At 68.0% G+C, this 230,686-nt stretch carries 199 protein-coding genes, 1 tRNA gene, 11 pseudogenes and 2 riboswitches (2 of these 213 running past the window's edge); of the genes and pseudogenes, 146 read left to right on the forward strand and 65 right to left on the reverse strand.

Annotation, left to right across the window (positions count from 1 at the left end):
* From F1D05_RS35225 to F1D05_RS35265, 8 genes are all read right to left on the reverse strand, one after another.
* Nucleotides 1–939, reverse strand: the 5' portion of a protein-coding gene (locus tag F1D05_RS35225) for an MFS transporter (protein WP_185444590.1). The gene continues 357 nt to the left of window position 1, outside the view; only the first 939 of its 1,296 coding nucleotides appear in the window; the start codon lies at nt 937–939; its stop codon lies off the left edge, out of view.
* A complete protein-coding gene (locus tag F1D05_RS35230) occupies nt 936–2,195 on the reverse strand; it encodes an ATP-grasp domain-containing protein (protein ID WP_185444591.1) in 1,260 nt (419 codons plus the stop codon). Before F1D05_RS35230 ends, F1D05_RS35225 begins: the two co-directional genes overlap by 4 nt.
* 143 nt (nt 2,196–2,338) lie before the next feature.
* Entirely contained in the window at nt 2,339–2,572 is a 234-nt protein-coding gene (locus tag F1D05_RS35235) for a hypothetical protein (RefSeq protein ID WP_185444592.1), read from the reverse strand.
* On the reverse strand, nt 2,569–4,950 hold the full coding sequence (locus tag F1D05_RS39290; protein WP_206685967.1) for an FAD-dependent oxidoreductase: 2,382 nt from the start codon (nt 4,948–4,950) through the stop codon (nt 2,569–2,571). Before F1D05_RS39290 ends, F1D05_RS35235 begins: the two co-directional genes overlap by 4 nt.
* A gap of 4 nt (nt 4,951–4,954) precedes the next feature.
* Complete coding sequence (locus F1D05_RS35250) at nt 4,955–6,349, reverse strand: class I tRNA ligase family protein (protein WP_185444593.1); 1,395 nt, start codon at nt 6,347–6,349, stop codon at nt 4,955–4,957.
* The gene (locus tag F1D05_RS35255; protein ID WP_185444594.1) at nt 6,342–6,716 is read right to left on the reverse strand and encodes a cupin domain-containing protein; all 375 of its coding nucleotides are present in this window, start codon (nt 6,714–6,716) and stop codon (nt 6,342–6,344) included. Before F1D05_RS35255 ends, F1D05_RS35250 begins: the two co-directional genes overlap by 8 nt.
* 348 nt (nt 6,717–7,064) lie before the next feature.
* Nucleotides 7,065–7,475: a ferritin-like domain-containing protein gene (locus tag F1D05_RS35260; RefSeq protein WP_185444595.1), complete on the reverse strand. Its 411-nt coding sequence runs from the start codon at nt 7,473–7,475 to the stop codon at nt 7,065–7,067.
* A complete protein-coding gene (locus F1D05_RS35265; RefSeq protein ID WP_246486227.1) occupies nt 7,472–7,972 on the reverse strand; it encodes a cell division protein FtsK in 501 nt (166 codons plus the stop codon). The genes F1D05_RS35260 and F1D05_RS35265 overlap by 4 nt, the downstream gene beginning before the upstream one ends.
* 202 nt (nt 7,973–8,174) lie before the next feature.
* On the opposite strand from F1D05_RS35265, the gene rimP reads away from it, so the two are divergent.
* The 8 genes from rimP (at nt 8,175) to F1D05_RS35305 (ending at nt 21,407) form a co-directional block, all read left to right on the forward strand.
* Nucleotides 8,175–8,690 carry a ribosome maturation factor RimP gene (gene rimP, locus F1D05_RS35270; RefSeq protein ID WP_185444597.1) on the forward strand — a complete coding sequence of 172 codons (516 nt, stop codon included), beginning with the start codon at nt 8,175–8,177 and terminating at the stop codon, nt 8,688–8,690.
* Complete coding sequence (gene nusA, locus F1D05_RS35275) at nt 8,690–9,682, forward strand: transcription termination factor NusA (protein ID WP_185444598.1); 993 nt, start codon at nt 8,690–8,692, stop codon at nt 9,680–9,682. The genes rimP and nusA overlap by 1 nt, the downstream gene beginning before the upstream one ends.
* Before the next feature lie 44 nt (nt 9,683–9,726).
* Entirely contained in the window at nt 9,727–10,020 is a 294-nt protein-coding gene (locus F1D05_RS35280; protein ID WP_185444599.1) for a YlxR family protein, read from the forward strand.
* Nucleotides 10,021–10,230: 210 nt separating this feature from the next.
* On the forward strand, nt 10,231–13,410 hold the full coding sequence (infB, locus tag F1D05_RS35285; RefSeq protein ID WP_185444600.1) for a translation initiation factor IF-2: 3,180 nt from the start codon (nt 10,231–10,233) through the stop codon (nt 13,408–13,410).
* 81 nt (nt 13,411–13,491) lie between these two features.
* Nucleotides 13,492–13,929: a 30S ribosome-binding factor RbfA gene (gene rbfA / locus F1D05_RS35290; RefSeq protein ID WP_206685968.1), complete on the forward strand. Its 438-nt coding sequence runs from the start codon at nt 13,492–13,494 to the stop codon at nt 13,927–13,929.
* On the forward strand, nt 13,910–14,833 hold the full coding sequence (gene truB, locus F1D05_RS35295) for a tRNA pseudouridine(55) synthase TruB (RefSeq protein ID WP_185444601.1): 924 nt from the start codon (nt 13,910–13,912) through the stop codon (nt 14,831–14,833). Before rbfA ends, truB begins: the two co-directional genes overlap by 20 nt.
* Before the next feature lie 81 nt (nt 14,834–14,914).
* Nucleotides 14,915–20,440 carry a carboxyl transferase domain-containing protein gene (locus tag F1D05_RS35300; RefSeq protein WP_185444602.1) on the forward strand — a complete coding sequence of 1,842 codons (5,526 nt, stop codon included), beginning with the start codon at nt 14,915–14,917 and terminating at the stop codon, nt 20,438–20,440.
* An 85-nt stretch (nt 20,441–20,525) separates the two neighbouring features.
* Nucleotides 20,526–21,407 carry an NAD-dependent protein deacetylase gene (locus F1D05_RS35305; protein WP_185444603.1) on the forward strand — a complete coding sequence of 294 codons (882 nt, stop codon included), beginning with the start codon at nt 20,526–20,528 and terminating at the stop codon, nt 21,405–21,407.
* A 94-nt stretch (nt 21,408–21,501) separates the two neighbouring features.
* Here the strand turns inward: F1D05_RS35305 and F1D05_RS35310 are convergent, their stop codons facing one another.
* Nucleotides 21,502–22,536, reverse strand: a complete 1,035-nt coding sequence (locus F1D05_RS35310) for an SGNH/GDSL hydrolase family protein (RefSeq protein ID WP_185444604.1) — start codon at nt 22,534–22,536, stop codon at nt 21,502–21,504.
* A 124-nt stretch (nt 22,537–22,660) separates the two neighbouring features.
* Here F1D05_RS35310 and F1D05_RS35315 point away from each other — a divergent pair.
* The 9 genes and pseudogenes from F1D05_RS35315 to F1D05_RS35355 all read left to right on the forward strand — a co-directional run bounded on the left by F1D05_RS35315 (nt 22,661) and on the right by F1D05_RS35355 (nt 33,547).
* Nucleotides 22,661–23,624 (forward strand): annotated as a pseudogene (locus F1D05_RS35315) (bifunctional riboflavin kinase/FAD synthetase).
* 118 nt (nt 23,625–23,742) lie between these two features.
* Nucleotides 23,743–24,015 carry a 30S ribosomal protein S15 gene (rpsO, locus tag F1D05_RS35320; RefSeq protein WP_164604166.1) on the forward strand — a complete coding sequence of 91 codons (273 nt, stop codon included), beginning with the start codon at nt 23,743–23,745 and terminating at the stop codon, nt 24,013–24,015.
* Nucleotides 24,016–24,302: 287 nt separating this feature from the next.
* Nucleotides 24,303–26,537, forward strand: coding sequence for a polyribonucleotide nucleotidyltransferase (locus tag F1D05_RS35325; protein ID WP_185444605.1), 2,235 nt, complete (start codon nt 24,303–24,305; stop codon nt 26,535–26,537).
* Nucleotides 26,534–27,847: a M16 family metallopeptidase gene (locus F1D05_RS35330; protein ID WP_185444606.1), complete on the forward strand. Its 1,314-nt coding sequence runs from the start codon at nt 26,534–26,536 to the stop codon at nt 27,845–27,847. Before F1D05_RS35325 ends, F1D05_RS35330 begins: the two co-directional genes overlap by 4 nt.
* A gap of 278 nt (nt 27,848–28,125) precedes the next feature.
* A complete protein-coding gene (locus F1D05_RS35335; protein ID WP_246486228.1) occupies nt 28,126–29,736 on the forward strand; it encodes a peptide ABC transporter substrate-binding protein in 1,611 nt (536 codons plus the stop codon).
* Nucleotides 29,733–30,659, forward strand: a complete 927-nt coding sequence (locus F1D05_RS35340) for an ABC transporter permease (RefSeq protein ID WP_185444607.1) — start codon at nt 29,733–29,735, stop codon at nt 30,657–30,659. Before F1D05_RS35335 ends, F1D05_RS35340 begins: the two co-directional genes overlap by 4 nt.
* Complete coding sequence (locus F1D05_RS35345) at nt 30,652–31,545, forward strand: ABC transporter permease (protein ID WP_185444608.1); 894 nt, start codon at nt 30,652–30,654, stop codon at nt 31,543–31,545. Before F1D05_RS35340 ends, F1D05_RS35345 begins: the two co-directional genes overlap by 8 nt.
* The gene (locus tag F1D05_RS35350) at nt 31,542–32,543 is read left to right on the forward strand and encodes an ABC transporter ATP-binding protein (RefSeq protein ID WP_185444609.1); all 1,002 of its coding nucleotides are present in this window, start codon (nt 31,542–31,544) and stop codon (nt 32,541–32,543) included. Before F1D05_RS35345 ends, F1D05_RS35350 begins: the two co-directional genes overlap by 4 nt.
* Entirely contained in the window at nt 32,543–33,547 is a 1,005-nt protein-coding gene (locus F1D05_RS35355; protein WP_185444610.1) for an ABC transporter ATP-binding protein, read from the forward strand. Before F1D05_RS35350 ends, F1D05_RS35355 begins: the two co-directional genes overlap by 1 nt.
* Before the next feature lie 703 nt (nt 33,548–34,250).
* Here the strand turns inward: F1D05_RS35355 and F1D05_RS35360 are convergent.
* Nucleotides 34,251–34,988, reverse strand: coding sequence for a VOC family protein (locus tag F1D05_RS35360; RefSeq protein ID WP_185444611.1), 738 nt, complete (start codon nt 34,986–34,988; stop codon nt 34,251–34,253).
* A gap of 129 nt (nt 34,989–35,117) precedes the next feature.
* Here F1D05_RS35360 and F1D05_RS35365 point away from each other — a divergent pair, with 129 nt between their 5' ends.
* From F1D05_RS35365 to F1D05_RS35380, 4 genes are all read left to right on the forward strand, one after another.
* The gene (locus tag F1D05_RS35365; protein ID WP_185444612.1) at nt 35,118–35,573 is read left to right on the forward strand and encodes an NUDIX domain-containing protein; all 456 of its coding nucleotides are present in this window, start codon (nt 35,118–35,120) and stop codon (nt 35,571–35,573) included.
* A gap of 543 nt (nt 35,574–36,116) precedes the next feature.
* Nucleotides 36,117–36,863: a 4-hydroxy-tetrahydrodipicolinate reductase gene (gene dapB, locus F1D05_RS35370; protein WP_185444613.1), complete on the forward strand. Its 747-nt coding sequence runs from the start codon at nt 36,117–36,119 to the stop codon at nt 36,861–36,863.
* 34 nt (nt 36,864–36,897) lie between these two features.
* Nucleotides 36,898–37,374: a hypothetical protein gene (locus F1D05_RS35375; protein ID WP_246486229.1), complete on the forward strand. Its 477-nt coding sequence runs from the start codon at nt 36,898–36,900 to the stop codon at nt 37,372–37,374.
* Between the two features lie 142 nt (nt 37,375–37,516).
* Nucleotides 37,517–40,012, forward strand: coding sequence for an ATP-binding protein (locus tag F1D05_RS35380; RefSeq protein ID WP_185444614.1), 2,496 nt, complete (start codon nt 37,517–37,519; stop codon nt 40,010–40,012).
* A 444-nt stretch (nt 40,013–40,456) separates the two neighbouring features.
* Here F1D05_RS35380 and F1D05_RS35385 read toward each other — a convergent pair whose 3' ends face one another.
* Together F1D05_RS35385 and F1D05_RS35390 are read right to left on the reverse strand one after the other, a co-directional pair.
* Nucleotides 40,457–41,893, reverse strand: coding sequence for an alpha/beta hydrolase (locus F1D05_RS35385; protein ID WP_246486230.1), 1,437 nt, complete (start codon nt 41,891–41,893; stop codon nt 40,457–40,459).
* A 448-nt stretch (nt 41,894–42,341) separates the two neighbouring features.
* The gene (locus F1D05_RS35390) at nt 42,342–42,734 is read right to left on the reverse strand and encodes a cupin domain-containing protein (protein ID WP_185444615.1); all 393 of its coding nucleotides are present in this window, start codon (nt 42,732–42,734) and stop codon (nt 42,342–42,344) included.
* A gap of 52 nt (nt 42,735–42,786) precedes the next feature.
* Between F1D05_RS35390 and F1D05_RS35395 the strand changes: the two genes are divergently transcribed.
* Complete coding sequence (locus F1D05_RS35395; RefSeq protein ID WP_185444616.1) at nt 42,787–43,779, forward strand: helix-turn-helix domain-containing protein; 993 nt, start codon at nt 42,787–42,789, stop codon at nt 43,777–43,779.
* Between the two features lie 92 nt (nt 43,780–43,871).
* On the opposite strand, the gene F1D05_RS35400 is transcribed toward F1D05_RS35395, so the two are convergent.
* The 3 genes from F1D05_RS35400 to F1D05_RS35410 form a co-directional block, all read right to left on the reverse strand.
* Nucleotides 43,872–44,402 (reverse strand): NADPH-dependent FMN reductase, encoded by a 531-nt coding sequence (locus F1D05_RS35400; RefSeq protein ID WP_185444617.1) that lies wholly within the window; start codon nt 44,400–44,402, stop codon nt 43,872–43,874.
* A 21-nt stretch (nt 44,403–44,423) separates the two neighbouring features.
* Nucleotides 44,424–45,053 carry a GNAT family N-acetyltransferase gene (locus F1D05_RS35405; RefSeq protein WP_185444618.1) on the reverse strand — a complete coding sequence of 210 codons (630 nt, stop codon included), beginning with the start codon at nt 45,051–45,053 and terminating at the stop codon, nt 44,424–44,426.
* 75 nt (nt 45,054–45,128) lie between these two features.
* The gene (locus F1D05_RS35410; RefSeq protein WP_246486231.1) at nt 45,129–46,343 is read right to left on the reverse strand and encodes a DUF418 domain-containing protein; all 1,215 of its coding nucleotides are present in this window, start codon (nt 46,341–46,343) and stop codon (nt 45,129–45,131) included.
* 187 nt (nt 46,344–46,530) lie between these two features.
* Here F1D05_RS35410 and paaA point away from each other — a divergent pair, with 187 nt between their 5' ends.
* The 6 genes from paaA to F1D05_RS35440 all read left to right on the forward strand — a co-directional run bounded on the left by paaA (nt 46,531) and on the right by F1D05_RS35440 (nt 51,077).
* Nucleotides 46,531–47,457 (forward strand): 1,2-phenylacetyl-CoA epoxidase subunit PaaA, encoded by a 927-nt coding sequence (paaA, locus tag F1D05_RS35415; RefSeq protein WP_246486232.1) that lies wholly within the window; start codon nt 46,531–46,533, stop codon nt 47,455–47,457.
* Complete coding sequence (paaB, locus tag F1D05_RS35420) at nt 47,454–47,732, forward strand: 1,2-phenylacetyl-CoA epoxidase subunit PaaB (protein ID WP_132285599.1); 279 nt, start codon at nt 47,454–47,456, stop codon at nt 47,730–47,732. Before paaA ends, paaB begins: the two co-directional genes overlap by 4 nt.
* Before the next feature lie 20 nt (nt 47,733–47,752).
* Nucleotides 47,753–48,493 (forward strand): 1,2-phenylacetyl-CoA epoxidase subunit PaaC, encoded by a 741-nt coding sequence (paaC, locus tag F1D05_RS35425; protein ID WP_185444621.1) that lies wholly within the window; start codon nt 47,753–47,755, stop codon nt 48,491–48,493.
* Nucleotides 48,494–48,519: 26 nt separating this feature from the next.
* On the forward strand, nt 48,520–49,017 hold the full coding sequence (gene paaD / locus F1D05_RS35430) for a 1,2-phenylacetyl-CoA epoxidase subunit PaaD (protein ID WP_246486233.1): 498 nt from the start codon (nt 48,520–48,522) through the stop codon (nt 49,015–49,017).
* A 26-nt stretch (nt 49,018–49,043) separates the two neighbouring features.
* On the forward strand, nt 49,044–50,132 hold the full coding sequence (gene paaE, locus F1D05_RS35435; protein ID WP_185444623.1) for a 1,2-phenylacetyl-CoA epoxidase subunit PaaE: 1,089 nt from the start codon (nt 49,044–49,046) through the stop codon (nt 50,130–50,132).
* A 111-nt stretch (nt 50,133–50,243) separates the two neighbouring features.
* On the forward strand, nt 50,244–51,077 hold the full coding sequence (locus tag F1D05_RS35440) for a metal-dependent hydrolase (RefSeq protein WP_185444624.1): 834 nt from the start codon (nt 50,244–50,246) through the stop codon (nt 51,075–51,077).
* Nucleotides 51,078–51,083: 6 nt separating this feature from the next.
* Here the strand turns inward: F1D05_RS35440 and F1D05_RS35445 are convergent, their stop codons facing one another.
* The gene (locus tag F1D05_RS35445) at nt 51,084–51,368 is read right to left on the reverse strand and encodes a hypothetical protein (RefSeq protein WP_185444625.1); all 285 of its coding nucleotides are present in this window, start codon (nt 51,366–51,368) and stop codon (nt 51,084–51,086) included.
* Nucleotides 51,369–51,613: 245 nt separating this feature from the next.
* Here F1D05_RS35445 and dapA point away from each other — a divergent pair, with 245 nt between their 5' ends.
* From dapA to F1D05_RS35460, 3 genes are read left to right on the forward strand one after another with little or no spacing between them, the layout of a single operon-like run.
* Nucleotides 51,614–52,528 carry a 4-hydroxy-tetrahydrodipicolinate synthase gene (dapA, locus tag F1D05_RS35450; protein WP_185444626.1) on the forward strand — a complete coding sequence of 305 codons (915 nt, stop codon included), beginning with the start codon at nt 51,614–51,616 and terminating at the stop codon, nt 52,526–52,528.
* Nucleotides 52,525–54,219: a ribonuclease J gene (locus F1D05_RS35455; protein ID WP_185444627.1), complete on the forward strand. Its 1,695-nt coding sequence runs from the start codon at nt 52,525–52,527 to the stop codon at nt 54,217–54,219. Before dapA ends, F1D05_RS35455 begins: the two co-directional genes overlap by 4 nt.
* Nucleotides 54,220–54,233: 14 nt before the next feature.
* Nucleotides 54,234–55,265: a LacI family DNA-binding transcriptional regulator gene (locus F1D05_RS35460; protein WP_246486234.1), complete on the forward strand. Its 1,032-nt coding sequence runs from the start codon at nt 54,234–54,236 to the stop codon at nt 55,263–55,265.
* Here the strand turns inward: F1D05_RS35460 and F1D05_RS35465 are convergent, their stop codons facing one another.
* Both F1D05_RS35465 and F1D05_RS35470 read right to left on the reverse strand, forming a co-directional pair.
* Nucleotides 55,266–56,270, reverse strand: a complete 1,005-nt coding sequence (locus F1D05_RS35465; RefSeq protein WP_246486235.1) for a fatty acid desaturase family protein — start codon at nt 56,268–56,270, stop codon at nt 55,266–55,268.
* 200 nt (nt 56,271–56,470) lie between these two features.
* Nucleotides 56,471–57,181: a GAF and ANTAR domain-containing protein gene (locus F1D05_RS35470; RefSeq protein ID WP_185444629.1), complete on the reverse strand. Its 711-nt coding sequence runs from the start codon at nt 57,179–57,181 to the stop codon at nt 56,471–56,473.
* Nucleotides 57,182–57,318: 137 nt separating this feature from the next.
* On the opposite strand from F1D05_RS35470, the gene F1D05_RS35475 reads away from it, so the two are divergent.
* Genes F1D05_RS35475 through F1D05_RS41540 form a run of 3 tightly spaced genes read left to right on the forward strand, consistent with a single transcriptional unit; the run spans nt 57,319 to nt 60,973 of the window.
* Nucleotides 57,319–58,851: an alkaline phosphatase D family protein gene (locus F1D05_RS35475; protein WP_185444630.1), complete on the forward strand. Its 1,533-nt coding sequence runs from the start codon at nt 57,319–57,321 to the stop codon at nt 58,849–58,851.
* Between the two features lie 54 nt (nt 58,852–58,905).
* Entirely contained in the window at nt 58,906–60,210 is a 1,305-nt protein-coding gene (locus F1D05_RS41535; RefSeq protein ID WP_185444631.1) for a hypothetical protein, read from the forward strand.
* A complete protein-coding gene (locus tag F1D05_RS41540) occupies nt 60,164–60,973 on the forward strand; it encodes a prolyl oligopeptidase family serine peptidase (RefSeq protein ID WP_246486236.1) in 810 nt (269 codons plus the stop codon). The genes F1D05_RS41535 and F1D05_RS41540 overlap by 47 nt, the downstream gene beginning before the upstream one ends.
* Before the next feature lie 13 nt (nt 60,974–60,986).
* Here the strand turns inward: F1D05_RS41540 and F1D05_RS35490 are convergent, their stop codons facing one another.
* Nucleotides 60,987–62,351 (reverse strand): aminotransferase class V-fold PLP-dependent enzyme, encoded by a 1,365-nt coding sequence (locus F1D05_RS35490; protein ID WP_185444632.1) that lies wholly within the window; start codon nt 62,349–62,351, stop codon nt 60,987–60,989.
* A 16-nt stretch (nt 62,352–62,367) separates the two neighbouring features.
* Nucleotides 62,368–62,481, reverse strand: a riboswitch (SAM riboswitch).
* A 163-nt stretch (nt 62,482–62,644) separates the two neighbouring features.
* Here F1D05_RS35490 and F1D05_RS35495 point away from each other — a divergent pair.
* Both F1D05_RS35495 and F1D05_RS35500 read left to right on the forward strand, forming a co-directional pair.
* Nucleotides 62,645–63,163: a DinB family protein gene (locus tag F1D05_RS35495; RefSeq protein WP_185444633.1), complete on the forward strand. Its 519-nt coding sequence runs from the start codon at nt 62,645–62,647 to the stop codon at nt 63,161–63,163.
* Between the two features lie 311 nt (nt 63,164–63,474).
* Nucleotides 63,475–65,901 (forward strand): FtsK/SpoIIIE family DNA translocase, encoded by a 2,427-nt coding sequence (locus tag F1D05_RS35500; RefSeq protein ID WP_185449768.1) that lies wholly within the window; start codon nt 63,475–63,477, stop codon nt 65,899–65,901.
* A gap of 59 nt (nt 65,902–65,960) precedes the next feature.
* Here the strand turns inward: F1D05_RS35500 and F1D05_RS41545 are convergent, their stop codons facing one another.
* Nucleotides 65,961–66,107 carry a hypothetical protein gene (locus F1D05_RS41545; protein ID WP_246486237.1) on the reverse strand — a complete coding sequence of 49 codons (147 nt, stop codon included), beginning with the start codon at nt 66,105–66,107 and terminating at the stop codon, nt 65,961–65,963.
* 5 nt (nt 66,108–66,112) lie between these two features.
* On the opposite strand from F1D05_RS41545, the gene F1D05_RS41550 reads away from it, so the two are divergent.
* The 6 genes from F1D05_RS41550 (at nt 66,113) to F1D05_RS35530 (ending at nt 70,614) form a co-directional block, all read left to right on the forward strand.
* Nucleotides 66,113–66,472: a hypothetical protein gene (locus tag F1D05_RS41550; protein ID WP_246486238.1), complete on the forward strand. Its 360-nt coding sequence runs from the start codon at nt 66,113–66,115 to the stop codon at nt 66,470–66,472.
* A gap of 105 nt (nt 66,473–66,577) precedes the next feature.
* Entirely contained in the window at nt 66,578–67,330 is a 753-nt protein-coding gene (locus tag F1D05_RS35510; protein ID WP_246486239.1) for a helix-turn-helix domain-containing protein, read from the forward strand.
* 60 nt (nt 67,331–67,390) lie between these two features.
* On the forward strand, nt 67,391–69,049 hold the full coding sequence (rimO, locus tag F1D05_RS35515) for a 30S ribosomal protein S12 methylthiotransferase RimO (RefSeq protein ID WP_185444634.1): 1,659 nt from the start codon (nt 67,391–67,393) through the stop codon (nt 69,047–69,049).
* Nucleotides 69,046–69,669, forward strand: a complete 624-nt coding sequence (gene pgsA, locus F1D05_RS35520) for a CDP-diacylglycerol--glycerol-3-phosphate 3-phosphatidyltransferase (RefSeq protein WP_185444635.1) — start codon at nt 69,046–69,048, stop codon at nt 69,667–69,669. The genes rimO and pgsA overlap by 4 nt, the downstream gene beginning before the upstream one ends.
* Complete coding sequence (locus tag F1D05_RS35525) at nt 69,666–70,160, forward strand: CinA family protein (protein WP_185444636.1); 495 nt, start codon at nt 69,666–69,668, stop codon at nt 70,158–70,160. Before pgsA ends, F1D05_RS35525 begins: the two co-directional genes overlap by 4 nt.
* 163 nt (nt 70,161–70,323) lie before the next feature.
* Nucleotides 70,324–70,614: a helix-turn-helix domain-containing protein gene (locus tag F1D05_RS35530; protein WP_185444637.1), complete on the forward strand. Its 291-nt coding sequence runs from the start codon at nt 70,324–70,326 to the stop codon at nt 70,612–70,614.
* Between the two features lie 86 nt (nt 70,615–70,700).
* Here F1D05_RS35530 and F1D05_RS35535 read toward each other — a convergent pair whose 3' ends face one another.
* Entirely contained in the window at nt 70,701–71,135 is a 435-nt protein-coding gene (locus F1D05_RS35535; protein WP_185444638.1) for a DUF4262 domain-containing protein, read from the reverse strand.
* A gap of 123 nt (nt 71,136–71,258) precedes the next feature.
* Here F1D05_RS35535 and F1D05_RS35540 point away from each other — a divergent pair, with 123 nt between their 5' ends.
* The gene (locus F1D05_RS35540) at nt 71,259–71,822 is read left to right on the forward strand and encodes a GNAT family N-acetyltransferase (RefSeq protein WP_185444639.1); all 564 of its coding nucleotides are present in this window, start codon (nt 71,259–71,261) and stop codon (nt 71,820–71,822) included.
* On the opposite strand, the gene F1D05_RS35545 is transcribed toward F1D05_RS35540, so the two are convergent.
* Both F1D05_RS35545 and F1D05_RS35550 read right to left on the reverse strand, forming a co-directional pair.
* A complete protein-coding gene (locus F1D05_RS35545) occupies nt 71,785–72,570 on the reverse strand; it encodes an Fpg/Nei family DNA glycosylase (protein WP_185444640.1) in 786 nt (261 codons plus the stop codon). The genes F1D05_RS35540 and F1D05_RS35545 overlap by 38 nt on opposite strands.
* Nucleotides 72,571–72,573: 3 nt before the next feature.
* Nucleotides 72,574–77,200: pseudogene (locus F1D05_RS35550) on the reverse strand (ATP-dependent helicase).
* 93 nt (nt 77,201–77,293) lie between these two features.
* On the opposite strand from F1D05_RS35550, the gene F1D05_RS35555 reads away from it, so the two are divergent.
* Nucleotides 77,294–78,442, forward strand: a complete 1,149-nt coding sequence (locus F1D05_RS35555; RefSeq protein WP_185444641.1) for an LppM family (lipo)protein — start codon at nt 77,294–77,296, stop codon at nt 78,440–78,442.
* Nucleotides 78,439–78,633 (forward strand): DUF3046 domain-containing protein, encoded by a 195-nt coding sequence (locus F1D05_RS35560; protein WP_185444642.1) that lies wholly within the window; start codon nt 78,439–78,441, stop codon nt 78,631–78,633. The genes F1D05_RS35555 and F1D05_RS35560 overlap by 4 nt, the downstream gene beginning before the upstream one ends.
* Before the next feature lie 40 nt (nt 78,634–78,673).
* On the opposite strand, the gene F1D05_RS35565 is transcribed toward F1D05_RS35560, so the two are convergent.
* The 3 genes from F1D05_RS35565 to F1D05_RS35575 form a co-directional block, all read right to left on the reverse strand.
* Nucleotides 78,674–80,797, reverse strand: coding sequence for an MMPL family transporter (locus F1D05_RS35565; protein ID WP_185444643.1), 2,124 nt, complete (start codon nt 80,795–80,797; stop codon nt 78,674–78,676).
* Nucleotides 80,798–80,940: 143 nt separating this feature from the next.
* Nucleotides 80,941–81,504 (reverse strand): GrpB family protein, encoded by a 564-nt coding sequence (locus F1D05_RS35570; protein ID WP_185444644.1) that lies wholly within the window; start codon nt 81,502–81,504, stop codon nt 80,941–80,943.
* 51 nt (nt 81,505–81,555) lie between these two features.
* Nucleotides 81,556–82,347: a hypothetical protein gene (locus F1D05_RS35575; protein WP_185444645.1), complete on the reverse strand. Its 792-nt coding sequence runs from the start codon at nt 82,345–82,347 to the stop codon at nt 81,556–81,558.
* Between the two features lie 249 nt (nt 82,348–82,596).
* Here F1D05_RS35575 and recA point away from each other — a divergent pair, with 249 nt between their 5' ends.
* From recA to rny, 5 genes are all read left to right on the forward strand, one after another.
* Nucleotides 82,597–83,682, forward strand: coding sequence for a recombinase RecA (recA, locus tag F1D05_RS35580; protein WP_185444646.1), 1,086 nt, complete (start codon nt 82,597–82,599; stop codon nt 83,680–83,682).
* Nucleotides 83,683–85,409: 1,727 nt separating this feature from the next.
* Nucleotides 85,410–85,931 (forward strand): regulatory protein RecX, encoded by a 522-nt coding sequence (locus tag F1D05_RS35585; protein WP_246486240.1) that lies wholly within the window; start codon nt 85,410–85,412, stop codon nt 85,929–85,931.
* A gap of 245 nt (nt 85,932–86,176) precedes the next feature.
* A complete protein-coding gene (locus F1D05_RS35590) occupies nt 86,177–86,425 on the forward strand; it encodes a hypothetical protein (RefSeq protein ID WP_185444647.1) in 249 nt (82 codons plus the stop codon).
* Between the two features lie 213 nt (nt 86,426–86,638).
* Nucleotides 86,639–87,253, forward strand: a complete 615-nt coding sequence (locus F1D05_RS35595) for an antitoxin (protein WP_185444648.1) — start codon at nt 86,639–86,641, stop codon at nt 87,251–87,253.
* A 489-nt stretch (nt 87,254–87,742) separates the two neighbouring features.
* Entirely contained in the window at nt 87,743–89,446 is a 1,704-nt protein-coding gene (rny, locus tag F1D05_RS35600) for a ribonuclease Y (RefSeq protein ID WP_185444649.1), read from the forward strand.
* 58 nt (nt 89,447–89,504) lie between these two features.
* Here the strand turns inward: rny and F1D05_RS35605 are convergent, their stop codons facing one another.
* The 3 genes from F1D05_RS35605 to F1D05_RS35615 all read right to left on the reverse strand — a co-directional run bounded on the left by F1D05_RS35605 (nt 89,505) and on the right by F1D05_RS35615 (nt 91,044).
* On the reverse strand, nt 89,505–89,885 hold the full coding sequence (locus F1D05_RS35605; protein WP_185444650.1) for a nuclear transport factor 2 family protein: 381 nt from the start codon (nt 89,883–89,885) through the stop codon (nt 89,505–89,507).
* 93 nt (nt 89,886–89,978) lie between these two features.
* A complete protein-coding gene (locus F1D05_RS35610; RefSeq protein ID WP_185444651.1) occupies nt 89,979–90,278 on the reverse strand; it encodes a hypothetical protein in 300 nt (99 codons plus the stop codon).
* Between the two features lie 106 nt (nt 90,279–90,384).
* Nucleotides 90,385–91,044, reverse strand: a complete 660-nt coding sequence (locus tag F1D05_RS35615) for a neutral zinc metallopeptidase (RefSeq protein ID WP_185444652.1) — start codon at nt 91,042–91,044, stop codon at nt 90,385–90,387.
* On the opposite strand from F1D05_RS35615, the gene F1D05_RS35620 reads away from it, so the two are divergent.
* Nucleotides 91,043–91,246, forward strand: a complete 204-nt coding sequence (locus F1D05_RS35620; RefSeq protein ID WP_185444653.1) for a hypothetical protein — start codon at nt 91,043–91,045, stop codon at nt 91,244–91,246. The two genes, F1D05_RS35615 and F1D05_RS35620, sit on opposite strands and share 2 nt — an antisense overlap.
* A 59-nt stretch (nt 91,247–91,305) precedes the next feature.
* Here the strand turns inward: F1D05_RS35620 and F1D05_RS35625 are convergent, their stop codons facing one another.
* Nucleotides 91,306–92,469 carry an acyl-CoA dehydrogenase family protein gene (locus F1D05_RS35625; RefSeq protein WP_185444654.1) on the reverse strand — a complete coding sequence of 388 codons (1,164 nt, stop codon included), beginning with the start codon at nt 92,467–92,469 and terminating at the stop codon, nt 91,306–91,308.
* A 55-nt stretch (nt 92,470–92,524) separates the two neighbouring features.
* Nucleotides 92,525–93,103 (reverse strand): DUF1707 SHOCT-like domain-containing protein, encoded by a 579-nt coding sequence (locus F1D05_RS35630; RefSeq protein ID WP_185444655.1) that lies wholly within the window; start codon nt 93,101–93,103, stop codon nt 92,525–92,527.
* Nucleotides 93,104–93,175: 72 nt separating this feature from the next.
* On the opposite strand from F1D05_RS35630, the gene dxr reads away from it, so the two are divergent.
* The 4 genes from dxr to F1D05_RS35650 all read left to right on the forward strand — a co-directional run bounded on the left by dxr (nt 93,176) and on the right by F1D05_RS35650 (nt 97,914).
* Nucleotides 93,176–94,408: a 1-deoxy-D-xylulose-5-phosphate reductoisomerase gene (gene dxr, locus F1D05_RS35635; RefSeq protein WP_185444656.1), complete on the forward strand. Its 1,233-nt coding sequence runs from the start codon at nt 93,176–93,178 to the stop codon at nt 94,406–94,408.
* Nucleotides 94,405–95,712 carry a M50 family metallopeptidase gene (locus F1D05_RS35640; RefSeq protein ID WP_185444657.1) on the forward strand — a complete coding sequence of 436 codons (1,308 nt, stop codon included), beginning with the start codon at nt 94,405–94,407 and terminating at the stop codon, nt 95,710–95,712. The genes dxr and F1D05_RS35640 overlap by 4 nt, the downstream gene beginning before the upstream one ends.
* A 22-nt stretch (nt 95,713–95,734) precedes the next feature.
* Nucleotides 95,735–96,886 (forward strand): flavodoxin-dependent (E)-4-hydroxy-3-methylbut-2-enyl-diphosphate synthase, encoded by a 1,152-nt coding sequence (ispG, locus tag F1D05_RS35645; protein ID WP_185444658.1) that lies wholly within the window; start codon nt 95,735–95,737, stop codon nt 96,884–96,886.
* Nucleotides 96,887–97,365: 479 nt separating this feature from the next.
* Nucleotides 97,366–97,914 carry a nucleosidase gene (locus F1D05_RS35650; RefSeq protein ID WP_185444659.1) on the forward strand — a complete coding sequence of 183 codons (549 nt, stop codon included), beginning with the start codon at nt 97,366–97,368 and terminating at the stop codon, nt 97,912–97,914.
* Here F1D05_RS35650 and F1D05_RS35655 read toward each other — a convergent pair.
* A complete protein-coding gene (locus tag F1D05_RS35655) occupies nt 97,907–98,407 on the reverse strand; it encodes an NUDIX domain-containing protein (RefSeq protein WP_185444660.1) in 501 nt (166 codons plus the stop codon). The two genes, F1D05_RS35650 and F1D05_RS35655, sit on opposite strands and share 8 nt — an antisense overlap.
* 98 nt (nt 98,408–98,505) lie before the next feature.
* Between F1D05_RS35655 and F1D05_RS35660 the strand changes: the two genes are divergently transcribed.
* From F1D05_RS35660 to F1D05_RS35695, 8 genes and pseudogenes are all read left to right on the forward strand, one after another.
* Nucleotides 98,506–98,841, forward strand: coding sequence for a MerR family transcriptional regulator (locus F1D05_RS35660; protein ID WP_246486241.1), 336 nt, complete (start codon nt 98,506–98,508; stop codon nt 98,839–98,841).
* Nucleotides 98,838–99,173 (forward strand): thioredoxin, encoded by a 336-nt coding sequence (gene trxA, locus F1D05_RS35665; protein ID WP_185444661.1) that lies wholly within the window; start codon nt 98,838–98,840, stop codon nt 99,171–99,173. The genes F1D05_RS35660 and trxA overlap by 4 nt, the downstream gene beginning before the upstream one ends.
* Nucleotides 99,174–99,249: 76 nt before the next feature.
* On the forward strand, nt 99,250–99,414 hold the full coding sequence (locus F1D05_RS35670; RefSeq protein WP_185444662.1) for a CopG family transcriptional regulator: 165 nt from the start codon (nt 99,250–99,252) through the stop codon (nt 99,412–99,414).
* A 205-nt stretch (nt 99,415–99,619) separates the two neighbouring features.
* On the forward strand, nt 99,620–100,867 hold the full coding sequence (locus F1D05_RS35675; RefSeq protein ID WP_185444663.1) for an MFS transporter: 1,248 nt from the start codon (nt 99,620–99,622) through the stop codon (nt 100,865–100,867).
* 28 nt (nt 100,868–100,895) lie between these two features.
* A complete protein-coding gene (locus F1D05_RS35680; RefSeq protein WP_185444664.1) occupies nt 100,896–101,720 on the forward strand; it encodes a GNAT family N-acetyltransferase in 825 nt (274 codons plus the stop codon).
* 84 nt (nt 101,721–101,804) lie between these two features.
* On the forward strand, nt 101,805–102,875 hold the full coding sequence (locus tag F1D05_RS35685; RefSeq protein WP_185444665.1) for a M14 family zinc carboxypeptidase: 1,071 nt from the start codon (nt 101,805–101,807) through the stop codon (nt 102,873–102,875).
* Nucleotides 102,876–102,917: 42 nt separating this feature from the next.
* Nucleotides 102,918–103,289 carry a DoxX family protein gene (locus F1D05_RS35690; RefSeq protein WP_185444666.1) on the forward strand — a complete coding sequence of 124 codons (372 nt, stop codon included), beginning with the start codon at nt 102,918–102,920 and terminating at the stop codon, nt 103,287–103,289.
* Between the two features lie 114 nt (nt 103,290–103,403).
* A pseudogene (locus F1D05_RS35695) lies at nt 103,404–105,168 on the forward strand (proline--tRNA ligase).
* A 98-nt stretch (nt 105,169–105,266) separates the two neighbouring features.
* On the opposite strand, the gene F1D05_RS35700 reads toward F1D05_RS35695, so the two are convergent.
* Complete coding sequence (locus F1D05_RS35700) at nt 105,267–106,070, reverse strand: N-acetyltransferase (protein WP_185444667.1); 804 nt, start codon at nt 106,068–106,070, stop codon at nt 105,267–105,269.
* Between the two features lie 135 nt (nt 106,071–106,205).
* Between F1D05_RS35700 and F1D05_RS35705 the strand changes: the two genes are divergently transcribed.
* The 12 genes and pseudogenes from F1D05_RS35705 to F1D05_RS35740 all read left to right on the forward strand — a co-directional run bounded on the left by F1D05_RS35705 (nt 106,206) and on the right by F1D05_RS35740 (nt 117,607).
* Nucleotides 106,206–106,547 (forward strand): TSUP family transporter, encoded by a 342-nt coding sequence (locus tag F1D05_RS35705; protein WP_246486242.1) that lies wholly within the window; start codon nt 106,206–106,208, stop codon nt 106,545–106,547.
* Nucleotides 106,514–106,684 carry a hypothetical protein gene (locus F1D05_RS41555; protein WP_246486243.1) on the forward strand — a complete coding sequence of 57 codons (171 nt, stop codon included), beginning with the start codon at nt 106,514–106,516 and terminating at the stop codon, nt 106,682–106,684. The genes F1D05_RS35705 and F1D05_RS41555 overlap by 34 nt, the downstream gene beginning before the upstream one ends.
* 123 nt (nt 106,685–106,807) lie before the next feature.
* A complete protein-coding gene (locus F1D05_RS41560) occupies nt 106,808–107,155 on the forward strand; it encodes an AfsR/SARP family transcriptional regulator (protein ID WP_246486244.1) in 348 nt (115 codons plus the stop codon).
* Nucleotides 107,156–107,192: 37 nt separating this feature from the next.
* A pseudogene (locus tag F1D05_RS41565) lies at nt 107,193–108,176 on the forward strand (BTAD domain-containing putative transcriptional regulator); the annotation flags it as partial.
* A 1,188-nt stretch (nt 108,177–109,364) separates the two neighbouring features.
* A complete protein-coding gene (locus F1D05_RS41570) occupies nt 109,365–109,880 on the forward strand; it encodes a tetratricopeptide repeat protein (RefSeq protein WP_246486946.1) in 516 nt (171 codons plus the stop codon).
* A 17-nt stretch (nt 109,881–109,897) separates the two neighbouring features.
* A complete protein-coding gene (locus F1D05_RS35715; protein ID WP_185444668.1) occupies nt 109,898–110,665 on the forward strand; it encodes a class I SAM-dependent methyltransferase in 768 nt (255 codons plus the stop codon).
* 128 nt (nt 110,666–110,793) lie between these two features.
* Nucleotides 110,794–111,531, forward strand: coding sequence for a bifunctional 1-(5-phosphoribosyl)-5-((5-phosphoribosylamino)methylideneamino)imidazole-4-carboxamide isomerase/phosphoribosylanthranilate isomerase PriA (gene priA / locus F1D05_RS35720; RefSeq protein WP_185444669.1), 738 nt, complete (start codon nt 110,794–110,796; stop codon nt 111,529–111,531).
* The gene (locus tag F1D05_RS41575; RefSeq protein WP_246486245.1) at nt 111,528–112,112 is read left to right on the forward strand and encodes an SDR family oxidoreductase; all 585 of its coding nucleotides are present in this window, start codon (nt 111,528–111,530) and stop codon (nt 112,110–112,112) included. The genes priA and F1D05_RS41575 overlap by 4 nt, the downstream gene beginning before the upstream one ends.
* Entirely contained in the window at nt 112,075–113,850 is a 1,776-nt protein-coding gene (locus F1D05_RS35725) for an HAD-IB family hydrolase (protein WP_246486246.1), read from the forward strand. The genes F1D05_RS41575 and F1D05_RS35725 overlap by 38 nt, the downstream gene beginning before the upstream one ends.
* The gene (locus tag F1D05_RS35730) at nt 113,847–115,046 is read left to right on the forward strand and encodes a zinc-dependent alcohol dehydrogenase (protein ID WP_185444670.1); all 1,200 of its coding nucleotides are present in this window, start codon (nt 113,847–113,849) and stop codon (nt 115,044–115,046) included. Before F1D05_RS35725 ends, F1D05_RS35730 begins: the two co-directional genes overlap by 4 nt.
* Nucleotides 115,047–115,094: 48 nt before the next feature.
* Nucleotides 115,095–116,675 (forward strand): lactate racemase domain-containing protein, encoded by a 1,581-nt coding sequence (locus tag F1D05_RS35735; RefSeq protein WP_185444671.1) that lies wholly within the window; start codon nt 115,095–115,097, stop codon nt 116,673–116,675.
* Nucleotides 116,675–117,607 (forward strand): lysophospholipid acyltransferase family protein, encoded by a 933-nt coding sequence (locus tag F1D05_RS35740; protein ID WP_185444672.1) that lies wholly within the window; start codon nt 116,675–116,677, stop codon nt 117,605–117,607. Before F1D05_RS35735 ends, F1D05_RS35740 begins: the two co-directional genes overlap by 1 nt.
* A 58-nt stretch (nt 117,608–117,665) precedes the next feature.
* Here F1D05_RS35740 and F1D05_RS35745 read toward each other — a convergent pair whose 3' ends face one another.
* Nucleotides 117,666–118,820: an IS30 family transposase gene (locus F1D05_RS35745; protein WP_185449627.1), complete on the reverse strand. Its 1,155-nt coding sequence runs from the start codon at nt 118,818–118,820 to the stop codon at nt 117,666–117,668.
* A 454-nt stretch (nt 118,821–119,274) separates the two neighbouring features.
* Between F1D05_RS35745 and F1D05_RS35750 the strand changes: the two genes are divergently transcribed.
* The 6 genes from F1D05_RS35750 (at nt 119,275) to F1D05_RS35775 (ending at nt 126,659) form a co-directional block, all read left to right on the forward strand.
* On the forward strand, nt 119,275–119,637 hold the full coding sequence (locus F1D05_RS35750) for a hypothetical protein (protein ID WP_185444673.1): 363 nt from the start codon (nt 119,275–119,277) through the stop codon (nt 119,635–119,637).
* A gap of 58 nt (nt 119,638–119,695) precedes the next feature.
* A complete protein-coding gene (gene hisF / locus F1D05_RS35755) occupies nt 119,696–120,457 on the forward strand; it encodes an imidazole glycerol phosphate synthase subunit HisF (protein ID WP_185444674.1) in 762 nt (253 codons plus the stop codon).
* A gap of 282 nt (nt 120,458–120,739) precedes the next feature.
* Nucleotides 120,740–120,934 (forward strand): hypothetical protein, encoded by a 195-nt coding sequence (locus F1D05_RS41580; protein ID WP_246486247.1) that lies wholly within the window; start codon nt 120,740–120,742, stop codon nt 120,932–120,934.
* 1,019 nt (nt 120,935–121,953) lie between these two features.
* The gene (locus F1D05_RS35765) at nt 121,954–124,404 is read left to right on the forward strand and encodes an HNH endonuclease signature motif containing protein (RefSeq protein WP_185444675.1); all 2,451 of its coding nucleotides are present in this window, start codon (nt 121,954–121,956) and stop codon (nt 124,402–124,404) included.
* A 153-nt stretch (nt 124,405–124,557) separates the two neighbouring features.
* Nucleotides 124,558–125,067, forward strand: a complete 510-nt coding sequence (locus tag F1D05_RS35770) for a MarR family winged helix-turn-helix transcriptional regulator (RefSeq protein ID WP_185444676.1) — start codon at nt 124,558–124,560, stop codon at nt 125,065–125,067.
* Entirely contained in the window at nt 125,067–126,659 is a 1,593-nt protein-coding gene (locus tag F1D05_RS35775) for an MFS transporter (RefSeq protein WP_185444677.1), read from the forward strand. The genes F1D05_RS35770 and F1D05_RS35775 overlap by 1 nt, the downstream gene beginning before the upstream one ends.
* 52 nt (nt 126,660–126,711) lie before the next feature.
* Here F1D05_RS35775 and F1D05_RS35780 read toward each other — a convergent pair whose 3' ends face one another.
* Both F1D05_RS35780 and F1D05_RS35785 read right to left on the reverse strand, forming a co-directional pair.
* Nucleotides 126,712–127,965: an MFS transporter gene (locus tag F1D05_RS35780; protein ID WP_185444678.1), complete on the reverse strand. Its 1,254-nt coding sequence runs from the start codon at nt 127,963–127,965 to the stop codon at nt 126,712–126,714.
* 60 nt (nt 127,966–128,025) lie between these two features.
* Nucleotides 128,026–128,613 (reverse strand): ArsR family transcriptional regulator, encoded by a 588-nt coding sequence (locus F1D05_RS35785; RefSeq protein WP_185444679.1) that lies wholly within the window; start codon nt 128,611–128,613, stop codon nt 128,026–128,028.
* 101 nt (nt 128,614–128,714) lie between these two features.
* Here F1D05_RS35785 and F1D05_RS35790 point away from each other — a divergent pair, with 101 nt between their 5' ends.
* The 3 genes from F1D05_RS35790 to F1D05_RS35800 all read left to right on the forward strand — a co-directional run bounded on the left by F1D05_RS35790 (nt 128,715) and on the right by F1D05_RS35800 (nt 130,398).
* Entirely contained in the window at nt 128,715–129,143 is a 429-nt protein-coding gene (locus F1D05_RS35790) for a MarR family transcriptional regulator (RefSeq protein ID WP_185444680.1), read from the forward strand.
* A gap of 144 nt (nt 129,144–129,287) precedes the next feature.
* Nucleotides 129,288–129,803, forward strand: coding sequence for an RNA polymerase sigma factor (locus F1D05_RS35795; protein WP_185444681.1), 516 nt, complete (start codon nt 129,288–129,290; stop codon nt 129,801–129,803).
* Nucleotides 129,796–130,398, forward strand: a complete 603-nt coding sequence (locus F1D05_RS35800) for a hypothetical protein (protein ID WP_185444682.1) — start codon at nt 129,796–129,798, stop codon at nt 130,396–130,398. Before F1D05_RS35795 ends, F1D05_RS35800 begins: the two co-directional genes overlap by 8 nt.
* A 49-nt stretch (nt 130,399–130,447) precedes the next feature.
* Here the strand turns inward: F1D05_RS35800 and F1D05_RS35805 are convergent, their stop codons facing one another.
* From F1D05_RS35805 to dacB, 3 genes are all read right to left on the reverse strand, one after another.
* Nucleotides 130,448–130,666 carry a hypothetical protein gene (locus F1D05_RS35805; RefSeq protein ID WP_185444683.1) on the reverse strand — a complete coding sequence of 73 codons (219 nt, stop codon included), beginning with the start codon at nt 130,664–130,666 and terminating at the stop codon, nt 130,448–130,450.
* A complete protein-coding gene (locus tag F1D05_RS35810; protein WP_185444684.1) occupies nt 130,666–131,520 on the reverse strand; it encodes a GNAT family N-acetyltransferase in 855 nt (284 codons plus the stop codon). Before F1D05_RS35810 ends, F1D05_RS35805 begins: the two co-directional genes overlap by 1 nt.
* A 66-nt stretch (nt 131,521–131,586) precedes the next feature.
* The gene (dacB, locus tag F1D05_RS35815) at nt 131,587–133,158 is read right to left on the reverse strand and encodes a D-alanyl-D-alanine carboxypeptidase/D-alanyl-D-alanine endopeptidase (protein WP_185444685.1); all 1,572 of its coding nucleotides are present in this window, start codon (nt 133,156–133,158) and stop codon (nt 131,587–131,589) included.
* 171 nt (nt 133,159–133,329) lie between these two features.
* Here dacB and F1D05_RS35820 point away from each other — a divergent pair, with 171 nt between their 5' ends.
* From F1D05_RS35820 to F1D05_RS35835, 4 genes are all read left to right on the forward strand, one after another.
* Nucleotides 133,330–134,649, forward strand: coding sequence for a family 43 glycosylhydrolase (locus F1D05_RS35820; RefSeq protein ID WP_185444686.1), 1,320 nt, complete (start codon nt 133,330–133,332; stop codon nt 134,647–134,649).
* Between the two features lie 61 nt (nt 134,650–134,710).
* Entirely contained in the window at nt 134,711–136,846 is a 2,136-nt protein-coding gene (locus F1D05_RS35825; RefSeq protein ID WP_185444687.1) for an alkaline phosphatase family protein, read from the forward strand.
* A 2-nt stretch (nt 136,847–136,848) separates the two neighbouring features.
* Entirely contained in the window at nt 136,849–137,616 is a 768-nt protein-coding gene (locus tag F1D05_RS35830) for an MBL fold metallo-hydrolase (RefSeq protein WP_206685971.1), read from the forward strand.
* Nucleotides 137,613–138,206, forward strand: a complete 594-nt coding sequence (locus tag F1D05_RS35835; RefSeq protein WP_185444688.1) for a DedA family protein — start codon at nt 137,613–137,615, stop codon at nt 138,204–138,206. Before F1D05_RS35830 ends, F1D05_RS35835 begins: the two co-directional genes overlap by 4 nt.
* A 6-nt stretch (nt 138,207–138,212) precedes the next feature.
* On the opposite strand, the gene F1D05_RS35840 is transcribed toward F1D05_RS35835, so the two are convergent.
* Complete coding sequence (locus F1D05_RS35840; protein WP_185444689.1) at nt 138,213–138,854, reverse strand: TIGR03085 family metal-binding protein; 642 nt, start codon at nt 138,852–138,854, stop codon at nt 138,213–138,215.
* A gap of 125 nt (nt 138,855–138,979) precedes the next feature.
* Between F1D05_RS35840 and F1D05_RS35845 the strand changes: the two genes are divergently transcribed.
* Together F1D05_RS35845 and F1D05_RS35850 are read left to right on the forward strand one after the other, a co-directional pair.
* Nucleotides 138,980–140,833 (forward strand): ABC transporter ATP-binding protein, encoded by a 1,854-nt coding sequence (locus tag F1D05_RS35845; RefSeq protein ID WP_206685972.1) that lies wholly within the window; start codon nt 138,980–138,982, stop codon nt 140,831–140,833.
* Nucleotides 140,830–142,626 carry an ABC transporter ATP-binding protein gene (locus tag F1D05_RS35850; protein ID WP_185444691.1) on the forward strand — a complete coding sequence of 599 codons (1,797 nt, stop codon included), beginning with the start codon at nt 140,830–140,832 and terminating at the stop codon, nt 142,624–142,626. Before F1D05_RS35845 ends, F1D05_RS35850 begins: the two co-directional genes overlap by 4 nt.
* A gap of 131 nt (nt 142,627–142,757) precedes the next feature.
* Here F1D05_RS35850 and F1D05_RS35855 read toward each other — a convergent pair whose 3' ends face one another.
* Together F1D05_RS35855 and F1D05_RS35860 are read right to left on the reverse strand one after the other, a co-directional pair.
* Complete coding sequence (locus F1D05_RS35855) at nt 142,758–143,078, reverse strand: Fe-S cluster assembly protein HesB (RefSeq protein WP_185444692.1); 321 nt, start codon at nt 143,076–143,078, stop codon at nt 142,758–142,760.
* 511 nt (nt 143,079–143,589) lie between these two features.
* Nucleotides 143,590–144,621: a hypothetical protein gene (locus F1D05_RS35860; protein WP_206685973.1), complete on the reverse strand. Its 1,032-nt coding sequence runs from the start codon at nt 144,619–144,621 to the stop codon at nt 143,590–143,592.
* Between the two features lie 246 nt (nt 144,622–144,867).
* On the opposite strand from F1D05_RS35860, the gene F1D05_RS35865 reads away from it, so the two are divergent.
* A complete protein-coding gene (locus tag F1D05_RS35865) occupies nt 144,868–145,734 on the forward strand; it encodes a GNAT family N-acetyltransferase (protein WP_185444694.1) in 867 nt (288 codons plus the stop codon).
* Here F1D05_RS35865 and F1D05_RS35870 read toward each other — a convergent pair.
* A complete protein-coding gene (locus tag F1D05_RS35870; protein WP_185444695.1) occupies nt 145,731–146,843 on the reverse strand; it encodes a dipeptidase in 1,113 nt (370 codons plus the stop codon). The two genes, F1D05_RS35865 and F1D05_RS35870, sit on opposite strands and share 4 nt — an antisense overlap.
* 80 nt (nt 146,844–146,923) lie before the next feature.
* Here F1D05_RS35870 and hisI point away from each other — a divergent pair, with 80 nt between their 5' ends.
* From hisI to F1D05_RS35935, 13 genes and pseudogenes are all read left to right on the forward strand, one after another.
* On the forward strand, nt 146,924–147,253 hold the full coding sequence (gene hisI / locus F1D05_RS35875) for a phosphoribosyl-AMP cyclohydrolase (protein ID WP_185444696.1): 330 nt from the start codon (nt 146,924–146,926) through the stop codon (nt 147,251–147,253).
* On the forward strand, nt 147,250–148,743 hold the full coding sequence (locus F1D05_RS35880; protein ID WP_185444697.1) for an anthranilate synthase component I: 1,494 nt from the start codon (nt 147,250–147,252) through the stop codon (nt 148,741–148,743). The genes hisI and F1D05_RS35880 overlap by 4 nt, the downstream gene beginning before the upstream one ends.
* Entirely contained in the window at nt 148,743–149,273 is a 531-nt protein-coding gene (locus tag F1D05_RS35885) for a Trp biosynthesis-associated membrane protein (protein WP_185444698.1), read from the forward strand. The genes F1D05_RS35880 and F1D05_RS35885 overlap by 1 nt, the downstream gene beginning before the upstream one ends.
* Nucleotides 149,274–149,326: 53 nt before the next feature.
* Nucleotides 149,327–149,590 carry an HGxxPAAW family protein gene (locus F1D05_RS35890; protein ID WP_246486248.1) on the forward strand — a complete coding sequence of 88 codons (264 nt, stop codon included), beginning with the start codon at nt 149,327–149,329 and terminating at the stop codon, nt 149,588–149,590.
* A gap of 16 nt (nt 149,591–149,606) precedes the next feature.
* Nucleotides 149,607–150,414: pseudogene (gene trpC / locus F1D05_RS35895) on the forward strand (indole-3-glycerol phosphate synthase TrpC).
* Nucleotides 150,415–150,466: 52 nt separating this feature from the next.
* Nucleotides 150,467–151,676, forward strand: a pseudogene (gene trpB / locus F1D05_RS35900) (tryptophan synthase subunit beta).
* The gene (gene trpA, locus F1D05_RS35905) at nt 151,673–152,497 is read left to right on the forward strand and encodes a tryptophan synthase subunit alpha (RefSeq protein ID WP_185444699.1); all 825 of its coding nucleotides are present in this window, start codon (nt 151,673–151,675) and stop codon (nt 152,495–152,497) included. Before trpB ends, trpA begins: the two are co-directional and overlap by 4 nt.
* A gap of 7 nt (nt 152,498–152,504) precedes the next feature.
* Entirely contained in the window at nt 152,505–153,167 is a 663-nt protein-coding gene (locus F1D05_RS35910; RefSeq protein ID WP_246486249.1) for an SCO family protein, read from the forward strand.
* A 17-nt stretch (nt 153,168–153,184) separates the two neighbouring features.
* Nucleotides 153,185–153,643 (forward strand): MauE/DoxX family redox-associated membrane protein, encoded by a 459-nt coding sequence (locus F1D05_RS35915; protein ID WP_185444700.1) that lies wholly within the window; start codon nt 153,185–153,187, stop codon nt 153,641–153,643.
* Nucleotides 153,640–154,335, forward strand: a complete 696-nt coding sequence (locus F1D05_RS35920; RefSeq protein ID WP_185444701.1) for a DsbA family protein — start codon at nt 153,640–153,642, stop codon at nt 154,333–154,335. The genes F1D05_RS35915 and F1D05_RS35920 overlap by 4 nt, the downstream gene beginning before the upstream one ends.
* Nucleotides 154,336–154,392: 57 nt before the next feature.
* Nucleotides 154,393–155,538, forward strand: a complete 1,146-nt coding sequence (gene lgt / locus F1D05_RS35925) for a prolipoprotein diacylglyceryl transferase (protein WP_185444702.1) — start codon at nt 154,393–154,395, stop codon at nt 155,536–155,538.
* The gene (locus F1D05_RS35930; RefSeq protein ID WP_246486250.1) at nt 155,531–156,253 is read left to right on the forward strand and encodes a VIT1/CCC1 transporter family protein; all 723 of its coding nucleotides are present in this window, start codon (nt 155,531–155,533) and stop codon (nt 156,251–156,253) included. Before lgt ends, F1D05_RS35930 begins: the two co-directional genes overlap by 8 nt.
* A gap of 240 nt (nt 156,254–156,493) precedes the next feature.
* Nucleotides 156,494–157,036, forward strand: a complete 543-nt coding sequence (locus tag F1D05_RS35935; RefSeq protein ID WP_185444703.1) for a hypothetical protein — start codon at nt 156,494–156,496, stop codon at nt 157,034–157,036.
* Here F1D05_RS35935 and F1D05_RS35940 read toward each other — a convergent pair.
* Entirely contained in the window at nt 157,009–157,932 is a 924-nt protein-coding gene (locus F1D05_RS35940; RefSeq protein ID WP_185444704.1) for an alpha/beta hydrolase, read from the reverse strand. The genes F1D05_RS35935 and F1D05_RS35940 overlap by 28 nt on opposite strands.
* Before the next feature lie 100 nt (nt 157,933–158,032).
* Here F1D05_RS35940 and F1D05_RS35945 point away from each other — a divergent pair, with 100 nt between their 5' ends.
* The 12 genes and pseudogenes from F1D05_RS35945 (at nt 158,033) to F1D05_RS35995 (ending at nt 171,807) form a co-directional block, all read left to right on the forward strand.
* Nucleotides 158,033–158,503: a MarR family winged helix-turn-helix transcriptional regulator gene (locus F1D05_RS35945; RefSeq protein WP_185444705.1), complete on the forward strand. Its 471-nt coding sequence runs from the start codon at nt 158,033–158,035 to the stop codon at nt 158,501–158,503.
* Nucleotides 158,504–158,718: 215 nt separating this feature from the next.
* Nucleotides 158,719–163,252: pseudogene (gene gltB, locus F1D05_RS35950) on the forward strand (glutamate synthase large subunit).
* Nucleotides 163,252–164,718, forward strand: coding sequence for a glutamate synthase subunit beta (locus F1D05_RS35955; protein WP_185444706.1), 1,467 nt, complete (start codon nt 163,252–163,254; stop codon nt 164,716–164,718). The pseudogene gltB and the gene F1D05_RS35955 overlap by 1 nt, the downstream one beginning before the upstream one ends.
* Before the next feature lie 133 nt (nt 164,719–164,851).
* Entirely contained in the window at nt 164,852–166,414 is a 1,563-nt protein-coding gene (locus F1D05_RS35960) for a metallophosphoesterase family protein (protein ID WP_185444707.1), read from the forward strand.
* 81 nt (nt 166,415–166,495) lie between these two features.
* Nucleotides 166,496–167,938, forward strand: a complete 1,443-nt coding sequence (pyk, locus tag F1D05_RS35965) for a pyruvate kinase (RefSeq protein ID WP_185444708.1) — start codon at nt 166,496–166,498, stop codon at nt 167,936–167,938.
* A 348-nt stretch (nt 167,939–168,286) separates the two neighbouring features.
* On the forward strand, nt 168,287–169,291 hold the full coding sequence (locus F1D05_RS35970) for a hypothetical protein (protein WP_206685975.1): 1,005 nt from the start codon (nt 168,287–168,289) through the stop codon (nt 169,289–169,291).
* A complete protein-coding gene (locus tag F1D05_RS35975; protein WP_185444710.1) occupies nt 169,248–169,784 on the forward strand; it encodes a hypothetical protein in 537 nt (178 codons plus the stop codon). Before F1D05_RS35970 ends, F1D05_RS35975 begins: the two co-directional genes overlap by 44 nt.
* Before the next feature lie 11 nt (nt 169,785–169,795).
* Complete coding sequence (locus F1D05_RS35980) at nt 169,796–170,359, forward strand: NUDIX domain-containing protein (RefSeq protein WP_185444711.1); 564 nt, start codon at nt 169,796–169,798, stop codon at nt 170,357–170,359.
* A gap of 89 nt (nt 170,360–170,448) precedes the next feature.
* Nucleotides 170,449–170,531, forward strand: a tRNA-Leu gene (locus F1D05_RS35985).
* A gap of 32 nt (nt 170,532–170,563) precedes the next feature.
* The gene (locus F1D05_RS35990) at nt 170,564–171,031 is read left to right on the forward strand and encodes a helix-turn-helix domain-containing protein (protein ID WP_246486251.1); all 468 of its coding nucleotides are present in this window, start codon (nt 170,564–170,566) and stop codon (nt 171,029–171,031) included.
* Nucleotides 171,021–171,203 carry a hypothetical protein gene (locus F1D05_RS41585; protein WP_246486252.1) on the forward strand — a complete coding sequence of 61 codons (183 nt, stop codon included), beginning with the start codon at nt 171,021–171,023 and terminating at the stop codon, nt 171,201–171,203. Before F1D05_RS35990 ends, F1D05_RS41585 begins: the two co-directional genes overlap by 11 nt.
* Nucleotides 171,204–171,275: 72 nt before the next feature.
* A pseudogene (locus tag F1D05_RS35995) lies at nt 171,276–171,807 on the forward strand (ANTAR domain-containing response regulator).
* Nucleotides 171,808–172,136: 329 nt separating this feature from the next.
* Here the strand turns inward: F1D05_RS35995 and F1D05_RS41590 are convergent.
* Both F1D05_RS41590 and F1D05_RS41595 read right to left on the reverse strand, forming a co-directional pair.
* Nucleotides 172,137–174,161: a tetratricopeptide repeat protein gene (locus F1D05_RS41590; RefSeq protein ID WP_343066550.1), complete on the reverse strand. Its 2,025-nt coding sequence runs from the start codon at nt 174,159–174,161 to the stop codon at nt 172,137–172,139.
* A gap of 175 nt (nt 174,162–174,336) precedes the next feature.
* Nucleotides 174,337–175,053, reverse strand: a pseudogene (locus F1D05_RS41595) (AfsR/SARP family transcriptional regulator); the annotation flags it as partial.
* Between the two features lie 317 nt (nt 175,054–175,370).
* Between F1D05_RS41595 and F1D05_RS36010 the strand changes: the two are divergent.
* The 5 genes from F1D05_RS36010 (at nt 175,371) to F1D05_RS36030 (ending at nt 181,289) form a co-directional block, all read left to right on the forward strand.
* Entirely contained in the window at nt 175,371–176,612 is a 1,242-nt protein-coding gene (locus F1D05_RS36010) for a branched-chain amino acid ABC transporter substrate-binding protein (protein ID WP_246486254.1), read from the forward strand.
* Between the two features lie 78 nt (nt 176,613–176,690).
* Nucleotides 176,691–178,007: a branched-chain amino acid ABC transporter permease gene (locus F1D05_RS36015; protein ID WP_185444713.1), complete on the forward strand. Its 1,317-nt coding sequence runs from the start codon at nt 176,691–176,693 to the stop codon at nt 178,005–178,007.
* Complete coding sequence (locus F1D05_RS36020) at nt 178,004–179,698, forward strand: branched-chain amino acid ABC transporter permease (protein WP_185444714.1); 1,695 nt, start codon at nt 178,004–178,006, stop codon at nt 179,696–179,698. The genes F1D05_RS36015 and F1D05_RS36020 overlap by 4 nt, the downstream gene beginning before the upstream one ends.
* On the forward strand, nt 179,695–180,576 hold the full coding sequence (locus tag F1D05_RS36025) for an ABC transporter ATP-binding protein (RefSeq protein ID WP_185444715.1): 882 nt from the start codon (nt 179,695–179,697) through the stop codon (nt 180,574–180,576). The genes F1D05_RS36020 and F1D05_RS36025 overlap by 4 nt, the downstream gene beginning before the upstream one ends.
* A complete protein-coding gene (locus F1D05_RS36030) occupies nt 180,573–181,289 on the forward strand; it encodes an ABC transporter ATP-binding protein (RefSeq protein WP_185444716.1) in 717 nt (238 codons plus the stop codon). The genes F1D05_RS36025 and F1D05_RS36030 overlap by 4 nt, the downstream gene beginning before the upstream one ends.
* Before the next feature lie 296 nt (nt 181,290–181,585).
* On the opposite strand, the gene F1D05_RS36035 is transcribed toward F1D05_RS36030, so the two are convergent.
* Nucleotides 181,586–182,386: a DUF554 domain-containing protein gene (locus tag F1D05_RS36035; RefSeq protein WP_246486255.1), complete on the reverse strand. Its 801-nt coding sequence runs from the start codon at nt 182,384–182,386 to the stop codon at nt 181,586–181,588.
* A gap of 97 nt (nt 182,387–182,483) precedes the next feature.
* Between F1D05_RS36035 and F1D05_RS36040 the strand changes: the two genes are divergently transcribed.
* Complete coding sequence (locus F1D05_RS36040) at nt 182,484–183,128, forward strand: GNAT family N-acetyltransferase (RefSeq protein WP_185444717.1); 645 nt, start codon at nt 182,484–182,486, stop codon at nt 183,126–183,128.
* On the opposite strand, the gene F1D05_RS36045 is transcribed toward F1D05_RS36040, so the two are convergent.
* A complete protein-coding gene (locus F1D05_RS36045) occupies nt 183,091–183,480 on the reverse strand; it encodes a hotdog fold thioesterase (protein WP_185449795.1) in 390 nt (129 codons plus the stop codon). The two genes, F1D05_RS36040 and F1D05_RS36045, sit on opposite strands and share 38 nt — an antisense overlap.
* Before the next feature lie 165 nt (nt 183,481–183,645).
* On the opposite strand from F1D05_RS36045, the pseudogene polA reads away from it, so the two are divergent.
* Nucleotides 183,646–186,358, forward strand: a pseudogene (polA, locus tag F1D05_RS36050) (DNA polymerase I).
* Here the strand turns inward: polA and F1D05_RS36055 are convergent.
* Both F1D05_RS36055 and F1D05_RS36060 read right to left on the reverse strand, forming a co-directional pair.
* Nucleotides 186,355–186,843: an NUDIX hydrolase gene (locus F1D05_RS36055; protein WP_185444718.1), complete on the reverse strand. Its 489-nt coding sequence runs from the start codon at nt 186,841–186,843 to the stop codon at nt 186,355–186,357. The pseudogene polA and the gene F1D05_RS36055 overlap by 4 nt on opposite strands.
* Before the next feature lie 30 nt (nt 186,844–186,873).
* Nucleotides 186,874–188,145 carry a polysaccharide biosynthesis protein gene (locus tag F1D05_RS36060; protein ID WP_185444719.1) on the reverse strand — a complete coding sequence of 424 codons (1,272 nt, stop codon included), beginning with the start codon at nt 188,143–188,145 and terminating at the stop codon, nt 186,874–186,876.
* A 48-nt stretch (nt 188,146–188,193) separates the two neighbouring features.
* On the opposite strand from F1D05_RS36060, the gene F1D05_RS36065 reads away from it, so the two are divergent.
* Both F1D05_RS36065 and F1D05_RS36070 read left to right on the forward strand, forming a co-directional pair.
* The gene (locus F1D05_RS36065) at nt 188,194–189,909 is read left to right on the forward strand and encodes a hypothetical protein (protein ID WP_185444720.1); all 1,716 of its coding nucleotides are present in this window, start codon (nt 188,194–188,196) and stop codon (nt 189,907–189,909) included.
* 58 nt (nt 189,910–189,967) lie between these two features.
* Nucleotides 189,968–190,132 (forward strand): DUF2613 family protein, encoded by a 165-nt coding sequence (locus F1D05_RS36070; protein ID WP_185444721.1) that lies wholly within the window; start codon nt 189,968–189,970, stop codon nt 190,130–190,132.
* A 27-nt stretch (nt 190,133–190,159) separates the two neighbouring features.
* On the opposite strand, the gene F1D05_RS36075 is transcribed toward F1D05_RS36070, so the two are convergent.
* Nucleotides 190,160–191,266, reverse strand: a complete 1,107-nt coding sequence (locus tag F1D05_RS36075; RefSeq protein ID WP_246486256.1) for a glycosyltransferase family 4 protein — start codon at nt 191,264–191,266, stop codon at nt 190,160–190,162.
* Nucleotides 191,267–191,398: 132 nt separating this feature from the next.
* On the opposite strand from F1D05_RS36075, the gene F1D05_RS36080 reads away from it, so the two are divergent.
* Nucleotides 191,399–192,157 carry a class I SAM-dependent methyltransferase gene (locus tag F1D05_RS36080; RefSeq protein ID WP_246486257.1) on the forward strand — a complete coding sequence of 253 codons (759 nt, stop codon included), beginning with the start codon at nt 191,399–191,401 and terminating at the stop codon, nt 192,155–192,157.
* Entirely contained in the window at nt 192,154–196,236 is a 4,083-nt protein-coding gene (locus tag F1D05_RS36085) for an alpha-(1->3)-arabinofuranosyltransferase (protein ID WP_185444722.1), read from the forward strand. The genes F1D05_RS36080 and F1D05_RS36085 overlap by 4 nt, the downstream gene beginning before the upstream one ends.
* Here F1D05_RS36085 and F1D05_RS36090 read toward each other — a convergent pair.
* Together F1D05_RS36090 and F1D05_RS36095 are read right to left on the reverse strand one after the other, a co-directional pair.
* Entirely contained in the window at nt 196,125–197,348 is a 1,224-nt protein-coding gene (locus F1D05_RS36090) for an acyltransferase family protein (protein ID WP_185444723.1), read from the reverse strand. The genes F1D05_RS36085 and F1D05_RS36090 overlap by 112 nt on opposite strands.
* Entirely contained in the window at nt 197,345–199,168 is a 1,824-nt protein-coding gene (locus tag F1D05_RS36095; protein WP_185444724.1) for a hypothetical protein, read from the reverse strand. The genes F1D05_RS36090 and F1D05_RS36095 overlap by 4 nt, the downstream gene beginning before the upstream one ends.
* A gap of 111 nt (nt 199,169–199,279) precedes the next feature.
* Between F1D05_RS36095 and F1D05_RS36100 the strand changes: the two genes are divergently transcribed.
* On the forward strand, nt 199,280–200,374 hold the full coding sequence (locus F1D05_RS36100; protein WP_185444725.1) for a DUF3068 domain-containing protein: 1,095 nt from the start codon (nt 199,280–199,282) through the stop codon (nt 200,372–200,374).
* Here F1D05_RS36100 and F1D05_RS36105 read toward each other — a convergent pair.
* The 3 genes from F1D05_RS36105 to F1D05_RS36115 are packed head-to-tail and all read right to left on the reverse strand — an operon-like array spanning nt 200,371 to nt 202,332.
* Nucleotides 200,371–201,177 carry a class I SAM-dependent methyltransferase gene (locus F1D05_RS36105; RefSeq protein WP_246486258.1) on the reverse strand — a complete coding sequence of 269 codons (807 nt, stop codon included), beginning with the start codon at nt 201,175–201,177 and terminating at the stop codon, nt 200,371–200,373. The two genes, F1D05_RS36100 and F1D05_RS36105, sit on opposite strands and share 4 nt — an antisense overlap.
* 10 nt (nt 201,178–201,187) lie before the next feature.
* Complete coding sequence (locus F1D05_RS36110; RefSeq protein ID WP_185444726.1) at nt 201,188–201,769, reverse strand: SRPBCC domain-containing protein; 582 nt, start codon at nt 201,767–201,769, stop codon at nt 201,188–201,190.
* Nucleotides 201,766–202,332: a TetR/AcrR family transcriptional regulator gene (locus F1D05_RS36115; protein WP_185444727.1), complete on the reverse strand. Its 567-nt coding sequence runs from the start codon at nt 202,330–202,332 to the stop codon at nt 201,766–201,768. The genes F1D05_RS36110 and F1D05_RS36115 overlap by 4 nt, the downstream gene beginning before the upstream one ends.
* 113 nt (nt 202,333–202,445) lie before the next feature.
* Here F1D05_RS36115 and F1D05_RS36120 point away from each other — a divergent pair, with 113 nt between their 5' ends.
* The 3 genes from F1D05_RS36120 to F1D05_RS36130 all read left to right on the forward strand — a co-directional run bounded on the left by F1D05_RS36120 (nt 202,446) and on the right by F1D05_RS36130 (nt 205,794).
* Nucleotides 202,446–203,351 carry a phosphotransferase family protein gene (locus F1D05_RS36120; protein WP_185444728.1) on the forward strand — a complete coding sequence of 302 codons (906 nt, stop codon included), beginning with the start codon at nt 202,446–202,448 and terminating at the stop codon, nt 203,349–203,351.
* Nucleotides 203,352–203,602: 251 nt separating this feature from the next.
* The gene (gene rpsA, locus F1D05_RS36125; protein ID WP_185444729.1) at nt 203,603–205,081 is read left to right on the forward strand and encodes a 30S ribosomal protein S1; all 1,479 of its coding nucleotides are present in this window, start codon (nt 203,603–203,605) and stop codon (nt 205,079–205,081) included.
* A gap of 146 nt (nt 205,082–205,227) precedes the next feature.
* Nucleotides 205,228–205,794, forward strand: a complete 567-nt coding sequence (locus tag F1D05_RS36130) for an isochorismatase family protein (RefSeq protein ID WP_185444730.1) — start codon at nt 205,228–205,230, stop codon at nt 205,792–205,794.
* Between the two features lie 61 nt (nt 205,795–205,855).
* On the opposite strand, the gene F1D05_RS36135 is transcribed toward F1D05_RS36130, so the two are convergent.
* The 5 genes from F1D05_RS36135 to F1D05_RS36155 form a co-directional block, all read right to left on the reverse strand.
* Nucleotides 205,856–206,440, reverse strand: coding sequence for a DUF664 domain-containing protein (locus tag F1D05_RS36135; RefSeq protein WP_185444731.1), 585 nt, complete (start codon nt 206,438–206,440; stop codon nt 205,856–205,858).
* Nucleotides 206,441–206,508: 68 nt separating this feature from the next.
* Nucleotides 206,509–206,952, reverse strand: a complete 444-nt coding sequence (locus F1D05_RS36140; protein WP_185444732.1) for an SRPBCC family protein — start codon at nt 206,950–206,952, stop codon at nt 206,509–206,511.
* Nucleotides 206,953–206,984: 32 nt separating this feature from the next.
* The gene (locus F1D05_RS36145; RefSeq protein WP_185444733.1) at nt 206,985–207,323 is read right to left on the reverse strand and encodes an ArsR/SmtB family transcription factor; all 339 of its coding nucleotides are present in this window, start codon (nt 207,321–207,323) and stop codon (nt 206,985–206,987) included.
* The gene (locus F1D05_RS36150) at nt 207,320–207,781 is read right to left on the reverse strand and encodes an SRPBCC family protein (protein ID WP_185444734.1); all 462 of its coding nucleotides are present in this window, start codon (nt 207,779–207,781) and stop codon (nt 207,320–207,322) included. The genes F1D05_RS36145 and F1D05_RS36150 overlap by 4 nt, the downstream gene beginning before the upstream one ends.
* Before the next feature lie 78 nt (nt 207,782–207,859).
* Nucleotides 207,860–208,957 (reverse strand): winged helix-turn-helix domain-containing protein, encoded by a 1,098-nt coding sequence (locus F1D05_RS36155; protein ID WP_185444735.1) that lies wholly within the window; start codon nt 208,955–208,957, stop codon nt 207,860–207,862.
* Between the two features lie 102 nt (nt 208,958–209,059).
* On the opposite strand from F1D05_RS36155, the gene F1D05_RS36160 reads away from it, so the two are divergent.
* The 9 genes and pseudogenes from F1D05_RS36160 to uvrB all read left to right on the forward strand — a co-directional run bounded on the left by F1D05_RS36160 (nt 209,060) and on the right by uvrB (nt 218,039).
* Nucleotides 209,060–210,406, forward strand: a complete 1,347-nt coding sequence (locus F1D05_RS36160; protein ID WP_185444736.1) for a dihydrolipoyl dehydrogenase family protein — start codon at nt 209,060–209,062, stop codon at nt 210,404–210,406.
* Between the two features lie 2 nt (nt 210,407–210,408).
* A complete protein-coding gene (locus F1D05_RS36165; protein WP_185444737.1) occupies nt 210,409–210,846 on the forward strand; it encodes a DUF4440 domain-containing protein in 438 nt (145 codons plus the stop codon).
* Between the two features lie 44 nt (nt 210,847–210,890).
* A complete protein-coding gene (coaE, locus tag F1D05_RS36170) occupies nt 210,891–211,487 on the forward strand; it encodes a dephospho-CoA kinase (protein WP_185444738.1) in 597 nt (198 codons plus the stop codon).
* A gap of 190 nt (nt 211,488–211,677) precedes the next feature.
* Complete coding sequence (locus tag F1D05_RS36175; protein WP_185444739.1) at nt 211,678–212,889, forward strand: PrsW family glutamic-type intramembrane protease; 1,212 nt, start codon at nt 211,678–211,680, stop codon at nt 212,887–212,889.
* Complete coding sequence (locus tag F1D05_RS36180; protein ID WP_185444740.1) at nt 212,886–213,917, forward strand: hypothetical protein; 1,032 nt, start codon at nt 212,886–212,888, stop codon at nt 213,915–213,917. The genes F1D05_RS36175 and F1D05_RS36180 overlap by 4 nt, the downstream gene beginning before the upstream one ends.
* On the forward strand, nt 213,914–214,954 hold the full coding sequence (locus tag F1D05_RS36185; RefSeq protein ID WP_185444741.1) for a hypothetical protein: 1,041 nt from the start codon (nt 213,914–213,916) through the stop codon (nt 214,952–214,954). Before F1D05_RS36180 ends, F1D05_RS36185 begins: the two co-directional genes overlap by 4 nt.
* A 43-nt stretch (nt 214,955–214,997) precedes the next feature.
* Entirely contained in the window at nt 214,998–215,861 is an 864-nt protein-coding gene (locus tag F1D05_RS36190) for a hypothetical protein (RefSeq protein ID WP_185444742.1), read from the forward strand.
* A gap of 98 nt (nt 215,862–215,959) precedes the next feature.
* Nucleotides 215,960–216,160, forward strand: a pseudogene (locus F1D05_RS43330) (DEAD/DEAH box helicase family protein); the annotation flags it as partial.
* A 334-nt stretch (nt 216,161–216,494) separates the two neighbouring features.
* Entirely contained in the window at nt 216,495–218,039 is a 1,545-nt protein-coding gene (uvrB, locus tag F1D05_RS36195; RefSeq protein WP_428994983.1) for an excinuclease ABC subunit UvrB, read from the forward strand.
* A 77-nt stretch (nt 218,040–218,116) separates the two neighbouring features.
* Here uvrB and F1D05_RS36200 read toward each other — a convergent pair whose 3' ends face one another.
* Nucleotides 218,117–219,889 (reverse strand): galactose oxidase early set domain-containing protein, encoded by a 1,773-nt coding sequence (locus F1D05_RS36200; protein WP_185444743.1) that lies wholly within the window; start codon nt 219,887–219,889, stop codon nt 218,117–218,119.
* A 186-nt stretch (nt 219,890–220,075) separates the two neighbouring features.
* On the opposite strand from F1D05_RS36200, the gene F1D05_RS36205 reads away from it, so the two are divergent.
* On the forward strand, nt 220,076–220,420 hold the full coding sequence (locus F1D05_RS36205; protein ID WP_206685976.1) for an MmcQ/YjbR family DNA-binding protein: 345 nt from the start codon (nt 220,076–220,078) through the stop codon (nt 220,418–220,420).
* 252 nt (nt 220,421–220,672) lie between these two features.
* The gene (locus F1D05_RS36210; protein WP_185444744.1) at nt 220,673–221,683 is read left to right on the forward strand and encodes a TerC family protein; all 1,011 of its coding nucleotides are present in this window, start codon (nt 220,673–220,675) and stop codon (nt 221,681–221,683) included.
* A gap of 185 nt (nt 221,684–221,868) precedes the next feature.
* On the opposite strand, the gene F1D05_RS36215 is transcribed toward F1D05_RS36210, so the two are convergent.
* The 3 genes from F1D05_RS36215 to F1D05_RS36225 are packed head-to-tail and all read right to left on the reverse strand — an operon-like array spanning nt 221,869 to nt 224,602.
* Complete coding sequence (locus F1D05_RS36215; RefSeq protein ID WP_185444745.1) at nt 221,869–222,735, reverse strand: C40 family peptidase; 867 nt, start codon at nt 222,733–222,735, stop codon at nt 221,869–221,871.
* A complete protein-coding gene (locus F1D05_RS36220; RefSeq protein WP_185444746.1) occupies nt 222,732–223,799 on the reverse strand; it encodes a mandelate racemase/muconate lactonizing enzyme family protein in 1,068 nt (355 codons plus the stop codon). The genes F1D05_RS36215 and F1D05_RS36220 overlap by 4 nt, the downstream gene beginning before the upstream one ends.
* Nucleotides 223,796–224,602 carry a serine hydrolase gene (locus F1D05_RS36225; RefSeq protein ID WP_185444747.1) on the reverse strand — a complete coding sequence of 269 codons (807 nt, stop codon included), beginning with the start codon at nt 224,600–224,602 and terminating at the stop codon, nt 223,796–223,798. Before F1D05_RS36225 ends, F1D05_RS36220 begins: the two co-directional genes overlap by 4 nt.
* A gap of 153 nt (nt 224,603–224,755) precedes the next feature.
* Here F1D05_RS36225 and F1D05_RS41600 point away from each other — a divergent pair, with 153 nt between their 5' ends.
* The 4 genes from F1D05_RS41600 to cobN all read left to right on the forward strand — a co-directional run.
* Nucleotides 224,756–226,366: a cobalamin biosynthesis protein gene (locus tag F1D05_RS41600; protein ID WP_246486259.1), complete on the forward strand. Its 1,611-nt coding sequence runs from the start codon at nt 224,756–224,758 to the stop codon at nt 226,364–226,366.
* Complete coding sequence (locus tag F1D05_RS36240) at nt 226,357–227,316, forward strand: DUF3500 domain-containing protein (protein ID WP_185444749.1); 960 nt, start codon at nt 226,357–226,359, stop codon at nt 227,314–227,316. Before F1D05_RS41600 ends, F1D05_RS36240 begins: the two co-directional genes overlap by 10 nt.
* A 114-nt stretch (nt 227,317–227,430) precedes the next feature.
* A complete protein-coding gene (locus tag F1D05_RS36245) occupies nt 227,431–227,700 on the forward strand; it encodes a hypothetical protein (RefSeq protein ID WP_185444750.1) in 270 nt (89 codons plus the stop codon).
* A 336-nt stretch (nt 227,701–228,036) separates the two neighbouring features.
* A riboswitch (cobalamin riboswitch) is annotated at nt 228,037–228,151 on the forward strand.
* A 4-nt stretch (nt 228,152–228,155) separates the two neighbouring features.
* Nucleotides 228,156–230,686, forward strand: the 5' portion of a protein-coding gene (cobN, locus tag F1D05_RS36250) for a cobaltochelatase subunit CobN (RefSeq protein WP_206685977.1). 1,225 nt of this gene lie beyond the right edge of the window; the window shows 2,531 of its 3,756 coding nt (coding positions 1–2,531); its start codon is at nt 228,156–228,158; its stop codon lies off the right edge, out of view.

The following is a 230,686-nucleotide window of genomic DNA, read 5'->3' on the forward strand; positions in this document are numbered from 1 at the left end:
CGGCAGGGCGTAGAACGCGAGTCCGCCACCGAGCAGGACGAAACCGATGATCGCGACGATCCGGGCCGGCCAGTGCTGGACCACCTTGGTGACCAGCAACTCGCAGGTGATCACGATGAAGCCGTTCAACGCGACGACCGCACTGAACCACCAGGTGGAAAAGCCTTCCGACTTCATGTGCAGCGGAAGGACCGCCAGGTACTGCATGTAGATCGCCGCGTTGATGAACATGCACGCCAGGAACAGCACGTACTTGTAGTCGCGCAGTACTGCGAGGTACCCGCCCTTCGGCTCGGCCGCGACCGAGTCGTCGACCGTGTCCGCGACCTCCGCCGTCTTGCGTCCAGGCAGCGCGATGATCGCCACTGCCGCGTACGCCAGCGCCGCAAGGGCTTCACCGATGAACAGCAGGTTCCACGAGATCGCGACCAGGGCCGCACCGATCAGCGGAGCTGCCGTCGTACCGAGGTTCATCGCCAGCCGGTAGACCGCGAAGATCATCACCTGACGATTCTTCGGTGTCAGCTCGGTCAGCAGGGCAGCCGAAGCCGGCCGGTAGAACTGCCCGACCGCGCCGGCCAGCGCGACCACCACAAGCACGGTCGCGTAGTTGGGCACGTAGGCGATCGCGAGGACGAAGCCCGCCATGCCGAACATGCTGATCATCACCGCGGCTCGCGGCCCGACCTTGTCCGACAGTGAGCCGCCGATGATCAGGCCGATCACCGAGCCGCCGCCGTAGATGCCCAGCGCCGTACCGGCCTGGACCTCGCTGAATCCCTTCGAGGTGGTCAGGAACAGCACCAGGAAGACCTGCAGGAACCAGCCGAGCTTGTTCACGAAGACGCCGACGAGCAGCGCCTTCACCGGCAGTGGCGCTTCCCGGATCGTCGACCAGATGCCCGTGCTCTCAGCCGAAGGGGCAGAGGCTGCGGTCATGACGACGACTCCTTCTGATGCCCTGACCAGCTCAGTGCCTTCTCGGCGGCGTCCAGTCCGGCCCGGCAGTCGTCCAGCGAGGTCGCCACCGCGGTCACATAAGCGATCCGTCCCCAGAGCGTGCCTTCCGGCGGGGGACTGGTGGTCGTCCCCGGCTCCATCAGTACGACGAGTTGGTCGATGGTCGCGGGCAGACCGGCCTCGTCGAACGCGACCGAGTCCAGCACGGTGTCGTTCTCGTCCACGTAGAAGAAGCGGACGCCACCGACCATCGCGCGATCCGGCACCAGCTCCGGGGTCCGGCCGCACGCCACCGCCGCGGCCGCGAGCCCCGGGTCGGCCCCGGTCGCCTGCAGACCGAGGTACGGGATCATGTCGCCGCCGATCCGGGCGTTGATCTCGATCACCTTCGGCCCGTCGGCCGTGATCATGATCTCTGTGTGCGTGACGCCGTCGCTGAACCCGATCGCGGCATGCGCGTCGACCAGCACCTTCATCAGCTCGTGGTCGGCGAGCAAGGGATCGGCCGCGTCGACGAAGTGCCCGACCTCCTCCGCGTACGGCGGGTAGCCGAGCTCCTTGCGGGCCAGGCAGAACGGCGTCACCTGGCCGTGGAAGATCGCCGAGTCGATGCTGATCTCGTACCCGTCGGCGAACTCCTCGACCAGCACCTTGACGTCGTAGTGCGGCGCCTCGGGCACGGTCGTGTCGTGCGCGAACTCCCAGTTGTCCTTCAGCTCCTCGGCCGAGTTCACCTTGACCACACCGAGGCTGGCGGCCAGCGCGCGCGGCTTCAGGATCACCGGGTAGCCGAGCTTGTCGGCCGTGACGAGCGCCTCGTCCACGGTGTCGACCAGGATCGACTGCGGCTGTGGGACGCCTCGCTCGGCGAGCGCAGTACGGGTGAGGTGTTTGTCCCGGCAGCGGTTGACCATGTCAACGTCGCCGCCCGGGAGGCCGAGCGTTTCGGCCACGTGGGCGGTCTGCAGGATGCGGGCCTCGTCCCAGCAGAGCACACCGTCGATCGGCTGGTCCGCGTGAAGCTTCTTCGCCGCGACGACCAGCGCCTCGGCGTCGAGCGTGCTCTCCAGCACGGTCCAGCCGTCGATGTACTCCTTCTCCCACGACGGTTCCGAGTGCAGGAACATGTGGATCCGGTACTGCGGGGCGATGGATCGCAGGATGTACTCGCGGAACAGGCGCATCCCGGTCGCCACCACCAGCAGGTGCGGTCGGTCGATCGGTTCGTCAGTCATCTCAGACCTCCCGGATTGGTGCCGGGATCTGCTCGATGTACGAGACCCCCGTGCTGCCGTCGTTGCGGCGGAAATGGTCGGCGATCCGGATGTTGCCGCGGATGTCGTACGCCGGGATGCTGTGGCACTCGCCGCTGACCAGGTCACCGGGCCGCCGTCAGCAGGCAGTAGGCGGCCTCGATCGAGCCGTCGGACTGCAGGTGGCCGACCAGCCGCCCGCTGCGCAACGATCCACCGGCGTAGAACTCGGCCCAGATCAGGTCGCCGTCGCGGTGATACTGCCCGTACGGCGTATTCGCGCCGGCTTCGTCGGGGACCAGCTGGAACCAGACCCCGTCGACATCCGGCGGGTTCGCCTCCGGAACGGCGGCACTCACCACTTCACCGCGCAGAGCTCGTCGGAGATCGGGTAGATCTCCCGGTCGAACATGGAGTTGAGCACGATCGCGGCCCGGACCGGTAGTTGCGTCAGGCCCGCATTCGTCAGGCCGTGGCTGTACCGGCTCGCGTTGAACGAGAAGATCCGGTGCCCGTTCATGCCCTTCCAGCGGATCGAGTAGTCCGGCTCGACCAGCATCTCGCCGTCGTCGTCGTAGTCGATCCGCTCCCGCAGGTCGTCGTCGAACGGCGCCTGGACGTGCTCGCGGCCGGCGGCGACCACCAGGTGCCGTACCTCGTGCTCCTCGGGCATCTCCGGAGTCGTGCACCGCAGCCGGATGTTGCCGTCGGCAAGTTGTTCCGCCGAGGTGACGTCGCGGCCGGGCAGCAGCGTGACCGGGAACCGGCCGAGCGTCAGCAGGCCGTCGTAGTTGCCCTGGTAGAGCGCTCGCAGACCGCCCGGGGTGATCGCGTCGCCGGAGTAGCGGGAGTCCACGATCATCTCGCGGCGCTTGCCGCGGTTCAGACCCTGCAGGAACTGGATGTGCGACGGCCGGTACAGCTCGTTCGCCATCGGGGAGTCGTCGATACTGCGGAACCACTGGTTCCGGCCGAGCCAGCGGATGTCGGTGAAGCCCGAGCCGAGCAGCCGCAGTACACACTCCAGACCGGTCTGGCCGCCGCCGACCACCGCGATCGGCTCGGCCTTGGACGCTTCGAGGCCGGGCAGCCGGACACCGAGCTCGTCGGCGATGAAGGCCTGCTCGCGATCCAGGCCGCGGACGTACTCCGGCCAGACCGGCCGGGTGCCGAGACCGAGTACGAGGTGCTCCGACTGCGCTACCGGAGTGCCGTCGACGCAGACCTCGAAGCCGTCGTCGGTGATCGAGATCGAGTCCACCCGGCAGTCGAAGTTGACCACGCCGAGCCGCTCGGTGGCCCAGGCCAGGTAGCGCTCGTACTCGATCCGGGGCAGGGCGTCGAACTGGGAGTTGATCAGCGCGTAGAGCCGCCCGGAGGTGACCAGGTAGTTCAGGAACGTCAGTTCGTGCCGTGGATCGACCAGCGAGACCAGGTCCTTCATCCAGCCGGTCTGCATCCGGACCCCGGGGTAGAGCAGTGGCGTGTGCCAGCCGGCTACCGGGCGGGAATCGAACAGGGCGAGCTTCTCGGTGGTGACGCCCTTGTACAGGGCCGCCAGCGACAGGTTGGACGGACCGGCTCCGATACCGATCGTGTGGTACCTGGGCGGGTGGCCGTTGCCTCGTTCCGTGATGGTCATGCGCTTGTTCTCCGTCCGCGAAGTGGTGGTGCGCGTGTTTTCTCCGGTGACGAGCGGCCCGAGCAGGTCGCTCGCTGCCGTCCGGCTTGCGGCCAGCGCGGTTTTCACGCTGCCGCCGGACCCACCGGTGAAAGTGAAGAGCCGATGTGTGCTGCCGAGTACCGACCAGAGCGTCAGTACGGGCGGATCGGCATAACAGTCGGCGTTGGAGGCCGAGTTCCTGGTCTCCAGCAGCCGTAGGTGCGGCAGTCGTTCACCCGCGATCCGGACGGCCTCTGCGGCCAGGTCCGGAAGCGGATCAGTACTGCCGGGTGGTACCGACCAGCGGTGGGTGTCGATGCCGAGGAGGAGCCCTCCGTCGGCGGTCGGACGCCCGTACAGATCGCTGGTCTCGTCGATGAACATGGTCGGCAGGGCGCCGTCCACGTCGTACACGGCGACCTGGATCGCCTTGGTCCGGTACGGCTCGGCCGGCAACGCGTTGCCCGCGAGCAGTCCCGGCGTCCACGGTCCCGCGGCCACCACGACCAGGTCGTACCGGTTGCTGTCGCCAGGGGTGCGGCAGCTGACCGAGCCGTCGGGGTGGGGGACCAGACCGAGCACAGGGCCCGGTACGACGTGGCTGTGCGCGCCGCGAGCGAGCTGCTCGATAACCAGCGAGCGCAACTGGTCAGGCCGAATGAAACCGGCCCGCTTCTCCAGTACGCCGACCGTGCCCTCCGGCAGGCCCTGCCAGCCACGGCTCCGCAGTGCGGCCCCGTCGATGATCTCGGTGGAGCCCGGGTGCAGGTGTTCCACGTCGTTGACTGCCTGCTCCAGCCCGGCGTACGGCTTGAGTAGATAGGTGCAGCCCGTCTCGACGTACCCGACCTGCTCCAGCAGGTCAGGGGTCTCGAACAGCTCGGCCAGACTCTCGACAGCCAGTCGCCGCTGCTCCGGGTGAGTCTCGAAGCCCCGGACGCCGCCACCGGACGCCGCCGTGGCGTCCGTTCCCGGTACGCCGGTGACGAGGTCGACCTCGACGTCCGGATACTCGGTCAGCCGCCGGGCGAGCAGGGCGCCCGCGATACCGGCCCCGATCACGCAGATCCGCATCGCCCTACTCGCCTGTCCCGGTCAGGACCGCGCGCAACGAGCCGGTGTCCCGGACGCCGCCGGCGAGCAGGTCGATCATGATCCGGACCGCCAGCGCCGGGTCGAAACCGGACAGCCGGAGCGCGTCCTCGGCCCTGGCCAGCTCTATCTCTGCCAGTGCCGGATGGAATGCCTCCGAACAGACCCGGGTCCCGTCCAGCAATGGGCCCACCCGCTCCGCGAATGCGCGGAACGCTTTCCAGCTGAAGTCGGTCTGATATCGGTCCGGACGGTCCCACGCCAGGTAAAGCCGGACCATTGCCGGGTCTTCGGTGCGGAGCATTTCATTCGCCGGCACCAGGTGATTCCGGCTGGTCGAGAACTTGCTTCCGTCGAGCAGGTAGAACTCGTTCACGACCAGGCCGGAAAGGGGTAATGGATTCACCCCGGCGGCCGCCCAGATCGCCTGCCAGTACACGGCGTACCAGTACGCGTTGTCGAGGCCGAGGAAGTGCCAGAGGCTTTCCACCCGGCCGAGTGCGACCAGGTATCCGGGCAGATCGGCGGCGGCCGGGTCGACCGCTTTGGCGACGTTGTAGAGATCGGTCAGGGCGACCTCGGTGTACGGGCCGATCCGCAAGCCGGTCAGGGCGGAGTCGCCCTCGATGCCCCAGTTCGTCGGGTAGGCCAGCGCGATCTCGGGCAGTTGGCCGGCTAGTTGCCGGCCGATCAGGGCACGGACCTTGGGCGGGAGTTCGGCCCGCAGCCACATCTCCGTCATCGCCTCGCGGTGGTCCTCCATCCGGAGTACCGGGACTGTCGCCTGGAAGGGCCGTGGCTCGCCGCCGCACCGGCCGCAGACCGGATCGATCATGCTGTCGACGTAGGTGAAGGCCCCGCACTGCTCGCAGGCCCCACCCGCGCCAGGTGCTTTGCAGCTACGGCAGAGGCCGACCAGATACGACTCGTGCAGGGTCCGCGCGCAGTCCCGGCAGGCGTGCAGCGTGACCTCGCGCATCGGCGTTGCCCCGCTGGCGACCAGGTGATTCATCAGTTGCCGGATGATCGGCGCGTGCTCGTCGGTGAGCGGATCGCTGAACCGGTCGTAGCCGATCCGGCCCAGCTCGTAGGTCTCCTTGATGTCCGCGCGGAAATCCGCCGTCATCACGCCGACGTCTACGCCCTCGCGTTCGGCCCGGGTCAGCACGTAGTTCTGGTGGACGTCCAGGCCGGTCGTGACCGCCACCTGTTCGCCACGCGCCCTGGCCGCGCGGGCTGCGATGTCGGCGGCGAGGTAGGGACCGGCGAGGTGCCCGACATGCAGCGGACCGTTGACGGTCGGCTGCGGGTAGGTGATCACCGTGATCGGCTCGAGGCCTGGCTCAGGTGCGTCTTGGTCGGGCCCGGCCGGCTCAGGCATGGTCGGCCGTCACTGCTTCGATCGGTCTTTCTTCGGCGACCGGCATCCAGTACGCGCTGAAGACCGTCAGCAGTTCGTCGTCCGACCGGTTCTGTACGACGTGCGCCTCGGTGCTGCTGAGCAGGAACGCGTCACCGTGCTTGATCTCGTGCACGGCATCGCCCACCAGGACGTGCGCCGTACCCGCCACAACGATCGACAGCTCGAGCTCCGGGTGCTGGTCGATCGGGCTCTCCGAACCGGGCGGAACGCTGTACCACATTGCCTGGAACGGCATTTGCCCGCCGAGTTCGTATTGCTCCCAGCGAACTACCCGGAGATCTTTCACAAACAGGCTTTCGCCGGTGATCAGGTCGAATGTACGCATGCTTCGCTACCCTCCGTAGCCGATCCGCGACGCGGCTCAAGAAGTTGTTTGAAAATGCAATGAAGGCACGGTCAGACGCTTTGATTCAGCCATGGATCAGCACCGCACGCCGCTATGGCTCCGACCACCATCGGGACCAGAAGTTCTTGCAGCGTTGGTGATTACCCGGCGACCCCCCAGTCTCCGTGGCCGAAAATATAGGGAAGGTAGCGCTCCGAGTAAAGGGGAGTACGCAACGAATTCCAGATCACCCGTAACCGGACCGGAAATCCTTCGTTATGACACGTTTTTGTGCGCGTTGAGTATCCGATCAGTTGCGGAACGCAACTGGTCTGGCCCGGATCAGGGTCAGCTCTGACCTGGGAAGGCCTGCGGAGTGCCGCCCCAGGTGAGCTGGGCACGGGAAGTGGCGATCAGGGCCTGGACCGCGACTGTCCGGATCGGCTCCTTCTCGGCGGCCTCGACCAGATCGGCGTAGACCACCGACAGCCTGCGCTCGATCAGCAGCACCAGCGCCGTGGCAGTCGCCGCGTTGGTGACAGGCTGGGGAAGGTCGTACGCCGGTTCGGCCGCCGCCGGGGTCTCGCCGGCCTGGACCAGCAGGTCCGACAGTTGGTCCCGGCGTCTGCGGTGCTCCTCGAAGGAAGCCGTGGCCTGGGCGAACCGCGACCCGGAGAGCTTGCCGCCGGCCACGCCCACGCCGTACAGGGCGGCGTGCTCGCCGGCGATCGCAGCCTGCAGCGCCTCGATCTCGGTCAACTCGACGCCACCTTTTTCTTGCCCATGACCGTCAGCGTGGCGGCGAGCTGGCTCTCGGCGGCCGCCAGCATCGCGAGCAGCCGGGCAGCTTCGCCGGACACCTTCGCAGCCGCGGTGGCATGGCTGACCGACAACTTCTGCTCGCGACCGGCCAGGTCTGCCAGTGCGGTGGTGGCGTCCTTCGGCAACGCGGGCAGTTTGCCGGGCTGGGGTGGCTCGAAGCCCCCGACCTTCTTGAGCTCGGCCGACTGGGCAGCGTGGATCTTCACGCCGATCTCCAGTTGGGTGCGCAGCTTCGGAAAAGCCTGGCTGACCGCGCTGTAGCGAAGCGACAACTGCTCGACCTGCGTGGCCGCCGCTGTCAGCGCCGCAACGATGACCGGGTCCGTGCTGGGGGCTGGTGGGGTGCTGCCGCCCGGTCCCTCGGTGACGCCCGGCGTACCGCTTTTGTCTTTCGCGTCCTCGCAGCCGGTGAGCAGGGTCGCGGAAGCGGCCACGACGGCAGCACTCCTGAGAACGGCACGGCGCGACGGTCGAGAGGGCTCGGTCTGCACCGCCGAACGATATCCCGGATGGAGGCGCATGGCTGATCCACTCGGCGGGCCGGATAAGGTGGGCTACTGCCCTCGGCGCGATCGCCGGGGGCGCAACGGGTGACACAGCTATGGGTGACACAACTGGAGAGAGGCAGGTCTACCTGTGAGCCGAAAGACTGACCACACGGACCCTACGAGCCTCGAGAACTTCCTGCGGCCGATCGTCGAGCAGTTCGGTTGCGACCTGGAGGAAGCCGACGTTTCGCCGTTCGGGAAACGACGGCAGCTGCGGGTCCTGGTGGACCGCGACGGTGGCATCAACCTGGACGACGTCGCCGAGGTGACCCGGGCGATCTCCAAGGCCCTGGACGCCGACGAGGTGATGGGCAACGGCGCCTACACGCTGGAGGTTTCCAGCCCGGGCGTGGACCGGCCACTCACATTGGCCCGGCACTGGCGCCGCAACGTCACCCGGATGGTCGCCGTCACGCTGGTCGGCGGTCACAAGGTGACCGGGCGGATCACCTCCGTCACCGACGACACCGCCGAGCTCGACGTCCGGGGACAGACCCGGACGATCGCGTTCGCGGACGTGGAGAAGGCCAAGGTCCAGATCGAGTTCAACCGGCCAGCCGGCAACGACGAACCTGCCGCTGACGGCACGGTGGAGGAGAACTGATGGATATCGACATGGCCGTCCTGCGGTCGCTCGAACGCGAAAAGGACATCGCGTTCGAGATCGTCGTGGAGGCGATCGAGCAGGCGCTGCTGGTCGCCTACCACCGGACCGAGGGCGCGCAGCACCAGGCCCGGGTCGAGCTGGACCGCAAGAGCGGGCACGTCACGGTGTACGCCAAGGAGCTCGCCGAGGACGGCACGGTGGCGCGCGAGTTCGAGGACACGCCCGCCGACTTCGGCCGGATCGCGGCGACCACCGCCAAGCAGGTCATCCTGCAGCGGCTGCGCGACGCCGAGGACGACGTCCGGTACGGCGAGTTCGCCGGCAAGGAGGGCGACATCCTGTCCGGGATCGTCCAGCAGGGCCGCGACCCGCGCTCGGTGATGGTCGACCTCGGCAAGATCGAGGCCGTACTGCCGGCACCGGAGCAGGTGCCGGGGGAGAAGTACGAGCACGGTTCCCGGCTGCGCGTCTACGTGGTCGGGGTCCGGAAGGGCTTCAAGGGCCCCCAGATCACCGTCTCCCGGACGCACCCGAACCTGGTCAAGAAGCTGTTCGCGCTCGAAGTACCGGAGATCGCCGACGGCACCGTCGAGATCACCGCGATCGCGCGCGAGGCGGGGCACCGGACCAAGATCGCGGTCCGGACGCTGAACCCGTCGGTGAACGGCAAGGGCGCCTGCATCGGCCCGATGGGCCAGCGGGTCCGCAACATCATGCACGAGCTGCATGGCGAGAAGATCGACATCATCGACCACAGCGACGACCCGGCGACCTTCGTCGGGAACGCGCTGTCGCCCGCGCAGGTCACCTCTGTCGAGGTCGTGGACGCCGCGGCGCGCGCCGCGCGGGTGGTGGTGCCCGACTACCAGCTCTCGCTGGCGATCGGCAAGGAAGGGCAGAATGCCCGCCTCGCGGCCCGGCTGACGGGCTGGCGGATCGACATCCGGCCGGATACGGATGTGACTCGTGAGGACGAGAAGGTAGACTGATCTCTCGGTCGGTCGACTGAGTCGTCACCACACCCTGAGGAACAGTGATCCAAACCGCGGACGCGCGCCCTGAGAAGGTTCGGGAGCGCACCTGCATCGGGTGCCGGAAACGAGCCAGTCCGACCGATTTGCTGCGGCTGACGGAGTCCGGAGGACATGTCCTCCCGGATCCCGGTCGGCGGGCACCCGGCCGTGGGGCGCACCTGCACCCGGCGACCGGATGTCTCGACCTCGCGGAGCGGCGAAAAGCGTTCCCGCGGGCCTTCAAGGTCCCGGGCCCGCTGGACACCTCACTCGTGCGGGAGCACGTCGAGCGGCAGGACAGCGTCACCAGTTAGAAAGCTGTACCGGTTACAAGAAGTGCGGCCACCAGGGCCGCCCGCGGTGGTCCCACAGGGACCGTCGCGACGACATGAAGGCGGGTCATCGACTCATGACTACTCGATGAGTGTCCAAAAGTGATGGATACACAGCGATGAGTGCAATGCGATGAGCATGTACGTCAACTAACGGTCCGCGGCCCCCAGGCTCGGACCAGAGGGAGAGTAGTGGCAAAGGTCCGGGTCTACGAGCTCGCGAAAGAGCTCGGAGTTACCAGCAAGGTCGTTCTGACCAGGCTGAACGACATGGGAGAGTTCGTCCGATCGGCGTCCTCGACGATCGAGGCACCCGTCGTACGACGGTTGGCGGAGGAGTTCGAGAAGAACCCGCCGAAGAAGCGCGCGGCCAAGAATGCCGCCGCCAGTACATCAGCGGCGCCGCAGGCGACCGCTCCGGTCACCACGGCGGACAAGGCTTCCGAGCCTGCTCCGGCGACGCCGGCCCCGGCAGTGGAGACCGAGCGCACCGCGCCGGCCGCCCAGGCCGTGCCGGCTCCGGTCACGACCGAGCCGACGATCACCGAGAAGGCCGCCCCGGCCCCGACGGCCCCGGCCGCGGGATCGTCCGCGCCGTCGCCGGCCCGTCCGGGTCCGCGTCCTGGCCCGAAGCCGGGTCCGCGCGTCGAGGCCACTCCGGCCCCGGCCGCGGAGGTTCCGGTGGTAGAGGCTCCGGCCAAGGTCGCGCAGCCTGCTTTCGAGGCGCCCGCGGCCAAGGTCGCCGAGACTCCGGTAGTGGAGACCCCAGCGGCTCCGGCAGCTTCGGCAGCCGAGACCGAGGCGGCCCCGCGTCCGGCGGCGGACTCCGCGCCGGCTCGCCCGGCACCGCGTCCGGGTACCCCGGGCAACGCTCCGCGGCCGGGTGGCAACGCGCCCCGTCCGGGTGCGCCTCGTCCCGGTGGATCGCCCCGTCCGGGTGCTCCGGGTGGGCGCGACGGCGGCCAGGGTGGCCGTCCGGGCGCTCCGCGTCCGGGCAACAACCCCTTCAGTTCGACCCAGGGCATGCAGCGCGGTGGCGCGCGTCCGGGTCCGGGTGGCGCTCCGGCGGCCCCGGCTCCGGCTGGTAACAGCCCGGCCGGAATGCCGCCGCGGCCGCCACAGGCCCGTACCGGTGGTACCGACCGGCCGCGTCCGTCCGGCGGCGTGCCGGGCGCACCGCGTCCGAACCCGGCGATGATGCCGAAGTCTTCAGCCGGCACCTTCACCGGCCGTCCGTCCGGTCCGGGCGGCGGCGGTGGTGGCGCGGGTGCCGGTGGTGGCGGCCGTGGCCGTCCCGGCGGCGGTTCCGGTGGACCTGGCGCGGGTGCGCGTCCAGGCGGCGGTGGCGGTGGCGGCGGCGGCTTCCGTCCGGGTGGTGGCCCCAGCGGTCCCCCCGGTGGTGGCGGTGGCGGTCGTCCAGGCCCGGGCAACCGGGGCCGGGGCGGAACACAGGGTGCCTTCGGGCGTCCGGGTGGTCCGGCCCGTCGTGGTCGCAAGTCCAAGCGCGCCAAGCGCCAGGAATTCGACAACATGCAGGCTCCGGCCGTCGGCGGCGTGCGGGTCAAGCACGGTAACGGCGAGGTCGTGAAGCTGGCTCGTGGCGCTTCGCTGACGGACTTCGGCGAGAAGGTCGGTATCGATCCGGCCTCGCTGGTCCAGGTCCTGTTCCACCTCGGTGAGATGGTGACCGCGACCGAGTCCGTGAACGAGGAGACGCTGCAGGTGCTCGGCACCGAGCTGGAGTACGACGTCCAGCTGGTCTCGCCCGAGGACGAGGACCGCGAGCTGCTCGAGTCGTTCGACATCGACTTCGGTACCAACGACGGCGGCGACGCCGACCTGGCGGCCCGTCCGCCGGTCGTGACCGTGATGGGTCACGTCGACCACGGTAAGACGAAGCTGCTGGACGCGATCCGGCACGCGAACGTCGTGGCCAAGGAAGCCGGTGGCATCACCCAGCACATCGGTGCCTACCAGGTCACCACCGAGGTCGACGGCACCGAGCGCGCCATCACCTTCGTCGACACCCCGGGTCACGAGGCGTTCACCGCCATGCGTGCTCGTGGTGCGCAGGCCACCGACATCGTCATCCTGGTGGTCGCGGCCGACGACGGCGTGATGCCGCAGACGATCGAGGCACTCAACCACGCCCGGGCGGCGAACGTCCCGATCGTGGTCGCGGTGAACAAGATCGACGTGCCGAACGCGGACCCGGTCAAGGTGCGCGGTCAGCTGACCGAGTACGGCCTGGTGCCCGAGGAGTACGGCGGCGACACCATGTTCATCGATGTCTCCGCGAAGGCGCGGATCAACATCGACGGACTGCTCGAGGGCGTCATCCTGACGGCCGACGCGTCGCTGGATCTGCGGGCCAACCCGGATCAGCCGGCGCAGGGTCTGTCGATCGAGGCGCACCTGGACAAGGGCCGTGGCCCCGTCGCGACCGTGCTGGTCCAGCGCGGCACGCTGCGGGTCGGCGACTCGATGGTCGCGGGTCCGGCGTACGGCCGGGTCCGGGCGATGCTCGACGAGCACGGCAACAACGTGAAGGAAGCACTGCCGTCGCGGCCGGTCCTGGTTCAGGGCCTGTCCGGCGTACCGGGCGCCGGCGACAACTTCCTCGTTGTCGACGACGACCGGATGGCCCGCCAGATCGCCGAGAAGCGTGAAGCGCGAGCCCGTGCCGCCTCGAACGCCAAGCGCCGCGCGCGCCGTACGCTCGAGGACTTCATGGCCTCCATGGAGAAGGGCGAGAGCCAGGAGCTCCTGCTCATCCTCAAGGGTGACGTGTCCGGTTCGGTGGAAGCACTCGAGGACGCCCTGGTGCGGATCGAGGTCGGCGACGAGGTCAACCTCCGCGTCATCGACCGCGGTGTCGGTGCGATCAACGAGAACGACGTCAACCTGGCCATCGCGTCGAACGCCGTCATCATCGGCTTCAACGTCCGGCCGGCCGGCAAGGCCGGCGACCTCGCCGACCGCGAGGGCGTGGATGTCCGGTACTACTCGGTCATCTACTCGGCGATCGACGACATCGAGGCTGCTCTCAAGGGCATGCTCAAGCCGATCTACGAGGAGTTCAAGCTCGGAACGGCTGAGATCCGCGAGGTCTTCCGCTCGTCCAAGGTCGGCAACATCGCCGGTTGCTGGGTCACCAGCGGAGTCATCAAGCGGAACGCCAAGGTGCGGGTCATCCGCGACGGAACAGTCGTGGTCGAGAACGGCGACCTGTCGTCACTCAAGCGGTTCAAGGACGACGCGTCCGAGGTCCGCGAGGGCTTCGAGTGTGGTCTGACCGTGGCCAACTTCAACGACATCAAGCTCGGCGATGTCGTCGAGGCGTTCGAACTGCGCGAGAAGCCGCGTAGCTAACAGCGTCTAGTAACGTCCGGAGCGGCGGTCTCGACCGCCGCTCCGGACGTTGTTCATGTCTGAATGAAGGAGTGAGCCCTGATGGGTGAAGCAAGGGCTAAGCAGTTGGCCGACCGGATCCAGGTCCTGGTCGCGGAGTTACTGGAGCGCCGGGTGAAGGATCCGCGGCTCGGTTTCGTCACCGTGACGGATGCCAAGCTGACCGGTGACCTCAGCGAGGCGAGTGTCTTCTACACGGTGTACGGCGGTGAGCAGGATCGCGTCTCGACGGCCGCGGCACTGGAGTCGGCCCGCGGCATGATCCGCAGCGAGGTCGGCAAGGCTCTCGGCCTGCGCCGGGCTCCGACGCTGGCCTTCTACCTCGACGCCATCCCGGAGACGGCCGGCCAGATCGAGGAACTGCTGGCCAAGGCACGGTCGGCCGACGCCGAGGTGGCCAAGGCCGCCGCGGGCGCCAAGCCGGCCGGCGACGCCGACCCGTACAAGCACCGCGAGGACGATGACTCCGACGACGAGTAGCGACCCGGTCGCCACTGGCGCGGTTGTTGCCGACGGCATCGTTGTCGTCGACAAGCCGGCCGGGCTGACCTCGCACACGGTGGTGGCCAGGATCCGCAGGCTGGCCGGCACCCGCAAGGTCGGCCATGCCGGCACTCTCGACCCGATGGCCACCGGTGTCCTGGTGGTGGGGCTCAACCGCGCCACCAGGCTACTCGGCCATCTCCAGCTGGCCGACAAGTCGTACGACGCGACGATCCTGCTCGGCGCCTCCACCAGCACCGACGACGCCGAGGGTGAGACCGTCACGACGGCTTCGACGGAGGCGCTCGCCGGGGTGACCGCCGACGGGATCGAGGCTGCCGTCGCCGGGTTCCGCGGCGAGATCTCGCAGATCCCGTCCAAGGTCTCCGCGATCAAGGTCGACGGCAAACGCGCGTACGAGCGGGTCCGGGCCGGCGAAGAGGTCGAGCTCAAGGCCCGCTCGGTCACGATCAGCCGGTACGACGTACTCGACGTACGACCTGGTCCGGAGGGGATCTCGGTCGACATCTCGGTCGACTGCTCCAGTGGCACTTACATCCGTGCGCTGGCCCGCGACCTGGGCGTGCGGCTCGGCGTCGGCGGTCACCTCACCATGCTCCGGCGGACCAGGGTGGGCAGCTTCGGCATCTCCACCGCCCACACGCTGGAGGAGCTGGCCGAGTCGTTCAGCTTCCTGCCGATCGCGGACGTCGCGGCCGACACTTTCCCGCGGTTCGACGCGGACGCCGAGCAGGCTGCCGCCATCCGCACCGGCCGACCGCTTGCGGGCCTGAAGCTCGCACCGGGCCAGACCGCAATGTTCGACCCGACGGGCACGTTCCTGGCCCTCTACGAGCCGCACGGCCCGCTCGCCAAACCAACCGCAGTCTTCGTCAGCTGACCAACCCGACTCGACGGTAGCCCCGGCTGCCTGGGAATGTGTGCGGTGACAGCTTTCGCCGAACGACAGGAGTGCCGCCCGGTGTTCAACCGCATCGCCATCGTCAACCGGGGAGAAGCCGCGATGCGGCTGATCAACGCCGTCCGTGAGCTCAACGCCGAGACGGGGAGCCAGGTCGAGACGGTGGCGTTGTACACCGATGCCGAACGCACCGCCACGTTCGTGCGCGAGGCCGACCTGACCTACCCGCTCGGTCCGGCCTCCGAACGCCCGTACCTCGACCACGCGAAGCTCGAGCAGGCGCTGACCGAGACCGGGGCGGACGCTGCCTGGGTCGGGTGGGGATTCGTCGCCGAGGACCCGGCGTTCGCCGACCTGTGCGAGCGGATCGGCGTCACCTTCATCGGGCCGAGCGCGGAGGCGATGCGCAAGCTCGGCGACAAGATCGGCTCGAAGCTGATCGCCGAGGAAGTCGGCGTACCGGTGGCGCCGTGGAGCCGGGGCGCGGTCGATTCACTCGACGCGGCGATCGCGTCGGCCCGCGAGATCGGCTACCCGGTGATGCTGAAGGCGACCGCCGGTGGTGGTGGCCGTGGCATCCGGGTGATCCATGACGACGACGACCTGCGCGACGCGTACCAGCGGACCAGCGACGAGGCCGCCCGCGCGTTCGGTAGCGGCGTGCTCTTCCTGGAGCGGCTCGTCACCGGGGCCCGGCATGTCGAGGTGCAGGTCATCGCGGACGGTCAGGGCACGGCGTGGGCGCTGGGCGTGCGGGACTGCTCGGTGCAGCGGCGCAACCAGAAGGTGATCGAGGAGTCGGCCTCGCCGGTACTCTCGCCGGACCAGGTCGCCGAGTTGAAGACGTCCGCCGAGCGGCTGGCCGTGGCCGTCGGCTACAGCGGTGCCGGCACTGTCGAGTTCCTGTACCACCCGGGCGACAAGCTGTTCGCCTTCCTCGAGGTCAACACCAGGCTGCAGGTCGAGCACCCGATCACCGAGGTGACCACCGAGTTCGACCTGGTCAAGGCGCAACTGCACGTGGCCGGCGGCGGCCAGTTGGAAGGCCCACAGCCGGTCGAGCAGGGCCACGCCATCGAGGCACGGATCAACGCGGAGGACCCGGACCGCGACTTCGCGCCCTCACCCGGCCGGATCGCGCGGCTCCGGCTGCCGACCGGCCCCGGCGTACGGGTGGACACCGGTGTCAGTGAGGGCGACTCGATCCCCGCCGACTTCGACTCGATGATCGCCAAGGTGATCGCGTACGGCCGGACCCGCGACGAGGCGCTCGGCCGGCTCCGCCGCGCGGTCGCCGACACGATCGTCGTGCTGGAAGGCGGCGCGACCAACAAGAGCTTCGTGCTCGACCTGCTGGACCAGCCCGAGGTGATCGACGGCAGCGCCGACACCGGCTGGATCGACCGGGTCCGCGGCGAAGGGCGGCTCGTCTCGAGCCGGCACTCCGGCATCGCGCTGATCGCGGCCGCGATCGAGGCGTACCAGGAGGCCGAGCGGGTCGAGCGGCAGCGACTGCTGGAGACGGCCCGTGGCGGCCGTCCCCAGGTGCAGCACGAAGTCGGGCGGGCCATCGCGCTGAAGCTGCGCGGGGCGTCGTACAAGGTGACCGTCGCGAGGATCGGCGCCAGCAGGTACCGCGTGGGCGTCGGCAACGGCGACGGTCTGCAGTTCCTGGACGTCGAGCACGAGCGGCTGGACGCGTACGACGCTCGCCTGGTCGTCGCCGGTCACCGGTTCCGGCTCGTCACCGCGACCCACGGCCCGGTTCACCTGGTCGAGGTCGACGGTGTCACCCACCGGGTCAGCCGTGACGAAGGCGGCTTCCTGCGCGCGCCCTCTCCGGCGCTCGTCGTCGCGACCCCGGTCGCGGCCGGCGCCGAGGTGGAGGCCGGCGCGCCGGTCCTGGTGCTGGAGAGCATGAAGATGGAGACGGTGCTGCACGCGCCGTTCAAGGCGATCGTGCGCGAGCTGCCGGTGTCGGCCGGCAGCCAGGTCGAGACCGGCGCCCCGCTGGTGCTGCTCGAGCCGATCGGTGATGCCGACGCCGTGGTCGAGTCCACTGAGAGCGTCGATCTGGAGCTGCCCGAGCCGGCGGCCCAGGCGACCGCGGCCGAGCGTGCGGCTCGTGGGCTGGACGACCTGGGCAGCATGCTGCTCGGATTCGACATCGACCCGCGCGACGAGGGCCGGACCCTGACGAAGTACCTGGCCGCCCGTGCCGAGCTGGCCGAGCCGCCAGTGGTCGAGGAGATCGCCGTACTGCGATTGTTCGCCGACCTGGCCGAGTTGAGCCGCAACCGGCCGGCCGGTGAGGACCTGCGCACCGAGCTGCGGGTGCACAGCCCTAAGGAGCACTTCCACACCTACCTGCAGACGCTGGACACCGAGCGTGCCGGGCTGCCGGCGGAGTTCACCGACCGGCTGGCTCGAGTGCTCGGCCACTACGGCGTCACCGACCTGGACCGCAGCGACATGCTGACCGACGCGGTGTTCCGGATCTTCCTGGCCCAGCAGCGCACGACTCCCGACGAACTGCTGGTGACGTCGTTGCTGGAGCAGTGGCTGGTCGAGGCCAAGCCCGAGGCGCCGCTCGACGTGGAGGCGTACGCAGTACTCGAGCACTTGGTGCTTGCCACCCAGCTTCGCTTCCCTGTGATCGGCGACCTGGCCCGTAGCGTTCGGTTCCGCTGGTTCGACCAGCCGCAGGTGGACCAGGCCCGCGCCGAGGTGCTGGCAGGGGTCAGCGACGAGCTGGCCGCGCTGTCGCTGGACCCGGAGGCGCCGGGCCACTCCGAGCGCGTCGAGGCGCTGGCGACCATCCCTGAGCAGATCGTTCGGTTCCTGGCCGAGCGGTTGGAGCGCGGGATCAACGGCACGGAGCCGATGCTCGAAGTGCTGGTACGTCGCCACTACCTCGAGTACGAGCTGCACAACCTGCGCAACGCCACCGTGAACGGCCGTGCCTTCACTACTGCGGACTACACGGTCGACGCGCGCCCGACGCACCTGGTCACGACGATCGGCACCGTCGACGAGCTGGCCGATCCCGGCAGTTCGCTGGTTCGCGACCTGTCCGCCGAGCTCACCGCTCGGCCGGCCGGCCACGAAACGGTCGCCGACCTGTACTTGTCCTGGCCGCAGACTCCGGAGTCGCCTCAGGAGGCCTCCGACCGGTTGTGCGAGCTTGTCGCCCCGCTGCTGTTCGAGCAGCAGGTGCGCCGGGTCGCGATCGCCGTAGTACCGGGCGGTGGCCGTGAGGTCTGGTACTTCACGTATCGCCTCGGGACCCAGGGGGCCGTCGAGGACGACAACGTCCGAGGCGTCCACCCGATGGTCGGCCGCCGACTCAACCTGTGGCGGCTGCGCGACTTCCGGATCACCCGGCTGGACGCACCCCAGGACGTCCTGCTGTACCACTGCGTCGCCCGCGACAACGAGGCCGACGAGCGGCTGGTGGCGCTGGCCCAGGTCCGTCAGTTCGCCGCGGTGCGTGACGAGGACGGCAAGATCACCGGGCTGCCGCATGTCGAGCGCGCGATCGCGAACTGCCTGGAGGGCATCCGCCGGGCCCGGACAGCTCGTGGCGCCGACGGAGCCCGGCTGGAGATGAACCACGTCTGGGTGACGATCTGGCCGGTGCTGGACGCCGAGGTCGCCGAGCTGACGGCACTGAAGCGCAACATCGCGCCGTTGACGGCCGGAGCGGGAATCGAAGAGGTCAGTGTCGCCGGCCGTGTGATGGGGACGAACGGCGTGCCCTTCGCGGTCGTCGGCCGGTTCTACTACCAGCCCGGCGCCGGTGTCGTGACGGCAGTCGAGCGGCCCGCGACCGAGCCGCTCAAGCCGCTCGACGACTATGCGCAGAAGGTCCTGCGGGCGCGCCGCCGCAACACCGTCTACCCCTACGAGGTGGCCGGGATGGTCGCCGGTGCGGGTGGCACCTACGTCGAGTACGACCTCGACGACTCCGGCGCATTGGTCGCGGTCGAGCGGCCGCGCGGCCTGAACAAGGCCGGCCTGATCGCCGGTGTGATCAGTACGCCGACCCGCCGGCATCCCGAAGGCGTCACCCGGGTGGTGCTGAGCGGCGACCCGACCAAGGCGCTCGGCGCGGTGGCCGAGGCGGAGTGCTCGCGGATCATCGCCGCGCTCGACCTGGCCGAGAAGCTGCATCTCCCGGTCGAGTGGTTCGCGGTCTCGGCCGGCGCCCGGATCTCGATGGACTCCGGTACCGAGAACATGGACTGGGTCGCGAAGGCGCTGAAGCGGATCGTCGAGTTCACCCAGGCCGGCGGCGAGATCAACATCGTCGTCGCGGGCATCAATGTGGGCGCCCAGCCGTACTGGAACGCCGAAGCCACCATGCTCATGCACACCAAGGGCATCCTGGTGATGACGCCGGACTCGGCGATGGTGCTGACCGGCAAGGAGACGCTGGACTTCGCCGGCGGCGTCTCTGCCGAGGACAACTACGGCATCGGCGGCTACGACCGGGTGATGGGCCCGAACGGCGAAGCGCAGTACTGGGCGCCTGATCTGGCCGGTGCGCGCGACATCCTGATGGCGCACTACGACCACACGTACGTCGTACCGGGGGAGCGCGGCCCGCGCAGGGCGCCGACGACCGACCCGCACGACCGCGACGTCGCGACCTACCCGCACGACCCGGTCGACGGCGGCTTCACCACCGTCGGTGAGATCTTCTCCGACACCTCCAACCCGGACCGTAAGAAGGCGTTCGACATCCGCACCCTGATGCGGGCGGTCGCCGACCAGGACCACCCGATGCTGGAGCGCTGGGCGGGCATGGCCGACGCCGAGACCGCCGTCGTCGCCGACACCCACCTGGGTGGCATTCCGGTCTGCCTGCTGGGGATCGAGTCCAAGCCGGTGCCGCGGCGCGGGTTGTCGCCGACCGACGGACCCGACGTCTACACCGGTGGGACGCTGTTCCCGCGCTCGTCGAAGAAGGCGGCCCGCGCGATCAACGGTGCCAGCGGCAACCGTCCGCTGGTGGTGCTGGCGAACCTGTCCGGCTTCGACGGCTCCCCGGACTCGATGCGCAACCTGCAGCTCGAGTACGGCGCCGAGATCGGCCGGGCGGTCGTCAACTTCGACGGCCCGATCGTCTTCTGCGTGGTCTCGCGCTACCACGGCGGCGCGTTCGTGGTCTTCTCCAAGGCGCTGAACCCGCGGATGACCGTGCTGGCGGTGGAGGGTTCGTTCGCGTCGGTGATCGGCGGCGCACCCGCGGCGGCAGTCGTGTTCTCCCGCGAGGTCAACAGCCGTACGTCGTCCGACCCGCGGGTGACCGAGGTGTCCGCCCGGCTGGCCGCGGCCGAGGGGGCCGAACGAGCCACGCTGGCCACCGAGCTGACCGAGATCAGGTCGGCCGTCCGGGCGGAGAAGCTGGGCGAGGTCGCCACCGAGTTCGACCGGGTGCACAACATCCAGCGTGCCGTCGCGGTCGGTTCGGTGGATGCCGTGATCCGGCCCGAGGAGCTCCGGCCCCAGCTGATCGCGGCCCTGGAAGCCCAGCTCCCGGACCGCCAGGCCATCAGTAGTCCCGACCCGGACAGCCGCTGACGCTCAGCACACCCCTTTGCGACGCCGGTCCGGCGCCGAAGTCGGACCTACTGATGGGCTGGGGGTCCGCCGCTACGCTGGGTGGGTGCGTTCTCGCCCTACCTTGAGTTGGACTCCCGGTCCTGAAGTGCTGTCGCTTGCCCCGGGAATCGTGGATGTCGCCCCGGTCGCCGAAGTGGTGGCCGGCGGGGGAGTGGTGGTGCTGAGCGGCGCCGGGATCTCGACCGAGTCGGGGATCCCGGACTACCGCGGCGCCAGTGGGAGCCTGCGGACCCACACGCCGATGACGTACGCCGATTTCGTCGGCAGCGAGTCCGGCCGGCAACGGTACTGGGCCCGCAGCCACCTCGGCTGGCGGACGATCGCGCGGGCGGCACCGAACGACGGTCACCGGGCGGTCGCCGTACTGCAGGCGCGCAGGTTTCTGACCGGCGTGATCACCCAGAACGTCGACGGGCTGCATCAAGCGGCCGGTGCGCGGGACGTGATCGAGTTGCACGGCAATCTCGACCGGGTGATCTGCCTGGACTGCCGCCGTACGACGCCGCGCGAGGAGCTCGATCGTCGCCTTCGCGAGGCGAACCCGTTCTTCGATGGCGTCGCCACCCGGATCAACCCGGACGGCGATGTGGAGCTGCCAGAGGACGTCGTCGGCGGATTCCAGCTGGTGCCGTGCAAGAGCTGTGGGTCGGCGCTGCTCAAACCGGATGTGGTGTTCTTCGGCGAGAACGTCCCCAAGCCGCGGGTCGAGCGCTGCTACGAGCTGATCGACAACGCCCGCGCCGTACTCGTGCTCGGTTCGTCCCTGACCGTGATGTCCGGCTTCCGCTTCGTCCGGTACGCCGCGAAGGCGGGCAAGGAGGTCCTGATCGTCAACCAGGGCATCACCCGCGGCGATCCGTACGCGACCCATCGGGTGAACCTCCCGCTCGGCGAGGCGCTCACCGACCTCACCGCCGCGCTCTGACCCAGCTGGGACCGGTCTGGCGGGGAACAACACCGGGCCGGAACCCCGCGTGAGGGGGAACCGGCCCGGCGTCCGCCGTACGGATTGGAAAGGGTCAGCGTTGCGCGCCGGTCCGTAGGCGGAACATGGCGGCCTTGGCGGCCGGGTTCTGCTGCGCGGTGGCAGCCTTCTTGCTCAGCTCACGTGCCTCGCCGGCCCACTTCGCCTGCTCGGCGGGTGTCACGGTCTCCTTGGCGCCGGTCAGCTTCTTGAAGGTCAGCGATGCCACGCCGGCCTGGCCCTCGTACCGCGGGTGGTAGTTCAGGGCGCCGAGCAGGTTGATGTCCTTGCCCTGGATCCAGGCCTGACCGGTCGGTGCGCACGCGTCGTGACCGGTGGAGGGTCCGAAGGTGTCGACGTACGTCGCGCCGGCGGCCGTCGCGGCATTCTCGACGGCCTGGTTGAGCTTCTGCTCGATCGAGTACAGATAGGCGTAGTCGCCGTCGGAGAACGGCAGGATGTCCGGGCAGACACCCGTCTCCGGCGCGATCTTCGGATAGCCGATCAGCGCGATCGTTGCCTTCGGCGACTTTTGCTTGATGCCGTTGACGACGTCGGCGATCCGCAGCTGCGTCTGGGCGATCTTGTCGGCCAGGGTGTCCTTGCCGTCGACCGTGAAGTGCTGCTTGCAGGGCGCGCCGGCCGGATCGGAGGCTCGCAGCCCCGGGCAGGTGCTGGTGATGTCGCCGAAGACGCCGAAGTCGTTCCCGCCGATCCCGAGGGTGACCAGGTCGGTGTCGGCCGTGAGCGCGTTGAACTGCGGCGGGAAGGTGCCGAGCGGGGTGCTCTGCGGCTGGGTCATGTTGGTGGTGTCCGCGCCACCGCAGCTCACATCGGCGAACGCGGTGACCTGGAGCTGCGCGGCCAGCTGCTTCGGATAGTTGTTGATCGACCGCAGGCATCCGAGCGACAACAACTCGGGCAACGGCACCAGCGGCGCCGAAGTGTAGGAGTCACCCAGCGCGACGTACTTCTTGTACTTCGCGACCGGGGCGAACGCGGTGGCAGAGGACAAGGTGCTCGTAATGGACAACAACGTGCCGAGGACTGCCGCGGTGGTGAAAGCGGCGACGAGGCGGTGAAGCTTCACAAGACCTCCGAGGGGGTGACCAGATGCCGTCGCCCACACTAAGTTGAGTCACGAGGTGATTACAAGGGGTGATCGACCGGTCCCTGGTGACGAGGCCGCCGGACCGGCATGGAATCCTGCTTCCATGCGTGTCTGGCACGGTTTGGACGAGGTGGACGCCGATTTCGGCCCCTCGGTCGTCACCATCGGCAACTTCGACGGCGTGCACCGCGGTCACCAGGAGGTGCTGGCGCACGCCCGGGCCCGGGCGGAGCGGCTCGGCGGCGTCCCGGTCGTCGCGATGACCTTCGATCCGCACCCGATGGCGGTGCTGCGGCCCGGCAATGAGCCGGCGATGATCAGCGACCCGGTCGAGCGGGCCGCGCTGCTCGGTGCGGCCGGTGCGGACGCCGTACTGATCCTGCCGTTCGACAAGGAGACCGCGGCCTGGTCGCCGCAGGAGTTCATCGACCGGGTCCTGGTCGGCACCCTGCACGCCAAGACGGTCGTGGTGGGGGAGAACTTCCGGTTCGGCCACAAGGCCGCCGGTCACGTCGACACGCTGGTCGAGGCGGGTGCCGCTGCCGGGTTCGAGGTGGAGGGCCTGTCGCTGGCCGGGGACGCCCAGCCGTGGTCCTCGACGTACATCCGGAACCTGATCGCCGAAGGTGATGTCGAAGCCGCGGCCCGCGGCGCTCGGCCGGCCGCTGCGGGTCACCGGAACCGTGATCGAGGGCGACAAGCGCGGCCGTGAACTCGGCTACCCGACCGCCAACATCCCTGCCCTGGCAGGCGGCGCGGTCCCGCTGGACGGTGTGTACGCCGGCTGGCTGACCGTGCTCGAGCCCGCACCCGGCGCCCCGCAGTACGGCGAGCCGTTGCCCGCGGCCATCAGTGTCGGCAGCAACCCGACCTTCGACGGCGTCGACCGCCGGGTGGAGTCGTACGTGCTCGACCGTGACGACCTGGAGCTGTACGGCTCCCGGGTCGCGATCGATTTCGTGGCCCGGTTGCGGGGTACCCAGATCCGCTTCGACACCATCGACGACCTGCTGGACCAGATGAAGCTCGACGTCGATGGCGCCCGCCGCCTGCTGACCCGCCATTAGGGTGACGCGTCCACGGACTGATACCCTTGGCGCTGCCGTCTGAACGGCCGCGGATCGAGAGTGCCCGGGTGACCCAAGCCCCGGTGCGCCGCGCAACGGACATCGAGAGGATCACGAAGTGTCGTCAGCCAATCCTGAGGCGAAGAAGAAGATCATCGGCGAGTACGCCCTGACCGAGGGCGACACCGGTTCCCCCGAGGTCCAGGTCGCGCTACTCACGCACCGCATCGCGGACCTGACCGAGCACCTGAAGGAGCACAAGCACGACCACCACAGCCGTCGTGGTCTGCTCCTCCTGGTCGGTCAGCGCCGTCGGCTGCTGAACTACCTGTCGAAGAAGGACATCAACCGCTACCGGTCCCTGATCGAGCGGCTCGGTCTTCGCCGATGACGTCGTGAGAAGCGGCCACCGCATTTCGGTGGCCGCTTCTCGCGTATCTGTGCCCAGGGGACTTGGGGTCCCCGGGTGCGGCACAACTGAATAATCAACGACAACGAGACGACGCGAAACGCGTACCGGGCCGACGACCGGTCCTCGGTAGTGGCCTTCGGGGCAGCGCAGCAGGACAGCGCGGCACCCGCGGGCCTCGATCGAAGACCGGCACCCCCGGAGCTCGCGCCTCACAGTCGTCTCAAGTGAGAGAGGGGTATCCCGTGTCGGGATCCACAAACGCGCCCATGGAGGGCGCAGAGTTCGCTGAAGCAGTCATCGACAACGGCAGCTTCGGCACCCGCACCATCCGCTTCGAGACGGGCCGTCTGGCCCAGCAGGCCGCCGGCTCCGCCGCCGCCTACCTCGACGGCGACACGATGGTGCTCTCGGCCACCACGGCCAGCAAGAAGCCCAAGGACCAGTTCGACTTCTTCCCGTTGACGGTGGACGTCGAGGAGCGGATGTACGCCGCCGGTCGCATCCCGGGCTCGTTCTTCCGCCGGGAGGGTCGTCCTTCCGAGGAGGCCATCCTGACCTGCCGGCTGATCGACCGCCCGCTGCGGCCGTCGTTCGTGTCCGGCCTGCGCAACGAGATCCAGGTCGTCATCACGGTCCTGGCGCTCAACCCGGACAAGCTGTACGACGTGCTGGCGATCAACGCCGCGTCGATGTCCACCCAGATCGCCGGGCTGCCGTTCTCCGGCCCGCTCGGTGCTGTCCGCGTCGCCCTGATCGACGGTCAGTGGGTCGCCTTCCCGACGCACACCGAGATCGAGACCGCCGTCTTCGACATGGTCGTCGCCGGTCGCGTCACCGACTCCGGTGACGTCGCCATCATGATGGTCGAGGCCGAGTCCACCGCGGGCACGTTCGACATGGTCGCCGCCGGCAAGCAGGCGCCGACCGAGGAGATCGTGGCCGAGGGCCTCGAGGCCTCCAAGGCGTTCATCAAGACGCTGGTCGAGGCGCAGGCGGAGCTGGCGGCCAAGGCCTCCAAGCCGACCGGCGAGTTCCCGCTCTTCCCGGACTATCAGGAAGACGCTTTCGCCGCCGTCGAGGCCGCTGCCACCGAGGAGCTGACCCAGGCCCTCACGATCACCGGCAAGCACGACCGCGACGACGCGACGGACGCCGTCAAGGCCGCCGTCGTCGCCAAGCTGGCCGAGGCCTTCGAGGGTCGCGAGAAGGAGCTGTCCGCAGCCTTCCGCTCGCTCACCAAGAAGCTCGTCCGCAACCGCGTGCTGACCGAGAAGGTCCGGATGGACGGTCGCGGGCTGGCCGACATCCGCCCGCTCAAGGCGCAGGTCCGGGTGCTGCCGCGGGTGCACGGTTCCGCGATCTTCGAGCGCGGCGAGACCCAGATCATGGGTGTCACCACGCTGAACATGCTCCGGATGGAGCAGCAGCTCGACACGCTCTCCCCGGAGACGCGCAAGCGCTACATGCACAACTACAACTTCCCGCCGTACTCGACCGGTGAGACCGGCCGGGTCGGTTCGCCGAAGCGCCGCGAGATCGGTCACGGCGCGCTGGCCGAGCGGGCCCTGGTGCCCGTGCTGCCGTCGCGTGAGGACTTCCCGTACGCGCTGCGTCAGGTGTCCGAGGCCCTCGGGTCCAACGGCTCCACCTCGATGGGTTCGGTCTGCGCCTCGACGCTGTCGCTGCTGTCGGCCGGTGTGCCGCTGAAGGCGCCGGTCGCCGGTATCGCGATGGGCCTCATCTCCGGTGAGGTCGACGGTGAGCTCGCCTACGTCGCGCTGACCGACATCCTGGGCGCGGAGGACGCGTTCGGCGACATGGACTTCAAGGTCGCCGGTACGAAGGACTTCGTCACCGCCCTGCAGCTGGACACCAAGCTGGACGGCATCCCGGCGAGCGTGCTCGCCGGCGCGCTGACCCAGGCCAAGGAAGCCCGCCTGACGATCCTGGACGTGATGGCCAAGGCCATCGACGCGCCGGGTGAGATGAGCGAGTTCGCGCCGCGGGTCATCTCGGTGAAGGTCCCTGTCGACAAGATCGGAGAGGTCATCGGCCCGAAGGGCAAGATGATCAACCAGATCACCGACGAGACCGGCGCCGACATCTCCATCGAGGACGACGGCACGGTGTACATCGGTGCGACCAACGGCCCGTCGGCCGAGGCGGCGCGCGCGATGATCAACGCGATCGCCAACCCGACCATGCCGGAGAAGGGCGAGCGCTACCTGGGCACGGTCGTGAAGACGACCAACTTCGGTGCGTTCATCTCCCTGCTCCCCGGCAAGGACGGTCTGCTGCACATCTCGAAGCTGCGCGGCCTGGCCGGTGGCAAGCGGGTGGAGGCCGTCGAGGACATCCTGTCCGTCGGCCAGAAGCTCCAGGTCGAGATCGCCGAGATCGACGACCGCGGCAAGCTGTCGCTGATCCCCGTCCTGGAGGGCGAGGACAAGGGCGACGACGCGGCCAAGGACGATGACGCAGAGGTCGCTCCCGCCGAGTGACACGTGCCATCACCAGCACGCTGCTGAGCTCGGAGGCAGGCGGTCCGGTCAAACGGACCGTCCTGCCCTCCGGGCTCCGCGTGCTTTCCCAGTCCGAACCGGGCTTCCGCTCGGTCACCTTCGGCCTCTGGGTCGGTGTCGGCTCCCGGGACGAACCGATCCAGCTCTCCGGTGCGACGCACTTCCTCGAACACCTGCTGTTCAAGGGCACCGAACGCCGGGACGCGCTGGAGATCTCTTCGGAGATCGACGCCGTCGGCGGCGAGATGAACGCGTTCACCGGCAAGGAGTACACCTGCTACTACGCGCGGGTGCTCGACTCCGACCTGCCGCTCGCGGTCGACGTCATCTGCGACATGATCACCTCCGCCACGCTCACGGCCCCGGATGTCGAGAGTGAGCGGGACGTGATCGACGAAGAGATCGCGATGCACGCCGACGAGACGTCGGACCACATCCACGACCTCTTCGCCGAACAGCTCTGGGGCTCGTCGCCGCTCGGCCGCTCGATCACCGGTACGCCGGAGTCGGTGGCCAAATTGACCCGCCGTCAGGTGGCCGGTTGGTACAAGCGTCGCTATCGCCCGGAGAACATCGTCGTCTCCGTCGCCGGCAACGTCGAGCACTCCGATGTCGTCAAGCTGGTCCGGAAGGCCTTCGAGCGGCACTGGGCCACCGGCGAAGCAGAGCCGACGCCGGTACGCCGGGGGTCGGCGCGCCGCGTCCCGACGTACGGCGGAGTGCGGGTTCACCACCGCGACGTCGAGCAGGCGCACATGGTGCTCGGCATGCCGGGTCTGGTGCGCAACGACGAGCGGCGATTCGTCGCCGGCGTACTGCACGGGATCGTCGGCGGCGGCATGTCGTCCCGGCTGTTCCAGGAGGTCCGGGAGAAGCGCGGGCTCGCGTACTCGGTCTTCACCTTCGGTTCGGCGTACGCGGATGCCGGCATGGTCGGCGTGTACGCGGGCTGTCTGCCGAAGAAGGCCCCCGAAGTACTCGAGGTGATCCAGGCCGAGCTGGCCACGATCTCCAAGGGCGGCATCACCGCCGACGAGCTGCTCCGCGGCAAGGGGCAGATGCGTGGGTCCGTCGTGATGGGCCTGGAGGACACCGGCGCCAAGATGACCCGGATCGCCAAGGCCGAGCTCGTGTACGGCGATCTGCCGACCGTGGACGAGATCCTGGCCCGGATCGACGCCGTCACGCTCGACGAAGTCGGTGAACTGGCCGCCGAGCTCTACGCCGGCGAACCGGCGCTGACCGTGATGGGCCCCTTCGAGGAGAACACCACGGCCTTCACGCTGTAACCCCCGATCGCCCGGGAAGACCGCCTACACCTCGTGTGCGGGCGGTCTTTCTTTTTGGGTCCGGCCGCGCTGACATCAGATGACTTCGCGTTACAAGGGGGTTATCGTGACCGAAGGGCCCCTTATGAGTGCAGGGTGCTCTGAGGTCTCGTTTTGATAACGCGTTTGTCACCTTGCCCCGGGTTTGGCCCTGACAACGTTGACATGGCCACTTTCGACCAGCCAACATGGCGGCTATTCCGCCTACCGGCCCTCCCGCCGAGGAAGTTGGTTCGACCGTGCGACGTGTCACTGGTGTAGTGGGGGTGGCGCTCGGGCTTGCCCTGGTGCTCAGCTCCTGTGGAGACGGTAAGAGCTCCGGCGACGGTGCCGGTGGCGGCACCAAGAGCGAGGTCATCGCGATCGCCGCTGACCCGCTGGACTACATCAACCCGCTGAACGAGAACGGCAGCCCAGGGATCCAGGTCGCGCAGGCGGTGTTCGCGCCGCTGGTCGCCACCGACCCGAACACCGGCAAGACGGTCAACGTGATGGCCGAATCGGTCACCCCGGACAAGACCAGCCAGACCTGGACGATCAAGCTCAAGTCCGGCAACACCTTCCAGAACGGTCAGGCGCTGACGGCGAAGGACTACGTCGACAGCTGGAACCTGACCGCCCAGGGCTCGACCGCGTGGAAGAACAACGGCTTCTTCTCCAAGGTCGAGGGCTACGACGCGATGAACCCGGAGACGCCGGACGGCGCCACCCCGAAGCCGACCTCGGTGAAGACGCTGACCGGCCTGAAGCAGATCGACGACCTGACCTTCTCGGTGAAGCTCAAGGTGCCGTTCTCCCAGTTCGGCCTGACCCTGCAGTACCTCGGCCTGGCCCCGCTGCCGGAGGAGGTCCGGAAGAGCCCGGACACCTACAAGCGCAAGCCGATCGGCAACGGCGCCTACAAGCTGGATGCCACCTGGAACCCCGGTGACGACATCAAGCTGGCCAAGTGGGACGGCTACAAGGGCCCGAACGCGCCCGAGGCGGACGCGATCACGTTCCGGTTCATCCCGAACGCCGACACGGCGTACAACGAGTTCCTGGCCGGCAACGTGGACTTCGTCGACGTACCGCCGACCAAGATCAAGACCTTCAAGACCGACGCTCCCGACGGCTGGGTGACCGCGACGAGTTCGGGCGCCAACTACCTGACGATGCCGGCCTGGGATCCCCGCTACAAGAACCCCAAGCTGCGGCACGCGTTCTCGATGGCGATCGACCGGAAGGCCTTCGCCGACCTGGTCGGCCTGTCCACCCCGTCCAACGGGCTGATCTCGCCGGACATGGACGGCTACCGCGCCGACGCCTGCAAGTTCTGCAACTTCGACCCGACCGCGGCCAAGCAGTTGCTTGCTGACGCCGGCGGCTTTTCCGGAGCGGTGAACATCAACTACAACACCACCTCCGCGACCGGCCAGATCTTCGCCGAAGCGATCGGCAACATGATCCGGCAGAACCTCGGCCTCGAGGTGAAGTACACCGGTAAGCAGGGCTCCGAGATCACCCAGCTGGCCGACACCCGCAAGCTGGACGGCCTGCGGTTCAGCGGCTGGGGCCACGACTACCCGTCGATCGAGGACTACCTGACGCCGATGTTCAAGTCCAACGGTGACGCGAACTTCTCCGGCTACAACAACCCGGCCCTGGACAAGGTGCTGGCTCAGGGCGACGCCGAACCGAACCCGGAGAAGGCGATCGCGCTCTACCAGCAGGCCGAGGACATCGCGCTCGAAGACATGCCGCTGATCCCGCTGTACGCCAAGCAGAACGCGTACCTGCACTCGGCGAAGATCATGCCGCGGGTCTCCAAGTTCACCGGTGTCCAGGCGCTCTACTCCACGTTCAAGTGATCCGGTTCGTCCTCCGCCGGATCCTGGCGGCCATCCCGATCGGCCTGATCGTCACGCTGGGGGTCTTCGCGCTCGTGTTCGCGATGCCCGGAGACCCCCTGCGCGAACTGGCCGGTGACAAGCCCATCCCGGCGGCCGTACTGGCCGCGAAGCGGGCCCAGTTCCACTTGGACGATCCCTTCATCGTGCAGTACCTGCTGTCGATGAAGGACATGTTCACCGGCCACTTCGGTACGACGTTCGGCGGTGGCGACATCGCCGACCAGCTCAGGTTGCGGATCCCCGTGACGTTGAAGCTGGCCACCATGAGCCTGGCGTTCCAGTGGATCGCCGGCCTGCTGTTCGGCCTGTACGCCGGGTTCCGGCGCAACGGGGTGGTCGACAGGATGCTCCTGCTGTCCACGCTGGTGGTGCTGGCGGTCCCCGGCCTGGTCCTGTACTTCGCTGGCCAGTTCCTGTTCGGCGTACAGCTCAAGTGGTTGCCTGTCTCCGGTACGTCGGACGGGTATCCGCTGGCGTACCTGCTGCCGGCCACGTGTATCGCGATCACCGGTTTCGCCGGGATGGCACGGCTGACCCGGACCTCGATCGTGGACACGGCGAACGCCGACTTCGTCAAGACCGCCCGGGCGAAAGGGCTGGGGGAGCAGCGGATCCTCTGGCATCACGTGCTGCCGAACGCCTTGCTGCCGGTGGTCACGCTGATGGGCATCGACTTCGCCGGCATCTTCGCCGGCGCGGTCCTTGCCGAGAGCATCTTCAACCTGCCGGGGCTCGGCCAGTTCCTGTTCCAGTCGATCAGGTTCCACGAGGGTGGCGTGGTGGTGCTGTTGTCCACGCTGGCGTTCGTCATGTTCATCGCCATCAATCTCGTCGTCGACATCGTCTACGGCCTGATCGATCCGAGGGTGCGCAATGTCTGAGGCACAACAGGTCTTCGAGTCGGAGACTCAGGACCTCGAAGGCAGGACGCTGTCCAACCGCGAGCTGCTCCGGGCACTGCTGCGCAAGCCGCAGTTCGTGATCTGTGTGCTGCTGGTCCTGACCGTCTTCACGATGGCCGCTTTCCCAGGGCTCTTCAGTTCCGTCGATCCGAGGTTCTGTGAGCTGGCCAAGAGTCAGCGCGGTCACGAGCCCGGTCACCCGTTCGGCTTCGACATCCAGGGCTGCGACTACTTCGCCAACGTCATCTACGGAGCCAGGCCGTCCGTGCTGGTCAGCCTGGTGGCCGGCTTCGGTGGCTTCGCGGTGGCCGGGATTCTCGGCCTGCTGGCCGGATACTTCCCGGGCGCGGTCGACACGGTCATCTCGCGGGTCGCGGACGTGCTGTTCGCGCTGCCCGGCCTGATCGCGCTGATCGTGATCCTGAACTCGGTACCGAACCGGAGCATCTGGATCATCGTCGGGATCATCCTGGTGACCGGCTGGCCGCAAGGCATGCGGGTGATGCGATCGACGGTCTTCTCGGTGCGCAACCGGGAGTACGTGCTGGCGGCCCGCTCCATCGGCGTACCGTCGATGCGGATCCTTCGCAAGCACGTGTTCCCGAACGCGATGGCGCCGCTGCTGGCGATGACGACGCTGGGGATCGGCGGCCTGATCGGGCTCGAGGCCGTGCTCACGTTCCTCGGGGTCGGGCTGCAGCCGCCGTCGATCTCCTGGGGATCGCAGTTCGGCGTCGCGGCGTCGTACCGCGACACCCCGCACTTGTTCATCTGGCCGGCGTTGTTCATCTCGACGACGACGATCTCGTTCATGATCATCGGCGACTCGATCCGCGACGCACTAGACCCGAAATTGATCCGATGAAGACGACAGGCGAAGTACTGCTGAAGGTGACCGACCTCAGCGTCGAGTTCGACACCCCGACGGGACCGCTCCGGGCCGTCGACTCGGTGTCCTGGCAGGTCAGCGCGGGGGAGACGCTCGCGATCCTGGGCGAGTCCGGCTCGGGCAAGAGCGTCTCCACCCAGGCGTTGACCGGGATCTTGGAGATGCCGCCGGGGCGGATCACGTCCGGCACTGCGGAGTACAGGGGTGCCGACCTGATCGCGATGACGACCAAGGAGCGCCGCCAGATCGTCGGCGACCGGATCACGATGGTCTTCCAGGACTCGCTGTCCGCGCTGAACCCGGTCCAGTCCGTCGGCAAGCAGATCGCCGAGTGCTACCGCGTCCATCGCGGGATGTCCAAGCACGACGCGATGAAGCGGGCCGCCGAGATGCTCGACCAGGTCCGGATCCCGGCGGCGGCCAAGCGGGTGAACGACTATCCGCACGAGTTCTCCGGTGGGATGCGACAGCGGGTGATGCTCGCGATGGCGCTCGCGCTCGACCCCGACGTACTGATCGCGGACGAGCCGACGACGGCGCTCGACGTGACCGTGCAGGCGCAGATCCTCGAGTTGATCGCGGAATTGCAGACCGAGCGGGACATGGGCGTCGTCCTGATCACGCACGACCTCGGTGTGGTGGCTGACGTCGCTGACAACGTGGTGGTGATGTACGCCGGTCACGTGGTCGAGCGGGCCGCTACAGCGGAGGCGCTGGAGCACCCGGTTCATCCTTATACAGAAGGGCTGCTGCTCTCGATGCCCTCGGCCGACCTGAAGGGTCAGGAGCTGCCGACCATCCCCGGTACGCCGCCGTCGCTGCGGGCGGTCCCGTCCGGCTGCGCGTTCCGGACCCGTTGCCCGATCGCCATCGAGGACTGCGCCAAGGAGGTGCCGCCGTTGCTGACGGTGGCTCCCGGGCGGGACGCGGCCTGCCTCCGGCGTACCAAGATCTCCGCGAAGGAGGCGGTCTGATGGCCGAAGAGTTGCTGGTAGCAACGAATCTGGTGAAGCACTACGACATCAGCCCGGCCTTCTCGTTCGGCCAGAAGACGCTGGTCCGCGCGGTCGACGACGTCGATCTCGTCCTGCGTAAGGGCGAGTCGCTCGGCATCGTCGGTGAGTCGGGATGTGGCAAGTCCACTTTGGTGCGGTTGCTCGCTGCGCTGGAGAAGCCGACTTCGGGCTCGCTGTCGTACGGCGGGGTGGATGTCAGCAAGCTGAAGGCCAAGGAGCTGCGGAAGTGGCGCCGCAACGTCCAGGTCGTCTTCCAGGATCCGTACTCCGCGCTGAATCCGCGGATGCGCGTCGGCGAGATCGTGGCCGAGCCGCTCGAGGTCCACCCTGATGTGTCGAAGGGAATGGACATCCGGAAGCGGGTCCGGGAGTTGCTGGAGCTGGTCGGGCTGCGGCCGGAGGACGAGACCAAGTTCCCGCATCAGTTCTCGGGCGGGCAGCGACAGCGGATCGGGATCGCCCGGGCGATCGCGCTGAGTCCTGATGTGCTGCTTTGCGACGAGCCGGTGTCGGCGCTCGACCTGTCGGTGCAGGCGCAGGTGGTCAACCTGCTGATGCGGCTGCAGCGCGAGCTCGGTCTCAGCATCATCTTCGTCGCGCACGACCTGTCGGTGGTGCGGCACGTGTCGGACCGGGTCGCCGTGATGTACCTGGGTCGCGTGGCCGAACTGGGCGAGCACCACCAGGTGTACGACGTACCGGCTCATCCTTATACGCAGGCGCTGCTCTCGGCCGAACCAGGCCTCGCCCGCAAGGGCCGCCAACGCATCATCCTGGCCGGCGACCCGCCGTCACCGGTGATGCCGCCGTCGGGCTGTCGCTTCCACACCCGCTGCCTCCGAGCCGAAGCCCGCTGCTCGGTGGATGTCCCGGAACTCCGCGAAATCCCCTCCGGGCAGACAGTCTCCTGCCACTTCGCCGAAGACGCCCAATCCACCTACACCGCAACTCTCCCCGCCTGAACCCCCACGCCGGCGCCTCGCACACTCCTACGTCGCTCACTTGGCGTTGGCTTCCACCTGCCCTGGTCGCGGGCTCCTCCGTCGCCGGCTGGTAAAGGCCACCCACGCGGCTCCAACGTCAGGCGCTGGTTGGTGCTGCCCCCTGGTTCGCCGCCACCTGGTTCCCGGGGTCCGGGTGGCCCGGGGATCGGGTCCGCTGACGCGATGTTCGGCCGATAGCGCGCCATAAGTCCGGCAGCGGACGAAAAACCCGGCAGCTCGACTTCCCGAACCCGCCCTCGCCGAGCAGGCTAAGCAGCGTTCAACCAGTAGCACCTGACACACCGCGAAACCGGAGGCCCTTGTGCACCAGATGAGCACGGCCACCGGAGGGAATACTCAACCGATGCTCAAAGACGCCGAATCGGGGGCCGATCGGTCGGGACACCCCCGGACCGGGGCCAGCCTCACCAAGGCCGGCGCGAACCCGGGCCGGCCTCGCCGACCACACCCGGCGGGTCACACCTCCCCGCGGGATCCGCGTAGCGCGTCCCCACAGCTTGACCTCCAAGCTCCTGGGATTGTCTCCGTCGCCCGCTCGAGGAGGCGAGATGGTTGCCGCGATGCGTTGGGCGCGGGGATACGCCGGCGTCGGCTGTGGTTGGGGACGTGTTGTTGGTTCAGCTCAACACCGGGCTTGAGTTGGTACTGAACGGCTACTGCGTCAGCCTCTGCCGAGGACGCAGAACTGGTTGCCTTCTGGGTCGGTCAGGATCTTCCATGGGAAGTCGTCTTTGCCTGCGTTTGGACGCGTTGCGCCGATGGTCTCGAGCCGGGCTACCTCCGCCAATTGGTCCTCGACGGGGTCGGGCAGCAGGTCCAGGTGGATGCGGTTTCTCATGTGCTTCAGGTGGGGCGTGCGGAGGAACTCCAGGTAGGGGCCGCCGCTTTTGGCGGAGCGCAGTACTGCGTGATCGTCGGTCGCGTCATGCAGGGGCCAGTCCATCGCCTCGCCCCAGAAGCGGGCCATGGCTTGCGGATCGGCGCAGTCGACGACTACCGCGGCGATCGGGCCGGTGTCCTGATGGATCTCCTGCGGCTGGCGGACGCAGAACAGGTTGCCGTCGGGGTCGGCCAAAGCTGTCCGTGGCTGGTCGCCTTGGCCCGCGTCGGCGGACGTTGCGCCGAGGTCCCGGAGGCGCGCGACCAACTCCGTGTGATGGGCCGCGGAGGTGGTGGCGAGCTCGAGGTGCACGCGGTCGTTCACTGTTTCGGGGTCTGGCACGGCGATGACGTCGATGGTGACGGCGGCGGGGAGTGGCCAGGTAGAGCCCACGGGCATCACGCTGGTCGCACCGGGGTCGTCGCTGGAAGACTCCCAGTCGAGCGCCTTCGCCCAGAACCGGCCCAGCGCCGAGTCATCCCGAGCCTTGAAGTTCAGCTGAACAAGTCGCAGCGCCATGCGCCCAACCTTAAGCCCAGCTGGATGAGTGGCTGTGAGCCAGGCAGTGCAGGGTGGTCGAGTCGTCCGGCGGGCCGGCGAGCTTCGTTTTCAGTCGGCGTTGGGCACTCGGGTGAATACAGTCGGCTCATGAATCCCTACGAGACGACGGTGCATCGCGCGGCGGTCGGCGTACTGATCACTGACTTCGACGGGAAGGTGCTGCTCGTCTCCAATCCGTACCGGGCGAAGCTCGTGCAGGTAGGCGGGATGGTGGAGGTGGGGGAGACCCTCGCGGCTGCGGCCGAGCGGGAGACGCTGGAGGAGATCGGGCTCGAGCTCACTGTCACCCGCCTGCTGGCTGTGCACTTCAGTCGCGGGAACCAGCACGCGCCGGACACGGTCCTGTACGTCTTCGACACCGACCCGATCGATTCGTCGACGCCGCTGACTCTGCAGGCCGACGAGATCAGCGGTGCCTACTGGTTGGAGCCGGAAGAGGCGATCGCGCGGCACACCGAACGCGGCCAGGCCCGCCTAGCCGCCGCACTGAAGGCCCGCGCCACCAACACCACCATCTACCTGGACGCCGACCGAACCTTCTGACCCACCCCGGCCACCCTCGCCCACTCGCTCATCCCACCCCCGGCCACCCTCGCCCACTCGCTCATCCCACCCCCGGCCACCCTCGCCCACTCGCTCATCCCACCCCCGGCCACCCTCGCCCACTCGCTCATCCCACCCCCGGCCACCCTCGCCCACTCGCTCATCCCACCTCCGGGCCACCCTCGGCCACTCGCTCATCCCACCCCCGGGCCACCCTCGGCCACTCGCTCAGCCCCACCCCCGGCCCACTCGCTCATCCCACCCCCGGCCGGGCCGCCCCGCGGCCTCCCGACGCCTTTGTGCGTGAGGCGAGGGTTCCCGCACGGCGAGACGCTCAGCCGGTGCACAAGGTGACCGCGCCTCCCGGCAGACCGACGCCTTTGTGCGTGAGGTGAGTGTTTCCGGCCGGGCGAGACGCTCAGCCGGTGCACAAGGGCGCCGTGGTGGGCGGGTCGGAGAGGCGAGGGCGGGCTAGGCCCGGCGGGGTGAGGCAGGCGTGTGGGGTGAGATCCTTGGGCGGGTAGCGGACTAGGAAGGGTGCGGATGGTCAAGGTTGGGGTGTTGGGGGCCAAGGGGAAGATGGGCACCCAGGTGTGCCAGACGGTCGAGAAGACCGAGGGGCTCGAACTGGTGGCCGCGCTTGACCAGGGTGATGACCTGGAGCGGTTGGTGGAGGCGGGCGCTCAGGTGGTGGTCGACTTCACCCGTCCCGAGGTGGTGATGGACAACCTCGCCTATTGCATCGAGCACAGGATCCACGCGGTGGTCGGGACGACGGGGTTCGATGCCGAGCGGCTCGACACCCTGCGGACCCAGCTCGCTGCGAGCCCCAGTACCGGCGTACTGGTGGCCGCGAACTTCTCCATCGGCGCCGTGCTGATGATGCAGTTCGCCGCGACGGCCGCGAAGTACTACGAGTCCGTCGAGATCATCGAGCTGCACCACCCGAACAAGGTCGACGCACCCTCCGGTACTGCGCGGCGCACGGCGGAGCTGATCGCGGCCGCCCGCCAGGAGGCCGAAGCGGGACCGATCCCGGACGCGACCACCACCGCCCTGGACGGCGCCCGCGGCGCGGTGGTCGAGGGCATTCACGTGCACGGGCTCCGCCTGCGCGGTCTGATCGCGCACCAGGAGGTGCTGTTCGGCGATGTCGGCGAGACGCTGACGATCCGGCACGACTCGATGGACCGCGAGTCGTTCATGGCCGGCGTCGTGGTCGGGATCCGGCGCGTCGTCGACACCCCGGGCCTGACCGTCGGCCTCGAACACTTCCTCGACCTGGGCTGACGAACCGACGGCCTCACGAAGCGATGAGAAGCAAATGACTGCGAAGCGGGCTGCGGTGGTGGTCGCCGTGGTCTTCGTCGCGTACGCCGTACTGCTCGGCTGGCGCGGCGTCTTGCTGATCGGCACCGGCGATCCGGTCGCGGTCGGACTCGGCATCGCGGTCCTGGTGATCCCGCTGGTCGGCCTGTACCTGGTCTGGCGGGAGATCCAGTTCGGCCGCCGGACCGAGGCGCTCGCGCACGAGCTCGGCGAGGCGGGTGGCCTTCCGGTCGACGATCTCCCAAGGCGCCCGTCGGGCCGGATCGACCGGGCCCGCCGCCGACGCCGCCTTCTCGCAGTACAAGGGAGAAGCCGAAGCCGCGCCGGAGGATTGGCGGGTCTGGTTCCGGCTTTCCACGGCGTACGACGCGGCCGGCGATCGCAAGCGGGCCCGGTCCTCGATGCGGACCGCGATCGCCCATCACGACAACTCCGGCGACCAGGCGCACGACCAACCGTGAACCAACCCTGAAGCTGCCCGAATCCGGGCAGTTTCCGGTGAGTTGGCGGGGAACGACTCGTTCGGCCTGACAATGCGGTCGGGAACGGGATACCTTCTCAGAGAACGTGGCGACCGCCACGTTCACAGGTCGGAGACTGGGTGGAGCCGTCCTTTGCCATCAGACGGGTCTCGCCGCGGCTCGGACGACGCGCAGGGCACTGGCTTCGGTGACTTGCTCCGACGGCACCGGCGTGACGCCGGACTGTCCCAGGAGAAGCTGGCCGAACTGGCCGGTCTGAGCGTCGACGCGATCGCGGCGTTGGAGCGGGGACGACGTCGTGCCCCCAGACCGCACACGTTGCGGTTGCTGGGAGACGCGCTTCGGCTCGGTGCGCCCGATCGCGCCCAGCTGACGGCTGCCGCCCGTCGTGATGGTGACACGACCCGGTCGGCGATCCGCGTCCCGCCGGTCGCCGCGCACGAGTTGATCGGCCGGGCCACCGAGGTCGAAGAGACCGCCCGGCTGGTCGGCGAGCGGCTCACCCGGCTGCTCACCCTGAGCGGTCCCGGCGGCGTGGGCAAGACGCAGCTCGGTCTCGCGGTGGCGAGGCTGGTGGCGCATCGGTTCGACGACGGGGTCTGCTGGGTGCCGCTGGCCCCGGTCTCGGACCTGGCCGCCGTGACACCGGCGATCGCGGCCGCGATCGGGCTGCATCCGCTCGACGGTGGGCGGCTGATCGAGGAGATCGCCGAGCAGGTCGGGCGGCGGAGTCTGCTGCTGGTGCTGGACAACTGCGAGCACGTCATCGCCGATGCCGCCGGCGCGGTCTCGGCGCTGCTGGAGTGCTGCCCGAATCTGACCGTGCTGGCCACCAGCCGTGAGCTCATGCGGGTGCCCGGCGAGAGCGTGTACGTCGTACCGCCACTCGCGCTGCCCGAGAACGACGAGCAGCTGGACACATCTCCCGCCGTGCGCTTGTTCATCGATCGCGCGACGGCTCGGGGATATCAGCCGGCCGGGCAGATCGACCAGATCGCGCGGGTGGTCAGTCGCCTCGAAGGTATGCCGCTCGCCATCGAGCTGGCCGCCGCGCGGACGAACGTGCTGACGGTCGAGGAGCTCGCGGCCGAGCTCGATTCCTCATTCGCGATCCTGGCCGGCGGATCCAGTACTGCGGGACCGCGACAGCAGTCCTTGTCCGGAGCGATCGGCTGGAGCCACGCTCTGCTGACGTCGGCCGAGCGGGAGCTGTTCGCGAAGCTGTCGGTGTTCGTCGGCGGCTGGAGCTTGAACGCCGCGGCGGCGGTGCTTTCGGAGCAGCTGACCCCCGGACCGCTCGAGCGCGCGGCGGCGCTCGATCTGACCAGTCGGCTGGTCGACAAGTCCTTGATCCGGGTGTCCCGCGATCGTGGCATCGCGCGGTACGACATGCTCGCGGTGATCCGCGAGTTCGCGGCCGGTCAGCTGACTTCGGCCGGGCTGGACGACGAGACCGCGCGGAACCATGCGGGCTACTACATCGCGCTGGCCGAAGAGGCCGAGTCCCATCTGCGCGGAGCGAACCAGGGTGACTGGCTCGATCGCCTCGACGGCGAGCTGGACAACCTCCGGTCGGCGATGACGTGGGCGTTGCGGACCGAGGCGGTGACCGAGGCTGTTCGGCTTGCCGCTGGCCTGTGGTTGTTCTGCTATCTCCGCGGCCATTACGCCGAAGGCGGTGAGTGGCTCGAACGTGCGCTGACGTTGGCCGACTCGGGTGGCGCCGAGCTTGCGTCGTACAAGGCGAAGACGTGTCTCGGCGCAGGGATGCTGGCGTTCCTGCAGTGCGAGTACGACGTGGCGACTACGCGGCTGGAGTCCGCACTCGCGCAGTACAAGGAGCTTGGTGACACAGCCGGTACTGCGCTGGTCATGCAGCGGCTCGGGGGAGTGGCCCGCGAGCGCGGCGACTATGTGACCGCGGAGAACCTGCATTGCCAGAGCTACGACCTGTTCGAGAGCCTCGGCGATCGGTCGGGGATGTCGTGGGCGCACAACCAGCTCGGATTCGTCGCCTGGCTGCGCGGTGATCTGGAGATCGCGGCGCGCCGATGCCGTCGGGCGCGCGACAGCTTCCGCGTGCTCGGTGACGGCGAAGGTCTGGCCTGGTCCTTGATCAGCCTCGGCACGATCGCGCAGTACGGCGGTGAGCTGGCCGAGGCGGAGGATCTGCTCCAGGAGAGTCTCGCGTTGTCCCAGCGGCTCGGGTATCGCGAGGGCGTGGCCTGGTCGCTGAACCAACTGGGCATCGTCGAGCGTCGTCGCGGGCTGACTGAGCGGGCGGTGCATCTCCTCGACGAGAGCCTTGCCGAGCACCGGGATCTGGGCGATCGGTGGCGGTCGGCGAGTGTCGTGGAGGAGTTGGCGACGGTCGCGCAACAGCGGAACCGGACGGAGTACGCGGCGTTCCTGCTGGGAGCGGCCGACGGGATCCGCGAGGTGATCGGTGCGCCGGTGCCGGAGATCGAGAAGGCCGACGTCCAGCGAACCAAGCAGGCGATCGAGCAGACCCTGGACCGCCGCGCCTTCCGCGCGGCCTGGTCCGCCGGCCGCGCCGCACCGCTGGCGGCCGTTGCCGACGGCTACCAGGGCCCGACTCCGACCGCGGACCGCTCCACCCGCCTCTAGCCACCTCAGCCTAATGCGAGTGGGCAGAGAAAAGCCTCGCGAGGCACCACGACCTGGGGGATCGAAGGTACCCCGCGAGGGATCTGCGGACGGGTCGGAACGTCTAGCCGTTACGAGGGCCCGGCCGGCTGTGTCTCTGTCTGACCCCCCAGGCAGTCCCCCCAGCTCACAGCCGGCCGAAGCCACGTCGGCGATGTTCCCCGTCGCGTCGAGCCCTCCCGGTCGACGTTTCGGTTCTCCCGCGCTGCCTCAAGATTGTCGCGGTCACGCTCTGTCGCACAGGGACGTAACCCTGACATCGCCCTGACAAACATGTCCTGACAACGAAGGCTTCGTCACGATCTGGCCGATCGTGACGAGGCGTTTTCTCTCCGTACCGAAAAGACGCGGGAAATCGCGATTCTTTCGACCGGAAAGTCGCGCTGCGCGACGGCCGAAACAAGGTCAGGAGTGCAGATATCCGGAAACCGCTTTCGTGAATCCGGCGATCCGGGCCAGTGGTGCGCCGGTGGAGTAGTCGTCCTCGCCGTTCACGCCGGTCTCGGCCGGGCCCGGCGCGGCGATGCCCTCGCCGGCGCAGGTGGCGTCCTTGGCCGGCGCCTTGCCGGTGGTGAGGAAGATGTTCACGATCTTGTCGGCGCACTTGTTCACGCCGCCGTAGATGCCGTGGTCGCCTTCGTTGGTGATGGTGAGGAGCCGCGAACCGGCGTACCGGCTGTGAGCTGAGGTGGCGAGTGCGAAGTTGGTGGCCGGGTCGTGCACGGACTGCACCATCAGGGTTGTCGGCAAGCCTTTGCCCGTAGGAATGGGCATTCGCAGGTTCGGGCGGTGCCAGTAGGAGCACGGGTTCTCGGTGACGGTCCAGCCGAGCAGCGGGTAGTGCGGGCCGAGACGGGCCGCCATCATCTCGCCGTACTCGCGGCCCTCAGGCCATTCGGTGTCGTTGCAGGTGACGGCCGTGAAGGTCGCGTTCTCCGCGTCGTCCGCGAACGGCTGTCCGAACTGCCGGCCGAGCGGCGTGATGCCGAGTGCGCGGCGGCTGGCGCGCTGGACGAGTTCCTGCTGGCGCGCCATCGGAAGCTCGTCGACCTTTCGCTGGGCCGCCCGGGCACCGCCTTTGCTCTGTGCCTCGGAAAGGCCGCGCAAGAATGCCAGATCGATCGCCAGTGAATGGAAATCCATCTTTGTATACAAATCACCGGTGACGATATTGTCGAGCGTGTTCTGGTCGTAGCTGATTTTCACCGAGCCGTCCATGAACTCCTCGACGGCCGGCTCCTTCTTCAGCGCCGCCCGCAGCCGCTCGTACGTCCTGATCACCAAGCGTGGCGATCCGCCGAGTTCGAGCTGCGCGTCGTACTTCGCGGCCCAGGGCGCGAAGTCCTCGCGGAACCGGCGCTCGAACGCCTGGGGCTGCGCGATGAACGTGGTCAGCCACGGCCCGGTGAAGTCCGTGTTCGAGTCGAGCACGAAGCGGCCGACGTGGGTGGGGAAGTAGGTCTGGTAGTACGCGCCCAGCCAGGTACCGGCGGAGTAGCCGACGTAGTCGATCTTGTCGTAGCCGAGCAGCTGCCGGATCAGGTCCATGTCCTGCACGGTCTGGACGGTGTTCACGAACGGGAGCAGGCCGCGCGACTGGCCCTCGCAGTACGGGACTGTCAGGCGGGAGGCTTCGGCGATCAGGTCGAGGTTCCACGGGTCGCGGTCGCGAGCGTCCATCGAGAAGCCGGGTGCGCCCTCGCAGGTGACGTTCGCGCTGTCGCCGGTGCCGCGCGGGTCGAAGCCGACCGCGAGATGATCCTTGGCGAGTTCCTTCAGGCTGGCCAGGTACGGCGCCATGCCGAGACCCGCGCCGCCCGGACCGCCGGGGTTGCCGAACACGACGCGACTCGCCCTGCCCTTCGCGGGACCGCCGGCCCTTGCTGACCGCGAGCTGGATGTCGACGCCTCGCGCCTGATCCGACCAGTCTCGGGGGACGATGATCTTTGCGCAGGAGGTTCTCAGCTCCGGATCGCCGCACAGCTGCCACGCCGGTTTCTGTTCCAGGTAACGCTTGGCGACGCGGTTGGGCCCGGTCTGTTCGGCGGCCGTCGGCTGCAGCGACGCTGTCGCGCTGGATCCGGGGACCACCAGTACGGCGGTCGCGGAGAGGGCAGAAATACCGAGGCCGGCGGCCAGGGTACGGAACTTCATACATCCTCCAGGGATGGCCAAGCGTATTCGGACCGTCGCAATCTGTCACGTCAGCTGCTCACGGTCGAGCACCACCCCCGGCCCGTCGCCACATCCCGCCACTGCTATGGCGTGTTGCCGCCAACCACGCCCGCGCTACTGGTCGATCGCGATGCCTGTGTGGGTTTTGATGTGGTCGGGGAGGGGGTCGTGGGTGTCGCCGGTGGTGGGGGTGTTGGCGGGGTCGATCACCACGATGTCGGCGCCGGCGTCGGAGAACGGGCGGTGGTAGATGCCGCGGGGTACGACGAAGACCGTGCCGGGGGTGAGTGAGACGACCCGCTCGTCGGGGTCGCGGAGGGCGATGCTCAGTTCGCCGTCGAGGACGAGGAAGAACTCGTCGGTGTTGTCGTGCACATGCCAGATGTACGAGCCGGCCACGTGCGTGACGCGGACGTCGTAGTCGTTGATCCGCGCGGCGATCCGCGGGCTCCAGAGATCGTCGAAGGTCTTCAGGACGGCGCGCAAATCGATCGGTTCGTTGGTCACCTCTCCATCGTGACCGGGTGCGAAGTCGCAGCGTGAGTGCTAGGAATAGCGCATGTCGAAAGAATCCTCGCATCGGGTCGTGGTGATCGTGGATGACGGCTCGAACCCGTTCGAACTCGGTGTCGCGACCGAGTTGTTCGGCCTCCGCCGGCCGGAGATCGACCGCCGCTGGTACGACTTCACCCTCTGTACGCCGGGCGGCTCCGCGCGGATGCACGGCGGCTTCTTCACCCTGACCGATGTCGCGGGCCTCGAAGCGGTGGACGACGCCGACACGGTGATCGTGCCGAACCGCCCCGATCCCGAGGCCGCCCCGTCCGCCGACCTGCTTGACGCCGTACGCCGGGCTGCCGCGCGCGGGGCCCGGCTGGTCAGCTTCTGCACCGGCGCCTTCACCCTCGCGGCCGCGGGAGTCCTGGACGGCAGGCGAGCGACAGTCCATTGGCGATGGGTCGAATCGTTCGAGCGGATGTTCCCGGCCGTGAAGCTGGAGCCGGACGTCCTGTTCGTCGACGACGGCGACATTCTGACGTCGGCCGGGAGCGCGGCGGCGCTGGATCTCGGCCTGCACATCATCCGGCGCGACCACGGCGCCGAGATCGCGAACACGGTCAGCCGCCGCCTGGTCTACACGGCACACCGCGACGGCGGCCAACGGCAGTTCATCGACCGCCCCGTGCCGGTCGTCGCCGACACCTCACTCGCCCCGCTCCTAGCGTGGATCCGCGACGAGCTCGCGAGTCCGCTCACCGTCGCCGACATCGCGGACCACGCGGCGATGAGTCAGGCGACCCTGCACCGCCGCTTCCAGGCAGAACTCGGTACGACGCCACTCGCCTGGCTGACGGGGGAGCGGGTCGCGCTGGCGTGCCGCCTGTTGGAGGCAGGTGAGGTGCGCCTCGATTCGGTCGCTCGCCAGTGCGGCCTGGGCGCAGCCACCAACCTCCGCATCCAACTCCGCCGCCGCACCGGCCTCCCACCCAGCGAATACCGCCGCCGCTTCACCCTCACCTCACCGCCGACGGCCGTCCCGACGGACAGGTAATCGCAGCGGGCTTCTAGTGCACTCAAGCGCGCCCGACCCTCGCGTACGGCGTACGCAGGGGTGCACTACCTGTCGGTCGGGACGGAACTGAGTCAGGCGAGAGTATTGGTCAGGGTTGTGAGGCAGTGTTGAATGCCGGCGACCACCGCAGCGGCCGAGACCAGGCCGTCGGGGTCTATGGACTGACGGGTCATCGGGATGCGGGCGCAGGCGTCTTCGACAATGGTGGCGTTGACGTAACCGAGGACCTTGCGGAGCGAGTCGTGCGCGTCGGCCCCGCCGGTCGGTGCGGCGACCGACGACACGTTGATCCAAGCAACAGGCTTGCGATCCATGCCGGTACCGCCGACGGTCCAGTCGAGGAGATTCTTGAAGCTTCCGGGTAGCGCCCCGGCGTACTCGGGGGTGCAGAACAGGATCGCGTCGGCCGCTTCGACCTGTTCGCGCAGGCGAGTCACCGTGGCAGGCAAGGGGTCTCGATCGTCGTCCGGGTTGAAAGCGGGCAGCGCCGACAACTCGTCGTACAAGGTGGTCTTGAAGGTCGCGAGATGCTGGGCCGTTCGCAGTACGGCGGTGTTGGTCGAGGCGGCTCGGGTGCTGCCGGAGATCAGGAGCAGATGCATCGCCGCACCGTAAACGTTGACCTAGGGGGCAAGGTCAAGTTCGGTGCGCTCGGAGGGGTCGGTGTGGAGGCGGATCTGCTTGACCCGGGTGCTGCCGTCGCCGTAGAGGTCGAGTTCGCGGTGGGCGCCGTCGGCGGCCCAGCCGGACTCGGTGTAGAAGCCGCGGAGGACGTCGTCGGTGGCGTTGATCCAGACGGTGACGCGGCTGAAGCCGTCGGCGCGGATCGTGTCGACGACCGCGTTCAGCAGGCGGGAGCCGTGGCCGGCCCGGGTGGCTTCGGGGTCGACCGCTAGTTCGGCGACGAGAGCGTCGTGGCGCGGGTCGCCGTCGGGGTCGTCGGAGGGGGTGATCGCGGCGAAGCCAACGAGCGTGCGACCTGCCAGCGCGACCATCACCCGGTTGCGCGCTTCGCCCGGAACGAGCAGGGCCGCCCGCCACTGGGTGGAGAACTGGGCCGGATCGAGGTCCGCGAGCACCTGGGCCGGAAGCAGACCCTCGTACGCCCGGCGCCACGCGGCGACCTGGATCTGACCGATCGCATCCGCCTCGGCCGGCAGCGCCAACCGCACGCTCGACTCGGCGATCGCGTCTTCGGCGGCCCCGATCGAAGTCAGGTGTTCCGGTTCCGGTACGCCGAAGTCGTCGCTCATGCCGCCCATCCTTTCAAATCATCAGGAGAGACCTTCGGCAGGGCACCTGTCGGGAAGGTGCCCCGCCGAAGGGGTTCAGTAGGTCAGCCGCCGCAGGAGGGTCTCGGCCGGACCTCGGTAGGAGTGCTTCTTCATCTGGTAGGCGGCGATCACCGAGGTCGTCCAGACCGCGATCGCCGCGCCCGCTGCCGTGAAGGCGGTGTTGCCGAGCCGGTCGCCCAGGTTCAGCGTGAACGGCGCCAGCAGCACCATCCATGAGACTGACTGGAACAGGTAGCCCGTCATCGACCGCTGTCCGAGTGCGGAGATCGCCACCACCGGCAGACTCAGCGTCCGGCGACGAGCAGTCAGCTTCCCGACCAGCAGTGCGAACAGGGCGACGTACCCAGGTCCGCCGAACTCTCCGCTGACGTTGTGCAGCAGGTTCATCGAGTCCATGGCCGCGCTGTCGACCTGCAGCCAGCCAGCAGCCACTAGTGCGAGCGGAAGCCCGCCCAGCACGGTGATGCTCATGCAGACGACCGCTACGCGAGTCAGCAAGGTGCGGTGGTCCCGCGGGTTCTCCAGTAGTTGCTTGCGAGCGGCCCAGATGCCGAGCCACACGATCACGGTGAAGCCGGTCACGTACGCCGTGTGCGCCGGCCACTCGTGCAGCCGGTCCACCAGGCTCGCTCCGTAGCTGTTGGCGCCCAGTGACGGGTTCGGGCTGTTCGTCATGCCGTGTGCGGGGCCGGAGGTGTTCACGATCGCAAGCGCGGTCAGGCCGACCACCACGATCGTGTAGACGACCTGGGCGCCCCAGATCCACAGGATGATCTTGTGGAACTTGTCGCCGCGGTTGAGCAGGAGCAAGGTGCAGAGGATTCCGACGATGCCGTAGGCGCCGAGGAAGTCACCGAAGTACAGCAGCGTCGCGTGAACCAGCCCGAAGGCGATCATCCAGGTGTGGCGCTTCAGCAGGATCTTCCGTACTGCGCCCGGCGTCGCGCCCGAGTTCCGCTGGCGCCGGGCCAGCTGAACGAGGCCGTAGCCGAACATCACCGCGAAGACCGGGTAGGCCCGAGCGTCGACCAAGGTGATCTTGAGGAAGTTGAGGATCCGCTCGAGGCCGTGCGGGCTCCCGTTCAGGCCGGGGCCGCCGGCGAAGGCGAAGTTGGCGGCGTTGGCCAGACCGATCATCAGCAGCATCGCGCCGCGGATCAGGTCGGGGGCCAGCGCCCGCTCGGCGCCCAGGACCGGACCGCGATGGTCGGCGCCGGGCGAGGCCGGATGCGAGGTCAGTGGCGGCACGGGATTCATCCCTTTCAAAAACTGTGTTGGGGTTGAGCTGTTACCCAGAATCCTGCCGTCGCGGCCGCCCCGGCCCCAGCGGCCTGAGCCCACTCCCGCGGTGGTGCTACCACCTCTATCCGGACGCTTGTGACACTTCTTGTCGATTGTGCAGACGAAGTGTCACAAGTCGGCTATGCTGACGGCCATGGACAGCTTTCAGGCGACGATCGACGCGGACGGCCGGATCGAGCCGCGCGACGCGATGCCCGAGGGGTATCGCAAGACCCTGATCCGGCAGATCGCGCAGCACGCGCACTCGGAGATCATCGGCATGCAGCCCGAGGGCAACTGGATCAGCCGCGCGCCGTCGCTGCGCCGCAAGGCGATCCTGATGGCCAAGGTGCAGGACGAGGCCGGCCACGGGCTCTACCTGTACGCCGCGGCCGAGACGCTCGGCGTCGACCGGGCCGACCTGCTCGACCTGTTGCACGCCGGAAAGCAGAAGTACTCGAGCATCTTCAACTACCCGACGCTGACCTGGGCCGACATCGGAGCGATCGGCTGGCTGGTCGACGGCGCCGCGATCGTCAACCAGGTCCCGCTCTGCCGCTGTTCGTACGGGCCGTACGCGCGGGCCATGGTTCGCGTCTGCAAGGAGGAGTCGTTCCACCAGCGGCAGGGATTCGAGATCCTGCACTCGCTGTGCAACGGCACCGAGGCGCAGAAGGCGATGGCCCAGGACTCGCTGAACCGCTGGTGGTGGCCGAGCCTGATGATGTTCGGCCCGCCCGACGCGCGCTCCACCCACTCGGAGCAGTCGATGGCGTGGGGGATCAAGCGGCACAGCAACGACGAGCTCCGGCAGCGGTTCGTGGACATGACCGTCCCGCAGGCCGACGTGCTCGGCATCCGGGTTCCCGACGACGGGCTGACGTACGACGAGGAGACCGGGCACTACTCCTTCACCCAGCCGGACTTCGCCGAGCTCTATGAAGTTGTCAAGGGCAACGGTCCTTGTAACGAGGAGCGGCTCGCCCACCGGGTGAAGGCGCACGAGGACGGCGCCTGGGTCCGCGAGGCGGCCGCGGCGTACGCCGAGAAGCAGGCCACCAAGAAGGCGAGTGCCGCATGATCGAGCCGCTGTGGGAAGTTTTCATCCGGTCCCGCCGGGGTCTGTCCCATGTCCACGTCGGCAGTCTGCACGCGCCGGACGCGACGATGGCGCTCCGCAATGCCCGCGACGTCTACACCCGCCGCCAGGAGGGCGTCTCTATCTGGGTCGTGCCCGCCACCGACATCACCGCCTCCAGCCCGGACGAGAAGGACGAGTTCTTCGACCCGGCGGGCGACAAGGTCTACCGGCACCCGACCTTCTACCAGGTTCCAGAAGGTGTGGACCATCTGTGACCGACCTCGCTGTCCCAACCATGAAGGACCTTTCAGCCTACACGCTCCGGCTCGGTGACGATGCGCTGATCGCCGCGCAGCGCACCGCCGAGTGGATCGCCGCCGCCCCACAGCTCGAGGAAGACGTTGCCCTCGGCAACATCGGACTCGATCAGCTCGGCCAGGCCAGGTCCCTGCTCCAGTACGCCGGCGAGCTGGAAGGCGAGGGCCGGTCCGAGGACGACCTGGCCTACTTCCGCGACGAGCGCGAGTTCCGCAACGTGCAGCTCGTCGAGCTCCCGAACGGTGACTTCGCGACCACGATCGCCCGGCTGCTGTTCTTCGCGACGTACCAGCACCTCCTGTACGAAGAGCTGCGTGGCTGTGCCGACGAGACGCTGGCCGGCGTCGCGGGCAAGGCCGTCAAGGAGGTCGCGTACCACGTCGACCACGCGACCCAGTGGGTGCTGCGCCTCGGTGACGGCACCGACGAGAGCCACGGGCGGATGCAGGCCGGCCTCGACGCGATGTGGCCCTACACGGCCGAGCTCTTCGCCGGCGACGAGCTGGTTCGACGCCTCCCGGTGGCCGTTGATCCCTCGACTTTCGAGGAGGAATGGCTTCGCCGGGTCACGCAGGTGATCGAGGAATCCACCTGCACCGTGCCGACCTCGTCGTACCAGCACTCGGGTGGGCGTGACGGCCGGCACTCGGAGCACCTCGGCTACCTTCTCGCGGAGCTGCAGCACATCGCCCGCTCCCACCCGGGCGCCTCATGGTGACCCGCCACAGCGTTGCGTCCGAAGAGGTGAGGGTCCTGCCCCACGAGCCTTCGGACGCAAGCATCTGGGACGCGGTCGGTGAGGTCGCGGACCCGGAGGTGCCGGTGCTGACGATCGCGGACCTCGGCGTGCTGCGGGGAGTCCGGCACGAGGGCGACGAGGTCGTGGTCACGATCACCCCGACGTACTCCGGTTGCCCGGCGATGGATCTGATCCGCCACGAGGTCGAGCTCACCCTGCGATCGCTGCACGTCGACGGCCGGGTCGAAACGGTCTTGTCTCCGGCGTGGACGACGGACTGGATGAGCGAGGCTGGCAAGGCCAAGCTGACGGAGTACGGGATCGCGCCGCCGACCGGGACCCGCGCGGTCGGCGGACCGGTGTCGGTGAGCCTGACCATCCGCTGCCCGTTGTGCGGCTCGCCCGACACCGCCGAGCTGAGTCGCTTCGGATCCACGTCCTGCAAGTCGCTCTGGCGCTGCAATTCCTGCCGCGAGCCCTTCGACCACTTCAAAGACCTTTGATGAACCAGCACAGCAAGGCGATCTGAATGACTACGACCACGTTGCCCCGCCGCCGTGCCACCTTTCATCCGCTGACGGTGCGGGCGATCGACGCGATCACCGACGACTCGGTCGCGATCACCTTCGACGTGCCGGCCGATCTCGCCACGGAGTACGAGTTCACCGCCGGGCAGCACCTGACTGTCCGCCGCGCCGGCGACGACGTCCGCCGCAGCTACTCGATCTGCTCGGCCGCCGGTTCCGGCGTACTGCGGATCGCGGTGAAGCGGATCCCCGGCGGCGAGTTCTCGTCGTACGCCGCGAACGAGCTCAAGCCGGGCGACACCGTCGACGTGATGACCCCGCTCGGCCGCTTCGGTACGCCGCTCGACCCGGCCAACGCGAAGCACTACGCGTTCATCGCGGCCGGTAGCGGGATCACCCCGGTGCTCTCCTTGGTCGCCACCACGCTGGCGGTCGAATCGCAGAGCCGGGTCACTCTGCTCTACGGCAACCGCACGGCCGGCTCGGTGATGTTCGCCGACGACCTGGCCGACCTGAAGGACCGGTACGCCGAGCGCCTGCACCTGATCCACGTGCTGTCCCGCGAATCCACCGAGGTGGAACTCTTCAGCGGCCGGATCGACAGCGATCGGCTGAGCCGGATGATCGACGCGATCCTGCCGGTGAAGTCGGTCGACGAGTGGTTCCTCTGCGGGCCGTACGCGATGGTCGTCGGCGCCCAGGAACTCCTGCTGGAGCAGGGTGTTCCGCGCGAGACCGTGCATGCGGAGCTGTTCCACGTCGGCGACGAGGCGCCGGTGGCCCGGGTCGAGGAGACCACGGTCGACGAGGATGCCGCCGAGGTGACGGTGATCCTGGATGGGCGCCGCTCGACGTTCCCGCTCGGCGAGCATGCGAAGGCGGTGCTGGACGCGACCCTCGCCGTACGGTCGGATGCTCCTTTTGCCTGCAAGGGCGGCGTTTGCGGCACCTGCCGCGCGAAGGTGGTCGAGGGCTCGGTCCGGATGGACACCAACTGGGCACTCGAACCGGACGAGATCCGGGCCGGCTACGTCCTCACCTGCCAGTCCCACCCGACCACTGAGAAGGTCACCCTCGACTTCGACGCCTGACGGTACCGGTCGGGCGGTTGGTGGGGCGTCTTACCCCGTGCGCCTCCACGGATTTGTCGGTGGGCGCTGAGAGGATTGGCGGCTCACGAGTGATGGGGGTGGGGCGCCGTGATGGGGCGTTCGCATGCGTTGTCCGGTTGGTGTGCGGGGCTTGCGGTGGCGCCGTTGGTTGGGCTGACCTCGGTGGCGGAGGTGGTGCCGTTCGCTGCGGCGACGGCCGGGTACGCGTTGCTGCCTGACCTCGATCACCCAGGTGCGAAAGCGTCTCGGATTCTCGGTCCGATAACGCGGATCGTCTCGGGAGCTGTCCGCACCTTCTCCGGCGTTCTCTACAACGTCACCAAAGGTCCGCGCGATGAAGAATGCACCGGTAAGCATCGGCATGCCACTCACACCGTCGCGGCCGCGCTGCTTCTTGGATTTCTGGCAGGGGCAGGAGGGGAGCGTGGTGGCAAGTGGGCGGTGCTCGCCATCGCCTTGACCGGCCTGGTGCTGGCCGCCGACGTACTGGGTGACTGGGTCGTGCTCGCCGCCATCGGTGCCGCCGGTTGGTCGATCGCCAACGCGGTTCTCCCAGACGCTGCGGCCGACGCACTACCCGGTACTACGGCCGCCGACGCATTGCAGGCCGGCCTGGCCGACATCGGCAGCTGGATCGGCGTCGCCGTCGCCCTCGGCATGTTCGTGCATTGCCTCGGCGACAGCCTCACCCGCTCGGGCTGTCCCTGGCTCTGGCCGCTCCCGATCCGCGGCGAGACCTGGTACGAGATTCGTCTACCCCGCCACCTCCGGTTCCGCACCGGCGGCTGGGTCGAGAACCTCCTGATCGCGCCGGCCCTCATCCTCGGCGGCGTCCTGCTTCTTCCCGGCGCCTGGGCGATCCTGCGCGACCTGGTCAACACGATCTGGTCCACCACATCGGTCTGGATCGCCGGCGGCGCGTAGTACAGGTCAGTATTCCTGCGGGCGGCCGAGCAGGTACGACGGGTGGCCGGCGGATTCGAGCGCGGCGGCGAAGCGGAGCTGGTTGCGGCGGCCCGGCCAGGCCTCCCAGGCCACCAACGGCAACGCCAGGACAGCGCCGATCGGGATCGGCGCCCAGCCGCGCGGGAAGTCCCCGATGCCGTCGGTCGCCAGCACGAACCACATCGCCAGCGTGATCATCGGGATCGCCGCCAGCATGGCGCCCACGACCATCGTCAGGCTCGCAGCGGGGGTGGACTTGGGAGCAGTCATCGGCGTAGAGACGCCCCGAACGCTAGCGGTTCCGGTGTCAACAAGCCGGGATGTCAACAGATAGTGGTCATCGAAGCACACAGAGTGTCCGCAGAAAGTTTTTCGAACTTTTTTGGAAGAAGTTGTAACGACTTCCTGGGCCGTGACGATAGGACGAGTGAGCCTGGTAGCTGCCCGGACCCCCGAGCGGACAGCTACCAGGCCTACTCATCTGTCGAAGCGTGTGGAGCGGTAATCTGAGCCCCATGTCTTCAAGCACATCCTCCGCCTCCCAGGCGCTGCCTTTCGGCCGCCTGACCACGGCGATGATCACCCCGTTCACCCCTGACGGCTCGCTCGATCTGGATGCTGCGCAGAAGGTCGCGACCCAACTGGTCGACCAGGGCAACGACGCGTTGATCATCAACGGCACCACCGGCGAGGCGCCGACCACTTCCGACGCGGAGAAGGTCGAGCTGGTCAAGGCGGTGCTCGCCGCGATCGGCGACCGCGCGATGGTCATCGCGGGTGTCGGCTCCAACAACACCGCGCACAGCGTCGAGTCGGCGAAGGCCGCCGAGGCCGCTGGTGCCCACGGCCTGCTGGTCGTCACGCCGTACTACAACAAGCCCCCGCAGGAAGGCATCAAGGCGCACTTCACCGAGGTCGCCGACGCCACCGGCCTGCCCGTGCTGGTGTACGACATCCCCGGCCGCGCCGGCGTACCGATCCTGACCGAGACGCTGCTCGCCTTGGCCGAGCACCCGCGGATCGTCGCGGTGAAGGACGCCAAGGGCGACGTCGCCGCCACCACCAAGGTGCTGGCCAACTCCGACCTCTTCTATTACTGCGGTGCCGACGAGCTGAACCTCGCCTGGCTCGCCATCGGTGCGGTCGGGATCGCGAGCGTGGTCGCCCACGTCGCGAGCGAGCCGTACCGGGAACTGATTGACGCGGTCGTGCGCGGCGACCTTTCCACCGCGCGACAGATCGACCGGCGGCTGGCGCCTGCCGTCGAGGCGATCATGACCAGAACCCAAGGCGCCATCATGGTGAAGGCCGCGCTCAAGCTGGCCGGGGTCATCGAGCACGCGACCGTCCGGTTGCCGTTGATCGAGGCGACCGCCGAGCAGAGCGACGGGCTCACCACCGACCTCAAGACGGCAGGACTGATTGCATGAGTCACCCCCACCCGGATCTCACCCTTCCCGGCCCGCTCGCGCCCGGCGCGCTCCGGGTCATCCCGCTCGGCGGCCTCGGTGAGGTGGGCCGGAACATGACGGTCTTCGAGTACGACGGCAAGCTGCTGATCGTCGACTGCGGAGTGCTGTTCCCGGACGAGAACCAGCCCGGTGTCGACCTGATCCTCCCGGATTTCCAGCCCATCCGGGAGCGTTTGGACGACATCGTGGCGGTCGTCCTGACGCACGGCCACGAGGACCACATCGGTGGTCTGCCGTACCTGCTGCGCGAGCGTGGCGACATCCCGGTGGTCGGTTCGCAGCTGACCCTGGCGCTGCTGGAGGGCAAGCTCAAGGAGCACCGGCACCGCAACGTGCCGCAGCAGACCGTGGCCGAGGGCGAGACTGTTTCCTTCGGCCCGTTCGAGTGTGAGTTCGTCGCGGTCAACCACTCCATCCCCGACGCGCTGGCCGTTGCCATCCGGACGCCGGCCGGCCTGGTCCTGCACACCGGTGACTTCAAGATGGACCAGTTGCCGCTGGACAACCGGATCACCGACCTGAACGCGTTCGCCCGCCTCGGTGACGAGGGCGTCGACCTGTTCTGCGTGGACTCGACCAACTCCGAGGTGCCCGGCTTCACCACCCACGAGCGCGATATCGCGCCGGTGCTCGACGGCGTCTTCAGCAAGGCGAAGAACCAGCGGATCATCGTCGCCTGTTTCGCCTCCCACGTGCACCGCGTCCAGCAGGTGATGGACGCCGCCGTGAAGCACCACCGCAAGGTCGCGTACGTCGGCCGCTCGATGGTGCGAAACATGGCCGTCGCCCGGGATCTGGGCTTCCTCACCGTTCCCGGCGACACCCTGATCGACATGCGCGAGCTGGAGAACTACCCGCCGGAGCAGGTGGTGCTGGTCTCGACGGGGTCGCAGGGCGAGCCGATGTCGGCTTTGTCGCGGATCGCGGCCAACGACCACCACGTAGTACAGATCCAGACGGGCGACACCGTCGTACTGGCGTCGTCGCTGATCCCCGGCAACGAGAACTCGGTGTTCCGGGTGATCAACGGGCTGACCCGGCACGGCGCGAACGTGATCCACAAGGGGAACGCGCTCGTGCACGTGTCCGGTCACGCGTCGGCGGGGGAGTTGCTCTACTGCTACAACATCGTCAAGCCGCGCAACGTGATGCCGGTGCACGGCGAGATCCGGCACCTGCACGCGAACGCCGAGCTCGCCCGGCAGACCGGCGTACCGGCTGAGAACGTCGTCGTGGTCGAGGACGGCGTGGTGGTCGATCTGATCGACCGCAAGGCCGTGGTCGCGGGCAAGGTCGAGTGCGGGTACGTGTTCGTCGACGGCTCGACAGTGGGCGACATCACGGAGACTTCGCTGAAGGACCGGCGGATTCTCGGCGACGAGGGTTTCATCTCGGTGATCGCCGTGATGGACTCTGTCACCGGCAAACTGACAGCCGGACCGGAGATCCAGGCCCGGGGCTTCGCCGAGGACGACAGTGTCTTCGACGACCTGAAGCCGAAGATCGAGGCCGAGATCGAGAAGGCGATCGGGAGCGGGGTGGACGACATGTACCAGTTGCAGCAGGTCATCCGCCGCGTGGTCGGTAAATGGGTCAGCGACACGCATCGTCGCCGGCCGATGATCATCCCGGTCGTCGTGGAAAGCTAACGAGAGGTGGGCCTGTGAGCATCACTGGTGTCAACGGAGCCGGGCAGCGCCGGCCCACCATGAAAGAGGTCGCGGCCCGGGCGGGCGTGGCGCTCAAGACCGTCTCGAGGGTGGTCAACGAGGAGCCGAACGTCAGCCCGGAGCTGACCGCGAAGGTCCAGGCCGCGATCAAGGACCTGAACTACACCCCGAACGAGAGCGCCCGGATGCTGCGGCGCGGCAAGACCGGCACGATCGCCGTGGTGATCCGCGACATCGGTGACCCGTTCTTCGCCTCGCTCGGTCGCGCGGTCGAGCTGTGGGCCCGGTCCAGCGGCTCGGTCGTGATGATCGGGCTGACCGACGAGGACCCGGAGCGCGAGCGGGACGTCTGCCTGGAGTTCGTTGCCCGGCGCCCGGACGCACTCATCATGGCGCCGATCGGCGAGACCCAGGAGTACCTGGCTCCGCACGTGGACGCCGGGATGGCGGTCGTCACGATCGACCGGCCGGCGCACGGGATCGAGGCCGACGCCGTACTCGCCGACAACGCGGGCGGGATCGACCAGGCGATCGATCACCTGATCCGGCAGGGGCATCGCCGGATCGCCTACCTCGGTGACGACGAGCGGATCTTCACCTCCCGCGAACGCGTCGTCGCCTACCGGGCCGCGATGGCCCGGCACCGGATCGACGTGGACGAGGACCTGGTGCACCTGTCCGAGCCGACCACCGAGGGGATCGGCATCACGCTGTCCGCGGTGCTGGATCGTCCGGAGCCCGCGACCGCGATCCTCTCGGCGAACAACATGACCACAGCCGAAGTACTGCGGGGGATGGCCGGAAGGCGGGACCGGGTCGCGCTGGTGTCGTTCGACGACCTTGCACTCGGCGATCTGCTCAGCCCGGGCCTGACCGCGGTGGCGCAGTCCGCCGACGTGATGGCGCGTACGGCGATCCAGTTGATGACCGAGCGGCTCCCCGAACCGCACCGCCCAGGGCGGACGGTCCGGGTGCCGGTCAAACTGACGATCCGTGGTTCGGGCGAGATTCCGCCGTCGAGCTGATCAGTTGCGATACAGCGTGGCCAGCGGGCACTGGAACGGATCCCGGGCCCGCAGGCCGACGTTGTTGAGGTAGTCGACGACGATCTCGTAGGACTCGAACAGACCGACCTCGGTGTACTTCACGCCATGCAGTTCGCAGTACTCGCGCACGATCGGCTGGACCTGCTTCAGGGTCGGCCGCGGCATGCTCGGGAACAGGTGGTGCTCGATCTGGTAGTTCAGACCGCCCATCGCGAAGTCGGTCAGCACTCCGCCGCGGATGTTGCGGGACATCAGCACCTGGCGACGCAGGAAGTCCAGCTTCATCGTCTTCGGTACCAGCGGCATGCCCTTGTGGTTCGGCGCGAACGAGGCGCCGAGGAAAACGCCGAAGACGGCCAGTTGGAGGCCCAGGAACGCGCTGGCCTTGCCGATCGGCAGCAGGATGAGCAGCGCGGCCACGTAGAGGCCCAGCCGGGACAGCACGATGGCTGCCTCGATCCGCTCGACCTTGGTGGCGCTGCGCCGGAGCAGATGCTGGAGGCTCGCCACGTGCAGGCTCAGACCTTCGAGCGTCAGCAGCGGGAAGAAGAGCCAGCCCTGGCGATCGCCGAGCCACTTGGCCAGGCCGGTACGCCGGGCAACGTGGTCGGGGGTGAAGGCGACGACGCCGATGTCGATGTCGGGGTCCTTGCCCAGCTGGTTCGGCGCGTTGTGGTGCTTGCTGTGCTTGTTGCGCCACCAGGTGATGCTCATCCCGGCCAGCCCACCGGCCAGCAGCCGCGCGGTCCAGTCGTTCCAGGCGGCCGAGTGGAAGATCTGCCGGTGCGCGCTGTCGTGACTGAGGAACGCGACCTGGACCAGGACCAGCGCCAGCGCACCGGCCATCAACAGCTGGAACCAGGAATCGCCCAGCAGGATGAATCCGGTGATCACCCCGCCGAGCGCGGCCAGGACGAGTCCGATCCGCGTCCAGTAGTACCCGTGCCGGCGCTTGAGTAGGCCGAGCTCACGGACTGTGTTCAAGAGGTCGCTGTAGAGGCTCGCGTGTCGCTCTTGAGCTCCTTGTGGGCGCGGTTCGTCGGCAACAAGTTGCGTCAAAGGGGGTGGCTCCGTCCGGCGGTGCATCAGTCGATGCGCTACCGGGTCCGGGGCAGCGCCACGAGAACTGTGGCTTGTCCTTGCAACGGAACCACCTCCGCCGGTCGTACGCAACCGGAAGGGGCTTAACTGGTCATTAAGGATGAGGTTCGGAGTGTGCCGTTGAGCACACCGGTCGCCACGGCGGTGAGTCCACAGCCGGTACGACGGGCGTAGGTGCGCATCGCGGTGAAGGCGTCGGGCGGCGTCAGACCGGCTCGCTCGGCCAGCATGCCCTTCGCCTGCTCGATCACGACCCGGCTGCTGAGAGCGTGCTGCAACTGCTCGGCCAGGAGTTGGTGGCCGCGGACCTCCCGCTCATGCAGCAAACCGATCGTGGCCATGTCGGCGAGCGCTTGCCCGAGGGCGGCGTCCTCGGCGCCCAGCGGTGCCGGGCAGGAGCGGAAGAGGTTCATCACTCCGATCACCTGGCCGCGGAGACGCAGCGGCAACGCGTGAGCGGACTGATAACCACCCGCCGCCGCGGCCGAGGCGAACTCGGGCCAGCGGTCGAGATCGACGTTCAGCACCGGCGTACCGGTCCGGAAACACTCTGGACAGGGTCCCTGGTCGTGCTGCAGCTCGAACAGCTCCAGCAGTTCGGCCTGGTCGTCGGAGGAAGCCATCACGTGCAGTACGCCGTGGTCGTCGGTCAGCATCAGTCCGGCGGCGTCCACGTCGAGCAGCTCGACGGTCGCCTCGGCGAGCCGGCCGAGGAAATCGACCAGGTCGAACTCGGCCACCAGGGTGTCGGCCAGCTCGATGAAGACCTGGGTAAGTCGGCGTTCTCGTGACATGGCCCGGTGCTCCCTTTCCACCCTGTGGTTCCTCCATCATCGGGGTCAGGACAAGCCCCGGACCACCCGGCCTGAGTTGTCAGGCAATTCGCCCAGCTGTCACCTGGTCGTCACTCCGGAGGAGCACCTTCGGCAGCATGAACTTGAGCCGCCGCCAGCTCCTGGCCGCCAGCACCGCCGCGGGCGCTTCGCTCGCCCTTCCCGCCGCCACAGCAGCCACCGCCGCCGCGGCACCCGCCGTCGTACGCCGGGCCAGGCCGGCCCTGCCGTCGGGGATCGCCAGCGGCGACGTCACCTCGAACTCGGCCGTTGTCTGGTCCCGGACGGACCGCCGGTCGCGCCTCGTCGTCGACCTGACCAGCCACGGCCGCTTCGACCGGGCGATCCGGCTCCGCGGCCCGGTCACCTCGGCCGACGACGACTTCACCGCGCAACTGCCGTTGCGTGGCCTGCGTCCCGGCCAGCGCTACGACTACCGGATCGGCTTCGAGGACTCGTCCGGCCGCCTCGGCGAGACCGCCTGCGGTTCCTTCAGTACTCCGGGTCGCAACCGCCCGGTCAGTTTCGTCTTCACCGGTGACACCGCCGGCCAGGGCTACGGGATCAACCCGGACATCGGCGGCATGATCGCGTACAAGGCCATGCATCAGACCCAGCCCGACTTCTTCCTGCATTCCGGCGACAACATCTACGCCGACGGGCCGATCGAGGCGACAAAGAAGGTTGCCGATGGCACCGTCTGGAAGAACGTGGTGACCGAGGAGGTCTCCAAGGTCGCCGAGACGCTCGCGGAGTACCGGGGCCGGTACAAGTACAACCTGCTCGACTCCAACGTGCGCGACCTGTACGCCGACGTACCGATCATCAGCCAGTGGGACGACCACGAGACGCTGAACAATTGGTACCCCGGCGAGATCCTGACCGACGACCGGTACACGGAGAAGCGCGTGAACGTGCTCGCCTCCAGGGCCCGGAAGGCGTTCCTGGAGTACCTGCCGATGGTGCACACGGCCGGGCGGGACCGGATCTACCGCAAGGTGAGCTACGGCCCGCAGCTGGATGTGTTCTGCCTGGACATGCGGACCTACCGCGGGGCCAACCCGGCTCCCGGCGTCGCCGGACCGGTCGCGATGCTCGGCGCCGAGCAGGCTGCCTGGCTGGTACGCGAGGCCGCGGCGTCCAAGGCGACCTGGAAGGTGATCGCCAGTGACATGCCGCTCGGCCTGCTGGTCCCGGACGGTACCGAGATCGAGGCGGTCGCCAATGGGCTGGCCGGAGCGCCTGGTGGTCGTGAGCACGAGATCGCCTGGGTGCTGAGCCAGTTCAAGCGGCGCAAGGTGCGCAACACGGTCTGGCTGACCGCGGACGTGCACTACTGCGCCGCTCACCACTACGACCCGTCGCGCGCCGCGTACACGGACTTCGACCCGTTCTGGGAGATCGTCGCCGGTCCGGTCAACGCGGGCACCTTCGGGCCGAACGCGCTCGACTCCACCTTCGGCCCGAAGGTCGAGTTCCAGAAGGCGGCGGACTTCCCGAGCCAGCCGCCGAGCGGTGGCAACCAGTTCTTCGGTCACGTCGAGATCGACCCGCACAGTGGAGCCTTCACCGTCTCGCTCCGCGACCTCTACGGCACTGTGCTGTGGCGTAAGGAGCTGCAGCCGCACTGACGTGCAAGGGAAAACCGCCTCAGCTCTCGGCGAACGGCGTACTAGGTTGGAATCATGACCGCCGACTACCCCGAAAGCCGTCGCGACGAGAGCGTTGCCGAATCCCTGCACGGCCATCAGATCGTCGATCCGTACCGCTGGCTCGAGGACGCCGATGCCGCCGAGACGAAGGATTGGGTCGGCAGGCAGAACGCCTTTACCCAGAGCGTGCTCGCGCAGTACGCCGAGCGGGAGTGGTTCCAGCAGGCGATGACCGCGATCCTGCGCCGGCCGCGCGCCGGGGTGCCGGTGCAGAAGTGCGGCTGGTTCTTCGTCGGCCGTAACGACGGGACGAAAGCCCAGGACGTCGTGTACGTCGCGGACTCGCTCGCCGCGCTGCTCGAAGGCGGCCGCGTGCTGATCGACCCGAACACACTGTCCGAAGGCGGCACCGACTCACTCGGGACCTTCACTGTCAGCCCGGACGGCCGCTACTTCGCCTACGGCATCAACGAGAGCGGTAGCGACTGGACCACGTTCCGGCTGCTCGAGGTCGCTACCGGCGCGGAGGTCGACGACGTCGTCACCGAAGCCAAGTTCTCCGAGGCAACCTGGTTGCCCGACTCCTCGGCGTACCTCTACTCGCACTATCCCGCCAGCGGCCGTAGCGAGGGGACCGAGACGAAGGTGCTCGGCGGCGGCCAACTGAAGCTGCACAAGATCGGTACGCTGCAGGCCGATGACCAGCTGATCCTGAGCTTCCCGGACAACCCGCGGATGTTCGTGTCGCCGACCGTGTCCGACGACGACCGGTACGTGGTGGTTCAGCTCAACGAAGGTACGGACGCGGCCACTCGGCTGTGGCTCTACCCGATCGGCTTCGACGGCCTCGGCGAGCCGATCAAGGTCGTCGACGAGTTCGCCGACGAGATCGGCTTCGTCCGGATGGCGGGAGACCGGCTGATCCTGCGGACGAACAGGGACGCGCCTCGGGGCCGGCTGGTCAGCAGTGACTTCGACGGCGTCTTCACCGATGTGATCCCTGAAGCTGCGGACACGCTGAGCTCCGTCTATGCGACATCAGCCGGGCTGGCGACGCTGTACCTGGTCGACGCCCAACCAGAGCTCAGATTGCACGACCTGGACGGCGGCAATGCGCGTTCGGTGCCGTTGGCGGGTGGCGGGCTGGTCGACGTGACCGCCGGCGCGAAGTACGACGAGCTGTTCATCGGCTTGTCGTCCAGTACCGAGCCGACGCTGTCGTACGTCGTGTCGGCCTCGGGCCGGCGACATCCGGCCGCTGCCCTCGTTGGTGCCTGCCGGGCAGGCGTTCGTGTCGCCCGAGATCACGGTGACCCGGGTTGTGGAGCCCGGCCGTGAGGTGCCGTACTTCGTGATCAGCAGGGCCGACCGGGATCTGTCCGAGCCGCGGCCGACCCTGATGTACGGCTACGGCGGCTTCCGCGTCCCGATCTTCGCCGACTACAGGCCGGGCTGGCCTGCCTGGCTCGCGGCCGGTGGCGTACTGGTGATCACCAACCTACGGGGCGGTGGTGAGTACGGCAGCGCCTGGTACGAGGCGGGACGGCTGAAGAACAAACAGAACGTCTTCGACGACTTCATCGCCGTTGCCGAGCACCTCCAGAAGACCCGCGTGACCACGGCCGCGCAGTTGGCGATCCACGGACGCAGCAACGGCGGGCTGCTGGTCGGCGCTGTGATGACTCAGCGGCCGGACCTCTTCGCCGTCGCGCTGCCCGGTGTCGGCGTGATGGACCTGCTGCGCTTCCATCTCTTCACCGTCGGCGCCGCCTGGGCCTCCGACTTCGGGCTGCCTGACGATCCCGAGCAGTTCGAGGACCTGCTTGCCTACTCGCCGCTGCACAACCTGCACGACGGTACGACGTACCCGGCGACTCTGGTCGTCACCGGCGACCACGACGATCGCGTCGTGCCGCTACACAGCCACAAGTTCATGGCGACCCTGCAACACGCACAGGCGGGCTCTGCTCCGGTCCTGACCCGCATCGAGGTCGACACGGGTCACGGCTTCGGAAAACCCGCCGCGATGGTTGCGTCCGAATGGGCCGACCTGCTGGCGTTCGCTGCTCACCACACAGGTCTCGTTCCTCCTGAGCAGTAGGAGGAGGGCGGTGTCACCAGATTCGCGGGGCTACCAGGTCGCGCGGGTCGTTGGTGGGCTGGCAGCCGTGGGCGGTCTCTTCGTAGGCGTTGGTGAGGCCGTTGGTGGTCAGGGTGCGGATCGCGTTGACCAGGCGGTCGACGTGCTCGCGGGTGGTAGCCAGACCGAGGCTCGCGCGGACCGCAGTACCGTGCTCGGGGGAGTCGGCGAGCAAGTGGCCCACCAGCGGGTGCGCACAGAACTTCCCGTCGCGCACGCCGACGCCGTACTCCGCTGCGAGTGCTGCTGAAACCAGCGTCGAGCTGATGCCGTCGACGGTGAAGCAGACGGTGCCGACACGGTCAGCCTCCGCACCGAAGATCGAGTACGTCGTTACGCCGGGCAGCTGGGCCAGGCCGGTCCGGAGCCGCGCGAGCAGGCTGCGCTCGTGCTGCTCGATGGCCTCGCGGTGCTTGGTGATCGCGGCACACGCTGCTGCCAGGGCGATCGCGCCGATGACGTTGGGGGAGCCGCCCTCGTGCCTTGCCGGTCCCTGGTTCCAGACGGTGCCTGCTGCTTCGACGGTCGCCGTCGCACCACCGCCGTACAGGTAGGGGTCGGCTGCGTTGAGCCAATCGGCGCGGCCGATCAGCGCGCCAGCGCCGTACGGGGCGTAGAGCTTGTGGCCCGACAGAGCCACCCAGTCGACGTTCAGGTCTTCGATGTTCACGACGCGGTGCGGCGCCAGCTGGGCAGCGTCGAGGCAGACCCGGGCGCCGTGAGCCTTGGCGACCGCTGCGATCTCGGCGATCGGGAAGATCTCGCCGATGACGTTGGAGGCGCCGGTGACGACGACCAGCCGCGGCCCCTCAGGAGCGTTGCGGAGTGCGTCCGCGACGGCGCTGACGGCCTGGTTCGCCGACCTCGGCGCCGCGAGGCGGACGGTGCGCTCGGCCGGCCAGGGGAGCAGGGCCGCGTGGTGCTCGGACTCGAACACGATCACGGTCGCGTCGGCCGGGACCGCACGGGCGAGGAGGTTGAGCGCGTCGGTGGTCTGCCGCGTGAAGATGACCTGGTCGTCCTCGCGGGCGCCGACGAAGCCGTGCACCTCGGCACGGGCCCGCTCGTACCACTGGGTGGTGATCCGGGACGCGTAGCCGTTGCCGCGATGCACCGACGCGTACGACGGCAGGGCGGCCTCGACGGCGGCACGCACCGACTCCAGACACGGGGCGCTGGCGCCGTGGTCGAAGTTGGCGTAGTCGGTCACCCGGCCGTCGGCCAGTGGGACCAGCAGGTCCGAGCCGACGGTGGCAGGAATGCTGCCGTTGGTGAGCCGGACGGTGGTCGGCCTCGCGCTGATCGCGTTGGAGGGCTCGAGGATGGAGAGGATCGACATGCTGCTGCTCCCGGGAAGTCCGCACTTGCCGATCGGGGTGTCCGAACGGCCGGGTCCTCACCCGGGGCACCCCACCGCGGAGGAGGGTTGCCGGCCAGCGAGCCGGGGCTTGACGCTGACACTCATGACCTGCCGAAGACGGTAACCAACAGACCGCTCCTTGCGCCAGCATCTATCTCGCTTGATGAGACATTGCGACACATGATGAGATGCGGGGGGTTGCCGCAGGCTGTCGTTCGTCGCCGCCGGTTAAGGATTGGTGCCGCGAGGCCCCCGCGGGAGAGGATGCGCGGATGACCTGGATCGCACCTGAAGTCGTCCGTCCCGAGGGTTCGCTGGTTGCGCCCGAGCGGGAGTTGCTGGCCGGCTACCTGGACTTCTACCGGGCGACGCTGCTGCACAAGTGCGCCGGGCTCACCGCCGAGCAGTTGGCCGAGCGGCCCGCGGCGCCTTCGACCCTGTCGCTGCTCGGGTTGATCCGGCACGCCACGAAGGTGGAGCGGATCTGGTTCCGGATCCACTTCGCCGACGGTTCACCGGCCGAGCCGCTGTTCGCTCCGGAGCTCGGTAAGGATGCGGACTTCGAATTGCTCGACCCGGTGCGCGCTCAAGCGGAGTACGAGGGTCTGATCGAGGAATGGGCGCTGTCCGACAAAGCGGTCGCCGGCCGGTCGCTGGACGAGCAGTTCACCTTCAGTGGCGAGGTGTCGTCGCTGCGGATGATCTACCTCCACCTGATCGGCGAATACGCCCGGCACTGCGGTCACGCGGACCTGGTTCGGGAACACCTCGACGGCGTCACCGGCGCCTGACGGGAGCCGCTGTCAGGCCCCGGTGTTCGCGCCGTGACGCTACGGATGGGGCAGCGTGATCGGCGTGTGACACGTGTGACTCGAGTGGTTGTCGGGGTAGCCTGCTAGATATGGCGACCCGCACGTCTTCCCCGGCGCGGGCGCGGAAGTCGGCAGCCAACAGCCCGGCAACGGGCCGGTCGGCAGCTGGTGGACGCTCCCGTCCTTCAGGCGCCCAGAAGCGTGGGCAGAGCACGAAGAAGCGCAGTGGTTCCACCACTGCGCGTCCCAGTGCGTCCCAATCCGCCGGAGCGGGGCCGTTCGCGGCCACGATGCTGTACCTCGGCCGCGGCTTCGTGAAGTGCTGGATCGGGATCGCGCACCTGCTCGGCAGTGTGGTCCGCGGTGTCGGCCACGGCGCGCGTGACCTCGACCCGGCCCACCGCCGCGACGGCGCCGGCCTCACCCTGATCGGCCTGGCTGTCGTTGTGGCCGCCGCGATCTGGTGGGAGCTCCCAGGTGCCGTCGGCAACGCAGTACGCACAGTGGTCGCCGGGAGCGTCGGAATGCTCGGCTGGGCCGTCCCGCTGATGCTCCTGTTCATTGCCCTGCGCACCCTGCGCCACCCGGACCGCAACGGTCCGGCCGGACGCCAGGTCATCGGCTGGACGGCGATCGGCCTCGGTGTGCTCGGCCTGGTCCACATCGCCAACGGCATTCCGCGTCCGGGCAACCCTGACGACGGCACCTTGCAGGAGGCGGGTGGCGCGATCGGGTACGTCGTCTCGTCGCTCCTGTCCGACCTGCTCACGCAGTACGTCGCAGCGCCGCTCCTCGTGCTGCTGTCGATCTTCGGTGCACTGGTGGTCACCGGTACGCCGATCTACGCGATCCCGCTGCGAGTCCGTGCAGCCGCCGATGTGCTGCTGGGACGCACGGAGCTTCCTGCGGATGCTCCGTCGGTGTCGGCTGCGGCGGATGAGACTGTGCGCCTCACTCGCAAGGAGCGCCGGGCGAAGGCAATCCTTGACGACGACGCTGATCCGACCGTCAAGCCGTACGACTCCCCGGTGCTCGAGGGCCGTGAGATCTCCAAGCGTGGCCGCAAGAAGGCCGCTGCCGAGGAGGACCCGTACGACGTCGACGGCGAGGCCGGGGCCGGCGCTCCGCCTGCTTACGGCGCGGTCGCGGCCGCCATGAAGCCTTCCTCGGCCGCCCAGGCCGAGCCGGCCCCTGAGCCGCCGCCGCACACGCCGATTCCGCAACGCGTCGAGCAGCTGAGCCTGTCCGGCGACATCACCTACACACTTCCCGACGGCCAGATCCTGAAGCCCGGCTCGGTCCACAAGGCCCGGACCAAGGCGTCCGACGCCGTCGTGGACCGGCTGACCGAGGTGTTCGACCAGTTCGGCATCGACGCGCAGGTGACCGGCTACACCCGTGGCCCGACAGTCACCCGGTACGAGGTCGAGCTCGGCTCAGCGGTCAAGGTGGAGAAGGTCACCGCGCTGAGCAAGAACATCGCCTACGCGGTCGCCAGCGCCGACGTCCGGATCCTGTCGCCGATCCCGGGTAAGTCCGCGATCGGCATCGAGATCCCGAACACCGACAAGGAGATCGTCAGCCTCGGCGACGTGATCCGGTCCGCGACCGCCCGCAACGACCATCACCCGATGATCGCCGGGCTCGGCAAGGACGTCGAAGGCGGCTTCGTCGTCGCCAACATGGCGAAGATGCCGCACCTGCTGGTCGCGGGTGCGACCGGTTCGGGTAAGTCGTCGTTCGTGAACTCGCTGATCACCTCGGTGCTGATGCGCTCGACTCCGGACGAGGTCCGGATGGTGCTGGTCGACCCCAAGCGGGTCGAGCTGAACAACTACGAGGGCATCCCGCACCTGATCACGCCGATCATCACCAGCGCGAAGAAGGCGGCCGAGGCGCTGCAGTGGGTCGTCCGCGAGATGGACATGCGGTACGACGACCTGGCGGCGTTCGGTTTCCGGCACGTCGACGACTTCAACAAGGCGGTGCGCGGCGGGAAGGTGAAGCCGCCGCCGGGCAGCGAGCGGGTGCTGACGCCGTACCCGTACCTGCTGGTGATCGTCGACGAGCTGGCCGACCTGATGATGGTCGCGCCGCGCGACGTCGAGGACTCGATCGTCCGGATCACCCAGCTGGCCCGGGCCGCCGGTATCCACCTGGTGCTGGCCACCCAGCGGCCTTCGGTCGACGTCGTGACCGGTCTGATCAAGGCGAACGTGCCGTCCCGGCTCGCCTTCGCCACCTCGTCGCTTGCTGACAGCCGAGTCATCCTGGACCAGCCGGGCGCGGAGAAGCTGGTCGGTCAGGGTGACGGTCTGTTCCTGCCGATGGGTGCGAGCAAGCCGATGCGGATCCAGGGTTCCTGGGTCACCGAGAACGAGATCCGGGCCGTGGTCGAGCACTGCAAGGAGCAGTTGCAGCCGACGTACCGCGAGGACGTCGCCGCCGTGGCCGGCCCGAGCAAGGACCTCGACGACGAGATCGGCGACGACCTCGACCTGGTGGTCCAGGCGGCCGAGCTGATCGTTTCCACGCAGTTCGGCTCCACTTCGATGCTGCAACGTAAGCTCCGGGTCGGTTTCGCCAAGGCGGGCCGGCTGATGGACATCCTGGAGAGCCGGGGCGTGGTCGGGCCGAGTGAAGGATCGAAGGCCCGCGACGTACTGGTGAAACCGGACGACCTAGAGGACTTCGTCGCCACACTGCGAGGAGAGTGACCCGTGACCGCCTCATCCACGATGCCCCAGGCCCACACTGTGGACGCTGACGCCGGGATTCAGGAGTTCACGATCCGCGGCTCGCAGAAGGTGCACGGCGCGCTGGCAGCCGGCGCCGCGTTGGTGGCGATCGGCTTCGCCGCGTCGGCCTCGACCAGCGCCACCGGCGTACTGCGCTGGCTCGCCGCGGGCCGGCTTCGCCGCACTCGCGGTGGTCTGCGTCCGGGCGCTGACGGTCGGGGACCTGTTCGTCGCCGACAAGGTCGGGATCAGGCTGCGGATCCGCGACGAATGGATCGGCACCCGGTGGGAGCAGATCGAAGAAGTGACCGTACTGCGGCGCCGGCACCCGCTCGACGACGGCCGGATCGCGGTGCACCTGCTGGATCCGGGACCGGTCGTCGCGGCGATGTCGTCGACGACTCGCAAGGTGACCGATGCCAACCGTCGGTTGACCGGGACTTCTCTCGCGGTACCGTTCGGGTTGACGGCGCGACCGTCGAACGGGGACGTGGTGCAGGCGCTGCACATGCTCGCAGACGCCAGATGTCCGGTCAGGGAACAACTCTGATCAGGCAACAACCCTGAGCCTGGCGTGACCCCGTCGGCCCGCGACCGTTGACTAGTGAAGTCGACGGACCCTAGAACATGCGGACGGTGGAGAGGCGGTGAGGACGTGAGCATCGGCACTGAGCTCATGGCGGCCCGCGAACGGGCCGGCATGACGATCGAGCAGTTGAGCGCCGCGACCAGGATCAGATCCGGCCTGCTCACCGCCATGGAAGCCGACGATTTCGCCCGCTGCGGCGGTAACTTCTATGCCCGCGGGCATATCCGCTCGATCGCGCGGGTCGTGAAGGCCGATCCGGACGTCTTGCTGGCGAAGTACGACGAGACGCATCCGGCGGTGGACCCCGATCGGGGCCGTCGCGAGGAACGTCTGACGGCGAAGAGCCCGTCCCTGCACCCCGCCAGACCGCGCTGGACGCTCGTCGTCGGTGCGATCCTCGTCTGCCTGATGGGCTGGGGGATGATCCGTCTCTTCACGCTGCCCAGCGACGTCGAGGCGAACGCGTCGCGCACCACGCCGACGGTCGCCGTGACCACGCCGAGTGCCAAGCCGACCGTCACCAAGACGGTCGCGAAGCCACCCGTGAAGCCGGCCAAGCCGGTGACGAAGAAGGTCAAGCTGACCCTCACGGCCACCAAGGACGGCTCGTACGTCACCCTGCGGAACTTCCACGGCCTCAAGCTCTTCCAGGGCCTTCTCGGTCCCGGCTCCTCGCAGACCGTCGTCTACCCGGGCTCCATCCGGGTCACCCTCGGCTCGCTGGCCAACATCACCATCCACATCAACGACAAGCCGGCCGCCCCGAAGTCCAAACGCTTCACTATCACCCCCACCGGCGCCATCCAAAAGGACAAGTAGTCCCGCACTGGGTGGTGGCTGGTTTCTGTGGGGTGGGCGGAGCAGTCATACTCGTGGGTGATGACTAACACTCCCACCACCGTCGCCCTGGTCACGCTGGGCTGTGCCCGCAACGACGTCGACTCCGAGGAACTGGCCGGCCGGCTCGAGGCCGGCGGATTCCGCCTCGTCGACGATGCCGCCGAGGCGGACACCGTGGTGGTGAACACCTGCGGTTTCGTCGAGGCTGCCAAGAAGGATTCGGTCGACACGCTGTTGGCCGCATCCGACTATAAGGACTCCGGCCGGACCCAGGCCGTGGTGGCCGTCGGCTGCCTCGCCGAGCGGTACGGCGAGCAGTTGGCCGAGGCCCTGCCCGAGACCGACGCCGTGCTGGGCTTCGACGACTACGCGGACATCTCCGAGCGCCTGCGCTCGATCCTCGCCGGCAACAAGCATCAGTCCCACGTCCCGCGCGACCGCCGCAAACTGCTGCCGCTCGCCCCGGCCGACCGCGCCGCCGCCACCGGCGTCGCGCTCCCGGGCCATGGCGACGCTGCTGCTCGCCCGCTGACTCCGGTGAGCCGTGAATTCGGTGTGCTCGACGGCCAGGACCTGACCGACGCCGAGCTCGAGGCCGCGGGCGTCACCCGAGCCGAACTCACCGATGGCGCGACGGATCGTGAGTTGAAGGGCCGGACGGTCAAGGCCTCCGAGCGTGAGCTGACCATCGATGCCCCTGATCTGCAGTCCGCGCCGGCCAGTGGCCCTCGGGTGATGCGTCGCCGTCTCGACGGCGGACCGATGGCGCCGCTGAAGCTCGCGTCGGGTTGCGACCGTCGTTGCGCGTTCTGCGCGATCCCCGCCTTCCGCGGTGCGTTCGTCTCGCGTCGCCCGACCGAGGTGCTCGGCGAGGCCCACTGGCTGGCCGAGAACGGCGTCCGCGAGGTCTTCCTGGTCTCCGAGAACTCCACCTCGTACGGCAAGGATCTGGGCGACCTGCGGTTGCTGGAGACCCTCGTCGGCGAGATCGCGGCCGTCCCCGGCCTGACCCGGGTACGTGTGTCGTACCTGCAGCCGGCCGAGATGCGCCCGACGCTGATCAGCGCGATGGCCTCGACGCCCGGCGTCGTCCCGTACTTCGATCTCTCCTTCCAGCATGCCTCTGGGCCATTGCTGCGGCGGATGCGCCGGTTCGGTGACGCGGAGCGTTTCCTGGAGCTGATCGAGCTGGTCCGTGCGCAGGCGCCGACCGCCGGCATCCGGAGCAACGTGATCGTCGGGTTCCCGGGGGAGACCGAGGAGGATGTGGACATTCTCTGCGACTTCCTCGCCCGCGCCGGACTGGACGCGATCGGGGTGTTCGGGTACTCGGACGAGGACGGCACCGAGGCGGAGACGTACGACGGCAAGCTGGACGAGGACACGATCGCCGCCCGGCTCGACCGGGTCACCCGGCTCGCGGAGGACGTGACCTCGGCCCGCGCCGAGGCCCGGATCGGCGAGACGGTCGAGATCCTGATCGAGTCGATCGACGGCGACACGGCCGAGGGTCGCGCCGCTCATCAGGGCCCCGAGGTCGACGGTTCGTGCACCCTGACGGACCTTCCGGAGGGTCTGGGTGTCGGTGACCTGGTTACCGCCGAGGTGGTCGGCAGCGAAGGAGTGGACCTGATCGTCGAGTTCGCCGCGCACGTGGCCGCCCGGGAAGGCGTCCCGGCAGCTAACCTGACCGCGTGACGATCCCGCCGACGAACCCGGTGCCGCGCGCGGCCGCCGGCCCGCTCAGCGCGCCGAGTGCCTGGAACGTGGCCAACGCGCTGACTGTGCTGCGGCTCGTACTCGTGCCGCTGTTCGTCTGGCTGCTGCTCCGCGACAGTGGCGGTGCCGACGGCAACCGGCTGCTCGCGACGGCCGCCTTCGTGGTGGCCATCGTCACCGACCGGTTCGACGGCGACATCGCCCGGCGCTGGAACATGGTCACCAACTTCGGCAAGATCGCCGACCCGATCGCCGACAAGGCACTGACCGGGGCCGCGTTCATCGGGCTGTCCATCCTCGGCGACCTGCCGTGGTGGGTGACCATCGTCGTGATGGTGCGCGAATGGGGCGTGACCGCGCTCCGGTTCTGGGTGATCCGGCACGGCGTGATGCCGGCCAGCCGCGGGGGCAAACTGAAGACCGTCCTGCAGGCGATCGCCTTGGGCCTCTACCTCCTTCCCTGGCACTCGGTGGCCGTCCTGCACTGGACCGCCGTCGTTTTCATGGCCGCTGCCGTGATCGTCACCCTCGTCACGGGACTGGACTACGTCGGCCGGGCCCTCCGCCTCCGCGCGGCCGCCAAGCGTCCGCTGCCATGACCCGCGACGAATCTCAGGCCGCTCTGCACAAGCTGATCGAATTGGTGCGGGAGCGAGGCGCGACGCTTGCCACCGCGGAGTCGCTGACCGGCGGCATGGTGGGTGCGGCGCTGACAGACGTGCCCGGCATCTCGGCGATCTATCGAGGTGGCGTGATCGTCTACGCGACCGACCTGAAAGCGACGCTCGCCGGTGTCCCGGCGGACCTGCTGGCGGACGTCGGCCCGGTTCATCCGGACACGGCCGCAGCTCTCGCCTCCGGCGTACGGGAGCGGCTTGGGGCCACCTACGGGCTGGCGACCACCGGTGTGGCCGGACCGGACCCGCAGGACGGCATCGAGGCGGGCGCTGTCTACGTGGGAGTCGCCGGACCGACGGGCGTTCGGGTCCGCAAGTTGTCCCTGAGCGGTGACCGGGAGGCGGTCCGAAGGGGCAGCGTCCAGGGTGTTCTCGAACTGGCCGTCGAACTGGTGGCGGAAGAACCAGCCTGATCGGTGTGTTGAGACCAGCATGGGAACAGGTAGGGCAGACTGGCACGGCGCACCGAAGCTGGACATTGCGAGGAGTAGTGACCCGGCAACGGGTACCGTTGGTCCTCACGACCGAGCTACCGTGCGAGTAGGTTCGGTCCGACAGGCGGAAGGGAGAAACCTCATGGTGCTGGTTCGTGGCCTGCTGGGCGACGTCCTGCGGCGTAAGCGGCTGCGCCAGGGGCGCACGTTGCGCGAGGTGTCTGCCGATGCCCGGGTGAGTCTCGGTTATCTGTCCGAGGTCGAGCGCGGTCAGAAGGAAGCCTCGAGTGAGCTGCTCGCGGCCATCTGCACGGCGCTGGATGTGCCGCTGTCGACGATCTTCGCCGAAGTGAGCGAAGATCTGGCCCGCGAAGAGGCCCTGGTGCTGGCGCACCCGAGCATCGAGCCCGCGGTTGTCGCCTCGGCGGCCTGAGCGGCCCGCTGCCCGCTGCCCAGACGCCTTTCCAGGCGTCACCCCGTACTTCGTTCGCCGGCTGTCTCTGCGCGCCGTCAGCGGGCTCACCGCGCCTCCTCGTCCCGGTCCGGCCGGTCGATCACGTCGGCCAGTTGCCGTACCGAGGTCGGCCACAGCAGTTGCAGCGCGCGAATCGGCGGTCCACCCGGCTGCCTGAACATGTCGTTGGCCGTCAGCAGATGGGTGGTCGAGTCCGGTAGCCGAAGCAGTTGCGGACGGCCGACATACAGCCCGCTGAGATCGCCCCCTTCGTCGAACCGGCGGCCGGCCAGCACGGCGATCGCCAGCGGCTCCAGCGCCCGATAGGCCGGGTTCGGAAAGCAGTCGAAGACGATGAACTCCGGATGCCCGTGCAGGCTCAGCCCCAGCGTGTAGGCGAAGGACGGATTGCGATCCCCGTCGCCGTCCACGTGCTGCACCGTCCACCCGTGTCTCATGATGTCGCGGCCAAGCCGCCGGTCGTACTCGTCGCCGGTCATCCCACCGCACTTGAAGCACATATCTTCCCCTCTCGAAACCGAACAAATGTTCGATGCGTCAGAGAAGATATCCGGCTTCTCACGGGTGCGGCGGGTTATCCACAGTCCCCGTAGGATCACGCCATGCCTGAGCTGATCGAGCCGACAGTCGAGTTGCACGGGTCCTGGCTGGAGTCGTCGGCGGAGTGGGGCGGCAAGTACCAGGAAGGGACCGGCATGCACGAGGCCGGGGACGACGTGGTCACGGTCGAAGGGTTCAGCGCCTGGGTCGAGCGGCTGAGAGAGTCGAGTGACGACTCTCGTAAGCTCGACCGGGCGCATGCGACCTACCGATGGATTGTTGAGGACGGCAAGTACCTCGGCGCGGTCACGCTCCTGCACACACTCACAGACAAGTTGCTCGAGGGCGGCGGCCACATCGGGTACAGCGTCCGCCCGTCGGCGCGCGGACGGGGACTGGCGACCTGGGCCCTCGGCCGGGTGCTCGAGGTCGCCCGGGAGCAGGGGATGGACCGAGTCCTCGTCACCTGCGACGAGGACAACCTGGCTTCGGCGCGGACGATCGAGCGCAACGGCGGCGTACTGGAGGACATCCGGGAAACCTGGCTGGGGCCGACCCGGCGGTACTGGTTCACCTTCGGTGAAGGTGTCAGAGGGCGGGTTGGCAGACCGGGCACCAGTGGGTGACGCGTTCGCGGGGTGGTTCTCCGATCGGGGCCGTCTGGATCGTGGTGGCGCAGCGGCGGCAGGGTTTGCCGGCTCGCTCGAACACCCAGGTGCGCCGGCCCGGGCGATCCACGCCAGTACTGACCTGGGTGCCGTTGCGGAGGTTCGCCTTCATCAGCCGGCGGCTGAGATCGACGGCCGCGCCGAGGTCGACCGAGGAGACGGGTCGCCAGGGGTGCAGCCCGAGCAGGAAGCACACCTCGATGCGGTAGAAGTTCCCGATCCCGGCCAGATTGCGCTGATCCAGCAGCGCTTCGCTGATGGTCCTTGACGGTTCGGCGGCGAGATTCGCGATCGCGGTGGAACGGTCGAAGTCGGGGGAGAGCAGGTCGGGTCCGAGGTGCCCGACCACGTCGTCTTCGGCGTCGGTAGCCACCAGTTCGAGCACCGGCAGGCGGTATCCGACGGCTGTCCAGTTCGCGGTCTCCAGGACGACTCTCACCTGGAAGTCGGGTCCGCCTCGCCATCGTTCGCCTGCCCGGTACAGATGCCAGCTGCCCTCCAACCGGAAGTGGGTATGGATCGTCAGCCCGCCGGACAACCGGGTCAGCAGATGTTTGCCGCGTGCAACTACCTCCAGCACCGTCCGGCCGCTGAGGTCGGTCGTCGCCAGCGTCGGCACGCGGAAGTCCGTCCGGACCAGTTCCTGCCCGGCCAGCGCCTGATTCAGGCGCTTCGCCGCCCGCCACACGGTGTCGCCCTCAGGCATCGCTCACGCCCTCAATCGCAGGCCCCGCGGCGTCGCGTGGAAGCCGGCCTTGGCCAAGGCATCCCCGAACGCCGTATGCCGGACCTGCTCGCCGTCAGCTGTCTCCACACTCAGCTTGCCCAGATGACCGTCCCTGATCGCCAAGGCCAGCGCGTCAACCGCCGGCTGCAGCAATTCGGGATCCTCGGTGAAGCTCAGCACCGTCCGCCCACCGCGCTCGACGTACACGATCAACCGACCGTCCACGAGCATCACCAGCGCCCCTGCTTTCCGCCCTGGCCGGTGCCCGTCCCGCTCAGGCCATGGCAGCGCGGCCCCATAGGGGTTAGCCGGATCCGAGGCAGCCAGTACTACGGCTCGCGCGGCCGGCTCCTCCTTCCCAGCACGACCCGCCGAGCGAAGACCGGCGGAACCAGGACCGGCCGGACCGAGATTGGGGGTGCCAGCGGTTCCGGGCAGCTCCGCCATCGCCCGTAGCCGGTCGACCGCGCCGGGCAATGCGAACTGGGCAGCACCGAGCCCGGCAACGAAGTACCCACGACGACAGCGACCCGACTCCTCGAAGGCGCTCAGCACCTTGTAGACGGCAGCGAACCCACCCGGCGTGCGCTCGGTGATCACCGAACCCCGAGTGACGATCCCGTACCGGTCGAGCAGCGTCTCCGCGGCAGCATGCGCCCGGCGAGTGGCATCCGGATTGCGTTCGGGAAGCAACGACCACCGGCCGCCGGCGTTCGGGGGGCCGCTGCGCGACGGCATCGCAGGGCGTCCTGGCCGCAGCGTGCGACCGGGGCGTGCGCGAGGCGTAGTACGGCGGGTTCGATGGCTGCCGCGGCCCCCTCCGACCAATGAGCGAACCGGCGCCAGGGTGTCGTTGGTGAGTTGGCCGGCCCAGACCAGGTCCCACAGCACGCCGACCATCGTTTCGTCATCGACCACACCGGCGGTCGAGCCGACGAGATCGCTGAGTTGCCGGAAGAAATACGCGCCACCGCTGGACAGGGCGTCGAGCACAGCCTGATGGGTCTCGCCCAGTTCGAAGGTCGGATCCGGATCGGGCAGCGTGAGATCGCAGTTGTCCGCCAGATGCAGTGAGACCCAGCCGTCCGTGCCCGGCAGCGAACCCGCGCCGGCCCAGATCACCTCACCGGTGGCAGTCAGCTCGTCCAACATGGATGGCTGGTACCCAGGCACACGCGACGGGAGCACGATCGATTCGAGCGCAGACGCAGGCACAGCGCATCCTGCGAGCTGCTCGACCGCGCCCAGCAGCACGTCGTACCCGCGTCCTCGGCTGCTCGTGATGCCCTGCCAGGCGGGCAGGAACCGGGCCAGTACCGCGGGGTCGACCGGCTCGACCTCCTTGCGAAGCGCGGCGAGAGACCGGCGTCGCAGCAGCCGCAGCACCTCGCTGTCGCACCACTCCATCGCCATGCCGCCGGGCAGGAACTCGCCCTCGACCACTCGTCCGGCAGCGCTCAGCCGGCGAAGTGCGTCGGTCACGACCGCGACGCCTGTCCCGAGGTGCGTGGCGAGGTCAACAGCTCGGAACGGCCCGTGCGTTCGGGCATACCGCGAGACTAGGTCGCCGAGCGGATCGGCCACTGGCTCCGCGTGAGCTTCGGCCACACCAGGCGGCAGCGGCACACCCAGGGCATCGCGCAGGCGGGCGACATCCTCGACCACGGCCCAGCGGTGCTCGCCGGCGATCCGGACCCGGACGACTCGGCGGGCGGCGGCCAGCTCGGTCAACCAGGTCTCTGGATCGGCGCCGTCGACACATCGCTGGGTTGCCTCGGAGACCGAGAGCGGTCCGACCATCCGTAGTACGTCGAACAGCCCTTCCGCATCGCGGGCGCGACGGTCCTCGGCCAGCCGCTGCAGCTCGGCCTCGGTGCGCAGCACGACCTCGGCGTCGAGCAGCTCGCGCAGCTCGGTCCGACCCAGCAACTCGGCGAGCAGGCCCTGGTCCAGCGACAGTGCGGCGGCGCGCTTCTCGGCGAGCGGAGTATCGCCCTCGTACATGAAAGCGCCCACGTAACCGAACAGCAGCGACTTGGCGAACGGTGATGCCTCGGTCGTCTCCACCTCGACCACGGAGATGCGGCGCTCGCCGATTCCGGTCAGCAGATCCTTCAGCGCGTCCAGGTCGTAGACGTCCTGCAGCACCTCGCGCAGGGTCTCCAGAACGATTGGGAACGACCCGTACTTGCTGGCGACACTGAGCAGTTGCGCCGATCGCTGCCTCTGTTGCCACAGTGGCGACCGTTTGCCAGGGTTGCGCCTCGGCAGCAGCAGCGCTCGGGCCGCGCATTCACGGAAGCGCGCGGCGAACAGCGCGGAGCCGCCGACCTCGGCGGTGATGATGTCCTCGATCTCCGCCGGATCGAACAGCACCAGCTCGGCGCCAGGCGGCGCCTCGTCCGTCTCCGGCAGCCGCAGCACGATGCCGTCGTCGCCGGACACCGACTGCGCGTCCATCCCGTACCGCTCGCGCAAACGGGCTGCGATCGCGAGCGCCCAAGGCCCGTGGACCTGACCGCCGTGGGGCGAATGGATGCAGACCCGCCAGTCGCCCAGCTCGTCGCGGAACCGCTCGACCAGGATGGTGATGTCGTCCGGAACCCGGCTGGTGGCTTGCTTCTGCTCGGCCAGATACGCGACCAGGTTGTTGGCCGCGAACTCGTCGAGCCCCGCGTCGCGGGCGCGCTTGACCGCCTTCGCGGCCGGCAGCGCGGCCATCGTCCGCACGAACGCGCCCGTCGCTGCTCCGAGCTCAGCCGGACGGCCGACGGCATCGCCCTTCCAGAACGGGAGCCGCCCGGGCTGACCAGGCGCGGGGGAGACCAGCACCCGGTCGTGGGTGATGTCCTCGATCCGCCAGCTGGAGGCGCCGAGGGTGAACACGTCGCCGACGCGCGACTCGTAGACCATCTCCTCGTCCAGCTCGCCGACGCGGTGATTCGTGGACTCGCCGACCAGGAAGACGCCGAACAGACCGCGGTCCGGGATCGTGCCGCCGCTGGTGACCGCCAGCCGCTGCGCACCCGGCCGGCCGGAGATCTCGCCGCTGACCCGGTCGAAGACGATCCTCGGCCGCAGCTCGGCGAACTCGTCCGACGGGTAGCGCCCCGAGAGCATGTCGAGCACCCCGTCGTACGCCGAGCGGGGCAAGCTCGCGAACGCGGCGCACCGGCGTACGAGGGTGTAGAGCTCCTCGACGTCGATGGTGTCGAGGGCAACGATCGAGACGATCTGCTGGGCGAGGACGTCGAGCGGGTTGGCCGGGATGTGCAGGCTCTCGATCAGGCCGTCGCGCATCCGCTGGACCACCACGGGCCGTGTCGACCAGATCACCCCGGAACTTGGGGAAGAGCACCCCGCGCGAGACGGCGCCGACCTGGTGTCCGGCGCGACCGACCCGCTGAAGGCCGCTCGCGACCGAGGGCGGGGCCTCGACCTGGATGACCAGATCGACCGCGCCCATGTCGATGCCGAGCTCCAGGCTGCTCGTCGCGACGACGCAGGGGAGTCGGCCGGACTTCAGATCGGCCTCGATCAGTCCGCGCTGCTCCTTGCTCACCGATCCGTGATGAGCCTTGGCGATCAGCGGCGGCGCGGCGAGCGATGCACCCGATTGCGCCATCAGTTGCGCGGGGGAGCCCTCGACCGCCAGCTCCAGCTCGGCCCGTTCGGCCGCGATCTCGTTCAGCCTGGCTGTCAGCCGCTCCGCGAGGCGGCGCGAGTTCGAGAAGACGATGGTGGAGGTGTGCGCCGAGATCAGGTCGAACACGTGCTCCTCGACGTGCGGCCAGATCGACGCATGCCGCGGCGGCCCGGCTGCGGAGCCGGAAGTCTCGATCTCGGTGTTGGCCAACTCGGCCATGTCCTCAACCGGCACGACGACGCTCAGGTCCCACTGCTTGGTGAACTTGGGTTGCACCACAGTCACCGGCCGCTCGCCACCCAGGAACCGGGCCACCTCTTCTACCGGCCGGACGGTCGCCGACAACCCGATCCGCTGGGCGGGCTTGGGCAGCAGCGTGTCGAGGCGCTCCAACGTCAGGGCGAGATGCGCGCCGCGCTTGGTGCCGGCGACGGCGTGCACCTCGTCGACGATGACGGTCTCCACGCCGCGCAGCGACTCGCGTGCCTGCGAGGTGAGCAGCAGGAATAGCGATTCGGGAGTCGTGATCAGGATGTCGGACGGCTTGGTCGCGAACCGGCGCCGTTCGTTCGCCGGGGTGTCGCCGGAGCGGACCGCTACCTCGACGTCTCGCGGGGCTTCACCGAGTCGGCGGGCGGTCTCGCGGATGCCGATCAGCGGAGCCCGCAGGTTTCGCTCGACGTCGACGGCGAGGGCCTTCATCGGCGACACGTACAGCACCCGGCAGCGCAGCTTGGGGTCGTCCGGTGGCGGCACGGTGGCCAGCCGGTCGAGCGCCCAGAGGAAGGCGGCCAGCGTCTTCCCGGAACCGGTCGGGGCGACGACCAGCGCGTCCCGGCCCGCGGTGATGGCGTCCCACGCCTCGAGCTGGGCCGGGGTGGCCGCCTCGAAGACGTCGCCGAACCACGCCCGGGTCGCGGGCGAGAACCGGCTGAACGCGGTGGATCTCTGCACGTCCCCCATCTTGCCGGGTGCCGCCGACAGTTTCCGCACCATGACTTCGGGGCGGTGACACCGGCCGCCGAAGTGTCCCCATCTTCTGGAATGATCGGCGACATGAAGAACCGCCTGCGTGCTGCGCTCCTCATCGTGGCCTGCCTGGTCGCGCTGACCGGCTGCGTGAAGATCGATGCCGACCTCGAGGTGCACTCGAACGAGACCGTCTCGGGGTCGATGAAGATCGGGGTCGACATGCAGTTGGTCGAGTCCAGCGGCCAGTCGCTCGACAAGATCCGCGAGCAGGTGGAGCAGGGGATCAAACAGACCACCACCGACGGCGTCACCTGTAAGTCCTACGAGGACGACAAGTACGTCGGGTCCGACTGCAAGTTCGACAACGTGCCGTTCAGCAAGATGGGCACGAGCACGGACGACGGCGTCGGGTTCCGCAAGGAAGGCGACAAGATCCACGTCACCGTCAAGGGAATGGATCTGGGCACTACCACGGCCGGGAGTACGCCGGTGATCAGCTTCAAGATCAGCATGCCGGGCAAGATCACCGCGCACGACTCCGGTGCCAAGGTCAGCGGCAGCACCGCGACGTACGACAGCCTCGACAAGCTCGGCAACGTCGACCTGACCTCTGAGACCGGCAGTAGCTTCCCGCTGTGGGCGGTCATTCTCATCATCGTGTTGCTGCTGATCGCGGCCGGCGTGGTGTTCCTCGTACTGCGGCGTCGCAAGGCGGCCGCGCAACAGCAGCAGTACGGCGGCCAGTACGGGCAGTACCCAGGTCAGCCGCAGCAGGGCCAGTGGGGACCCCAGTACGGCGGTCAGCCGGGCCAGGGTCAGTATGGCCAGCCGGGTCCGGGCGGACCGCAGTACGGGCAGCAGCAGCCGGGCGGACCGCAGCACGGTCAACCGGGCGGTCCTGGGCCGCAGGGGCAGCCGCAGGGGCAGCCGCAGTACCCGGGTCAACCGCAGCCGGGTCAGTACCCTGGTCAGCAGCGGCCAGGTCAGCCGCAGCCGGGCCAGTGGGGTCAGCCGCCGCAGTACGGGCAGCCGCCTCAGCAGGGTCAGGGCGGTTGGGGACAGCCTGGTCCGCAGGGACAACCGCCTCAGCAGCAGCCCCCGCAGGGACCGCCCCAGCAGCAGGGGCCGCCTAAGCAGGGTCAGCCGCCGCAGCAAGGTGGCTGGGGGAAGCCGCCGCAACAGGGTGGACAACAGGGCGGCAGTGACCGTCCGGACAACGACGGGCAGGCATGAGGCTGACGGAGTTCTGGGACCGGATGGATCGCCATCTAGGTCCCGCCTACTCGCGCACTTGGGCGGAGACCCAGGTGGTGAGTGGCCTCGGTGGTCGTACGGTCACCGAGGCACTGGCCGAGGGGGAGCACGCCAAGACCGTGTGGCGTGCCGTCTGGGCTCACCTCCAGCTGCCTCCCAGCGAGCGCTGAAGCCCCGCTCAGCTTCCTCCTGGCGAGGCTGAGCTCCGGCTCAGCTGCCGGCCATCGACCGCTCGGGCTCCGGTTCGGGCAGTTCGTCGACGATCTCCGGATCACGTTTCGCGGCCAGCTTGCTCGGCCACCACAGGTGCCTGCCGATGTCCAGGTTGAGCGCGGTCACCAGTACCGAGCGGACCACGATGGTGTCCAGCAGGACACCGAGCGCGACCGCGAGACCGATCTCCGCGAACGCGACCACCGGCATGGTGGCCAGTACGGCGAAGGTGCCGGCCAGGACGAGCCCGGCCGAGGTGATCACCCCACCGGTCGCTGCGACGCCGATCAGCGCACCGCGCGTGGTGCCGTGGACCTTCGACTCCTCGTGCACCCGGGTCATCAGGAAGATGTTGTAGTCGATGCCTAGGGCAACCAGGAAGACGAAGACGAACAACGGCAGCGAGGTGTCCGCGCCCTCGAAGCCGAGCAGGTGATGGAACACCAATGCACTGAGGCCCAGCGCTGCGCCGAACGACAGCACCACCGTTGCCACCAGCAACAGCGGAGCAACGATGGCCCGCAGCAGCAGAGCGAGGATCAGCAGCACGACGGCAAGCACCACGGGGATGATCACCTTGTTGTCGTGATCAGACGCTCGCCGTGTGTCCAGCAGGATCGCAGCACCACCACCAGCCCGGGCGTCAGCGCGAGGCACTGCGTGTACTGCGGTCCGCACGCGATCCACCGTGTCCTTGGCCGCCTGGGTGTCGACTGCGTCCGTCATGGTGCCTTCGAGGTATGCCACTCCGCCGGAGACCTTCGGCTCGGCTACCTGCGCGATCCCCTGCGTGGAGGACATCGCAGTACGGACTGCTGCCGCCTGATCGGCGTTGCTCACCACCACGAGTGGGTTGCCCGCTCCGGCAGGGAAGTGGGCGGCCACGATCTTCTCGCCGACCACCGAGTCCGGAGTACCGGTGAAGGACTCTTCGTTCGTCAGTCCGTTGGCGTCAAGCGTCAGCATGCCGAGCGCTGCAGCGCCAAGGATGACAGTGGTTGTCACCCAGGTGAGCCGCGGCCGTACTGCGATGCGGCGGCCGATCCGTCCCCACAGGCTCGTCTCTGTGTGGTCCTCCGAGCCGTAGGTCGGCCGGAGCGGCCAGAACACCCAGCGACCGCACACCACGAGCAGTGCCGGCAGCAGTGTGAGCATGGCCAGCAGTGCGACAACGATGCCTACTGCTGCTACCGGTCCGAGGCCGCTGGTCGAGTTCATCGAGGCCAGCAACAGACAGAGCATCCCTGCGACAACAGTCGAACCAGAGGCGAAGATGGCCGGGCCAGACCGATGCAGTGCGAAGGCCATCGCTTCGTGGCGATCCTGATGTCGACGGAGCTCTTCTCGATAGCGCGCTATCAGTAGCAGGGCATAGTCCGTCCCCGCACCGAATACGAGCACTGTCAGGATCCCTGCGCTCTGTGCGTTGACAGTCAGATCTGCCTTGGTCGCCAGGAGGTAGATGACTGCCTGGGCGGCGAACAGCGCGGTGCCGGCCGAGATGAGCGGCAACAACCACAGCACGGGGCTGCGATAGGTGAGCAGCAGGATGATGATGACGACCGCGGCCGCGGAGTACAGCAGCTTGCCGTCGATGCCGGCGAAGGCCTCTTGCGAGTCAGCCGCGAACCCACCCGGCCCGGTCAGGTGGAACGACAAGCCGTCAGGCCGGTCGGCCGCCACGCGGCGAATGTCGTCGGCCCTTGCGCCGATCGTGTCCCAGCCGCCTGCTCCAGCGTTGATCGGCACGAGCACCTGCAACGCCTTGCCGTCCTCCGAGGGGATAGGTCCGATCACGTCGCGGTCGACGTCCTGGAGCTTCCCGTACTGCCCGACGTGGCTCGCGACGGCCTGCTGGTCCGCCGGAGTGACTCCCTCGGGCCGTTCGTAGACCAGCACGGCAGGGATCTCGTCAGGCGAGGAGAACTGGGCTGTCGCCTTCAGTACCTCGGTGGACTCGGCGTTGCCCGGTAGCCAGGCCACAGCGTCGTTCTCCTGCGCACCGGTCAGCTTGCTCGCCGGACTGACGCAGACGCCGACCGCGATGATCCACAGCGCCAGCACTATCCACTTCGACACCTTGCCGCACGGCAACGCCGCGAGCCGCCCCACACCAGCCATCCCGAATCACGCCCCCTCGGGAACCGCCTGCCCGTCGTACGCCGGGTCACGCCGGCAAGCCCCTGGTCCAGACTGGTGGCTGCTGGGAGCCGCGTCAACGAGCACTACGTAGTGCTGCGCTCACTGTCGGATATGCAACCTGATCAGGCAGTCCAGCCGGTCCGTGCGGCCCACTCCTCGGCAGGTAGATAAACGAGGTCGCACACTGGGTCCTTCAGGTCGGCATAGCCGCCGACAGAGTCGAAGGGCAGCATCGCTGCGCGCCGCTTGAACTCGCCGTACGCTGTGGCTGTGTCCGGGTGGGCACGTAGATAGTCCCGGAACAGCAGCGCGTACCTCTGGTTGGCACGGCCTTCCACCCGGATGTGCAGGTTCACCCTGCGCCGGTACATGGGCTCGACCACGATCCGCTTGACCCACTGGGACTCGTCCTGCGGTAGGCCTGGCACAGGATGGTCCCGGCGCGGCGGCCGTACTTCCCAGTTCGCCGCTGCCAGCAATTGCGCGGCCTCGTCCAGCTCTGGTTCGGTGGCCACGGTCGCCTGGATGTCGAGGATGTCCTTGGCCGGGAGCCGCGGCACCGAAGTCGAGCCGATGTGGTCGATGCGGACCGCAGTACCGCCGAGGATCTGGTGGATGGTCTCGGCCGTCTTGTCGTACTGTGCCGGCCAGGACCCGTCCGGCTGGACGATCACGATCGCGGTCATGGGCAGATCATTCCAGCGCGAGGCAGGCCGCGGACAAGGGTTTGTGCCCGGTCAGACCGGTTTGACCCGGAAACTGCCGGTGGTGAGCAGGTCTGCCGCGGCGTAGGCGGCTCTGCGGATGCCCTTGCGCTCGTCGAAGAAGCCGCCGACCACACCGATGGCTGGGACCTTGCCGAGCATCCTGGCGCCGATACTGCCGCGCGGGCGGTCCTCGAACACGTCACCGAGGCCGCCGAGCAGCTTGCTGATCCGCCAGACCAGTCGAACGCCCTTGCGCAGCCCGGCTTCGTCGGACTCGTCACCGAAGCCCAGTTGCTTGGCCACATCCTGACCGGCCGCAGTGGGGTCGTCGTACTCGAGCACTGCGTCCGGCGTGATCGGGCGAGAGGTCAGCACCCTGGCGATCACCGCAGTGCGATCGGCATGCGCTTCCACGCCGTACTCGCGACAGACCGCACCGATCACCATCGCCTGTACTGCGGCGCCCAGGGTGTCTTTGATCGGCAGGGCGTCGGCAGCGGCGCCACTGAGCCGGGGGAGTCCGGCGGCGACCGCGGCGAACCCGCCGAGCCGCTCGACCCACCAGTCGCAGCGCTTCGCGAGTGGCAGTGTCGGCCACTCGGCGTGCCCGGGCACCTTCATCGTGAGCAACCGGTCGATCGCCAGGATCAGGCCCTTCTCGGCCAGGTTCGGTTGCTCCTGGGCGGAGTACTCGGTCAGGGCGCTGCGGATGCCGAACGGGTCCTGGGTGCGCAGCGCGTCCAGCACCGAGTCGATGCCGAACTCGACCCGGCTGAGGGCCAGGACCACGGCGGAATCAGGGACGTCCGGGCGCTCTGTCACGGTTGCCAGGGTAGAGACTCTGCGGGCCAGAGCGGATGTTGGGTTAACTTCGGCGTGTCAGTTGCGGTTCGAACACGTGTTCGGGTTAGTTTGTCTCGTACGAGTTCGTCGGATCGGCCGAAGTTGTCCACAGATTTCAGGTGGCACCGAAACTGTCCGACGTAACCCATACCGTCTCTGGCGACAAAGAATTCCTCCGGGCAGCTGGGACAGCGGCCCCGATTACTAGATGGGTTAGGTGGCAGTCTGATGGCTGGTGCAGCAGCGAGTGCGGCGGCGGAGCAGCGCAAGGCCGGGGATCGCGAAAAGGCTCTGGCGACCGCGCTGACGCAGATCGAGCGGCAGTGCGGCAAGGGCTCGGTGATGCGGCTGGGCGAGCAGGGCCGGGCGCCGATCGAGGTCATCCCGACCGGGTCGATCGCGCTCGACATCGCGCTCGGTATCGGTGGTCTGCCCCGCGGCCGGGTGGTGGAGATCTACGGCCCGGAGTCCTCGGGTAAGACGACGGTGGCGCTGCACGCGGTCGCCAACGCCCAGCGGGCCGGCGGCATCGCGGCGTTCATCGACGCGGAGCACGCCCTCGACCCGGACTACGCCCAGAAGCTCGGCGTCGACACCGACGCGCTGCTGGTCTCGCAGCCGGACTCCGGTGAGCAGGCGCTGGAGATCGCCGACATGCTGATCCGCTCCGGCGCGGTCGACATCGTCGTGATCGACTCGGTCGCCGCGCTGGTGCCCCGGGCCGAGATCGAGGGCGAGATGGGTGACAGCCACGTCGGTCTGCAGGCCCGGCTGATGAGCCAGGCGCTGCGCAAGATGACCGGTGCGGTCAGCGGCACCAACACGACCGTGATCTTCATCAACCAGCTGCGCGAGAAGATCGGCGTCATGTTCGGTTCGCCGGAGACCACGACCGGTGGAAAGGCGCTGAAGTTCTACGCGTCGGTCCGGCTGGACGTGCGCCGGATCGAGTCGCTCAAGGACGGCACCGACTTCGTCGGCAACCGGACCAGGGTCAAGGTCGTGAAGAACAAGGTGGCCCCGCCGTTCAAGCAGGCCGAGTTCGACATCATCTACGGCCAGGGCATCAGCCGCGAGGGCAGCCTGCTCGACCTCGGCGTGGAGCAGGGCTTCGTCCGCAAGGCCGGCGCCTGGTTCACCTACGAGAGCGACCAGCTCGGCCAGGGCCGGGAGAACGCGCGGAACTTCCTGCGCGACAACCCCGATCTGGCCAACGAGCTGGAGAAGAAGATCAAGGAGAAGATGGGCATCGGCCCAGTGGTGGACAAGCCGGCCGACGCCGCCGCGCCGGCCGAGGTCGATGTCGACTTCTGACCACACCCCAGCTCCCGGCGCCGACCGTCGAGGCAGCTCCAAGAAATCCCTACCGGAGCTGCCCGACGGAGTCCGCCGGGGACTCTCGGGAATCACCCCGCCGAAACCGGCGGGGCCCGACCCAGACGCAGAACGCCCACCCGTCCAACCCCTCCCATGGTTCCGAGACGGCGACCCCACCGGTCGCCCCGCCAAGTCGAGCGACCGCTCCGCAGGCCCCAGCGACCGCTCTGTAGGGTCCGGCGGACGGTCTACCGGGTCGGACGGACGCGCTGATGGAAGTGCCGGCCGCACGGCAGGCTCCACCGGTCGTTCAGCAGGTTCTGCTGGCCGAACTGGAGGGTCGCCTGCGCGCCGGGGCGGATCCAGTAACCGCACTGGCGAGACCAGCGGCCGCGCGAGCAGATCCAGCCGCCTCGGCTCCGCCGAACCAGCTGAGTTCGACCCTTGGTCGACCGGCCTCGCGGAGCGCGCCGGCGGGCCGGACTGGTTCGACGTCCCCACGGAAGACCCCGACGGCCCGGACCGAACCGCGGGCACCCGTGCTGCAGCTCGCCGCACCGGCGCCGCGGCCCCACGCTCTGGCACCTCGGTCCCTCGCGCTGATGCCTCAACCTCAGGTACTGACGCCTCATCCTCAGACCCCGACACCCGCCCCCAGCGCACCGCCACATCGTCCTCAGCCACCGCCGCCTCAATCTGGGGCGATGACCCTTCAACCCCACCTGCCACCGCTTCAACCGCGCGCCCCTCGACCTCAGCTGCCGCAGATTCGATCTGGGGCGACGACACCCCAGCCCCGGCTGCAGGCGCCTCCACCGGCCAGGCCTCGGCTGTTGCTGGTTCGGTCTGGGGTGACGACGGCGACGCGTCTCCGGCTGCGGGTGCTATGACCGGTCAGGCTTCGACCTCGGCTGCCGCCGCTTCGATCTGGGCCGACGATGCGTCAGCCGCCAATGGTGATTCACCTTCCGGCAATGGTGACCAGCCCTCGAACGACTCACCCGCGGCTTCGGATGCTTCCACCCGCCACGTCTCGAGCTCACTTGCTGCCGATTCAATCTGGGGCGAGGACACCCCGGCCCAGGTTGCGGGTACTCCCATGAGCCGGGCCCTCGGCTGTTGCTGGTTCGGTCTGGGGCGAGGACGACGCGGCACCGGACGCGGGTGCTTCGAGCGGGCGGGCTCCGGCTGCTGCTGATGCTGTGTGGGGTGAGGACGACGCGGCTTTGGCTGCGGGTGCTTCGAGCGGCCGGGGGTCGGCGTCGGGTGCTGCTGGTTCGGTCTTGGGCGAGGATGTTGCAGCCCCGGATGCGGGGGCTTCGAGCGGCGGCGGTTCGACGTCGGCTGCTGCTGGCTCGGTGTGGGGGGAGGATGCCTCCGCTGCTGGTGGTGCTTCGACTTCTGGCGACGCCGACTGGGCCTTGGATGCCGGTTCGGCGTCGGGTTCGGCTGGCCGGGCTTCTACTTCTTCTGCCGCTGCTGATTCGATCCGGGGTGGCGGTGACTCGAGCGCGGGCGGAGGTGGTTCGAGTGTGGGGGAAGGTGGGTCGATCGGTAGTGGAGATGCGTCGCGTGGGGCTTCGGCGTGGGGTGGTGGTGGGGCGTCGGATGATGGGGCGGGGGTAGGGGGTGGTGAGGCTTCTTCGGGGAGGTCTAGTCGGCGGCCGGGGATGCGGCGGACTCGGCGGTTTGGGGCGGGGCGGTCTGGGCCGGTTGATCGTGAGATGGACGAGATGGCGAATCCGCATCAGGTGGCGCGGACGATCTTGCTGGACAAGCTGAGTGGGCAGCCGCGTACGCGCGCCGAGTTGGCTGATCTGCTGGCCGAGCGGGAGATTCCTGACGAGGTGGCGGATGAGGTGTTGGATCGCTTCACCGAGGTCGGGTTGATTGACGACGCCGCGTTTGCGAACGCGTGGGTGGAGTCGCGTCATCGTGGCCGTGGTTTAGGTAAGCGCGCTCTTGCTCAGGAACTCCGTCGTCGTGGGGTCGATGACGAATTGGCCCGTGATGCCCTGGAAGAAATCGAACCGGACCAGGAAGAAGCCACCGCCCGCGCCTTGGTTCGCAAGAAGCTTCGGTCGATGCGTTCTCTTGAGCGCCAGGTAGCCATGCGTCGCCTGCTCGGCATGCTCGCACGCAAGGGGTACCCGGGCGGACTGGCCATGACCGTCGTCAAACAAGAACTGGCCGCCTCCGACGAGGAACTCCCTCTCCTCGACGATTCGGGTCTGGAAGCCGAGTAGCCCCGAGCCCACCAACGCTCGGCTGCCCTCGATCGCCGAAGTAGGCGGCCGCAGACGCAATCACCCACGACCCTAGTCCGTAGGCGACCTCCCAGTCCGGGGCGCCTCGAGTGATCAGGCGCGGGAGGCCCGGACGTCGACCTCCCCGTCTGTGCGCCCTCGAACGATCAACTGCGGGGTGTGCTGCTGGCGGTGGAGGGTTGGAAAGTCGGTTGCTGGGGAGGTGGGTGGCTGAGGGTGGGGGGATGTTGACGGAGGAAGAGGTTGTGGGGTTCGGGCGGGATGGGTTTGTGGTGGTTCGGGGTGCTGTGGGGCGGTCGGTGATGGGGGCGTGTGTGGATGTGGTTTGGGGGGAGTTGGAGGGGCAGGGGTTCAGGCGGGATGACGTTTTTGCCCAGCCGGGTGTTGCCCTGCTGGAGCCGTTGCCGCTGGTGGATCGGAGTACGGCGTACCCGGTGGAGGCGGCCGTTCTTGACGCGATAGGGACCCGCTGAGGGCGCTCGGAGATTGTGTTGAGGCGTCCGCGACCGCTCGGAGGCGGGTGGGGTGGTTGTGGCGGGTGAGGGTAAGGAGACGGGGGCGTGCGGCGAGGGACGTTGACGGGTGAGGGCTGACGGTGTCTGATCCGAAGTACGGATCGGGTTTTGGGTGGTCCGTAGGCTGAGATTTTCGTCCGATCCGCCCCTGACACCTCTCGGAGGGTGCAAATGAACGATTTCCAGGAACAGGCGAAGAACTGGCTCCGGAACGTCGTCAAGCAAGACCCGGACAAGATCAAGGCGGGCGTCGAGAAGGCCGGCGACCTGATCGACAAGCAGACCGGCGGGAAGTATGCCGACAAGATCGACTCCCTGCAGGAGAAGGGCGGTCAGTACGTCGATTCGCAGTCCGCCAACGGCTCCGGAGCACCCGGTACCTCCGACAGCACGACCCCGGAACCCACGGACACCAGCACCCCGGAACCGCCCGACAGCACGACCCCGGAACCCGTGGACACCAGCACCCCGGAACCGGCCGACGACACTGCCCCGGAACCGGCTGACACCAGCGCTCCGGAATCGCCGGACTCGGCGACCGCAGACGACGATGCCGCGGCTGAGAGCGGGCCGGATGACGGTGCGCCCGACGCGGAGAGTCAGTCCGAGGAGACCCTGGCGGCCGATGGCGGCGTGGTCGGTGGAGAGGTGCCTGATGTAGCCGAGCAGCCGGACAGTTCGGCGGGTTCGAATGCCGCAGGTGCCGAAACCGGCGCCACCGCCACCGGCGTATCGGGCAACGACACCGACACCTCCGAAGGCGGCCTCCCAGGCCCACGCGACTGACCGAGTAAGGCAGAACAGCCCGAGAGAACCAGCCCAGGCCCCGCGGCCAGTCCCGAATTCACGGACCCGCGGGGCCGAGCTGTTCCTGACGCCCTCCACGAGTGATGGTCGGAGAGTGATGGGGGATTCACTGATCGGACTACTGGTTCAGACCGTGATGCCGGCCGTGGGTGTTTGTCTTGACCCTGTGGATAGCCGCGCCTAGCCTCGGGATTAGTAAGGGATCACTCCACCTGACGGTGGCGGACATAGCACCGGCGGGCCGGTTCATCACCGGCTGACCTGCCGGAACGATGATGCGATACCAACGCTCGACCGAGCTGAAGACGGTCCACCGCGACCCCGATCGCGGCTGGAATATGACGGACCAGGCACCGCCTGACCAGGCTGGTGCGTTTCGCCGTACCGTCGTCCGACCGCTGAGTGGACCATCCCTTCGCAGCAGCCAAAGTCGCGCCCGCTGGGCGGACTCGAAGAGGGGAGACGCCGATGTCACTCGCGGCTATGCCGGTGGCGGCATCTGTCGGGCTCGTCCTGATCGGCCTACTGATCGTGGGTCTCCTCGCGTGGATCGGCTTCACGCTGTCGCGCCGCAAGGAGGCCGACGCGTCGGCCGCCGTCAACGCGGCCGAGGCGACGGCGAAGCTGGAGGCCGCCGCCGTCACGGCGAGCGCCAAGGCGTCGGCCGAGCTGGTCCGCAGGCAGGCCGAGGAGGAAGCCGCCGTACTGCGGGTCCGGGCCGAGTCCGCCGAGCAGCGTGCCGAGGAGATCCGCCGTGGCGCGGAGGACCGGGCGTCCGAAGTACGGCGGGAAGCCGAGCAACGAGCCTCCGATGTACGCCGGGAGGCAGAGCTCGAGGCCCAGTCGATCCGGGACGACCTGCGCGAGCAGCGGCTCGAGATGGAGCGGCGCGAGCACCGGTTGACCGAGCGGGAGGAACGTCTCGACGAGCAGCACCGTGGGATCGAGGAGCGGCAGACCGAGCTGACCGTCCAGCTCGCCGAGCTGGATCAGAGCAAGGCCGAGATCCGGGATCTCCAGGACGAACGCCGCCGGATCCTCGAGGGCGTCGCGAACCTGACCGCCGAGCAGGCGAAGACCGAGCTGGTCGCCGCGATCGAGACCGAGGCGAAGCGGCACGCGCACTCGATCGTCCGCGACATCGAACGGCAGGCGCAGGACGAGGGCGAGGTCAAGGCGCGCAAGATCATCACCGGCGCGGTCCAGCGGCTGGCGTCCGAGCAGACGAGCGAGTCCGTCGTCTCGGTGGTGCACCTGCCCAGCGACGACATGAAGGGCCGGATCATCGGCCGCGAGGGCCGCAACATCCGGTCGTTCGAGCAGACCACCGGCGTCAACCTGATCATCGACGACACCCCCGAGGCCGTACTGCTGTCCTGCTTCGACCCGGTACGCCGGGAGACAGCGCGGCTGACCCTGGACTCGCTGGTACTCGACGGCCGGATCCACCCGAGCCGGATCGAGGAGATCTACGAGCGCAGCAAGGGCGAGGTGGCCGAGTTGTGCCAGCGCGCCGCCGAGGACGCGATGGCGGACGTGGGGATCACCGATCTGCACCCGGAGCTGATTCGCACGATGGGGCTGCTGCGCTACCGCACGTCGTACGGGCAGAACGTGCTCAAGCACCTGATCGAGTCGGCGCACATCGCCGGGATGATGGCGGCAGAGCTCGGGCTGGATGCGAAGCGGTGCAAGCGTGGTGCGTTCCTGCACGACATCGGCAAGGCGCTCACGCATGAGTCCGAGGGCAGTCACGCGATCGTCGGTGCGGAGCTGGCTCGCAAGTACGGCGAGGACGATGACGTCGTGCACTGCATCGAGGCGCACCACAACGAGGTCGAGGTACGGACTGTCGAAGCCGTGCTGACCCAGGCCGCCGATGCGGTCAGCGGTGGCAGGCCGGGTGCGCGGCGCGAGTCGCTCGAGGCGTACGTCCAGCGGCTGGAGCGGCTGGAGGAGATCGCGATGCACCACGACGGTGTCGAGAAGGTGTTCGCGATGCAGGCCGGCCGGGAGATCCGGGTGATGGTGCTGCCGGACGCGGTCGACGACATCGCCGCGCAGGTGATGGCGCGCGACATCGCCAAGCAGGTCGAGGAAGAACTCACCTACCCCGGCCAGATCCGCGTCACCGTTGTCCGCGAGTCCCGGGCCACCGAGGTCGCGAAGTAGCAGGAGCAGCCGGTACTGCGTACTTCGGTACGCCGTACCGGCATTTCCGGGCGCTCGGTCAGCTCGGGTCGGCGTACTTGGCTCGCCAGTCGGGCGCCTCGAACGGCGAGCCGTAGATGCGCGTCTCGCGCGCCACCCGGCCGTCGGAGAACTCGACGATGTTCGCGACGTAGAACACCTCGCCGCCGTAGTCCGACCGAGCCAGTACGACGAAGTGGTCGCCCGCGCCGGCGATTCGCTGGATCTCGATCGACGGTGGGGCCGGGTACTCCCGTTGCATCTCCCGCATCTTGTCCCGCCCTGTGATGCGCTCGCCGGACTGCGGCATCTCCATCACATAGTCCTCGGTCCGCAGTTCGTGCTCGGCCTCGGCGGACAACGCCAGTTGCCCGTCCGCCGGCCACAACCGCTCCAGCAGTTCTCGATTGTGATCAGTCATCCCCGCCACCCCCTCCGGCCTCGTTGCCGTACCTCACTCTGCGCCGAAATCCTTAGCCAGGCTTAAAGCAGCGCGGCCACCTCCTGAAGCCGCTCAGTTCTGGGTGGGGGAGTGCCCGTCCTGGTAGGCGACCGGGGTGACGTCGATCTGTTCCTGGATCGCGTACTCGTGCGGAGCGGTGTCGTACTGCTCCTCGATCCCCGGCTTGATCAGCGTGATGTCGTCCCGCTCCTGTTGTCTGAGCACCCGGTACGACAGCCATAGCCCCGCCGCCGCGCCCAGCATGATGACGACACCGACCACTGTGAGATTCACCGGTCCTGAGCCGTGATGGACCGCGAAGGCGAGGATGGCGCCCGCTGTCATCAGCAGGATGCCGACGTTGATTCTCATCTTTGCCCCTTTCCCCGCCAGGGCGGTGCCACACAACCGTGACCAGTTGTTGATGCTCGTTCACTCTCAGTACCCAATCAAACGATTGCCATCCGCAAGCGCATTCTCAGGCGATGGTCGCGGGTGCTGCGGTGAAGGTGTTGCAGGATCCTGGGTTTCCGGAGGCGAATCCTTGCCGGGACCAGCGGCTGTGGTTGGTCTTCTTGCCGTGGGAGCGTTCCGGGTTCCACTCGTCGCCGCGGTTGGCGACCGTCCAGTGCCACTTCTTCAGCCAGGAACCACTGGCCGGGAAATACCGGCGGTCGGCGCCGAGGTAGACCCCGCTCAGACACGATGCCTGCAGTTCCAGCCGCCGGCTCTCGGTCAGTTGGGTGTTGACGCCGTTCGCGTAGCCCGACCTGGCGTTCGATGCGTCCATGATCCCGGTCAGCCGCTGGATGTGGTGGCCGTACTCGTGCGCGACCAGGAAAGCCATCGTGGTCCGCGTCCACAGCCGGTCATAGCGGCGCTGGTTCGTCAGATCGAAGTCGGCCGTCATCGAGATGACGCCGTTGCAGTACGCCGCGGAGTCGGTCACGGCGCACTGCGTCCGGGTGTGTCCGTGAGTGATGATCTCCACCCGCGGCGCCCAGAACGTGAAGCCGGCCTTGCGTACGACGGGCGCCCAGGCCCGATCGAGGCAGCGGACGAATTCGGTGTAGTACGCCTGAAGCTTGGCAACCGAAGTAGCCCGGTCGGATGGCTCCTTGCAGCCGCCCATCGTCATGCCCAGCTCGCCGCACCGCCACGAGGCGACGGTCGAGGTGGCGCCACTGGTCGGCGCCCCAGAGGTCCAGGCCCTTCTGGGCGTCGGCGATCTCGCCGGCAGTCAGTTCGTCCTCCGAGGAGAGCAGGACGACGCGGGCGGTGAAGTCGTCCAGGCACACCCGACCGGCACGAACTCCATCGATTCGACCGCGAGGCCGTAGTACTGCTCAACGGCATCGACCAAAGCGCGACGGTCGACAGCCGGTTCGACGAGCATGCGTCAGCGGAAGGCGGCCTGGCCGGTGAGCGCCTGGCCGATGACGAGTTGGTGGACCTCGGAAGTGCCTTCGTAGGTGAGGACGGATTCGAGGTTGTTCGCGTGCCGCATGATCGGGTACTCGCCGCTGATGCCGTTGGCGGCCAGAATCGTGCGGCATTCGCGCGCGATCGCGATCGCCTCCCGCACGTTGTTCAGCTTGCCGACGCTGACCTGCTCGGGCCGCAGCACGCCCTTCTCCTTCAGCCGGCCGAGATGCACCGCGAGCAGGATGCCCTTGTTCAGCTCGACGCTCATGTCGGCGAACTTCGCCTGGGTCAGCTGGTACGCCGACAGCGGCTTGTCGAACACCTGCCGCTCGGCCGCGTAGTCCAGTGCCGTCTCCAGGCAGTCCCGGGCCGCGCCCATCGCGCCGAAGATGATCCCGAACCGCGCCTCGTTCAAGCACCCCAACGGTCCCGACAGACCACGGGCCTCGGGCAACATCGCCGACGCGGGCAGTCGGACATCCTCAAGAATCAGCTCGGACGTCACCGACGCCCGCAGCGACATCTTCCGGGTGATCTCCGGCGCCGAGAACCCAGGCGTCTCAGTCGGTACGACGAAGCCGCGCACCCCGTCCTCGGCGCGTGCCCAGACGACCGCGACATCGGCCACCGACCCGTTGGTGATCCACATTTTCGAGCCGTTCAGCACCCAGTCGTCGCCGTCGCGCCGGGCGTTCGTCCGCATCCCCGCCGGGTTCGACCCGAAGTCCGGCTCGGTCAGGCCGAAGCACCCGATCGCCTCGCCGGCGGCCATCCGCGGCAGCCATTCGGTCTTCTGCTCCTCGCTGCCGTACTTCCAGATCGCGTACATCGCCAGCGATCCCTGCACGGACACCAGCGACCGCATCCCCGAGTCGGCCGCCTCGATCTCCAGACAAGCCAGCCCGTACGCCACCGGCCCGAGCCCCGCACAGCCGTACCCGGTCAGGTGCATCCCCAGCAGCCCGAGCGCCCCCAGCTCCTTGGCCAGGTCGCGCGCCGGGATGGTCGCCGACTCGAACCACTCCGGCAATTGCGGCCGCAACCGTTCGTCCGCGAACCTGCGAGCAGTCGCCCTGATGTCGAGCTCTTCGGAGGTCAGCAGCGAGTCGACGTCGATGAGATCCAGCGAAACGGTCATGACGTCACGCTAGCCGCAACCCACCCGCCCGTGCTTTGAGATATCCACAACACCGTTACTTGCGATACCAAGGCCACCACCAGCGGCGTTTGCGGGCATGCCGTACGACGATGCTGCCGTGGCGGGCCTCACCGGTCACGCGGAGCCGCACACCACCGGGCGCCGGCGTGCCGGCTTTGTTCGACGCCGTGCCGTGCACCATGTCGACCTCGTCGATGTTGATGCTCCAGCCCGGCGGCACGATCATCACGACCGAGCTGTGCTTGATCCGCGCGTCGACCTGGATCTCCCGCCAGCGGACCACCGCGTCGGTGAAGTCGAGCCGGACCGACGAGTGTTCCGCGACGGCGACCACTCGCTCCGGCACCTGCCACGAGCCCTCGCGCTTCTGGGCGCTGTGCTTCGCGCGGATGACCATCTCGGCGGCGCTGCTGCCGTGCGCGACCGGGACCAGATCCGCGGTCGCCGTCCGCAGCTCCAGTTGGGTCTTGGCCGAGTAGATCTGGGTCAGCCGTTCGTCCAGTTCCTCGAAGTCGAGCCGGCCGTCGCCGTGGGCTTCCTGCACCATCGAGGCGGCCTGTTCGCGGTCGTTGTCAGAGGCCCGGCGCTCGGGCGGCGGCTGTTCCAGACTCATAGGAGCAAAGGTAGCGCCGAGACCGGGCCGCGCCGTACGGCGAATCGCCTCGGCCACCCCCGACCTGGGACAATGACCGACGTGAATCCGCGTACCGTCGTCATCCTCGGCTCGACCGGCTCGATCGGGACCCAGGCGCTCGAGCTGATCGGCCGCAACCGCGACCGGTTCCGGGTGCTCGCGCTCTCGGCCGGTGGCGACAACGTCGGGCTGCTCGCCCAGCAGGCGCTGGAGTTCGAGGTCGAGGTGGTCGGCGTCGCGAAGGCGACTGTCGCACAGGACCTGCAACTGGCCTTCTATGCCGAGGCGCAGCGTCGCGGCTACGCGCAGGGCGACTTCCGGATCCCCAAGATCGTCACCGGGCCGGATGCCTCCACCGAACTCGCCGGGATGGCGTGTGACGTGGTTCTCAACGGCATCACCGGCTCGGTCGGGCTGCGGCCGACGCTCGCCGCGCTGGACGCCGGTACGACGCTCGCGCTCGCCAACAAGGAGTCTCTGGTCATCGGCGGCCCGCTGGTCGTCAAGCGGGTCAAGCCGGGCCAGATCGTGCCGGTCGACTCCGAGCACAGCGCGATCGCCCAGTGTCTGCGCAGCGGCACAGCTGACGAGGTACGCCGGTTGCTGGTGACCGCGAGCGGTGGGCCCTTCCGCGGCCGGTCGCGGGCCGAGATGACGGACGTCACGCCCGAGCAGGCGATGAACCACCCGACCTGGGACATGGGCCCGGTGATCACGATCAACTCGGCCAACCTGATCAACAAGGGGCTCGAGGTGATCGAGGCCCATTTGCTCTACGGGCTGCCGATGGAACGGATCGACGTGGTGGTGCACCCGCAGTCGATCGTGCACTCGATGGTGGAGTTCATCGACGGCTCGACCGTGGTGCAGGCCTCGCCACCCGATATGCGGTTGCCGATCGCGCTGGCGCTCGCGTGGCCCGACCGCATTCCGGACGCGGCGCCGTCCTGCGACTGGACCACCGCGTCCAGCTGGGAGTTCGAGCCGCTCGACGACGAGGCGTTCCCGGCGGTCCAGCTCGCCCGCGAGGCGGGGGAGCGCGGCGGTACGGCGCCCGCAGTACTGAATGCCGCCAACGAGGTCTGTGTGCAGGCCTTCCGGGAAGGGCGGCTGCCGTTCCTGGGCATCGTCGACACCGTGGCCCGGATCGTGACCGAGCACGACGTACCCTCGTACGAGGGACTGTCCGTCGACGACGTGCTCGCGGCGGACGCTTGGGCCCGGACCAGGGCCCGTGAACTGACCGCCGCGACCGACCAGCGCCAGGAGACCACACAGGCATGAGCGCACTCCTCACACTCCTCGGGATCGTGCTGTTCGTCGTCGGCATCCTGGTGTCGGTCGCACTGCACGAGATGGGCCACATGCTGCCCGCGAAGGCGTTCGGCATGAAGGTGACCCAGTTTTTCGTCGGCTTCGGCAAGACGGTCTGGTCGGTCAAGCGCGGCGAGACGGAGTACGGGTTCAAGGCGATCCCCGCCGGGGGGTTCGTCCGGATCATCGGGATGATGCCGCCGGCCAAGGGGCAGGATGCGACCAAGGTCCGCAAGGCCAACACCGGCCCGATCCAGTCGCTGGTGGAGAACGCGCGCAGCGCGGAGTACGAGACGATCGAGCCGACCGACGACGGCCGGCTGTTCTACCAGAAGGTGTGGTGGAAGAAGCTGATCGTGATGGCGTCCGGCCCGCTGGTGAACGTGGTGATCGCGTTCGTCCTGTTCGGCGGCCTCTACATGATGTACGGCTTCCCGGTCGCGCAGACCACCGTCTCCACTGTCACGGACTGCGTGATCCCGGCCTCCGAGGCGTCGGCCGCCCGCAAGTGTGAGCCGGGTGACAAGGAGTCGCCGGCCAAGCAGGCCGGGTTCAAGGTGGGCGACAAGATCGTGGCGTTCAACGGCACGGCCATCAACAGCTGGGACGACCTCACCCCGCTGATCCGGGCCAACACGGACAAGCCGGCCACCATCGCCGTGGTCCGCGACGGTCAGCCGGTCACGCTGCGGACCAGCACGATCGTGAACCAGGTGGTGGAGAAGGCCGGCTCGGAGAAGCTGGTCTCGGTCGGCTTCCTCGGCGTGTCACCCGAGAGCAAGATCGAGCGGCAGGACTTCGGTTTCGTCGTCCACCAGATGGGTCAGATGACGGTCGGCACCGTCCAGGCCCTCGGTCGATTCCCCGAGAAGCTGGTCGGCGTGGCCAAGTCGATCGTCGGCGGCCAGCGGGACAAGGACAGCCCGATGAGTGTGGTGGGTGCCAGCAGGGTGGCCGGTGAGGTCGCCTCGAGCGACCTGACCGTCGGCCAGAAGGCCTCGACGCTGGTGATGCTGCTCGGTTCGCTGAACCTCTTCCTCGCGCTGTTCAACTTCATCCCGCTGCTGCCCCTGGACGGCGGCCACATGATCGGCGCCATCTGGGAAGGCATCCGGCGCGGGTTCGCCAAGCTGTTCGGTCGTCCCGACCCCGGTTATGTCGATGTCGCCAAGCTGCTGCCGATCGCTTATGTCGCGGCCAGCTTCATCGTGGTGATGGGCGTCCTGCTCGTCATCGCCGACATCGTCAACCCGATCAAGCTGTTCAACGGCTAATTCCTCAACGGTTAAAGGAAAAATGAGTATCTCCCTGGGCATGCCCGCGCTGCCTCCGCCGACCCTCGCCCCGCGCCGCAAGACTCGCCAGATCAAGGTCGGCAAGGTGCTGGTCGGTGGTGACGCGCCGGTGTCGGTGCAGTCGATGACGACGACGCTCACGTCGGACGTCAACACCACGCTGCAGCAGATCGCGGAGCTGACCGCGGCCGGCTGCGACATCGTCCGGGTGGCCTGCCCGTCGCAGGATGACGCCGACGCGCTGCCGGAGATCGCCAGGCACTCGCAGATCCCGGTGATCGCGGACATCCACTTCCAGCCGAAGTACGTGTTCGCGGCGATCGAGGCCGGTTGCGCCGCAGTACGGGTGAACCCGGGCAACATCCGCAAGTTCGACGACCAGATCAAGGAGATCGCGGCCGCCGCGAAGGACCACGGCACCTCGATCCGGATCGGCGTCAACGCCGGTTCGCTGGACCCGCGACTGCTGCAGAAGTACGGCAAGGCGACGCCCGAGGCGCTGGTCGAGTCGGCCGTCTGGGAGGCGTCGCTGTTCGAGGAGCACGACTTCCACGACTTCAAGATCTCGGTCAAGCACAACGACCCGGTCGTGATGGTCAAGGCGTACGAGCAGCTCTCCGAGGCCGGCGACTGGCCGTTGCACCTCGGCGTCACCGAGGCGGGTCCGGCGTTCCAGGGCACGATCAAGTCGGCGGTCGCGTTCGGTGCGCTGCTGTCACAGGGGATCGGCGACACCATCCGGGTCTCGCTGTCCGCGCCGCCGGTCGAAGAGGTCAAGGTCGGCCTGCAGATCCTGCAGTCGCTGAACCTGCGGGAGCGCAAGCTCGAGATCGTCTCCTGCCCGTCCTGCGGGCGCGCCCAGGTTGACGTCTACACCCTCGCCGAGCAGGTCACGGCCGGCCTGGAGGGGATGGAGGTCCCGCTCCGCGTCGCCGTGATGGGCTGCGTCGTGAACGGCCCGGGCGAAGCCCGCGAAGCCGACCTCGGTGTTGCCTCCGGCAACGGCAAGGGCCAGATCTTCGTCAAGGGCGAGGTCATCAAGACCGTCCCGGAGTCCAAGATCGTCGAAACCCTGATCGAAGAGGCCCTCCGCATCGCCGAAGAAATGGGCGAGTCCGCCGAGTCCGGCGAACCCACCGTCACCGTCAGTTGACGGCGTACACCGTCAGTTGACGGCGTACACCGTCAGGCGCCCCGTCTACTCCGGATGGGGCCGCCTCGCCGCCATCAATGGTGCGGCAGTCATCCGTCCAGCGGTGCGGCAGTCATCTGTCTGGTCCGTCGACTGCCCGGCTCGACTCGCCGATTTTGTTGCCGAAGTACGGCCAGTCGAGCCGGTAGGTGGAGCAAAAGCCGCGAGTCGACCCGGTAAGTGCGTTCTGCACGGCAGGTCGAGCCGGTAGGTGGAGTCGGGCCGGTGGGCGGGGTGTGCTTAGCCCACTGGTTTGAGGGTTCACCCACTGCTGTGGGGGTTGCCTTCTTGGTACAGCAATGGGGTAACCCCGACATGAGGAGCGAACCACCGCGTTGGCGCGGTCGGTGGGTGTTGCCGGGGAGGCTCGGTGTGGGTGGGCGGAGGTTGTCGGGGGCTCAGTAGGGGGTGACCGTGGGGGGACGGATAGCCTTCGCGGCGTGACTGAATATCTGGTGGTCAGCGCAATCGCGGGCGAGGCGAAGTATGTGCCGGAGGGGATTCCGGTTGTGTTGACCGGGGTGGGGAAGACCGCGGCTGCGGTGGCTACCGCGAAGGCGTTGGCCGGGCGGGATACGAGCGATCTTGTCGTGCTGAACATCGGTACGACGGGGGCGCTGCGGGACGGGTTGTCCGGGTTGTATCTGCCGAGTGAGGTGATCAATCACGACATCAACGCCGATGCGGTGCGGGCGATCGGGCTGGATCCGCAGGCGTCGTTGACGATTGATGGTGGGGACGGGACGGTGTTGGCCTCGGGCGACGTGTTTGTCAGCGATCCCGCGGTACGGGACCGGTTGGCTGAGCGGGCGCATCTGGTCGACATGGAGGGCTACGGTGTCGCGTTCGCCTGCCGGGAGTTCGGCGTACCGGTGCGGCTCGTGAAGCATGTGTCCGATACCGCCGACGAGGCCGCGATGGACTGGCCGGCGCTTGTCGATGCCAGCGCGAAGGTCCTCGGCGAGTGGGTTCGCAGCGAAGTTAGCTAGCGAGGTGCGCCAGCACCTGCGTTTCGCGAGCGAGCCAGCGCTGGACGCCGACGCCGCTCTCGGCGACCGCCCGGTTCGCGGCGAGCGCGTCTGCGATGGTGATCCACTTCGGCGTCAGCTCCAACTCACTCTCGTAGGCCTCCAGTTCCTGCGAACCACCAGGTACTCCACCTGAGCAGTAGAAGTAGTGCGACGTCATCTTGAAGACCTCGTACTCCGGCTCGATCGCGCGCAGGTACTCGACGGTCAGCCCGAGCGCCAATCCCACCTCGACCTCATGCAGTCCGCACTCCTCACCGAACTCGCGTTGCAGTGCCGAACTCATCGTCTCGCCCGCCTCCACCCCGCCGCCCGGGAACTTGTAGTCGCCGTGCCGCGACTCGAGCAGCAGCAATTCGTCGCCGCGGAACAGTACGCCGCGGACGGCGACGCGCTCGAGCGTGGGCGCGGTCAGGTCGAGGCCGGAGTCATGAACGAACTTGCCGAGATGCATGCGGCTATTCTGGCTTGACCTTGACCCCAAGGGCAGGGTTTAGCGTCGGTGTCGAGGAGGCGGGATGCATATCAGCGACCTGGCGGCCGAGGGCCGGCGTGACAGTCAAGGCGGTTCGGTACTACGAATCGCAGGGGCTGCTCAAACCCGGACGCGAGCCGAACGGGTACCGGACCTATCGCGACGAGGACGTCGCCGTGGTCCGTGAGGTGAAGGCGCTGCTGTCACTCGGGCTGACCGCGGAGCAGACGTATCCGTTCATCGAGTGCCTGCGGGCCGGCAACGACCGGGCAGACGTCTGCCCGGCCTCGCTGACGGCGTACCGGACCCGGATCGCCGAGGTGGACCGGCGGATCGCCGAACTGAGCGACCTGCGGGCCCGGCTGACCGACCTCCTCTCCGACGCCGAGAGCTGGAGGACAAGAACACGATGACCGATCTGCGAATAGCCGACGAGACGAATTTCGACGAGCTGGTACTGCGGGCCGACAAGCCTGTGCTGGTGGACTTCTGGGCCCAATGGTGCCCACCGTGCCACCAGATCCTGCCGATCCTGGCCCAGATCGCGGACGAGCGCAGGGACCAGCTCACCGTCGTGAAGCTGAACTCCGACGAGAACCCGGCCATCTCCTCGAAGTACCGGGTGATGGCCCTGCCGACGCTGATGCTGTTCCATCACGGCGAGCTGATCTGGTCCATCGTCGGCGCCCGCCCGAAGGCCAAACTCCTGAAAGACCTGGACGAGGCCCTGCTGACAACCGTCTGAAGCAGTCGGCCCCTGGTGCTGAGAAGCGCCAGGGGCCTCTCATTTGGTAGCTAGCTAGAATGCTAGTATTCTAGGCATGAGCGGAGAGGGTGCCAAGAAGGCCCAGTTCAACGTCTACCTGCCGCCCGAGCTGATCCGGCGGGTCAAGCACAAGGCGATCGACGAAGGCGGCAGCCTGTCGGCCCTGGTCGAGCAGGCACTCACCGACTACCTGGACAAGCATGGGGAGGCCCGAGGATGAACGACATTCCCCTTCGCCGACCCCTTCGCCGAACGGCTCGAGTTGGTCACGACCGAGGACCTCGGCGCCGTCGCGATCCGTCTCGAGGTAGGCGGCTACCAGGGGCGGCGAAGCGAAGACAGCCTCACGATCGCAGACCCGGACGGTCAGACCACCGTGGTTCGTAGTTGACTTCGAGCAGACTTGAGGGCTGATGATCACCGACATGACACTGATCCGGTTGCGCGACGATCCGGACTTCCGCCGGTACTGGGTCGCGCGGGCCTCGTCGCTCACCGGGTCGATGGTGACCGCGGTCGCGCTGCCGGTGCTGGTCTACCGGTTGAGCGGCTCGCCGTTCCTGACGGCACTGGTCACCGCGTTGGAGGCCGCGCCGTACCTGCTGGTCGGGTTGTTCGCCGGCGCTCTCGCGGATCGGTGGAACCGTCGCCGGGTGATGGTGACCGCGGACCTCATCAACGCCGTGGTGATCGGGTCGGTCCCGCTTGCCTATCTCGCCGGGATCCTCACCGTGGCGCAGGTGCTGGTGGTCGGGTTCGTGGTGCAGATGGTCTTCACGTTCTTCGACGGCGCGAACTTCGGCGCCCTCCCGGTTCTGGTCGGCCGGGCCCGGGTCGCGCAGGCGAATGCGGCGGTGTGGACGGTTTCGAGTTTGATCGAGCTGTTCGTGCCACCGTTGGCTGGGTTGTCCCTCGCCGTGCTGAATCCGGCCAACCTGCTCGTCGTCGACGCGCTCAGCTTCGTGGCGTCGGCGATCGCAGTACGGGGCATCGTGCGGGCATTGTCGGAGCCGCGGGCCGATCAGCGGCCGTTGCGGCCGAAGGTGGTGTTCGCCGACATCGCCGAGGGGGTGCGGTTCCTGGTCGGGCACCCCGGAGTGCGGACGATGACGATCGTCGGCAGCTTGCAGTCGTTCGCCGGCGGCGGGTTCATGGCGCTGATGGTCGTGTGGTGTGACCGCGTGCTGCACGTCGGTACGTCGGGGATCCGGTTCGGGCTGGTCTACGGGACCTGGGGGATCGGGGGCCTGATCGCGGCCCTCGGATTGCCCCGGCTGCTGAAGCGGATGGCGCCGGCCGGGGTAACCCTGTACGCCATCCCGGTGTCGGCCACGTTGGGCATCGTCAGTCCGTTGATGCCGACCTGGCAGCTGGCCGCGATCGCCCTGCTGGTGTGGGGTTCGGCGTACGTGCTGGTGATCGTGAACTCGGTCTCGTACCGGCAGCAGGTGACACCGGAACATCTGCTCGGCCGGGTGAACACGGCGGGCCGGATGTTGTCCTGGGGAGTGGGCTGGACCGGCGGGTCGGTCGTCGGTGGCGTGGTCGGCAGCGCGATCGGGATCCGGTCCGGAATGCTGGTGATGGGTGCGAGCGGCTTCGTCGCCGTACTGGTCGCCTGGACCTCGCCACTACGGCGAATTGCGGCGGCGCACGACCCATTGCGCGCCTGAGCGGCCGGAATCGGCTAGGTTCTGCCCCGTGGGCGTACGGGTACTGGGTCCTCGCGACCTCTCAGCAGCGAGGGCCGTCATCGCCCGCGATCCGGTCGTGAACGTCTTCGTGGACAGCCTCGTGCAGACGTCCGGGCTCGATCCACGCCGTGGCGCGGAGGTCTGGGGGTACGTCGAGAAGGGCGTGCTCGAGGCGCTCTGCCATGCCGGCGGCAACATGGTCCCGGTCGGTGCCGACGAGGCCGCGCTCCGATCGTTCGCCGCCTATGCGTTGCGGCGCGGGCGGAACTGCTTCCAGATCCTCGGACCGGCCCGCGCGGTCGACCTGCTGTGGGAAGCGCTCGAACCGCAGTGGGGGCCCGCCCGCGAGATCCGCGACAACCAGCCGTTCATGGTGATCGACACCGACCCGGCGATCGCACCCGACCCGCTGGTCCGGGCGGTGGAGCCGGTCGAGCTGCCGATCCTCTACCCGGCCTGTGTGGCGATGTACACCGAGGAGGTCGGCGTACCGCCGCAGACCGGACCGGACGGCACGTTCTACCGATCCAGGGTCGCCGAGCTGATCCGGTCCGGCCGGGCGTTCGCGCGGATCGAGGACGGCAAGGTCGTGTTCAAGGCCGAGATCGGTTCGGTCGGGTCGGGCGTCTGTCAGATCCAGGGCGTCTGGGTGGACCCGGACCGGCGGGGCGAAGGGCTGGCCGCGCCGGGGATGGCGGCGGTGGTCGAGCTGGCCCGGCAGCTCACGCCGGTGGTGACGCTTTACGTCAACGCCTTCAACACGCCCGCGCGCGCGGCGTACGAGCGGGTCGGTTTCCGCACTGTCGAGACTTTCTCAACGATCCTGTTCTGAGCTTGAGCGCTCACTGTGATGGTGTGGTGACCGTTGGTGGGGTTTGCTGTTCGGGCGCCGCCCCGCCCAGCGGAAGGAACACCCATGCGAAGAATCGCCACGTCTTTGGCCGGTCTGGCCGCTGTTGCCGTCGCGGTCGCCGGGTTCGCCCCCGGCAGTTCGGCGGCTCCCGCGCCCGAACCGGTCGCCCAGGCCGACAGCTCGCCGGCGTACTACACGCTGAAGCTGCCTGCGGGACTGACCATCGCCCAACTGGTCAAGGACGGCTACGACATCAGCCACGGCCACGGCACCCGGCCGATCGTCGTCGCCACTCCAGCGGAGGCCAAGAGCCTGCGCGACAGGGGAGTGCTGCTCGGTAAGAGCGGCAGTGTCTATCAGCCGCTGGTACGCCGCGCCGACGCCACCGGTACGACGTACTACGGCGGCTACCACACCGTAGTCGGCCATGAGCAGCACAACGCGGCGGTGGCCTCCGCACACCCGAACCTGGTGAAGCTGTACGACATCGGCGACTCGTGGAAGAAGACGAAAGGCCAAGGTGGGCACGACATCCATGCCTTGTGCATCACCAAGCTGACCACCGGCGACTGTGCGCTGAACAGCACCGGCAAGAAGCCGAAGTTCGTGCTGCACACCCAGATCCACGCCCGCGAACTGTCCACCGGCGAACTCGCGTACCGCTGGATCGACCTGCTCGTCACGTCGTACGGCAAGGACCCGGCGATCACCTCGCTGGTCGACTCGCGGGAGCTGTGGGTGGTCCCGATGGCGAACCCGGACGGCGTCGATGTGGTCCTGACCCTGCACAGCTTCGGGAACGACATCCTCGCGCCGTACGGGTACACCAACACGAATGCGCCGGACAAGGCCGCTTTGGTTGCCCTGGGCAAGAAGATGAGCGGGTTCAACGGCTATTCGGTGACGACCGGAGACGGCGGGGTCGGGTACTTCGCGCCGGGTGCCACCGACGACTGGCTCTACGGAACGCGTGGGGTGCCGTCGTACACGTTCGAGGTGGGGCCCGACTCGGGCTCGTGCGGCGGGTTCTTCCCGGCGTACTCCTGCATGGACTCGACCTTCTGGCCGAAGAACAAGGGCGCCTTCCTGTACGCCGCCCAGGCGGCCGCCACGCCGTACGGCACCTTGCCCTAGCGCGGCTACCCATGGGTAACACCGTCGGCTAGGGTGCTGGTCATGAGTCGACGGAGCAGAAGTACGACTGGGCTGGCCGCGATGTTCGGCGTGATGGGTGTGCTGCACTTCGTCAAGCCGGAGCCGTTCGAGCGGATCGTCCCGCACCAGTTGCCGCGCAAGAAGGAGCTCGTCTACGCGTCCGGCGTGGCCGAGCTGGCCTGTGCGGCGGGTCTCCTGCACCCGCGGACCCGCCGTACGGCCGGGCTGCTCAGTACTGCGTTGCTGGTGGCGGTTTTCCCCGCCAACGTGCAGATGGCGCTGGATCTGAACCGGAAGGGATCGCCGAAGGCCAAGGCGATCGGGTTCGCCCGGCTGCCGTTGCAGCTCCCGTTGATCCGGGCCGCGCTGAAGGCTTCCCGGGAGGGGCGCTGACCTCGGGTCACGACCGAGGCTGTGGAAAAGTGGTGAAAGCATTGGCGGCGGGCGGATATCCTCTTTGCCGTCAGTAGTTGTATTCCATTTTTCTGCATCTGCTTGGAGACTCCCGTGATTCTGCGTATGTCGTCGCTGTTCCTCCGCACCCTTCGCGAGGACCCGGCGGACGCGGACGTCCCGAGCCACCGGCTGCTCGTCCGGGCCCGGCTACATCCGCAGGGCCGCGCCCGGTATCTACACCTGGCTGCCGCTCGGGCTGCGGGTGCTGCGCAACATCGAGCAGATCGTCCGCGACGAGATGAACGCGATCGGCGCGCAGGAGCTGGTGTTCCCGGCGCTGGTGCCCCGCGAGCCCTACGAGGCGAGCGGCCGCTGGACGGAGTACGGACCGAACATCTTCCGGTTGAAGGACCGCAAGGGCGCCGACATGCTGCTCGGCCCCACCCACGAGGAGATGTTCACCCTCGTCGTGAAGGACCTGTACTCGTCGTACAAGGACCTGCCGCTGTCGATCTACCAGATCCAGAACAAGTACCGCGACGAGGCCCGGCCGCGCGCGGGGGTCCTGCGCGGGCGCGAGTTCGTGATGAAGGACTCGTACTCGTTCGACATCGACGAGGCCGGTCTGCAGGCGTCGTACGACGCGCACCGCAAGGCCTACATCCGGATCTTCGACCGGCTCGGTTTCGACTACGTCATCGTGAACGCGATGTCGGGCGCGATGGGCGGCTCGGCGTCGGAGGAGTTCCTCGCGGTCGCCGAGAACGGTGAGGACACCTTCGTTCGGTCCGCAGGTGGTTACGCCGCGAACGTCGAGGCCGTGGTGGTGGCCCAGGCCGCGCCGGTCGACGCGTCCGGCGTGCCCGCCGCCGAGGTGGTCGACACCCCGGACACCCCCACCATCGACACGCTGGTGGACGCGCTCAACGCCAAGCACCCGCGCACCGACGGTCGCGGGTGGACCGCTGCGGACACGCTGAAGAACGTGCTCGTGATGCTGGTCAACCCCGACGGCAGCCGTGAGCCGCTGGCGATCGGCGTGCCCGGCGATCGCACGATCGACGAGAAGCGGCTCGGCGCGCAGGTCGAGCCGGCCGAGGTGGTCGCCTTCGAGGAGGCGGACTTCGCCAAGAACCCGGCGCTCGCGAAGGGCTACATCGGCCCCGGCGTGCTCGGCTCGGAGAACAGCTCGAAGATCCGGTACCTGCTCGACCCCCGGGTCGGCGACGGGACGGCCTGGGTGACCGGCGCGGACAAGACCGGCTTCCACGTGATCAACCTGGTGGCCGGCCGCGACTTCACCGCCGACGGCACGATCCAGGCCGCCGAGGTGCGCGACGGGGACGAGGCGCCGGACGGTTCCGGTCCGCTGGAGTCCGCCCGCGGGATCGAGATGGGGCACATCTTCCAGCTCGGCAAGAAGTACGCCGAGGCGCTGGACCTGAAGGTGCTCGACCAGAACGGCAAGCTCGTCACGGTCACGATGGGTTCGTACGGCGTCGGCGTGACCCGTGCGGTCGCCGCCATCGCCGAGGGCAACAACGACGAGCTCGGCCTGATCTGGCCCCGCGAGATCGCACCGGCCGACATCCACCTGGTTGCCACCGGCAAGGATGCCGCTCCGTTCGAGGCGGCGGCCAAGATCGCGGCCGAGCTGGAGGCGCGCGGGCTGACCGTCCTGTACGACGACCGCGAGAAGGTCACCGCCGGCGTGAAGTTCAAGGACGCCGAGCTCCTCGGTGTGCCGACCATCGCGATCGTTGGCAAGGGTCTGGCCGACGGAGTCGTCGAGGTGAAGGACCGTCGCTCCGGCGACCGCACCGACGTCCCCCTGGGCGAGATCGTCGACCACCTGGTCACAGCCGTCCGCGGCTGAACCATCGATCCAAACAGCGCGCCCGCCGACCACTCAGGCCGGCGGGCGCGCTGCGTCCCCCACCCAATTCCGCGATTCTCGCCAGGCGATGGGAGGAGTCAGCTGCGGACCCAGACGGTCCAGCGTTCGAGGCGGAGGTAGTGGAGGCGCTGGTAGACGGGCTGCCCGTCGTCACTCGCGATGAGGGCCGCTGGTTGGTGGCTGTGACGAGTGGTGGCTGCCCAGGTGATGGCAGCGCCGGCTCCGCGCCCACGGGCTGCGGGCATCACGGCGACGTTCTCGACCACGGTGAGACCGGCAGCGTCGTGGGCGGCTGAGGTCGCCAGCGGAACGTCGCCGTCGTAGCCGACCCAGACTGTGGTCGGACTGTCGAGGACCGCGGGGGAGTACAGGGTGCCAGGAGTGAAGGGCTGTAGCTCAGGCAGCGGATAGCCCTCAACCAGAACCTTCTCGGCATCGGCAAGTTCCGCCGAGGTGGTCGCCTGGCGAATCTCCAGATCGGTGGTCGGTGGAGCGACTGACGGATCTGGAAAGCGGATCATCAGCGGAGGGTGGCCGGCCAGGCCGAGACCGTGCGGGCGGAGGTCCGGCGTCGGCCAGGCGCTGACGAACAGATACGGCGCGCTGGTGCCGAACTCCCGGTCGGCAGCAGCGATCACCTCCGCCGGGTCGACGGGCTGCTTCGGCACGATCCAGTTAGTGATCGGGCCGCGGTCGCCGAGGATGCCGCCCGCCCAGGTGTCGCCGTCGTACCAGGGCCGGCCGGCCCGGCGCGCGGTGTCGATCGCCCAGGAGGCATGGGCAAGGACGGCCTGCCGGACGAGCGAGTCCGCGACGGGCAGGTCTGGTTCCCAGCCGGTGGCCAACTGCTCGCCCTCGGGAGGCAGGATCGACGAACTCATCCCGTCACTGTTCCACCCGACTGTGGGATTTGTCTCCGTCCCGGCAGCACTCGATGTTGTAATGGTTGAGTCGGACAAAGGCCTTAGGTGAAGATGGCGTCATGCCCAGTTCCACCCGCTCTGTCTGGTTGCCCCATGCCTGATGTCTCGTTGTGGGCCGTTGTTTTCCTGGTGGTCGCGGCCTTCTCGGCCGGCTGGATCGACGCGGTGGTCGGCGGTGGTGGGCTGATCCAGTTGCCGGCCATGCTGCTCGGTCTGCCGAACGCGTCGCCCGCCCAGATCCTGTCCACCAACAAGATCTCGTCGCTGTTCGGTACGACGACGAGCGCGATCACCTACGGCATCAAGGTGAAGCCGGACCGGCGTACGGTGCTGCCGCTCGCAGGACTGGCCGGACTGGCCGCGGTAGGTGGAGCGCTGGTCGCGACGCAGATCCCGATGGCGTGGCTCTCGGACCCGGCACGGGGTCGTTCCTGATCTTCGCGCTGGTCGGACTGATGGGCTACAACTTCCTCCGGGCCAGCGCCAAGGGCAGCCGCTTCGTCCGGATCATCTTCCTGGTCGTCGTTTCCGCCTTGATCCTTCGGCTCGCGTACGAGGTCTTCCTCGGCTGACCGTCTCAGGATCTCGCCGGCTGGTCGGTGGTCTTGGCCGCCGGAGTACGGTGGGCGCGCTGTGACGCCTCGTCACGCCACAGCCGCGACGCCGACGAGTGAAAGGCGGGTTGGACGACGGACATGGATGGGCTCCAATTTCGGGTTCTCGGGCCGACCGAGGTGCGGCAGGACGGCTCGCTGGTGGCATTGCCGGCGCGCCGGTTGCGAGCGCTGCTCACCGAACTGCTGATCAACGCGAACCGGGTAGTTCCACCGGGAGAGCTGATCGAGGCGATCTGGGCCGGTGAACCACCGGCCGGACCTGAGCGAGCCCTGCACACCTCCTTCTCCCGGCTGCGATCCGCACTCGGTTCGGCGGCCGAGGTGATCCGTACCGTCCCCGGTGGTTACCTGATCGAGCTCGGCCCCGACCAACTGGACCTCGCCAAGTTCCGCGCGCTGGTCGAGCAGGGCCGGAGCGGCCGATGATCCGCAACTTCGGGCCCACCTACTCGGCGAGGCGCTCGACCTGTGGCAGGACGTACCGCTGACCGGCCTCGGCACCGAGTCACTCGAGGGACGGCCGTGGCTGATCGAAGAACGCTTGCAGGCAATCGAACGGCTGGTCGACGCGCGGCTCGCGATCGGCGATCACTCGTCGGTCGTCGCGGACCTGACCGGGCTGACCAGGGAACACCCGCTGCGGGAACGCTTCTGGTCCCAGCTGATGCTCGCCCTGTACCGCGGCGGTCGGCAGGCGGACGCGCTGGCGGCGTACCGGCGGTTGGCGGGTCTGCTCGCGGAGGAACTCGGAGTGGATCCGGGGACCGAGGCCCGCCAGTTGCATCAAGCGATCCTGACCGGCGACGTGCCCGCCCAGGCCCCATCGAAGGATCAAGTCGAGCAGCCGGCCGACGACTGGGCGAGGCATTCCCAGCTCCCGATGGACCTCAGTGACTTCGTCGGTCGCGAACAGGTGATCACCGAGATCACCGACCGCTTGTCGGAGACCTCGGCGATGCCGGTCGTCACCATCTCCGGCGCTCCCGGAGTAGGCAAGTCGGCGCTGGCGGTCCATATCGGACACCGGCTCCGCAGCCGATTCCCGGATGGGCAGTGGCATGTCCGGCTGGCCGGCGCAGGCAACTCGCCGAGGGATCCGCTGGAGGTTCTCGGCGAACTACTCAGCCTGGCCGGCGTCGATCCGGTCGAGCAGCCGGCCGACCTCGATCGCCGGGCCGCCTTGTTGCGATCGTCGCTCGCCGACCGACGGGTTCTCCTGTTGCTGGACGACGCCCGTGATGCGCGGCAGGTCAGGCCGATGCTCCCTGGGACGGCTGGAAACGCAGTACTGGTGACCAGTCGCAATGAGCTTGCCGGTCTGTCCGTCGCGGTCGGCGCTCGTGGTACGCGGCTGATGATGCTGGATCCTGCCGAGGCGATCGACCTGCTGGCGAGCATGCTCGGCGCCGAGCGGGTCGCGTCCGAGCCGGCTCAGGCCGCGGAGTTGGCCGATGTCTGTGACCGCCTGCCGCTCGCGTTGCGAATCGCGGCCGGTCTGCTGTCCGGTCGCCCGGACCAGTCGATCGGTGGGTACGTCGAAGAGCTCTGCGCCGGCGACCGGTTGGCGGAACTGGCCATCGGTGACGAGCCCGACACCGCGGTCGCGGCGGCGTTCGCCTTGTCGTACGAGGCACTGCAGCCGAACGCGAGGCGGCTGTTCGCCTTGCTGGGCGTGGTTCCTGGGGGCGACCTGAGTGTGCCGGCCGCCGCGGCGTTGTCAGACGCCTCGCCGCGAGAGGTCGGTCCGCTGCTGGAGACGCTGGCCGCGGTGAACCTCCTGCAGCGTGAGCGCAGCCGCTACCGCATGCACGACCTGATCCGGCTGTACGCCGCCGGTCGCGCCGAGGTGGAGCCGGATGCCGGCGCTGCCTGGCAACGGCTGATCGACTGGTACCTGCGAACCACGGACGCGGCGACCAGCTTCGCCTACCTGCCGCTCGTGCGGCTCACCGAGCGGATCTTCGACGAGAACCCGTTCACCGACGAGGCGCAGGCCGGCACCTGGCTCGAGGCCGAGGAGCAGAACCTGGTCGCCTGCATCACCCGTGCCGCCGACCTGGGCCCGTACGGCGTCGCATGGCGGCTGGCCGACGTACTGCGGCACTACTTCTCCATGAACGATCGGGTCGGCCCTTGGCGGCAAGCCGCGACGGCCGGGTTGCGCGCCGCCCGGGCGGCCGGTGAACGGGACGGCGAAGGGGCGATGCGGCACAGCCTCGGCGCGCTGGCCTTCACCGCGGGTGATCCGGAGGCGGCGATCGAAGAGTCCGCAAAGGCCTGCGAGTGCTACGCCGAGGCCGGATTCGGGTTGGGTGAGGCCGCGCTGCTGTGCAATCTCGGGATGGCTTACGACGACAGCGGTGAGTCGGTGCAGGCAGCCGAATTCCTGACCCGGGGGATCCGCGCGTTCCGGTCGCTCGGCCGGATCGGCAGTCTGTGGCCTGCCTTGCACAGCCTGAGCAACGTCTCCTACAACCTCGGTGAGCTGGATGCGGCCGTGGCGGCTGCCTCGGAGGCGCTCGAGATCGCACCGGACGGCTACGCGGGAGTCGTCGGGCTGCTCAACCGTGGGCTGGCATACCGGCTGCTGGGTGAGATGGACCGCGCGGAGGCCGACACGACCACGGCGCTCGCGATGGAGGACCGGCCGTCGTCGCCCGGGCAGTACGGGATCGCCTTGCTGTACGCCGATCTCGGCCGGTACGACGAGGCCGCGGTTTGTGCGGAAGCGGCGCTGTCGATCAGCCGGCGGGACGGACTGGAATTCCACGAGGCGACAGCGCTCAACACGATCGGAATGGTCCGCCTCGGTCAGGGGCGCCGGGCCGAGGCCGCCCGGCACCACGCGGACGCGCTGGAGATCTCCGGACGGCTCGGTCATCGGGCGACGGAAGCCGAGGCGTTGCTCGGGCTGGCAGCGGTGGCGCTCGCCGACGACGACCTGGCCGAGGCGCTCGACCTCGGTCATCGCGCCCGTGAGCTCGCAGGCCGGTTGAGGCAGCGGATCGTCGAATGCCGGGCCGTTCTTCTCCTCGCCGAAGCCAGCCGTCAGGCGGGCCAAACCGACGACGCGGAACGCTTCACCAGCGAGGCCACCACGATCAAGTCCGGCACCGGCTATCGCACACCTGTCCTGGCCAAGCATCGCTGACGGCTATCGTCTTGGAGATGGTGAACTACGACGACCGGCTGCACCAGGTGTACGCCGCTGGACGGGGGCTGGAGACGAGCAGCCTGAACGCTTGGATGCAGGCCTTCGCCGATCGGGTGCCGACCGCGCGACCGTTGACCGTGCTGGACCTCGGCAGCGGCATCGGCCGGTTCACTCCTGCCCTCGCCGAGACTTTCGGCGGACCTGTGTACGGCGTGGAGCCGTCAGCCCGGATGCGTGAGATCGCGACCGAGACCGCGTCGCACCCGGCCGTGACGTATCTGGACGGTTCGGCCGAGGCGATCCCGCTGCCGGCCGCGTCCTGCGATTTCGCCTTGCTGTTTTTGTCCTTCCATCACTTCGGCGACAAGTTGCGCGCCCTGCGAGAGCTTGCTCGGGTGGTTCGGCCCGGTGGCATGGTGCTGCTGCGAAGTCAGTTCTCCGATCGGATGCCGGACCTGTACTGGTACCGGTATTTCCCGTCCGCCCGGAAAGTGGACGCGGAGATGTACCTCCCGCTGGACGCGGTCCGCGCCTTGACCGAGCAGGCCGGGCTGACGATTTTGGCTGACCCGACCCTGATCGAGGTCGAGGGCCCGAGCACCGTGCAAGCGTCGTACGAGCGGGTGAAGCACCGGGCATACTCCACCTTCGAGCATCTGCCGGCCGATGAGATGGACTCCGGTTTCGCCGCCTTCGAGCTCGATGCCGAATCCACCCCCGATCGCGAACTGCCGGCTGTCCCCGCCGCGCTGCTGGTGCTGTACCGACCGCTCCGGGATTAAAGCCCGAGTGGTCCGCTCAGCCATAAGACCACTGGCTCGACTGGTATTGCTGCGACAGATCGGATCTCAACGACTCAGCAGGGCAGCGGGTTACGAAACCGTCAGCTCGGCCATCTAGGGTGTGGCCCATGTCAGAGAACCTGGTGCTGCTCCCTGCCGTCGATGTGGCGGATGGGCAGGCCGTCCGGCTGGTGCAGGGCGAGGCCGGCAGCGAGACTTCGTACGGCGACCCGCTGGCCGCCGCGATGGCGTGGCAGGAGGCGGGCGCCGACTGGATCCACCTGGTCGATCTGGACGCCGCCTTCGGCCGTGGCAGCAACCGTGAGTTGCTCGCCGAGGTGACCGGCAAGCTCGACGTACAGGTCGAGTTGTCCGGCGGGATCCGCGACGACGACTCCCTCGAAGCCGCGCTGGCCACCGGTGCGCGCCGGGTCAACATCGGCACCGCCGCCCTGGAGAACCCCCAGTGGTGCGACCGGATCGTGAAGCAGTACGGCGACCGGGTCGCGATCGGGCTCGACGTCCGTGGCCGGACGCTGGCCGCGCGCGGCTGGACCAAGGAGGGCGGCGACCTCTACGAGGTGCTCGAGCGGCTCGAACGGGCCGGTTGCGAGCGGTATGTCGTCACGGACGTGACCAAGGACGGCATGCTCCAGGGGCCCAACCTGGACCTGTACCGCGACCTGTGCGAGCGCACCGACAAGCCGATCGTCGCCTCCGGCGGCGTCTCGAGCCTCGACGACCTGCGCGCCCTGAGCACCCTGGTGAGCAACGGCGTCGAAGGCGTCATCGTCGGCAAGGCCCTGTACGCCGGCGCGTTCACCCTGACCGAGGCACTCGAACTCACCCGTGGAGGCGACAAGTGAGTCTTGCCGACAAGCTGGCAGGCAAGAAGGTCCTGGTCACCGGCGTCACCGGTTTCGTCGGTGAGGCCCTGCTGCACCGGATGATCGGCGAGCTGCCGGACACCACCGTGGTCGCGATCATCCGTCCGAAGGGGTCCCTGAAGGGCACCGACCGGATGGCGCAGATGCTCAAGAAGGACATCTTCAAGCCGTTCTACGGCGAGGGCACCCCGTACGCCGACGCCACCGAGCTGACCGCCGCCCGGGTCGAGGTGGTCGAGGGCGACCTGTCCGACGTACCGGCGTTGCCGCAGGATCTCGACATCGTCGTGCACTGTGCCGGTGACGTCAGCTTCGACCCGCCGATCCACGAGGCGTTCACGACCAACGTGCTCGGGACGAAGAGCCTGCTCGAGCGCATCCTTGAAAGTTCTGCAGCGACCGAGCGTCGTATTCATTACGTCCACATCTCTACCGCTTACACGGCCGGGCCGCCGCCGGGGCGCGATCCCCGAGGCGCCGGTCGAGCACAACGTCGACTGGCGGGCCGAGGCCGAGGCCGGGATGGCGATGAAGGCGCGGGTCGAGGAGACCTCCCGTAGCGCCGCGATGCTGGTGAAGTTCCGCAAGGACTCGGAGAAGCTGCACCGCCGGGCCGGTCACCTGACCGCAGCGGCCGACACCGAGCGCCGGCGGACGGAATGGGTCGCGAAGAAGCTGATCGAAACCGGCACCGAGCGGGCCCGCAGCCTCGGCTGGACCGACTGCTACACGTTCACGAAGGCGCTCGGCGAGCGGGTGGTGGAGGAGTTCGCCGCCCAGCTGCCGACCTCGATCGTGCGGCCGGCGATCATCGAGTCCGCGGTGCAGAGCCCGTTCCCGGGCTGGATCGAAGGCTTCAAGATGGCCGAGCCGCTGATCCTGGCCTACGGCCGCGGCGAGCTGCCCGAGTTCCCGGCCAGCCCGGACTCGGTGGTGGAGATCATCCCGGTCGACCACGTGGTCGGCGCGATCTGCGCGGTGATGGCGACCGAGCCCGAGCTGAACAAACCGGAGTACTACCACGTCAGCTCCGGCGCCCGGAACCCGCTGACCTTCGAGCAGCTGTACGCCGGCGTCCGGGCCTACTTCTCCAAGCACCCGTTCGACCTGGGCGAGCGCGGCGCGGTCCGGCTGCCGGTCTGGAAGTTCCCCGGCGGCGACTCGGTCGAGAGCATGCTGCGGTACGGCGAGAAGGCGCACAAGATCGCCGACCGGATCATCACGACGGTGCCGAGGAGCGAGCGCGTCCGCAAGTACGCGCGCGAGCTCGACGTACAGAAGCGCCGCCTCGACTTCCTGCGCCGCTACATGGACCTGTACTCCGAGTACGCGCAGGCCGAGTTGCAGTTCATCGACGACAACGTGCTCGCTCTGCACAACGCCCTCGAGGGAGACGACCGGGAGAAGTTCTGGTGCGACACCTCGATCGTGGACTGGCAGCACTACCTGCAAGAGGTGCACTGCCCGAGCGTGACGGATTCGCTGCGCCGGCTGGACGTCGTACGAAAGAAGCGGAACAAGGCGCTGGCCGAGTCCGCGGGCACCTTGAAGAAGGTGACGCCGTCCGACGACGCCGAGATCATCGCCGCGTTCGACATGGACGGCACGCTGCTGTCGTCGAACGTGATCGAGACCTACCTGTGGATGCGGCTGCCCGAGCTGGACAGCCACCAGCGGGTCGGTGAGATCGGCGCGATGCTGCGCAAGCTGCCGAAGCTGATCTCGGCCGAGCGCAAGGATCGCGGCACCTTCCTGCGGACGATCTACCGCCGCTACGAGGGCGCCGACCTGGAAGAGCTGAACCGGATCGTCGACGAGGTGCTGGCCGAGCACGTGCTCGAGCGCCTCAGCGGCGACGCCGTCCGGCGGATCCGCGAGCACAAGGCGGCCGGCCACCGGACCATCCTGATCACCGGCGCGATCCGGCCTTTGACCAGGCCGCTGGAGCCGTTGTTCGACGAGATCATCGCGGCCGAGCTGGCCGTCGACGATCGCGGTCGCTGCACCGGGTTCCTGTCCGGACCGCCGCTCGTCGGTGAGTCGCGGGCGGCCTGGATCAAGAACCGGGCCCGCGGCACGAACATCGACCTGTCGAAGTCCTACGCGTACGCCGACAGCCACTCGGATCTGCCGATGCTGGCGACCGTCGGCAACCCGGTCGCGGTCTCGCCGGACGTCTCGCTGTTCCGGGCCGCCCGGGCCGCGCGCTGGCAGATCGTCGACTGGAAGACCCCGGCCACTTCCTCGCGACTGGAGATCCCCGGAGTGCAGCGCTTTTCTGGAGGGATGGCCCGATGATGCTCGCACTCGAGATGTACCGCTCGCCGGCCAAGTTCCTGGCCGCCAAGGCGGTCGGCGGCCGGATCCCCGGCATCCTGACCGGACCGGCGGCCCCGCTGCGACTCGTCACGATCAACGAGCCGAAGTCGGACAAGGACGGCTGGGCGCGGATCCGGCCGATCCTGTCCGGCATCTGCGGCTCGGACCTCGGCATGGTCACCAGCCACACCAAGCTGTACTTCTCGGCGCTGGTGTCGCTGCCGTTCGTGCCGGGACACGAGGTCGTCGGCGAGCTGCTCGAGGACTGCGAGGACCTGCCCAAGGGCACCCGCGTGGTGATGGACTCGGTTCTCACCTGCGCCGCCCGTGGCGTCGAGCCCTGCGACGGCTGCTCCTCGGGTCACACCAACCTGTGTGACCGGATCACCGTCGGCCACGTCGCGCCCGGACTCCAGACCGGATTCTGCTCCGACACCGGCGGTGGCTGGGGCAACGTGATGGTCGCCCATCGCAGCCAGCTGTACGCCGTACCGGAAGGGCTTTCTGACGAGCGGGCCGTGCTGACCGAGCCGCTGGCGGGCGCGGTGCACACCGCGCTGCGGGCGAAGGTCGAGCCCGGCCAGTCCGTTCTGGTCAGCGGCGCCGGCGCGGTCGGGCTGTTCGCGACCCTGGCGCTGCGCGAGCTGACTCAGGCCGGCCGCATCACCGTCGTCGCCAAGCACCCCAAGCAGCGTGAGCTGGCCCGGGCGTTCGGCGCCAGCGACGTGGTCGCGCCCGACGAGGTCTTCCGCGGCGTCCGCCGGGCCACCGGCGCCTTCCGGCTGAAGCCGGACCTGAACGCCAAGGAGTTCCTGCTCGGCGGTGTCGACGTCGCCGTCGACGCGGTCGGCAGCAAGGACTCCATCGACACCGTGCTGCGGGTCACCAAGGCCGGTGGCCGGGTGGTCCTGGCCGGTATGCCGTCGACCGGCGCGGACCTGTCGCCGGTGTGGTTCCGCGAGCTGGAGCTGACCGGCACGTACGCGTCCTCGCGGGTAGAGCCGAACGACCGGCCCGCCTTCGAGACCGCGCTGGAACTCGCCGCGACCGCCCCGCTGGACGGGATCGTCGGGGCGCGCTATCCGCTCTACCGGTGGCGTGAGGCGCTGGACCACGCGCAGTCCGCCGGCCGGTTGGGAACCGTCAAGGTCGCCTTTGATGTGAGGGCCTCATGAGGGCACTGCTCGATGGGCTGTTGAACGTACGACGAGAGAGGTTCTGACATGTCTCGGCCAGGGTTTGTGCTTGAGGTGGACGACCGGACGCCGCCGCTGCTCGTGCACAACGGTGAGGGATTCCTGCTGGAGCGCTTCCCGCTCGGCACCCGGGTGGTGTACCCGCCGGAGGCGCTGCCGGCGGTGCGCGACGTGGAGGAGGCGATCCAGAACGCGTTGCTGAACCCGATCGACTCCGAGCCGCTGCCGGAGCTGCTGCGGCCGGGGATGCGGCTGACGATCGCCTTCGACGACATCTCGCTGCCGCTGCCGCCGATGAAGAAGCCGGACATCCGCCAGCGGGTGATCGAGGCCGTGCTGACGATGGCCGCCGACGCCGGGGTCGACGACGTCGAGCTTATCTCTGCGAACGCGCTGCACCGCCGGCTCACCGCGAACGAGCTGCGCGACATCGTCGGCGAGCGGGTCTTCCGGTCGTTCTACCCCGACGGCAAGCTCTACAACTTCGACGCCGAGGACGCCGCGAACCTGACCCACCTGGGCCAGACCAAGCACGGCGAGGATGTCGAGATCTCCAAGCGGGCGGCCGAGTCCGACCTGCTGGTCTACGTGAACGTGAACCTGGTGGCGATGGACGGCGGCCACAAGTCGACGTCGATCGGGCTGGCGTCGTACAAGTCGCTGAAGCACCACCACAACAGCCACACGATGATCCACTCGCGGTCCTTCATGGACCACAAGGCCTCGAAGATGCACCACTCCGCCTGGCGGATGGGCGAGGTGCTGACCCAGCACGTCAAGGTCTTCCAGATCGAGACCACGCTGAACAACGACATCTTCGGCGGGCCGCTGGAGTTCCTGCAGAAGCGCGAGTGGGAGTGGTCGATCAAGGACCAGGCCTCGATGCTCAGCGCCAAGCGTGGCCTCGCGCTCGCGCCGGCGAAGATGCGGCGCAAGATCTTCCAGGACGTGCGGGCGAACTACGGCCTGACCGGGATCAACGCCGGCGCGATCGAGCCGGTGCACGAGAAGACGATCGAGGCCGTGCACCGTCAGCACCTGGTCGAGGTGCAGGGGCAGTCCGACGTCGCGATCATGGGCGTGCCGTTCGTCGGCCCGTACAACGTGAACTCGGTGATGAACCCGATCCTGGCCGCCTGCATGGGACTGGGCTACTACTTCAACTCCTACCGGGGCAACCCGATCGTCCGCAAGGACGGCGCGGTGATCCTGTACCACCCGGTGGACTACGAGTTCAGCCAGCTGCACCACCCGTCGTACGTGGACTTCTTCGAGGAGGTGCTGTCGGAGTCGACCGATCCGGCCACCATCGAGGCGAAGTTCGAGAAGCAGTACGCCGAGGACCCGTGGTACATCCACCTGTACCGGACCTCGAACGCGTACCACGGCGTGCACCCGTTCTACATGTGGTATTGGATCAGCCACGCGCTGGACCACTGCGGCGACATCGTCTGGGTCGGCGCGAACCGCAAGACGGTCGAGCGGATGGGCTTCCGGTCCGCCTCGACGCTGCAGGACGCGCTGGAGATGGTGAGCCACTCGGTCGGCCGGTCGCCGTCGATCACCTACCTGCACAACCCGCCGCACCTGCTCGCGGACGTCCGCTGATGGGTACCGGCCTGGTGAAGTTCGGCCGGGAGACCGTGCGCGACGTCAAGGTCGTCGCGCGTGGCTGGCGCTGGGGTCGTCGCCCGCAGGTGCCGCGGTCGGCCGAGCCGTTCGTGGTGCCGAAGGAGACCTCGGTCTTCCCGACCAGGTGGGCCCGTACGCCGGCGGCGATCGCGGTTCGCGAGGTGCTGCTGAAGGGCGCGCTCAACTCGGTCATGCGGTTCGAGGTGAGCCCGCAGGTGAGCGGGCTGGACTCGCTGACCAAGGTGCACGGCCCGGCGGTCATCGTGGCGAACCACTCGTCGCACCTGGACACGCCGCTGGTGCTCTGCACGCTGCCGGACGCGATGCGCCGCAAGACGGCTGTCGCTGCCGCGGCCGACTACTTCTTCGACACGTGGTGGCGGGCGACAGCCTCGGCGATCATGTTCAACACGTTCCCGATCGAGCGCCGTGGCGGCAAGCTCAGCCAGACTCCGGGCGACCTGCTCAAGGACGGCTGGAACGTCGTGGTCTTCCCCGAAGGCACCCGGTCGCCTGACGGGTGGATGGAACGGTTCCGGATGGGCGCCGCGTACATCGCCGTCGAGGCCGGCGTACCGGTGATTCCTGTTGGCATCAAGGGTTCCTTCGCCGCGATGCCACGCGGTCGCGGCTGGCCCGTGCCCGGGCGGCCGGCGGTCGCAGTACGGTACGGCGATCCGCTCTACCCGGCTGAGGGGGAGAGCCCGCGCGACTTCGCGCCGCGCATCTCCGCCGCGGTCTCGGCCCTGCTCGACGAAGAGGCCAGCACGTGGTGGGAGGCCCGCCGCCGGGTCGCCTCGGGTACTTCGCCGTCGCAGTCCGGGCCCGACGCAGCCCGCTGGCGCCGGGTGTGGGAATCCACCACTCCAGTGAAGCCGGCCGGCTCCAAGCGCCGCGCCTGGAAGTAGCCGCCGAGCCCCCGCAGCTTGGCGGTTTCTAGGGGTCGTTGCAACACCGTGTTGGTTTCTAGGTAGTGAGTAGATCACGTAAGCGCTCGGCTGGGGTGTCCCAGCCGAGCGTTTTGCGTGGTCGTTGGTTGAGTTCTTGGGCGACGTGTTCGAGGTCTTCGGGTCCGTGGACGGACAGGTCGGTGCCTTTGGGGAAGTACTGGCGGAGCAGCCCGTTGGTGTTCTCGTTGGTGCCGCGCTGCCAGGGCGAGTGCGGGTCGCAGAAGTAGACGGCCATGTCGGTAGCGATGGAGAACTGTTTGTGGCGCGCCATCTCGCAGCCTTGGTCCCAGGTCAGTGAACCGCGCAGATGCTCGGGCAGGGTCTGCATCGCTTTGATGAGGCCGTCACGGACCGGTTCGGCCTCGTGGCTGCCGGGCAGGTGAACCAGCAGCGTGTAGCGGGTAGTGCGTTCGACCAGGGTCGCGATCGCGGACCGGTTGCCCTCGCCCATGATCAGGTCGCCTTCCCAGTGACCAGGGACCGCGCGGTCTTCGACCTCGGCAGGGCGCTCAGAGATCATGATCATCTCGTCGACGAACCGGTGCTGGCGCTGGCCTGGTTGGCGTTGGGGTTTGCGGCGGGTCCGGCCGGTCCGCAACGCTGTCTGAACTTCGCGTTTCAGGCCGCCGCGGGCCTGGAAGTAGAGCGCCTGGTAGATCGTTTCGTGGCTCACACGCATGCTCTCGTCGTCGGGGAAGTCTTTGACGAGCCTGTGCGAGATCTGTTCTGGTGACAACTTCGTCTCCAAGCCCTGCTCGACCCGCTCCCGTAGTACCGGATCAACGGCCAGCTTGGAGGTCTTGGGCCGGGCCCTGGCCGACGCGGCGTCACGGTGGGCCTGGTGCGGCAGGTAGATGCCCTCGACGCTGTGCGCGCGGATCTCGCGGCAGATCGTGGACTTGTGCTTGCCGATACCGGCCGCGATCGCGGTCAACGTGTGCTTGTTGACCAGCCCGTCAGCGATCGCCAGCCGATCGTCCAACGACAGGTAACGGTCACTGATCACAGCATCAGCCGGTCGGGTCATGGAAATGAAGTACCGGGTTCCGGTGCCGTAGTCCACGACCATCCCATCCGGACGGACCCGTGTGTTGCCCACCTTGCGGACCCCTCGACGCCAGTCCCGCCCGGTGCGCACGTTCACGCCCACCTCGCCGGCCGCACGAGTGATCGACCAGCCCGCCTCAACCAGCTCTGCGAACCGCGCCTTGGCCCGCGCCTTGCCATACCCAGCCTTCGCCGCGCCGACCAGCCCGGCCGCGACCAGGATCCGCCGGGCAGCGTCATGACTCAACCCGCCGGCGATCGCGGCCCGGTTGATACTCCCCGACCGGCCGAACACCGCCACCACCTGGCCACGCAACTCCTCGGTGATCACGGTCTTCCTGCCCCGTCCACGCCCCAGAGCCCGCAACATCTCATACCCACGACCACGCGTGATCTCCAACGACCCACACGCCGCAGCTACTCCCACACCCGCATCCACCAACCGCGACAACGCCTCACCGTGACGCTCAAGGTCCTCCACAAACAACATGGCCGCCGCAACTCCTCAGATCGAGGTGTTGCGACGACCACGTGAACCCGCCCTTTCCTGCGGGGGCTCTCGCGTAGTCTGCGCGCTCGTGAATGAGCACCCTGGGACGATCGTGTTCCGTCCGAGTTTCCGCGGTGCCGCCAGGCAGCTCGGGCTGCTCGGCGGCCTGTACGTCGTCCTCGCAGTCGCGCTCTGCGTCTCGCTGAGCTTCTGGGTCTTCCGGCCGGTCTTCGCGGTGGTGGCTTTCATCGTGATCATCGCGGTGAGCACGTGGGCGTTCGCCCGGACCTTCCGGGGACAACGATCTGATGGCAGCGCTGGCCGACGAGCGGGTCCGGCCCGAGCACTACAAGGCGGTGAGCTCGTTCGAGATCATCCGCGATTTCGGGGCCGACCCGGCGGTCCGGCGGCGGCCGGGATCATGATCGCCTGGCCGCTGATCCGTCCGTAGTACGGATGCTGCCCCCTGCCTGCGCTGATCGGCTCCGGCGGCTCGGTACCCTTTCCCCGTGAGCCTCGCCGTACGAGTCATCCCCTGCCTTGATGTCGATGCCGGCCGGGTGGTCAAGGGCGTCAACTTCGCCGACCTGCGTGACGCCGGTGACCCGGTCGAGATGGCCCAGCTGTACGACGCCGAGGGCGCCGACGAGCTGACCTTCCTCGACATCACTGCCTCGTCGGGTTCGCGCGAGACGACGTACGACGTGGTCGGGCGGACCGCCGAGCAGGTGTTCATCCCGCTCACGGTCGGCGGTGGTGTCCGGGAAGCGGCGGACGTCGACCGGCTGCTGCGCGCTGGTGCCGACAAGGTGGGCATCAATACCGGCGCGATCGCGCGGCCGGCCGTGATCGAGGAGATCGCGCACCGGTTCGGCAATCAGGTGCTGGTTCTTTCCCTCGACGTACGGCGTGCCGCCGACCAGCCGAGCGGCTTCGAGGTGACCACCCACGGTGGCCGCAAATCGGCCGGGCTGGACGCGATCGAGTGGGCCCGGAAGGGCTGGGAGCTCGGCGCGGGGGAGATCCTGCTGAACTCGATGGATGCCGACGGCACCAAACAGGGCTTCGACCTGGAACTCATCCGCGCCGTCCGCGCGGTCGTCGACATCCCGCTCATCGCCAGCGGGGGAGCGGGCCTGCCCGAACACTTCCCGCCCGCGGTCGAAGCCGGCGCCGACGCCGTCCTGGCCGCCAGCGTCTTCCACTTCGGAGACCTCCGGATCGCCGACGTGAAGAAGGCGCTCCGCGACGCCGGCATCGTGGTCCGGTGAGCGACATCGTGGCCGAGCGCCCTGACCAGACCAGCTCTGATTTGCTGGCCGGCGTCGAGCACGAGCTCTCCACCCTCTTCCGCCGTGCCCGCTCTTCCCAGATGCTGCTGGCGCGCCGGGTCCACCCGGAGATGGACGCGGCCGGCTACGCCCTGATTTCCCAGATAGAGCTCGGTACTGCGAGCGGCGGCCCGGGCGTCCGCGCCTCGGACGTAGCCCAGGCCCTCGGCCTCGACAAGTCCACCGTCTCCCGCGGGCCTCACCCAACTCGAGTCCATCGGCATGATCGAACGGGTCGAAGACCCCGACGACGGCCGAGCCCGCCTACTCCGCATGACCGCCGCCGGCGCAGCAGGATTCGGCGCTATGCGAACCCAACGCCAAGCAGAGTTCCACGCCATCCTCGCCCGCTGGGATGCCCCCGACCTGGCAGCTTTGGCCAACCTCCTCTCCCGCCTAAACTCCGACCTCAGCTAACAGCCCTGCCTCGCACCTCCTGCGTCAACTGCTCGACCACCCGCCCCAGGACGCCGCTCCTGCGTCGCGGCTCGGTGAGTGCGAGATGGTTGGGCGACTCCCGCTGGGTGAGGCACTATCTTGCGTGTGGTGGGCTGGCTGGTGCGAGTTGGAGTATGTCGACCTGCTTCGCGCTTCATGCGTCAGCGCTCGTCCCACCTACCCCGGATTCGCCGCTCCTGCGGCTCGGTGACTGCGAGGTGGTTGCGGGGGACTCGCGCTGGGTGAAGGGACCACCTTGCGTGTGGAACGTTGGCAGGTGGGGTGGGTACGTCGGCCGGCTTCGCGCTTCCTGCGTCAGCGCTCGTTCCACCGCCCCGGGGTTCGCCGCTCCTTCGTCGCGGCTGGAACGTGCGGTTGATGCATCTGGTTCGAAGGTGCGGGTAGTCGGTTCGTGCTGGGTTTATGGGCTGCGAAGGACGAGTGGCGCGCGTGCTCTGAGTTCGTGGGTGCGAAGAACTCTGGTTCGCGTCCCCGGGCTGCCTGATGGTGCTGGTCGCGGTGATGGGCGTCAAGAGCGCCTTCGGCGTCCCTGCGGGACCGAGCAAGCTCGGCTCTTGACTCCCACCACCGCGACCAGGGAAGACCGCAGCTATCCCGGAGCCGCTGACCGGTGTGGCGACATGTGGAAGTGGTGGATCAGGCGCGCCCCGGTCGGCGAGGTATGTCGTCGGCCCGATTGGGGCGATACCGGGCGGGTTTATCCGGCCGAAGGAGGATCTGGAGGAGGCGGCGCGGGGAGAGTGGCTTTGACATGTGATCGGTGTGCCGAATACGGGTCAGTTGGTCCGGGTGGGGAAAGGTGCGCCGACCAGCAAGGTCTCTCGGCGAGGTTCAACAGGTGTATCAGCGCTTGCTGGATCGGGCCCGCTCTGTGGTTTGCGGGAGTGTCTGTTTCGCCTTGCAGGGTTGAGGGTCTGGTCATCCACAGCCTCCTGCAGGATTGGTGTCGGTCGGCAATCAGGACTATAATCGCCAGTATGTTCGATAGTCCCGCAGAGGTAATGGATGCGTTGACCGCAGTGGTCGACGCGGATATTGCCGTGCTGGACGCGGATGGTCTGCTGGACCAGTTGGCGAAGATCCAGCAGTTGGAGTCGGTGCTGGCGGCGAAGAAGGCCGAGAGGATGGTCGGACTCCACCACGCACTGGCAGGAACCTCAGCTGATCTAGGGCACGAGTCCCCACGTCCAGGTGACCGCGCCGCCCGGCCGTCCGAGCGGCGCTGGTCAGGTGATGTGCTGCGGTCAGTCTCCGACGAAATCGCCCTGGTCATGGGCGCCCACCGCAAAACCGCCGCCCGCTGGCTGAATCGCGCCGCAGTCCTGGTCGAACGGTTCCCCGCAACACTCGCCGTCCTGAGTGCTGGTGATATCCCCGCCGCCGCAGCACAACACATCGCCCACGAACTGGCAGTCATCGCCGACGACGACCTCCGCGCCGGCGTCGAGAAGGTCGTGCTCGCCTGGGGCCGACGCTACGGCTGGGCCCGGATCAAGAGAACCGCCCAACGCGAAGCAGCGAAGGTACTCGCCGAGTACGAATCGCTCCTGCACGCACAACGCCAAGACGAACGCACCACCTACACCGTGTCCCACGACGGCGGCATGGCCGACCTGGTCGTCTCCACCTCAGCCATCGACATCACCGCCATCATGGCCGCCCTCACCGCCCGCTGCCTCGAACTACAACGCAACGGAGACCCCCGCAACCTCAACCAACTCCGCACCGACCTCGCCATAAACCGCCTCCTGGGCCACGACCAAACCACCAACACCAGCAACAACCCCGAGCACCCCGGCAATCCGGAGTCGCACCCCGGGGCCAGCCCCGCTGAGCCGCGCCCCGAGGCCACACCAGAGCACGTCAGCCGCTCCGAGCCGCGCCGGGAGGCGACACCAGAGCACGTCAGCCGCTCCGAGCCGCGCCCCGAGGCCACCCCTAAGCACCACGGTGGCAGCCAGTCGCGTCCCGAGCATGCCGCAGGTGATCCGGCGGCGACCGACAACCAGTCTGCGGATGTTGTGGCCGCTTCGGATGCTGGTACCACGCCTTCGCCGGACGTTGCATCTTCCCCGGACGCCCCGTCCCCCCGAGACGCTGGACCCTTCCGAGATGCTGCGGCCAGCCTGGAGGCTGCAGCACGCGCGGATGCCGATGCCGATCCGGCTACCGGCGCCGACCTGGATGCCGAGAGCATGTCGGGTACCGAGACCGGCTCGGGTTCTGAAAGCACCATGGATGCAGGGACAGCTACCGTCGCGGTGCCAACACCAGCCACGGTGACGACACCAGCCACGGTGACGACACCAGCCACGGTGACGACACCAGCCACGGTGACGACACCAGCCACGGTGACGATGCCCTGTGCGAGTGGGAATGCTTCGGGTGTGGCGTCGGTGTTGCCGGAATCGGGGTTGAATCCGGCGGTAGGAGTGCAGGTGGTGATTCATTGCACCTACGCCGAGGCCGAAGCGCTCGCGACCGGAGCGATCTGCACCGGCGGCGAACTCGAAGGCTACGGAACCCTGCCCCAAGACGCGCTCGCGATGGCCTTCACCCGCGCCAAGTTCAGATACAGGTTGACCGACCGGTCCCCGAAATCTGATCCCGCCCGGTACACGCCGAGTCCGGGACTGGATCAGCATGTCCGCGACCGGGATCAGCGCTGCCGGTTCCCCGGGTGCACCGCGCGGATCAAGTCCTGCGACCTCGATCATCGGGTTCCGTTCCCCGAAGGGCGTACTGACGCGGACAACCTGGAAGGGTTCTGCCGGCATCACCACCGCCTCAAGCATCACGGCGACTGGCAGGTGTTCAACACCGACACCGGATGCCTGATCTTCATCAGCCCCACCGGCCCGCGCCTACCTCGACCCACCAGCGATGCCCCAAGCCGCCTGAGATTCTCTGCACACCAGGCGCAGGGTCACGCCCGACGCTGCCCCAGGCAGCCCGACGCAGCCCGACGCAGCCCGACGCAGCCGACATGGCCTGACCGCGTCGCAGGCCGGGCACCGCTCATGCCCGGCGCTGCCGGACTCAGCGTCATACCTGACGGTGCAAGACACCGCCTTCTCGTCCGAAGTTTGGCGGCGCGTCACCTCGCGCCCCGAGGTTGTCAGGGACTCATTCAGATGTTTGCCGCCCCAGCCGCCCCAGCCGCCCCAGCCGCCCCAGCCGCCCCAGTTGCCTCAGTTGCCTCAGTTGCCTCAGCCGCCCCGGCTGCCTCGGTCCGTCGCCAGATCCGCGCGGCCGAGGCGTCCCACCGGCGCCCCGGTGTCGACGGAGCGGCTCGATGCCGCTGCCGGGATGGACTGCGCCTCGTCGGGATGGTGTACGACGCGGCGGGGCGGACAACTGAGCAGGATGTCATCCCGCAGACGGACCCAGGCCCCCTGCTCACTTGGCCACTGGAGAGCGGGGACTGAAGTACGCCAGTGCCCGTGCAGTACTTCGCTGCTTGGCGGGTTGGCGACATTGCGCGGGGGTGGTTGCAGGGGACTCGCACCCGATAGTGAGCGCAGGGCTACTCTCTGAACATATGGTTGCAGAAACCAACTAAATATGCATATAGTTGGGTTATGCAACTAGCCCAGCAAACCTCTGTCCCGGAGGTGGAACGGGATACGCCTGCCCAGGAAGTGCTCGAAGGGGTCAGTTCGCTGATCCGGGCCGTGCGTTGTGTCGAGCACAGGCACCTTTGGCCGGACGCCGGATTGCGGCGGGCCGACGCGAGTGTGCTGAAGATTCTGGCGCGCGACGGGGAGCAACGCGGTGGCGAGATCGCCGTGAAGCTCGGAGTCGACGCGTCGGTGGTGAGCCGCCAGGTGAGTGCGCTGGTGGCCGACGGCCTGGTGAGCCGTCGGCCCGATCCGGCGGATGCCCGCGTTTCGCTGGTCGCGCTGAGCGCGACCGGGCGGGAGCGGCTGGAGGCCCTCTACGCGAACTACACCCTGCAACTACGCGCCGCGTTGACGGACTGGGACGACGAACAGATGGCGGCCGCGGCGGATGCGTTGCATCGCGTCGCCGGCGCGATCACGTACGTCGCCGAGTCCGACCGGCGCGTCAATCCTTCGACTGGAGACTGATGACTGTCACCGAGAACCGGCAACAAGCGCCCGCTGCGCCGGAGCTCACCCACCGCGAGATCCTCGAAATTTTGATCGGTCTGCTGGCCGCCTTGTTCACGGCGATGCTCAGCTCGACGATCGTCAGCAATGCCCTGCCGACGATCATCGCCGATCTGGAGGGGTCGCAGACGCAGTACACCTGGGTGCTGACGGCGAGCCTGTTGGCGACCACGGTGTCGACCCCGATCTGGGGCAAGCTGTCCGACCTGATGAGCAAGAAGCTGCTGGTGCAGCTGGCGATCGGCCTGTTCGTGGTCGGTTCGGCCCTCGCGGGGATGGCCCACAGTGTACCGTTCCTGATCGGCGCCCGCGTCCTGCAAGGACTCGCGATGGGCGGCCTGATGGCGTTGGCCCAGGCGATCATCGGTGCGGCGATCCCGCCTCGTGACCGCGGCCGGTACTCCGGCTACATGGGTGCCGTGATGGCCGTCGCCACCGTCAGCGGCCCGCTCATCGGTGGCGTCATCGTCGACACCTCCTGGCTCGGCTGGCGCTGGTGCTTCTACGTCTGCGTCCCGCTCGCCGTGATCAGCCTGGTGGTGCTGCAGAAGTACCTGCACCTGCCGATGATGAAGCGTCGCGTGAAGATGGACTACCTCGGCGCGATCCTGATCAGCGCCGCGGCCAGCCTGCCGCTGGTCTGGGTCACCTTCGCTGGTCAGGACTTCGACTGGGTGTCCTGGCAGTCCGCACTGTTCGTCGGCGGCACCGTGATGTTCGGCCTGCTCGCCGTCCTGGTCGAGACCCGCGCGCCGGAACCGCTGGTGCCGTTGAAGGTCGTCAGGCAGCGGACCACCGCACTCGCGATCGTGGCCAGCCTGGCGGTCGGCGTCGCGATGTTCGGCAGCGCGCTGTTCCTCGGTCAGTACTTCCAGATCGCCCGCGGCTACAGCCCGACCGAGGCCGGCCTGCTGACGATCCCGATGATGCTCGGCTCGTTCTTCGGTTCGGTCGGCTCCGGCCAGATGATCACCCGCTACGGCAAATGGAAGCGGTACCTGATCGCCGGCGGTGTCCTGCTCGTCGTCGGACTCGGGATCCTGGGCACGATCGACCACGCCAGCCCGTACTGGTACGTCGGCCTGGGCATGCTCTCGATGGGCATCGGGATGGGCATGATGATGCAGAACCTGGTGCTCGCCGTACAGAACACCGTCGACGTGACGGAGATCGGCGCGTCCAGCGCCTCGGTCTCGTTCTTCCGCAGTCTCGGTGGCGCGGTCGGCGTCTCGGTCCTGGGTGCGGTCCTCGCGGCCCGCGTCAAGGACCTGCTGATCCAGGGTCTGCTCGCCGGACCAGGCGGCGCCGAGGCGGCCCGCAAGGTGCAGGAAGGTGGCGGCGGCACGAGCCTGCTCGACGTCAATCACCTGCCCCCGCAGCTCGCCGAGCTCGTCCGTCACTCGTACGGCGACGCGACCGGCCGGATCTTCACGATCGCCGCGATCTGCGGTCTGGTCAGCCTGATCGCGGTGATGTTCATCAAGGAGGTCCCGCTCCGGCGCACGGTCGCCAAGCTCGACACTCCGCTGGAGGACGTCCTCGACGACTGAGTACGAGGTACGACGCGGGCGGTGTTCTCCACGGGGGAGCACCGCCTTCGGCCTACTCGGGCGGTTTGAGGCCGTCCAGTGAACGAGTGCGGATGATGGGGGAGCCGAGCAGCCAGAGAACCGCGAGGAAGCCGCCGGCCGAGGAGACCAGCAAGGTCTCCCGTACTCCGATCCAGGTGCCGAGGAAACCGCCGACGATGGCGCCGAGCGGTCGTACTCCGTAGTTGATGCTGCTGAACGCACCGCTGACCCGGCTCCGCATGTGGTCGTGCGTCACAGAAGCCTGCAACGAGTTCAGCGGTACGTCGAAGCACATCACGGCGAACGCCCCGACGAACTCGGCCGCGGCGAGTGCTGCCGCGCGAACCCAGACCGGGCCGGACGCGAATGCCGCGATCGCAATGGACGCGGGGAAGACGATCGCGCCAAGTGCGATGAGTCGTCCGGCGCCGAGCAACCGGGTCAAGGGGGTTGCCGCCAGTGCGCCGAGGAGGCCGCCGGTGGCGCCGATTCCGAAGGCGAGGCCGATTGTGCCGGCGGACAGCGACAGGTTCCGGCTCGCGAACAGCACGAGCAACGCGGTACTGATCAGGTTGAAGAAGTTCACCGTCGTCGCGCAGGCGAGGCTGACGCGCAGATATGGGTGCTTCAGCAGGTAGCGCATTCCCTCGCGAGCCCTGTGCAGCAAGGATTCTTCAGCGACCTCGTGCTCGGCCGGGGCCGTCTTCAACCGGCTGATCTGTACGGCCGAGAAGACGAACGAGAGTGCGTCCGCGATCATCGCGACCGGCGCGGTCAGCCACTGCACGAGTATGCCGGCGACCGCCGGGCCGCCCATGAAGGAGATCGACCGCGTCGCCGAGAGTTTGCTGTTCGCTTCCAGGAATTGATCGCGGGAGACGAGTCGTACGAAGAACGACGCGTACGCCGTGCTGAAGACGACGTGCGCGGTACCGGCCAGGATCGCGATCACGTACAGCTGGCCGAGAGTCAGAGCATCCATCCAGTACGCCGCCGGCAAGGTGAGCAGCACGATCGTCCGGCTCAGGTCGGCCGCGATCATCAGGGGACGCTTGTCCCGGCGTTGGTCGACCCAGGTGCCGATGAACAGCGAGGCGAGGTTCGGCAGCCAGACCGCTGCGGTGAGGAAGCCGACCTGAGCAGGCGAGGCATTCAGTAGGGTGACGGCGATCAATGGCAGGGCGAGCTCGCTGATGCGGTCCCCGAACTCGGAGACCCCCTGGGCGGACCAGAAGGTCCGGAACTGACGGTCACGCCACAGGCTTGTTGCAGGCAGAGTCCTCACGTGACGTCCTAACGCAGGCAGGGGAATGGCGGAAAGCGGGCAGGCGGCGCCGCCTTCGAATCAGTTCGTTGCTTCGGGCAAGGACATCCGGATCATCCGGATCGGGTGGGCCTCGGTGGGGGCGCCGTCGAGGCCTCGCTGGACGTAGGGCGCGAGCAGGTCCTCGATCCCGTTCTCGATCGCCTCGGCTTCGTCCGGGGTGATCATCAGCAGCGTGTTCGCGGACCAGGCCTCGCGACTCAGTTCGGGGGCCAGGCCGGGTTCTATGTCCGACAGCCACTGCTGGGCGTAGTCGAGGGCCTGGCTCATCAACTCGGCACGCAACAACCGCGCGGCCTCGGCGCCCTCCGGCGTCGACGGCATCTCGAAGCGGAAGCCGCGGGCGACCGCCTGCCACCAGCGCCGGCGCTTGTCGGTCCCGCCGTCCGGCGAAGGCCCGTCGGTGACGAGACCGAACGTCGCCAGGTGCCGCAGGTGCCAACTGGTCACCGACGGCGAGGCGCCGACATGTTCCGATAGCTGGGTGGCGGTGGCCGGCCCGTTCTTCTGCAGATAGCTGAGCGCGGCCAGCCGGACCGGGTGCGCCAACGCTCGCATCGCCTGCGGGTCGGTGAGCTCGAAATCGCCGTACGGATTCTTGAGAGACACGTTTCGAGAGTAATCTCTCAGATCTCCGCGCGCATCCGTACTACGCATAGGCGTACTAAAAGCTCCCGAAGTACCTCAGAAGCTGGGATTATAGTTAACAAATGCGTAGTAATGAAGAAGCGGCCAAGCGCATCCTGACCGGCAGCGGACTGTTCGCCGCCAGAGCCCGCGCGGAGCGGACCGGTGCGATCACCCTCAGCCAGACCGGCGTTCTACGGCAGCTCTCCAAGGCCGGCGCGCTCACCCCGAGCGAGCTCGCCGACCGGCTCAAGACTCAGCCGCAATCGCTGTCGAGAGTGTTCGCCGCCCTGGAGGAGCAAGCCTGGATCCGCCGCCGCCCGGCCCCCGACGACGGCCGCCAGTCACTCCTGGAGATCACCCGGGCCGGCGCCGACGTACTGGCAGCCGAGATGCGGCCGAGGGAGATCTGGCTGGCCGGCGCGCTGGAGAAATTGACCGAAGCGGAACGCGACTTCCTCGTCGTCGCAGCCGGTCTACTCGAACAACTATCGGAGGACGACCGTCTATGACGGCCACCATCAGCACGGACGCCGCCACCGACAAAGCCCCCGTACGCCGGGCCCAACTGCACGGCGCACTCACCTGAGGCCTTGTGCCGGAAATCTGCTTCAAAAAAGATGGAACCTGATGGGGGAGCAGCGCGTGTTAGGGGTGTGAGGCACATCGACAGCGATCCGGCGGCGGAGGTTGCGGCGCTCTACGCGCGGACCTGGCCGCGGCTGATCGGTGTGCTGGTGTCGATCGGGGGTTCGCGAGCCGACGCCGAAGAAGTAGCGCAGGACGCGTATGTGAAGCTGCTCGGCCGCTGGGACCGGATCCGCCGGTACGACGATCCGGAGGCCTGGGTGCGAGCGGTCGCAGTACGGACGCTCGTGAGCAGGTTGCGGCGTCACCAGGTGGCTGCGCGGGCCTCCGCGAAGCTGCTGGGAAGGACCGGGGAGGTTCGCGGGCCGGACGGCGACGCGCTGGATGTGTCGGCCGCGCTGGGCAGGATCACTCCCGCCCAACGAGCTGTGGTGGTGCTGCATCACGTGATGGATCTACCGATCGAACAGGTGGCCGACGAGCTCGGACTGCCGCCGGGGACGGTCAAGTCCCGGTTGGCCCGAGCCAGGCAGGCGCTGGCCCCACTACTCGCCGTACAGGAGGAGGTGCCCAACCATGTCTGATCTGCACGAGCTACTGACCGAGTATGTCGACGAGCAGACCCCCGACCAGGCGCCACCGTTCACGCAGGTGGAGCGCGTCCTTCGCCGACAGCGTCGCCGCCGCAACCTGGCAACCGTGGCAGTGGTGGCGCTGCTGGCTGGTGGCTTCGCAGTCGCGGCCGTGGACCTGCCACGAGGCGCGGAGGAACCGGCGACACCACCGACGTCGACCAGTACGCCGGTGCTCGGTGTGCTCGACGACGGCCCGCCGCCCGCCAAGTTCAAGTTCGGTACGACGCTGATGGTCCTGGACGGGGAGATCCCGATCGTGAGCGTCACCGCCGACCCGAGCGACACCGCCGGCGTGATCGTCGACGCCGCCCGCGACAACAGTGAGACCTGCATTCCGCACACGATGGTGCGGATTCTGGCGCAGGACGCCAAGACGGTCCGGATCGCCGCCTACCGGTACTCGGTGGCGCCGGATCAGCCCGAGACCCAGCAGTGTCTGAAACCTGGTGGAAAAGACCTGCGGATCCCGCTGGATCTGCGCTGGCAACTCGGGAGCAGGAAGGTGCTGGCCGGCACGACTGGGAACCGGTCGGTCCTGAACTGACGACCTCGCCGGGGCGGACCGCGACCACCCCGGCGAGGAAGTCTGTTGCTCAGTGCGTCGCCAGCGTCTGACGCCAGACGTCGCTCACCACGGTCGGTCGCATGCCGACGCCGAGGTAGAGCTGTACGGCCGGCGTCGGGTTCGAGCTGTCCACATGCAGGATCGTCCCGCCCAGCCCGGCCGCCGAGTCGATCGCGAACGCGTCCTTGAGCAGGAAGGTGGCCAGTCCCCGGCCGCGTGCGGCGGCGACGAACCGAAGGTCGGCCATCAGCGGGTCGCCAGCGTTCGGCGCCAGACGTCGATGACGAGGGTGGCGCGCATGCCGACCGAGATGTACAGGCCGAGAGCCGGGGTCGGATTGTTCGTGTCGACGTGCAGGAGCGTGCCGCTCCGCCCGGCCGCGGCGTCGAGGGCGAAGGCGTCTCGCAACAGGTACTTCGCCAGGCCACGACCACGGGCCTCCTTGAGGACGCCGAGCCGCCCGATGTAGCCGCAGTTCTCGTCCGACACGAACTGCTCGGTGCATTCCCGGTAGGCGACCGGCTGCCCGTCCAGCTCCATCAAGGTCAGCTGGGACCAGTCGAAGGTCGACATCGCTTCCCGCGACTTGAACCACTCGTCGTACGGCCGCGGCACGAACCCGAACTGCCCTTCGAAACTTTCGGTGTGTACTTCGTACGCCGCGCGCCGGGTCGCCTCGTCGAACGTGCCCCGGTGGATCACCACCTCCGCGGGTGGCTCCGGCACGGGCACCGGCCCGGTGTGGTCGATCCGCATCCGGTGGTACGTCGTCGCCGGCGCGAATCCGGCGCCCGCGAGCAGCTCCCGCCTCTCGACGTCCTCCCGGTAGACGCCGGCGTCGGCAAAGATCTCGGTGTGCCCGTTGGTGCGCCCCAGGTCGGCGGCGCGGGCGGTCGACTGCTCGAGCAGCCACTGGGCCACGACGGCATCCAGGGTGACGATGCCGACGTCGATCAGGCTGTGATCGCCCTTGCCGAAGACGTTGCCGTAGCCGACGAGCTCCTCCCCGGCGTACACCAGCCAGCCGTCGGTCTCCAGGTCGAAGCCGGGTTCGGCCAGCTCGTCGGCCATGTCGTCCAGCGTAGGCAGCGCGACGGTCATCCCATCATCGTGGAGAAGGACCGTCGCGCTGTCTAATTCATATTTAAAACCCTCTAGCCTATTTCATTAGCAGGCCTTCACCCATTCGCCACAGTTATCGGCAGCAGTGCGAGCCAGGTCCGGCTTCATCGCGGCGACCGGGGCCTGATCGGTCCAGGAAGCCAGCAGTACGCCGACCGCGTCCTCGACCGAGCGGGGACTGGTCAGGTAGTTGTTGCTCAGCATCGAGAAGACGAGCTTGCGGCCGTCCTTGGTCGACACGTATCCCGACAACGCCGTGACGCCGGTCAGCGAACCGGTCTTGCCGTGCAGGTTGTTCGCTGCCGGTGTGTTGGCCATCCGGTTGCGGAGCGTCCCGCCGACGAACCGGTTCGGGTTACCGGCGATCGGCAGCGCGTCGTACCACTGCTGGAACCACGGCTCGTGCTGCGCGGCGATCAGGAGGTCGGTGACGCTATCGGCGGTCACGTTCACCTTGCGGGACAGGCCGGAGCCGTCGGACAAGCGGATCGTGCTCGTGTCCACTCCGACGCTCTGCGCGTACTGCGTGACAACGTTGAGGCCGGCGGGCCAACTGCCGTCTGCGGCCGCTACTGCGCCCATCGCCTTCACCAGCGTCTCCGCGTGCATGTTGTTGGAGAGCTTGAGGAACGGCGTCATCAGTTCGCCGACAGTCATCGACTCGTCCCGTGCCAACCGGCGGGCAGCGGCCGGTGCTGCCGACGTACGGATGTGTCCGTCGACCCGGATGCCCTGAGCGGTCAGGGCGCGCCGGAACACGTCCGCGGCGTACAGGGTCGGCTCCCAGACCGTGACCCACTCCTGGCTGAGGGTGTCGTCGGCGGGCACCGAGCCAGTGACATGTACGACGTTGGTGCCGTGGTCGCGCTCGATGGTCAGGGTGTTGTCGGAGCCGGCGGCGCCCGTCTTGGCCGTGCTCACCAGCTTGATCACGTCGTTGGGCGGGACCAGGTTGAGCTTGACCGGAGCGCCGACCGTCGCACCCGGCAAGCTCTCGACGATCGCCGTGCCGGAGTCGTAGTCGGTGTTGGGAGCCAGCGTCAGCGCCGAGATCTGGGCGCTGTAGTAGAACGGCTCGTCGTCCCAGGCCCAGCTGTCGCCGAGGCGGACCTTGTCGAAGTACGTGTCGTCGGCGACCAGATCACCGTCGACCCGCCGGATGCCGGCGGTGGCGAGCTGCTTGGCGAGTGCGACGTAGTCCGACTCGAGCGCGGTCGGATCACCGAAGCCCTTCAGGTAAAGGTTTCCGCGCAGCTTTCCCTGCTGCACGGCCGCGGTCGCGAGGACGTCGGTGTGGAAGCGGAAGTCCGGGCCGAGGGTGTGCATCGCGGCCGTGGAGCTGAACAGCTTCGTGTTGGAGGCGGGCAGCAGCCGCGTGCTGCCGTTGTGGTCGTACAGCGTCTCCCCGGTCGTCACGTCCCGGACGACCAGGCCGACCTGCGACCCGTCGTACCGCGGGTCCTGCAGCAATGTGTCCAGCTGTTGCTGCAACGGCGTGACCTGTACCGCGGCGGGCGCGGTCGCTCCGACGGACTGGGTGACCAGCCCCGCGGTGGCCGCGACCGCAGCGGCGACGGCGACCAACCCACGCGATGACACTCTCGGTAAATACTTCACGAGAAACTCCTAGGCTTCAGGCGGAAACCAACTATCCGGGAGTCTCCACCGCCAGACCCCGTGGGTCCAGCAGTCGGCGAATTTCAATCGGTCGAGACCACCTCTCGCGCTCTAGGTGAATCGATGGAAAAGTTGGGGTCACAGGTTCCGCCCCACCTGAGGAGTGCTTCGATGACCAGACGATTGCTTGCCGCCGCTGTCGCGGCCGTGGCCCTGCTGAGCGCGTTGACGCCGGCCGAGGCCGCCGTACGAGCGCCGCAGAAGACGACCGCGGCGGTGTTCCCGACCGACGTGATCGGGGAGGACTTCCCGGATCCGGACGTGTTACAGAAGAACGGCACCTGGTACGCCTACTCGACGAACAACGGTCGCGGGAATGTGCCCGTCGCCAGTGCGCCGAGCGCCAACGGGCCGTGGACGATCCGCGGCGACGCGATGCCCGGCGGGCCGTCCGCCTCCTGGGCCCAAGGCGGCCGCACCTGGGCGCCCGACGTCTACCCGAACCCGGACGGCAGCTTCACCCTCACCTATACGGCCTGGCACAAGACGTCGGGCCGGCAGTGCATCGGCGTCGCCACGGCGAGCTCCGCGGTCGGCCCGTTCACCCCGGTCGGCACCCAGCCGCTCATCTGCCCGCTGAACCTCGGCGGCGCCATCGACGCGAACACCTTCGTCGCGAACGACGGCACCCGCTACCTGGTCTGGAAGAACGACGGCAACGCGATCAGCCGGCCGTCCACCCTGTGGCTGACCCGTACTTCGAACAACGGCACCACCCTTGTCGGCGGGAACACCGCGATGCTCACGTCGAACGGGGTGATCGAGGCCCCCGACCTGGTCCAGCGCGGAAGCCAGTACGTGCTGTTCTTCTCCGGCGGCGGCTACAACGATTGCAACTACCTCACGTCGTACGCGACCTCGCCCAGCCTCAGCGGCCCGTGGACCACGGCGTACCGTCCGCTGATGACCACCGCAACCTTCGACAACCACGTCTGCGGTCCTGGCGGCGCGGACTTCAACAGCAGCGGCAAGGTGTTCCTGCACGGCTGGGTGAACGGCTCCCGGCACCTGTACGTCGCGGACGTCGGCTGGGCGAACGACTTTCCGGTGGTCCGTGGCAGCCGGGTCCGCACCGAAGCAGAGCGCGGCACGCTGAACAATTGCGTCGTCCGCACCGGAGCCGCCGGAGCTTCCGAGGGAGCCGTCGCCGCCCACATCGACTACGCGGACTCGTGGGTGCAGGTCTCCTTCTTCGCCCCGGCCGCGGGCGGCTACACGCTGTGGGTCGGCTTCGCGAACGGCATGGGCTCCACCTCGAGCCACGGTGTCGTTGTCAACGGCAACAGCCAGGGTGTGGTCAACTACCCGGTGACAGGCTGGGACAACTGGCAGCAGACAGCCGTTCAGATCACTCTGAACGCGGGCTGGAACACCGTCCGGCTGACCAAGGGCACGCTGTACGCCGAAGTGGACTACCTCGAACTCCAGTGAGGGTTCCCCCAGTAGGCTCGGTGCGGAACCACATCGCATCACGGGGAGTCCGGACCAGCAGATGGCAAAACCACCAGAACAGGTGTCCGCCGAGCGGCCGCGCCGGCGGTCGCCTGGCTGGCTGGACCTGCGCCGGACCACCCGGGGTCTGCAGGCGATGTTCTACGGCGCGCTGGCGTCGCTGATCTCGCTGGCGATCACGTTCTGGACCCTGCCGCAGATCAGCAGCGACGGCCGGCTGCCGATCCTGCGGCTGGTGGTGCTGCTGGCCGTGATCGGGCTGGTGATGCGCTGGATCCTGGCCGGTGTCGCGATCCTGATCGGCTCGGTCGGCGTCCTGATCGGCGGCCTGTTGTCGCAGTTCTGGGTGGTCTATCTCGGCGTCACCGTCGACCCCGGCGTGAAGCTGCACGGCGGGGTCGAGGCGCCGGTGATCGTGTCGATCGTGATGGCCTCGGTTAGCGCCTTCGTCGGCTGGCTCGCGTACGCCGGCAGTGACGACGCCTATGTGTCCGAGGTGATGCGGGTCGTCCGCCGCCGGGCCCGGCGGATCCAGGCCACGCCGAAGACCGGGATGCTGATCATCCAGCTCGACGGCCTGTCCGCGCCGCTGCTCAACTGGATGGTGATGGCGGGCAACCTGCCACACCTGGGTGGCTGGATCCGTGAGGGCAGCCACTCGATGGTCGGCTGGCATACCGGCGTACCGGCGACCACACCGGCCAGCCAGGCGGGCATCCTGCACGGTGGCTCCGGGCAGATCCCGGCCTTCCGCTGGTACGAGAAGGAAACCAGCCGGGTGATGGTGACGAACCGGGCCCGCGACGCCGCCGAGATCGAGGCCCGGATGTCGACCGGCCGTGGCCTGCTCGCCGACGGCGGGGTCAGCATCAGCAACAACTGGTCCGGCGACGCCGACCGCTCGGTGCTGGTCTTCAGCCGGGCCGCGCTGCCGACCGGGCGGAGCCGTGGCTACGTCCGCTTCTTCTCCAGTCCGCAGGGTGCCGCTCGCGGCCTCGTCCTGTGCGTGGGGGAGATGATCAAGGAGCTGCACCAGGCGCGCCGGCAACGCCGCCGGAACCTGATCCCCCGGGTCAAGCGCGGTGGTTCGTACATCTTCCTGCGAGCCATCTCGAACGTGCTGCTCCGCGACCTGAACGTCTCCCTCATCACCGACGAACTGGTCAAGGGCACGCCGGTGATCTACTGCGACTTCGTCGACTACGACGAGGTCGCCCACCACGCCGGCCCGACCCGGCCGGAGTCCCTGCAGACGCTGGAAGGGCTCGACCGGGTGCTGGGCGCGCTGAAGCGGATCATCGACACGCTGCCGCATTCGTACGAGATCGTCGTGCTGTCCGACCACGGCCAGAGTCAGGGATCGACCTTCCTGCAGCGCTACGGACGGACCCTGACCGAGGTGGTCGACGACCTGGTCGACACCACCAAGGAGCCGGTCGCGGCGACCGGCAAGTCGGAGGGCTGGGGTCCGGTGAACGCCTTCCTGACCGAGCTGAGCCTGCGCCGCAGCGTGGCCGGCACCGTTACCCGGAAGGCCCTGCACGGCAAGGCGTCCCGCGGCGAGATCGAGCTCGGCCCCAGGGACTGCGAGCCGACGGTCGCGGCAGATGAGCAGATGGTGGTCACCGCGTCCGGCAACCTGGCCCTGATCTACCTGGCGACCACGCCCGGACGGGTGCCGTTGGAGGAGCTCGAACTGCTCCACCCGAGGCTGATCCCGGGCCTGGCGACGCACCCGGGAGTCGGATTCGTCGTGGTCGACACACTGGCCGAGGGACCGGTGGCGATCGGCCGGGCCGGCGTGCACGTGCTGCGGTCGAGCCGGATCGAAGGCATCGACCCGCTCACGGCGTACGGCGACCACGCGGCCGACTCGATGCTGCGGCAGGCCGAGATGCCGCACAACGGGGACATCGTGGTGATCAGCCGGGTCGACGAGTACACCGACGAGGTGGCCGCGTTCGAAGAGCTGGTCGGGTGCCACGGTGGTATGGGCGGCTGGCAGACCGAAGCGATGCTGGTCCACCCGCGGCGCTTCCTGGTCGAGAAGCCACCCGTGGGCTCCGACGCGGTGCACGACCTGCTGATCAGCTGGCTCGAGCAGATCGGCCAGCGTCGCGACGAGGAGCCGGCCGAACAGGTCGTTGCTCCGTCGGATGCGAATGTGGAGGCCTGAGAGTGCGGATCACCTGGTGGGGGCACGCCACCACCACCATCGAGGAGAACGGAACCCGCCTCCTGACCGATCCGGTGCTGACCTCCCGGATCGCGCATCTGCGCCGCCGTCGCGGCCCGGTTCCGTTGCCGGTCGCAGGCGACTGCGATGCCGTGCTGGTTTCGCACCTGCATGCCGATCACCTCCACCTGACCTCGCTGCCGTCGGTCTCACCGGACGCGGCCCTCGTGGTGCCGCGCGGTGCGGCGAAGCTGATCCAGCAGGACCTGGGAACGACCTACGCCGACCGTTGCATCGAGGTTGCCCCTGGCAACCAACTCCGGATCGGCAGCTTGGATATCACTGCCGTAACGGCTGACCACGACGGCCGCCGGCTGCCCTGGTCGTCGCACCGCGGCCCTGCGCTCGGCTATCGCATCGACGGCACGCCCAGCGTGTGGTTCGCCGGCGACACCGACCTGTACGACGGGCTCGCGGCCGAGGCGGGGCCGGTGGATCTGGCGCTCGTCCCGGTCGGCGGCTGGGGTCCCTCGCTCGGTCCTGGGCACCTCGACCCGGTCCGCGCGGCCGAAGCGGTTCGCCGGGTCGGCGCGCGCGTCGCCGTACCGGTGCACTACGGGACGTTCTGGCCGATCGGGTGCGACTGGCTGAAACCGGAGTTGTTCCTGTCGCCCGGGTCGCAGTTCAAGGCGGCGATGGCAGAGCTCGATCCGGCCGTGAAGGTAGAACTACTGGCGCCGGGGGATTCGGCCGAGGTGGTTCATCGATGACGGGCGACGACTTCGGCTGGCTGTACCTGGCCGCCCTGGCCGGCGCGGTCCTGCTCGGCGCCGTGCTGCCGGTCGTGCCGACCGGCGCGGCCGTCTCAGCGGGTGCGGTGCTGGCTTCGCACAGCAACCCGATCGGTCTGATCGGCGTACTGATCGCGGGTGCGGGCGGGGCGTATGCCGGTGACCTGATCGTGTACGCCGCCTGCCGGGCGGGTGGGGAGAAGCTCGCGAAGAGGGTCGGCTGGCTCCGCGACAACGCGTCGCTGGACGCGATTCGCGAGCGGTTGGCCGAGCATGAGATCACCGTGTTGCTGACGTCCAGGTTGATACCTGGCGGCCGGGTGCCGGTGCTGCTGGCGGCCGGTCTCGCGGGGTACCGCTGGCATCGGTTCGCAGTCGTCGACCTGGCGGCGTCGTCGCTGTGGTCCGCGGTCTACATGGCGATCGGGCTGCTGGGCTACGCGCTGTTCGACAAGCCGTGGCAGGGGGTCGTGGCTGCGATCGCCCTGGTGCTGCTGACCACGGTGGTCAGCAGTGTGATCCAGCGACTCCGGAAAAAGACGGCCGCGGCGAAGCTGACCGCCGACTGAGCGGCTTCAGACTCCGAACGACATCGTCTTGAGGCGTTCTACCGTTTCGGGGTCGCCGGCGAGTTCGACCTTCGCGACCGCCTGGCGGCCGAAGCAGAACAGGACCAGTTCGGCGGGTTCACCGGTCACGGTGACCGAACCTTGGTCGGTGGACTTCTTCGCCACCGACTCGGTGCCGTCCGGCAACCGCAGTACGAGACCGCTGGGTGCCTTGCGGGTCATGCCCTTGGCGGCGAGGCGGACCTGCTTCCACAGGCCTTCCTGCTGCTCGGCCGGCAGTTGACGCACCTCGAACTCCGGACCGGCCCGGCGGACGTCCTCGTGATGGACGAAGTACTCGGTGGTGTTCAGGTTGTGGCCGAGACCGGGGATCGAGTAGATCGTGAACGGGCCCGGTCCGCGGCGGACCTTGTCGACGATCTCGGTGAAGGAGTACTTCGCCTTCGCCCGGGCCATCCGTTTCTCGGTGGTGTCGGAGAGCGCGGGAATCATGATCCCGGGCCCGGCCAGCGGGTCGGCCTCGCGGACGTGCAGGTGGATCGCGAGGTCCCAGGTGGTCCACCCTTCGCAGAGCGTCGGCCGGTCAGGGCCGACTTCGTCGAAGAGGTCACACAGAGCAATTCTCTCTACCCGGCTGTAGTCGGTCACAAGTCGATCGTAGTTGTCGGCACCCAATGGCAGAATGCGATCGTTTCAATCTGAATGTACTGTCATTCGTTGTCAGTCCTGTGGCTGGCTACGCCCCTGACAGTGCCGTCATTAAGGATGCCCGCGTGCCGTTGCCGAAAGTCCCCAGCAAAGGGAGCGTGACCCGGCGTGGGTTCGCGGTCCTGCGGGTCGCGATCTGGGAGGAGCCCTGGGTCTTCACCTGGTCGGTGCTGGCCAGCGCGCTGTACGGCGCGATGACGGTCGCCGACGGGTGGGCGCTCGGCTGGTCCACCGACCACGTGATCCGGCCGGCCCTCGAGCGCGGTGACACCACCTTCGGCGCGATCGCCTCGCTGGTCTCGCTGTTCCTCGGCATCGCGATCCTCCGGGCCATCGGCGTGGTCGGGCGGCGGGTCGGGGCCGGCGTGATGCAGTACCGGCTGCAGGCGACGTACCGGCAGCGCGTCACCCGGCAGTACCTGAAACTGCCGCTGGAGTGGCACCACAAGCACCCGACCGGCCAGCTGCTGTCCAACGCGAACGCCGACGTCGAGTCGACCTGGTACCCGATCGCGCCGCTGCCGATGGCCGCCGGCGTGATCGCGATGCTGGCCTTCGCCATGGTCGCGATGTTCGCCGCCGACCCCTGGCTCGCGGTGGTCGGCTGCCTGGTGTTCCCGCTCGTCTTCGTGGCGAACGTGATCTTCCAGCGCACGCTTCAGCCGCTCGCCACCCGCGCCCAGCAGTTGCGCGCGGACGTCTCCGAAGTCGCTCACGAATCGTTCGACGGTGCTCTGGTGGTCAAGACGCTTGGCCGCGAGGCCGCCGAGACCGAGCGCTTCCAGACCCCCACCTTCGCCCTGCGGGACGCCAATATCGCGGTCAACCGGGCGCGGGGCGCGTTCGACCCGGTGATCGAGGGGCTGCCGCGCATCGGCGTGCTGCTCGTGTTGCTCGTGGGTGTCGGCCGGGTCCGGTCGGGCGCCGCCGATGCTGGTGATGTGGTTCAGGTGGCCTTCCTGTTCACCTTGATCGGCTTCCCGATCCGGGCACTCGGCTGGGTGCTCGGCGAGCTGCCGCGATCCGTCGTCGGCTGGGACCGGGTTCAGCGCGTGCTCACCGCCGAGGGCGGGATGGAATACGGCGTGGCGAAGCTGACCTCGTCGGCCGCCGCGCGGCTGGAGGTGTCGCAGGTCCGGTTCGGGTATCTGCCGGACCGCGACGTACTGGCCGGCGTGGACTTCACCATCGAGCCGGGCCGGACAGTCGCGATGGTCGGGCCGACGGGATCGGGCAAGTCGACCTTGACGACGATGCTGACCAGGCTCGTGGATCCGGAGGAGGGTGCGGTCGCAATCGACGGGCTGGAGCTGCCTTCGCTGGCTCGCGACGAGTTGGCGGGGTCGGTCGCGCTGGTTGCGCAGACCGCTTTCCTCTTCGACGACACGATTCGCGGCAACATCACCCTCGGCGGCGACTACAGCGACGAGGAGATCTGGGACTCGCTGCGGATCGCTCAGGGCGACGGGTTCGTGAAGACCCTGCCGAACGCGCTCGACACCAAGGTGGGCGAGCGCGGTACGACGCTGTCCGGCGGGCAGCGGCAGCGGATCGCCCTGGCCCGGGCGCTGGTACGACGGCCGAGACTGCTGATCCTGGACGACGCGACTTCGGCCGTGGATCCACAGGTGGAGGCGCGGATCCTCGCCGGGCTGCGGACCGCAGTACAGGGGTCTGAAGCGGCGACCACCGTGCTGGTGATCGCTTATCGCAAGGCGACGATCTCGCTGGCCGACGAGGTGCTGTTCCTCGACGAGGGCCGGATCGCCGCGCACGGCTCGCACCTGGAGTTGCAGGAGAGCTCCGCGGCGTACAGGGATCTTGTCGACGCGTACGAGAAGGACGCGGAGCGGCGTGAGGAAGAGGCTGAACTGGCCGCGGAAATGAACGATCTGGACTCGGAAGGAGCATCCGCGTGAGCGCCGCAGAGGCCACCCGGCTCGACCATGGCGACGAGGCCGGCGGGCTGGAGACGCTCCGCCAGGGCATCCGGGTGTCGCCCGAGCTGGCGCGCGGCTGGTGGATCACCGGCCTGCTCGCGCTGACGATGACGGCCGGGCGGATCGTCGTACCGATCGCCGTCCAGCAGACGATCGACAAGGGGTTGTCGGGGCCGGGCGGTCCGGACATGTCGTTCGTGGCCTGGATGTGCGTGGTCTGTTTCGGCGGCGTGCTGGTCACCGGCGTCGCGTCGTACTTCACCACCGTGCGGCTCGCGACGAACTCCGAGCGCGGGCTCGCGACGATGCGGATCAAGGCGTTCCGGCACGTTCACGACCTGCCGGTGCTGACCCAGAGCACCGAACGCCGTGGCGCACTGGTCAGCCGGGTCACCTCGGACGTGGACACCGTGTCGCAGTTCCTGCAGTTCGGCGGGTTCATCTTCCTGGTCAGCCTCGGGCAGATGGTGCTGGCGACCGTGGTGATGTTCTTCTACTCGTGGCAGCTCGCGCTGGTCGTGCTGATCTGCTTCGTGCCGCTGTTCGCCAGTCTGCGGTTCCTGCAGGCGCGGATGTCGGCGGCGTACGGCATCGTCCGGGCGAAGGTCGGCGAGATGCTCTCCGCGATCGCCGAGCCGGTGGTCGGGGCGCAGGTGGTTCGTGCGTACGCGATCGAGCGGCGTACGCAGAAGCGGATCGACGCGTCGATCGAGGACTTCCGGCGGACGTCGACGCGGGCGCAGGCGATCACCGGGATCACCTTCTCCATCGGCGGTCTCGCGGCCGGGCTCGCGAACGCGGGCGTGCTGACGGCGGGCGTTTTGCTCGGGGTCGACGGGAAAGCGACGCTCGGCGAGATCCTCGCGTTCATGTTCCTGGTCGCGCTGTTCTCCGACCCGGTCCAGATCGCCACCCAGGTGCTCACCGACGCGCAGAGCGCCTTCGCCGGCTGGCGTCGCGTGCTCGGCGTCATCGCGACGCCTGCCGACGTGGTCGACCCGGGCCTGTCAGGCGTCACGCAGGAGCGGGGACCGATCACGATCGAGTTCGACGATGTGGACTTCGCTTATCCGGAAGGTGATTTGGTACTCCGCGACGTCGCGGTGCGGCTGGAGCCGCATCGGCGGGTGGCCGTGGTCGGTGAGACGGGTTCGGGGAAGACGACCTTCGCGAAGTTGCTGACGCGGTTGATGGATCCGACTTCGGGCGCAGTACTGCTCGATGGGGTGAACGCCCGGGAGATCGCGTTCACGTCGTTGCGCGAGCGGGTGGTGATGGTGCCGCAGGACGGGTATCTGTTCGACTCGTCGCTGGCCGAGAACGTCCGCTTCGGGCGTCCTGAGGTGACCGATGCCGCGTTGCTTGCGGCTTTTGAGTCGCTCGGCCTGACGGATTGGCTGGAGTCGCTGCCGGACGGGCTGGACTCGCCGGTCGGGCAGCGGGGCGAATCGCTGTCGGCGGGGGAGCGGCAGTTGGTGGCGCTGGTGCGGGCGAACATCGCCGACCCGGATCTGCTGGTACTCGACGAGGCGACCTCGGCGGTCGACCCGGGCACCGAAGTACGGGTGAACGCGGCGCTGGAGCGGCTGATGGCCGGCCGTACGTCGGTAATCATCGCCCACCGCCTGTCCACAGCCGAAGCTGCCGACGAGATCCTCGTCTTCGACGACGGCCGCGTTGTGGAGAGAGGTCCTCATTCCGAGCTGGTCGCCGCCGGTGGCGTCTACAGCCAGCTGCACGACAGCTGGATAGCTCAGCGCTCCGCTAGCTGACCACAAGCAGAACCCCGCCCCACGCAGCCTGTCAGAACTGCGCGGAGCGGGGTCAGCTCAACTGTGCACTCTGTGATGCCCCTCAGCCACTCCCCAGTTTTCAACAGCTCAAGTGAAAACCGGGCGGTGATTCAGTGCGCGGGGGCTGCGCCGTTCTCGCGGCCGGCGCCCGGCTGGGGTACCAGCAGGAACTCGACACCGCCCTTGTCGTCGACCGCGGCGTCCAGGATCTTGTCGTCGAGCGCCCCGGCCGCGTTGGACTCCAGGAACACCCGCGCACCGCTCTCCTCGACCACCTGGTCGCCAGGCAGCGGCGCCTCGGTCGTGGTCACCGCCAGCGACGGGTCAGCCGGATTCTCCTGCGAGATCCGGACCCCGGCGCCATCCGGAGCACCTTCCACGCCGGTGATGCTCTTGATCACCAAAGTGGCGTTCTCAGTCAGGGTAAGCACAACAACTCCTCGCCTAGTTTTCCGCTGAGCCGACCCCGTGCCCCTTCCCCAAACCACCAAACATCCCCGCCCCCCACCCCAGCCCCACCCACCCCAGCCCCACCCCACCCAGCCCCACCCCACCCGGCCCCACCCACCTCAGCCCCACCCCACCCGGCCCCACCCACCCCAGCCCCACCCCACCCGGCCCCACCCACCCGGCCTCTCACCACCCCAGCCCCACCCGGGCCGCACCCACCCCGGGCCGCACTCACCCCGCCCTTCGCCGGGCCTTTGTGCATGGGTTGCGCATCCTGCTGCCGACGAAGGCTCACCCCGTGCACAAAGCGCGCGGACGCCCTCACCACCCCGTAGTACCGGGTGACTTTGTGCACGGGCTGAGCATCGCTCGCCAGCAGGATGCTCAGGTCGTGCACAGAGCCTGATGTGGCTCCGCAGTATTTGCTGCTTTGTGCACCGCCTGAGCATCCTGCCGGGGAGGGACGCTCAGGCGGTGCACAAAGGGGAGGGGTCAGAAGGAGGTGTTCGCGGCTGGGGGGAGCGGCCAGCAGTGGGGGTCGTGGGGGTCTGTGGTTCGCCAGATCGGATCGGCGCCGGTACGGCGGCGGCCGCGGGTGAAGGCGGCATAGAGGCGGTTGACGAGTTCGCCGGGTCGCTGGAAGAGGTCTTCGAGGCCGAAGTGGATCAGTTCCAGATCGCGGTCCGCCAGGCGTTGGTCCCGCTCGTAGTTGCGCCGAAGCAGTCGCCGACGTTCGGCGGGAGTGGCGGCCTCGAACTTCGCGAGGCCATCCGCTTCGCCTACCGTGCGACCGTCCGGCCACCAGAAATCAACCCGTTCAAGCATCCACGTATGGCCGTCCCAGAACTGAGCCTGCAACACCGGCGCGGGCAGTCCGGCATCGGCGAAGACCACTCGCGCCATCGACTCGAGTGCCGATTCTGCTCGCGGATCGGCGAAGGCGACGGCCGACCTTGCCCGCTGGATCCCAGGCCAGCCGGATTGTCGGCGTACTGCGTCGTCGAGTTCGGCGCGCGAAACCGAGAGCGCAAGGGCATGGTCCGCCGTCACCACCGCCTCGGCGAACGGCAGTTCGCGGGCGAGATCGACGACAGTCCGCGAGTCGGAGGTCAGCAGGAGTCCGCGGTGCCGCTGCAGCTCGGGTGACGTCAGGTCGGCTCGTCGCAGTACGACGTCATCGCGCTTCTGGTTGCGCCGCTGCTTCCCGGGTTCGCAGGTGAGCCAGACCGGGTTGGTCAGGAGCCGGTGGTTGTCGGTCCAGACACGGAGATCGCGGAGTACGGCGGCAGTGCGGTGACTGATGACCGATCGCGGATGCGCCGCCTGTGCGCATCCCGCCCGGGCGGTCTGTTCGTCGAGGGACCCGCTGATGTACCGGTGATGGAACCGCTGAAGCGACCGATTGCGGATCAGGCGTTGCACGTCGTGATTGTGCAGCCCGAGTTGGCGGAGGTCGCCGACGGTCTGTGGCTCGCGAGCGGCCGCCAGCAACGCCTGCCGGACCTCGTCGCTGAGCTTCTTCACCATCCCAATCCTCCCGGAATCACCCCACCTCCCGCTTTCCCACCTGTGGACAACGTCGGCCGATGGATTCTCCGACCGCCTTTGTGCACGGGGTGAGCGTCCGCCCGGCGACAGGCACTCAGCCCATGCACAAAGGCGGCGGGAAGGGCGGGGCACATGGGTGGGCGGGGGTGGGCGGGGGTGGGGCAGGGGCGGCGGCGGGAAACCCGGGTGCGGGGTGGGGGTGGGGTGGTGTGGGATGGGGGGATGACGATTTGGTTGGGGACGCCGTCGGTGGACGGGCTGGGTGGGGTGGCTCGTGTGCTGGGCGAGTGGCAGGTGGAGGCGGGGGCGGTGCAGTTGCATCCGGGGGATCTCGGATGGTTCCGGCGGTTCGGTGGGGAGCGGACCGCGGCGGCTACCCGGGTGTGGGAGCGGGACGGGGAGACTGTCGCCATCGGGCTGCTGGACGAGCCGGATCTGCTGCGGCTGGCGTTCGCACCGGCGGTGTTCGAGGACGAGGAGCTGGCGGCGCAGGTCGCGGCGGACATCGTCGACCCGAGCCGCGGCGTACTGATCGAGGGCAAGGTGTACGTCGAGGCGCCGGTCGGTGCCCGGGTGAAGGACCTGTTGTCCAAGGAAGGCTGGGGCATCGACGACCCTTGGACGCCGCTCAAGCGTGAGCTCACGGAGCCGGTCGAGGATTCAGGCCTCGCGATCGAGGTGATCGCTGCGGAGACCGCGCACATCCGTACTGCGGTTCAGCGGGCCGCGTTCGACGGTTCGACCTTCATCGAGGAGCGGTGGCACGCGATGGCCGAGGGGGAGCCGTACGCCAATGCGCGGTGCCTCGTCGGCAGGGACGGTCAGGGCGAGCCGGTCGCGGCAGTGACGGTGTGGTCGGCGGGTCCGGGGAAGCCCGGCGTGCTGGAGCCGATGGGTGTGCACCGCGACTTCCGCGGCAACGGGTACGGGCAGGCGATCACGCTGGCGGCGGCCGCGATGCTGCGCGAGCTCGGGTCGTCGAGCGCGCTGGTCCTGACGCCGAGCTTCAACGTCGGTGCCGTCGCCACCTACCGGTCGGCAGGCTTCGAGCCGCTGCCCGAAACCCACGACCAGGTGCGCTCCGGCTAGCCGGTGGCGTCGTCGGCGGCCCGGAGCACGCGGAGGATGTTGCCGCCGGCAAGCTTCACCAGGTCCGCGTCGCTCCAGCCGCGGTCGGCGAGGGCGTAGAAGAGCGACGGGTACGACGCGACGTCGGGCAAGCCGGCCGGGAACTCGGGGCAGCCGTCGTAGTCGCCGCCGAGACCGATGTGGTCGACGCCGGCCACCTCGCGGACGTGCTCGACGTGCGCCACGACGTCCTCCAGGGTGGCCTGCGGCTTCGGCTTGTCGTACGCCTCCAGCAGCTTGCGCTGGTCCGCCGGTCGCAGCGGGTCGAGGTCCAGTGAGCCTGCGACCTCCTTCGCCTCGGCGACCCAGTCGACGAACGGCTGCGAGACGAAGTACGGGACGAAGGTGACCATGCAGACGCCCTCGTTCGCGGCCAGGGTCTGCAGGACGTCGTCGGGCACGTTGCGCGGCACGTCGCAGACGGCGCGCGCGGAGGAGTGGCTGAAGATCACCGGTGCGCTGGTCACCCGGAGCGCGTCGCGCATGGTGTCCGCGGAGACGTGCGAGAGGTCGACGAGCATGCCGATCCGGTTCATCTCCCGGACGACGTCCTCGCCGAAGGAGTTCAGTCCGCCGAGCACCGGTTCGTCGGTGGCCGAGTCGGCCCACGGCACGTTGTTGTTGTGGGTGAGCGTCATGTAGCGCACGCCGAGCGACCGCATCACCCGCAGTACGGGCAGGGAGCTGTCGATCGAGTGGCCGCCCTCCATCCCCATCAGGGAGGCGACCTTGCGGTCCTTGAACGCGGTCTCTACCTCGTCGGCGGTCGACGTCAGCGCGAGCGAGTCGGGGAACCGCGCGACCAGCTTCTGGACGAAGTCGACCTGCTCGAAGGTCCGCTTCACCGCGTGCTCGTCGTCCGGCACCCACAGGGACCAGAACTGCGCGCCGACCTGGCCGACCCGCAGCCGGGGCAGATCCGTGGTGAGCTGGGGCACGCCGACGCTGAGATCGTGCGCGTCCAGGTCGTACTCACACAGTTCGTAGAAGGCGATCGGCAGGTCGTTGTGACCGTCGATCAGCGGATTGTCCTGCAGCAGACCCTGCACCCGGGCAACACTCGTCGTCATCCGGCCATCCTGTCAGGGTTGTCCGTCCCGCGCTCGGGGGGCTGGTCGGAGCGGACCGGCCGATCGGGGACAATGGACGGGTGAGCATCGAGGATCTGACCTTCGACTCGGCCGGACTCATCCCCGCCGTGGTGCAGCAGCACGACACCCGCGAGGTTCTGATGGTCGGCTGGATGGACGCCGAAGCGGTACGCCGTACCGCGGAGACCGGCTGGAGCACGTTCTGGTCGCGCAGCCGCCAGGAGTACTGGGTGAAGGGCGAGACCAGCGGCCATCGCCAGCAGGTCAAGCAGATCCTGGTCGACTGTGACGCCGACACCCTGCTCGTCCTGGTCGACTCCGAAGGCCCCGCCTGCCACACCGGCACCCGTAGCTGCTTCGAACACGGCGAGATCGAGGTCACCGCATGAGCACCGCCCCCGACCTGGAGACGTTCCGCGAGTACGCCAAGGATCGCCGGGTCATCCCGGTCACCCGCCGGCTGCTGGCGGACGCCGAGACCCCGATCGGCGTCTACGGCAAGCTCGCCGCCGAGCGCGAGGGTACCTTCCTGCTCGAGTCGGCCGAGAATGGCGGCGTCTGGTCGCGGTACTCGTTCATCGGTGTCCGGTCCGCCGCGACGCTGACCGAGCGCGACGGCCAAGCCATCTGGACCGGCAACCCGCCGGTCGGACTGCCGGAGACCGGTGACCCGCTCCAGGCACTCCGCGAGACGCTGGAGATCCTGCACACGCCGCGACTGCCCGGCTTGCCTCCGTTGACCGGAGGCATGGTCGGCTTCCTCGGGTACGACGCGGTCCGCCGGCTGGAACGGTTGCCGGACACAACGACCGACGATCTCGGCCTGCCCGAGCTGACGTTCCTGTTCGCGACCGATCTGGCCGCGCTCGACCACGAGACCGGCGAGGTCTGGCTGATCGCGAACGCGGTCAACTGGGACGACTCCGACGAGCGCGTCGACGAGTCGTACGCCGACGCCGTCCGCCGGCTGGACGCGATGGAGCGCGACCTGGCCCAGCCGACCCCGTCGTACGTCGTACATGCGGATCGCCAGGCGCAGCCGGATCCGCATCGGCAGCGGTCGAGCGCGGAGTACAGGGAGGCCGTCGAGACCGCCAAGGAGGAGATCCGGGCGGGCGAGGCGTTCCAGATCGTCGTGTCGCAACGGTTCGAGCTGCAGACGAAGGCGAGCGCGCTCGACATCTACCGCGTGCTGCGGAGGTCGAACCCGAGTCCCTACATGTACCTCGTCCGGCTGGATGGTTTCGACATCGTCGGGTCCAGCCCCGAGGCGCTGGTGAAGGTCACCGACAACAAGGTGATCCTGCACCCGATCGCGGGCACCCGGCCGCGGGGCGCGACGCCGGAGGAGGACCACGCGCTGGAGGAGGAGCTCAAGGCCGACGCCAAGGAGCGTGCCGAGCACCTGATGCTGGTGGACCTCGGCCGCAACGACGTGGGCCGCGTCTGCGCGCCCGGCACGGTCGAGGTGGTCGACTTCATGGACGTCCGCCGCTACAGCCACGTGATGCACCTCGAATCGACCGTGACAGGCCGATTGGCCGCGGGCAAGACAGCGTTCGACGCGCTCACCGCGGCCTTCCCGGCCGGCACGCTCTCGGGCGCACCGAAGCCGCGCGCGATGGAGATCATCGACAAGCTCGAAGTCACCCGTCGCGGGGTCTACGGCGGCGTCGTCGGTTACCTCGACTTCGCCGGTGACGCCGACACAGCGATCGCCATCCGTACTGCGGTCCTTCGCGGCACCACCGCCTACGTTCAGGCAGGCGCGGGCATCGTCGCCGACTCGGACCCGGCTTCGGAAGACGCCGAGTGCCGGACCAAGGCGGCCGCGGTGCTGAACGCAATCGCCGTCGCCGGAACGTTCTCCGAGATCTGATGCGCCCACAACGGCTGGTGGACCTGCTGACCCTCGTAGCCCTTGTGCTGCTTGCCCTGTCGGGTTATCTGACCTGGTCGAGCGCCGATCCCGGCAGTGGCCGGCCGAAGGTGAACTTCAGCGGCTACACCGTTTCGCACGCGCCGGTGACGCTGGCTCTTGCCGCAGTGGTCGCCGTGATCGTCACCAAGCTGGCCGGTACTGCGTTGCGCCGCGTGATCGCGGGCCTCTTGGTGTTCATGGGCGCAGCGGCTGTCGGCGTCGCCCTGCAAGTGCGACCGAGTGCCAGTGAGCTGGGCAGGCTTCGGCCCGAGCTCAGCCAGGCCGTGACGGACCACGTCGCGCTGAGCACCGGACCTGCTCCGTGGCTCGCGCTGGCAGGGGGTCTCGCGCTGTTCGCGGCGGGTGTCATCGCAGTACTGACCGCACATCGGTGGCGGCGCCCCACGGCCCGCTACGAGCGCGATCCGGCCGCGACACCGGCCGATCAATGGAAGGCGATCGACGCGGGTGAGGACCCGACGATCTGAGTTCGGCGGGCTACCGCCACAATAGGACGGGACGACAACGAGGAGTGGCGCCAATGGTGGAGAATACGACCGCGGATCAAGCGGCGACTTACGAGAGCGAAGAAGCTCACGCGGGCGGCCTGCACGGCAGCACTCCGGCGGCGTGGACCGCCGTGGTGATCGTGCTCGTCGGCTTCACTCTCGGCGCCATCGCCATGGTGATGGGCCCGAACTGGGTGTTGTTCTGGATCTCCGCCGCGATCGCCGTAGCCGGTGGTCTGGTCGGCAAGGTGATGCAGCTGCTCGGCTTCGGTGCCAAGTCCAGCGACCACCACTGACGGACGGACCACAGACATGACTGTGCTTGACGACATTCTCGCCGGGGTCCGGGAGGACCTCGCGGAGCGCCAGGCGCGGGTCAGCCTGGACGACCTGAAGCAGGAAGCGCAGCGCAAACCCGACGCCAAGGACCCGATGCCGGTGTTCCGCGGCGACGGGATCGCGATCATCGCCGAGGTGAAGCGGTCCAGCCCGTCCAAGGGCGCGCTGGCCGACATCGCCGATCCGGCGGCGCTGGCTTTCGAGTACGCCGAGGGTGGTGCCGCGGCGATCAGCGTGCTGACCGAGCAGCGCCGGTTCGGCGGCAGCCTGGAGGATCTGCGCGCCGTTCGCGGCCGCGTCGACGTGCCGGTCCTGCGCAAGGACTTCATCGTCTCCTCGTACCAGCTCTGGGAGGCGCGCGCGGGCCGGCGCCGACATGGTGCTGCTGATCGCGGCGGCGCTCGAGCAGGAGGCGCTCGTCTCGCTGATCGAGCGGGCCACCTCGATCGGGCTGACCCCGCTGGTGGAAGTGCACGACACCGAGGAGACCCTGCGTTCGGTGGACGCCGGGGCCCAGCTGATCGGCGTCAACAACCGCAATCTGAAGACGCTCGAGATCGACCGCGACACGTTCGCCCGGGTCGCTCCGTCGATCCCGACCAACCTGGTCCGGGTGGCGGAGTCCGGCGTCCGCGGGCCGCATGATGTAATCGAGTTCGCGCGCGCCGGGGCCGATGTCGTCCTCGTCGGTGAAACCCTGGTGACCGGCCGCGATCCGCGCGCCTCGGTCGCCGATCTCGTCGCTGCGGGATCGCACCCCGCCATCCAGCAGCGTCACTAAGACGTCGGATTTCCCCTGCTCCGGCAGGGGAAATTCACTGGAAGGCGAACCCATGACTGCTGTGCTGCCTGACCAGCTCGGGCACTTCGGCCGCTTCGGCGGCAGGTTCCTGCCGGAGGCGCTGATCGCGCCGCTCGACGAGCTCACGAAGGCGTGGCAGGAGGCGATGGCCGACAAGGCCTTCACCGACGAGTTCGAGCGGATGCTCCGCGAGTACGCCGGTACGCCGAGCCTGCTCTACGACGCGACCCGGCTGTCCGAGGTCGCCGGCGCCCGGATCCTGCTCAAGCGCGAGGACCTGAACCACACCGGCGCGCACAAGATCCGCAACGTGCTCGGCCAGGCGCTGCTGACCAAGCGGATGGGCAAGTCCCGCGTCATCGCCGAGACCGGCGCCGGCCAGCACGGCGTCGCGACGGCGACCGCGTGCGCCTACCTGGATCTCGAGTGCGTCGTCTACATGGGCGAGGTCGACACCGAGCGGCAGGCACTCAACGTGGCCCGGATGAAGCTGCTCGGCGCCGAGGTGATCCCGGTCAAGACCGGCAGCCGCACGCTGAAGGACGCGATCAACGAGGCCCTGCGCGACTGGGTCTCCAGCGTCGACGACACCCACTACCTGCTCGGTACGGCGGCCGGTGGGCACCCGTTCCCGGCGATGGTCCGCGACTTCGTTCGTGGCATCGGTGACGAGGCCCGCGCGCAGTCGCTGGAACTCCTCGGCCGCCTGCCCGACGCGGCGATCGCCTGTGTCGGTGGCGGTTCGAACGCGATCGGCCTGTTCGCCGCGTTCATCCCGGACGCCGACGTGAAGCTGTTCGGCATCGAGGCCGGTGGCGACGGTTACGAGACCGGGCCGGCACGCCGCCACGATCACGGCCGGCCAGATCGGCGTACTGCACGGCGCCCGGTCCTACCTGCTGCAGGACGACGACGGCCAGACGATCGAGTCGCACTCGATCTCGGCCGGCCTGGACTACCCGGGCGTCGGCCCCGAGCACTCGTGGCTCGCGGAGACCGGGCGAGCGTCGTACCGGCCGGTCTCGGACGCCGACGCGATGGAGTCGTTCCGGCTGCTGGCCAGGACCGAGGGGATCATCCCGGCGATCGAGTCGGCGCACGCGATCGCCGGCACGCTGGAGATCGCCAAGGAGCTCGGCCCGGAGGCGACCCTGCTGGTCTGCCTGTCCGGCCGCGGCGACAAGGACATGGACACCGCCGGTGAGTGGTTCGGCCTGATCGACGCAGAAGGTGCCAAATGAGCGAGTTGGTTGCCCTCGGCAACGCCGGGTCCGCGATCCGGAAGGCCAACGACGAAGGCAGGGCCGCCCTCGTCGCGTACCTGCCGGCCGGTTACCCGACCATCGCGGGCGGCGTCGACGCGATCAAGGCGCTGGTCGACGGTGGCGCCGATGTGATCGAGATCGGCCTGCCGTACAGCGACCCGGTGATGGACGGCGTGACGATCCAGCGCGCCGCCGAGATCGCGCTCGCCCAGGGACTCCGCACTCGCGACGTGCTCAGCACGGTCGAGCAGGTCGCCTCGTACTCCGCGGTGCCGGTGCTCGTGATGACGTATTGGAACCCGGTCGAGCGGTACGGCGTGGACCGGTTCGCGGCGGATCTCGCGGCGGCCGGGGGAGCGGGCCTGATCACGCCCGACCTGATCCCCGACGAAGGTCCCGAGTGGATCGCGGCTGCGGACAAGAACGAGCTGGACAAGGTGTTCCTGGTCTCGCCGTCCTCCACCGACAAGCGGATCGCGATGACCACGGCGAACTGCCGCGGTTTCGTCTACGCGACGGCTGTGATGGGTGTCACCGGAGCGCGCGACCAGGCTTCCGATCTGGCCGCGCCGCTGGTGGCCCGGACCAAGGCGACCACGGAGATCCCGGTCGGGGTCGGCCTCGGGGTCTCCAACGGGGACCAGGCCGCGGGCGTGGCGGCGTACGCGGACGCGGTGATCGTCGGTTCGGCTTTCGTGAAGGCGCTCGACGCGGGTGGCGCTGCCGGCGTACGGGAGCTGACCGCGAGCCTGGCCGAGGGCGTCCGGCGGGAACCCCGGGCCGCCGCCAACCGTTAGACCCGCTGTGAGTCGAAATCGGAACGCGGCCATTTTCTTCGCCGCGGTGGCTCTGCTTGCCCTGGTGGGTTGCAGTGGCGGTCAGAAGCAGACAGCGGACAACCCCGGCGGAGCGATCATCCGTACGCCGGCAGGTGATCCGAACGGGTTGCGTGGGGCAACGCTGGACCGGCCCTACGCGTTACCGGCCAAGTCGCTGACCGATACCGACGGCAACGAGTTCAACCTGGTCACCTCGACGAAGAAGCCGGTCACGCTGGTGTTCTTCGGCTACACGAACTGTCCGGACGTCTGTCCGACCGTGATGGCCGATGTGGCCTCCGCGCTGACCAAGCTGGACGAGTCGGTCCGCAAGCAGGTCCAGTTGCTGTTCATCACGACGGACCCGGCCCGAGACAGTGGGCCGGTGATCCGGAAGTACCTGGACCGGTTCGACCCGTCGTTCGTCGGGCTGACTGGCTCGCTGGCGTCGATCAAGGACATCGCGAAGGCCGTCGGCGTACCGGTCGAGGGCATGCAGAAGCTGCCCTCGGGTGGGTACGAGGTCGGCCACGGCGCGCAGGTGATCGGCTTCGGCGCGAACGACAAGGCGAACGTGCTGTGGCTGTCGAACGCGGCGATCGGCGATCTCGCGCACGACTTCGGCAAGCTGGTCGCGGACAACCAGTGAAGCTTTGGTTTCCGTGGATGTCGCTTGTTGCCCGGTTGGTCCTGGGCGGGGTGATGGTGGTGGCCGGCGCGCTCAAGGTCACCGATCCTGAGACGGCCACCCAGGCCGTTCGCGCCTACGACCTGCTGCCGACCGCGCTGGATGCCCCGGTCGGCCTGATCCTGCCGTTCCTGGAGATCGCGATCGGCCTGCTGCTGATCGTCGGCTTCGGTGTCCGCTGGGCGGCCTTCGCCGCCGGTGTCTTCATGGTGGTTTTCATCGCTGCGGTGTCCTCCGCCTGGGCTCGTGGTCTCGCGATCGACTGTGGCTGCTTCGGCGGCGGCGGTCAGGTCGCGCCCGGCCAGACGAAGTACCTGCAGGAGATCCTGCGGGACGTCGGACTGCTGGTGCTCGCGGGGTGGTTGTGGCTCACCCCGCTGAGCAAGTTCGCGCTCGAATCGGATCCGCACGTGTCGACAGGAGTAACAGCGTCGTGAGCAAGACCAACGCCCCCGTGAACCCCCTGCTGCCGGAGAAGCGCAAACGGCTCTCGCCCGGCATCGTCGTCGTGGTGGTGCTGGTGCTCGCCATCGTCGCCGCTGTCGGTGTCGACTACTGGCGCAAGCACTCCAAGGTCGAGGTGACCGCGAGCGGCAAGCCCGAGCCCACCGTGATCACCGGTCCGGGCACCGACGGCAAGGGTGTCACCGTCGGCAAGGCGGGTGCCAAGACGAACATCGACATGTACTTCGACTTCCGCTGCCCGCACTGCGAGGAGTTCGAGCAGGCCACGGGTTCGACCCTGGACCAGTTGGTCGAGGACGGGACGGCCACCATCACGTACTGGCCGCTGGCGTTCGTCAGCCCGCAGGACTCACCGCGGTTGGCCAATGCGTTCGCCGCTTCGGCCGCGAACGGCAAGGCGCTGAGCTTCGTCGACGCGGTCTACGGCGACTTCTCCAAGGCGTGGACCACGGATCAGCTGCTCGAGCTCGGCAAGCAACTGGGAGTTGACGACGCGAAGTTCCAGGCCGCTGTGAGCGGCAACACCTACGCCGGCTGGCTCGACTCGATCTCGAACGCCTCGAACGACCGCAAGGTCACCGGCACCCCGACCGTGTTCGTCAACGACAAGTTGCTCGACGCCGACAAGATGACTCCGGACGGCATCAAAGCCGCCGTAGGCTGATCGTGACCGCCTGTTTGTGGTCGCGGTCGGGGCCGTCGAGTAGCGTGCATCCTTGCCATGTCTAGTCAGCTTCCCGCCGTGGTCGTGCCGGCATTCATCCCCAGTCCCAGCCAGGGCGTCTGGCACCTCGGCCCGTTGCCGTTGCGCGCGTACGCCATCTGCATCCTGATCGGCATCTTCGCGGGCTACTGGCTCGGGCGGAAACGCTGGGTCGCGCGCGGTGGTACGCCGGAGGTGCTCGCCGACATCATCATGTGGGCGGTCCCGTTCGGCCTGGTCGGGGCGCGGATCTACCACGTGATCACCGACAACGAGCTGTACTTCGGCGAGGGCAAGCACCCGATCGACGCGCTGAAGATCTGGCACGGCGGGCTCGGGATCTGGGGCGCGGTCGGGTTCGGCCTGCTCGGCGCCTGGATCGCCTGCCGCCGGCACAAGGTCCCGTTCCTGGCCGTCGCGGACGTGATGGCGCCGGGCGTGGCGCTCGCCCAGGTCGTCGGCCGGTTCGGCAACTACTTCAACCAGGAGCTCTTCGGCAAGCCGACGACGCACTTCTGGGGCCTGAAGATCGACTCGGGGCACCGGCCGGAAGGCTATGCCGACTTCGCCACCTTCCACCCGACTTTCCTGTACGAAGCGATCTGGAACCTGGGCGTCGTCGCGCTGGTGATCCTGGTCGACAAGCGCTTCAAGCTCGGTCACGGACGCGCCTTCGCCCTGTACGTCGCCGGCTACACCGCTGGCCGCGCCTGGGTCGAGAACCTGCGGATCGACACCGTCAACCACTTCCTCGGCCTCCGGCTGAACGTGTGGACCGCGCTGATCCTGTTCGTGTTGTCGGTCGCCTACCTGGTGATCACGTCCCGCACCAAGCCTGGCCAGGAGAGCGTCGTCACGGCTCCCGCCACACCTGAGGGCGACGAGCCTGTTGAGGCTGCGGAGGGTGAGAAGGCTGCCGATGGTGGCGAGGACGAGGCTGCCGACAACGACGTACCGGCTGCTGCTTCTGACGATGGCGACAAGGCGAAGGTCGGCGCAGTTCCTGCGGACGAGTCCGCGACCAGCTCCTCCGCCGCCTCCGCGACCAGTTCCTCCGCGGCAGCGGAGCCGGAGCCGCCGGCAGTTCCTGCTGAGCCGGCGGACGAGAGCCCTCGCCCGCCGGTGAAGGACAACCCGTCGACACCTGACGCGGATCGTGACTGACGCACAGGTCTCAGCGGAGCACTCGGGGGATCACACCCATCGGGATGTGACCGGTGGGTGGTTGCGGCCGGCCGTGTTCGGGGCGATGGACGGGCTGGTCTCGAACTTCGCGCTGATCGCCGGGATGGACGGCGGCACCGACTCGGGGTCGAAGTTCATCGTGCTGGCCGGCCTGGCCGGGCTCGCGGCGGGAGCGTTCTCGATGGCGGCGGGGGAGTACACCTCGGTCGCCTCCCAGCGCGAGCTCGCCAGGGCCGAGATCGAGGTCGAGCGCCTGGAGATCAAGCGCCATCCGGGTGCCGAGGAACGCGAACTCTCCGAGACCTACCAGCAGAAGGGCCTCGACCCGGAACTGGCGGACAAGGTCGCCAAGCAGTTCCACATCAACCCGGACCAGGCGCTCGAAGAACACGTCCGCGAAGAGCTCGGCATCGACCCCAACGACCTCCCCTCGCCGGTCGTCGCGGCCGCCTCGTCCTTCGTCTGCTTCGCAGTCGGCGCCCTGATCCCGCTCCTGCCCTACCTCCTCGGCGCCGGCAGCGTGATCCCGTCGCTGATCCTTTCCCTCACAGCCCTCTTCATCTGCGGTGCGGTCGTCAGCCGCGTCACCTCCCGCTCCTGGTGGTACTCCGGCCTCCGCCAACTGATCCTCGGCGGCGCAGCCGCAGCCCTCACCTACGCGGTCGGCACCCTCGTCGGCCCAGGCGTCGGCTAATTCCGTCGCGCCCCGGCAACCCGATCGCTAGGGTCAGCCGGATGTTCCCTGCTGAAATCAACGAGCAGCCACCCAGCTACCTCGAGCGGATCGGCACGATCCTCGCGACCTTCGGCGCCGACAGGAGACCCCTCGGACACCGAGGCCTACTTCGACTTCGCAGGTCGTCAAGAGCTACTCCGCACAGCTGTCCGCCTAGCTGAGTCCGTCGTCCACCCAGCACTCCCCACCTTCCACGGCGTGATCGAGTCGCCCGGCGGCCCCGTGCTGATCTTCGAGTGGCGCGACGGCGACCACCTCGGTACCACCCACGATCGGCGCGAGGACCCGGCGACCGCCTTCCAACGCTTCCGCGCTCTGCCCACGGACGAGATCGTCGCTGCCCTGGACCAGATCTTCGACCTCCACGCCGACCTGACCACGGCCGGCTGGGTGCAGGGTGACTTCTACGACGGCGCCCTCATCTACGACTTCGACCAACGAGGTCTGACGGTCATGGACCTCGACAGCTACCGTCCCGGCCCGCACCGCAACGACATGGGCCGCATGTTCGGTTCCAGCCGCTTCATGGCCCCTGAGGAGTTCTCCCTCGGCGCTCCCATCGACGACCGCACCACCGCCTTCGTGATGGCGCGGACCGCACTCGTCCTCCTCTCGGACGGCACCCTCGACCGTCCCGCCTTCCGCGCCACAGACGCGAAGTACGCCGTACTTCAGGAGGCCGTCACCACCCGATTCCCCAGCTATGCGGCCTTCTACGACGCCTGGCGAGCAGCCTCGTAGCTTCGAGCATCGAGCCGATCGACGAGGAACCGGCCCGCGCGGTCGAGAGCCTCGTCTGCCTCGTCGACCTGGCCCGCCAGGTACTGGAACACGTGGGGTAATCCCGCGACGACTTCCAGGCTGACGTCGACCTCGGACGCGGCTGCTCGGGCCGCGAGCCGGATCGAGTCGTCGAGCAGGACCTCGTACGACCCGACCTGGATCAGGAGCGGAGGCAAACCGGTGAGGTCCGCGAACACCGGGCTGACCAGTTCGTCGAGAGGGTCCTGACCCGCGAGGTACTGATCGGCGTACCACTGAATCTGCTCACGGTCGAAGATCGGATCCAGTGCTTGTCTTGCGTCCATGCTCTCGCCGGTGAGGGACAGATCGGCCCACGGCGAGAAGAGCACCGCACCGGCCGGCTGCGGCAGGCTGTCGCGCCGGGCCGAGAGCATCACCGCGAGCGCGAGTCCGGCGCCCGCCGAGTCGGCTGCGAGCACGATGTCGCTCGCTGGCCGGCCGCTGTCGAGCAGGGCGCGGTAGGCGGCGTACGCGTCGTCCACCGGCGCGGGAAAGGGGTCCTCGGGAGCCAATCGGTAGTCCAGCGCGACTGCCGGCGTACCGGCTCTGCGGGCGAGTGCCGTGGCCAGTTGACTACCGGTGTTCGCGGAGCCGACGACATAACCCCCGCCGTGGAGGTAGAGGATCACGCCCTGTCCGTCCGCACCCTCGACCGTGATGTCGACGGCGTCGACCCCGCCGAGCGTGGTCGGGCGCACGGTGACGTCGTCGCCCAGCGGGTAGTCCTTGAACTGGCTGTCGAACGAAGCGCGCTGGCCGGCCGGGGTGCGGTCGTCCGAACTCGGTGCGCCGCGCATCAGGTCGATGATCTCTTGGCGTTGCTGCTGACTCATCCCAACCTCCGAGGTAGATCTGCGAGGATGGATTCCGCGGAACCCACTTCCTCTCAACTACATTCCTGAGAAGCTAATTCCCGAGAAGGTGGATTTTTCTGTGACTGATCTCGCGGCGCTGTTCACCGACCTGGTCCGGCTGGAGACGCGCGTCTACAACGCGATCGACACCCGGCTGCGCGCGGAGCACGAACTGCCGCTCGGCCAGTACGAGTTCCTGCGGTACATCGCCGCGCGCGGGACCTGCCGCGTCTACGACCTGGCCCAGGAGATCGCGATCACCGTCGGCGCCACCAGCAAGGCGGTAGACCGACTCGAGGCGGCCGGCCGCGTCCGCCGTACGGCGAACCCCGACGACCGCCGCTCGTCCCTGGTCGCACTGACCGACGCGGGCCGGCAACTGCTCGCCGCGGCCACCCCCACCTTCAATGCCGAACTCACCACCTGGATCGGCTCGGTCCTGCCTGCATCGTCCCTCGAAACGTTCGCGACGACGCTTTCCATGCTCCGTCAACGCGCGGAGGTGGACCACCGAACGGACCGCCTCGAGCGAGGCACGCCACAGGCCTGAACCACCCAGCGGGTGGTGGTGGGGGAGCGGGGGCTGTCACTATGGGTGGAGGAGTGAGCGCTTGCTTACGTGGTGTGACAGTGAACAGTGAAGACGGCCTGGCGGTGGAATGTCTGTCCATCTGCTGGGCGTCATGAGGTAGTCTCGGGACTCCCGGCTTGGGCCAATGTTGTCCCGCGGCCAGTTGTTGACCGTAGGACGACGGGAGCCCCTGAATGTATGGTCGCGCCCCCTTTTCGATGAGGCCGAGTGAGGGTCTGTACGACGGACGCCACGAGCACGACGCGTGTGGTGTCGCCTTCGTCGCGACCCTGACCGGTGAACCGAGCCACGACATCGTGGCCAAGGCTTTGACCGCCCTGCGCAACCTGGAACATCGCGGTGCCTCCGGCGCCGAACCGGATTCCGGCGACGGCGCCGGCATCCTCCTGCAGGTGCCCGACGCGTACTACCGCAAGGTGTGCGACTTCGAGCTGCCGGTGGCGCACAGCTACGCGACCGGTATCGCCTTCCTGCCGCAGGAGGCCGACGACGCGGCCAAGGCCGTCGCGCGGATCGAGGAGCTCGCCGCCGAGGAGAACCTGACCGTTCTCGGCTGGCGCGACGTGCCGACGAGTCCGGACCTGCTCGGCTCCACCGCGCGTTCGGTGATGCCGGTGTTCCGCCAGTTGTTCGTCGCCGCGAGCGCGGGCCGGGTCCTCGGTCTCGCGCTGGAGCGGATGGCGTTCCGGCTGCGCAAGCGCGCCGAGCACGAGACCGCGACCTACTTCCCGAGCCTGTCGAGTCGCACCATCACCTACAAGGGGATGCTGACGACCGACCAGCTGGACCAGTTCTTCCCCGAGCTGACCGACCCCGATCTCGCCTCGGCGATCGGCGTCGTGCACTCGCGCTTCTCCACCAACACCTTCCCGTCCTGGCCGCTGGCCCACCCGTACCGGTACATCGCCCACAACGGCGAGATCAACACCGTGCAGGGCAACCGGAACTGGATGCGGGCCCGCGAGGCGCTGCTGTCGAGCGACCTGATCCCCGGTGACCTCGAGCAGGTCTTCCCGATCTGTACGCCGGACGCCTCGGACTCGGCCTCTTTCGACGAGGTGCTGGAACTGCTCCACCTCGGCGGCCGTTCGCTGCCGCACGCGATGCTGATGATGATCCCGGAGGCGTGGGAAAACGCCGCCACGATGGATCCGAAGCAGCGCGCGTTCTACGAGTTCCACTCCACCGTGATGGAGCCGTGGGACGGACCCGCCTCGGTGGTGTTCTCCGACGGCACCAAGGTCGGCGCGGTGCTGGACCGCAACGGCCTCCGCCCGTCGCGGTACTGGGTCACCGAGGACGGCCTCGTCGTACTGGCCTCCGAGGGCCGGCGTCCTCGACATCGACCCGACGACCGTGGTCCAGAAGGGCCGGCTCGAGCCCGGCAAGATCTTCCTGGTCGACGTCGACGGGCACCGGATCATCACCGACAGGGAGGTGAAGTCCGCGCTCGCGGCCGAGCACCCGTACGACGAATGGCTGCATGCCGGCCTGATCCGGTTCGAGGACCTGCACGAGCGCGAGCACGTCGTCCACAGCCACGCCTCGGTGACCCGTCGCCAGCAGGTGTTCGGGTACACGGAGGAAGAGCTGCGAGTGCTGCTCACCCCGATGGCGAAGACCGGCACGGAGCCGATCGGCTCGATGGGCACGGACACGCCGATCGCCGTACTGAGTGATCGTCCGCGGCTGCTTTTCGACTACTTCGCACAGCTGTTCGCGCAGGTCACCAACCCGCCGCTGGACGCGATCCGCGAGGAGCTCGTCACCTCGCTGTCCTCGTCCCTCGGTCCGGAGGCGAACCTGCTCAAGCCTGGCCCGGCGTCGTGTCGTCAGGTGGTGCTGCCGTTCCCGGTGATCACCAACGACGAGCTGGCCAAGCTGCGGCACATCAACCTGGACGGCGACCTGCCCGGCCTCGCGACCACCGTGCTGCGCGGGGTCTACGAGGTCGAGGGCGGCGGCGCGGCCCTCAAGACGCGGATCGACGAGATCTGTGCCGAGGCCGACGCGGCGATCGCCGCCGGCGCCCGGATCCTGGTGCTGTCCGACCGGCACTCGAACGCCGAGAACGCACCGATCCCGTCCCTGCTGCTGACCGGCGCGGTTCATCACCACCTGGTGAGGGAGAAGACCCGCACCCAGGTCGGCCTGGTCGTCGAGGCCGGTGACGTCCGCGAGGTCCACCACGTCGCCCTCCTGATGGGGTACGGCGCCGCAGGCATCAACCCGTACCTGGCGCTGGAGTCGGTCGAGGACCTTTGCCGGCGCGGCACCTACCTGCCTGGCATCGAGCCGGAGCAGGCGGTCCGCAACCTGGTGAAGTCGCTCGGCAAGGGCGTTCTCAAGGTGATGTCGAAGATGGGCGTCTCCACCGTCGCGTCGTACACGGGTGCGCAGATCTTCGAGGCGAACGGCCTGTCGCCCGACCTCGTCGACGCGTACTTCACCGGTACGGCGTCCAAGCTCGGCGGGATCGGGCTGGACGTGATCGCCCGCGAGGTCCACGAGCGGCACCTACGGGCGTACCCGGCGGACGGGATCCTCGCCGCGCACCGCGCCCTCGAGGTCGGCGGCGAGTACCAGTGGCGGCGCGAAGGTGAGCCGCACCTGTTCGACCCGGAGACGGTCTTCCGGCTGCAGCACTCGACCCGCACCGGCCGGTACGACGTCTTCAAGCAGTACACTTCCCGCGTCAACGAGCAGTCCGAGCGCCTGATGACCCTGCGCGGGCTCTTCGGCTTCGCGAGTGATCGCGAGCCGATCAGTGTCGACGAGGTCGAGCCGGTCTCGGCGATCGTGAAGCGCTTCTCCACCGGTGCGATGAGCTACGGCTCGATCAGCGCCGAGGCGCACACCACGCTGGCGATCGCGATGAACCAGCTCGGTGGCAAGTCGAACACAGGTGAGGGTGGCGAGGACGCCGATCGCCTGCACGACCCGGCCCGCCGGAGCTCGATCAAGCAGGTCGCGTCCGGCCGGTTCGGTGTCACGTCGGAGTACCTGACGAACGCCGACGACATCCAGATCAAGATGGCGCAGGGCGCGAAGCCCGGCGAGGGCGGGCAGTTGCCCGGCCACAAGGTGTACCCGTGGGTGGCCAGCACGCGGCACTCCACACCCGGCGTCGGCCTGATCTCGCCGCCGCCACACCACGACATCTACTCGATCGAGGATCTGGCCCAGCTGATCCACGACCTGAAGAACGCTAACCCGTCCGCACGGGTGCACGTGAAGCTGGTCTCCGAGGTCGGGGTCGGCACGATCGCCGCGGGCGTCAGCAAGGCGCATGCGGACGTCGTACTGATCTCCGGGCACGACGGTGGAACCGGTGCGGCTCCGCTGACCTCCCTGAAGCACGCGGGTGGTCCGTGGGAGCTCGGGCTGGCCGAGACGCAGCAGACCCTGCTGCTGAACGGCTTACGCGACCGGATCGTCGTACAGACCGACGGGCAGCTCAAGACCGGCCGGGACGTCGTGATCGCGGCGCTGCTCGGCGCGGAGGAGTACGGGTTCGCCACCGCTCCGCTGGTCGTCTCGGGCTGCATCATGATGCGCGTCTGCCACCTGGACACCTGCCCGGTCGGCGTCGCGACCCAGAACCCCGTACTGCGTGAGCGGTTCGCGGGCAAGCCCGAGTTCGTCGTGAACTTCTTCGAGTTCATCGCCGAAGAGGTCCGGGAATACCTTGCGGAGCTGGGATTCCGGACTCTCGACGAGGCGATCGGGCACGCCGAAGTACTGGACATCCAGCGCGCGGTCAACCACTGGAAGGCCGACGGGCTCGACCTGTCGCCGATCCTGCACGTGCCTTCGCTGCCGGAAGGTGCTTCGCGGCACCAGACCGTCACGCAGGACCACGGGCTCGACAAGGCACTCGACAACGAGCTGATCCGGATCTGCGCGCCGGCCATCGACAACGGCGAGCCGGTCCGGGCGCAGCTGCCGATCCGGAACGTGAACCGGACCGTCGGCACGATGCTCGGCCACGAGATCACCAAGAAGTACCGCGCCGCCGGGCTGCCGGACGGCACGATCGACCTGACCTTCACCGGATCGGCGGGCAACTCGTTCGCCGCCTTCGTACCGCGCGGAGTGACGCTGCGGCTGGAGGGCGACGCCAACGACTATGTCGGCAAGGGTCTGTCGGGCGGCCGGGTGGTGATCCGGCCGGACCGGAACGCACGGTTCGACGCGGCCGACCAGATCATCGCCGGCAACGTGATCGCGTACGGCGCGACGTCGGGCGAGCTGTTCATCAATGGTGGCGCCGGGCAACGGTTCTGTGTCCGGAACTCCGGTGCCACCGCTGTGGTCGAGTCGGTCGGCGACCACGCCTGCGAGTACATGACGGGTGGTCGCGTCGTGGTCATCGGCGCGGTCGGCCGGAACTTCGCAGCGGGCATGTCGGGCGGCGTGGCCCACGTGCTCGACCTGGAATCCACCTTGGTGAACCCGGAGCTGGTCGATCTGCTCCCACTCACCTCGGAGGAGTCCGATCTGTTGCAGGACCTGGTCCGTACGCATCACGAGGAGACCGGTTCGGAGCGGGCAGCGAAGCTGCTCGGCGACTGGACCGCCGCCGAGACCAGATTCACCACGGTGATGCCCCGCGACTACGCCCGGGTATTGGCAGCCAAGGCGGCTGCCGAGCGCGACGGGCTGGACGAGGACGCCACCACGCGAGCGATGATGGAGGCCATCTGATGGCTGATCCGAAGGGATTCCTGACGACTCCGCGCGAGGTCGCGGAGCGCCGCCCGGTCACCGAGCGGGTGCAGGACTGGAAAGAGGTCTACCCCGGTGGCGCCGGTAAGGCGCTGCTGCCGATCATCACCAAGCAGGCCGGCCGCTGCATGGACTGCGGCATCCCGTTCTGCCACTCCGGCTGCCCGCTGGGCAACCTGATCCCGGAGTGGAACGACCTGGTCTGGCGTGACGACTGGACCGGAGCGATCGAGCGGCTGCACGCGACCAACAACTTCCCGGAGTTCACCGGGCGGTTGTGTCCGGCCCCGTGTGAACCGGCCTGTGTGCTGGGGATCAACTCCGAGCCGGTGACGATCAAGAACGTCGAGGTCGCGATCATCGACAAGGCCTGGGAAGCCGGCGACGTCCGGCCCCAGCCGCCGGAATGGCTGACCGGCAAGACGATCGCGGTCGTCGGGTCCGGTCCGGCCGGGCTCGCGGTCGCACAGCAGTTGACCCGCGCCGGGCACACCGTGGCCGTCTACGAACGGGCCTCGGCGCCGGGTGGGTTGCTGCGGTTCGGCATTCCCGAGTTCAAGATGGAGAAGGCGCAGGTCGAGCGCCGGATCCAGCAGATGAAGGAAGAGGGCACCGTCTTCCGGGCCGGCGTCAACGTGGGCGTGGACGTCACCGGGACCCAGCTGAAGCAACGGTACGACGCGGTCGTGATCGCCACCGGTGCCACCGCGGCCCGGGACCTGCCCGTGCCGGGACGTGAGTTCGGCGGCATCCACCAGGCGATGGAGTACCTGCCGCAGGCGAACAAGGTCGCGCTGGGGGAGACGGTCGAGGACCAGATCGTTGCCACCGGCAAGGACGTGGTCATCATCGGTGGTGGTGACACCGGGGCGGACTGCCTCGGCACCGCCCACCGGCAGGGCGCGCGCAGCGTCACCCAGCTGGAGATCATGCCGCGCCCCTCGGAAGAGCGGCCGACCGGACAGCCCTGGCCGACGTACCCGATGATCTACCGGGTCGCCTCGGCGCACGAGGAAGGCGGCGAGCGCGTCTACGCGGTCTCCACCAACAACTTCACCTCGGATGCCGACGGAAACGTGTCCGGTCTGAACCTGGTCGAGGTGGAACTCGTCGGAGGCAAATTCACCCCGGTCGCCGGTTCGGAGAAGACCATCCCGGCCCAGCTCGTCCTGCTCGCCATGGGCTTCCTGGGCCCCGAGCGCGAAGGCTTCCTGGAGCAGCTCGGGGTAGACCTGGACGAACGAGGCAACGTCAAGCGGTACAAGAGCTACCAAACCTCGGTAGACGGCGTCTTCGCCTGCGGCGACGCCGGCCGAGGCCAGTCCCTCATCGTCTGGGCCATCGCCGAAGGCCGCTCCTGCGCCAACGGCGTAGACACCCACCTAACAGGCTCTTCCACCCTCCCCACCCCCATCCCACCAACCGCCCGCCCCCTCGTCGTTTGACCGCTTACGTCCGAAGAAGTGGAGTGCACGTCCCTCCGCTTCTTCGGACGTAACGGGTTGGGGCGTCCCGCAGTACGAGATGCACCGCGCGCCAAGCTGCATCTACTTGATCCCCCGCAATAGGTTGTAACCCGTGTCCGGACGGCTAGTCACCAGATCCCGGCTCCGCAAGGCGGGGCCGTGGGCAGGCCTGGTCGTGCTCTGGCTCATCGTCTCCGTCGCGGTCGGCCTGCTCGGCTTCGTCAACGACTCCGAGCGCGTCACCATCGGCGCCCACGCCGCCGAGATCTCACCGACCTTCGACGCCCACGCCACCCTCGACCTCGGCGCAGTCCTCCCACGCCTCCGGCTGAAAACCGACCTCCCGGCCGGCCTGGGGATCAACGTCGACGTCCAGGAGACCGACGCCGACAACCTCACCGACCTGCTCAACCGCGACGCCTTGATCGCCAGCCAGCCCGACGGTGAGGTCGCGCGGATCCGCCAGGTCATCCGCGAAATGGCCGTCGACAACGGCGTCGCGGGCGCCGGTTCAGGCCTCTTCGTCGCCGTAGTCGTCGCCACCGCCTGGGCCATGGTCGGACCACGCCGCCGCCGCGAGCTTTTCGTCGCCCTGCACAGCTCGGAACGCCGAGTGCAGCACCGCGCGGTCGTCATCCTCGTCGCGATGCTCGTCACCATCGCCTCGATCTTCGGCCCGGGCCGGATGCGCACTCCCGAGATCGCGCCCACTTCCTGGAAGCCACTCGCGACTCTCCTGCCGGAAGTCTCCTTCGACGAGCGATTGAAGGATGTCGAGGTCGCGGCCGGCTTCTCCACCACCGGCGGCGTCGGGGTGATCCGGACGGCGGTCCAGACGTACGAGCGATCGACCCAGTTCTACGGTCAGGTGCTCGACAAGGTCTCCAAGGTCGGCGGCCGGATCCACCAGGCCACCGACGACGAGACCCTCGCCCTGCTCGTCTCCGACCGCCACGACAACATCGGCATGGACCCGATCGCGGCCGAGATCGGCAAGATCGCGGGTGCCAAACTGCTGATCGACGCCGGTGACGACTCTTCCTCGGGGCAGTCCTGGGAGGGCTTCAGCATCAACTCGCTGGCCCAGCACTTCAAGGACCTGAAGGTGGTCGCCGTCGCCGGCAACCACGACGCGGGCGGCTACATCGAGTCCGAGATGAGGAAGAACAAGTTCACCGTGCTCGACAGCAAGCCGGTCGAGGTCGAAGGGATCCGTTTCCTCGGCGACAGCGACCCGACCAGGACCGGTCTCGGCAGCGCTGACACTCCCGGTGACGAGACCACCGCCCAGCAATCGACGCGCCTCGCGGACGTGGCCTGTGATCAGCCCGCGGACAAGTCGATCTCGACGATGGTGGTGCACGACCCAGCGTCGTACCAGGACACCGCGACCCGCGGCTGCGCGAGCCTGCTGCTGTCCGGCCATCTGCACCGCCAGGTCGGCCCGGACACCAAGATCGTCGAGGGCCGCTCCGTCACCACCTTCACGAACGGGACCACCGGCGGTGCGGCCTACGCGTTCGCGCTGGGCTACACCCTGCGCCGGCCGGGCGAGGTCACCCTCCTCACCTATGTGAAGGGAAAACCGACCGGCATGCAGACCGTCACGGTCGAGTTGACCGGCGAGATCACGGTCGGGACGTACCGCTCGCTGCCCCCTGACACCGAACGTTAACCGTCCAGACGGTGTTTGATCGTCAAGAAACGGGGGTGGGACCAGCGGGCGAGTGGTCTTGTAGGAGTAGGGTTTTGTGACGTGCGTCGCGCAAAGATCGTTTGTACGCTTGGCCCGGCTACTGCCGCCCCCGAGCGTGTCCTTGAACTCGTCCAAGCAGGTATGGACGTCGCTCGGCTGAACCTCAGCCACGGCGCCCATGCCGAGCATGAGCGCATCTACCAACGGATCCGCGCCGCAGCGGCCGAGACCGGCAAGAACGTCGGGATCATGGTCGACCTGCAGGGCCCGAAGATCCGGTTGGCCGAGTTCGCCGAAGGGAAGGTCACCCTGACCTACGGCGAGCGCTTCACGATCACCACCCGGGAGGTGCCCGGTGACGTCACCGTCTGCGGTACGACGTACGACGGGCTGCCCGGCGACGTGAACCCCGGCGATCAGCTGCTGATCGACGACGGCCGGATCGGACTGGTCGCCGAGGAGGTGACCGAGACCGACGTGATCTGCCGGGTCACCGTCGGCGGGCCGGTGTCGAACCACAAGGGCATCAACCTGCCCGGTGTGGCGGTCAGCGTGCCGGCGATGTCCGAGAAGGACGTCGAGGACCTGCGCTGGGCCCTGCACCTGCCGGCCGACATGATCGCGTTGTCCTTCGTCCGCGACGCGGCCGACATCCAGCTGGTGCACAAGATCATGGACGAGGAAGGTCACCGGGTGCCGGTGATCGCCAAGATCGAGAAGCCGCAGGCGGTCGCCAACCTGGACGAGATCATCGAGGCCTTCGACGGCTTCATGGTCGCCCGTGGTGACCTCGGCGTGGAGCTCCCGCTGGAAGAGGTTCCGCTGGTCCAGAAGCTGATCATCGACCAGGCCCGGCTGAACGCGAAGCCGGTGATCGTCGCCACCCAGATGCTGGAGTCGATGATCTCGGCCCCGCGGCCGACCCGGGCCGAGGCGTCCGACGTCGCCAACGCCGTACTGGACGGTGCCGACGCGGTGATGCTGTCCGGCGAGACCAGCGTCGGCCGGTTCCCGATCGAGACCGTCAAGACGATGAGCCGGATCGTGGAGTCGACCGAGCACCACGGCCTCAGCCGGATCAAGGAATTCGAGTGGGACCCGAAGACCAAGGGCGGCGTGATCGCCAAGGCGGCCGCCGACGTCGCCGAGGCGCTGGACGCGAAGTTCCTGGTCGCGTTCACCCAGAGCGGCGACACCGCCCTCCGGCTGGCCCGCTACCGCACCGAGATCCCGGTCCTCGCCTTCACCCCGGTCCCGTCGGTCAGCTCCTGGCTCAGCGTCGTCTGGGGGATCGAGACCCACATCGTCCCGACCGTCCAGCACACCGACGACATGGTCCGCCAGGTAGACCAGCGCCTCCTGGAACTGGGCAAGCTCAACAAGGGCGACCTCGTCGTCATCGTGGCCGGCTCACCCCCCAGTATCCCCGGCTCCACCAACGCCCTCCGGGTCCACCGCATGGGCGACGCCATCTCCGGCGCAGCCCCGGCCTACCGCGACTGACCAGCAGACAAGTCAAGAACAACAAGCAAAAGCAACAGAGAAAAAGAGCACCGCAAGAACCGCGAACAAGCAACAAACAAACAAAAGAACAAAAATAAATAGGAACTTGTGGTTGAGGCGGCCGGTCACCTGACCGGCCGCTTGGCTTTGGGGCGGTCGACGGTGGAGTCAGATGGAACGCTCGGACTCACGTCCTGAGTCCGATGACCGATCGAGCACCGCGAGGCGCTGCCGCGCTACACCACAAGCAAGCAGCCATTGTCTAGCTATGGACTAAAGCAGGCACGTGAGAAGCATGGAGCTGTCTCATGCGGTGACGTGTTGACCACGCGGTGAAGCCCGACGACGATGGAATCGGGGGTGGGCATGTCGGCAAATCGGCTGCAATATCTGGAAAGCCTGGACTCGGTTCGTTCACCGTGGCAAATGCGTGAACGGCGCGATATTCACGATTTACAGATTCTCATGGAGGTTGTCCTCGCTCTTGCTCTCGGCCGCACTGTGGTTGTACCGCAAGCCTACGCGTTCGATTCGCTTGGCTTTCTTCGAGCAGCCCGCGATGTTCTCAGAGCACGAGAATCAGCAGGAGTGAAGGACTCGCCATTTCGACTACATCTGTATGAGGCCGAGACGTTCGATGTGGCGATCGATCGGATGCTCGCTCGGATCGGAGACGGGCGACGGCCGTTCGTGAGCTCGCTGTTCCCCGAGTTTCAGCAGCCCGAGCTGTACGGAATCGACCGGGCAATGCTCCGGAGTCGGAGGCTCACTGTCGATAGCCTCCTGACCAGCGATTGGTTGGATGACGAGCGGGCGGATCTCTTGGAGGTCGTCCGCCGTGAGCTGTCCGGTCGGCCGCGGGCCAGGGCGAAGCCGGATGCCAGCGGGAAGCCGTTGAACGTCGTCCTGGCAGGACTGATTGATGAGTCGTCACCGATGATTCAGTTCGTCTCCGCCTGTCCTGAACCTGTCCGAAAGGTCTGGTCGGATCTTCTCGATGGTTTCGCCGCTCTGGATCCAAGCGGATCCGGCGCTTTCGACCAACGCAGCAGGATCTACCAGGACACAGCGTGGCTGGGCGACTCACAGCAGCGCACAGCCGAGGAGATCCTGGGCGGGCCGCGAGCAGCTCGAGTTGCTCCGCGAGTTCCTGGACACGCTCTACAACCAGGTAGTCGCGAGTTCAATCGGCACAACGATGCGCGCGACTTTCACGACCGGTCTGATGAGGGGCAGTCGGCCACTGCCCGCGCGCGCTATCGCTCAGGACCTGGCTCTTGTCGGCTTTCGCTTGGTCTCAGGGGGGTCCGTGCGGCCGATCACTGCACCGGACGACGCGCAGGCAGGATTTGAGTTGGTGACCAGCACTGATGCCGAAGATCCACCGGACGTGGATGAATTGAACGGTGTAAGGCAACTTCGCCAGGATCTGCTGGCAGGTCTGCCTGCGTTGTTCGAGCAGCGCGCCGCAGACTCGCCTGGAGGTCGCCTGACCTCGCCGTTTTGGCAGCGCATCGATCGCTTCGAACGCAGATCGGCGTCGGGGGGTGCACCCGCGCAAGATGCGCTGAATGAGCACCTCGACCATGTCTACAGAATCCTCGGCAGCGCCGAGAGCGTGGACAACCCGAGCGACTTCCGGCTGATGGCGATCGAGGCCACTGTCGGGCTGCCTGTGTGGGCGGCCACCGTTCGGTGGCAGTCCTCAGCTTCCTGGATGAGTGGCATCGGGGCGATCTTGAGCATTGCCGCGCCGGCTGCTGTTCGCCGTGGCCGGGCCGGGGCGGAACGACGCCGGAAGATCCGCCGGATCTTCCATGCGTTCGGCCGCGCCATCGATTTGTAGAGGAGCGTCAAATGGAGCGGGTCCCCGAGGACGGGCGACATCGTCTGATCGAACGACGTAAAGAGGTCGTCGCGTACCAGAATGCGTACGCGACGGTATTCGACGACGAAGTCACCTTCGCGGACGGGTCGCCTGGACGTCATCTGCGAATCGCGGCTGTTGCGTCCGGACCAGGAGTCGTCCTCCTGCCGGTCCACAAAGGAGCCATCGGTCTGGTCCAGACCTATCGTTATCCGCTGGGTGCGTGGCAATGGGCATTGCCACGTGGTTTCTCTCACGCCACGGATCCGCTCGAGACTGCCCGCGCCGAACTTTGGGAGGAGCTCGGCCTCACTTCCTCGTCACTCCGAGTGATAGGCAGGTTTTCACCCGACTCAGGGCTGCTAGCCGAGAAGGTCGCAGTCGTCCTCGCCAAGATCCACGAAGTCGACGGTGCACCTGAGGATGTCCTCGAGGTCAGTGGCTCCCGCTGGCCATCTATCGCGGCTCTCTGGGGCGAGATCGCCACCGGCAGTGTCGATGACGGCATGACCTTGGCTGCGCTGACTCTCGCTCATGCCGCCGGAGCACTCTGAAACTACGGTGGTGGGCGACACGTTGGGCTGTAGCTGGGGGTGGGTGAGGGAAGTCGGCCCGGGAGAGGCTAGAGTTTCTCTGCGACCTGGCCGGGTTGGCGGAACGGCATACGCGACGGTCTCAAACACCGTTGCCCGCAAGGGCTTGTGGGTTCGAATCCCACACTCGGCACAAACTGTCCGTGCAGTACGTGAGCATGAGATATGCCTCACTTCAGGTCGCAGGAGTTGGTGGACTCCGCGTTGCGGATGTCTGACGACGGGGTGAGTGACCGGGCGAACGCCGAGGTTCATGGTGTCGCGATCAAGACCATCAGACGGTGGCGCAGGCAGTACCAGGAACTGGGGCTGCCACGGGGGCAGGGCTTTCGGCCGACGCCGTGTCCGCGGTGCGATGGCGCTGACCTGGACGAGGCGGCGTACGCGTTGCTGCTGGGGTGGTATCTCGGGGACGGCCACATCGTCGCCGCCAAGCGTGGGGTCTACACGCTGCAGGTCGCGAACGACGAGAAGTACCCGGAGCTGAGCCAGGAAGCATCTGCGGAGGATCGAGCTGGCGGACTGGCAGCGGGAGATCGTTGCCAAGTACCCCGAACAGCTGTTGCGCGGTCTGTTCCATTCCGACGGCTGCCGATTCGTCAACTGGGCCACTCGCCCGATCGTGGGCGGTGAGATCAGGCGGTACGAGTACGTCAGATACATGTTCTCCAACGAGTCCGAGGAGATCCTCGGCATCCTCACCGGCGCGCTGGATCTGGTGGGTGTCCCGCGGCGGAATGCGATTGCTGTGAGCCGGAAAGAGAGGGTCGAAGCGCTGGATCGGTTTGTCGGGGGCAAGTCCTGAAGCGGGGATCGCTAGGGTGGGGGTGTGACTGCTAAGCGTGTGGTGATCGCTGAGGACGAGGCGTTGATCCGGATGGATCTGGCCGAGATGCTGGCCGAGGAGGGGTACGACGTGGTCGGCCAGGGCCGGGGACGGCGAGGAGGCCATTCGGCTGGCGATCGAGCATCGGCCCGATCTGGTGATTCTGGACGTCAAGATGCCCAAGCTGGACGGGCTGAGCGCCGCCGAGAAGATCGCGGGGGAGCGGATCGCCCCGGTGCTGATGCTGACCGCGTTCTCGCAGCGGGAGCTGGTCGAGCGGGCTCGCGACGCCGGCGCGATGGCGTATCTGGTGAAGCCGTTCTCGAAGGCGGATCTGCTGCCGGCGATCGAGATCGCGGCGTCGCGGTACGTCGAGCTGGCGGAGCTGGAGCGCGAGGTCGCCGATCTGGCCGAGCGGCTGGAGACCCGCAAGCTGGTGGACCGGGCGAAGTCGGTGCTGCAGACCAAGTTCGGGCTGTCCGAGCCGGACTCGTTCCGCTGGATCCAGAAGACCGCGATGGACAAGCGCGTCTCGATGCGTCAGGTCGCCGAACTCGTCGTCGACGAGGCCGGCACGGCCTGACCCGACCACAGCCGGCCGGTACGGCGGGTGGAATCGGCGGCAGGGAAATGGCAGGTGGGGGCTTCAGACTGTTGTTGAACGCGTACGCGGCGCGTTCAGCGAGCAGTGGAGGAGAGCTGTGGTCGAGACCCGCCCCATCGACAGGCACCAGATCGACAGGCCGTCGCAGCGAGGGTCCGCGAGGCCCCAGGCGGATCGACGCCCCGAGGCCGACCCAGGCGTTCGGAGGGCCGCGTCGAAGCGGCGCTGGGAGCAGTCGTACGGCGGTGAGCGGTCGGACAGCCACCGCTGGCTCCGCTTCCGGTGACCCCACCCACCGAAGCCCGGGGCTACTGCGGTGGGGTTGGCGGGTTGGTGAAGAAGTCTTCGAGTAGGCCGTCGTCGGCGGAGGAACGGTTGGCAAAGAGAGCCTTGGCTCGTTGCGAAGCCGATTCGGCTTCCTCGGTCCGGCCAAGTGCCGCGAGGGCCTTGGCCAGTTGCCGCTGCGCTGCGGCCTCGCCGTAGTCGTTCTGCAGGCGCCTGGTGATGGCCAGCACTTGGCCGATCACCGGCTCGGCTTCCTCCGGCCGGCCCATCCGCAACAAGAACTCGGTCCTCACCAGCAAAGCGACCCACTCGTCCTCGCGGTTGCCGACCTCCCGGCAACACAGGACCCCCTCGCTGAGCATCGCCAGCGCCTCGTCGTACCGGCCTCGTTGACCGTAAGTACGCCCGAGCGCCACCAAGGTGAGGCACCGACCAGAAGCGTCGTTCTCAGCGCGGCGGATCGGCAGCGCGCGTTCCAAGTAATCTTCCGCTCGAAGATAGTCGTGCGCCTCGAAGTAAGCCTCGCCCAGATTGTGCAGCGCCATCCCGAGCCAGATCGCCGGTCCGCTCTCGGCCAGTACCTCGAGGCTGAGTTCGTAGTTCTCGATCGCCTCCGGCAGCCGGCCCGCTCGTTGATAGAGCCAGCCGAGATTGTGCAGGGCCCGGCTTTCAGCGACAGGGTCACCAGTCGCCCGGCGCAGTACGAGCGAGCGCTGGAGGTTCTTCTCGGCCTCGACCAGCCGCCCGGCCCGCCAGTCGCAGGCCGACAGGCTCGCCAGAATGCCGGATTCCGCCAGCCCGTCACCCAGCTGATTGGCCGTCTCCGCGGCGAGCGTGGTCAGTGTCTCCGCCTCGTGCCAGCGGCCGCGCTTCTGCAGGATGTTCGCCAGCATCGGCACCAGGCGGATCAGGGATCCACCGAGAAGCCCCGGTAGGTCGGCGCCCTGCCCGGCCAGAGCGAGGATGTTCGGCAATTCCGCATCCAGCCAGTCGACCGCGTCGGCCGGTGAGTCCAGGGCCAGCACCCGGACCTCGATGCCGTCGACGTTGAAGCGGTTGCCGCTGATCACCCGGCTCACCTCGGCGATCGCGGCCAGATACCACTCATGAGCACGCCGTACTGCGGTGTCGCGATCCTCCTGACTGTCGAACTGGCGAGCCAGGTCGCGGCTGTACAACCGCAGCAGGTCATGCATCCGGTATCGACCGGCGCTACCGGTGGACTCGACCAGGTGCAGATCGCGCAGTTGCCCGAGGATCGCCTCGGCCTCGTCGACAGGTGCCGAGAGCAACGCAGCGACCACCGGCGGCGTGAGCTCGGGAACCTGGAGCAAACCGATCAGCCGGAAGGCCCTCGCCGCATCGGGGTGCGCGGTGCCGTCCTGCTCGACGAGCTCGGCATAACTGACATCAAAGGAAGATCGCACCGACATGTCGTCGACCTCCAGATCCCGCCAATGGCCGGCCCGCAAGCGCCGGGCGAGGGTCGAGATCGCGAGGTCGGGGCTGCCTGCCAATCGGGCTCCCACGATGCGGAGGGCCAGCGGGCTGTATCCACACCAGCGGGCGACCTCCGCCGCGGCGTCGGACTCGGCCAGCACTCGGTCGCTGCCGGCGAGCAACACCAGCAACTCGATGGCCTGGGCGGTGTCCAGCGGTATGGCTGCGATGTGGACAGCGGGCAGTGTTGTCAGTTGCTGCCGACTAGTAATCAGTACTGCGCACGACGAGCTGGCCGGGAGCAGCGGCATCAACTGCTTGATCCCGGCAGCGTTGTCGAGCAGAAGCAGCATCCGACGACCGGCCAGCTCGGTCCGGAACCGAGCGGCGAGCTCGCCTTCGTCGGTCGGCAGATCTGCTTCCGGCGCCCTCGCACGGAGGAACCGGCCGAGCACGTCCGCCGTCGTGAGCGGCTCCAGCCCCGGACTCGAGCCCTGAAGGTCCACATAAAGCTGCCCATCGGGGAACCGGTCGGTGACCGCGTGGGCAGCACGGATCGCGAGGGTGGACTTGCCGATGCCGCCAGGTCCATGGAGAGCAACCACCACGGGCGCCTGCCGGGGGGCCGCTGCGGTTGTCCAGGGCCGCTACCAGCATTTCGAGCTCGGCAGTCCGGCCCGCGAAGGTGACGATGTCCGGCGGCAACTGCCGCGGAACCGGCTCACTCTCAACACTGGGCGGCGCAGTACCGGAAGCATGGGACTCCGCGATGATCGCGGCCTGCAGCTCACGCAGTCGCGGCCCCGGCGCGACGCCGAGCTCGTCGTCCATCACCTGCCGGACCTGTTGGAAGGCCGCCAGCGCCTCCGCCGGCCGGCCGGCCGCATGCAGCGCCTCGATCAGCTGCAGCCAGTACGCCTCCCGCAACGGGTGCTCGTGGGTCAGCGCGCGCAACTCGGCGATCACGCCCGGATACCGGCCGAGCAGCAGCTCCACCTCGATCCGGCGCTCGATCACCTGCAGGCGTTGCTCATGCAGCCGCGGTACTTCGCTGAGCTGGAGCCACTGCGACGGGATGTCCGCGAGCGCGGCACCTCGCCACAGAGCAAGCGCCTCGGCCAGGGACCGGGCCTCCGATGCGAGGTCGCCCTGCTCGCGACCCCGCCGTACGAGGTCGTCGAACCGGTGGACGTCGATCGCCTCCGCCGCCACCTCGATCAGATAGCCGTCCGGAGCGGTCTGGATCAGGTCGGCGCCACCGGCATCCCCGAGTGTCTGACGAAGTCGCATCACGTACTGGTGAACGGTTGCCCGCGCAGTACCGACCGGTTCGTCGCCCCACAGTCGATCGATCAATTCATCGATGGAAACGGGCCGGGCCGGCTGCAACAGCAGAGCCGCCAGAATCACCCGGAGCTTGCCCGCGCGCAGTGGGATCAGCCCGGCCGGAGCGCGTACTTCGAGCGGCCCGAGCAGTCCGAAGCGCAACTGTGCTGTCATCCGCCTGTCCAACCGTGGAGAGCCCGCGAGCCAGCATCCTATGCGACCGGCCAGGCGGCGAGATTTCCGACAGAGGGTGACCAAGCTGCCGGGATCGTCAGGTCGTCCGACGTCTTCGGTGGCGGACAGTGTCGCCGGGGTCGCTCCCGATCACCGTCGGTTCGGCGTCCAGCCACAACAGGGCGAAACGATACTTACCAGGGTAACGACCTCACAACACACGCTGCGTGACGTTCGCTTGTTGAGCATCAAGCGGTCTAGCCTGCGGGTGCTCGCGGCAAACGCGGGGGTCCGGACCTTTCCCGGACCATCCAGACATGGGAGGAACAGTGCAGCAGCGTTCCGTAGTACGGGTCGGCGCGTCGCTGATCGTTGCGTCGTTGGCTCTGACTGCTTGCGGTTCACGCAGCAACAACGACAACGGCGGCAGCACGGGTTCGACCACCAAGACCGCCAAGATCGGTGTGATCGCACCCTTGTCGGGCGACCTGTCCGCACTTGGGCTGGGTATCCAGCACTCGGTGGAACTGGCCGTCAAGCAGGCCAACGACTCGAACGCGATCCCGGGCTGGAAGCTCGAGGTCGACGCCAAGGACGACGAGGGCAAGACGGACCCGGGCAAGAACGCCGCGACCTCGCTCGCCGGCGACCCCGCTGTCATCGGCGTGGTCGGCACGCTGAACACCAGCGTCGCCCAGCAGGTCCAGCCGGTCCTCGCGCCGAAGAACATCGTCCAGGTCTCGCCGGCCAACACCGGCCCCGGCCTGACCCAGGGCGCCCAGTGGCAGAGCGACCCCAAGCGGCCGTACGCGACGTACTTCCGTACCTGCACCACGGACGCGGTCCAGGGCCCGTTCGCGGCCCGGTACCTGTACGAGACCGCGAAGATCACCAAGGTCGCCACGATCCACGACAAGAAGGCCTACGGCCAGGGTCTGGTCGGCACCTTCACCGAGGAGTTCAAGAAGCTCGGCGGTCAGGTCGTCTCGGCCCAGACCATCAACCCGGACGACGCGAACTTCCAGGCCGTCGTCTCGGCGATCAAGCCGTCGGCGCCGCAGGCGCTGTACTACGGTGGCGAGTACCCGAAGGCCGGTCCGCTCTCGCAGCAGATGAAGGCCGCCGGCCTGAACATCCCGCTGATGGGTGGAGACGGCATCTTCGACCCGAAGTACATCCAGCTCGGTGGCAAGACCAGCGACGGTGACCTGGCGACCTCGGTCGGCGCACCGGTCGAGGCGCTGGATTCGGCCAAGAAGTTCGTCGCCGACTACAACGCGGCGGGCTACAAGGAGCCCTACGCGGCGTACGGCGGCTACTCCTTCGACGCGGCGAACTCGATCATCAACGCGCTGAAGGTCTCGCTGAAGGACGCCAAGGATGTCGAGTCCGCGCGTAAGGCGACGGTCGACGCGATGGCTTCGGTGTCGTTCGACGGTGTCACCGGCAAGGTCGCGTTCGACCAGTACGGCGACACGACGTCCAAGGTGCTGACGGTCTACAAGGTCGCCGCCGGCAAGTGGGCGACGGTGGAGACCAAGGACTTCGCCACCAAGTAGTCGACCGCGTGAAACCGGGGGTGGGACACCGTCCCACCCCCGGTGTCATGTCAGAACTGAGGTAGTTGGGAGGTCGACGTGGACCAGTTCTTCCAGCAGCTCGTGAACGGGCTGACCCTGGGATCGCTGTACGCCCTGATCGCCGTCGGGTACACCGTCGTCTACGGCATCGTGCAGCTCATCAACTTCGCCCATGGCGAGGTTTTCATGATCGGTGCGTTCGGCGCACTGAGTACTTATCTTTTGTTCTTCGACGGTCATACCTCGGTCTGGATCCTGCCGGTGATGATCGTCGGTGCGATGGCCGCGTCCGTCGGGACCGCGGTGCTGATGGAACGTGTCGCGTATCGTCCCCTGCGGAACGCGCCACGCCTCGCACCGCTGATCACCGCGATCGGTATCTCGGTGTTCCTGCAGGAGTTCATCCGGCTCCTGTACGACCGCCCGGGCTGGGCGGTGCTCGCGATGGCCGGGCTCACGCTGTTCGCCGCCTACCTGCTCGGCGCGCGGTTCACCAAGGTGCCGCTCGATCACCCGATCACCAAGTGGCGCGACCGCGCTCCGTTGCTGGCGGCAACTGTATTCGCGCTGGCGGTCTGGGCGCTGCTCCGGCTGGCCGAGCGGGACCTGTCGATCGTGATCACGCTGGCGGCGATCGTCGGTGGCCTGATCGTCGGTACTGCGGCCGGGTTGCTGTTCGCTGTCGGGGTGACCGGTACGGACCGGGCCAAGGCGCTGCTGCAGCCGATCGCGGTGGTGGCAGTCGCCACCGGCGTACTGATGGAGCTCGGCTGGCTGATCTTCAAGGAGATCATCGCCAAGGTCGAGTGGCCGAGCGCCAAGCAGCTCATTCCGTTCCCGCAGATCGATGTGGTGACCGGGAAGGCGATCGAGATCGGCAACGTCACCATCCAGCGGTCCGCCGTCTTCACGATTTTCGCGCTGGCGGTCTGTGCGGCGCTGCTCTGGTTCTTCATCAACCGGACCAGGCTTGGCCGCGGTATGCAGGCGGTCTCGCAGGATCCTGACACCGCCCGCCTGATGGGTATCAACGTCGACCGCATCATCGTGGTCGCCTTCGCGCTCGGTGCCGTTCTGGCCGCGATCGCGGGTGTCTCGCAAGGGCTGCAGAACAACAACATCGACTTCCGGATGGGCTTCCTGGCCGGTCTGAAGGCGTTCACCGCGGCCGTGCTCGGTGGTATCGGCAACATCCAGGGCGCCGTCGTCGGTGGCCTGGTGCTTGGTGTCGTCGAGGCGATGGCCACGCAGTACGTTCCGGGGCAGTTCGGCGGTGGTTCCTGGAAGGACGTCTGGGCCTTCGTCCTGCTGATCCTGGTGCTGGTCTTCAGGCCGCAGGGTCTGCTCGGAGCAAGGGTGGTGGACCGCGCATGAGCGCCACACAGACGACGGAGCCGCAGACGGCGAAATCGAACCGCGCGGCCTGGCCGCTGGCGATCGCCGGCGTACTGCTGGTGATCGTCGGTTCGTTCCTGTCCTGGAGCTACGACCGCAGCATTCTCGGTGACCTGTCGATCGTCGGTAACCCCGGTGGTCTGCAGCGACTGACCATCATCGGCGCCGTACTGGCGTTGATCCTGCTGCTGGCGATCAAGGGTCCGCTGACCAGCCGGCTCGGCCATTGGCTGGACGCGACGCTCGGTCTGCGGGCGTTCGGCATCGGCCTGACGCTCTACATGGTGCTGGTCGTGGTTGCCATCGGCAAAGAGTCCGACGGCCTGATCAACGTCGACCCGGGCGCGTACATCAGCCTGGTCGGCTCGATCCTGCTGCTGGTCGGTTCGCGGCTGCTGCCGCTGCGCCAGCTGAAGGACCTGAGCAAGGCGAGGCTGGCGGGCTGGGCCGAGATCCTGGCCATCGCGGTGACGATGGCGGCGATCTTGTTCGGCGCCGCCTACGCGCTCGGACTGACCGACGCGTGGTCGTTCGTGCTCTGCCTGGTCTTCTTCGCGCTGGTCGTCATCGTGATGTTCCGTACCGGCACGCTGAGCTGGTTCGGCCACGTCGCGCAGCGGCACAAGAAGGTGCTCACGCTGGCCGCGTTCGCGGTCGCGTTCTTCTTCCCGTTCACCCAGAACGGGTCGGACGCGAACATGTCGATCGCGACCCAGGTGCTGATCTTCGCGGCGACCGCGATGGGCCTGAACATCGTGGTCGGCCTGGCCGGTCTGCTCGACCTCGGTTACATCGCCTTCCTCGGGTCCGGCGCGTACGTCGCCGCGATGCTGTCCGAGTCGGCGTTCGCGACCATCGACTGGCACCCGCCGTTCCCGATCGTCGTACTGCTCGGTGCCTGCGTGGCGGCCACCCTTGGTCTCATCATCGGTTCGCCGACGCTGCGGGTCTCGGGTGACTACCTGGCCATCGTGACGCTGGGCTTCGGTGAGATCTTCCGGCTGACGATGTTCAACCTGGACGGCACCAACGGTCCGCTGCTGACCAACGGCCCGAACGGTATTCCCGGCATCCCCGAGCTGCAGATCGGCGGGTTCAACTTCGGTGACCCGCACACTGTGGCCGGTATCGAGCTGGGTCGCTTCACGAACTACTACTTCCTGCTGCTGATCCTGATCGCCTTCGTCATCCTGGTCTTCGCCCGGCTGAACGACAGCCGGATCGGCCGCGGCTGGGTGGCGATCCGTGAGGACGAGAAGGCCGCCGAGGCGATGGGTGTCAACGTCTTCGGACTGAAGATCCTCGCCTTCGCGATCGGCGCGTTCCTGGCCGGTCTGGCCGGCACCATCAAGGCGCACCAGGACGTTGCCGTCAGCCCCGACCAGTACGTCTTCCTGGAGTCGGCGTTCCTGCTGGCCGCGATCGTGCTCGGCGGTATGGGCACCATCGCCGGTGTGTTGCTGGGAGCAACGATCCTGAAGCTGCTGCCGGAGAAGCTGCGGTTCTTCTCGGAGTACCGGCTGTTGATGTTCGGTCTGCTGCTGGTGCTGATGATGCGGTTCCGGCCCGAGGGACTGGTCGCGAGTAGACGCAGGCAGCTGGAGTTCCACGAAGCGGACGAAGCGCTCGCCGTGGCGATCGGCAGCGAACTGGTGGAGGAGGCGAAATGACGGTCACGGATGCGGCGGCAAGCCCGGCGCGCGCGATCGGCCAGCCGGTGCTGGAGGCCTCCGGGGTGACCATGCGGTTCGGCGGTCTGCTGGCGGTCAACGACGTCAACCTGACCGTCCGCGAGGGCGAGATCGTCGGTCTGATCGGCCCGAACGGAGCCGGCAAGACGACGTTCTTCAACTGCCTTACCGGCCTCTACAAACCCACCAGCGGCCAGGTGCAGTTCGCCGGCAAGCCGTTGGCGCCGAAGCCGCGGGCGGTGGTTCGGGCCGGGATGGCGCGGACGTTCCAGAACATCCGCCTGTTCGCCAACATGACGGCGCTGGAGAACGTGATGGTCGGGCGCTACTGCCGGACCAGTTCGGGTGCGCTCACCTCGGTCCTGCGTGGTCCGAAGTTCCGGCGCGAGGAGACTGCCACCAGGGCGCGGGCCCAGGAGCTGCTCGAGTTCGTCGGGCTCGGCAAGTCGGGCGAGTACCTGGCCCGCAACATGCCGTACGGCGACCAGCGTCGGCTCGAGATCGCCCGGGCGCTGGCCACCGACCCGAAGCTCATCCTGCTGGACGAGCCGACGGCCGGGATGAACCCGCAGGAGACCAGGCAGGCCAGCGACCTGATCTTCAAGATCAGGGACTCCGGCCTGTCGGTGGTCGTGATCGAGCACGACATGCGGTTCATCTTCAACCTCTGCGACCGGGTGCTCTGCCTGGTCCGTGGCGAGGCCCTGATCGAGGGCACGCCGGGGGAGGTCCAGTCGGATCCGCGGGTGATCGAGGCCTACATCGGCACCGGTGAGGACGACGACGAGGACGAGGTGGACGTCGCCGAGGCCCGGGTCCAGGACACTACTGTCAGCGAGCAGGAGGGGCAGTCATGACCGCGATGCTCGAGGTCCGCGACCTGGAAGTTGCCTACGGCAAGATCGTCGCGGTGAAGAAGATCAGCTTCTCCGTCGAGCAGGGCCAGGTGGTCTCGCTGATCGGCACGAACGGTGCCGGTAAGACGACCACGCTGCGGACGATCTCGGGTCTGCTCCGGCCGACGCACGGCGAGATCCTGTTCCAGGGTGAGCGGATCGACCAGGTGCCGGCCCACGACATCGTCTCGATGGGGCTGGCACACTCACCCGAGGGCCGGCGGATCTTCCCCCGGCTGTCGGTGGAGGAGAACCTGCTGCTCGGTGCGTTCGCGCGCAACGACCACTCGGCGATCCGGTCCGACCTGGATTCGGCGTACGACCTGTTCCCGATCCTGGGAGAGCGCCGCAAGCAGCCGGCCGGCACCTTCTCCGGTGGTGAGCAGCAGATGCTCGCGATGGGCCGGGCGATGATGAGCAAGCCCAAGCTGATGATGCTGGACGAGCCGTCGATGGGTCTGTCGCCGATCATGATGAAGCGCATCATGTCGACGGTCACCGAACTGCAGAAGCAGGGCACGACGATCCTGCTGGTCGAGCAGAACGCCCAGGCAGCCCTGAAGCGCGCCGACTACGGCTACGTGCTGGAGGTCGGCAAGATCGTCCTGTCCGGCACCGGCCGAGACCTCCTCACCAACGACGAGGTCCGCAAGGCCTACCTCGGCGAGGACTGACCCCCCCCGCAGTACCAGTTGCTGAGAGCCCCGATCTCCTGGAGACCGGGCTCCCGGCGTACTGCGCCCGCTTTGCGGCTCCTCCGTAGCCCGCTCGACCCACCCACCCCGACCCGCGGGGCCTTGGTGCATGGGTTGAGCATCTGCTGGCCAAGAAACGCTCAGGTCGTGCACAAAGGGGGCGGGCCACCTCGCCACCACCCAGACTTTGTGCACGCCGTGAGGATCGATCGCGGGAGTAATGCTCACGTCGTGCACAAGGCTGGCCGCGGGACCGCACGAGTTGCTGCTTGGGGTCAGCGGCGGATGACGATGAGGAGTTGGACCAGGAGCGGCGCGACGATCAGGGCGGGGAGGAGGTCGGCGACCGCGATTTGTTTGAGTTTGAGTAGGCGTAGGGCTACGCCGATCAGGAGTACGCCGCCGGTGGCGCCTAGGGCGGTGACGTGGGCCTCCGGGAGGACGTCGCCTAGGACGGCACCGACCGCGGTCATCAAGCCCTGGACGACCAGCACGACGATTGCCGAGGCGGCTACGCCCCAGCCTAGGGAGGCAGCGAAGGCGATGGAGGCGAAGCCGTCCAGGACCGACTTGAGGAAGAGTTGGTCGGCGCCGCGGCCGAGGCCGTCGGAGAGGGCGCCCAGGAAGGTCAGGGGGCCCACGCAGAAGACCATCGACGCGGAGACGAAGCCTTCTACGAAGGTGCTCTCGCCGTCGCCGCGGCTGAAGCGGTGCTGCATCCAGGCGCCCAGACCCTCCAACCGCTGTTCGATCCGTAGCAGCGAGCCGGTGATTCCGCCGATCAGCATCGCGCCGAGCACGATCAGTACGGGCGCGCTGTCGCCGACCGCGTCGCTGAGCGCGTGGTCTCCGACCGTAAGCGCGGAAGTGATCGCGATCAGCAGCGTGACCAGGCCCAGTGCGTCGGTGACCAGGTCCCTGGTGCGCTGGCTCAAGCGGTGGCCGATGAGTACGCCGAGCACGGATCCGGTGAGGACCGTCGCGATGTTCACGACAGTCCCGATTCCGATGAACAACCTGGTCTCCGATCGCCGGCTGTGATCGCCGGTGTGGGGGCTGTAAGGTGCGCGAGTCACCGCTTTGAAAGTGACCCCGGAAGCCCTACTGTTGCGCGGGGATGAGCGTATCCGCCCGTCCTGTTCACTTCGGGGTGGACCAGACCAGGAGGCCGACGTGGCACCACTCATCGAGGTGCGCGACGCTCGCCCGGACGACGCCGACGCCTTGGTGACGCTGTGGCGGGAGATGGCCGCCGGCACCGGACACCAGTCCAGGCTGCTGGCAGCGCCCACCGCCGAGTCTGCCCGGACATCGATCGCCCGGCAGCAGAAGGACTCGTTCGGCCGGCTCGTGGTGGGGGAGATCGATGGTCACCTGGGTGGGATGGCCTACCTGCGGCAGACGTCGATCAGCCCGTTGCACGACGAAGTCACTGTGACAGTGGAGTATCTGCACGTCAGCGACCATGCCCGCAGGCACGGCCTGGGTAAGGCGCTGATCGCCGAGGCAGCCGGCTGGGCCGAGCACGAGAACTGCCCGCACCTTGCCGTGGTGGCCCCCGCGATCGCTCGCGAGGCCAACAGGTTCCTTGCCAGGTTGGGGCTAGGACAGGCCGCCGTACTGCGGTTCGCCAGCACCCACACCGTACGGCGGCGCCTGGCGGCCGAGCACGCCCCGAATCTGCTGGCCCTGCTGTCGTCGCGCCGTTCGGTGATCGCGCGACGCGCCCAGCTCACCAGGTCGCCGCTGACCGACGACCCGGCGTACGCGGGGACTGACCTCAGGATCCCGGCGGAGCCTGAATCAGCTGGCACGTGATCCGGGCAGTGCAGACCCGCTTGTCCCGCTCGTCGGTGATGACGATCTCGTACGACGTGGTCGTGCGGCCGAGGTAGATCGGCTTCGCGACGCCGGTGACGACGCCTTCGCGGACGGCCCGGTGGTGGGTGGCGTTGATGTCGACGCCGACAGCGACCTTGTCGAAGGCGGCGGCGTGCAGCGCGGACCCGATCGAGCCGAGGGTCTCCGCCAGCACGCAGGAGGCACCGCCGTGCAGCAGCCCGTACGGCTGGACGTTGCCCTTCACCGGCATGGTGGCGACGATCCGCTCGGCGCTGGCCTCGGTGAGCACGATGCCCATCAGGTCGAGCAGGGTGCCCTCGGTCATCATCCCCGGCGGGAGATCCAGGTCGGGCTTCTCGTCGGTCACAGTCTCTCCTCGGCCTCTCGCGATGTGTCGTTTCGAAGAGTACGTGAGCCCCCGCGTGCGGGTGCGGGAACTGTCGGTGGGACCCACTAGAGTCGGTGTGTGGCTGCTGAAACTGACTCCTCGACGATGACCAAGGACCCGGGTACGGCGGTGGCCGGGTCCACCAGCCGGCCGCGGATCCTGCTGCTGGACGGGCACTCGCTGGCCTACCGGGCGTTCTTCGCGCTGCCGGTGGAGAACTTCTCCACCACCACCGGTCAGCACACCAACGCGGTGTACGGGTTCACCTCGATGCTGATCAACATGCTCCGCGACGAGCAGCCGACCCACATCTGCGTGGCGTTCGACGTGTCCCGCAAGACCTTCCGGGCCGAGCAGTACACGGAGTACAAGGCCGGCCGGTCGAAGTCGCCGGACGAGTTCAAGGGGCAGGTCTCGCTGGTCAAGGAGGTGCTGGAGGCACTCCGCATCCCGATGACCGAGATCGACGGCTGGGAGGCCGACGACATCATCGCCACGCTCGCCACCCAGGCCGACGCGCAGGGCTTCGAGGTGCTGATCAGCAGTGGCGACCGCGACTCGTTCCAGCTGATCAACGAGAACGTGACCGTGCTGTACCCGAAGCGCGGCGTCTCCGAGATCGCCCGGATGGACCCGGCCCGCGGTCGAGGCGAAGTACGGCATCCCGCCGCGGCTCTACCCGGACCTGGCCGCGCTGGTGGGGGAGAAGAGCGACAACCTGCCGGGCGTGCCGGGCGTCGGTGACAAGACCGCCGCGAAATGGCTGAACCAGTTCGGTTCGCTGAACGATGTGATCGACCGCGTCAACGAGATCAAGGGCAAGGCCGGCGAGTCGCTGCGCGAGCACCTGTCCGACGTGATCCGGAACCGGCAGATCAACGAGCTGGTCCGCGACCTGACCCTGGACGTGGCGGTCGACGACCTGGTGCGGCACCCGTGGGACCGCGACAAGGTGCACACACTCTTCGACAGCCTGGAGTTCCGCGTACTGCGTGAGCGGCTGGTCGCCGAGCACGAGCAGGTCGAGGAGACCATCGAGGAAGGCTTCGACCTGGAGGGCACCCAGCTGAAGCCGGGCGAGGTGGCCGGCTGGATCAAGGAGCACGTCTCCACCGGCGCGCGGACAGGTGTCGCGGTGCAAGGCAGCTGGGGCCGCGGGACCGGCGAGATCACCGGGCTGGCGTTGGCCACCTCTACCGGTGCGGCTGCCTGGTTCGACCCGAGCACGCTGACCGAGGACGACGATTCCGCCTGGCGGGCCTGGCTTGCGGACCCGAAGCAACCGAAGGCGTTGCACGATGCGAAGGGCCCGCTGCTGGGGTTCCTGGAGCGCGGCTGGAAGCTGGCCGGGCTCACCTCGGACACCCAGCTGAGCGCCTACCTGGTCCGCCCGGACCAGCGGTCGTACGACCTGGCCGACCTGACCGTGCGATACCTCAAGCGTGAGCTGCGCACCGAGGAAGCCGACAACGGGCAGCTCAGCTTCGACGACATCGAGGGCGGGCCGGCCGCCGACGCGACGATGCTGCGCGCCCGCGCGATCGCCGACCTGGCCGACACTCTCGACGCGGAGCTGGAGAAACAAGCCGGTACGGCGTTGCTCGCGGAGGTCGAGCTGCCGCTGATCGACGTCATCGCGGATGTCGAGCGGGTCGGGATCGCAGTCGACCGGGCGTATCTCGAGCAGCTCGAGGAGCGGTTCGCCACCGGCGTACGGGAAGCCGCGACCTCGGCGTACGAGGTGATCGGCAAGGAGATCAACCTCGGGTCGCCGAAGCAGCTGCAGGTGGTGCTGTTCGACGAGCTGCAGATGCCGAAGACGAAGCGCACCAAGACCGGGTACACCACGGATGCGGATTCGCTGCAGGCGTTGTTCGAGAAGACCGAGCACCCGTTCCTGGCCTACTTGCTGGCGCACCGCGACGCGACCCGGCTGCGGCAGACCGTCGAAGGATTGCTGAAGACGATCAGCGCGACGGACGGCCGGATCCACACCACGTTCAACCAGACGATCGCGGCGACCGGGCGGCTCAGCTCGACCGACCCGAACCTGCAGAACATCCCGATCCGGACCGAGGAAGGCCGCCGGATCCGCGAGGCGTTCGTGGTCGGCGAGGGCAACGAGTCGCTGATGTCGGCCGACTACAGCCAGATCGAGATGCGGATCATGGCGCACGTGTCGGAGGACCAGGGGCTGATCGACGCCTTCAACTCCGGCGAGGACTTCCACTCGGTGACGGCCGCTCGGGTCTTCTCGGTGGAGGCGTCCGAGGTGACGCAGGAGATGCGCGCGAAGATCAAGGCGATGAACTACGGCCTCGCGTACGGGCTGTCGGCGTACGGGTTGAGTCAGCAGCTGAAGATCGGCGTGGACGAGGCGAAGGGCTTGATGGACGAGTACTTCGAGCGCTTCGGCGGGGTCCGCGACTACCTGCGCAGCATCGTGCTCGAGGCCGGTAAGAGCGGCTACACCGAGACGATCCTCGGCCGCCGGCGCTACCTGCCGGACCTGACCAGCGACAACCGCCAGCGCCGCGAGATGGCCGAGCGGATGGCGCTGAACGCGCCGATCCAGGGGTCGGCCGCGGACGTGATCAAGATGGCGATGCTGAAGGTCGACGCGTCACTGCGCTCAGAAGGCCTGCAGTCCCGGATGCTGCTCCAGGTCCACGACGAACTGGTCTTCGAGATCGCCCCCGGCGAACGCGAAGCCCTGGAGAAGCTCGTCCGCCGCGACATGGGCAGCGCCGTAGAAATGGCCGTCCCTCTCGACGTCTCCGTGGGCGTAGGCCGCACCTGGCACGAAGCCGCCCACTAACCCATGGAAGTGGGGCGGCCCGCGTACTTCGGGAGGTGGTCGGGGGCGAGAGCGTTGGCGAGGCAGCGTTGTTCGCGTAACGGGATTTCGGGCATGTCGGTCAGGGGGAACCAGCCGACCTCGAGGGACTCGTCGTCGTTCACGCGGGCCTCGCCGCTGATCGGGCGGCAGCGGAAGCACATGTCGAGGAACTGGACCTGGTCGCCGTTCGGGTACGCCGACGGCGGCATCGCCTCGATGCTGACCAGCCGCTCCACCTCGGCCTCGACGCCGGTCTCCTCCTGGATCTCCCGCAGGATGGCGATCGCAGGCTCCTCGCCGGGCTCGAGGCAGCCCGCGATCAACGTCCACCGGCCGTCGTCGGCGCGGCGGGCCAGCAGGACACGATCGTCCTCGTCGAGTACGACCGCAGTGATACCGGGCAGCCAGAGCGGGTCGTGCCCGATCTTGGACCGCAGCTCCAGGATGAACTTCGGGGTCGGCATCCAGGCAGCCTAGCCACCTGCCGCAAGGAGCTAGGCGTTACCCGCCGCCTGCCGGTGCAAGCCGGAAGCGAGGGCGGCCGACAACCCGAGCGCGCAGGTCGCGGTCATCGCGACAAGCACCTTCACACCAGTCAGCCCGGTGGCGATGTCAGCGCCAAGGATGATCGCGGTAGCCAGCGCGAGCCCGATCAGCCCGATCCAGATCAGCAGAGCAGCGCGCTTCTCCTGCTGCGCGATCGCTGCGTACACCACGAGCTGCAGTACGGCGTACGAGGAACCAGCCAAAGCGAAGAGCCATGCGAACGGGCCGAGCGCCGAGTACTTTTCCTTGCCGCCGACAACGGTCACCACGAGGTCAGGCAGAAGCAGCGCACCGAGCACGCAGCAAACACCGAGCGCGGCAACGGCCTGGATCGCCCGACGCAGTCGGAGAGTGTCGCCCGGCGAGTTGGCCAACGATGGGAACACGATGACGATTACGAACTGGGGCAGGAACAGGCAGGCCTTCGCGACGATCACGCCGGCCGCGTAGTACCCGCTGCTCTGCTTGTCGAGCAGACCGCGCGCCAACAGCACGTCCGCGTTGGCGATGACGAAGAACGCAAGCAGGGTGTGGGTGCCGTGGATCGTCTCCCGCAGCACCTCTTTCACCTGCTCCGGCGTACCACCGGTCGAACCGCGCAGCAGGAATCCACCAAGCAGCGCCGGGATCGCAGCACCGAGTGCGATGCCGGCCATGGCCGAGGTCAGACTCGGGTGGATCAACAGCAGACCGCCGCCGAAGACAAGCCGACCGGCACCGACAGAGGTGTACACAGCGGCGAGCTCGGTCCAATTCTGACCACCTTGCAGTACGCCGAGCTGCGATCCCATCAGGGTCAGGCAGCCAAGAGTCGGCGCGACAAGAAGCGCGGCCACCACCGAGTCGATGTGCAGCAGGAACACGAACAGTGGCGTGAGCACCAGCGACACCACGGTCAGCCCCAGCGCGGCCCGACGCCCTGCCTTCAGCATGGAATCCGCCAGCGCCGCTTCACCAGACCCGGTGTGAGTGGCGATCCGCCGAGCGCCGGAGGCCTGCAGCCCGAGCGAGGCCACGTTGCCGATCAGCAGCAGTCCGAGCAGCGCCGTGATGGCGCCGAACTGCTCCGGTACGAGCCGGTGCACCGCAATCAAGGTGAAACCGTAGGCCGCAACGTTCATGATGGCCATGCCGACCGCCACTACGGTGGCGCTGCGGAGGAAGTCCTGGCCGGGCGCGGCAGTGGGGGGCTGCTGCTCTGGCGTCGTGTCTGAAGTCATGCCGCTTCCAGGTAGGTTGCGCGGGAACAGTACTGCGAGGAGGCGGTAGTGGCGGGCGATACGCGGTTGGCGCCGCACACCCGGTTGGTGCCGTGGGCGCCGTGGTGCTGGCCGGTCGTGCTCACTGTGCTGATCACCGCTCCACTGCTCGCTCCCGGGTATGTCGTCGGGTACGACATGGTCTTCGTGCCGGACCTCACGCTACGGCCAGACCTGTTCGGAGTCACAACTGCCTTGCCGCGCGCCGTGCCGTCGGATCTGGTCGTCGCCCTGCTCGACGAGGTCGCCGGCGGCCAGTTCCTGAACAAACTGGTACTGGTGCTCATCCCGTTGCTGGCCGGGCTCGGCATGACAGCCCTCTGGCGGGAGCTACGCCTCGGCGGCCCGCTGGTCGGCGCGGCCGCGGTCACCCTCTACGTCTGGAACCCGTACGTCGCCGAACGCCTCCGACTGGGCGCCTGGGCGTTGATGCTCGGGTACGCAGCCCTGCCGTGGCTGGTCCGCGCAGCTCTTCGCGTACGCCGAGGGGAAGGCTGGGCCGGATTCCTCGTAGCCGCGGCCGGGTGCGCCCTCACCGCGTCGGGCGGCCTCATCGGAGTCCTGCTGGCCGCACTCATACTCCTGTGGCCTGGTGCCAACGCAAGACGCCTCTGGCCACTCGCAGGCGCAGCCGCATTGAACGCGCCCTGGTTGATAGCAGGCTTGGCCCGTACTACGGCAGCCACAACCGACCCAGCCTCGGTAAGGGCGTTCGCGGCTCGTGACGAAGGCTACGGGGGAGTCCTGCCAACCCTGCTCACCTTGGGCGGCGTCTGGAACGCTGGCACAGTTCCATCCAGCCGCGGCGACTCAGTCCCGCTGGTGCTCGGCTTCCTGATCCTGCTGGCCGCCTGCGTCGGGCTGGTGAGCTGGTGGCGACAGGACCGGCTGGCAATGGCACTGGTGATCGCTGCAGCGGTCGCAGTTGTTGTCGGCATGGCAGGAGTCATAGCTCCCAATGCATTCGCGCAGGTTGTCGCCCATGTGCCCGGTACCGGATTACTACGCGACGGCCAGCGCTACCTGCCGCCATTGGTCTTGCTGGAGTCCATAGGGTTCGGCGCTGCTCTGGCTGCGCTGCTGCAAGTAGTGCCGCTCAAGCGATTGGTTGCGGTGACCGCTGTGCTGATCCCTATCGCAGCTTTACCCGGGCTCGCCTTCGGAGGAGGGCTGAAGGTCTCGCACTACCCGGCTGACTGGAAGCAGGCTCGCCAGGTGCTGGCCGACGCTCCGCAGGGTGGAGACTTCATCCCCTGGCCGTTCGAGGCCTACCGGGCGCCGACCTGGAACGGGCGCCGCCCGGTGCTTGATCCGATGGAGCGGTACTTCACCCGGCAGGCCGTAGTACCGGATGAATTGATCGTGGGCGGTCGTCGGCTGGCGGGGGAGGACCCGCGGTCCGCTGTCGTCGCGGAGGCGTTGCGCGCGGCGGTACGGAACGGCACTGATCCGACCGCTGCTCTCCTGCAGCAGGGAGTCGGCTGGATCGTGGTCGACATCGAGGCCGGTGGGCCACCCCCGCGCGGGCTGGTGCCGCAGCTCACGAAGGTGTTCTCCGGCCCGACCGTGGCGGTCTACCGGGTCAACGGCGAGCCTTCTCCGCAACACGTTCAGCCCTGGTTCGTGGTCGCCGTACTGGCTGCTTGGGCCCTTGCAGCAGGTGTCCTGATCGCCGCTGCCATAACAGTTGTCCCCTGGCGAAGAAGAGCCCATTCCAGGATCTAGCGGAGTTACTGGCCGGTTGTTACCATCCGGTTTACTTGTCTAGGAGGGGACTCGCTTCATGGGAACACTGATCGGTGCGGCTATCGCCGTGCTCGCCGGTATGGCCGTCGCCACTACCGCCGTCGTGGGGGTCGTGCAAACGGTCAAGGACGACCCGGCGGTGCCGCCAGGCCAGACCAACGGACAGGCGGACGTCCCGCTCGTCAACTACGGCGACAAGTAAGGCCAGTAGGACAAGTAATTCCGACCGTCAGGGGCCGGCCAGCACAGTTGCTGGCCGGTCTTCCTGCGTCTGGGACCCGGTGAGCACCCGGTCCCACGCGCCGACCGTTGCAGGCCAGGTGAAGTTGCCGGCTGTCGCAGTGGCTCCAAGAGCCAGCTTGTCGCGAGCAGCGTCGTCCTGCAGCAGCCTGATGATCGTGGTCTTGAACTCGTCGGCGGTGTCGACGAGAACGCCCGACTCGCCGTCGTGCACGGACTCGGTAGGACCGCCCGCGCTCCGGTAGGCGACAGTCGGTACGCCGTGCCCGGCGGCCTCGCCCACCACCAAACCCCAGCCCTCCTTGAGACTTGGCAGCGCGAGCACCCACGCCTCGTCGTACGCCGCGTGCTTGTCGGCCTCGCTGACGTGCCCGCGGAACTCCACCGCGTCCTCCAGTCCGCGCTCGACGACGTACGAGCGCAGTGAGTCCTCCCACCAACCAGAGCCGACGATGAGGAGTCGCGCGTCCGGTAGCACCGACCGTGCTTCGGCGATGGCGTCGACTGCGTGCTCCACCTGCTTGTGCGGCACGATCCGGCCGACGCAGACAACGGTCGGTACTGCGGCTCGCGGGCGCTGCCTGGCCGGTGCTGGATCGGTCCCGTTGTGGACCACGTCGATCCGCTGAGCGTCCACCCCGAGCCCGAGCAGTTCGTCGCGCGAAGCCGAGGAGACGGTGACATAGCGGCAGTCGCCGTACAGCCTCGGCGCGACGCGGGATTCGAGCCACCAGCCGAACCGCCCCTGCCAGCCCGGATAGACGACCGGCCACTGCTCATGGTGGACGTGGTGTACGAGCACGACGATGCCGGTACGACGTACGAGGCGGGTAAAGAATGGGAGACCGTTCTGCACGTCCACCACCCGGTCCGGGCGGCTAAGGAGGGTGTGCAGCAGACCGCGGAGGTACACGGTCACCTTGCTGCCGCGGTACAGGTACCGGACGTCGTCCCGACGGGCCTCCCGGGGACTGCCCGGATAGGCCGCGCAGAGCACGGTGACGGACCAGCCCAGCACCGCAAGGCCTCTCGCGACCTCCTCCACATACCGCTCGGAACCGCCGCCCTCCGGATTCGTCGTGTCCCGCCAGTTCACCAAAAGCACGGTCTGAGCACGCACTCTGTAAGCCCCACCCTCTGCTAGCCCGCCCCCGAGGTAATGGGCCGCGAGGTTACCAAGGAGTAACGATGTCCGCCAGGCCTCGTGAGATCCGTTATCGTCCCGCCTGTGTCCGATGCGATTTCCAGCCCATCAGCGACCGCGAGCTGGACCGCGGACGTGGGTCGCGCGGTGCGGCTGTTCCGGGCGTTCCGCACTGAGCAGACGGACCCGGATCGCTTCTACGGAACACTTGCCGAGGACTCGGTCGGCCTGGTCGGCGCGTACGCCGATCCGCGGGGCGCCACCGTGCTCGATGTCGGCGGCGGGCTCGGGTACTTCGCGGAGGCGTTCCACAAGGCCGGCTCGACCTACTACCTGGTCGACTCGGACCTGGACGAGCTGAACGCGCTCGGCGAACCGGCAGCCGGGACCGTCCTCGGCAGTGGGATGGCACTGCCGATCGGCGACGAGCAGATCGACATCTGCTTCTCCTCGAACGTGCTGGAGCATGTGGCCGATCCCTGGCGGATGGCGGACGAGATGGTCCGGGTCACGAAACCCGGCGGCACGATCTTCCTGTCGTACACAGGCTGGTGGGGCCTGCACGGCGGCCACGAGACCGCCCCCTGGCACTTCCTGGGCGGCCACCGCGCAGCCCGGCGCTACGAACGTCGCCACGGTCACGCACCGAAGAACAGGTACGGCGAATCGCTCTTCCCGATCACTGTCGCCAGCGGCCTGCGCTGGGCCCGCGACTGCGTCGACGCGAAGCTCGTGGCCGCGTTCCCGCGGTACCACCCGCGCTGGGCGTACGGCGTACTGGCCGTGCCCGGGTTACGGGAGTTCGCGACCTGGAACCTCATCCTCGTGCTCCGGCGCCGATGACGAGCCTGAAAGCGCGGAGTACGCAGCAGGTGGTCTGGCGGGCAAGGCTCGTGCTGGGCTGCCTGGTCATCATCGCGTTGTGCTTCCACCAGGCGCCGGGCAAGATCGTGCCGGACACCAAGCTGGACCTCACCGCCAATCCCGGCGGCTTCCTGCTGCGCGCCCTGCACCTGTGGGATCCACAGGGCGCCTTCGGCCAACTGCAGAATCAGGCCTACGGCTACCTCTTGCCGATGGGCCCGTTCCACTGGCTGCTGGACTCCGCGTCGGTGCCGGACTGGATCATCCAGCGGCTGTGGTGGTCACTGGTCCTGTGCGTCGCCTTCCTGGGCGTCTGGAAGCTGTCGGGCGCTTTGGACTGCGGTGCTCCTTGGGCCAGGTTCGCTGCCGCGCTGCTGTACGCGCTGAGTCCACGCTTCCTCGGTGAGGTGGCGATCCGGTCCATCGAGGTCTGGCCGATCGCGATGGCTCCCTGGGTACTACTGCCGTTGGTGACGCCCCGGGCGAGGTCAGGCTGGTGGCGGGTCGGCTGGTCGGCTCTTGCCTTCGGTCTCGTCGGTGGCGTGAACGCCGTGGCCACCGGCGCCACGCTGGTGTTGCCCGCGGTCTGGCTGGTCACGCGCCGGTGGGACCGGTCGACACTGAAGGTCACAGTGGGCTGGCTGGCCTGCGTAGTGGCCGTCGCGTTCTGGTGGCTGGTCCCGTTGATGCTGCTGGGCCGCTACAGTCCGCCGTTCCTCGACTGGATCGAGAACGCCGCCGTCACGACCAAGACAGCGAGCGTGTTCGAGTCGTTCCGGGGTACGTCGCAATGGCTGAACTTCCTGCCCACCGCCAACGGTCCGAGCTGGCCCGCGGGTTGGCTGTTCGTCACCCAGCCCGCCTTGATCATCACCACTGTCGCCATCGCTCTGCTCGGCCTGGTCGGGCTGGGGATGAGCTCGCTGAAGCACCGCGGCTTCCTACAGCTCTCCCTGGTCGTCGGCCTGCTGCTGATGACCCTCGGCCACGACAGCTCGCCCTTGTCGCCACAGCTGCAAGGTCTGCTGGACGGACCGCTGGCGGCAGCGCGGAACACACACAAGTTCGAGCTCGTCGCACGACTGCCGCTGATGCTGGCCGCGGCCCACGCCATGACCCGCATCGCCGCCTGGAGCAGGGCGCGCGGGATCCATCGCCGCATCGTGCCCTTGCTTGCGGCCTGCCTGGCCCTCGCTGTGGGCACCCCGGCGATCTTCGCGCAGCTGCCGACAACCGAGGGATACAAGGCGATCCCCGCGCACTGGCGGGACGCTGCCACCTGGCTGGACAGCCAGCAGACCAGCGGCAGCGTGCTTGTAGTACCGGCGGCTTCGTTCGCGGACTTCACCTGGGGCTCGACCGAGGACGAGCCCTTCCAGGCCCTGCTGAAACGACCCATGGTGGTGCGGGACTCGCTGCCACTCGGCTCAGCCGGTACTACGCGTTGGCTGGACGAGCTGGAACGCCGACTCGGCTCAGGGGTCGGCGACGGCACAGTGCGGCAGGCGCTCGCCCGGGCCGGGGTGAGGTATGTCCTGGTCCGCAACGACCTACGCTACGACGCGCAGGTCAACTCGCTCCTCGCGGTCCACGAGAGCCTGGCCGAAGCCGGCCTTCAACGGGTCGCGACCTTCGGCCCGGTGGTCGGCAGCAGTATCGAGCGGCCCGACCTGACTCTCGACGAGAAGTCGCGGCTGCCATTCCCGAGCCTGGAGATCTTCGACGTCGGCGACACCGCCCCGGCCAGGCTGGTGCCGCAGTCGCAACTGGTCGAGGTCCGGGGCGCCTCCGAGGACGTCCCGTCGGTCCTGACCGCGCTCGGTGGTGACCGCGAGGCTGTCACCAGCACGGACGCGAAGGCCCTGGCCGGCAAACTGCCGCTGGTCCAGACCGACGGCATGCAACGTCGCGAGGTGGACGTGGGCCGCCCGGCCGAGAACGTCTCACCCGTCCTGACCGCGAACGATCCGGGCCGCCTGAATCGCCGCACGCTCGGCTACGTCATCGACCCGACGGCACCCCGTACTACGCGCTCGTGGGCCGACGGCGTCGTCGACGTACGGGCCTCCTCGTCAGCCGCGGACGCGGGTGCGACGATGCGAACCGGCCCCGGCAACGGGCCGTTCGCGGCGGTGGACGGCGATCCGTCGACCCGCTGGCTGTCCGGCCGATTCGGTCAGAGCGGCGGCGAATGGCTCGAGCTGGACTTCGTCTCGCCGCGCTCCGTGCAGAACCTGAAGGTCCAGTTCTCGCTCGCGGCGCCGACGACCGATCCGGTCCGGACGCTGCAGATCGACACCGACAGCGGCTCGCTGACTGCCGTCGTCGGAGCGACCGGCGAACCGCAGGCAGTTCCGGCGCCGGCTGGGCCGACCCAGCGGCTGCGGATCACGGTCGGGGTGACCGACGGCAAGAACCCGAACGGCGTCGCGATCTCCGAGGTCTCCCTGCCCGGGCTGTCGCCGCGCAGCAGGCTCGTCGTACCGGGTGGGCTGGATCGGGAGCCGGACGCGCTGGTCCTGCGGAACCAGCAGATCGGCCGCTCGGGTTGTCTGCATGCCGGCGGCCGTCCGTTGTGCAGCGCCGGCTTCGCGAAGGACTCCGAGGAACCGACCGGGATGTTCCGCAGCATCGAGTTGCCCGCCACGGCGTCGTACCAGCTGACCGGGACCGCGTTGCCGAGGGACGGCGCGTTCCTCGAGCGGTTGCTGGCGGTCCCCGGCGCGATCAGCGCGACCGCCTCCTCCCGGGAGGTGACGGCGCCGGAAGGCAGGCCGGGGGCGGCGGTCGACCGCGACCTGGGCACCGGCTGGGTGGCCGCGCTGGGCGACTCGCGCCCGTCGTTGACCTTGAAGTTGCCAGCGGCAAGGAAACTGCAGGGGCTGCAGTTCCTCGTCGATCCGTTCTTGGCAGCGTCCAGGCCGGCGGAGGTGTCGGTCCGGATCAACGGTGGCCCGGCGATCACGCTGCCGGTGACCGCGCGGGGCTACATCAGCTTTCCGGACATTCAGCGGAGGGTCCGATCGCTCGAACTCACCTTCACGGCGAAGAAGGACCTGTTCGACATCGACTCCGCGACCGGGTTCGCGCGGGCGCTGCCGGTCGGCATCTCCGAGATCCGGGTGCTCGGCGCGGACAACTTCCGCCGGGGGCCGAACCTGAACGGCAGGACCGGGTCCGTTTGCGGGTTCGGTCCGGCGGTCGAGGTCAACGGCGTACGGCACGCCACGCAGCTGAGGGCGACTGTGGGAGACGTCGTGCAGCGGCGGGAGGTGACGTTCACGACTTGCGGTAAGGGCAGCCGGGAGGTTGAGCTGCCGGCCGGACGCGCCACGCTCGACGTCTTTGCCAGCAAGGACTTCGTGCCGGTCGGGCTGAGGCTCACGAAGGTCGGCATGGACAACACGGCCGTCACCCCGACGAAGCAGGTCGACATCTGGCGGCCGAACCCGGCCGAGCTGAGGCTCGAAGTGCCGGCCGCGGATGAGCCTTCGGTGCTGACGGTCGCGCAGAACTACAGCGACGGCTGGGAGGCGTACGACAGCTCCGGGCGCAAGCTGGCCCCGATCCGGATCGGCGGTTGGCGGCAGGGCTGGCTGCTGCCCTCCGGACCCGAGCAGGTCGTCACCGCACGCTTCCTGCCGGATCGGAACTATCGCGCGGGACTCCTGGTGGGACTGTTCGGGCTGCTGTCTGTCGCGGCGCTGGCGATCTTCTCGCGTCGCAGGTTCAGGCATTCAGGTCACCGGATGAAGGAAAGCCGTCGCCTCGGTCCGTGGCTCGCTACGGGCCTTGCTCTGCTCGCCGGAACGTTCATAGCCGGCTGGGTCGGCCTGGCTGCGACCGCTGGCGCCGCAGTACTGGCCTGGTATCTGCGGGGTCGTAAGCCGTTGCTGATCGGCTTGACGGCCGGCGTGGTCCTCGTAGGCGGTGCGATCGCCGCTGCTCAGCCCTGGCCGGACGGGGACGCGGGCCTGACCTCCGGAGTCGTCCAGGCATCGGTCTTGTTCGGCTGCGCGCTGGCCCTCTTGTCCAGGCCGACCGGCGACACGTCGTAGTTCCGGTCGTGCCGACCGCGGCGCATGATCGGCCGCTCCATCAGGTAGTAGCTGGCCGCGGCAAGCCCCACCGAGATGATCACGGTGACGAAGAACAGCACCGCGAAATGCCCGGAGAACAACGGGAATCCGGTGACCTGCGCCACGACGTTCAGGACGACGAGGTGGTACGCGAACACGCCGTACGAGATGTCACCGGCGACGTGACCCACCTTGCCGCCCAGGACCGCGGTGATGCGGCGGGTCGGTGAGATCGCCGGAAACACCACGCAAGCGGCGATCGCGGTGTAGAGCAGGCTCTTGACGAACGCCTGCCCCGGACTCGCCGGGTCCAGGTTGTACGCTCCCGCGATCGGGCTGGTGGCGATCAGCAGCAAGACGATGCCGACGCCCCAGACCGTGGCCGGGATATTGGTGAGCGTGTCCAAGGCGGAAGAGCGCAAGCGCCCGCTGCTGCGAGCCACCTGCCACAACGCGAGACCCATCCCGACCGCGAACCAGCCGAGGTAGCCGGGCAGCCAGAGACCCGCGCGCGGGTGGCCCGCCGCCGAGGACGCGGCCATCCAGATCGGGCCGAAGGCCGTGAAACAAACCAGTACGGCGAGGCGCCAGCGCACCGCTCGACGGGTCGGTCGCTCGTAGCCGGTCAGGAACCTCGCCAGGAACGGCAACACCAGGTAGAAAGCCACCTCGGTCGCCAGGCTCCACAGCTGGGTCAACCCTTCGACGCTCGGCCCCTCCAGGTAGATCTGGGTGAAGGTGGCGTGCTGCAGGTACGACACCCACGTCACCGGGCCGCTGCTCGGAACCAGTAGCGCGGCCAGCAGCACCGCCACCCAGAGCGCCGGCACGATCCGCAGCGCGCGGTTGCGCAGGTACGGCAGGAACAGCGGTGGTTCGGTCTCCTCGAACCACGCGACGACGTGCGGACGGTAGAGCAGGAAGCCGGAGATCGCGAAGAAGATCGCGACCCCGATGTCCATCCGGGCCAGGATGCCCGCGAACGGACCGGTCAGCGCGTCCCCGCTCCGGAAGCCGACGTGGGTGCTGACGACCGCCAGCGCGCCGATCGCGCGCAGACCGTCGAGAGCCGGGAACCTGGTCCGCCTCATCCTGTCACCACCGGGAGTCCGATCTCGACGCCGGTGACGCAGAGGTTCGGCTGATCCGTTGTGGACAACCGGATCGAGGTGGCGCGGATCCGCGCCGAGGGGCCGAAGTACATGCCGGCGATACCGGCGGGCCAGGCGTCGGCCGGGTCGGGCAGCGCTACCGACCGGCCGGCGTCGTCGAGCAACTCGAGCCGCAACCGTGTCTCGTCGTTGGCGTAGTAGCCGACCTTCACGAACCACTCGGCTTCGATGAATTCCGGCCGGGTGGAACGCAGCGGGAGCGTGACCGACCGGCTGCCGGACAGCAGTAGGCCGGTACAGTCTCCCTTTTTCTCCGGCACTTCGGCTCGGGACCAGACTGCCAGGTGTGACGGCTTGAGCTGTCCCTTGTCGTCCAGGAGGTAGGGGTCGCTACCGGGTCCCTGCAGACGGAACGGGACGCCGAGCATCCGCAGTACGTGGGACAGCCGGTGGTCGGGGGAGAGGAGCGTGACGACCCCGGACGGCATCGGAGAGTCCCAGAGATTGACGGACGGACCAGCCTGCCGCAGGTCCGCGGTCACGTGGTCGAAGTACGGGCGGGTCGGGTTGTCGGCCCAGACCTTGGCGAAACCCGCGTCCGAGACGACGACGCCGGCCGTCCACGCCAACAGGCAGCACAACGCGATGACGGGAGCGAATCGGACCGCGAACGCTCGTGGCCGAACGGATTTCGCGGTCAGGACGACCGCGAGCGTGAGTGGGATCGAGATGTCCGACCAGTAGTGGTAGTGGATGGTGAAGGTGTCACCGAACGTGGCGAACCGGCCGTAGGAGACCAGTAGCAGGGTGACCAGGACATAGATCAGGATCGATGCCCACAACAGCAATGCCCGGCGATCCTGCCGCCACGCGACAGCCAGCAGGAAGACCGCCACGATGCCACCCAGCAGCACTGCGGCCACCGGCGTCGCGGCGGTGCTGAACGGCGGCGAGAATGCGTTCCACTGCCATGGTCCACCGGCAAGCGCGCCCAGCGGTACGGCGAACGAGTGGCCGCCGAGATCCAGCAGCCGGCCGAAGCTCGGGAGCCGTTGCGCCGAAGCGCGTTGATGGGTCAGCCAGAGGAGGCCGAAGGCAACTATCGGGGCGACCAGGGCGGCCGCGTACGGCAGGCTCTGCCGGAGCCATCGCCGGATCGGCAGCTCGCGCACGTACAGGGCGAGTGCGACGGCGGTGAAGACGATCAGGCCGGATTTCTCCCAGCAGGCCAGCGAGATCAGCAGCGAAAGGGGGCCATAGGCAACGGCCCGGCGCCGGTCGCCGGCGTACCAGTCGAGGGTCGCGTGCAGGAGCAACAGGCCGAAGACGTGGGCGGGCAGGTTGTTCACGGCGCTCGACAACGACATGTTGGACGGCATGCTCAGCGGGGTCAGCGCGTAGAGCAGCGTCCCGGTCAGCACCCATCGGCTGGTGCCGAGCAGGCGGATCAACAGCAGGCCCATCAAGGCGATCGCGATCGATTGCATGAGCACTCGCCAGGCGATCGTCACATCCCAGTTCAGCGGCGCGACGGTCGCGAACGTCGCGTAGACGAAGCGAAGCCCTGGTGCGATGTGATCGTTCACCGGGGTGAGCAACTCCGCCGGCGCGAAGCCGCGATCGCCCTGGAGCAGGAAGTCGATGTCGTCGCTCATCCACGAACCACGCCGGGCCAGCAGGCCCAGGACGCCGGCCTGGACGATGGCGACGGCGAACACGACGGACCGCAGTACGGCGATATCGGGCGCGCCCAGGACCACCTTCGCCAGCCTGGCCGGCACGCTCTCGATCCCCCTCATGGAGCCGGACTATATGACAGTTCGGCCACTGCTGGTTTTTGTCGCTCCCGGTCTCTGTTCAAGGTGCCTACTCGCTGGTAGCGTCCCGCGGACAGACCGGGAGGGGTTGTTGTGGGGAATCGCAGTCGTGCTCTGGTGATCGCACTGGGCATCTTCTTCATCGGCATTGCGGCTTTGTCCAAGTTCTACGCGTATCCGACGCTTTCGGTAGCACCCGCCGACCAGGTCGCGCACACCCTGTCGACCGGACCGGGCGCGACCATCTTCAGCGTGCAGGACCTGGCCGAGAAGCCGGGAGTCGACCTGTGGGCGAAGCGCACGGTCCGGGGGGACGTGGCGGCTGCCGACAAGATCAGCAAGGCACTGAACCGCAAGGTCGTCGTCTTCGACACCGCCGTGGTGACCGACGACGAGAAGGACTACGTCTTTCCGGACGACGCGACGCAGACCGACAAGCTGCCGCTGAGCTTCGTCCAGGAGCGGGTCGTGCTGGACGCGCACACCGGTGAGTCGGTGCGCTGGAACCCGGCCGACCCGGGCGACAACAGCGGTGAGTACATCAGCAACTCGCTGAAGACGGAGGACCGGCTGAAGCCGGATCAGAAGAGCGAGTTCTTCAAGGGCCACGACGGTCTGGTGCTGAAGTTCCCGTTCGGCACCGAGAAGAAGACGTACCGGTTCTGGGACACGACCACGCGCAAGGCGTATCCGATCCAGTACAAGAAGGAGACGAAGCTGGACGGCCTGTCCGTCTACGTCTTCGAGCAGCAGGTGCCGAAACAGGACCTGCCGCAGGCGAAGCCGCTCGAGGTGCCGGGCAAGCTCGTCGGCGAGCTGGGCAAGGACTCGGTCGTGGTGCAGCGCACCTACCAGAACACCCGGACCTTGTGGATCGAGCCGATCACCGGCGCGATCATCAAGGGCCAGGAGGAGCAGCTGGCCACCTTCGCCTACAACGGCGAGGACAAGGTCACCGCGACCAAGGTGCTGATCCACTACGACGACGACACCGTGAAGAAGAACGTTCAGGGTGGCAAGGGCGCGGAGTCCAAGGAGGGCGGCTACAAGTCGAAGGCCGCCCAGCTGCACCTGATCGGCTTCTGGGTTCCGCTGCTGTCGCTGATCATCGGACTGCTGCTGATCGGGCTCGTCGTCTTCCTGCAGTTGCGGCCGCGGTCGGGTGCTGCCCGGCCCGAGGAGTCCTAGTACGGTTTGTGGGCCGACCAGATCGCGGTACCGGGAATGAGCCGGCCGCGTTCTGGTCCCCAGCCGCCCCAGACCTGCTCGTGGCCGGCCGGCCATTCCGGTTCGAGCAGGTCGTCGACGACGAGGCCGGCTCCTGTCATCGCGCGGATCCAGTCGCCGGTGGTGCGGTGGTGCTCGGCGTAGATCGCAGTACCGGCTTCGTCCACCTCGACGTACGGGGTGCGGTCGAAGTACGACAGGGTGATCCACAAGCCGGCCGGGGTCGGGTCGTCGGGCATGCTCCAGCGGATCGGGTGCGTGACGGAGTACACGAGCAGGCCGCCGGGTTTCAGGACTCTGGCGATCTCGGTGAGTGCCGCTTCCGCGTCGGCGACGAACGGCAATGCGCCGAAGGCCGAGCAGACGATGTCGAAGGTGCCATCGGCGAAGGGGATCCGTACCGCGTCCGCGGCGACAGTCCGTACTGCGGTGTGCGTCCGCTCGTCGAGTTGTCTTGCGACCCGGAGCTGCTCTATGGAGATGTCGAAGGCGTAGACGTCGGCGCCCTGGTTGGCCAGCCAGCGTGAACACTGGGCCGCGCCGGACCCGACCTCGAGAATCCTCCGGCCGGCCACTGGTCCGAGCAGTTGGGCCTGCTCTTCGTCGACTCCCTCGGGGCACCAGATGAACCGGTCGTCGCCGAGGAACTCGCCGTGCTCGGCCAGGTACTCGTCCGCCGCGCTGTCCCAGTACGTCCGGCTCGCCCGCGAAGTCTCCGCCTCGCTCAACCCGACCCGTTGCGGCGCCACCACTTCGTAATCCACGCGGGCCAGCCTAGTGCTGAGCTGCTGCGGCGGCCCGAGTGGCGAGGGCCTGGTTCATGGCGTCGAACTGAGGCTTGATCTTACTGCTGAGCCAGCCGGCCATCACCGGGACGGCGACGCCGCGGAAGGTCTCCTGCTGGATCAATCGTGCCCGTCCGCCGGGGAGTGGCTCGATCCGGAACGAGTGCTCGCCGTCGAAGATCCCGCCGAAGCCGACCTTGCCGATCCAGCGCAGTTCCCGGCCCGGGTCGACCTTCAGCAGCTCGGGGGTGAAGGTCGTCTCCTGGCCGGTGGTGTCGCGCAGGACGTTCGTGATGGTGCCGCCCGCCTCGAGGTCGCCGGTCGAGGAGACGATGAACGGATTCCAGCTGGGGTAGGCCTCGCGGTCGGTGAGCACCTTCCAGACCTGGTCGGGAGTCGCGTCCACCTCGAGCTGGCTGCGCAGGACGGTCGGGTGCGCGATCGAGAAGACGCAGTACCCGGCTAGCAGCACCACGAAGGTGGCGAGCGCGGTGAGCAGGCGACGGCGTACCGGGCTCATCTTCTTGGCGGCCTTTGGTTGCTTGGTGGGCTGCGTCGAGGTGGTGGTCATGATGGCTCCTCACCGAGGACGCTGCTGATGAGCATCCTCGCGTAGTCGGGGGACAGCGGCTCGCCGGTGACGAGCAGGCGGTAGTACAGGGGGCCGACCAGTTGGTCGACGAGGACGGCGGGGGAGACGTGGTCGAGCACCGTCCCGGCCTCTTGGGCTTTGGCGACGACGGCGGTCACCGAGCGGTGGCGCTCGGCCCAGAGGGCGCGAACGCTTTCGCCGACCCGTGGTTCGCGGGCGGCCGCTGCCGCGAGATCCGCGATCAGGCTTGTCGGTGTCGCGGTGAGGTTGGCGGCGATCGCGGTGACGAGCTCGGTCAGGTCGCGGCGCGGATCGTCGCTGGGCTCGAAGGGCACATCCTCGCGGAGACCGGCGATCAGCGCGACGACCAGTTCGGCTTTGGAGGCCCAGCGCCGGTACAGCGTCGTCTTCGCGACCCCGGCCTGCTCTGCGACGCGGTCGATCGACAACGCGTCGTACCCACCGCGCCGCATCTCCGCTGCCGCTGCCGCCAGCACCCTGCCTTCGATGCCCGCATCCCTCGGCCTACCTCGCCCGACCATCCCGCCCCCTTTCCGCTACCCCGGTGTCGTAAACGAACCTAACACCCTTTCCGAAACTGCGGTAGCGAAAGAGATTCTCGTAGGTTGTCGAGGCGGACTGGCAGGATCGCCTGGTGGATGGATTTGAGGCGATTGCTGCCAGCGCTGTGCCGTTGACGGGTGGATACGGCGGTGAGACGTACGCCGTGAGCGCCGCCGGGGAAGATGCCGTACTGCGGTTGTACGTGCGCCATCCCGAGCGGGCCGCCGTGGATGTCTCGTTGATGAGACTCGTCCGTGGACTGCTGCCGGTGCCGCGGGTGCTCGACGCGAAGCCGGAGGTGTCGGAGGAGGGGCCTCCTTATGTACTGACCGAGCGGCTGCCCGGGGTGAACCTGGAGAAGTATCTGGAGACCGCGGGAGAGGCGCAGCGGCAGCGGGTGGGGGAGCAGCTCGGGGAGCTGCTGGTGCGGCTGAGCGGGATGCCGTTCCTGGTGTTCGGGGAGTTCACCGGGCAGGAGCTGACGATCTCGCCGTTCGGCGCGGGCGGGCTGACCGAGTGGTTCGGGCAGTACGTCGAAGATCTGGGACTGACCCGCGACCAGGTCGATGCGATGCGCGCCGTCATGGACAGCGCGGAGGATCTTGCCGCGACCGGGGTGGACCGGGTCTGTCTCGTGCACAGCGACTTCAATCCGAAGAATCTGCTGGTCGACCCGGCCACGGCCGAGATCACCGGGCTGATCGACTGGGAGTTCGCGCACGCGGGCTCGCCGTACACGGATCTGGGGAACCTGCTGCGGTTCTGCGACGATCCGGTGCTCGGCGGGGCGGTGCTGAGCGTCGTACGGGCTGCTGGTCCGGAGCTCGGCGACCAGTTGGTGGAGCGTGGCCGGGCGGCCGATCTGTGGGCGCTGATCGACCTGGCGAGCCGGCCGGCGGCCAATCCGGTGGCGGCCGCGGCGCACGCCCTGATCACCCGGATCGCCGACACGGGCGACCTCGCGGGCGGCCGGATTCGCTGGGACGTCGTACATTGAGATCAGGTGTTATCGAGTGGCACGTCGGGCGACCTCGGCGGGCAGCCGGTGCGGCCGGGTGCCCCGGGTTGCCCTGCCCGAGTCAATAGCCGTATTCTGTGAGATGCGCTATGGGCCCGCGCGACCTCGGACGGAGCAGGCTCGTGCTCGCAGCAGTCGGCGGTTTTTCCTCCTAGGCAATCCTTCGGCGTGCGATCCAACAGCCCTTGCGCACCCGTACGACACCATCAGCCCACGGAGCAACCCACCACATGACGGCCAGCATCGAGGCACCTCTCGACCCCGCAGTACGCACCACCCCGCAGGTAGCGGTCAATGACATCGGGTCGGAGGAAGACTTCCTCGCGGCGATCGATCTGACCATCAAGTACTTCAACGACGGCGACATCGTTGAAGGGACCATCGTCAAGGTCGACCGGGACGAGGTTCTCCTCGACATCGGTTACAAGACCGAAGGCGTCATCCCCTCGCGCGAGCTGTCGATCAAGCACGACGTCGACCCCAACGAGGTCGTCAACGTGGGCGACCACGTCGAGGCGCTTGTTCTCCAGAAGGAGGACAAAGAAGGCCGTCTGATCCTGTCCAAGAAGCGCGCTCAGTACGAGAAGGCGTGGGGCACGATCGAGAAGATCAAGGAAGAGGACGGCGTCGTCACCGGCACCGTCATCGAGGTCGTCAAGGGTGGACTCATCCTGGACATCGGCCTCCGTGGCTTCCTGCCTGCCTCGCTGGTCGAGATGCGCCGGGTCCGCGACCTCCAGCCGTACGTCGGCCAGGAGATCGAGGCCAAGATCATCGAGCTCGACAAGAACCGCAACAACGTGGTTCTGTCGCGTCGCGCGTGGCTGGAGCAGACGCAGTCCGAGGTGCGGATGAACTTCCTCACCCAGCTGCAGAAGGGCCAGATCCGCAAGGGTGTCGTCTCCTCGATCGTCAACTTCGGTGCGTTCGTGGACCTCGGCGGCGTCGACGGTCTGGTGCACGTCTCGGAGCTGTCCTGGAAGCACATCGACCACCCGACCGAGGTGGTCGAGGTCGGCCAGGAGGTCACCGTCGAGGTGCTGGACGTCGACATGGAGCGCGAGCGCGTCTCGCTGTCCCTGAAGGCGACCCAGGAAGACCCGTGGCAGCAGTTCGCCCGGACCCACCAGATGGGCCAGATCGTGCCCGGCAAGGTCACCAAGCTGGTTCCGTTCGGTGCGTTCGTCCGCGTGGAGGAGGGCATCGAGGGTCTGGTGCACATCTCCGAGCTCGCCGAGCGTCACGTCGAGATCCCGGAGCAGGTTGTCCAGGTCAACGACGACGTGATGGTCAAGATCATCGACATCGATCTCGAGCGTCGCCGGATCTCGCTGTCCCTGAAGCAGGCCAACGAGGGTGTTGACCCCGTGTCGGACGACTTCGACCCCACGCTTTACGGCATGGCGGCGACGTACGACAAGGAAGGCAACTACATCTACCCGGACGGGTTCGACCCCGAGACGGGCGAGTGGCTCGAGGGCTTCGACAAGCAGCGCGAGGAGTGGGAGCGGCAGTACGCCGAGGCCCACACGCGCTGGGAAGCCCACAAGAAGCAGATCGAGGACGCCAAGACGGCGGACGTCGAAGCCGGCGAGGCCTCGACCTACTCCTCGACCGCCGAGCCGAAGGACGACGCTCCCGTCGAGGGCGCGCTGGCTTCCGACGAGGCACTGCAGGCGCTTCGCGAGAAGCTGACCGGCCAGGGCTGAGTAACTCAGTAACACCAGCCGAGACCCCCGCACCCTTTTGGGTGCGGGGGTCTCGCACGTATTAAGCCCCCGCTTCGCGGCCGAGCTGTCGGCGGGTGGGATTAGCCTGGCGGCGTTCTGGAATTGCAGTTTGCTGGGAGGGCATCGTGACGACGCTCGAGGATCGGCCGAATTCGGCTCTGCTTGTGATCGACGTGCAGAACGGCGTGGTGGGGGAGGCGTACGAGCGGGACAAGGTGGTCGGCAACATCAGTGCGCTGGTCGACAAGGCTCGGGCCGACGGGGTCGAGGTGGTCTGGATCCAGCACAGCAGCGACGAGCTGACCCAGGGCAGCGAGAACTGGGAGTACGTGCCTGAGCTGGTACGACGTGAGCCGGAGCCGCTGGTGCACAAGACCTACGCGGACTCGTTCGAAGAGACCGACCTCGAGTCGGTGCTCGCGGAGCGCGGCATCGGCCGGCTGTTCGTGTCCGGTGCGCAGACCGACGAGTGCATCCGCTCGACGCTGCACGGAGCGATCGTCCGCGGCTACGACGCGACGCTGGTCGGCGACGCGCACACCACCGAGGACCTGACCGAGTACGGCGCACCGACGCCCGACAAGGTGATCGCCCACACCAACCTGTACTGGCAATACCACCGCGCCCCCGGCCGGACAGCAGGCACGGTCAACACCGCCGACATCAACTTCACCACCAGGCCCAACGCCTGACTTCCAGCCAGGCACTACCTCGGGCCGAGTGCCGCCCGAGGTGGCGGGGGCTCCTGGGTGGCTAGTGGGGGAGGGTGTAGCTGCCTGATTCCGCGTGCCAGTTGGCGGGTGGGTCTTCGCCGGTGCGGCCGTCGACGGCTTCGCGGAGGAGGTCGGCGTGGCCGGTGTGGCGGCCGTATTCCTCTAGTTTGTCGAAGATGAGGCGGCGCAGGCTGGCGTGCCGGCCGTCCGGCCAGGAGATGTGGGCCGGTTGGTCGAGACCGCCGTTCGCCAAGGCCTCGGCTACCGACGCGCGGGCACGGTCGACGGCACCGTCATAGAGCGCGTAGAGCTCTTCCGGGGTGTCGTCGGCAGCCGAGGTGAACTCCCAGTCGTCGTCCTCGTTCCACGCGGTGGCGTCCCAGGGCGGACCGATCGGCTTCCCGCTCAGCTTGGTCGTGAACATGTAGTCCTCTTGTACGGCGAGGTGCTTGAGCAGCCCGCCGAGCGTCAGCGAGGAGACGCCGATCCGGGTCTGCAACGCAGCCGCGTCGAGGCCGTCGGCCTTCCAGCGGAAGGTCGTGCGCTGCCGTTCCAGCGCTCCGATCAGGTGCTCGACCTCGGTCCCGGCAGTCGGCGGTTCCCACGGGTATTCGTTAGTGGTCATGTCGCCACCGTAGAACGCGTTCCGGACGATCCGCTTCCGGAACCGAGAAGCGGATCCTCCGGGACGGCTCAGTGCCAGTCGCTGATCTGAACGTCCTTGGGGGAGGGGAAGCCGGCGCCGGTTTCGACCAGGGACTTCAGGCTCAGCAGGTAGGACGCCCACTTGGTGCTGCAGTGGTACATGAACTCCACCGGCTCTTTCCAGCCGAGGTGTTCGAAGAGGACGACCGTGTAGTCGCCGCTCTGCTTGAGGGTCCAGTTGACCTTCGTGCCGACCCACTCCTCGGGCCCCTCGACGACCTCCCAGCGCACCAGTTCGCCAGGCTGGAGTTCGAGGACCTTCATGCTGAAGCCGCCGGGCACGAACTGGAAGTCGATCACGCCGCCGACGTCGGCCTTGCCGGTGGTGTCGGTCGTCCACCAGCCCGCGAGACCGTCGATCGTGGTCAGAGCTTGGTAGACGCCGTCCGGGGAGGCGGTTTCGGTGGCGATGCGGTGCAGGATGTCTGACATCTCGGTACTTCTTTCTTTGAAGACTGAAGGTTTCAGTGCTCTTGGCTGCGCTGGATCGCCTCGGCGATCCGCTTGATGCGCCGCAGTCGGGCGTCCCAGGTGGCCCCGACTGTGGACAGCTGTGCCACAGCGCGAGCCAGTTGGGTGTCGTCGACCCGGTATCGCATCTCACGGCCGGCAGGCGTGACGTGGACCAGGCCGACCCGGTCCAGTACGCCGAGATGCTTCGCGACCGCCTGCCGCGTCACCGGCAGTTGCTCGCTGAGACTGGTCGCGGTGCCTTCGCCCGCCGCGAGCAACAGGTCGAGCATCCGGCGCCGGGTCGGGTCTCCGATCGCGGACCAGAGGTCGTCGTCGATGGCGGTGCTCATCGCGTCGACGCCAGCCGTGCGGCGTACTCGGCCAGGCGGGGGACGAAGATGTCCCAGCCTTCACCGTGCTCCCGGTACGCCTCCTCGAGCACAGCGATCTCCCAGCCCTTCTCGCGGAAGCCGGACTCGGTCAGCCGGAGCTTCGTCCCGTTGCCGGACGGGACGAGATCGATGGTCACCAGCAACGAGGTACCGGCGGTCGGAGCCACGTCGTAGACCCAGCTGAAGGAGAACCTGCGCGGCGGATCGGCCTCGACGACGGTGAAGGCCTCGACGTGTGACCGCGGGTTCTCCTTGTCGCCCCAGGCGAGCTCACCGATCGCACCGGGGGTCGCCGACGTCAGTTCCGCTTCGTCGGCCCACCACTCCTGGATGTGCTCGGGGCTACTGACCACCTGGAAGACGATCTCCGGCGTGGCGTCGATGTGGATCTCGCGCTCGATGGTTCCGAACTCCATGGTCTCCCGCTTTCTGCAACGTTTGGTTGCACATAACGTAGACCACGATCACCGAGTAGCGCAACCATTGGTTGCAGATCAGGAAGGCGGGAGGTCGACCTTGCCGAGTTTCAGCCAGTCGGCCAGGTCGTCGAGTTCGGCGTGCACCGCCTTGGTGATGGCCCTGGTGAACTTCACGTCCTGGTGGATCGCGTTGACGCGGAGTACGGAGGCCTTCTTGTCGCCGATCACGTCGACCTTCCCGACCAGCCGATCACCGTGCAGCACCGGCAGGGCGAAGTAACCCCACCGGCGTTTGGCGGCCGGTTTGTACATCTCCAGCGTGTACTCGAAGTCGAACAACTCCACCGCGCGGACCCGGTTGTGGATCAACCGGTCGAACGGCGAGACCAACGCGGTACGGCCTTCGAAGCCGGACGCTGCCAGCGCGGCCGGGTCCACTTGCCACACGCCCTTGGTGTCCTCTACCTCGACCGGCTCGCCGACCTCCCCGACGATCGCCGGCTCCACCGGGACCGCGGTGCCCTTGGCGCGGGCGATGCCGAGCGACCGGAGCCTTCGTTCGTTCTTGAGCCGCTCTGCTTCGGCAGTGGCCGGCACCACGACGTCCGCCGGGTACACCCGTTCCGGCAGGTCCCAGACCCGCTCGCGCCCGACCCGGCCGGCGATCGCCACCTGGCCGCGCATCATCATGTACTCCAGCATCTGGGTGACGTTGCGGTTGTTGGTCCAGCCGGTCGATGCCCACGGCACCGGACAGGTATCCGGCACCTCCCGCGAAACCACCGGCCCGCGATCGCCGAGCAGCGCGAGGATGTCGCGCTGGAAGGACTCGTTGGCGCGCATCCACTCCCGCATCCCGGCGTGGCTCGGCCAGTCGGCGGCGCCGGCGAGATAGAGCCCGACGTCGGCCATCGGCCTGATCAGCGCGTTGTGCTCGAACAGGCTCCGCTCGACCTCCACGGCCTGCTTCAACTGCCCAGGCTCGTACGCCGGGCCGAGGCGGCTCCACGCCACCAGATCGGCGCTCGGGGCAACCGCCGAGGTCGGGTCGATCTGCAGCAACGTCAGCTGCCGGACCATCGCGACCAAATCGTCCGGCCGCGCCGCCTCCAGCAACTGCGCCCGGACGGCGATCTGCCGTGCCTGCTCCCGAGTTATCCGGCGTATGCCCATCCCCGAAGGCTAGCGATGCCCGGCGACACTTCGCTTCCCGGCGATCTGGTACGACTGTTGTCAGTGCGGTCCGCATCTACGACGACATCGAAGGGCCTGCAGATGAGTGACTACGACGTCATCGTTGTTGGTGGTGGCTCACCGGGGGAGCACTGCGCGGGGGAGCTGGTCGACCGCGGCCTGCACGTCGCGCTGGTCGAGCGCGAGCTGATCGGCGGCGAATGCTCGTACTTCGCGTGCATCCCGTCCAAGACGCTGCTGCGCCCCGGCGAAGCGGTACACCAGGCGCGCGAGGCGCTGTCCACAGCGGAGGTCGACGCCGAGGCGGCGCTGGGCTGGCGGGACTTCATGGTCTCCGACTACTCCGATGCCGGCCAGGAGCAGTGGCTGGCAAGCAAGGGCATCGACCTGCTGCGCGGTACGGGCCGGCTCGCCGGGACCGGGGTGGTGGAGGTCGGTGGCACGCAGTACACGGCCCAGAACGTCGTACTGGCTACCGGTTCGGACCCGATCATCCCGCCGATCCCGGGCCTGAGAGAGCTCGACGGTGTGTGGACGAATCGTGAGATGACCGCCATGAAGGCTGTTCCGCGTCGCCTGCTGGTGCTCGGTGGCGGCCCGGTCGGTGTCGAGATGGCTCAGGCCGTACGGCGGCTCGGTGGCGAGGTGGCGCTGATCAACAACGGCGATCACCTGCTCGGCAGGGATCCGGCGCCGCTGGGCGAGGCGCTCGGTGAGGTTCTCCGCCGCGACGGGGTCGAACTGGTCCTCGGGCTGCGGGCGACCGCAGTACGGCGGGACGGTGAGGACTTTGTGGTCACGTTGGCGGACGGTCGCGAGTTGCGTGGTGATCGGCTCCTGGTCGCCACGGGCCGGCGGCCGCGGGTGGACGGGATCGGACTGGAGTCTGTGGGTCTCGAGGTCGACGGGAAGGGCGTACAGGTTGATGAGTATCTGCGCGCTGCCGAGCGGCTCTGGGCTGTTGGTGACGTCACCGGCGTACGGCTGCTGACGCATGTGGGGAAGTATCAGGGCGATGTCGTGGCCTCGAATATCGCCGGTGAGAAGCGGAAGGCCAACTACGAGGCCATCCCGAATGTCGTCTACACCGACCCGCAAGTGGCCTCGGTCGGTGCGGTCGAGGCTCCCTTCAGCGCCACGACCGCACTGAAGGATGTTGCCAAGACGGCTACCTACACGCGCGAATACGCCGAAAACAACGGCTTCTTGACGCTGCTGAGCGATGGGGAGCGGTTGACCGGTGCCTATGCGGTCGGGCCTGAGGCAGGCGAGTGGCTGCAGCAGGCCACGCTCGCCATCCGAGCCCATGTGCCGGTGGAGGTCGTGGCCGACACGATCCAGCCGTTCCCGACGTTCTCGGAGATCTATGTCGCGACGTTGAAGACGTTGCGCCAGCAGATCGCGGCTTCTGATCCAGGAAAGGCCTGAGCATGCGTTCCGACGATCAGACGGCGATCGAGAACGTCGTCCGGACCTTTTTCGCTGCCTTCACCTCCGGAGGGCCGGAGGTGAAAAGGCGGCTCGACGCGCTGCGGGAGGCGTTCGTGCCCGAGGCTGTGATCGTCCGCACCTGCGGCATGGAGCCCGCGATCTATGGCGTCGACGAGTTCATCGCGCCCCGGGAGACGCTGCTCACGAGCGGCACGTTGGTCGACTTCAAGGAGTGGCCGGTCGACGGACGCGTCGAGGTGTTCGGCGACATCGCCCACTGGTTCGGTAGCTACGCGAAGGAAGGCGTGCAGGACGGCAAGCCGTTCACCGGCCGGGGGATGAAGACGATCCAGTTCATCCGTACGCCGGAGGGCTGGCGGATCAGCGCAGCGGCCTGGGACGACGAACGCCCCGGACTCACGATCGAGGACCACTGACCCGGCGACGTCGGCCGCGCAGTACGCCGTACTAAGGTGCTCGGGTGCTGAGAGTCGGGCTTACCGGGGGTATCGGGGCGGGCAAGAGTGCTGTGTCGCGGCTGTTGGGGGAGCGCGGCGCGGTGGTGATCGACTCCGACGTGCTGGCGCGGGAAGTCGTCGCGCGCGGCACCGACGGGCTGGCCGAGGTGGTCGACGTGTTCGGTGACGTGCTGACCTCGGAGGGCGAGCTGGATCGGCCCGCGGTGGGGCGGATCGTGTTCGGGGATGCGGACGCCCGGCGGAAGCTGGAGGCGATCATCCATCCACGGGTACGGGCCAGGGCTGCGGAGATCGAGGCGGCGGCGCCGGAGGACGCGGTCGTCGTGCATGACATCCCCTTGCTGGTGGAGACCGGCCAGGCGGACAAGTTCGAGCTGGTGCTGGTGGTCGACGTCGCACCCGAGTTGCAGCTGCAGAGGCTGACCGAGCTGCGCGGAATGACTGACGAGGAAGCGAAGCAGCGGATCGCGAGTCAGGCGAGCCGGGAGGATCGGCTGGCGGCGGCTGATGTCGTGGTCGACAACTCCGGCAGCCTCGGCGAACTGGCGCGGCGGGTCGACGAGATCTGGGCCGACCTGAGCCGGCGCGCGGCGGGCTAGGGCGGCCGTCAGTACTGCGACCGAGGCCACGGTACGGACACGAAAGGGTGACCCTTGCGCGGGAAATGATGATTCCCGGCCGACCTGTACGAGAATCTCTGCTGGTTCGCCCGGCCCGAGCGCCGGTCGGCCTGACCATCCCTCGGCGCGTTCGCGCGTCGGTCCGCAAGTCCAAGGTTGGGAGGATGGCGTGGAATGTCCGCGCTGTAGCTCTGCCGTTCCTGAGGTCTCGCATTTCTGCCACCACTGTGGCAACGATCTGCAGACCCAGGACGCGGGGCGGAAGAAGGCGTACGCCGCCAGACCGGATGAACCGGTCGCGTCGTTCAAGCTGGTTTCGACGATCATGCCGCAAGGTGCCGGCCGTCAGCCGTACACGTACAAGGTCGCACTCGGCGTCGCCCTGCTGCTGACCGTCGTACTGGCCGCGCTGGGTGCCCTGCCGGTGGCGATCATGGTTGCCGCCTTCGCCATCCCGATCGTCTATATCCTTTACCTGTACGACGTGAACCTGTGGGAGGACGAGCCGATCCCGGTCGTCGCCGCGGCGTTCCTGCTCACCGGCGTACTGGCTGCCGTGTTCACCTGGTTGTGGTCCGACAAGCTCGGCCTGTCGAGCGACACGATCGGTTCGAACAGCGCCGGGCCGGCCGGTCGCGACCTGCTCATCCTGATGCTGCTGGTGCCGGTCGTCTCCGAGCTCGTCCGGCAGATCGGCCCGCTCTACCTGGCCTCCCGGCCCCGGTACGACGACCTGATGGACGGCTTCACCTTCGGCGTCGTGGCCGGTGTCGGCTACGCGTGCTTCGAGACCCTCGTCCTGCACTGGAGCTGGATCAGCGGCGGCTTCGCCGGTCCGGGCAGCAGCGCCGGTACCTGGATCTCGATAGTCGTCCTGCAGGGTTTCGTGAAACCGCTCATCTACGGTTCGGCGACGGGCCTGGCGGCCGCGGAGTTCTCCGGCCTCGGTGAGAAGTACGACGGCTTCACCCCGCGCTGGGTGGTCGGCCTGGCCCAGGCGATGGTGGTGAACGCACTGTTCCAGGGCGGCGTCTACCTGCTCGGCTTCGTCGGCGGGCACGGCTCCACCATCGGCGCGATCCTCGGTGTCGTCTGGGGCGTCGTCCTGCTGGGCGCGCTGATCATCCTGGTCCGCACTGTGCTGCACAAGGGTCTGCTCGAAGCGGCGCTGGAGTCGGCCGCTCGCGGTGGCTCCAACCACGCCTCCGGTGAGCTCGCGTTCTGCTCGCGCTGCGAGATGCCGCTGCTGCCGCACTCCGACTTCTGCTCGGCCTGCGGTAACTCGGTCCGTTCCGTGCCGAAGGCAGAGCGCGGAGTGGCTGTGCAAGGGAGTGGACCGGCGGCAGGCTTCGAAGGATCGACTGGGGAGACGCAGGCATGAGCAACCAGCAACCGCCGTACGGTCAGCCCGGCCAGCCGGGTCAGCCGGGGCAGCCGGGGCAGCCGCCCTACGGAGGGCAGCCCGGCTACGGTCCGCCGCCGCAGGGGCCGCCGCAGGGTCAGCCGGGTTATGGTCGGCCGCAGCAGCCGCCGCCGGGCTACGGCCAACCGCCGTACCAGGGGGAGCCCCCGCAGGGGCAGCCCCCGCAGGGTCGACCGCCGCAGCAGCCGCCGTACCAGGGGCAGCCGCCGCAGCAGTACCCGGGACAGCAGGGTCAGCCCACTCAGCAGTACCCCGGCCAGCAGTACCCGCCGCAGCAGCAGTACCCGGGGCAGCAGCAGTGGGGTCCCGGTCCTGGTCAGCAGTTCGGTCAGCGCCGTGGCGGCCAGGGCAGCAAGAAGATCCTGCTGCTCGCCGGTGGCGGTCTGGCCGCGGTAGCGGTCATCGGTGCCGTCCTGGCGCTCGTGTTCGGTGGCGGTGACGACGACAACGTCCAGCCGGACCCGACGCCGACCAGCCAGCCCACCGACCAGCCGACCGGTCAGCCGACGGCGAACGCGGACGAGGGCATCGAGGTCGGCGAGGGCGTCTTCGTCAAGCCGCAGACGGGCTACATCCGCAAGAGCATCACCGGGTTCAAGGGCGTCTACCTGCTCAAGCAGAGCGAGGCCTACTTCATGGTCGAGGCGTTCAAGGCGGGTCCGGACGAGACCACCGCGACGCTGCTGCCGCAGCTGATGGCCGCGGAGAAGAAGGCCGTCTCGTCGAGCACCTTCAAGCCGAACGCGGCGAAGGAGACCAAGCCGGGTCCGGACGACAAGACCGACGTCAAGCTGCTCACCACCCAGAGCTACGAGGCGATGTCGAGCAGTCAGAACGGCAGCGTCCCGGTGATCGGCTACATCGCGATCATCGAGCGCAACGACGGCGTGATCACGATCGTCAAGGTGTATGGCCGCAAGGACAAGAAGGACACCATCCAGCCGGACTCGACCGCGATGCTGCAGTCGGTGCTCAAGAGCCAGTGAACGGAAAGCGCGACAAGGGCCCGGACAACCCGTGGGTCCGCAAGGTCGACCCCGAGGACGAGGGAGCAGCTTCCGAACCGGAGCTGCCCCCCTCGCCCTGGTCCCTCGAGGTCCCGCCCCGCCCGTCGCCCTGGACCGACACCCCCGGTACGCCGGGCGCAACCGAGCCTGGCGTTACCGGTACGCCGGGGTGGGGGACGCCGAGTTCCCCGAGCGCGCCCGGTACAGCCGGTACGCCGGGTGCTGGTGCACCTGGTTCCGGCGGTGCGCATGGCTCGGCGGATCCCGCTGGGTGGGGGCGGAAGTCCGCTGGGGATCCGGGTGCGGGCGATACCGGAGTACAGGGTGGTCCTGCTCGGGAGACCAGCTCGGCTTGGGGTGACAAGGTCGGGCCGCCTTCGCTACGCCGGCCGGAGCCGGTCAAGAAGGCCCCGAAGACTCCGCCGTTGCTGATTCCCGTTGTCGCGGGAATTGCCGTGGTGGCGCTCGTCGCGGTGGCTTTGATCGTGCTGACCGGCGGTGACGACACGGCGGATCCCAAGCCGTCGCCGTCGGCGACCGTGACCACGCCGCCGCCCTCGCAGTACACACCGCCGGCCAACGCGCTGCCGGTCGCCTTCGGTGTCACGGTCGTGCCGGTCAGCGGCTGGAGTGTGCTGGTCCGGGAGACCCAGGGCAAGCAGCTCGTGACGTACGCGCCGAACGGTGAGCCGCGGGCGTTCTTCTGGATCCGGCAGAAGCAGAACGTTACGGCGAAGAACTACATGCTGGCGATCGTCGAGGGCGAGACCCAGAACGAGGTCAACGAGATGGGTAACCCGCGGAACCTGGCGTGCCCGCGCGACGTCATGGTGGAGTGCATCGCGATCAGCTACACCTCGACCTCCAAGGGCGTGAAGGTCCAGGGGTTCGTGGAGGCCTACCAGCGCAAGGACGGGGTCACCACCGCGATCGACTTCCGGACCCGGGTCGACTTCGCCCCGAAGGCCGAGGCCGACGCGGCGCTGATGAAGGCCTCGGTCGTCGACAGCATCTGAGCACTGCTCACATCCCGCCCGTTCAAACACCGCGAGAGATCACATGAGTCAGCAGTACGGACCGCCCCAGGGCCAGCCTGGACCGCAGTACCCGACCGGGCCGCAGTCGCAGGCCGGATCGCAGGTCCCGCAGTACCAGGGCGCGCCGCAGTACCAGGGTGCCCCGCAGTTCCAGTCGGGCCCGCCCGGGCCGAGCGGATGGAAGCCGGGGTATCGGCGCCCGGCGACGTCGAACCGGACCCAGTGGATCGTGATGGGTGGCGCGGTGCTGGCCGTCGTACTGATCGCTGCCGGCGTGATCATCCTGGCCGGCGGCGGCAAGAAGGACCCGGCGAGTACTCCGGTCGCCGGCGATTCGCTGACACCGGATCCGGTCGGCACGCTCTATACCCCGCCGACGCCGTCCCCCACCGAGCCGGTGATCACGAAGGGCCCGTACGACAAGGGCGTGGAGATCGGTGGTGGAGTCTGGTTCACGCCGGCCAAGGGCTGGGTCAGGGACTCGGACAAGACCCGCTCCGGGTTCAACTACCTGCTGCCCGAGCCCGGCCGGGCCGGTGCGATCGACGGCTGGTTCTGGATCCGGCAGACGAAGCTGATGGGTGCGAAGGCGTTCGCGGATCACCTGGTCGACGTCGAGTCGAACAACCTCGAGCACGTGGTGATCAGCAAGGGCGGCTACCGCAAGTGCACGAACAAGGCGCTGAAGCTTTGCTACGCCACCAACTACTCCGCGGTCGTGCCGGTGAAGGGGAAGCCGCCGGTGGTGTTCTCGGGCTTCATCCAGACCTTCGAGGACCAGAACGGCCAGACCACGGCGACCGACTCTGCGCTGCAGCGTGAGGTCTGGGCCAAGCGCAAGCAGGAGGTCCTCGCGATGAACGGAACCCTGGTCCGGAGCTTCTGACTCTGCGGTACTGAATGGCTTCGCTGGGTCATTTTCGGAAACTGTCGGTGCGGGGTCGTACGGTTGGGGGCATGAGACAGGTCACCGATCTCCAGCGTATGGTCGCGCCTCTTAAGGTCGTGTCCGACTTCGACCCGGCGGGCGACCAGCCGGCTGCCATCGCGGAGCTGGAGAGGCGGATCAACTCCGGCGAGCAGGACGTCGTGCTGCTCGGTGCCACCGGTACGGGTAAGACGGCGACGATGGCGTGGCTGGCGGAGAAGATCCAGCGGCCGATGCTGATCCTGCAGCCCAACAAGACGCTGGCGGCCCAGTTCGCGACCGAGCTGCGGCACTTCTTCCCCGCGAACGCGGTCGAGTACTTCGTCTCGTACTACGACTACTACCAGCCCGAGGCGTATGTCCCGCAGACGGACACCTACATCGAGAAGGACTCCTCGATCAACGAGGAGGTCGAGCGGCTCCGGCACTCCGCGACCTGGTCCCTGCTGACCCGGCGCGACGTCGTCGTGGTGGCGACCGTGTCCTGCATCTACGGTCTGGGTTCGGCCGACGAGTATCTGAACCGGATGATCCACGTGAAGGTCGGCGACGAGATGGATCGCGACGGGCCTGCTCCGCAAGCTGGTCGGCGTGCAGTACGCGCGGAACGACCTGGCCGGCACCCGTGGCACGTTCCGGGTCCGCGGCGACACCCTCGAGGTGTTCCCGGTCTACCAGGAGCTGGCCGTCCGGGTGGAGTTCTTCGGCGACGAGATCGAGCGGGTGATGACGCTCCACCCGCTGACCGGCGAGGTGCTGAGCGAAGAGGACGAGCTCTACATCGGCGCCGCGACGCATTATGTGACCGCGCCCGAGAAGATGGAGCGCGCGATCACCGGCATCGAGGCCGAGCTCGAGGAGCGGCTGGCCGAGCTGGAACGCGGTGGCCAGTTGCTGGAAGCGCAGCGGTTGCGGATGCGGACGACGTACGACATCGAGATGATGCGCCAGATCGGGACCTGCTCCGGGATCGAGAACTACTCCCGGCACACCGACGGCCGCGAGCCAGGGACGGCGCCGCACTGTCTGCTCGACTACTTCCCCGAGGACTTCCTGCTGGTCATCGACGAGTCGCACGTCACCGTGCCGCAGATCGGCGGGATGTACGAGGGCGACATGTCCCGCAAGCGGACGCTGGTCGAGCACGGGTTCCGGCTGCCGTCGGCGATGGACAACCGGCCGCTGCGCTGGGAGGAGTTCCTGGAGCGGATCGGCCAGACGGTCTACCTGTCGGCGACACCGGGTCAGTACGAGCAGGACAAGTCGGACGGCTTCGTCGAGCAGATCATCCGGCCGACCGGCCTGATCGACCCCGAGGTGATCGTCAAGCCGACCAAGGGCCAGATCGACGACCTGATCCACGAGATCCGGATCCGGACCGAGCGCAACGAGCGGATCCTCGTCACCACACTGACCAAGAAGATGTCGGAGGACCTGACCGACTACCTGCTGGAGATGGGAATCCGGACCAGGTACCTGCACAGCGAGGTGGACACGCTGCGCCGGGTCGAGCTGCTCCGCGAGCTGCGGATGGGCGAGTACGACGTACTGGTCGGCATCAACCTGCTGCGTGAGGGCCTGGACCTGCCCGAGGTGTCGCTGGTCGCGATCCTCGACGCGGACAAGGAAGGCTTCCTGCGGTCGGGACGGTCGCTGATCCAGACCATCGGCCGGGCCGCCCGAAACGTGTCGGGTGCGGTGTTCATGTATGCCGACAAGATCACGCCGTCGATGGAGATGGCGATCGACGAGACCAACCGGCGGCGCGCGAAGCAGGTCGCGTACAACACCGAGCACGGGGTCGACCCCCAGCCGCTGCGGAAGAAGATCGCCGACATCACCGACATGCTCGCCCGCGAGGACGCGGACACCGCCGAGCTGCTCGGCAGCGGCCGCAACCAGAGCCGCGGCAAGGCGCCGACACCGGGCGGCCTCAAGGGCAAGGTGGGGGAGAAGGCGAAGGAGCTGGCCGGCGGCATGCCGTCGTCGGACCTGGCCGACCTGATCCAGCAACTCACCGACCAGATGCACAACGCCGCCGCCGAACTCCAGTTCGAGGTGGCCGCCCGCTACCGCGACGAAATCTCCGAACTCAAAAAGGAACTCCGCCAAATGGTCAACGCCGGCGCGAAGTAGCCCCGTCCCGGTGCGGGAGCCACCTCCCGCACCGGCTGCGCAGTATCACATTGGCACAGACCACAATCCGCCCGCGGTCAGCAGCAACCGCTCCCGCAGGTGCAGCAGCAGGCCGCGGCAGCAGCTGTCGATCCGGCGGAGGCCGACGTCAGAACCGCGGCAGCTGCTGTGGTGTTTTCGACGATGCGGACCACTAGGGATTTCGATGGGATGTTGCGCCAGTCTCGGACGGACAGCATGTACATGCCGGGCGGGACGAGTCCTCTGTTGGCGTCGATCTTCAGGGTCTTCTTGTTCCAGTCGGTGGTGGCTGTCACGGGTACGTCGACAGCGCGCTGGTTCGGATCTGATGAGTGGGTCACGGACGTGAGTCGCTGCAGCATGGCGCCGTTCACCGTGGCCGGGCCGCTGAAGCTGACCGAATAGGTGCCGCCGAGCTTCAGGGTCGGGGCGAGGCCGGTGATGGTTGGGCGGGTGACTCCTGCCTGCATGTACCAGGGCTTGTAGACCTCGAGTCGTGACTCGACCGATCCCTGCATGGCGGTCGTGCCCATGGTGACGACCGAACCGTCGAGCAGCAGCATGCACGAGCTGTGGTACATCCGCGGCACCGTCGGACTGGCAACCTGTTGCCAGGCTGTCGCGCCGGCGGGGAGGCGGGCGGCCCGGAGTACGGGCCTGGTGTTGTGATCGGCGCCTCCGGCAACGAAGGCGGACTTGTCGGGCAGGACGGTCGCGCAACTGTGCATCGACGCGAAACCGACGTACGGGCCTTCGGTGAATTTTTGGGTCGCCGCGTTCAGATCGACGGTCGCCGTCGTGCCGGTGAGGCCCGTCTGACAGCCGCCGCCGATGACCATGAACTTCTGGGCCTGCGCCGGGTAGAGCAGCAGGGTGCTCGCCTGGTCGCGGCAGTCGGGGTAGAGAAGACCGGGGATCGGGTACCAGGCGTTGTTCGTCCAGTTCCAGCAGCCCGGTGAGGCTCCTGCCTTGCCGCCCATGTTGGTGCCGGAGTAGCAGAGTGTCCCGTTCTTGCGGAGCACCATTCCGGCGTACAGGGGGAAGATCCGGGTGCCTGGCAGTTTGGTCCACTTGCCCGTGGCGGGGTCGTAGGTCTCGTTGGTGGTGGTCACCTTGCCGGCGGCGTCGAGGCCGCTGACCACGACGGGGTTGCCGACGGCGTTGACCGGGCCGTTCGGGTACCAGCGGGCGATGTTCATCAGGCCCGTCGGCGTGAACTTCTCGGTGGTGTCGTCGAACGCGTAGGCCTCGCGGACTCCTGTGTAGTACAGGTCGCTCGTCGCGTAGTGACCGGTGCCGCCGAAGAACAGCACGCGACCGTCGGGGAGATGCGAATGGCCGGAACAGAAGAGATCCACTCCCGCCGGCATCGGGATCTCACGGGGACAGGTCGCGGGGTTGGTCGGGTCCCAGATCCAGGTCTTGAAGACTTTCTGGTCGAAGAAGGACTTGTTGTACCCCGAGCCGGCGGTCATCAGCACCTTGCCGGATTTCGTCAGACTCGCGTGGATCGGATTGATCTTGTATCCGTCGACGGTGCAGTCACCGACCACCGACCAGGATCCGACTTCCGCGGCGGTCACTCCGGCAGCCTGCTTCGGTGCGTACACGGGCTGTTTCTCCGCGGCCGTGTAGACGTGGTCCGGTGAATAGGCGCCATTCGGATCGGTCAGCATCCGGCTGATACAGGCACCGAGTTGCTCGGCCGGAACCGTGTTGCAGGTAACGCCGTTCGGCGTTGCCGCGGCCGCTGCCAGGATTGGCGCGACGATGGGTTGTGCCGAGTTGGCCGTCGAGGCATTGAGTACTGAAATGAAGACGGTGAACACCGCACCGAGTGCGATCGCCGACCGAATTTTAGGCGCGCGAAAACCATTACCTTTATTCATTTGTGAACCCCCCCCAGATCAGGCCCTCCGCCGAGAATTCGGCTACCAAGCACGATGCGGAAAGCGCAGCGAAAGTTGCGGCGCCCGCGGCCGGGTTATGGTGAGCCGGATCAGAAGGGGACTGAGATGCTGACCGGAGTGGACGTTCTGGAGTACAGCCTCGGGAAGGCGGGCGCCTGGCAGGACGAGCCCTGGGAAGGGGACGTGGTCGCGAAGGTGGGGGACAAGATCTTCGCGTTCCTCGGCGGGGGCGCGGCGGTGGGGGTGAAGTGCGGGAACAACCGGGAGGAGGCCGACGAACTGGTCGACACCTACCCCGAGGACGTGGTGAAGAGCGCCTACATCGGGCGGTCCGGGTGGAACACGGTCACGCTTGGTGGTGCCGTGCCCGACGACGAGATCCTGGAGCTGGTCGACGCGTCGTACGAGACGATCGTCGCGAAGCTGCCCAAGTCGAAACGGCCTGCCTGACTCGTCAGCGAACGCATTCCCGCCGCGGGCGTGATGAGTCCGACAGGCGGAACGGGTGTCCTCGATTTGGAACCTGGGACATCGACCGGCGACAATGATGGTGTTGTTGAAGGGGAGTATTCCTTCGCGGCGGTATCGTCATCACGGTCAAGGAGTTCGTCTCCGCGCCCGGTGCCGCCGGCCAGGCCCGACTGATCGAGCCAGGCGGAAGAGACCTTCGGAGTCCGTTTTTCGTCTGCTCCGGAGGTTCCTGTGCACGTTGCCGACTATGTTTGGTACATCACCGTCGGGGTGCTGCTCGCCCTGCTGGCCTTCGACGTCTTCGTCATCGGCCGCCGCCCGCACGAGCCTTCGACGAAGGAATCGGCCCGGGCGATCATCTTCTACGTCTCGCTCGCGATCATCTTCGGGCTCGGCGTCTGGGTCTTCTCCGGCGGTGAGTACGCCGGTGAGTTCTTCGCCGGCTGGCTGACGGAGTACAGCCTGAGCGTGGACAACCTGTTCATCTTCCTGATCATCATGGCCAGGTTCCAGGTGCCGAGGAAGTACCAGCAGACGGCCCTGCTGGTCGGCATCATCCTGGCGCTGTTCTTCCGCGGCATCTTCATCGCCGTCGGCGCGGCCGCGATCAACGAGTTCTCCTGGGTCTTCTACCTGTTCGGCGCGTTCCTGGTCTACACCGCGATCCACCTCGCCAAGCAGGGTGAGAACGACGACGAGGACTACAAGGAGAACGCGGTCATCCGGTTCGCCAAGAAGCGGCTGAACGCCACCGACGAGTACAACGGCGTCAAGCTGACCGTCCGCAAGAACGGCAAGCGCCTCGTCACCCCGATGGCGATCGTGATCATCGCGCTCGGTACGACGGACCTGCTGTTCGCGCTCGACTCGATCCCGGCGATCTACGGCCTCACCCAGGAGCCGTTCCTGGTCTTCGCCGCGAACGTCTTCGCCCTGATGGGCCTACGCCAGCTCTACTTCCTGCTCGGCGACCTGCTCCGCCGGCTCGTCTACCTGTCCCTCGGCCTGTCCGTCGTCCTCGCCTTCATCGGCGTGAAGCTAGTCCTCCACGCCATGCACGAGAACGAACTCCCCTTCATCAACGGCGGCCACCACATCGACTGGGCCCCCGAGATCCCGATCTGGGTGTCCTTGGGCTTCATCATCGTCACGCTGGGCATCACCACGATCCTCAGCTTGCACAAGTCCCGCACCGTAGCTGCCGCCGAGATCGACGGAACCACCGACACCAAGCAGACCTGACCCCCTTGGGATTCTCCCGTCCAACGCACTCGGCCCCGGATCTGCAGGCCATCAATGGTGCTGGTCCCGGGGGTAGCTCGGCCGTGACTCAGGCGGGAGCATGAGCCGGCCGTCGGCCGACTGATGGGGTGGCGATCCGGACAAGGTTGGCCCACTGGCGGGTGGAGGTCCAGGCACCGGCAGGGCTAGAGGCGGGCGGTGGTGAAGAGGGTTTCCCGGCGTTCGGGGAGTAGGGGCTCGTTTTCCAGGCGTTTGCCGGTTTCGGAGGCGTGCAGCATGCCTTCGGCGGAGACGAAGCCGACGTGGTGGACGACTTTGCCGGGGCGGGCGAAGAAGTAGAGGTCGCCTGGTTTGGCTTCTTCGAGGGCAACGGATTCGAGGGTGTCCGCCTGGTCGTGGGCGTCGCGAGGGATGCGTTGGCCGAGGACGCGGCTCACTGTATGCACCAGTCCCGAGCAGTCGAGCCCGTACGTCGAAGTGCCACCCCACAGGTACTCGAGCCCCAAGAACTGCGACCCAAGCCGGATCCGATCCTCGGCGGTCGCAGGCGAATCCACCGACCGCAGCGCGGCGTCAGCAATCCATCCCTCGCCACCGTCAGGCAGCGCGACCCGGGTGTACCCGTCGGCGTGATCCACCGACGCCAGCACGGTCGCGAAGGACAGATCGAACAGGTGCCCCGATCCCGGCTCCGCGGTCAAGGACACCGACGGTACGGCGACCGCGACCGGCGCGGTCGCGCTGGAAGGCAGCTCACCGAGATGGCTGGACGGCACCCAGCCCGGGTATCCAAGGTCGTCGGCCGACGACGGTTGCCAGGGCGCGAGGATCTCGGACCAGCCGTCCCGTTCGGAGCGGACCAGCACCGGCTCACCCAGCAGCAACTGGGTCAGCGTCCGGCCGTGCAAGCCGAGCCGGTTCTCCATATCCATGGACTTCGCCCAGCCGGCGACATCCGGAGACACGGCGATCGCGGGAGCATCGATGTCACGCGGCGCTTCCGGTGAGGTCCAGACGGTGCTGACCGGGACATTGGCAGCAACTAGCTTCATGAGTTCAACCCTGTCACGCCGAGACCAGCGGCAGTAGGTAGGTGGATAGTGGAGCTTTCGTAGCGGATGCCGCCGACCACCGGCGACTCCTTCAGCCACCAAGCCGCGTCGAGGTCGTTCACCGTGGTCGTCGGGTACGCCGCGACCAGCGCCGCGGCCGCTCCGACACCGACGTGGCTCTCCATCATAGAGCCGACGATCGAGCCGAGTCCGTGTTCGCGGGCGAGTTCGAGCAACGTCCGGGCCGGTGCGAGACCGCCGCATTTGGCGAGTTTCACGTTCACCAGATCGGCCGCGCCATGCCGGATCACGGCGACCAGGTCGCGTACGCCGTACACGGATTCGTCCGCGAGGATCGGCGTACTAACCCGGTCGGTGACCCAGGCCATCCCTTCGAGGTCGGCGGCGACCACAGGCTGCTCGACCAACTCGATCGCGCAGCCCGCATCCTCCATCGCGCGGATCGCGGTGACGGCCTCGCGCCGGCTCCAGCCCTGGTTCGCGTCCAGCCGCAACCGCGGCGCCGGCCCGACAGCTTCACGGATCCGGCGAACCCGCTCGAAATCGGCGGCCGCGTCGCCGGTACCGACCTTCACCTTCAGTACGTCGAACCCGTCGGCGATCCGGTCACGTCCCGCGGCCGCGAGCGCGTCGGGATCACCGGCAGACAAGGTCACATCCGTGCGCACCGACGAAACCGTCGAGCCCAGGAAGCCGTGCAGAGTCTGACCCCGGCGGCGTGCGGCCAGGTCGTGCAGCGCGACATCGACCGCGGCCTTCGCGCCGAAGTTCCCCACGACAGCGCCCTGTACCCGGCGAAGCGCCTCGGTCAGATCGTCGGGCTCCAACCCGTTCAGAGCCGCCGCGATCGGGCCTTCGACGCAGGCCTGGGCTCCGGCCAGCGATTCGCCGGTCACCTTCCAGACCTGCGGCGCCTCGCCCCAGCCCGAGTCGGGGCCGTCGCTGATCGAGACCAGCAACGATTCCGCGTGCGTCGCAGTACGAAGCGCGGTGACGAAAGGGGTGTGCAGCGGCGCTGACACCAGGTGGGTGGAAATCTTCATCGAACAGTCTCCAGGTCGTGCCGGTGTTCCCAAGCCTCCGCGGCCACGGCCGCGATCAGTTTCTGCGCCTCAGTGTCCGGCAGATCGGACGTCGTGCACATCGCCAGGACGAAAGGTTCCGCATCGGCCGGCCGGACGATCCCGCCGTCGTGCCGGATCCGCGTGTCCCAGCCGTTCTTGTGCTCGACCCGCGTCCCGGCGGGCACCCCGGCCGGGATCTCGCCGTTCCACTGGTTCGCGGCCAGCAGGTCACGGACGAATGCCCCGGCCGGATCGTTGCCCGCTGCAACCAGTACGGCGGCAAGATCGGCCGGGCTCATCTCGTTGCTGATCCCCGCCTTTTGGGCAGCCGCGTCGTCGATCCCGCGCCGGATCGCGCTCCGCCCCGACCCGTACGACGCCAGTACCGCGTTGGCCGCGTCGACCCCGACCAGCTCGAGCACCAGGTCGGTCGCCAGGTTGCTCGACACCGTGATCATCTCGGTCGCCAGCCAGCTGAGCGGTACCTGCTCACCCAGCTTGGTCCAGGTCGCCGGCGCCTCGTCCTCGGCCGGGTTGACCCCGAATCGCCCGCCGGCCGCCGACGCGAAGTCGTTGTGCACGGTGACCGGCTGATCCAGCGCGAGCTCACCCGCCTCGACCTTGCGCATCATCGCCATCGCGACCGGCAGCTTCATCGTGCTCGCCGAGTAATGCGTCCGTTCCGCTTCGTGACGAAACACCGGTACGCCGTCCAACCGGCCGAGCCACACCCCGAACTCACCGCTCCCGGCTACGCCGTCGAGCAGCTCCGCGATTCCCATGGTCGTAACCTTTCCACATTCCCAGCCCCTTGTTGGTTACCATTCCACATACCGTCGCCTGGTAATCCACCAGCACCCATCCGGGCCTGGGTCCGAGGTGTCGTGGGGATCAGGCTGGGGGAGAAACGGGGCCGGACCTGGCAGACTCGCCGGGTGTCCAGATCTGCCGGTCTCTTGCTGGGTTTCGCCGCCGATCGCCTGCTCGGCGATCCCCACCGGCTCCACCCGGTCGCCGGGTTCGGCCAACTCGCCGCTCGTGCCGAGAAGAGCCTGTACGCCGACTCGCGAGCCGCCGGTTCGGCGTACGCAGGGCTCCTGGTCGGGTCGGTCGCGGCAGCCGGTGTGGTCGCCGATCGGCTGACCAGGGATCGGCCGATCGCGAAGACCCTGCTGACCGCGGCCGCGACCTGGGCGGTGCTCGGCGGGCGGAGCCTCGAACGGGAGGCCGAGGTGATGGCCGGGTATCTCGAGGAGAAGGACATCGTCGCGGCGCGTGGACGACTCGGGCACCTCTGCAGCCGCGACGCTACGGATCTGGAGGCGGATGAGCTCGCACGGGCGACGGTGGAGTCGGTGGCGGAGAACACCTCCGATGCATGTGTTGCGCCGCTGTTGTGGGGTGGAGTGTTCGGGATCCCGGGGCTGATCGGGTATCGGGCGGTTAACACGCTGGACGCGATGGTCGGCTACAAGTCGGCTCGCTATCTCAACTTCGGCTGGTTCGCGGCGCGGCTGGACGACGTACTCAATCTGGTTCCTGCCCGCGCTTGTGCCGTGCTCACCGGGTACGCGGCCGGGCGGGCCGGGGGAGACGTGGCGGATCTGGCGGCGGGATGCGCCGAAGCACCCGAGTCCGAACGCGGGACCGGTCGAGGCCGCGTTCGCGGGGGCGCTCGACCTGCGGCTGGGTGGGACGAACACGTACGGCGACGAGGTCGAGGACCGCGGCTCACTCGGCGACGGATTGCCGCCGACGGTGCCGGACATCCGGCGTACGGCGTCGTTGGCGCGGCGAGTCGGGTACGCCGCGGCGCTCATCGCCGCGATCCTGGCGCTACGCCCGCGACGTACGAGGGAGCAGACATGCATTTGAGTCAGCGGCCGTTGCGGATCGCCTTGGTGCGGCATGGGGAGTCCGAGGCGAATCTGGACAAGTCGATCTTCGAACGGGTGCCCGACCACGCGATCGCGCTCACCGCCCACGGCGTACAGCAGTCTGCCGAGACGGGCCGGCGGCTGCGCGAGGTGTTCGAGAACGAGCCCGTCCGGGTCTACGTCTCGCCGTACCTGCGCGCTTTGCAGACCCTCGGCGCTCTAGGCATCGACGACCTGATCGGCTCGACGCGGGAGGAACCGCGGCTGCGCGAACAGGATTGGGCCAACTACCAGGACACCGAGGACATCGAGCAGCAGAAGAAGCTGCGTGATTCGTACGGGCATTTCTTCTATCGCTTCACCCACGGCGAGTCCGGCTCGGACGTGTACGACCGGGTGTCGAGCTTCCTGGAGACCATGCACCGCGACTTCGAGGCGCCCGATTCGCCGCGGAACGTGCTGCTGATCTCGCACGGGCTGACGATGCGGCTGTTCTGCATGCGCTGGTTCCACTGGTCGGTCAGGTTCTTCGAGACGCTGCGCAATCCCGACAACGCCGAGACGCGCGTCCTGCTGCGCCAGCCCGATTTCCGGTACAAGCTGGATCGGCCCTTCGAGCAGTGGACCGAGTACGAACCGACGGAACGGGAGCGATCGGCATGGTTGTAGAGCAGACCCGCGCGGCCGCACTGGAGTTGCTGGCCGCGCTCTCGCCGGAGCAGCGTTCGCAGTTCACGGTGCCCTTCGACACCCCGGATCACCAGGTGTGGACGTACTTGCCGGGCGATCGGCCGGGCGTGACGTTGGGCTCGTTGGATGTCGGTCAGCGTGCGCTGGCGATGCGACTGTTGGAGATCGGCTGCAGCGAGCGCGGGTACGCCGATGCCCGGTCGGTGCTCTTTACCGAGGCCGTACGGCGTGGGTTGGCGCAGGCGTCGCCTGGTACGGCGGTCGACCTCGGGTCGGAGCAGCGGTACTTCCTTCGCATCCTCGGTGACCCCAGTGGTGATGGGCCGTGGGCCTGGCGGATCAACGGGCATCACCTCGCGCTGCACGTGACGGTGGTCGACGGCGCGGTCGGGTTCACCCCGCAGTTCTTCGGCGCCGAGCCCGCGAAGGTGCAGTCCGGACCGCACGAGGGTTTCCGGGCGCTGCCTGTCGAGCAGGATCTCGGCTTCGGCCTGCTTCATTCGTTGGAGCCGGATCAACGGGCGATCGCCGTCGTGTCGGACGAGGCGCCGGGCGACATCCTGACCCGCTACGACCCGATCGCGGATCCTTCTGTACTACGGCGCGGTCTGCCGTACGGCGACATGGATGGCGGGCAGCAGGCGCTTCTCAGTCGACTCGTCGGCCAGTACGTCGGGCGCGCGGCCGAACCGATCGGGCAGCGCACCTGGAAGGAGATCACCGACCACGGCATCGAGCACCTGACTTTCGCCTGGGCGGGCGGCTCCGAACCCGGCACCGGCCATTACTACTCGATCGCGGGTCCGACGTTCTTGGCGGAGTACGACAACACCCAGAACGACGCCAACCACATCCACTCAGTCTGGCGAGACCTCCAAAACGACTGGGGACGAGACCTCCTGGCAGAGCACTACGCCTCTCACGGGTAGAGAGCCCCCACACCGCGCCAACGCTCGCCCCACCCACCCGGGTCGCGGGCTCCTACGTCGCCCACTCATAAATGCGGGTGGTTCCGGCCAGGGCCTGATCGGCAGGTGGCTGTGGTGCCGACCGGGTTGGACTGCGCTCCTGCGTCGCTTGTCCCGTCGGCTGTCGCCTACCCTGTCGCGGGCTCCTTCGGCGCCCTGCTCGACGAATGCGACGTGGCGCCGGGTAGACCCGATCGGCAGTTGACTGCGGATGCCATATCCGGTCGGCTGGGCGGTTCGCGGTTGGTTGACGGAGAGCTGAAGGCGCTCGCCGACGTCGAGGTGTTCGGTCCGATCCTCCAGCGGCCCACCTCTGTGCATCGGCTGAGCACCTCAGCCGGGTGAAGTGCCCATTTGGTGCACAGAGGTAATTGACGATGGGCTGAACCCTGGTCCGCAATTCCGCTAGATCTGTCCTGCCCGCCTTTGCGCTCCGGCTAAGCACCTCGGCTGGGTGGGGTGCTCGTCTCGTGCACAGAGGCGGTCGATGGCGAATCGCAGACACCGTCGCCCCGACGACACCCGTCGGCACGGCGCACCCGCTTTAGTCGAGCGGGCGGCGGACGAGCCCGCGACCCGGGCGGGTGGGCGAGCACCGGACCGAACGACGGAGGAGTGGGCGTCGGCGCGAAGACGGGGCCTTCCTCACACCCCGCCGATCCATCCGCCCCGGTCAGCTAGAGTCATCGCGTTAGCGACGGTTGTGCAGGAACCCGGTGTGAGTCCGGGGCGGTCCCGCCACTGTGACCACCTCTTCGTGGGAGTCAGGAACTGCTGCCGTCGTACCTGCCACCTGGGGCGTGGACACCCCGAGGAAGGACCGGCCGCGCTTGCCCGCGAACGCGAATCTGTTGCTGTTGTCGACCGCCGATACCGATCTGCTCGCCGCCTCACAGGCCGCCGTCGGTTGGCGGGTCGCGAACCCGGCTCGCGTCGACCTCGCGGACCTGCCCGGAATGCTTGACGGCGTCGAGGTCGTAGTGGTCCGCCTGCTGGGCGGTCGCCGCGCCTGGGAGGAGGGTCTCGACGCTGTCATCTCTGCCGGTATCCCGACCGTCGTGCTGTCCGGCGAGGCCGCTCCCGACGCCGAGTTGATGTCGCTCTCGACGGTGCCTGCCGGTGCCGTCACCGAGGCGCTCGCATACTTGCGCGAGGGCGGTTCGAAGAACCTGGCGAACCTGGCAGGCTTCCTGCGCGACACCCTGCTGCTGACCGGCGACGAGTTCGATCCGCCGTACGCGCTCCCGACGTACGGCGTACGCGCGGGCCGCACCGTCGTCGAGGACAGCCGGCCCGTCGTCGGCATCGTCTACTACCGGGCGCACGAGATCTCCGGCAACACCGCTTTCGTCGACGCGCTGGCTGATGCCGTCGAGAGTGCCGGCGCGCAGGCACTACCCGTGTACTGCGGGACGCTCCGCGGCCTGGACCCGTCGAGTACTGAGAACGCCGAACTCTTCGAGCTGCTCCGCAAAGCAGACGTACTCGTCACCACCCTGCTCGCCGCCGGCGGCACAGTCGCTGCGGATGCAAGCGCCGGAGGTGACGATTCCTGGGACGCCGGAGCGCTCGCCTCACTCGACATCCCGCTGATCCAGGGCCTCGCGCTGACCTCCACGCGCGAGCAGTGGCTGGACAGCGACGCCGCGATCAGCCCGTTGGACGCCGCGACCCAGGTCGCGATCCCGGAGTTCGACGGCCGTCTCATCACGATCCCGTTCTCCTTCAAGGCGTACGACGCCGAGGGGGTCGCCAGTTACGCGCCGGATCTCGAGCGCTGCGCGCGACTCGCCGGGATCGCCACAGCGCAGGCCAAGCTCCGCCACGTGGAGCCGAAGGACAAGAAGCTCGCGCTCGTACTGTCGTCGTACCCGACCAAGCACGCCCGCATCGGCAACGCGGTCGGCCTGGACACCCCTGCTTCGGCGGTGGTCCTCCTCGGCCAACTCCAAGCAGCCGGCTACGACCTCGGACCGGATCTCAACCTCGACGACCTGCAGGGCGCCGAAGGTGCGGACGGCCTGATCCACCGGCTGATCGCGGCCGGTGGGCACGACGTCGACTGGCTTACCGACGAGCAATTGTCTAGCGCGGTCGCCAAGATCCCGCTGTCCACCTACGCGAAGTGGTTCGGCGCCGTACCGGAATCGTTGCAAGAGGCAATGACCGGGGCGTGGGGAGAAGCGCCGGGAAGCCTGTACGTCGATCAGTCGGGCGCCGAGCCCGCGATCGCCCTGGCCGCCTTGCGATTCGGCAACGTCGTACTGATGATCCAGCCGCCGCGCGGTTTCGGCGAGAATCCGGTCGCGATCTACCACGACCCGGACATGGCGCCGTCGCACCATTACCTGGCGGCGTACCGGTGGCTCGAGGCTTCGCCGGAAGAGGGCGGCTTCGGGGCGCACGCGGTGGTGCACTTGGGCAAGCACGGAACGCTGGAATGGCTGCCAGGCAAGGGAATCGGGATGGCGGCCGACTGCGCGCCGGACGCCGTGCTGGGCAACCTGCCGCTCGTCTACCCGTTCATCGTCAACGACCCGGGTGAGGGTACGCAGGCGAAGCGGCGTGGGCACGCGGTGATCGTGGACCACCTGGTGCCGCCGATGGCGCGGGCCGAGACGTACGGCGACATGGCGAAGCTGGAGTACTTGCTGGACGAGTACGCGACGGTTTCCGCACTCGACCCGGACAAGGTGCCGACGCTGCGCGCGCAGATCTGGACCTTGATCCAGGCGGCGCAGCTGCACCACGACCTGCATACGTCCGAGAAGCCGGAGGACGAGGAGTTCGACGAGTTCGTCCTGCACCTCGACGGCTATCTGTGCGAGATCAAGGACGTCCAGATCCGGGACGGGCTGCACATCCTCGGTGGCGGTCCGGTCGGCGAGGCTCGGGTCAACCTCGTCCTCGCAGTACTGCGTGCGCAGCAGATGTGGGGTGGCAAGGCGGGCGCAGTCCGCGGTCTGCGTGCTGCCTTGGGCGACACGTTCGGCGTCGACGAAGCTGCGATGCTTGCCGATCCGGGACGCGCTGTCCCGGAGCTGAAGGACCTCGCGACGTTGGCCGATCTGCCCGCGGTGAGCGGCGCGGACGGCGTGGACCTGCTCGAAGCCGTTGCACGCAAGCTCGTCCTCGGCATGGAAACGCTCGGCTGGGACGCAGGGAAGGTTCCGGTCGTCGTCGAGGAGGTGCTCGGTCGCACCTCTGACGGCGTGACCGCGTCGCTGACCTTCGCCGCGACCGAGGTCGTGCCGCGGCTGGGGCGCACGGGCGACGAGCTGACGAACGTACTGCGGGCGCTGGCCGGCCGCTTCGTCGAAGCCGGCCCGTC

This window comes from Kribbella qitaiheensis (assembly GCF_014217565.1).
Lineage (GTDB): Bacteria > Actinomycetota > Actinomycetes > Propionibacteriales > Kribbellaceae > Kribbella > Kribbella qitaiheensis_A.

Bases quoted from the DNA above. Each gene is read 5' to 3' on its own strand.
- F1D05_RS35250 (WP_185444593.1), bottom strand. From the start codon at position 6,349: ATGCCTGAGCCGGCCGGGCCCGACCAAGACGCACCTGAGCCAGGCCTC.
- F1D05_RS35685 (WP_185444665.1), top strand. From the start codon at position 101,805: ATGCGAAGAATCGCCACGTCTTTGGCCGGTCTGGCCGCTGTTGCCGTC.
- paaE (WP_185444623.1), top strand. From the start codon at position 49,044: ATGACTACGACCACGTTGCCCCGCCGCCGTGCCACCTTTCATCCGCTG.
- F1D05_RS36085 (WP_185444722.1), top strand. From the start codon at position 192,154: ATGACGAGCCTGAAAGCGCGGAGTACGCAGCAGGTGGTCTGGCGGGCA.
- trxA (WP_185444661.1), top strand. From the start codon at position 98,838: ATGACCGATCTGCGAATAGCCGACGAGACGAATTTCGACGAGCTGGTA.
- F1D05_RS35405 (WP_185444618.1), bottom strand. From the start codon at position 45,053: ATGAGCGACGACTTCGGCGTACCGGAACCGGAACACCTGACTTCGATC.
- F1D05_RS35570 (WP_185444644.1), bottom strand. From the start codon at position 81,504: ATGACCGCGATCGTGATCGTCCAGCCGGACGGGTCCTGGCCGGCACAG.
- paaC (WP_185444621.1), top strand. From the start codon at position 47,753: ATGAAGGACCTTTCAGCCTACACGCTCCGGCTCGGTGACGATGCGCTG.
- F1D05_RS35490 (WP_185444632.1), bottom strand. From the start codon at position 62,351: ATGTCGATCCTCTCCATCCTCGAGCCCTCCAACGCGATCAGCGCGAGG.
- F1D05_RS35705 (WP_246486242.1), top strand. From the start codon at position 106,206: ATGCCTGATGTCTCGTTGTGGGCCGTTGTTTTCCTGGTGGTCGCGGCC.
- F1D05_RS35990 (WP_246486251.1), top strand. From the start codon at position 170,564: ATGCCTCACTTCAGGTCGCAGGAGTTGGTGGACTCCGCGTTGCGGATG.
- F1D05_RS35350 (WP_185444609.1), top strand. From the start codon at position 31,542: ATGAAGACGACAGGCGAAGTACTGCTGAAGGTGACCGACCTCAGCGTC.
- F1D05_RS35630 (WP_185444655.1), bottom strand. From the start codon at position 93,103: ATGAGTCTGGAACAGCCGCCGCCCGAGCGCCGGGCCTCTGACAACGAC.
- F1D05_RS35880 (WP_185444697.1), top strand. From the start codon at position 147,250: ATGAGCACCGCCCCCGACCTGGAGACGTTCCGCGAGTACGCCAAGGAT.
- F1D05_RS35805 (WP_185444683.1), bottom strand. From the start codon at position 130,666: ATGGCCGACCTTCGGTTCGTCGCCGCCGCACGCGGCCGGGGACTGGCC.
- F1D05_RS35825 (WP_185444687.1), top strand. From the start codon at position 134,711: ATGGCAAAACCACCAGAACAGGTGTCCGCCGAGCGGCCGCGCCGGCGG.
- F1D05_RS35740 (WP_185444672.1), top strand. From the start codon at position 116,675: ATGGGTACCGGCCTGGTGAAGTTCGGCCGGGAGACCGTGCGCGACGTC.
- F1D05_RS35940 (WP_185444704.1), bottom strand. From the start codon at position 157,932: ATGAGTCAGCAGCAACGCCAAGAGATCATCGACCTGATGCGCGGCGCA.
- F1D05_RS35470 (WP_185444629.1), bottom strand. From the start codon at position 57,181: ATGTCACGAGAACGCCGACTTACCCAGGTCTTCATCGAGCTGGCCGAC.
- F1D05_RS35595 (WP_185444648.1), top strand. From the start codon at position 86,639: ATGAACGATTTCCAGGAACAGGCGAAGAACTGGCTCCGGAACGTCGTC.
- F1D05_RS35725 (WP_246486246.1), top strand. From the start codon at position 112,075: ATGGCGATGAAGGCGCGGGTCGAGGAGACCTCCCGTAGCGCCGCGATG.
- F1D05_RS36215 (WP_185444745.1), bottom strand. From the start codon at position 222,735: ATGAAGCTAGTTGCTGCCAATGTCCCGGTCAGCACCGTCTGGACCTCA.
- F1D05_RS36205 (WP_206685976.1), top strand. From the start codon at position 220,076: ATGCTGACCGGAGTGGACGTTCTGGAGTACAGCCTCGGGAAGGCGGGC.
- F1D05_RS36020 (WP_185444714.1), top strand. From the start codon at position 178,004: ATGAGCGCCACACAGACGACGGAGCCGCAGACGGCGAAATCGAACCGC.
- F1D05_RS35230 (WP_185444591.1), bottom strand. From the start codon at position 2,195: ATGACTGACGAACCGATCGACCGACCGCACCTGCTGGTGGTGGCGACC.
- F1D05_RS35610 (WP_185444651.1), bottom strand. From the start codon at position 90,278: ATGAGAATCAACGTCGGCATCCTGCTGATGACAGCGGGCGCCATCCTC.
- F1D05_RS35525 (WP_185444636.1), top strand. From the start codon at position 69,666: ATGACCCGCGACGAATCTCAGGCCGCTCTGCACAAGCTGATCGAATTG.
- F1D05_RS36140 (WP_185444732.1), bottom strand. From the start codon at position 206,952: ATGTCAGACATCCTGCACCGCATCGCCACCGAAACCGCCTCCCCGGAC.
- F1D05_RS35535 (WP_185444638.1), bottom strand. From the start codon at position 71,135: ATGACCGGCGACGAGTACGACCGGCGGCTTGGCCGCGACATCATGAGA.
- F1D05_RS36055 (WP_185444718.1), bottom strand. From the start codon at position 186,843: ATGCCGACCCCGAAGTTCATCCTGGAGCTGCGGTCCAAGATCGGGCAC.
- F1D05_RS41560 (WP_246486244.1), top strand. From the start codon at position 106,808: ATGGATGGGCTCCAATTTCGGGTTCTCGGGCCGACCGAGGTGCGGCAG.
- F1D05_RS36070 (WP_185444721.1), top strand. From the start codon at position 189,968: ATGGGAACACTGATCGGTGCGGCTATCGCCGTGCTCGCCGGTATGGCC.
- lgt (WP_185444702.1), top strand. From the start codon at position 154,393: ATGTCTAGTCAGCTTCCCGCCGTGGTCGTGCCGGCATTCATCCCCAGT.
- rbfA (WP_206685968.1), top strand. From the start codon at position 13,492: ATGGGTGAAGCAAGGGCTAAGCAGTTGGCCGACCGGATCCAGGTCCTG.
- F1D05_RS36240 (WP_185444749.1), top strand. From the start codon at position 226,357: ATGGTTGTAGAGCAGACCCGCGCGGCCGCACTGGAGTTGCTGGCCGCG.
- F1D05_RS35365 (WP_185444612.1), top strand. From the start codon at position 35,118: ATGAATCCCTACGAGACGACGGTGCATCGCGCGGCGGTCGGCGTACTG.
- F1D05_RS35810 (WP_185444684.1), bottom strand. From the start codon at position 131,520: ATGACCGTCGCGCTGCCTACGCTGGACGACATGGCCGACGAGCTGGCC.
- F1D05_RS35530 (WP_185444637.1), top strand. From the start codon at position 70,324: ATGGTGCTGGTTCGTGGCCTGCTGGGCGACGTCCTGCGGCGTAAGCGG.
- F1D05_RS35400 (WP_185444617.1), bottom strand. From the start codon at position 44,402: ATGCATCTGCTCCTGATCTCCGGCAGCACCCGAGCCGCCTCGACCAAC.
- paaB (WP_132285599.1), top strand. From the start codon at position 47,454: ATGATCGAGCCGCTGTGGGAAGTTTTCATCCGGTCCCGCCGGGGTCTG.
- F1D05_RS36165 (WP_185444737.1), top strand. From the start codon at position 210,409: ATGCGTTCCGACGATCAGACGGCGATCGAGAACGTCGTCCGGACCTTT.
- F1D05_RS36110 (WP_185444726.1), bottom strand. From the start codon at position 201,769: ATGACCACCACCTCGACGCAGCCCACCAAGCAACCAAAGGCCGCCAAG.
- F1D05_RS35545 (WP_185444640.1), bottom strand. From the start codon at position 72,570: ATGCCTGAGGGCGACACCGTGTGGCGGGCGGCGAAGCGCCTGAATCAG.
- F1D05_RS35690 (WP_185444666.1), top strand. From the start codon at position 102,918: ATGAGTCGACGGAGCAGAAGTACGACTGGGCTGGCCGCGATGTTCGGC.
- F1D05_RS35670 (WP_185444662.1), top strand. From the start codon at position 99,250: ATGAGCGGAGAGGGTGCCAAGAAGGCCCAGTTCAACGTCTACCTGCCG.
- truB (WP_185444601.1), top strand. From the start codon at position 13,910: ATGACTCCGACGACGAGTAGCGACCCGGTCGCCACTGGCGCGGTTGTT.
- F1D05_RS36160 (WP_185444736.1), top strand. From the start codon at position 209,060: ATGAGTGACTACGACGTCATCGTTGTTGGTGGTGGCTCACCGGGGGAG.
- F1D05_RS35615 (WP_185444652.1), bottom strand. From the start codon at position 91,044: ATGACGATGGGCGGCTGCAAGGAGCCATCCGACCGGGCTACTTCGGTT.
- F1D05_RS35345 (WP_185444608.1), top strand. From the start codon at position 30,652: ATGTCTGAGGCACAACAGGTCTTCGAGTCGGAGACTCAGGACCTCGAA.
- rpsA (WP_185444729.1), top strand. From the start codon at position 203,603: ATGACGGCCAGCATCGAGGCACCTCTCGACCCCGCAGTACGCACCACC.
- F1D05_RS35715 (WP_185444668.1), top strand. From the start codon at position 109,898: ATGGTGAACTACGACGACCGGCTGCACCAGGTGTACGCCGCTGGACGG.
- F1D05_RS35865 (WP_185444694.1), top strand. From the start codon at position 144,868: ATGACGATTTGGTTGGGGACGCCGTCGGTGGACGGGCTGGGTGGGGTG.
- ispG (WP_185444658.1), top strand. From the start codon at position 95,735: ATGAGTATCTCCCTGGGCATGCCCGCGCTGCCTCCGCCGACCCTCGCC.
- F1D05_RS35730 (WP_185444670.1), top strand. From the start codon at position 113,847: ATGATGCTCGCACTCGAGATGTACCGCTCGCCGGCCAAGTTCCTGGCC.
- F1D05_RS35585 (WP_246486240.1), top strand. From the start codon at position 85,410: ATGGACGAGATGGCGAATCCGCATCAGGTGGCGCGGACGATCTTGCTG.
- nusA (WP_185444598.1), top strand. From the start codon at position 8,690: ATGGATATCGACATGGCCGTCCTGCGGTCGCTCGAACGCGAAAAGGAC.
- F1D05_RS35790 (WP_185444680.1), top strand. From the start codon at position 128,715: ATGCGTAGTAATGAAGAAGCGGCCAAGCGCATCCTGACCGGCAGCGGA.
- F1D05_RS35255 (WP_185444594.1), bottom strand. From the start codon at position 6,716: ATGCGTACATTCGACCTGATCACCGGCGAAAGCCTGTTTGTGAAAGAT.
- rimO (WP_185444634.1), top strand. From the start codon at position 67,391: ATGACTAACACTCCCACCACCGTCGCCCTGGTCACGCTGGGCTGTGCC.
- F1D05_RS35655 (WP_185444660.1), bottom strand. From the start codon at position 98,407: ATGCATCTCGGCAAGTTCGTTCATGACTCCGGCCTCGACCTGACCGCG.
- F1D05_RS35475 (WP_185444630.1), top strand. From the start codon at position 57,319: ATGAACTTGAGCCGCCGCCAGCTCCTGGCCGCCAGCACCGCCGCGGGC.
- F1D05_RS36095 (WP_185444724.1), bottom strand. From the start codon at position 199,168: ATGAGGGGGATCGAGAGCGTGCCGGCCAGGCTGGCGAAGGTGGTCCTG.
- F1D05_RS35675 (WP_185444663.1), top strand. From the start codon at position 99,620: ATGACACTGATCCGGTTGCGCGACGATCCGGACTTCCGCCGGTACTGG.
- F1D05_RS36045 (WP_185449795.1), bottom strand. From the start codon at position 183,480: ATGATGACCGAGGGCACCCTGCTCGACCTGATGGGCATCGTGCTCACC.
- F1D05_RS35355 (WP_185444610.1), top strand. From the start codon at position 32,543: ATGGCCGAAGAGTTGCTGGTAGCAACGAATCTGGTGAAGCACTACGAC.
- F1D05_RS35565 (WP_185444643.1), bottom strand. From the start codon at position 80,797: ATGGCTGGTGTGGGGCGGCTCGCGGCGTTGCCGTGCGGCAAGGTGTCG.
- F1D05_RS36090 (WP_185444723.1), bottom strand. From the start codon at position 197,348: ATGAGGCGGACCAGGTTCCCGGCTCTCGACGGTCTGCGCGCGATCGGC.
- F1D05_RS35360 (WP_185444611.1), bottom strand. From the start codon at position 34,988: ATGGCGCTGCGACTTGTTCAGCTGAACTTCAAGGCTCGGGATGACTCG.
- F1D05_RS35835 (WP_185444688.1), top strand. From the start codon at position 137,613: ATGACGGGCGACGACTTCGGCTGGCTGTACCTGGCCGCCCTGGCCGGC.
- F1D05_RS36060 (WP_185444719.1), bottom strand. From the start codon at position 188,145: ATGACTTCAGACACGACGCCAGAGCAGCAGCCCCCCACTGCCGCGCCC.
- paaA (WP_246486232.1), top strand. From the start codon at position 46,531: ATGGACAGCTTTCAGGCGACGATCGACGCGGACGGCCGGATCGAGCCG.
- F1D05_RS36180 (WP_185444740.1), top strand. From the start codon at position 212,886: ATGAGCAACCAGCAACCGCCGTACGGTCAGCCCGGCCAGCCGGGTCAG.
- F1D05_RS35765 (WP_185444675.1), top strand. From the start codon at position 121,954: ATGTTCGATAGTCCCGCAGAGGTAATGGATGCGTTGACCGCAGTGGTC.
- F1D05_RS35375 (WP_246486229.1), top strand. From the start codon at position 36,898: ATGACTGCGAAGCGGGCTGCGGTGGTGGTCGCCGTGGTCTTCGTCGCG.
- F1D05_RS35955 (WP_185444706.1), top strand. From the start codon at position 163,252: ATGGCTGATCCGAAGGGATTCCTGACGACTCCGCGCGAGGTCGCGGAG.
- trpA (WP_185444699.1), top strand. From the start codon at position 151,673: ATGAGCGAGTTGGTTGCCCTCGGCAACGCCGGGTCCGCGATCCGGAAG.
- F1D05_RS35890 (WP_246486248.1), top strand. From the start codon at position 149,327: ATGGTGGAGAATACGACCGCGGATCAAGCGGCGACTTACGAGAGCGAA.
- F1D05_RS36025 (WP_185444715.1), top strand. From the start codon at position 179,695: ATGACGGTCACGGATGCGGCGGCAAGCCCGGCGCGCGCGATCGGCCAG.
- F1D05_RS39290 (WP_206685967.1), bottom strand. From the start codon at position 4,950: ATGCGGATCTGCGTGATCGGGGCCGGTATCGCGGGCGCCCTGCTCGCC.
- F1D05_RS35445 (WP_185444625.1), bottom strand. From the start codon at position 51,368: ATGACTGCTCCCAAGTCCACCCCCGCTGCGAGCCTGACGATGGTCGTG.
- F1D05_RS35770 (WP_185444676.1), top strand. From the start codon at position 124,558: ATGCAACTAGCCCAGCAAACCTCTGTCCCGGAGGTGGAACGGGATACG.
- priA (WP_185444669.1), top strand. From the start codon at position 110,794: ATGTCAGAGAACCTGGTGCTGCTCCCTGCCGTCGATGTGGCGGATGGG.
- F1D05_RS41580 (WP_246486247.1), top strand. From the start codon at position 120,740: ATGATCGAACGGGTCGAAGACCCCGACGACGGCCGAGCCCGCCTACTC.
- F1D05_RS35590 (WP_185444647.1), top strand. From the start codon at position 86,177: ATGTTGACGGAGGAAGAGGTTGTGGGGTTCGGGCGGGATGGGTTTGTG.
- F1D05_RS35800 (WP_185444682.1), top strand. From the start codon at position 129,796: ATGTCTGATCTGCACGAGCTACTGACCGAGTATGTCGACGAGCAGACC.
- F1D05_RS35555 (WP_185444641.1), top strand. From the start codon at position 77,294: ATGAAGAACCGCCTGCGTGCTGCGCTCCTCATCGTGGCCTGCCTGGTC.
- F1D05_RS35495 (WP_185444633.1), top strand. From the start codon at position 62,645: ATGACCTGGATCGCACCTGAAGTCGTCCGTCCCGAGGGTTCGCTGGTT.
- F1D05_RS35605 (WP_185444650.1), bottom strand. From the start codon at position 89,885: ATGACTGATCACAATCGAGAACTGCTGGAGCGGTTGTGGCCGGCGGAC.
- F1D05_RS35325 (WP_185444605.1), top strand. From the start codon at position 24,303: ATGGAGGGCGCAGAGTTCGCTGAAGCAGTCATCGACAACGGCAGCTTC.
- F1D05_RS36135 (WP_185444731.1), bottom strand. From the start codon at position 206,440: ATGACCACTAACGAATACCCGTGGGAACCGCCGACTGCCGGGACCGAG.
- F1D05_RS35455 (WP_185444627.1), top strand. From the start codon at position 52,525: ATGAGTCACCCCCACCCGGATCTCACCCTTCCCGGCCCGCTCGCGCCC.
- F1D05_RS35625 (WP_185444654.1), bottom strand. From the start codon at position 92,469: ATGACCGTTTCGCTGGATCTCATCGACGTCGACTCGCTGCTGACCTCC.
- F1D05_RS36155 (WP_185444735.1), bottom strand. From the start codon at position 208,957: ATGGGCATACGCCGGATAACTCGGGAGCAGGCACGGCAGATCGCCGTC.
- F1D05_RS41570 (WP_246486946.1), top strand. From the start codon at position 109,365: ATGGAGGACCGGCCGTCGTCGCCCGGGCAGTACGGGATCGCCTTGCTG.
- F1D05_RS36030 (WP_185444716.1), top strand. From the start codon at position 180,573: ATGACCGCGATGCTCGAGGTCCGCGACCTGGAAGTTGCCTACGGCAAG.
- F1D05_RS35440 (WP_185444624.1), top strand. From the start codon at position 50,244: ATGGGGCGTTCGCATGCGTTGTCCGGTTGGTGTGCGGGGCTTGCGGTG.
- F1D05_RS36150 (WP_185444734.1), bottom strand. From the start codon at position 207,781: ATGGAGTTCGGAACCATCGAGCGCGAGATCCACATCGACGCCACGCCG.
- F1D05_RS41535 (WP_185444631.1), top strand. From the start codon at position 58,906: ATGACCGCCGACTACCCCGAAAGCCGTCGCGACGAGAGCGTTGCCGAA.
- F1D05_RS35915 (WP_185444700.1), top strand. From the start codon at position 153,185: ATGTCGCTTGTTGCCCGGTTGGTCCTGGGCGGGGTGATGGTGGTGGCC.
- F1D05_RS36115 (WP_185444727.1), bottom strand. From the start codon at position 202,332: ATGGTCGGGCGAGGTAGGCCGAGGGATGCGGGCATCGAAGGCAGGGTG.
- F1D05_RS35980 (WP_185444711.1), top strand. From the start codon at position 169,796: ATGGAGCGGGTCCCCGAGGACGGGCGACATCGTCTGATCGAACGACGT.
- F1D05_RS36225 (WP_185444747.1), bottom strand. From the start codon at position 224,602: ATGGGAATCGCGGAGCTGCTCGACGGCGTAGCCGGGAGCGGTGAGTTC.
- dxr (WP_185444656.1), top strand. From the start codon at position 93,176: ATGACCGACGTGAATCCGCGTACCGTCGTCATCCTCGGCTCGACCGGC.
- F1D05_RS35775 (WP_185444677.1), top strand. From the start codon at position 125,067: ATGACTGTCACCGAGAACCGGCAACAAGCGCCCGCTGCGCCGGAGCTC.
- recA (WP_185444646.1), top strand. From the start codon at position 82,597: ATGGCTGGTGCAGCAGCGAGTGCGGCGGCGGAGCAGCGCAAGGCCGGG.
- F1D05_RS35560 (WP_185444642.1), top strand. From the start codon at position 78,439: ATGAGGCTGACGGAGTTCTGGGACCGGATGGATCGCCATCTAGGTCCC.
- dapA (WP_185444626.1), top strand. From the start codon at position 51,614: ATGTCTTCAAGCACATCCTCCGCCTCCCAGGCGCTGCCTTTCGGCCGC.
- F1D05_RS35735 (WP_185444671.1), top strand. From the start codon at position 115,095: ATGTCTCGGCCAGGGTTTGTGCTTGAGGTGGACGACCGGACGCCGCCG.
- dapB (WP_185444613.1), top strand. From the start codon at position 36,117: ATGGTCAAGGTTGGGGTGTTGGGGGCCAAGGGGAAGATGGGCACCCAG.
- F1D05_RS35820 (WP_185444686.1), top strand. From the start codon at position 133,330: ATGACCAGACGATTGCTTGCCGCCGCTGTCGCGGCCGTGGCCCTGCTG.
- F1D05_RS36190 (WP_185444742.1), top strand. From the start codon at position 214,998: ATGAGTCAGCAGTACGGACCGCCCCAGGGCCAGCCTGGACCGCAGTAC.
- F1D05_RS35970 (WP_206685975.1), top strand. From the start codon at position 168,287: ATGGAATCGGGGGTGGGCATGTCGGCAAATCGGCTGCAATATCTGGAA.
- F1D05_RS35500 (WP_185449768.1), top strand. From the start codon at position 63,475: ATGCTGTACCTCGGCCGCGGCTTCGTGAAGTGCTGGATCGGGATCGCG.
- F1D05_RS35540 (WP_185444639.1), top strand. From the start codon at position 71,259: ATGCCTGAGCTGATCGAGCCGACAGTCGAGTTGCACGGGTCCTGGCTG.
- F1D05_RS36145 (WP_185444733.1), bottom strand. From the start codon at position 207,323: ATGAGCACCGCCATCGACGACGACCTCTGGTCCGCGATCGGAGACCCG.
- F1D05_RS35885 (WP_185444698.1), top strand. From the start codon at position 148,743: ATGCGCCCACAACGGCTGGTGGACCTGCTGACCCTCGTAGCCCTTGTG.
- F1D05_RS35700 (WP_185444667.1), bottom strand. From the start codon at position 106,070: ATGAGTTCGTCGATCCTGCCTCCCGAGGGCGAGCAGTTGGCCACCGGC.
- F1D05_RS36220 (WP_185444746.1), bottom strand. From the start codon at position 223,799: ATGAAGATTTCCACCCACCTGGTGTCAGCGCCGCTGCACACCCCTTTC.
- F1D05_RS36010 (WP_246486254.1), top strand. From the start codon at position 175,371: ATGGGAGGAACAGTGCAGCAGCGTTCCGTAGTACGGGTCGGCGCGTCG.
- F1D05_RS35640 (WP_185444657.1), top strand. From the start codon at position 94,405: ATGAGCGCACTCCTCACACTCCTCGGGATCGTGCTGTTCGTCGTCGGC.
- F1D05_RS35395 (WP_185444616.1), top strand. From the start codon at position 42,787: ATGTCGAAAGAATCCTCGCATCGGGTCGTGGTGATCGTGGATGACGGC.
- F1D05_RS35620 (WP_185444653.1), top strand. From the start codon at position 91,043: ATGCCCAGCTCGCCGCACCGCCACGAGGCGACGGTCGAGGTGGCGCCA.
- rny (WP_185444649.1), top strand. From the start codon at position 87,743: ATGTCACTCGCGGCTATGCCGGTGGCGGCATCTGTCGGGCTCGTCCTG.
- F1D05_RS35870 (WP_185444695.1), bottom strand. From the start codon at position 146,843: ATGACGACGAGTGTTGCCCGGGTGCAGGGTCTGCTGCAGGACAATCCG.